A 230,686-nucleotide genomic window follows, 5' to 3' on the forward strand; every position below is an offset into this window, starting at 1 on the left:
GTCCTTGGCCAGCCGCAGGTAGCTGCCCGGCTTGTCCTCGATGTTGGCGCCCTGCAGCAGGCCCACCGCGTCGTCGTAGCGGCCCTCCTCGAAGGCCACGCGGCCCTGGTAGTACTTCAGGGGCTCCACGTCGGCGGGAATCAGCGCCTCCACCTCGGACAGCTCGCGCCGGGCGCCCGGCACGTCCCAGTCATCCAGCGCCGACTCCACCTGGCCCAGGCGCGTCTTCACCTCGTCCTTGAGCGAGGACTCCTGCGCGAAGGCGGGCATGGCCGCGCACAGGCCCAGCGCCAGCACCAGCGCTCCCCAGTGATTCATCCGGGCGTCCCTCACTTCACCAGCTCCTCGTAGTAGCGCTTCACCTGCTCGCGGTACTTCTCCGGCGCGCCCTGCTTCATCGCGTCCAGCAGGTCCTTGCGGAACTCCTTGGGCGCCTGGAAGGCGTCCTCGTCGGGCAGCTCCACCTGGTCCTTGGGGTCTCGTCCGGACTGGCCCTGCTTGCGCCCGCTCATTCCGCCCGGCAGCGGCAGCCCGCCCTTCCTGCCCTTCTGGCCCTGCTGCATCTGCTGCTGGAACTGCTTCAGGCCCTCGAGCGCCGCCTGCTGCTCGCCGTAGCCCCGGCCCGGGTCCTTGCCCTGCATGCGCTGGGCGGCCTCGCCCATGCGCTGGCCCACGCCCTCCATCTGCTGCGCGGCCTCCTCGCCGAACAGGGGCGCGGTCTGCTCCATCTCCTCCATCTGCTGGCGCAGCCCCTGCGCGCGCTGCTCCAGCTGCTGCTGCTGCTGGGCGAGCTGCTGCAGCTGCTGCTTCTCCTGCTGGGACAGCTGCGAGCCGGGAGGCGGGAAGAGGTTCTGGAGCTGGCGGTTGACGTCCTGCACGTTGCGCGCGTCGCGGTCCAGCCGCTGCGCCAGCTCCGAGGACTGCTGGCGCACCTCGGGCGGGTTGCCGAACATCTCGTCGAGCTGCTTCTGCTGCTCGCCCATGCCGGCCAGCTGGCGGGCGGCGTCCTCGGCGCGGGCGGCGGCCTCGGCGGCCAGGTCGAAGTCGTTCACCTTCAGCGCGTTCTCCACGTTGGACAGCTCCGACTGGGCCTCCTCCAGCGGGCGCGCGGCGCGGCTGTTGAGGTGCTCCGGGTTGAGCTTGTCGTAGCTCTGCTGGGCCTGCTGCACCTTGCGCAAGAGCTCGTCCTTGATGGCCTCGCCGCGCTGGGAGAGCTTCTCCTTGTTCTGCGCCCGGGCCTGGTCGCGCAGCTGGCGCGTCTGCTCCGCCACGCGCTGCTGCTCGTCGACGGTGCCCTTGAGCTCCTCCATGAACTTGCCGAACTTCTCGGCCAGCTCCGGGTACTGCTCGCCGCCGAACTCCTCGTTGGCGTCGTCCAGGCCCTTGAGCATCTCGTCCATCTGCATGCCCAGCTCCTGCAGCTTCGCGAGCGCCTCGTCCGTCTTGCCCTCGCGCATCAGCTTCTCGACGTCGTCCAGGGCGGACTGCAGGTCCTGCTCCTTCATCATCTCCGACAGGGCCTCGGCGTTGAGGTGCTCGTCGCGGATGCCCTTGCGCATCTCCGCCATGCGCTGCATCAGCTCCTGGATGCGCGCCTTGAGCTGTTGAATCTGCTCCATCACCGCCTGGCGCGCGGCCTCGTCCGGGTTGGCCTTGAAGTCCTCGATGAGGCGCGACAGCTCGCGGCGCTCGCCGGCCAGCTGCCTGGCCATCTCCTGCAGCGCCTCCAGCTTCTGCCGGTCCAGCAGCGCCTCCAGGTAGAGGATGTCCTTCTCCAGCTCGGTAATCTCCTCCGTCACCACGGCGGTGAGGCGGTTGCCGGTGCCCCAGTCCTCGCCGCGCGAGCGCTGGGTGCGCAGGAACAGGCGGCGGAAGTCCGCGGTGCCGTTGATGTGGCTGCCCAGCGACTCGGAGATGTTGGCCAGCGCGGAGACCAGCTCGGTGGGGACATCGCGCTCGCGCGACAGCGTCTGCGCCAGGGTGCGCATGTCGGTGATGAGCTGCTGGCCGCTGGTGTCCACCGCGCCCGCGGCGGCGATGGCCTGCGCGTCCTTCTGCTTCGCGCGGTCAGGCCCCTCCAGGCGGTCCGCCAGGTGGTCCACCATGCGGCCCCAGAGCTGCTCGGCCTTCTCCAGCGCGGCGCGGTGGTGCTCGGCGGCGGAGTAGATGCGCAGCACGTGCGTGCGGCTGACGCCCTTCTTGGGGCCCTCCACCGCGTCGTTGTCCTGCGCCTCCACGAAGTATGTAATCCGGTCGCCCGCGTCGACCTTGAGCGAGCCCAGGTCCCACGTGTACGTGTCGCGGCTCCGCCGGCCGTCCTCGCGCCGGAGCGGCACGCGCGTGTCCTGCTGCGCGCCGGGCGTGCGGAAGACGAGCGACAGGCCGGACAGGCCGTAGTCGTCGGTGGCCTCGTACTTGAGCGTCACCTTCTGGCCGGGGTCCACCTCCAGCTCCGCGGCGGGCGTCAGGAGCGACACCTGCGGCGCCTTGTCCGCCTCCACGGTGAGGGGGATGTCGGGGCCCACGGCGATGGGCTTCTCGCGCGTGCCGTAGAAGGCGAAGCGGTAGTGGCCGCCCTGCTTGGCGACGAAGGTGCCCGTCAAATCCCGGTTGCCCGTCACCTGGAGGGGCAGGGCCTCGCCGTTGATGACCAGCTCCGCGCGCTCCACGGGGCGGTCCGAGCGCGTCTTGATTTGAATCTCCGTGCCGGCCGGGGCGCTCACCGCGCCGTCGGTGCCGGGGACGGTGCGCTGGGACAGGCCGGTGTACGCGGGGTAGCGGTACGTCAGCTCGATGTCGCCGGTAATCGGCTCCACCTGGGCCTTGGCCTCGGGGGTCTTCGCGGTGTCGAGCACGCGCTGGACGCCCGCGGCCCACTTCTCGCCGAACAGGCCCATCACCAGCGCGAGCAGCAGCAGCACGCCGCAGGCGGCCAGGGCGGTGCGCTGCGCGGGGCGCGAGTCGACGACGGAGCGCGCGTCCACGGTGCGCACGCGCGCGTCCATCTGCTGGAGGAAGGCCTGGGCCAGCTCGGGCGAGCCGTTGGCGTGCGCGCCGTCCTCGCGCATCAGCTCCACGGCGGCGAGCACGTCCAGGGACAGCTCCGGGCGGCGCTCACCGACGAGCCGCGCGGTGAGCGTGTCATCCCCCACGCGGCGGCGCGCGAGCCACAGCCCGAAGACACACGCCAGCGCCACGCCCACCGGCAGCGCCAGGCCCAGCAGGCTGCCGCCCAGGCGCGGCGCCCACAGGCCCAGCAGGCCTCCGCCCACCCACAAGACGCACGCGGCCAGGAACCCCAGCGCGGTGCCCTGCAGCCACAGGTAGCGCCGCTGGCGCTGGCGCACGGAGGCCAGGAGCGCCCGGACCCCTTCGCCTCGCGAGCGCCGGCCCCTCGACGCGGGGGCGGACGGAGGGGGAGGTGGCGGGGGCGGCAGCTCGGGGCCTGGGCTCTGCGGGGTGTCGAGATTCACGCTGTCCTGTCCGCTCGTTCGCGAGGCAACCCCCGACAGGGGTGCCTATTTCCCGATTCTCTAGCAACGTCCGACGCGCCGCGAGGAGCTTGGACACGTCGATTTCGCTCGGGACGCGGCGAGGGTGTCCGACGCACGAAGGACGCGGCCGACGGAGGGTCCGGGAGGCAACGCGCGAGGGCCGTGCCCTTCGTCCCGACGGGGCGCGCCAAGTGCCCGTCATGACTCGGAAGTGGGCGACGGCCCCTGGCTTGGACGTGCCCCTCGGCGCGGGACGGCGAGCACCTCGTCCGGCGGGCAGGCGGGGGAGCGGCCCACGGACGAACGGGAGGGGGCGGAGGCGCCTCGCCGCGCTCGAGTCACGCGGGGCCATTCACTCCGGAGGGCCGCGCCGAGGTCCTCGGCCCGCGAGGGGGGCGGGCCGTGACGCTGCTCGGCGACGGTCTACTTGCGGACCTCTTCCTTGCGCGCCTCGTCCGCGCCCATCTCCACCTCGGACGGCTGCAGCCCACCCAGCTCCTGCGCGAGCGCGGTGAGCACGTCCTGGGTGGCGAGGATGCGCGAGCGCGACAGCCGCCCGAGCACGCGCTGCACGGCGGACTCGACGGTGCCCTCGGAGGGGATGTCGAGCGAGCGCCCCGCCTCGGTCAGCGCGAACAGCGCCTTGCGCCCGTCGAGCGGATCCGACTTGCGCTCCAGCAGGGCGCGCTTCTCCAGCCGCTTGAGGACACCCGTCAGCGTGCTGGGGTGGACGTGGAGGATCTGCGCGAGCGTCCCCGCGGTGATGCCGGGGAAGCGGCCCACCAGCCGGATGACCAGCCGCTGCGGACCCGTCAGGCCCAGCGTCGACTCCATCCGCTTCGAGGTGGACTGGAGCCCGTGGTCCACGGCCCACAACAGCCGCATGAACTCGAGCACTTCGCCGAGGGGCGGCCCCTTGAGCCGCTCGCCTTCGTGAGGTTCCGGTTCCCCGGTGGCCGCGTCCTTCATGCCTTCATCTTCCTTCACCTGCCGTCTCCCTGTCTCTGCCATGTCCATGGAGCCGCGGGAGGTGTCCAATCCTCGGGGTCCCCCGCCGCCAGATGGCGTTGTCTATCAGTCACTGAGGACAGAAGGGTGGGGCTTTCGTGCCCCGGCCCCGCAGGACCCCTCAGGGGAGCGCCCGGCCGCCCACCCCGCCAGGTGGGGGCCGGAGCGCCGGATTCCTCGGCGGGCACTCCGGAACATGGAAGGCCCGAGGCCCTCCCGGGAGGGGAGGGCGGGACGCTCAGGGCGCGGGCGCCACGGTGGGCTTGGGGGCGGCCGGGGCGGGGGGCGCCTTGTTGGCGGGCGCGGGGGGCGCCGCGGGCTTGGGCTCCTCGGGCTCGGGCGGCATCTGGATGCTCTTGCCGCGCTCCTGGGCGATGCGCCGGTACCAGCTGTCCGGGTACTTGGGGTGGTTCACCTTGCCCTGCTCGTCGCGGACGTTGCCGTCGATGTACTTCACGAGCAGCGTCTCGCCGAGCTTCCTCCAGCGCGTGTGGACCTTCTCGCCCTGGCTGAGCGAGTACTCGGTGAGGTAGCGCCGGGCCTCCTCGGGGCTGCGCTTGTAGTGCTCCAGCGCGGTGCGCTCGATGTCGGCCTGGTCCGCGAGGAACTGGCCCTCCAGCGCGCCCTGCTCCTTGTGCACGTCCACGGACATGTCGCTCCAGCGCGCGTAGGCCTGGTTGGACACCCAGTTGAACACCCAGAAGGACGAGTCCCAGGAGAAGCTGCCCCGGCTGGCCACGCCCTGGGCGAAGTTGCGCGGCACCTCGCGGATGCCCGCGTACATGGGCGTGTAGACCGTCATGGACGTGTCATCCACGCCGAACCAGAGCACGCCGCCGATGGGGGCGGGCATGGAGGCGCGCATCTGGGCGACGAAGGAGAAGCCCGTCTGCTGCGTGGAGATGGCGCGCTCGTGCACGTACTTCTTGCCGTCCACCTCCCACGTCATCGGCCGCCACCGGTACGGCAGGGCGTAGGGGCCCGCGCCCACGTCCTTCGTCATGTCGAGCGGCGTGCCGTCGAAGTGGTCGCGCATCAGCGACATCACGTCCTGCACGGACAGCTTCTTGTCGGGCTTCACCCACAAAGGCAGCCGCTTGTTGGGCGCCGAGCCGTCCGCGTACTCCGGGCCGAAGTTCTTCGACGGGGCCGCGCGCCGGAAGATGCTCCACACGCGCGCCTCGGAGAAGCGCTGCCCGCCGAAGTCGAGCGGGTTGTACGTCTGGGCGAAGCTGAAGTCCTTGTCCGCGCCCTTGAACCAGCCCTTCTCGCGCGCGAAGGAGATGACGTCCTTGGAGAAGAGCACGTTCTCCGGGTCGTTCATCGGGAACTGCTCGATGCGCGCCTGGTTGGCGTGCGCGGTGATGTGGCCCTCGGGCAGCTTGCGCGCCACCCACACGGCGCCCTTCTGGCCCGCGCCCTTGCCAATCATCTCCAGCAGCCACGCCTCCTTGGGGTCGGCGATGGAGAAGGACTCGCCGCCGGACGCGTAGCCGTGCTCGGCCACCAGCGTGGTCATGACCTGGATGGCCTCGCGCGCCGTCTTCGCGCGCTCCAGCGCGATGTAGATGAGCGAGCCGTAGTCGACGATGCCGGCGGGGCCCTCCAGCTCCTTGCGGCCACCGAAGGTGGACTCGCCGATGGACAGCTGGTGCTCGTTCATGTTGCCCACGACGGAGTACGTCACCGGGGCCTCGGGGATGCGCCCCAGGTGCTTGCCGGTGTCCCACTCGATGATGTCGCGCTGGGCGCCCGCGGCGTGGCGGCGGGCGGGCGTGTAGTACAGCTCGCCGTAGAGCTCGTGGGCGTCCGCGGCGTACGTCATCAGGGTGGCGCCGTCCGCCGTGGCCCCCTTGTTGACCAGCATGCTGGTACACGCGAGCACGGGCGGAGCGACCAGCGCGGCCGACACGGGCAGCGCGGTGAGCAGTCGGGGCAGTCGTCGGTTCATGGCGGCGGATGCTCTACCAGCCAGGGCCCGGATACAAACGTCCGTTGCGATGCGCCGGGTCGTCCCCGGGCTTGCCCCCTCACCCAGCAGTCGCCGCCCGGGCCACGAAGGGAGAAAACCCGGGCGGCGACCTTTCCCGAAAGAATGGACTCGTTGCGTCAGTTGTTCGTGGCGACCACCTCCTTTCCGTCCGCGGGAATGAGGACCTGCTCCACCCGCAGGGTGGTGGGGCCGTCGAGCGCGAGGTGGGGCTTGAGCTTGAGGAACTTCTTCTTGCCGAAGCCCTTCACCCGCACGAGCTCCTCCACGCGCTGGAAGCGGCGCTTCTCCCGATGCTGGATGATGCGCTGCGCCGCCTTCTCACCGATGCCCGGGAGCAGGTCGAGCTGTGAGGCCGAGGCCTCGTTGAGGTTCACCACGCCCGTGAACTGGTGGCGTGGCCTGGCCGCCTCCGCTGCGTTGGGCCACCCCACCCAGAGGCCCACGAGCAGCGCCGCCCACACAGCCCTCACGAGTGGCCACCCACGGGCGCGGCGTCCAGGCCCACCTCGCCCGCGTAGCGCCCGCCCATGCCCGGGGTCTCGCGCTTCTCCGCCGCCTCCCGCACGTGCAGCTTGCCGTCCAGCGGCAGCACATCCAGCAGCACGTTGAGCGAGCCGTCCTTGTTCACGAACGCGCTGCCCGCCCTCACCCAGATGCTCCCGCCCTTGCCCTCACGAATGGAGAACACCGCCAGTCGCTTCCCCGCCATCAGCATCATCCACCTCCACACTCGACACCGCGCCACCACGGCGCGGACCGCCTCATTCGTTCGACCGCCTGAGGTCGACTCCGGCATGAGCAGCCGTCGTGCCAGCGCGTGCTCCCTCTGGAGAGGTGGTCGCGCCACCGTGCGTGTGCGCGCGAGCCGTCCCACCGCGAGGACGGGCGACGGGACTCCAGCGGCTTCTCGCGAGGCGAGAGCGTCACGGTGGACGTGGGGATGAACCGTGTCGGGGCTCGGGAATGAAATCGCGGGGCGTTTGCTAAGACGCGCCGTGCCGCGTCACCCGCCGTCTGGAGGTTCCATGAAGGCCGTCGCCGCCGTGCTCGTCCTGTTGCCGTGTCTCGCGCTCTCGCAGGAGCGCGACTTTTCCCAGGTGGAGGTGCGCGCGACGCCGGTGGCGGGCAACATCCACCTGCTCCAGGGCGCGGGCGGCAACATCGCCGTCTCCGTGGGGCCGGACGGTCAGCTCATGGTGGACACCGAGTTCGCGCCCCTCGCCGACAAGCTGCGCGCGGCCCTCAAGAAGCTCGGCAGGCAGCGGCTGGCCTATGTGGTCAACACGCACGTGCACAGCGACCACACCGGAGGCAACGCCGCCTTCGGACGCGAGGCGACGCTCATCGCCCACGCCGCCGTTCGCGAGCGCATGTCCAAGCCGAGGACGCGCCGCGGGGAGACACTTCCTCCCGCGCCGGAGCACGCGCGCCCCGTCGTCACCTTTCAACAAGGCCTGAGCCTCTGGTTCAACGGCGAGGAGGTGCGCCTGACGCACCTGCCCGCGGGCCACACGGACGGCGACAGCGTGGTGCTCTTCGTCGGCAGCAACGTCCTGCACACCGGCGACCTCTTCTTCGCGGACCGCTTCCCCGTCATCGACCTGGAGGCGGGCGGCAACGTGGAGGGCTACGTGCGCAACGCGGAGGCGCTGCTCGCGGGCCTGCCTCCCGGCGTGCGCATCATCCCGGGCCACGGACCGCTCAGCGGCCGCGAGGCGCTGGAGCGCTTCGTCGCCATGTTGCGCGAGACGACGGCGCTCGTGCGGCGCAAGAAGGTCGCGGGCAAGACGCTGGAGCAGGTGAAGGCCGAGGGCCTGCCGGAGAAGTTCAAGGGCTTCGGCGAGGGGCACGTCAAGACGGACCGCTGGCTGGAGACCGTCTACACGGGCCTGGGCGTGGCGGCGCCGGGCGCGCGTCCCTGAGGGGCCCTTCGTCCCCTCGCCGCTGCCTCGCGAGCAGCCCGGCCCGTCAGGCAGGCCCGCGTGGCGCCGGCTGGGTGAGCCAGTCCCACGCCCAGACGCCTTGGACATTCGATAGGGCCATGTCACACGGGGCATCGGCTGCGTCGTCCTGGGGCTGGAAGGGCACTTCGCCCCCAGAACGAGGAGCCGCACATGAAGCCCAGGATGAATGCCTTCGCGGTCGCGCCCGACGCCCTCAACCTCATGGTGGATTTCAGCAAGAAGGTGGAGGCCCTGGGCCTGGAGCCGAGCCTCCGCGAGCTCGTGAAGATCCGCTCGTCCCAGATCAATGGCTGCGCCTTCTGCATCCACCTGCACACCCGCGCCGCCCGCGCCCAGGGGGAGACCGAGGAGCGCATCTTCCTGCTGAACGGCTGGCGCGAGTCGCCGCTGTACACCGAGCGTGAGCGCGCGGCCCTGGGCTGGACGGAGGCCCTGACGCTCCTGTCCACGACCCACGCTCCGGATGAGGACTACGCCGCGCTCGAACCCCACTTCACCCCGGAAGAAATCGTGAAGCTGACCCTCCTGATTGGCCTCATCAACACCGCGAACCGGCTCGTCCTCGGCTTCCGCATGGTCCACCCGGTGAGCCCGCGCAGTGAAGCCGCCTGACTCGACGCCCGCGGACGTCTTCGACCCGCTCCGCCCCCGGCTGCTCCGCATCGCCTACCGGATGCTGGGCATCGTCGCGGAGGCGGAGGACGTGGTGCAGGAGGCGTATCTGCGCTGGCATCAGACGGACCGCGAGGCCGTGCGGGACGCCGAAGCCGTGCTCGTCCGCACGGTGACGCGCCTGTGCCTGGATGTCCTGAAGTCCGCGCGCGTCCGGCGCGAGGAGTACGTGGGGACCTGGCTGCCGGAGCCCATCATCGAAACAGTGGAGGGCGACGATTTGACGCTGACCTTGATGATGGCCCTGGAGCGCCTGTCACCGCTGGAGCGCGCCGCGTTCCTCTTGCACGACGTGTTCGGCATGGACTTCGAGCAGGTGGCGAAGGCCCTCGACCGCGCTCCCGCGGCGTGCCGGCAGCTCGCCAGCCGGGCGCGAGCGCATGTGCGGGAGGCCCGGCCCCGCTTCCCCGTGACGGAGGCGAAGGGCCATGAGCTGGCACGGGCGTTCCATGCCGCGTCCCAGAGCGGTGATATGCAGGCGCTCCAGACCCTGCTGGCCCAAGACGCCGTCCTGTATGCCGACGGCGGTGGCAAGGCGAGGGCGATTCCCAATCCCGTCTACGGTCAGGAGAAGCTGCTGCGCTTCTTCCAGGGGGTGTGGCGCGCTCCCGCCGTGAGCTCGGCGCAGCTGGTTCACGAGGGCACCATCGACGGCCTGCCCGCGTACGTCACGGTGGATGCGGAGGGGGTGTTGCAGACCACGGCGTTCGGCATCGAGGACGGCCGCATCGTCGCCATCTATGTCATGCGCAATCCCGACAAGCTGAAGGGCATCCGGCACAGGGTCGTGGGCGGGTCGCCGTAGTGGGGCTCCGGCGCGCGGCGAAGGGCGCGCCACCCCTGGGCGGGCCATCCGGGAGTGAATCCCGGGGCCGTGACGTCGGCGAGGTGAAGCCCTCCGGGCTCCTCGAATGAGTGCGCCCATCAGTCCCGCCGTCCCCAGGCGCCTTGCGTGAACCGCTCCGTCCTCGTCGTGCTGGGAGCCACCCCATCGCTCGCCGCCGAGCCCGCGCGCTCGGGGCCGTTCGTCCGTGGGGGCGCACGCAGGCGCCCCGGCTCCATCACAGCTCGTGGTAGGGCTTCTTCGTGGACAGGGGGTTGGACCGGCTCACGCCCGACAGGTTCCCCACGCTGTTGCTCCGTCGCAGCATGGGGCTGGGCGCGCCCACGTGCCGCGAGCGGTCAACGGGCGCTTGGGGCAGGTCCATCGCCTTGGCCTCCTCAATCACGGTCATGTGGTCCTGGCGCAGGTCCATCGCCGCGGTCCGCGGGTTGTCGGGGGGCGCGGGCAGCGCGCCGTCATGCTCGACCAGGTACACCGCCAACTGGACGGCCCACGCGCCACAGCTGTCCTGGGCGAGCGCTTCGTTCCCGTCGCGGTCGTCCTGGTAGCGGACGGTGCAGCTCTCCGCCTCGATGCCAGGGAACGGCAGGTTGAGCAGTTGGAGGTCCTCCACCGGCACGTCGTCGGGGCTGAGCGGGTCGATGTAGAGCAGCTTCGCCTTGCGACGTCCCAGGAGGTTCGGCGCCCCGAGCGTGATGTAGAGCAGCGCCCAGTGATTTCGGTGGCGGTGGAGCGGCTGGATGATGATGGTCGTCGCCGTGGTGATGGCCCCATGGACGGCGGTGCTGTACGCGGAGCGGTTCATCTCCCGCCACTGGACGCGGCTGATGCCGGGGAGGACCGCGACGTGCGGGTGGCCCTGGAGGTAGTAGCGCTGGAGGCAGTAGATGTCGTCCTCCTCGTAGTAGGTCCCCTCGTCGTCGAGCTTCGGCAGCTCGCTGGGGTCGCTGAAGTGTCCCAGGGCCTCGTACTCCTTGCGCTTCGACTCCAGGTCCTCGGCCTCCTTCTCCCCGTCCCGCGGCGAGCCCGACTCCTGGCTCCCGGAGACCTGGGACTTCTTCTTGCGAGGCAAGTCGATGACCCGAGGGGAGGGCTCCGCCAGCACCCGCCGCTTCACCTTGCCCAGGTTGTGAGGGCTCAGCAGGGGGAAGTCATGGACCCGGGGCCGGACGGGCACGACGACGTCCTGGCTCGGGGGTTGGGTGACCACGAGGGGGCTCCCGAGCGATAGGCTCCCGGGGAGCTTGAGGTTCGGGCGGTCGAAGTCGATGCCCGTGTTGAAGAGGTCCAGGTTGCGCATCAGCAGGCGGTGCTCGAGCATCATCCTGCGGAAGTTCGTCTCCACGGAGGAGAGGACGTTCAGCTCCCGGGCCGTCTTCCCCTCCTTGGACTTGAGCTTGAGCTGGTGCTTGAGCAGCCCATCGAAGAAGGTCTGGACCGACAGGGGGGTGCCACAGACGCGCATGATGCCGTGGACGAGGTCTCCTCCCGTCGGGTGCTTGCTCGCGCTCTCGACCAGGATCAGCAACCCGCCTGCTCGCGACGTCTTCGACGTGGCCAGGAAGCCCTGGAAGAAGGCCAGGTACTCGGCCCGCTCCAGGGTGGTGTTGTTGGTCGTATCGATGATGATGGCCCCGAGCTCTCGCGCGGACACGAAGGGCTTGTTGTCGATGTTGATGGGATTGGGCGCGCCGTCGAAGACCAGGACGCGGGTGCCGACCTTGCTGTCCAGTGACGCGTAGAGCTCGTCATGGTCGAGCTCGAAGTAGGGCGCCCAGGACTGGATGGGCAGGGGCTCGCCCTGGGAGTCCAGCTTGGCGCCGCCCTTCGAGGAGAACAGCCAGTTCGAATACAGCATCCCGAACATCGTCGCCGACCGCAGCGCGGCCATGCCCGACACCAGCGAGGCCTTCTTGAGGACGAGCCTGTCGTTCACCTCGACCGGCGCGTCTCCGTCTCCCTTGGTGGGCTTCCTCGACGGCAGCAGGTCCGAGTCGTCATCCTCGTACTCGGACTCCGACCCGTAGCCTGAGTCATCGGGCTCGGGCTTGCGCTTCTTCTTGGGACCCTGGACGCGCGGGAGGACGCCCGCGAGGGTGTAGGAGACCTGGTTGTTCTCGAAGGCCCAGGAGCACGCCACCCCGCTGCCGTTGAAGTTGCCGATGAGCTCCGCGTAGTTCGCCGCCGTGGCCTTGGGGGTGTTGTTCGTCAGGGCATGCAAGGCCGACATCAGGCGGTCGAGCGCGGCGAGCTGGTCATCCCCATAGCCCTCCAGGGACGTGATGAGCTTGATGACCGGCGGCACCTTCGAGGGCACCACCTTGGGCATCACCTTGTGCATCGCGGTGATGAACTCGCCGGTGAAATCGAGCGCCTCGATGATGGCCTCGGCCCCGGCGGCAGGAGGCAAGAGCCCCGGGTCCAGCCGGATGCCGTTGGGGATGTCCGCGAGCGTGGGGAAGACCGAGCCGAAGCCCTCGCGTGAGACGACCTCGATGCCAATGCCGCGGGCGCGCAGCGCGCGCGTGAGCCTGGCCCCGAAGACGCACTGGATGATTCGCCACTGGCCCTGGTTGTTCAGCTTCGAAGGGAAGGCCTGCGCCTCGTTTCCGAGGATGCACAGCATCGGATAGCCGTGAATCTGCCAGCCCGGGCCGCGCTCCATCGTGAGCCGCGTGCCCCCCTCGACGTGGAAGCTCTTGCCCTTCTGCACGAAGCCGGCGAGCACCGCCTGGCACACCGCCCGCTTGGACAGGACGGCGATGTCGCTGAGCGGCACGGCCAGCCCAGCGCAACCCTCCTCGAACAGGGAGAGCAGCGCGTACATGCCGCCCTCGTTGCTGAGCGGCTGACGTCCGCCTCCCTTCGACGAGGTGTCGAGCGGCTTGCCCCGGCCCAGCACGAAGCCCGGGCTGTACGAGCGGGGATAGGACCGCGTCCCCAGGTTCGCGCCCATCGAGAACCTCGTGAAGGGCACCATCGAGTTCGCGGACGCGAGCATGACCTGGTGCAGCCACTCGAGGTCGTAGGTGATGCGGATGCTGCCCGCTTCTTGAGCTGCCTCGACTTGCCACACCATCGACCGGCTCCTTGGTTCCCCATCGGACGAGCCCGGGTGCGCATCGGGGGACGCGCGGCGTCGGGAGGGACCTGGCCGGAGGTTTTGCATGCGTCGCGCCAGGGTGGACTTCACTCGGGAGCGCGCGGGATGGGGCCCCTGGCGCACCGTTCCCGGGGCGCTTGCGTCGTGCCTGGACGCACGTTCGTCCCGAGGGGACGCGGCTTCAACCCATCCCCTCTCCGTGAAAGAGTGCGCCCACCCGTCCCGCCGTCCCGAGGTGCCTTGCGTGAACCGCTCCGTCCTCGCCGCCCTGGTCGTCCTGGGAACCGCCCCGTCGCTCGCCGCGGCGCCCGCGCCCGTCTCCGCCAAGGCCCGCGCCATCCATGACTCGGCGCTCATCATCGACACCCACGTGGACACGCCCCTGCGCATGCTCAACGAGGGCTTCGACGTGGGCTCCAAGCCGCCCAATGGCCAGGGGCACCTGGACCTGACGCGCGCGCGGGAGGGCAACCTGGGCGCGGCCTTCTTCTCCATCTGGGTGGAGCCCAAGGAGTACGCCGGCCGCTACACGCACCAGGCGCTGCGCATCATCGACTCGGTGCACACCGCGGTGGAGCGGCACCCCGACCAGATGGTGCTCGCGCTGTCCTCGAAGGACATCGTCGCCGCGCGCTCCGGCAAGCAGAAGAGGCTGGCCACGCTGCTGGGCGTCGAGGGCGGCCACGCCATCCAGAACGATTTGGGCGTGCTGCGCGACTTCTACCGCCTGGGCGTGCGCTACATGACGCTCACCTGGTCCAACACGAACGAGTGGGCCGACTCGTCGGGCGACCTCACCGACACCACCGTGAAGCACCACGACGGCCTCACCGACTTCGGCCGCGACGTGGTGCGGGAGATGAACCGGCTGGGCATGCTCGTGGACGTCTCGCACGTGTCCGACAAGACCTTCTTCGACACGCTGAAGGTGACGCGCGCCCCGGTGATTGCCTCGCACTCGTCCGCTCGCGCGCTCACGGACCACCCGCGCAACATGACGGACGAGATGCTCAAGGCCGTGGCCGCCAACCGCGGCGTCGTCATGGTGAACTTCTTCTCCGCCTTCGTCGACGACGACTACCGCAAGGCCTACGCCGCCATGTCCCAGGAGCGCGGCGCCGCCCTGGCCGCGGTGGAGGCGAAGCACCAGGACTCCGACCCTGTCACGCGCTTCCGTGCCCAGTCCCAGGCCGGCTGGGAGTGGGCCGCCAAGGTGCCGCGTCCTCCGCTCAAGGCCGTCATCGACCACATCGACCACATCGCCAAGGTGGCCGGCGTGGACCACGTGGGCCTGGGCTCGGACTTCGACGGTATCAACTCCGCGCCCGAGGGACTCGACTCGGTCGCGGACCTGCCGCGAATCACGGAGGCGCTGCTCGCCCGGGGCTACACGCGGGAGCAGCTGCACAAGATCCTGGGCGGCAATCTCCTACGGGTCTTCCGCGATGCGGAGGCCGTCAGCCGCGAGCTGCGCTCACCCCCCAGCGTCCGGCGCTGATTCCAGGCCCCGCGAGGGCAGGCGGCGGCACGAGGGAACGTGACGCCTGTCCGCCCGAGATTGCAGGCGCGGCGCATCTTTTCCGATGCACCTGCTGTACAGCGGGTCCGGGGAACCCGGGGGCTTCCTTCGGCCACACGCGAAAGCTAGCCTCGCGTTCATGGCATCGGGCGTCGTGTTGATTCGGCTGGGGCTCGTCGCCGCCCTGTGCCTGGGCGTGGAGGCTCGCGCGGAGGACGGCGGCGGCGCATGGCTGGCCGTGGCGCGCATCGCCTCCGCGGAGGACGGCGCCCTGCTCGAGCGCGTGCGCGGACAGAGCAGCGACTTGCCCGTGGAGCTGCGCGCCATGCCGGGCCCCTCCCTGGAGGGCCCGCCCCAGGCCCAGTGGCGCTCCGCCGTCGAGCTCGCGGACGCGCACCAGGCCCGCGCGGTGCTCTGGTTCCAGCGCTCCGGCTCCGAGCTGCGCGTCCACTTCGCCGAGCCCGGCAGCCGGCACCTCTTCGTCCGCACCGCGAAGCTGGAGGGACAACCCGGCGCGCTCGAGTGGTCCGCGGGCGCCGAGGCCGTGGCGCTCGTGGTGCGCTCCGCCCTGCGCGCGGTGGAGGCGGGCACGCCCCTGGGCGAGGTGGTGGAGGCCGCCGCGCCCCCCGTGCCCGTGCTCGAACCCGAGGCCGGCCCCGTCGTCGTGCCCCCGGAGCTGTGGACCTATCCGCCGGCCTCGAAGGACGCGCGCTCCCTGCGGTGGCAGGTGATGGTGGGCGGGCTCGCCGCGCTGGATGGGTACACGGACTCCGGCCAGCAGGGGTTCCTGATTGGCTCCGGGTGGGAGTTCCCCTCGGCGCGGCTGCGGCTGCTGCTCTCGCTGAGCCTGGCGCGCATGCTCCCGGATGGGCGCACCGACGTGAAGCTGGAGCAGTACTCGGGCGGGCTGTGGCTGGACTTCCCGCTGCTGGAGACGGGCGCCCTGCGCTGGGGCCTGGGCGCGGGGGCGGGCCTGCTGCTCTTCGGCCGCAGCACGGAGTCGTACTTCCCGGGCATCCAGGCCGCCAAGCCGCGCTTCATCCCCGCGCTGCTGGTGGGGCCCGACACGTCCCTGCGGTGGAGCTTCTCGCGGCTGCTCGCCGTGGAGCTGTCCGTGGCCGCCGACGCGGCGGTGGGGCGGCCCGAGCTGGGTTACTCCGAGAATGGAAACTTCGTGCCGCGCAATCAGGGCTGGGCCATCCGGCCCAGGGCGTCCCTGGCGCTGGTGCTGCTGCCATGAGCGGTGATGACCCGTTTTCGCCTCGGCCTCCCTCCATGGGGTCGATGACGAGCACGGGTCCGGAGGCCATCGGCAGGGCAAGACCTGGAGTGGACCCGCGCATCCAGGCGGCCATCCAGGGGCGCAAGGAGGCCGCCGAGTCCTTGCTGCTGGAGCTCTTGCCGCGGGTGCGCAACCTGGTGCGCTACCTGGTGCACGGCGACGGGGACGTGGAGGACATCGCCCAGGAGGCGCTCATCGCGCTGCTCCGTGGGCTGCCCTCGTACCGGGGAGAGGGGCAGTTCCACTCGTGGGCGGACCGGGTGGTCGCGAGGACCACCTTCGCGTGGCTCCGGCGCGTCCGGGGCACCGAGGCGCGCAGGGGCGAGGAGCCGGCCGAGTTGATGGCGGTGCCGTCCGAGGACGCGCCGCCGGACGAGTACGTCCACCGCCGTCGCATGGTGATGCTGCTGGACCGTATCCCCGACGAGCAGCGGCATGCGATGGTGCTGCACCATGTGCTCGGCATGAGCGTGCCGGAGGTGTCGGACGAGCTGGGGATTCCCTTCGAGACGATTCGCAGCCGCCTGCGGCTGGGGCGCACGGCGCTGCGCGCGCTGGCCACGGATGCGGGTGGCACTCCGGAGGGAGGTGCGGCATGAGTCGGCTCGTGGATGAGGACGGGCCGGACGAGCTGCTTATGCCGTTGGATGACGGCTCCGGACCCGCGCGCCGGCTGTCGCGGCAGAAGTCCGCAGCGCTGGTGCAGGCCGCGCTCCTGGCCGCGATGGACGCGCCGTCGCCGCCGCCGCGTCGGCGACACCGGCCGCATTGGTGGATGGGCGGGGCCCTGCTCGTGGTCGGCGCCGCGGCGGTCGCGACCTGGCAGCTCTGGCGTCGCCAGGAGCCTGTTGCTCCGGAGGACACGGCGGTCATCGCTCCCTCCGCGCCGCTGATGCCCCGCGCCGAGCCCGTCGTGCCCGAGGTGCTCGCGCCGGAGCCGCCCGTGCCGTCGGTGGCTGATGCGGCCGCGCGAGCGCAGTCCGTGCCTCCAGGGCCGGAGGTGCCCGATGCGGTCGCTCTGGAGTCCATCACCCCGGTGAAGCCCCGGATGAGCGCGCCGTCCGCCGCGCCCGCGCCAGAGGACCTGCTGCGCCGGGCCAACGCGCATCGGGCCACCGGACAGTGGAAGGCGGCTGAGGCGCTCTACCTGCGCGTCATCCGCGCCGAGCCCCAGGGCATGTCCGCGTACGTCGCGCGCGTGGCCTCGGGCGCGCTGCGGCTGGAGCACCTGGGCGATGCGCGCGGGGCGCTGCGCCAGTACCAGGAGGCCCTGAAGGGCTGGCCCGGGGGCTTGTTGGAAGAAGAGGCGAGCCACGGTGTCACCGAGGCGCTGCGCGCGCTGGGGGACCGGGACGGCGAGGTGCGCGCGTTGGAGGACTTCCTCGCGCGTCACCCCGATTCGCCCCATGCCGTGGCGGCCCGGAAGCGGCTGAAGGAGGTCTCAGGTCGATGAGTCGCGCCAACGTGTCGCCGTGGAAGTCCGGGACGAAATTCCTCTGCGTGCTGGGGCTGGTGGGCGCCTGGAGCGCGTGCGAGGTGAAGGACCCGGTGGCCTTCATCGAGACGCCTCGCAACGACGCGGGGCCGGTGGCCTCGTCGGACGCCGGGCCGACGACGGGCGAGGGCGAGCAGCCCGCCGATGACCACACCGCCTTCTGCGCGTCCACGGGGCCGCTGCTCCTGGTGGGCGACAGCCTCACGGGCGCGAAGGTGTGCAGCGGGCACCTGGCCGAGCGGGCCTTCCGCTACGCGCTGTGCTCGTGCGAGCGGCTGGCCTTCAGCGCGTCGCTCACCACGGATGCGTTCAAGAGCTCGCTGGGCAAGTACGTGCCGGGCGGCAAGGGCGGCGCGGTGGCGACCAATGGCGGCGTCGCGGCCAACGACACGCTGACGATTGGCGGCGGGCTGAGCGCGGGCGGCGCGGACGGCATCCTGCTGGGGCGCGGCCTGTCGGTGGGCGGCGGGCTGTACAGCGGCGGTCCGCTCAGCGGCAACGTGTCCGCGCAGGTGACGGGGGACGCGTGGGTGCGCGGCGACGTGGGGCTCGCGTCGCTGAGCGTGGCGGGCAAGCTGGCGGTGCCCGCGGAGCGCAGCATGTCCGGCACGGTGACGGCCGCCGAGGTGCTGCGCGAGCCGGTGGACTCGGTGTCGCCGTGCGCGTGCGGGGACACCTCGTCGGTGGTGGACATCCAGGGCCTCATCGCCAACCACGCCCGCGAGAACCACAACGACGTCATCGACCTGGAGCCCTCGGCGCTGCAGGGCTTCACCGGCGAGCGCACGCTGGAGCTGCCGTGCGGGCGCTTCTTCCTGACGGGCATCGAGGGCCAGGGCCGGCTGAACCTCGTGGTGCGCGAGCGCACCGCGCTCTTCGTGCGGGACAGCGTCGTCATCGGCGAGCGGCTCTCGGTGGAGGTGGTGCCGCCGGGGGAGCTGGACTTGTTCGTGGGCGGCGACATGACGGTGGCCGGCCAGCTCCTGCTGGGGTCCGTGGACGCGCCGGCGAAGGTGCGCGTGTACGCCGCGGGGACGGGGACGCTGGGCATCTCCGCGGGCAGTGTGCTCGCGGGAAACCTCTACGCGCCCGGCGCCACGCTGACGCTCAGCGGCAACGCGGAGGTGTTCGGCTCCGTCTTCGTGCGCCACATCGAGTCGTCCGGCACGCTGGCGTTGCACTACGACGCCGACATCCTCTCGCTGGCGAGCGCCTGCGGAACCGTGGAGTGACGCAAGGGGGGGTGGACAGGGCGAGGGGGCGTGCACAGGTTTGCGTGCACACCTTCCCGGCCTGGAGGGCTCGTCGTGCTCCACCGTCTGTCCGCGCTGATGTCCCGGCTCCAGGAGGACCGCGAAGCCCTGCTGCGGGAGGTCGGGTGGCCCGTTCTGGTGTGGGACTCCATGCCGAGCCGTCCGCGCGCCGTGGCGCAGGCGGAGCCGCCGACGCTGAAGGTGCCGATTCCCTCGCGAGTCGTGGAGCCCGTGGTGTTCGAGCTGTGTCCGCGCTTCCCTGGCCGAGGGCCGGAGGTGACGGTGGGCCGCAGCCCCGAGTGCGACATCGTCCTGCCCGAGCCCACCGTGTCGCGACAGCACGCGCGCTTCCGTCCGGAACCGCACACCGAGGTGTGGAGCGTGACGGACCTGGAGAGCCACGGCGGCACCTTCGTGGAGGGGGTGCTGATTGTACCGGGGCGCTCGACGCCGCTGTTCAGCCAGGCCTCGCTACGACTGGGGGGCGCGCAGGTGGTGTTCCTGCAGGCGAGCGCCTTCGAGTCCTACGCGCGCGCGTGCGAGGTGTCGTCCCGGGTGCGCTTGACGCGCTGGTAGTCAGCTCCTAGAAGGGGTGCGCCCTTGGGTGCCCATGTCGGGCTTTCAAGAGGGAAGCCGGTGCGATTCCGGCGCGGTCCCGCCACTGTGAATGGGCAGCCCTGAGGTCAGGGCCGGGGACTTCGGTTGTCGCCACTCCGGCGGTGTCCAGGCGGACGCTCCGGGGGAAGGCGGAAGCCCCCTTCCAGCCAGACGCGTCGTGCGCCTGGAGCTGGAGTCCATCAGCCAGGAGACCTGCCCGAGGGTGCGGACGTGTCGCGTGGCGGCACGGGCGGATGGCCTTCTCTCTTCGATGGAGAGAGCGGAAGGCGGAGCATGCGGCGCACCTTCCTCGCCGGGCACCTGGTGTGCCTGGCGCTCAGCCTGCCTTCCGGAGCGCGCGCGCAGGCGACGGACGACGTCGTCGTGCCCGCGACGGTGGTGCGAGGCAAGGCGCCGCCGCCTCCCGACGCCCCCGAGCGCCGCGACCCCACGGGCGCCATCACCGTCATCGACGCGAGCGAGCATGCGGGCGAGGCGCGGGACACGGCGGAGCTGCTCGTGGGCTCGGTGGGGCTCGCGGTGCAGGACTCGGGTGGCTACGGGCAGAGCAAGAGCCTGGTGGTGCGCGGCGCGGCGTCGAACGGGGTGTTGGTGTTCCTGGATGGAATCCCGCTCAACGGCGCGGGCGGCATGGCGGACCTGTCGCAGGTGCCGGCCGCATTGGTGGAGCGACTGGAGGTGCTGCGCGGGGGCGCGGGGGCTCGCTATGGCTCGGGAGGGCTCGGCGGCGCGGTGAACATCGTCACGCGCGCGCCGTCGTCGCACGTGCGGGCCAGTGGAGAGGTGGTCTACGGGAGCTGGAACACGGCGCTGGGGCACGTGGCCATCACCGGGCCTTTGTTGGACGGGAACGCGCTGGTGCTGCTGCACGCGGGGCGCTCGGATGGGGACTTCGCGTACGAGCTGGATGAGCTGCCCGCGGTGCCGGACAACCCCGTCACGGCGGAGGCGCGCGCGCGCAACGACGCGAAGGGGGGAGGCGTGCTGCTGCGGTATCGGCGGCGGCTCCCGGGGGGCTCGCGGCTGGATGTGCTGTCCGAGCTGTCGCTGGAGGACCGCGCGATTCCGGGCACGGTGCAGAACCCCCAGTCCGCGGGGCGACAGGACCTGGACCGGTTGTCATTGGGCGTGCGGTGGTTGGGGACGCAGGCGAGTGCGAGGGGCTTCTTCCGTCGCGATGGCCTGGAGGTGACGGGGGGGCTGCTGGGGGCGGGAGGTCCGCAGCGGCATGTCGTGGGTGGGGTGGAGGTGGAGGGGCGGACGCTGCTCGAGGGCGGGCATGCGCTGACGGCCACGGTGGCGTCGTCGGGGGAGCAGGTCACCCAGGCGAGGGGCGCGCAGTCCGCGAGCTGGTGGCGCGGCAGTGTCATGGTGATGGACGAGTGGGCGCTGGTGGCTGACGTGTTGAGCGTCGTGCCGTCGCTGCGGTTCGAGCGGGTGGGGCCCTACTGGTTGTTCTCGCCGAAGGTCGGCGCGTGGCTGTCGTTGGGCGGAGGCGTGGGGCTTCGGGCGAACGCGGGACAGTCGCATCGCGCGCCGTCGTTCCTGGAGCTGTACATCCGTCAGGGGACGTTGTTGCCCAATCCGGGGCTGAGGCCCGAGCGGGCGCTCTACGCGGACGCGGCGGTGGTCTGGGACTCCCAGGCGACGGTGGCGGGGGCTCCTCGGTGGAGTGTGACGGCGGGCGGCTTCGCGGCGCTTTACGAGGACCTCATCGCGTACGAGCTGTATCCGCCGATGATGGCGCGGCCGTACAACTTCGACGCCGCGCGGGTGTGGGGCGCGGAGCTGGAGGCGGAGGCGCGGCTGTTCTCGTGGCTGTCGGCGAGCGGTGGCTACACGTGGCTGCGCACGCAGAACCGGTTTGGAGACCCGCGCTACTTCAACCAGGACCTGCCCAATCGCCCGCGACACAAGTGGGTGGGGCGCCTGCGCGCGGGGCCGGAGTGGCTCAACGCGCGCACCGAGGTGCTGTATCAGGCGTCGCAGTTCGTCAACCGCACGGGCACGCGCTCTCTGCCCTCGCGCACGCTGTGGAGCGTGGGGGCCTCCAGCACCTTCCTGCGCAGGCCCGAGGTGACGCTGTCGGTCGAGGTGAAGAACCTGCTCGACGCGCGGGTGCAGGATTTCACCGGCTTCCCGCTGCCAGGGCGCGCGGCGTACGCGACGCTCGCGGTGTCGCTCGAGCCGGCTCCTTCTGCTCCCGAGGGCTCGAATGCACCGCGCGCTCCGTGAGCCCGGACGCCGGAGTTGTTCCGGAGCGCGTGGCGTGCGAGGTGACACCGCGCCGTCGCCAGTCGGTGTGCGGTCCTCTCAGCCGCCCGCGCAACTCTCGCTGGGCCGCTCGGCTCATGAGCTGCGCGCCCTGCGCGCTCGCGTGCCCATGCCGGTCGTTCACGGCACCCGTTGCAGCGCCGTCCTCTCGCAGGGGGCATCTCGCACGCACGCTCCTCGCGTCCGGTTCGTCCGTGGGGCCCGCTCGCGAGGTGCGCGTCGCATGTGTTCGCTCTCCCTGGCACCGGTCGTTCGCGGTGATGCCGCGCCTGCCTTCCCCTTCCTGAGGACTCGATGCTTCCTGTTCCTTCCTTCGTAGCGCCCAGGCTGCTCGTCCTGTCGCTGCTCTGTGCCTCGGCGCTCGTGCTCACGGGCTGTCCGGATGAGGGCGTGGTCTGCACCTCCGGCCTCGTCGTCTGTGACGGCGCCTGCGTGGACACGCGGAGCGACACCGCGCACTGCGGCGCCTGTGGCACCACGTGCTCCTCGGGGGAGGTCTGTCAGGACGGCGCCTGTGGTTGCCGCGCGGGCACCGAGTCCTGCAACGGCGCCTGCGTGGACACCGCGACGGATGTCGCCCACTGCGGCGCGTGTGGCTCGGCCTGTGCCGCCGGGCAGGTCTGCGAGTCCGGCACCTGTCGCGAGGGCTGCTCCGAGGGGCTGCTGCGCTGCTCCGGCGCGTGCGTGGACGGCCAGACGGACGCGCTCCACTGCGGCGCCTGCGGCAACGTGTGCCCCGACGCGCAGTCCTGCCGCTCCGGGCGTTGCACCTACGACGTCGTGGCCGCGTGCTTCACCAACGGACAGCTCGTGGGCCTCCAGGCGGGGACGGACCAGCTCGGACCTCGCCGAGAGTTCGGCGCGGGCATCCAGGCGCTCGCGTCCTGGGATGGCTTCGTGCTCGGCGCGGACATGACCAACGGCAAGCTGCTCCAGGCGCCTGGAGGCAACCTGGGCGCGCTCGTCGAGGAGGACTCGCTGGGCGTCGTGTCCGGCTCCCCCAATGACATCCTCGTGGACCCGCCCCACGTGTACGTCATCGACTCGGTGAACAACACGCTCCAGGTGCTCCGCCGTGACGGCCCGTCCCACGGCAACGGCCTGGGCCTGCGCACCGTGGGGCAGTTGAACCTCGGCCCGAACACCAGCCCCCAGGCGCTCGCGCGCTTCGGCGACCTGCTCTACATCCCGCTCTTCGGCACCGGCAGCTCCAACTTCCAGCACGGCAACGCCGTGGCGCGCGTGGACATCTCCGACCCCACGCAGCCGCGCAAGGTGGACACGCTGTCGCTCACCGGCCTGGACCTGAAGCCCTTCGACGGCACGGGCTCCATGCCCCTGCCGTTCTCGGTGACGGCGACGCGCACCCACGTGTACGTGGCGCTCACCAACCTCAACCCCGCCAACGACTACCGCCCCAACGGGCCGGGCATGCTCGCGCGCATCGACCCCGCCACCGGCGCCGTCAGCGCCATCGACCTGGGCCAGGAGCGCTGCCTCAACGCGGGCTACGTGGAAGCCGTCGGTGACCAGCTCGTGGTCGCCTGCATCGGTGAGGCCATCTACGACACGGCCAACGGCTACCTCGCCACGTCCGTTCGCTCCACGGGGCTGGTGCTGGTGAAGAACGATGTCCCCGTGGCCTCCTACGCGCTGAATCCTGGCTGTCAGCCCGGCGCACCGGGTTGCCTGTTGTCGGTGGCCAGCCGCTTCGCCGTGTCCCGTGGCGCGGTGTACCTGGCGGACACCAACGCGGGCCGCGTCTTCGTCGTGGAGGTCGGTGACGGCACCCTCACCGAGCGCAGGGGCTACTCCACGCCCACCGCGAAGGGCCCCGCGCTGGAGGCGTGCCCGGTGGACCCTCGACGCCCCGTGTCCAACGCCATCGACGTCACCGCGCTCCATTGACAATGCCTGTCGCCCGCCATATCCCGGCCGCGTCCTCGGTGCCGTCGTGCGAACCACGGCGGCTCTAGGGAACCCGGTGCGAATCCGGGACTGCCCCGCAGCGGTGTGCAGGAACGACCGCCGTCATTGAAGCACTGGTCCCTCACGGGACTGGGAAGCGACGGCCACTAGGTGGGCGCCCTCCGGGGCTCCCGCGCCTGCGAGTCCGAAAACCTGCCGTGGACCCGTGCCCCTTGGGCACGGACATCACCGAGGCCTCCGAGGGGAGGCGGCGGAGGCGTCAGCCCATTCACCGCGCACCGTGGGGTGCTCGGGTGCCCGCCTTCGACCGCGTCCTCCTGGAAGCCCACCCGCCCGTGGGGGCGGAGAGGGACGAGGACGCAGATGAAGACGGCTGAATCGAAGCGCGCGAAACCTTGGATGAAGTCCGCATCACTGGCCGTGGCCTCCTTCGCCGTGGCCCTGCTCGGCACCGGTTGCAACCCGGAGTGTGTCGACCCGTTCGACTGCCGCGCCGACAATGGCGAGGCCCCCGCGGGACAGCAGTGGGTCTGCGTCGACGAGCGGTGCGAGACCGAGCCCCTCCCCACCACCCCGACCCCCGATGCGGGGACGCCGGATTCGGGCACGCCCGACGCGGGCCCGCCGGACTCCGGGACGCCGGATTCTGGTACGCCGGACTCCGGCACGCCCGACGCGGGTCAGCCGGACTCGGGCACGCCCGACGCGGGTGAGCCGGATGCAGGTGCGCCGGACGCGGGTGAGCCGGATGCCGGCCCCGTGGTGGTCGACTGCGCGACGGTGCCGCTGGACCCGAAGCTGGGCACGCTCGTGCTCCAGCCGGGCTTCGTCGCCGCCGAGTCCGTGGCGCTGTCGCCGGACATCCTCGCGCTCGGTGCTTCTCCGGGCCCCACGTATGCGTTCTACGGCATCCAGGGACGAGGCAAGGACGCCGCGCTGTACTCGCTGGGCACCTGGCCCGACCTCCTGCCGGGCACCACGAAGCTCTTCGACATCATCACCCCCGCGGACCGCGAGGGCGGCGCCACGGTGTACCCGAACGGCTATGTCATCAACGACGGCCTGCGCGTCTTCACCGGCTACACGCTGGGCGCCACGGGCTCGCCGGGCAACGTCGCCGCGTATGACCTGGCCACGCCGGCCCACTCGAGCTTCGTCGTCGCGCCCAAGAACTTCTCCGCGGCGGCCTTCTCGTCCGGGGAGCTGAGCGCGGTGCTCGTCAACGGCGGCGGTCTGGGCTCGGCCTCCGACCTGGCTGTCTATGGTCTCGTGACGTCCACGGACCCCATGGGCACGGTGCGCGCGGTCAACTTCCCGCAGGGTGACGTGGTGGGAAGCGGCTTCACCGCCGTGACGGACACGGGCGTCGCCGCGCTGGGCTACTTCGACCAGAACTTCGTCAACGTCCTCCACGGCGTGGCGCCCACGACGCTCGCCACCGCCATCACCAGCGGCACGCCGCTGGACCTGGGCACGCAAGCGAAGGTCGACGTGGGCAGCGACTTCAACGACGTCGCGGCCTTCGGCGGTGGCGTGGTGCTCAACCGCGGCGCCTACGCTCCCCCGGACTACGACTTCGTCGCCACCGACGTGTCCCGCTACGCGCTGTCCGTCGGCGCGAATGACGCCGTGACGGTGGGCGCGCGCGTGCCCGTGCTCACCTACGTCAACCAGTGCACCACGGTGCGGATGCTCAAGGCGCTCGGCTCCGACGTGCTCGTCGGCGTGGCTGACCGCAACGGCCGGCGCCTGGTGCGCCTCCAGGTGGCGCCGTGAGCACGCGCGCCTCCTCGTGGTTCGGTCGCGGCACCGTGCTCGCCCTGGCGCTGAGCCTGTCCGCGTGCGGTGGGGACGAGGCTCCCGTCACGGACGACGACGCGGGGCCCGGTGACTCGGGGACCGACGCGAGCCCCTCGCGGCCCGCGGACCCGTACGCCGACGAAGTGGTCGAGTACCTGCCCGGCCCCGGCGCGGGCTTCGGACAGGACCGCTTCCCGTCCATCGTCCTGGGCGCGCCGGTGGGCGCGGGGCTGGACAGCGGCTCGCTGGATGTCCTCTCGCTGGGGCAGGGTGGCTCCATCACCCTGCGCTTCACGGACCTCGCGGTGGTGGATGGCCCGGGCGTGGACCTGCTCGTCTTCGAGAACGGCTTCCTCATCGCCGGAGGCCCGCGCGCCTTCACCGAGCGGGGCCGCGTCTCGGTGAGCGATGACGGCGTGCAGTGGCACGAGTTCCCCTGCGCCCCCTCGGACGCGACGAACAACTACCCGGGCTGCGCGGGCGTGCGTCCCGTGACGGCCAACCCCGCCGCTGGCATCAGCGCCACGGACCCCGCCGTGGCCGGCGGTGACGGGTTCGACCTGGCCACCGTGGGCCTCGCCCGGGCGCGCTACGTGCGCATCGTCGACGCGGGCACCAACGGCTCGGCGGGCACCTCCGCGGGGTTCGACCTGGACGCCGTCGCCGTGGTGAACGGCGTGTCGCTGACCGCCGCGCCATGACGGACCTGGACCGCCGCGCCGCGCTCCTCACGTTGGCCCGGGGCGGCTGTGCCCTGGCCACGCTGGGCGCGGGGTGCGGCGGCGAGTGGCGGGAGGCCATCGTCCTGGCCCCTCCGCCCGAGGGCGCCTCCTGCCCCGACCTCCCCCAGCCCGGCACCGCCGCCGAGGGCTGGGTGGAGGTGCGGCTCGAAGCGCATCCGGGCCTCGAGTCCCCCGGAGGCCACGCCCGGGTGCATGCGCCTGAGGCCCTGCTGGACGTGCTGCTCGTCCACACGACGCCCGGGTGCTTCGTGGCGCTGTGGCGCATCTGCACGCACGGCGACTGCGGCGTGGACTGGCGGCCCGGGGAGGGCGTGGTGGAGTGCCCCTGTCACGGCTCGCGCTTCGCCCTGGACGGCGCCGTCCTCCAGGGCCCGGCCCGGCGGCCGCTGGCGGCGTTCACCGCGGTGCGGCAAGGCGCGTCCGTCTTCATCCACCGACCCCGCTGAGCCCCGCACCCGAGGGAGCGGCCCGGCGCACTGTCAGTCCTGACCCGGCGACGGGCCTTTGCGCCGGGAGTCCGGGTCAGCCCCGTCCCCCTCCGGGGCACAGGTCTCCCTCTCTTACGTTGAGAGAGAGTCGTGTAATGTCGGGGATTCGATGTGGCAGATCATCATCAACGGGCCCGGCTACTTCGACACGTCCTATGACTTGCCCGAGGGCGTGACGAGCCTGGGCCGCGCCGACGAGAACGACATCGTGCTGGGCGGAGACCTGGTCTCGCGCCGGCACGCGCGCCTCTACGTGGAGGCGGACATCCTGCGCATCGAGGACCTGGGCAGCCGCAACGGCAGCCGCGTCAACGGCGCGCCCCTGCAGGGCTCCCGGCAGCTGTCCCCCGGCGACTCCGTGGCGCTGGGCGAGAACACGCTCGCGGTGCGCCAGCCCAACACCGTGGAGAACGCCGCCACGGAGATGGTGGACCTGGGCGCCGGCGGCGTCGTGCGCTTCGGCCACGGACAGGACGTGGGCCCGTCGGTCCTGCTCGCCAAGAGCGTGCGCGACGCGGACGTGCTGCGCCTGCTCGACAACGTGGGGCCGGTGCCCTTCGAGGACTTCAACCAGCAGGCCTCGTTCGTCCCCCCGGCCAGCCCCCGCGTGGCGCAGGAGACGCTGGTGCTGATGTTCCGCACCGCGGAGGCGCTCTCCACCGCCACCACGCTGTCCACCTTCCTGGACCTGACGATGGACCGGCTGCTGGAGCGCACCGACGCCACCACGGCGGTGGTGCTGCTCAAGCACCCCACGGGCGCGCTCGTCCCCGCGGCGGTGCGCCACCGGGGACGGCTGGCCAAGGGCGAGGTGCCGGTGTCCGACGCCATCGTCGACGAGGCGCTGCGCCAGGGCCGCGCGCTCGCGGTGGGCGACGTGCGCGACGACCGCCGCTTCGCCGCGCGCGAGAGCGTCATCCTCTACGGCGTGGCCAGCGTGCTGTGCATCCCCATCGGCTCCGAGGCCCCGTACCAGGGCGTGCTCTACGTCAACACCTCCGCCAAGGGCGACGGGCTGGAGCCCATGCTGGACGCGTGCTCGGCGGTGGCGCACCTGGTGGCCACCGGCGTGCAGAAGTTCTCCCCGCGCGACGGCGGCGCCACGCAGGAGCGACTGCGCCGCTCGCTGGAGCGCTTCCACCCGCCCGACGTCGCCGAGCGCCGCGCCACCGAGGCCCAGCGCCAGGGCGGCCGCCTGCCGGGCCTGGAGGAGCGCACCCTCACCGTGCTGCACGTGGAGCTGGTGGGCTTCCCCGCGCTGGCGTCGCGCATCGGCGGGGCCAAGGCGACCAGCCTGCTGAGCGACTTCCACTCGCGCGCCACCGGCATCGTGTTCAGCTTCGAGGCCACCGTGGAGTCCTTCATCGGTGAGTCCATGCGGGCCCTGTTCGGCGTGCCGTACGTGAAGGGCGAGGACTCCGTGCGGGCGGTGCGGGCGGCCTTGGCCCTGCGCTCGGACTGGGAGCGGGCGATGAGCCGCCGTCCCCTGGACGAGCGCTGCTCGCTCCGGATGGCCCTGCACACCACGCGCGCCCTGGTGGGGATGATCGGCAACGAGGTCCGCCCCGACTACACCGCCGTGGGCGAGGGCATGTCCGTGGCCACCTGGCTGGCGGCGACGGGCAACCCCGGGCAGGTGTTGATTTCCGGTAAGGTGCTGGCGGCCGTGGCGGCCCGCTTCGACGTGATGCCCCTGGGGGAGCGGCTGGTGCGCCCCCCCAAGGAGAAGGTGGCCGCCTTCGAGGTCCTCGACGAGGACGTCGGGGTGTTGACCAACCCCGGCCTGCGGTGAAACCCCCTGCGGCAGGTTGACGGGTTGATGGACCAGGGCAAGCCAGGGTTCAATGGGCGCCCGAGTGGTGGACCCCCGCCCCCATGAACGCTCATAACCCCTCCGCCCGGCTGCGCCCGTTCCGGCCCCAGCCCTTTGGCCGGTACACCCTCCTGTCCCATCTGGCGACGGGCGGCATGGGTGAAATCTATCTCGCGAGGCTGGAGGGCGCGCAGGGCTTCGAGAAGCTCTGCGTCATCAAGAAGATCCTCCCGCAGCTCGCCGAGGACACCGACTTCGTCGAGCGCTTCGTGGGGGAGGCGCGCACGCTCGTCCGCCTGAGCCACGGCTCCATCGCCCAGGTGCTGGACATGGGGCTGCACGAGGGCGAGGCTTACATGGCCCTCGAGCACGTGGACGGCAAGGACCTGCGCAAGGTGGCCGCCCGGGTGGGGGACAGGCAGGTTCCGCTGCCGCTGACGTTCATCCTCTACGTCATGGGCCGGGTGCTGGACGCGCTGGCGTACGCGCACCGCAAGAAGGACGACGACGGGGAGGACCTGAAGCTGGTCCACCGGGACATCTCGCCGCAGAACATCCTCATCTCCTACGAGGGGGAGGTGAAGGTCATCGACTTCGGGCTGGCCAAGAGCCGGCTGTCGGCGGCGAAGACGAACCCGAGCATCATCCTGGGCAAGTTCCTCTACATGTCCCCGGAGCAGGCCCGGCACCAGCCGGTGGACCGGCGCGCGGACCTGTACGCGGTGGGCCTGACGCTCTACGAGCTCATCTGTGGGAAGAACCCCTTCGACGGCATCCACCCCGGCGAGCTGATGTCCGTGGTGGCCAACCCGAAGGTGGCGCCGCTGGACGAGGTGGAGCCGCTCACGCCGCGCTCGGTGACGGCGCTGGTGGCCAAGGCGCTGGAGGTGGACCCGGCGCAGCGCTTCCAGACGGCGGAGGAGTTCCGCGGCCGGCTGCAGGCGTGCCTGATGGAGATCGACCCCAGCGCGGGGCCGGAGAGCGTCAGCCGCTTCATGCGCGAGCTGTTCACCGCGGACTTCCAGTCCGAGCGCCGGCTGCTCGCGAGCCTCAAGGACGTGCCGCGCGGTGGCTACGCCGAGGCGCGCGCCGCGGCTCCGGAGCCCTCGGAGGAGGGGGCCGCGCCGCGTCCGTCGCCGCCCGCGGGGGCGATGTTGCCGGCGAAGACCATCCGCCTGGATGGGCCGGTGGAGGCGCTGTCCTTCCATCCGACGCGGCGCAGTCGCGATGGTGGGCCCGTGGATGACGGGGAGACGCGTCCGGGCATCCCGATGGACGAGTCCACCCGGCCCGCCTTCCCGCTGGAGGCGCTGGAGGAGGAGGCTCGGGTGCGGGCGGCCCGGCTGAATCCGGACACGTCGCCCTCCCTGTCCGTGGAGGTGGCGCCCGAGGTGGCCGCCCGCCCGCCCGCGCCGCCGCCCGCCGTCGCGCCCGCGCCTCGGCCGCCGTCGCAGACGCGCGAGGTCCCGCTCACGACCATGCCCGCGGAGGCGATTCCTCCCGCCCCGCCACCGTCACCTTCGCGCCCGGACACGCGGCCCACGGAGCTGGAGCTGCTGCCCGTGGGCGCGGTCGTCGGCCCCGCGGACGGGCAGGGGAGCCCCTACGACGCCACCGACCCCCGCGCGGAGCCGCTGCGTCCCTTCGGTGAGGACCCGCGTGGCGCGGCGTCCCGGCCCCCCACGTTCAGCGGCGGGAACCCGCGTCCTCCTCCGCCTCCCGTCACACCGCCTCCCGCGGCGGTGATGCCCCAGCGGCAGGCGCTCGTGCCTCCTGGCGCGCCGGCACCGGCGTCTCCGGCGCGCTCCGGGGTGATGGTGATGCCCGCTGTCAGCGTGCCTTCCGAGGCGCCGGCTTCGGGTGTGACGACGCGGCCTGGACCTGGGGCCGCGATGCCCTTCGCGGGTGAGCAGCCCGCGTCCGGTGTGACGACGCGGCCTGGACCTGGGGCCTCGATGCCGTTCGCGGGTGAGCAGCCCGCATCCGGTGTGACGACGCGGCCTGGACCTGGGGCCGCGATGCCCTTCGCGGGTGAGCAGCCCGCGTCGGGTGTGACGACGCGGCCTGGACCTGGGGCCTCGGTGCCCTTCGCGGGTGAGCAGCCCGCGTCGGGTGTGACGACGCGGCCAGGACCGGGGGCCTCGGTGCCCTCGGCTGGCGAGGCGCCGGCGTCCGGCGTGACGACGCGACCCGGACCTGGGGCCGCGATGCCCTTCGCGGGCGAGCAGCCCGCATCCGGTGTGACGACGCGGCCAGGACCTGGGGCAGCCACCGCCGCGCCGCCCCCAGGTTCTCCGTCGCGCTCGGGCGCGATGACCATGCCTCCGGCCGCCGCGTCCGCGCGCGGTGGCTCCCTGACGTCGAACCCCGGCGTGCCGTCGCGCTCGGGTGCGATGTCGATGCCCGACGCGGCGCTGACGTCGAACCCCGGCGTGCCGTCGCGCTCGGGAGTGATGACAGGGCAGGGCGCCGCGTTGACGTCGAACCCCGGCGTGCCGTCGCGCTCGGGCGCGTTGCCGGTGCAGGGCGCCGCGTTGACGTCGAACCCCGGTGTGCCGTCGCGCTCGGGCGCGTTGCCGGTGCAGGGCGCCGCGTTGACGTCGAACCCCGGTGTGCCGTCGCGCTCGGGCGCGAAGGTGGGCGAGCCGGGCGTGGTGGTCTCCTATCTCGAGTCTTCGGGCGGTGACGCGGACGGCGAGCTGCCGGTGCTCACGCCCGAGCAGATGGGACACGGCGAGCCGTCGGAGCGCCTGGAGGAGATGGACACGAACCCCCGGGCGTCGCGGCCCGGGCGAGCGGAGCGCTACGAGGACACGCACCCGCGCGCGCCTCGGGACGCGGACACGGACCCTCGGGGTCCACGCGTGGCGGACATGCAGGCCCGCGCCGCCGTCCACGAGGACACCCAGCCTCGCGTCGTCCTGGACGAGAGCCTCCTGCGTGACGCGGAGGGCGTCGCGCGCGACGACGAGGAGCGCTCGGGTGTCTCGCGTCCGAAGACGGGCTCGCGCCGTGTGAGGCCGTCCTCTCCGGGCATGGCGCCCGCGCCGGGGCGACGCACGGGTGTCAGCCGTCCCGTGGTCGTCGCCGTGCCCGAGGAGGAGGAAGAGGACGCGGACGTGCGCGTGTCCATGGCCTCGCACGAGGAGACGCGGCGCACGTCGGTGCCCTCGCGGCCCAACGTCCCCGTCCGTCGCCCGTCGGAGGACACGCGCAAGACCACCGTGCCCAAGCGCGGCAAGCGCAGCTCCGCGCTGACGTGGGTGGTGGTGCTGGGCGGCTTGGGTGCGCTGACGGCGGGAGCGGCGTTCCTCCTGTCGGACCCCCAGGTCCGGGGAATGGTGATGAACCAGCTCGGGCAGCTCGGCCTCGTCGCCAAGGGGCCCGAGGGAGCTCCGGCTCCGAGCCCCGTGGCTCCAGGCGCGAAGGCCTCGAAGGCCCCTGGGGACGGCGCCGCGGAGCCCAAGCCGGGCGCCGTGGTGGCGGAGCAGGCCCCCGTGGAGGCGGCGGCCCCTGGCGAGCAGGCCCCGGCTGACAATCCCGCGGCGGTGGACAGCCCGCCGTCCGCGCCTCCCGAGGCCGAGGCGGCCACCGCGCCGAAGAGCGCCGAGGACGATGACGGCTCGTTGCTGGCGCCCCTGGGGAAGCCGGCTCCGAAGGCCCCCGCGCCGAAGCGCGCCAACACCAATCGCGTGCGCATCATCAAGGGCGCGGGCCCGCAGACCGAGCTGGCACGCGAGTGGAAGGCGGCGAACGCCGAGTTCAAGAAGCTCGAGGCCCTCCGGTCCTGCGACAACCTGGGGTTCCTCTGCCAGAAGCGGGACGACCTGGATGAAGAAGTCGCCGCCGCCCAAGGGGAGTCCAACCCCGAGCTCTTGAAGACGGTGAGGAACTTCAGGAAGCAGGTCCAAGGCAAGCTGGCGTCAGGCGACCCGTGACGCCGTTGCCGTCGTCCTCGGACTTCCAGGAGCCAGGGTGTTGACCGGAAGTCCGGGTCGGGAAAGCCTCGCGGCATGAGCCTCCCCCTGATTGCTGGAGTGTTCCTGGTGGTGCTGGCGCTGGGCTATCGCTTCTACGGAGGCTTCATCGCCCGGCAGTTCCGCCTGGATTCTGGAGCGGTGACGCCCGCGCACGCGAAGAGCGACGGCGTGGACTTCGTTCCGACCAGGCCCTTCTACCTGTTGGGCCAGCACTTCAGCGCGATTGCCGCGGCCGGGCCCATCGCCGGGCCCATCCTGGCGGCGCAGCAGTTCGGTTGGTTGCCGGCGCTCTTGTGGATTGCGGTGGGCTCGGTGTTCATCGGGGCGATGCATGACTTCGCCACGCTGGTGGCGAGCATCCGCCACGGCGCGGTCTCCATCGCGGAGGTGGTGCGCAGCCACCTGGGGCCCACCGCGGGGCTGGCGATGCTGGCCTTCATCTGGGTGGCGCTCGTCTACGTCATCGTCGCCTTCACGGACGCGACGGCGGCCACGTTCGTCAGCGGCGACGCGGAGCTGGAGGGGCTCACCTTCCGCTTCAACCCGGGCGGCGCGGTGGCGTTCGCGTCCATCGCGTACCTGCTGCTGGCGGTGGTGATGGGGCTGGTGGACCGCTGGCTCAAGCCGCCCCTGTGGCTGCAGACGCTCATCTTCGTGCCGGCGACGCTGGGCGTGGTGTACCTGGGCACGCGCATGTCCACGCTGCTGGTGCTGGATGCGCGAGGCTGGTCCGCGCTCATCCTGGCGTACTGCTTCGTCGCGTCGCTCACGCCCGTCTGGGTGCTGCTGCAGCCGCGCGGCTACCTGGGCGGCTTCGTGCTGTACGCCGCGCTGGCGGTGGGCGTGGTGGGCATCTTCTACGGCGGGCTGAGCGGGGAGCTGTCCATCCAGCAGCCCGCCTTCTCGGGCTTCAACGTCCCGGGGCCCGGCGGCGCGCTGTTCCCGTTCCTCTTCGTCACCATCGCGTGCGGCGCGTGCTCGGGGTTCCACGGGCTGGTGTGCTCGGGCACCACGTCGAAGCAGATCGACAAGGAGCCGCACTGCAAGCCGGTGGGCTACGGGGCGATGTTGCTGGAGGGCTTCGTGGCGGTCATCGCGCTGGCGACGGTGATGGTCGCCACCAAGGCGGAGCTGACGGGCAAGGCGCCGGGCGCGGTGTATGGCGCGGGGCTGGGGCGCTTCATCGTCACGGTGCTGGGCAAGGAGTACCTCGTCATCGCGACGACCTTCGGGGCCATGGCCTTCTCCACCTTCGTGTTCGACACGCTGGACGTGTCCACGCGGCTGGGGCGCTACATCCTCCAGGAGCTGTCGGGGAAGAAGGGCAAGGGCGCGGCGATGGTGGCCACCGCGGTGACGTGTGGAGTGCCGCTGGCCTTCGTGCTGCTGGCGGGCTCGGGAGCGTGGCGCTCGTTCTGGACGTTGTTCGGCACGTCGAACCAGCTGCTGGCGTCGCTGTCGCTGCTCGGGGTCTGCGTGTGGCTCAAGAGCACGGGCCGGCCCTATGTGTATGCGTTGGTACCCATGATGTTCGTGGGGGCTGTCACGCTCACCAGCCTGGTGCTCCTGGTGCGCGAGGCGCTGTCGCCGGCGAGCTCGGCGGCGTCGCGGGTGAACGGGGTGGTGGCGGTGGTGTTGCTCGCGTTGGCGCTGTCCCTCTTCGCCGCTGGGTCGCGCGCGCTGCGCTCCCGGCGCCATCCTCCCGCCGCGGCGCCGGCTGTCTGACGTACGTCTCCCAGGGTCTCCATGCTTCGATACTCCGTCGCCATCTTCACGAGCGCCTTCCTGTTGTTCGGGGTGCAGCCCCTGGCGGGGCGCTATGCGCTGCCCTGGTACGGCGGGACGCCCGGTGTGTGGACGGCGTGCATGCTCTTCTTCCAGGCGGCGCTCCTGGGCGGCTACGCGTACTCGCACGGGCTGGCCTCCCGGCTGACGCCGCGCCTGCAGGCGAAGGTGCACCTGGGGGTGCTGGCATTGGCGGTGGCCGTGTTGGGGGTGAGGGCGCTGTGGGTGGGCTCGCCGGTGGCGCCGGGGCCCGAGTGGCGCCCGGTGGGCACGGACCTGGCGGTGCCGCGACTGCTGGCGATGCTGGCGGTCACCATCGGCCTGCCGTTCTTCGTGCTGAGCACCACGGGGCCGCTGCTCCAGTCCTGGTTCGCGAGGGCGCGGCCGGGGCGCTCGCCGTACGTGCTGTATGCGCTGTCGAACGTGGGCTCGCTGCTCGCGCTGCTGGGCTATCCGTTCCTGGTGGAGCCCTGGGTGGGGCGGGGCGCGCAGGCGTGGGGCTGGGGCGTGGGCTTCGTCCTCTTCGCGGTGGCCTGCGCGGTGTGCGCGGTGGATGTGCTGCGCCATGAGCGCTCGGCGGCGGCTCCCGTCGAGGGACAACTCGGCGTCACGGTGACGCACGTGGCGGCGGACGCGGCGTCACGGCTCGCGGTGGGTGCTGGCGCAGCAGGGGGCTTGGGCTCCGATGCGAATGCCGCGCTCATGGGAGGCTCGCGCGAAGCCGAGCCACACGTCGCGGCGGGCGCTGGCAAAGTGGTCTCGGGCGTCGATGCGAATGCCTCGCCCGTGGCGGGCGCGGAGCCGCGAGCGACGGTAGGGGTTGGCGGAACGGTTTCGGGCGTCGATGCGAAGGCCTCGCCCGTGGCGGGCGCGGAGCCGCGAGCGACGGGAACGGTTTCGGGCGTCGATGCGAGCGAGGCTCTCGCCGGAGGCGCTTCGCGCGGGGGGACCGCCGGGCACGCCACGGACGCCGAGGCCGCGCACGCGGCCGCCTTCGCGGCGATGAAGCAGGAGGCGCGCGGTGGCGCGCCGGACGCCCCTGTGATGGAGCACCCGTCGAAGCCCGGCCTGAGGAACACGCTGGAGTGGCTGGGGCTGTCCACCTGCGCCTCCGTGCTGCTGCTCGCCACGACGAACCAGCTCTCGCAGGACGTGGCCGCGGGCCCGTTCCTCTGGGTGCTGCCGCTCGCCGTCTACCTGCTCACCTTCATCCTCGCCTTCTCGCGCGAATCCTTCTACTCGCGCACGCTGTACTCGGTGCTGCTCATCGCCTCGGGCGCCGCGGCGGCGCACGCGCACGCGGCGGGTCCACACTTCCCGCTGCCGCTGCTGCTGCTGGCCTACGCCGCGTCACTCTTCGCCGGCTGCATGGTGTGCCACGGTGAGCTGTTCCGGCTGCGCCCCGCGCCTCGGCACCTGAGCGCCTTCTACCTGTGGGTCTCCGCGGGCGGTGTGCTGGGCGCGCTGTTCGTCAGCGGCGTGGCCACGAACTTCTTCCGCGCCTACTGGGAGTATCCGCTCTCGCTGGGCGGCTGCTGCCTCGTGGCGCTGTTGGGCCTGGCGAAGGCGCCCCTGGACGAGACGCGCGGCCGGCGCGTGAGCCGGATGCTGCGCGGCGCGATGCTCATGATGGTGACGACGAACCTGTTCCTCTCGATGAGCCAGGACCTGGAGCGGGCCCGGTTCAGCGAGCGCAACTTCTTCGGCGTGGTGCGGGTGATGGAGCAGAACGCGGAGGACCCGGCGCTCCACCTCTTCGGCCTGCGCCACGGCGCCGTCACCCACGGCTGGCAGCTCGCCTCACCGGAGAACCGTACGCGGCCCACGACCTATTACACGCGCGAGGCCGGACTGGGCCTGGCCATCGCCGAGCAGCGTCGACTGCGCCAGGCGGTGGGACTGCCCCCTGGCCTGCACGTGGGGGTGCTCGGCCTGGGCGTGGGCACCAGCGCGGCGCTGCTCGAGAAGGACGACCGGGGCCGCTACTACGAAATCAACCCGGCGGTCATCGAGCTGGCCCAGGGCAAGGGCGGCTTCTTCAGCTTCCTCGCGGACTCACCGGCCACCGCGACGATGGTGGAGGGCGACGCGAGAATCTCCCTGGAGCAGGAGCTGGAGCGCGGCGAGCCGCAGGGCTTCGACGTGCTGTCCCTGGACGTCTTCTCCTCGGACGCGGTGCCCGTGCACCTGCTCACCGAGGAGGCGGTGGCCCTCTACAAGCAGCACCTGGCCCCCCACGGCGTGCTGGCGATGCACATCAGCAACGTGCACCTGGACCTGGTGCCGGTGGCGCTGGCGCACGCGCGCAAGCTGGGCATGCACGCGACGTTCGTCTTCCACGAGACGAAGGACGACGCCCTGCGCAGCAACTGGATGCTGCTGAGCCCGGACCGCGAGTTCTCCTGGGGCCCCACCTTCACCCGCGCCACCGCGCGCGTGCGGCGCCTGGGTCTGCGCGGCGAGCCGGACTTCACCTGGACCGATGACCGCAGCAGCGTGCTGCGCGTGCTGCGCCAGGGCGGCCCCGACTCGCGCGTCCTGGACGTGGAGGCCTCCTCGGGCCCGCCGCCCACCCAGCCCCTGGCCCAGCCCGCGCCAGAGTGACGTCACGCCCGTGACGTGGAGCCTCGCGGCGCCCCGCGCGCCGCGGCCGGGCTCAAGTCCAGCCCGATGAGCAGCAGCAGCACCACACACGGCAGCCCCAGCGCCGCGGGCCCGTGGCGCAGGTAGAGCAACGGCCCGCCGGTGCACCCCAGCAGGAACGACAGCCCCAGTCCCAGGTGCAGCCGCGTGCGCTCGAACTCGATGGCCGAGGGCAGGGCGCGCAGGCGCCGGAGCACCCCCCTCACCCCCTGGCCGCGCGAGCCATCCCGCACCCACGCGAACATCTGCACCAACTGGATGCCGATGTCCGTGAGGATGCCGGTGACATGCGTCGTGCGCACCACCGCGCCGGACACGCGCGTGACGAGCGCGTTCTGCAGCCCCATCGCGAACGCCAGCGCCCACAGCAGCACCGGCGCACGCGCACCCGGCGCCGCGTCGAGCGCCACGCCGATGCCCGCCAGCGTCACCACCTCCACCGCGAGCGCGGCCACGTGCCGACCCCGCTCGCGCCGTCGGGACGCATCCAGCAGCGCCGCCGCGCACACCGCGCCGACCACGAAGGCCAGCAGCACCTGGGCGGCCCGGAACGCCAGCGCGCCGTCCCCCAGCGCGAGCGACTCGCCCAGGGACGCCATGTTCCCGGACATGTGGGACGTGTGCACGCCGAGCGCCACGAAGCCCGTCGCGTTCACCGTGCCCGCCACCGCCGCGAGCAGCAGGGCCAGCACCGTGTAGGCACGACGATTCGCGGGAGTCGATTCCGTGGAGAAGGGCATCGCCGGCGCACCCCTCGCGCCTCACGGGACAGACACTAGCAACCGGTGGGCCCCACCGCTTCGCCTCACCCTGGAGGCCAGGTGAGCGAGCGGCCAGCCAGGAGGTGCAGGTGGATGTGGAACACCGTCTGCCCCGCATCGCCGTTCGTGTTCATCACCAGCCGGTAGCCGTCGGTGTCGTGGCCCAGCTGCTTCGCCAGCTTCGCCGCCGCGGTGAAGAGGTGCCCCACCGTGGCCTCGTCCTCCGCCGCGATGTCGTTCACCGTCGGGATGTGCTTGTGGGGGATGAACAGGACGTGCGTGGGCGCCTGAGGGTTGATGTCCTTGAACGCCAGGCAGACGTCGTCCTTGTAGACCACTTTGGCCGGGATGAGGCCGTCTCGAATCTTGCAGAAGAGGCAGTCGGACATGGCCGGGGCTTACCAACCCGCCGGACGCCGGGAAATGGCCATGGCGCGCATTGTTGAGGCGCCAAGCGGTGGCCCGGGCGCCCGAGGCCGGCGGGCCGGTGGTCGGGTGGGCAATCGGCGGTAGAGGTAGGGGAGGCCATGCCCCGTGGGCACTTCGACTCAAAAGGTCCCACCGGTGATATTCCAGGCCCCGACGATGAAATCCATCCGCATCTCCCAGCTCATCGAGGACCACGACTACGACCTGCGGCTGACGCTCGTCGCGGGCGCGGCGGGCCTGACGAGGACGGTGGACTCGCCGCGCATCCAGAAGCCGGGGCTGGCGCTGGCGGGGTTCACCGAGCACCTCCACCCCCGCCGCGTCCAGGTGTTCGGCAACACCGAGATTTCCTACCTGGCCACCCTCCCCGAGTCGCGGCAGCGCGAGGCCCTGTCCAAGCTCTTCGAGGAGGAGGACCTGGCCTGCGTCGTCGTCACCAAGGAGCTGGAGATTCCCCCCGTGCTGGTCACCGCCTGCGAGGCGGAGGGCCTGGCCCTGATGAAGACGCCGCTGCTCTCCAGCGACTTCATCACCCGCGTCCAGTCCTTCCTGGAGGAGGCCCTCACCGAGTCCAGCAGCCTGCACGGCGTGCTGATGGACGTCTTCGGCGTGGGCATCCTGCTCCTGGGCAAGAGTGGCATCGGCAAGAGCGAGATTGCCCTGGACCTGGTGATGCGCGCCCACCGTCTGGTGGCCGACGACATCGTCGACGTCACCCGCCGCAAGGGCGCCGTCTACGGGGCCGGTAATCCGGTCATCAAGCACCACATGGAAATCCGGGGCTTGGGCATCATCAACATCAAGGACCTGTTCGGCGTGGCGGCGGTCCGCGAGCAGAAGAAGATTGAGCTCGTCATCGAGTTGCAGGAGTGGGACCCCCATCAGGAGTACGACCGGCTGGGGGTGGAGGACAAGCACCTGCAGATTGTGGGTGTGGACATCCCGCTGTCGGTGGTACCCGTGCGTCCTGGCCGTAACATGGCGACCATCATCGAGGTGGCCGCCCGCAACCAGTTGTTGAAGCATCAGGGCCACCACTCGGCGCGGGAGTTCGCCGAGCGGCTCAACCGGGCCATCGCCGAAGGGGCGATGCGCCGCACCCTGGGAGAAGAGGTCGAGTGACCGCGCCCGCGAAACAGTTGGTCGTCATCACCGGCATGTCCGGCTCCGGCAAGTCCACCGCCATCCGGGCGTTGGAGGACGCGGGGTTCTTCTGCATCGACAACCTGCCGGTGGTGCTGTTGCCCAAGCTCACGGAGCTGGCGGGCGGTGGCAACATCGAGCGCATGGCGCTGGTGGTGGACGTGCGCGAGGGCGTCTTCCTCAAGGAGGCCCCGCGCATGCTCGACGAGGTGCGTCGCGCCGGCCACCACGTGGAGGTGCTCTTCCTCGACTCGAGCGACGACAGCCTCATCCGTCGCTTCAGCGAGACGCGCCGCCGCCATCCGCTCGCTCCCAATGGCACCGTCGCCGACGGCATCAAGGCCGAGCGCGAGGCGCTGAGGGATTTGCGCGAAATCGCGGACCAGGTCATCGACTCGTCGGTGCTCAACGTCCACGACCTGAAGCGCATGGTGCAGGCGCGCTTCAGCCCGGAGCCCGCCGCGGGCCCCAGCCTGTCGGTGATGTCGTTCGGCTACCGCTACGGCGTGCCGCCGCAGGCGGACCTGGTGCTGGACGTGCGCTTCTTGCCCAACCCGTACTTCGTCCCGGAGATGAAGGGGCTGACGGGCAAGGTGCCGAAGGTGGCCGCGTACGTGCTGGACCGCGACGAGGCGCAGCAGTTCCTCGAGAAGGTGGTGGACCTCTGCCGCTTCCTGTTCCCCCGCTACCAGAAGGAGGGGAAGGCGTACCTCACGGTGGCGCTGGGGTGCACGGGCGGCAAGCACCGCTCGGTGGCCATCGCGGCGGAGCTCACCCGCCGGCTGACCGATGAGAACACCCGCGTCCAGCTGTGGGACCGGGACATCGAGAAGGAATAGCCGGAGGCGTCCATGACCCTGTTCCTGCTCGCGCTCGGGGTGGCGATGGACGCCACCGCCGTCTCCGGAGGCATGGCCATCCGCGGGGCGCGTCCGCCAGACATCCTGAAGCTGGCGGTGACGTTCGGCCTGTTCCAGTTCGGCATGTCCCTGGCCGGCGCGCTCGGGGGCAAGGTCATCCTCACGCGCTTCGCGGCGGTGGACCACTGGATTGCCTTCGGGCTGCTCGCCCTGGTGGGCGGGCACATGATCTACGAGGCGTTCTCCCACGACGAGGAGGAGCGCGCCGCGTCGACGGGCATCAAGCTGCCCATGCTGATGACGCTGGGCGTGGCCACCAGCATCGACGCGCTCGCCGTCGGCGTGACGCTGCCCGCGCTGGAGCTGGGCGTCATCCTCTCCACCGGCCTCATCGGCGTGCTCACCTTCGTGCTGTCCGTCCTGGGCGCGTGGGCGGGCAAGCGGCTGGGTGAGCGCTTCGGCACCAGCATCGAGCTGCTCGGAGGCGTGGTGCTCATCGGCATCGGCCTCAAGACGCTCGTCGAGCACCTGAACCACTGACGTCCCCACTGGCGGGCCCTCGCGAGCGACGGCCTTGTCGGAAATGAGTCAAGGTTGCGAAGTGACTCATGACGCGCCATGGTGGGAATCCGTAGCGCGGGTGGAGTGGGCGACGGGCGGGTTTCCTGGAGCGGAGGTTGGTGATGTCCCTGGCTCGGGTCCGACACTTCCACGTGGCCATCGCTGGCAGCGGCTTTGGTGGCCTGGGCATGGCCATCCGTCTGAAGCAGGAGGGGATGGAGGACTTCGTCATCCTGGAGCGGGCGGGGGACGTGGGCGGCGTCTGGCGGGACAACGTGTACCCGGGCTGCGCGTGTGACGTGCCCTCGCACCTGTACTCGTTCTCCTTCGCGCCCAACCCGCGTTGGTCGCGGGCCTACTCATCGCAGCCGGAGATTCACGCGTACCTGCGTGACTGCGCGGGGCGCTTCGGGGTGCTGCCGCACGTGCGCTTCCACCACACCGTGGAGGAGGCCTCCTGGGACGAGGCCGCGCAGCACTGGCGCCTCCAGACGTCCCAGGGGCTGTTCACCGCGGACGTGTTCATCTTCGCGGCGGGCGCGTTCAACGAGCCCGTGGTGCCCACGCTGCCGGGGTTGGAGCGCTTCCAGGGCAAGGTGATGCACTCGGCCCGGTGGGATTTGAGCTACGCGCTGGAGGGGCGCCGGGTGGCGGTGGTGGGCACGGGCGCGTCCGCCATCCAGTTCGTGCCGGTCATCCAGCCGAAGGTGTCGCGGCTGGTCCTGTTCCAGCGCACGCCGCCGTGGATTCTGCCGCGCGAGGACCGTCCCATCGCCGCATGGAGACAGTGGCTGTATGCGCGAGTCCCCGGGGCGCGGTGGCTGACGCGCCTGGGCATCTACGCGGTGAAGGAGCTGTCCGCGCTGGCCTTCATGCACCCGTGGATCATCCGGCTTGCCCAGCGAGGGGCGAAGCGGCACCTGCGCGACTCGGTGAAGGACCCGGTGCTGCGCGCGAAGCTCACGCCCGGCTACACGATGGGCTGCAAGCGCGTGCTCGTCTCGGACGACTACTTCCCGGCGCTGACCCGGGACAATGTCGAGGTCGTCACGGAGGGCCTCCAGGAGGTGCGCGAGCACTCCGTCGTCACCACGACGGGCGCGGAGCACCCGGTGGACGCGCTCATCTTCGGCACGGGCTTCCAAATCACGGAGCCCGCCTTCGCGCGGCACATCCGGGGACGGGATGGGCGCTCGCTGACCGAGACGTGGGCGGGGAGCATGAAGGCGCACCTGGGCACGTCGGTGAGCGGCTTCCCCAACTTCTTCATGCTGCTGGGGCCCAACACGGGGCTGGGACACACGTCCGTCATCCTGATGATGGAGGCCCAGTTCGCGCATGTGCTCAGCGCGCTGCGCTACCTGGAGGGGCGAGGGCTCGCGGCGGTGGAGCCCACGTCCGACGCGCAGGAGGCGTTCATCCAGGACGTCGACACGCGGATGGCGCGGACGGTCTGGCTCACGGGCGGGTGCGTGAGCTGGTATCTGGATGCCACCGGGCGCAACTCCACGCTGTGGCCCGGCTTCACGTTCTCCTACCACCATCGAGTCTCCGCCTTCGAGCCGTCGGAGTACGTGGCCATCGCCCGGCACGGGCGTTCGAGCGCGACGGCGGGGACTCGTCACCGGAAGCTGGCACATGGCTGATGACACGAAGCTCACCCTCCTGGAGCGCCTGGAGTTCAAGGTCGCGAGCGCGCTGTTCCGCCTGCCGCCGCCGATGCTGGTGCGCTTGTCCGGCAAGCCGCCGGTGGTGATTGACGGGCTGCGCCTGCACCCCGAGGTGCAGCTGCTGCTCTCGCTGCGGGAGCGCAAGGGCGTGCCCCGGAAGTCGGAGCTGCCTCTCGCCGAGTCGCGGAACCGGCTGCGGCGCGAGGCGCTGATGCACTCGGGGGCGCTGGAGCCGGTGGCGTCGGTGACGTCGCGGGTGCTCGAGACGAAGCAGGGCCCGCTGCGGGCGCGGCACTATGTCCCGCCCGGGGACTCACGGGGGCGGCCGCTGCTGGTGTTCTTCCATGGCGGCGGGTTCGTGATGGGGGATTTGGACACGCATGACTCGCCGTGCCGGCGGCTGTGTCACCACGCGGGCGTGCACGTGCTCTCCATCGACTACCGGCTGGCGCCCGAGCATCCGTTCCCCTCGGCGGTGGAGGACGCGATTGCCGCGTTCGAGTGGGCGCTGGAGCACGCGGCGTCGCTGGGCGCGGACCCGGAGCGGGTGGCGGTGGGAGGTGACAGCGCGGGTGGGAACCTGGCGGCCGTCGTCGCGCAGCACACGGTGCGCGAGGGCACGCGCAAGCCGGCGCTCCAGTTCCTGTTGTACCCGACGATGGACCGCACCCGGGACTGGGGCTCGCTGTCGCACTTCGCGGAGGGGTTCTTCCTCACGCGCGTGGATGTCGAGTGGTACCAGGAGCAGTACATGATGGGCAGCACGACGCCGCTGGCGGACCCCCGGGTCTCTCCTCGCCAGGAGAAGTCGCTGGCGGGGGCGCCACCGGCGCTCATCGTCACGGCGGGGTTCGACCCGCTGCGGGACGAGGCGGAGGCGTACGCGACGGCGCTGCGGGAGGCGGGGACGCCGACGACGCTGCGCCGCTTCGACTCGCTGGTGCATGCGTTCGCGAACATGTCGGGGCTGAGTCGGGCGTGTCGGGAGGCGACGGTGGAGGTCGCGCGGTTGCTGCGCCGGATGCTCGACGAGGTGGAGCCGAGCCGGGCGCGAAACGGAGCCAGCACATGAAGACGGTGAAGGACAAGGTCGCGGCAATCACGGGCGCGGGCTCGGGCATCGGCCGGGCCACGGCGGTGTTGCTGGCGAAGCGGGGCTGTCACCTGGCGCTGTCGGACGTGAATCCGCAGGGCCTGGCGGAGACGGAGGCGAAGTGCCGGGAGCACGGGGTGCGCGTGCGGGTGGACCGGGTGGACGTGGCGAAGCGCGAAGAGGTGCACGCGTGGGCGGACGAGGTGGCGCGGGAGTTCGGCGCGGTGCACATCGTCATCAACAACGCGGGGGTGGCGTTGGGGGCGACCATCGAGGACACGCGGTACGAGGACTTCGAGTGGTTGATGAACATCAACTTCTGGGGCGTGGTGTACGGCACGAAGGCGTTCCTGCCGCACCTGAAGGCGGTGGACGCGGGGCACATCGTCAACGTGTCGAGTGTGTTCGGGCTCATCGGGGTGCCGACGCAGGCGGCGTACAACGCGGCGAAGTTCGCGGTGAAGGGGTTCACGGAGGCGCTGCGGCAGGAGCTGGAGGTGGAGGGGGGGAGCATCGGCGTCACGTGTGTGCACCCTGGGGGCATCAAGACGAACATCGCGCGCAACGCGCGGGTGACGGTGCGGCGGGGGTGGACGGACGAGCGCTCGTCGAGTGACTTCGAGAAGGCGTTCGCGACGACGCCGGAGCGGGCGGCGGAGGACATCGTCACGGCCATCCACAAGAACCGGCGTCGTCAGCTCATCGGCGGGGACGCGGTGCTCATCGACTTCATGCAGCGGCTGTTGCCCACGCTGTACCAGCGCGTGTTGGTGGCGGGGATGAAGCGGCGGCGCCGGAAGATGCTGAGCGCGGCGACATGAAGCGGACGGGGGCGAAGCCCGTGCGGCGGAGCGCGAAGGGGGCGCCGTCGAGGACGACGCGTCCGGCCTCGCGCGAGAAGGCGCGGGTGCGGGTGACGCCGTTGTCGAAGCGGCTGGAGGCGCCCTCGCGGGCGACGCCGAGGGATTTGTTCGCGTTGGCGATGCGGTGGTGGAGCGAGGGGGAGCGGTTCGACATCGGCAGGATGGCGCAGGAGCTGGGCGTCAGTCGGGCGACGGTGTTCCGGTGGGCGGGGACGCGCGAGCTGCTCTATGGGGAGGTGCTCTCGGCCCGGTTCGACGCGGCGTTGACGGCGGCGAGGGGCGAGTTCCAGGGCGAGGGCGCGGCGTACCTGGCGAACGTCACCGAGCGGCTCATCCAGCTGATTGTGGAGGACGCGCCGCTCAGGCGCTTCATCCAGCAGGACTCCGAGTACGCGATGCGCGTGCTGATGTCGAAGAGCAGCCGCGTGGAGGAGCGCTGCGCGGCGAGCATCCGCAGGGCGTTGGAGGAGGGCGTGAGGGACAAGCTCATCCGACCGGCGATGAACCTGGATGCGCTGTCGAACGTCATCGTCCGGGTGGGACAGTTCTTCCTGTACCGGGACGCGCTGACGGGAGACCCACCGGACGTGGAGTCCGCGATAACGGCGACGCTCATCCTGCTCACCGCGGAGGCGGGCGACGCGCGGTGGCGCAGGCGGTGAGCGGCAGTCAGGGGACGACGGGACGCAGGAGTCCAGCCCTGGCGAGAAGCTCACCGACGCGTCTGCCCAATTGGACGTGCCCCGCGTCGTGGGTCGTCACACGCTCGGGAGTGAGGATGATGAGGGTGCCCATGTTCTCGACGGGCTCGATGCGGACCGGAGCGGGAAGGGGTGGCACCGTTCCTCGATGGCGCGAAAAGTAGGTGACCCAGCCCACGAAGGTGCCTGCGTCCGAAGTGGGACTCATCCGCTTGCGGTAGTCGTCGGACGTGGCCACGGCCCAGTCCGGCTCCCAGGCCAGCACCTGGCTGCGGACGATGCTCGTGAGGACGGGCGCGGTGGTGATTCGCTCCGCGTTCAGTCCTTTCCTGGGAAGTGGCATGAGGCAGCAGTTGGGGTTGGCTCCAGCGTAATCGCCACACTTGATTTGCAGGCTGGCACTGTCGGCGCCGGAGCCCCCATTGCCGAACCAGAAGCTGTAGCCGAGCTCCTCGATGATGGGACCGCCCGACTCTCGATTGGCGCCGCCGCGGAACAGGTCGGACAGGACGGCTTCATCGGGAGGCATGAGGGGATGGGCACGCCTGTCCCTCGTGGACCGGGTGGGTTTGTACCACTGGGCAAGGAAGGGGTCGCATGCCGCCAGGAGCGGGAGAAGGTGCGCTGTGCGTCGAGCGCAGTCCTCGTGCGACTCCCTGCGGGGGCCCCAATAGGCACCCGCGTAGCAAGGTTCGGGAGCGGCGTTCTCGGTCACGCGTTGGGTTCCTCAGCGCGCGGGGGAGTGGATGACGCGAATGCCCTTGATGCTGTTGCGCTCCAGGAGTCGGGTAATGGCTTCGGCGGCTCGCGCTTCGGCGACATGCCACTCGATGAGCACTCCGAGGCTCCGCACTTGCTGGCTCTGTCGGTTCGCCTGGTCGACAAGGCTCTTGGCTCCTGAATGTTGGAACCAGTCCTTGGGCTCCAGGTCATCGAAGAACTGGGCATAGCCCGGTCCCTTCGCCTCCAGCAACACGCCCTGCTCGAAGCCATCGAACTTCACGCCACCGACCCAGTATGCCTCGTCCGCCGAGTGGCCGGAGATCTGTTCCTGGTAGCGGCGAGCGCGTGGGGACATGGACTCCTTCGCGGGACCCCACTGTCCTGGCCCTGGGCCACCCGAGGGTTGGGGGGGCGCCGAGTTGGCGCGATGAAGCACGATGGCCGCGCCGGGGCCGCCACCCATCACCGTTGCCGCGCGCCCGACAGGTACTGCAAGACGCTCTACTCGGAGTGCTCCCTGCACGGACAGCGACAGCACCGGAACGTGGGCTTCGGCGCCCGTCAGGGCTCCCGTCACCGTGCGAGTCGTGGCCGAAGCCGTCCCCGCCGTGACGAGGAGGTTGGTTGCCAGTTCAGCGGCGGCGCGGACCTGCTCTCCGCGAGTCATGTGCCGGAATCGCTCGAAGTAGGCGGGAGTCGCGGTGATGAGCGCGGCCACTCCGGAGGGCAGGTTCTTCAACTCGGCGAGGCTGTCGAGTGGATGGGTGAGCAACTGCCCCACTGAGAGCGCCAGCTTCAGGAACGCGGACTCCGCGCCATCCAGCGCGCGGCCGAGATAGTCCGCGTCGTCGTACACCTCGACGAACACGGCGCTGTCGATGGGCTCCAGTCGCTCGTTCGCGAGCCGGAAGACGAAGCCGTTGCTGACATAGAAGCGTCCCAGTTCGAAGTGATGCGCCCGGAACGCTCCATCCTCCCATTCGACCTCACCGATGCGTTGTTGCGCCCGCCCTGTGAGCGCCCATGCCAGGCATCCATCCGGACGGAGCACCGCTATCTGACGGAAGCGTCCGACGCGCCGCTGTAGCTCGGCGGGCGCCACAGGCCCTCGTTCGAGAACTTCACGCAGCAGGTGGCCCACCGCCATTCGCGAAGGAAAGGTCCCGAGCGTCACGGGCTTGCGCAGGAGCGTCGCGAGCAGTCGCGCCGCCTGTGCTGGCGTGAGGCTGTTGCCGGGGATGGGCCGGTCGTCCTGCTCCTCAAGCCCGGCGTTCTTCAGCAAGTCCTCGAACGTCTCGACGTGCGCTCCTGAAGCGCTCCGAAGTCCGGCCGACGAGGAGGCGCGTGAGGTTTCGGTGTCATCGCGAAGAGCCTCCCCAGTCCGAGCACCGTGCTGCCGAAGCATGGAAGCCCGACGTCGGCCTGCTGACGACTCGACTCCCGCACAACCCGCGAGAAGGACCGCAACGCACAGTAGCCAGAGGCCGGCACGCATGCTTCACCTCCGTCCTTCATGGGCAGAGTCCATGGGAGGATGCTCCCACTCTTGTCTGACGAAGGACGCCGCACCGGCTCTCGGCGGACAGAACAGGTGAAGCGCTCTGCCGCCGAGAGAACGCAGCCCTTCAGGGGCCCGCGCGGGGGGGGCGGATGGCAGGTGGCTCACTCACACGCCAGGACCCCTACCGCCGCCAGGTGCCGTTGCAGCACCGGACCAGACACTGCCCCGTGGCGACGCAGGGCCGGCCCGCCCAGGGACCGCCGATGCAGTGGCCGTCGAGCTTGGCGGAGCAGTAGATGTCCGCACTGTCACTGGGGAGCGCGCCGTCAGGATAGGTCTCACCTTGGTACGTGCAGGTCCGGCAGGCATTGGTGACGCCATCACAGGCGGCGTGGCCCGTGGGGCCATTCAGCGCCGAGCACGTGGACGTGCCCGAGCACGTGAGCGTGGTGCAGCTCCCGCAGACCGCCGTGGCCGTACAGGCGGCGAGGCTCGGGTCCTGCGCACTCGCCTCCTCGGACAATGCGCTCTCGGAGGTCATCGTCTCCGTGTCGCCCTCGCCCGGCTGCGGCTCGGGGCTGCACGCAACCAGGAACACCGAGAACAGGGCGGCGGTTGCAAGGGAAAGACCGGTTCGAGTCATGGCGAGGCAACTCCTATGGCCTGGGCGGCCGTCGATGGGGTGGCACTGCGGACATGACGGTCCTTCGCCTGCTGTCGCGCGCGAGTCACCCCATCGGTCGGCCACGGCCCGTCGGGCGGAATGCTGCGCGGATGAAGGAGGGGATGCAAGTCTTCAGGAAAGCCCGCTCCCCATGCCAGGGAAGCGGGCCCAATCCCAATCGCTAGTTCGTGAAGTACAGATTGTCGAGCAAGAGCGTGTTGCCCGACGGCCCCGCGCCGGACAGCAGCACGAACGGCGCCTGCACCGCCGCCAGGTTCACGCCCCCCGCCGAGAAGTCCGCCAGGGGGATGGCCAGGTGGTGCCACTGTCCATCATTCGCATACCCATACTTCGTCGCGTCGACCTGGAAGCCCTCCGTGTCGTTCATCCCAATCTTCACCGCGGCGAACCCTGGGTCCGACGACTGCAGGCTCACGTGCAGCGTCTTCCATCCGTCCAGGCTGCGCGGTGTGTCCCAGTGGATGCCGAAGCCGAGCCACGCCTTGCCCGCGTGGACCACGCGGTCCGACAGCTTCCCCTCCACGCGTGTCGTGGACGAAGCAATCGAGACCGTGCCCTCGTACAGGTAGATGTGCGAGTCCACGTCGTTGATGATGATCTCCTCCGAGCGTCCTCCCTCGTAGAAGCCCACGAACAGCCGCCGCTGGCCCTGCTGGTAGGGGAACGGCCCCGGCAGGAACTCCTCCTCCGGATTCGGTCCCGCGTCCCCCTGCACCGACGGCTGATGGTTCTCGTAGTCGGACTCGCCCGGGTCCGGCCGGCAGGCCCCCAGCATCAACAGAACGACACCCAAGGTCCGCTTCATGGCCGCACCGCCTTGTCCGCGCCGCTCGAGGTCCGCACCAGCACCCACCCGCCCGTCACCGTCCCACCCATCTCCACGATGGCCTTGTATGCCGGCGTCACCAGCTCGTACTGAATCGTCCCCGTGGCGTCGTACGTCACCGCGTCCGGGAAGTTGTCGAGCACCGACTGGTACGCCTTGATGGCCAGCTCGCGCACCACCGGCAGGTCCTGCTGCGACGCGAGCCCGTTCTGGTACACGCCCAGCAGGTTCAACCCCACGTAGTACTGCGCCTCGCCATACGGTCCGCGCGCCAGCAGGGTGGCCCACGCGTAGAACGAGGCCACCGGCCCCGCGTTGGCCTGGATGAGCCACTTCGTCTCCGTCCCTGGCGTCGAGTCCACGAAGGGGTTGTTCGGGTCGTCCAGGACCGTCGTGCTCGGGTGCACGCCCATCGTCGCGTCGTGGACCTGGAGCGTCAGGTCCTCCATCGACTCCCCATAGACATAGCTCGCGCGGTCGTAGCACCCGGAGGCCGCCAGCGCCGCGAGGAGCACAAGACACGTCTTCATCCGTCGTCCCTCAGAGCGAAAGGATTGCATACGCACCCACCTCGTATTCGCGGCCCTCGAGCCCCTCGGCGATGGCCGTCGTGCTCAGGCCCTCCGAGTACTCGTTCAGCATGCGCACCAGCCCTCGCAGACCGAAGCGCGTGGACACCGCCCCCAGCACCGGACGCTTCAGGCCGTAGGACAAGTCGCCTCCGACCTGCAGCGGATAGGTGAGGTTGAAGATGCGGTGGTAGTCGTACGGCCCCCAGTCGTTGAAGCGCACCTGCGCCGCCAGGAGCAGCGTGTCGTACAGCGCGTTGGCATCCAGGCCGAAGCGGCGCACCTGCCGCGCGTCCTCGCCACCCGACTGGTTGCTGCCCACGAACGCCGTGCCGTACAGCTTCAGCCGCTGCGACGGGTTGCCCACCATGCGCAGCGACGCCTCCCACTCGTCCCGAGCGGGCGGAGCGCCGGCGAACGGCACCGCGCTGCCATCCGCGAGGATGGCGATGCTCGCGTCACGCGACGTCGGCTGGTGGCGGTACACCAGGTCCAGGCCCGCGGCGAACGGCGCGTCCTCGCGCATCTCCCGGTCCCACTGCCAGAACCACGTCCCGGGCGTCGGGTCGAAGGTGATGAGCAGCTCCGCGCCCAGCGTCTCGCGGTTGTCGAGCACCGTGAACGCGTCCTGCAACACGTTGCGCGCGCGCACCGCCGGGAAGTACGTGCCCGTCTCCTGGTCGAATGTGTCGGGGATGTTCGGGTTCGGTCCGATGAGCGGCTTCTGGTACAACAGATTGGGCGCCACCTCGATGGTGCCCAGCTGGAACGCCGCGCCCGCCTGCGCGCCGAAGTGATTGCCGCGCCCGCTCTCCCGCAGGCTCCAGCCCGTGAGCACGATGCTCGGCTCCGGACCGCCGTCCGCCACGAGCCCCCGGAACGAGCCCTGCGCGAACACGCGCGCCCCGCCGAAGTCATACGTGGCCCGCGCCTTGGCGCCGAGCGTGTCCAGGAACTGCACCTTGTCGCGCAGCACCTCCTGGCCCGTGCCCTGGTAGCCGGGGCCGTTCGTCTCGCGCGTCCAGGTGAACTCCTCGCCGATGCGCTGCGGCGCCGCGAGGATGCCGCCCACGTCCACGGACAGCGGACCCTGGTTCCACTCGAAGGTCAGCGCCGTGCGGCGCGCCACCCGCTCACGGATGACGGAGGCCGTCTGCTGCGTGCCGCCGCGCGCGATGTCCTCCTGGTGCACCAGCGTCAGCGCCGCGTTGCCGAAGCCCTTGCGGTACTTGGCGACGATGGAGGGGTTGGCGCCCCAGTACAGCTCCGGGCCGATGGCGAGCTTGAAGCCCTCGTACGCGCGCTTGCCGCTGAGCACCACGCCGAAGGGCGCGTTGCCGTGGTAGATGTCGATGTTCGGCCCGTAGTTGGCCTCGCGGTACAGGCCGAAGAAGTCGCCCTCCTCGCCCCAGTGGTAGTGGCCGACGCGGTAGAAGCCCTCGAGCGCGAAGTCCGTGCGGTCCAGCTTGAACTCCGCCTGGTACAGCGCGAACCGGTCGAACCCCGACACGCCCGGCTGCGCCACGCCCGGCGTCGGAGAGACACCCGGCGTGGGCGTCGTCGGCGCGGGCGTGTTGCCCCGGTTCTCGTAGAACAGGTTGTTGAGGCGGTTGGTGGCCACGTTGCCCACCACGTTGAACGACGCGCGCCCGTACACGCCGGTGGCGGGCTGGAGCGCCAGGTCGAAGAAGATGGACTCCGTGTGGTCGGAGGCCGTCTGGTTCGGCCGCGTCGTCGCGATGCTCCCGCGCGACAGCGAGCTGTCCATCACCAGCCGGAGGTTGGACACGCGCACCGCGCTGAGCTCATCCGCCTTCGCCAGGGCGATGGAGGACTCGTACCCCTTCGACAGCTCCGAGGGCCGCAGCGCCCCGAAGTGCGCGTGGATGCGGTCCAGGTCCGTCTCCTCCGCGTACGGGTCCAGCCGGAAGGCCGCCTGCAAGAGGTAGTAGGCCGTGCGCGGCTGGATGCGGGAGATGCCCGCGTCATCCGGCGTGCCGAGCGCGCAGATGCCGAACCACTCCTCGTTCATGTTGTTCTGGCCCGGCACGAAGTCCGCCGCGTAGCCGCCGTTGGGCCACGAGGCCGTGGTGTCGTGCAGGGACAGGTTGGACTCCTGGCCCACCTTCCACCAGCCGTCCACCCACTGGAACACGAAGCCGCCGAGCGCGTTGCCCACGCGGCCCTGGCCGTACGTCTGGGTGTAGATCTCCTCCCACTGCTGGCGCAGGTACTCGGCCTGCGCCAGGTGGTCCTCGCGGCCTTCCTTCGCGTTGTACGCGTCCGCGCCGAACTCGGAGAAGAGCACCGGCTTGTCCACCTTGCGCAGCACCTCCTCGTACAAGTCGCGCACGCTCGGGCCGCGGTAGACGTTGGCGCCGAAGATGTCGATGTCCGCGGCGTGCTGCGCCACCAGGTCGATGTACTGGAGGTCGCCGTTCGCCAGGGCCACCGGGTGGTTCACGTCGCGCGCCTTGATGGTCCGCGCCGCTTCCCCCATCAGCGTGTACAGGTGCACCGCGCGCGCGGCGTCCTCCTGGCCGGGCAGCGCCTCGATTTCATACGAGGTCCAGTGCAGGCCGTAGTTGTTCTCGTTGCCGAGCAGCCACAGCAGCACACCGGGGACGCCCCGGTAGACCTCCACCTTCTTCGCCAGCTCCGCGAGCAGCGCCTCGCGGTGCGTCTTGTTGGAGTAGTCGATGTTCGGCACGAAGGCGCCGTTGACGGTGGCGCCGTAGCGGCCCATCAGCGGGTTCACCACGGTGGTGATGCCGTAGTTCTTGAAGATGAACTCCACCCAGCGCGGCGGGATGTCGTCGAACTGGCGGATGGAGTTGACGCCCATGTCGCGCAGCAGCGTCATCTCGCGCGCCAGCACCGCGCGCACGAAGTCGTCGGGCTGGTTCCAGAGCGAGTAGCGGTAGTTCTCGCCGATGGGCGTGTAGCCCCAGTTCATGCCGCGCATGAGGAAGTCGCGGCCGTCCACCTTCAGCTTGAAGCCCCGCTCGTCGCGGTACAGCTTGACGACGGTGGCCTTCTCCGCGCCCGCCGTGACGTCCACGGTGGGCAGGGCGATGGGCTGGGGGGACGGCGCGGGGCTCGGAGGTCCCTCGGGCAGCGTGGACGTGGTGGGCGGAGGCGCGCCGCCGGGCTGCGCGGCGGCGGGCGGCGCGTTCTCCACGGGCGCCGCGGGAGGCTGCGCGGCGCCGGGCTGGACGGGAGGCGCCTGGACGTCCTGGGCGAGGCCCGAGGGCGCGTGCAGGGCGAGGGTCAGCAGGGGTGCGAGGAACAGGGCTCTCATGCGGCCAGCTCCACATCCAGCCCGTTCTGGGCCACCACGGCGCGGTACAGGTGCGCGCTGTCCTTGGGGATGCGCTTCTGGGTGGCGTAGTCGACGTAGACCATGCCGAAGCGCTTCTGGTAGCCGTAGGCCCACTCGAAGTTGTCCAGCAGGGACCAGGCGAAGTAGCCCTGGAGCGGCACGCCCTGGCGGATGGCCTCGAGCGAGGCCTCCAGGTGCAGCCGCAGGTACTGCACGCGCTTGGTGTCGCGCACGCGGCCGTCCGCGTCGGGGCCCGTGCCGTACGCGGCGCCGTTCTCCGTCACGTAGAGGCGGCCCGGGTTGTAGTCCTGGTGCAGCCGCACGAGCAGCTGGGTGAGGCCGTGCGGGCTCACCTCCCAGTCCATCTCCGTCTTCTCGCTGCTGACGTGGACGGTGCGCGGCGCGTTCTGCGACTCGGGGATGCGGTCGCTGCGCAGGACGGCGCGGTTGTAGTAGTTGACCCCGAGGAAATCGATGGGCGTGGAGATGTCCTCCAGGTCTCCGGCGCGCAGGAAGGGCAGGGTGTCCGACTTCAGATGGCCCGCGGCGACATGGTCCTGGATGACGTCACGCGGGTAGCCGCGTCCGTAGAGCGGGTCCAGGTACCAGCGGTTGAAGCCACCGTCGAAGGAGCGGCAGGCCTCCAGGTCCTCGGCGCTGGGCGACGCGGGCTCGGCGGGCACCAGGTTGAGGGTGATGCCCACGTCCGCCTGGGACACGTTGGAGCGCAGCACGGGCACCGCCTGTCCGTGGGACAGGAGTACGTGGTGGGCCGTGGCCAGGGCCTGGCCCCAGTCCTTGATGCCGGGCGCGTGCTCACCGTTGGCGTAGCCCAGCACGCTGATGCACCAGGGCTCGTTGTGCGTAATCCAGCGCTTCGCGCGGTCGCCGAGCTTCTGGCTCACGACGTCCGCGTACTCGACGAAGGCGCTCACCGTGTCGCGCGAGGCCCAGCCGCCCTGGTCCTGGAGCGCCTGGGGGAGGTCCCAGTGGTACAGGGTGACGCAGGGCTCGATGCCGGCCTCCAGCAGGCCGTCGACCAGCCGTGAGTAGAAGTCCAGGCCGGCCTGGCTCACCTTGCCGCGGCCGGTGGGGAGGATGCGGGGCCACGCGATGGAGAAGCGGTAGGACTTCAGTCCCATCCAGCGCATCAGCTCCACGTCCTCGCGCCACCGATGGTAGTGGTCGCAGGCGACGTTGCCGTTGGTGCCGTCCTGAATCTTCCCAGGCGTGGCGGAGAAACGGTCCCAGATGGATTCACCGCGCCCGTCAACATCGGTGGCGCCTTCAATCTGGTACGAGGAGGTGGCGACACCCCACACGAAGTCACGAGGAAACTGCCGCATCGTCAGGGACTCCTTTCGAGGACTCGAGGTGGCAGCGGACGTGGTGCTCCGCCGCGGAATGGTGGAAGGGGGGAATCGATTCGTGACAGCGCACGTCCGCGTGCGGACAGCGCGGGGCGAAGGCGCAGCCCAATGGCGGCGCGGGCCCGGCGGGAGTGCGAGCGGGCAGCGGCGTGCGCAGGAAGTCCACGCCGTCCGGCACCGCGGAGAGCAGCAGGCGCGTGTACGGGTGGCGAGGTGCCTGGAGCACCTCGCGGGTGTGGCCTGTCTCCACGACGCTGCCCGCGTAGAGCACCAGCACGCGGTCCGCGAGGTGTCGCGCGCTCGCCAGGTCGTGGGTGATGAAGAGGATGCCGATGCCGCGCTCGCGCGTCAGGCCCTTGAGGAGCTGGAGCACGCCCCGGCGCGTGGAGACGTCGAGCATCGACGTGGGCTCGTCCGCGATGATGACGTCGGGTTCGACGGCCAGCGCCCGGGCCACCGCGACGCGCTGCCGCTGGCCTCCGGACAGCTCGTGCGGATAGCGCTGGGCGAACTGCTCCACGGGCGTCAGGCCCACGGACTCCAGCAGCGCGTGCACGCGGCGCTTGAGCTCCACGCCCTGGGCCTTGCCGTGGCGCAGGAGCGAGCGCTCCAGGTGATAAGCCACGGTGTGCACGGGGTTGAGCGAGGCGAACGGGTCCTGGAACACCATCTGCACGCGGGCGCGGTAGGACAGCGACGCGGCGCGGCCGTCGTGCGCGAGGACGTTCTCTCCGTGCAGACGCAGCTCGCCGCCGTCCGGGGTGTCCAGCCGCGCGAGCAGGCGCGCCAGGGTGCTCTTGCCGCTGCCGGACTCACCGACGAGCGCGAGGATTTCGCCGCGCTCCAGTGAGAAGGAGACGTCCTGCAACACCTTGCGCCGGGAGCGCGAGAGGAAGCCGCCCAGCGGGAAGCTCTTCGACAAGCGCGTGGCCTCCAGGAGCGGCGGGCTCATCGGCGACCTCCGGGCAGCGCGGCCTGTGCGGGTTTGAGTGAGGCGTGCTCCAGGACGTCCGGTGGCGGCGGCGCCACATCGGACGCGCCGAGGTGCGGGAAGGACGAGAGCAAGAGCCGCGTGTACGGATGCTTCGCGTCCGTGCGCAGCCGCTGTGCCGTGTCCACCTCCACCAGCTTGCCGGCCTGGAGGATGCCCACCCGGTCCGCGAGCGCCAGCAACAGCGGCAGGTCATGCGTGATGAACAGGACGGCGAAGCCCAGCCGGTCCTTCAGCTCCACCACCCGCTGGAGCAGCTCCTTCTGCACCACCACATCGAGCGCCGTCGTGGGCTCGTCCATCACCACCAGCTTCGGCTCCAGCGCCAACGCCAGCGCGATGCCCACCCGCTGCCGCATGCCGCCCGACAGCTGGTGCGGCCACGCGTGCACCAGCTCTGGCTTCAGCCCCACCATCGCGAGCATCTCGCGCGCCCGCGCATGGGACGCCGCGCGGGAGCTCCCCCCGTGCGCCGCCAGCGTGTCGTGGAACTGCTCGCCCAACGAGAGCACCGGATTGAGCGCGCTCATCGCGCTCTGGAACACCATCGACACCCGGCTCCAGCGGAACTCGCGCATCGCCTCGGGCGACAGCGCGGTGACGTCCGTACCGTCGAACAGGATGCGGCCCTGGGTAATCGCCGCCGACGGAGGCAGCAGTCTCAACAGCGCGTAGCCCAGCGTCGACTTGCCGCTCCCCGACTCACCCGCGAGCCCGAACACCTCGCCCGGCGCGATGTCGAGCGACACCTGGTCCACCACCCGCGAAGGCCCCGAGGCCGTCATGTACTCGATGGACACCCCGCGCACGCTCAGGAGCACACCGGACGCGGGCACCTCGGAGGACGCCTCGACCGCCTTCGCGGGCACCGGCGCCGAAGGGGGCGCCCGCAGCGCGGGGTTCGTCACCTCATCGATGGCGGAGCTCAGCAGCGTGAGCGAGAAACCCACCAGCGCGATGCACAGGCCCGTGGGAACGAAGATCCACCACGAGCGCGTCAGGAGCGCCGCGTCGTTGCCGGCCCAGTACAGGTTGGTGCCCCACGTCACCGCGCCCACGTCGCCCAGGCCCAGGAACTCCAGCCCCACCTGCGCGCCCACCGCGTACAGCGTGTTCCCGATGAACGACGACGCCACCAGCGACGCCATGTTGGGCAAGAGCTCCCGGGTGATGATGCGCGCGTGGCTCTCCCCGGCCACCACCGCCGCCGCCACGAAGTCCCGACCGCGCAAGGCCAGCGCCTCCGCCCGGAACACCCGCGCGTTCCACGCCCAGCCGGCGAAGGTGAGCACCACCACCATGCGCATCGGCCCCGAGGGCAGGTACGCCCCCAGCACGATGGCCAACGGCAGCCCGGGGATGACCAGGAACACGTTGGTGGTCAGCGTCAGCGCGTCATCCACACGCCGGCCCAGGTAGCCCGCCGTGATTCCCACCAGCGCGCCCACCAGCGTCACCAGCGCGCCCACCGCGAAGCCGATGGCCAGGGTCTCCCGCGCGCCCACCACCGTCTGCGCGAGCACGTCCTGTCCCTGCCCCGTCGTGCCGAACAGGTGCGCGCGCGAGGGCGGCTGGTGCGGCTGGCCCACCAGCTCCGTGGGGTCCATCACCAGCCACGGGCCCACCAGCGCGAGCAAGAGGAAGCCCAGCAGGATGCTGCCTCCCACCGCCGCCTTGCGCTGGCGGAGCAGGCGTCGAAGGGTCTCACGCATGGGCGCGGGTCCTCGGGTCCAGCCAGAGGCAGAGCAGGTCCACCGCGAAGTTCGCGGCGAGCACCGCCAGCGTGATGACCAGGAAGAGCCCCTGCATCAGCGGGTAGTCCTGGTTGCGCACCGCGAGGATGAGCAGGTAGCCCGTCCCCGGATACGAGAAGACAATCTCCGTCAGCAGCGAGCCGCTGAGCACGAACCCCAGCGCCATCCCGAAGCCCGTCACGTTGGGCAGCAGCGCGTTGCGCGCCGCGTACCGCAGCATCACCTGCCGGGGCGGCAGCCCCTTCGCGTGCGCCAGCCGCAGCGTGTCCGTGCCCAGCACGGCCACCATGGTGTTGCGCATGCTCAGCATCCACCCGCCCAGCGTGGCCACCACGATGGACGTCGCCGGCAGCACCGCGTGCCGCCCCACGTCCGCGATGAACGAGAGCGTCAGCCCCGGCTCCACGTCGTGCGAGTACGCGTGCCGCAGCGGGAACCACCCCAGCCCGAAGCCGAAGAGGTACAGCGCCAGCATGGCCAGCCAGAAGTAGGGGAAGGCCCCCAGGAACGCGAGCGCCGGCGCCAGCGCGGAGTCCATCCATCCGCCCCGGTTCCACGCCGCCAGCACGCCCAGCATCGTCCCCACCGCGAAGCTGATGACCACCGCGCACCCGGCCAGCCCCACCGTCCACAAGAGCCCCGTGCCGATGACCTCCGACACGCGCGACGGGTAGTACGCGTAGGACAGCCCCAGGTCGCCCGAGAGCAGGTGCTTCAGGTACGTGACGTACTGCACGTGCCACGGCGCGTCCGTGAAGCCGAAGGCCGTCTTCAGCGCCACCAGCGCCTCCGGCGAGATGCGCCCCTCGAAGCGCGCGAACATCGCCGTGGCCGGATCTCCAGGCGCGAGCCTCGGGATGACGAAGTTCATCGTCAGCGAGGCCCACGCCGCGAGCAGATAGAAGCCGAGCCTGCGAAGCACGTAGGACATGGTCAGGGCTCCCTCGGCGTGAGGGTCGTCAGCACCAGCAGGCTGTCCGGCTCGGCGTGCGGGGACAGCCGCGCGTACGGGTTCGCCTCGGAGGGAAAGCCGGTGAAGCGCTTGGAGTTGGCCTCACCCCAGGACGGGTTCGGGAACAGCGGAATCGCGGGCGCCGTCTCCGAGAAGCGCCGCTGCACCTGCGCCATCAGCGCCTGCTGCTCCTCGCGCGAGTCGGTGCCCTCGAAGCGCTCCAGCAGCGCATCCGTTCGTGCGTCGCCGTAGCGCTGCCAGTTCGCCGCAGCCACCTCGCCCACCGGGCGCACCGTCGCCGACGACAGCATCCACTTGTAGAAGGTGTACGGCGTGGGCCCGTCCAGTGACCACGAGATGGCCAGCTGGAACTCGCCCTTCTGCAGCCGCGCCTGCCACGCGCCGAACTCGTACGTGCGCAGCTGCGCCTGCAGCCCCAGCTTGCGCAAGTCGCGCGCGACCACCTGGCCCGCGCGCACCCAGTCGGACCAGCCGCCCACCACCTCGATGTCCAGCGTCAGCGGCAGGCCGTCCTTGCCACGCCGCAGCCCGTCCTCGCCCGCGATGAGGCCCGCCTCGTCCAAGAGCCGCGCCGCCTCCTTCGCGTCGTGGCGCACCCACGCGTCGTCCGCGACGTCCGCGTCCCGCCAGCCCGCGTACGCGTCATTGAGGCCCGTGGCGTCCGCCGGCCGCGTGTAGCCGTACATCGCGATTTCGACCAGCCGCTCGCGGTCCAGCGCCATGCTCAGCGCCTTGCGCACGCGCACGTCGTCCAGCGGCGGCCGCGTGGTGTTCGGGTAGAGGAAGACGGTGCTGCCGTAGAGCGGGAACCAGCGCGCGTGGTGCTTCGGGTCCTTGGACACGAAGGTGCGGTCCACCGCGGGGACGAAGTTGCCCGCCCAGTCCACCTCGCCCTCCACCAGCGCCAGGTTCGCCTGGTCATTGGTGGGGAACGCCAGGAAGCGCAGCGCGCGCACCGCGGGCTTGCCCGGCTGCCAGTAGTACGGATTGCGACCCAGCTCGTACACCTGGTTGCGGAACAGGCTCACCTGCGTGAAGGGGCCGGTGGCCACCGGGCTCGGGTTGGTGAACGTCACCGGGTCCGCCACCAACTCCCAGATGTGCTTGGGGACGATGGGCTGCGCGGCCAGGTCTCCGAAGCCCGGGATGAACAGGCGCGAGAACTGGAACGCCACCGTGTACGGCCCCTCGGCGCGCACGTCCGACAGGAAGCGCCACACGCCGCCCGCGTCCAGCGCCGCGTGCTTGCGCAACAGCTGGAACGTGTACGCCACGTCCTCCGCGCTGAAGGCCCTGCCGTCGGACCAGCGCACGCCCTCGCGCAACGTGAATCGCAGCGTGCGGCGGTCCTCGGACCACGCATGCCCGGTGGCGAGCCACGGCGTGAAGCCGCCGGTGGACGGCGTGTAGAGCTCCAGGCACTCGTAGATGCCCGCGCGCGTGGGCCAGCGCGAGCCCGCGCCCGGGAACAGCGGGTTGAAGTTGCGCACCCACGCGCTCTGCTGCTCCACGGAGACGAACAGCGTCCCGGGCGGACGGGGCCTGGGCTCGTTCGAGCACGCGGCCAACGTCAGCAGGAGGAGGGAGAGCAGTGAGGCCGCGGGCCTCATTCCGCCCTCGCGTAGACGCGCACGTAGTCCACGCGCATCGTCTGGGGGAACTGGGTGGTCCCGTCGATGGGCCCCACGTAGTTGCCGCCCACCGCGATATTCAGGATGAGGAAGTGGGGATGGTCGAACACCCAGCGCCGGCTGGCCGGCAAGTCCTTGGGCGTCACCTCGAGGAACGCGACGTCGTCGACGAACCAGCGGATGCGGTCGGGGTCCCACTCCACCGCGTAGAGGTGGAAGTCCTCGTACAGCTTGCCCCCGCTGACCACGTGCTCGCCGCCGACGTTCTCCCCGCCCGAGTAGCCCGGGCCGTGCAGCGAACCCCGGACGATGGCGGGCAGCTGGCCCCGGTGCTCCATGATGTCGATTTCGCCGCACTCGGGCCAACCGACCTGCGGGAAGTTGGCGCCCAGCATCCAGAACGCCGGCCAGATGCCCTTGCCGGTGGGCAGCTGGATGCGCGCCTCGAAGCGGCCGTACGCGCGCTCGAACTTGCCGCGCGTGTTCAGGCGCGCGGAGGTGTAGTCGTTGCCCTGGTAGCGCTCCTTGCGCGCGGTGATGACCAGGTGGCCCTCGCCATCCAGTGACGCGTTCTCCGTGCGCGCGGTGTTGTGCTCGTACTGGCCGTTGCCCCAGCCGTCTCCTCCGACGTCCGCGTTCCACCGCTCGGGGGAGGGTGGGGCGCCCGGTGCGCCGTCGAACTCGTCCTGCCAGACCAGCCGCCAATCCTGATGCGAGGGCTGGTGGATGGTGGGAGGGGGCTCGATGCTCTTGGAGCGGGCCGGGTCACAGGCCACGCTCCCCAGGAGCAGGCACCACGCGAGGAGTCGGCTGGAGGTCATGCGATTCTTCCGACGTGTTGGAGTGGGAACAGCGTGCGGTCCCGGAGGGCCGCCTGGAGCACGAGCGTCGCCGCGCCCACCGCGATGGACTTGTCGCCCAGCGCGGAGGTGACGATGCGCGTCTCCGCCATGGACGTGGACAGCGCGCGCTTGCGCACCGAGGTCCGCAAGGGGTCCAGCAGCAGGTCCCCCACGGAGGAGATTTCTCCGCCGAGCACGACGATGGCGGGGTTGAGCAGGTTGAGCAGGCCCGCCACCGCGATGCCCAGGTACTGGCCCAGCCCGTCGATGATCTGCCGCGCCGCCGCGTCTCCGGCGCGCGCGCCCTCGACGATTTCGCGGATGGTCGGCGCCTTGCGGCCCTTGGTGCCCATCAGCTCCCGCGCGCGCTCCACCAACGCGCCGGACCCGATGAGGGTGACCAAGCAGCCGCGCAGTCCGCACAGGCACGGCGGCCCCGCGGAGTCCACGGCGATGTGGCCAATCTCTCCGGCCGTCCCTCCGGCGCCGCGGTACACGTCGCCGTGGATGATGTGGCCCGAGCCGATGCCCGTGGCCAGCTTGATGTACGTCAGGTCCTCCCCGTTGATGCCCGCGCCCCAGTAGCACTCCGCCAGCGCGCCCAGGTTCGCGTCGTTGTCCACCAGCACCGGCAGGTCGAACGTGTTGCCCAGCGCCTCGCGCACGTCGTAGCCGCGCCAGGCCGGCAGGATGAGCGGCGAGAGCTTCCCCGGCGCGGACGGGTGCACCGGGCTGGGCGCGGCCACGCCCAGGCCCACCACGGACTTGCGGGGCACGCGCTCGGCGTCCAGGCACTCCTGCACCAGCGCCCGGATGGACTTGAGCGTGCCTTCGGGGTCGTTGCGCACCTGCTGCGCGCTGTTGCGGTGCGTGCGCACGCGGCCTCGCAGGTCCGTGAGCACGACGGTGACGTGGGTGGCGCCCATCTCCACGCCGAGGATGCTGAAGGCGTCATCCCGGAAGCCGATGAGCGTGGGCCGGCGGCCACCCCGGGACACGCCGGCGCCGATGCTGCGCACCAGCCCGGAGTGCTCCAGGTCCGCGACGATGGCCGACACGGTGGACGGGCTGAGCTCCGTCCTCCGGGCAATCTCCGCCCGGGAAATCTGGCGCTCGCGCCAGATCATGTTCAGCAGCAGGCTGCTGTTCTGCGCCCGCATGCCCGCCGCGTCGACCGTCCGTGCCGCCGTTCCCACTTTCATCGTCCCCTTACGCTCCGTTCCACCGCGTGGAGGATGGTGGGGGTCACCGCCACTGGATGTCGTCGATGAAGAAGACGACCGGAGAGGGCTTGCCTCCCGCGACCCAGCCAAAACCACCCACCACCTTCCGGTATCGGACGCGGCTGACGTCGATTGTGTACTCAGTTGGCGTCGTCGTGAGCGTCACGTCGCCGGTATCCAGCGTGAATCCGTCCGCCTTGGTGCTCAGGCCGGCCAGGAACTTGACGACCTCGCCGCCCGAGGCTCCCCAGGCGTAGAAGGAGAGCACGGAGGCGCCGTCCGGGATTTCGAAGCCGGGCAGGTCGCCCCAGTTGCTCTCCGGGTACTGCCACCACACGCCGCCCCAGTTGTTGCCGCCCACCGTATAGGTGAACTTGTGGCAGGTGCCCTTGCCCGTGCCGGGCCGAGGCGAGGCGCACTCGGACGCATAGGTGATGGTGCCCTGCTCGCCGTCGCCCATGTAGCCGCTGGCCGCCCAGTGGCTGTCCACCGCCAGGGGCAGCGTCACCGTGGGGCCCGCGTCCGGCGTGCCCGCGTCCGGGGGAGGCCCGCCCGCGTCCGGTGTCCCTGAATCAGGAGTCCCCGAGTCAGGCGTCCCGGAGTCGGGCGCACCGGCGTCCGGCGTCCCCGCGTCGGGCTTCGTCCCCGCGTCGGCGGGCGGGTCTTGCGTCTTGTCGTCCTCTTCCGGGTCACACGCGCCGAGCAGACTCATGGCGGCGAGCATCCCCGCCGCGGCACACGTCCAGGCGAAACGCTTGTGCTGCATGGGCTTCCCCTCCCTGCTGGAAAACTTCGTTCTTGCTGCGAAGAAACCAGTCGACGCACACAGGTGGCGCTCGCACGGTGCGATGCGTCATGAAAAGCGCTCTGCTTCAGAGGAGCGTGCGGTGAATCACGCCGTGCCCATCGCCCACACCCCCGGGGCCCACCGTCACTCCGCGACGAACCGGCGCCGCATTCGTTCGAGTGGCGAAGAAAGTACCAGTGACGTCTGGCGGATTGCAAGTTCGCGCACGTCTGCGTTTGCGGCGCGCGCAGGGCACAATGCCTGACGCGACGCGGCGGTGGCGCTGGTGAGAGTCATTGCCCACGCGGGCGCGAAGTCGTGAAGGCTGGCGCGCGGCGGGGGCGGAAAACTTCATTCGTCGAGCGAATGAAGTGGGGGCGGGACGGGGTGCTGCTCACGTCCGGTGTCGGGAGGAACGACGAGGCCGGCGGACACGATAGCGGGTGTCCGCCGGCCAGGACAAATCGAGGCGGTGTGCGAATGCAGCGCGGTTACGGGCTGGCGGTGAGCAGGTTCGTCATGGAGACGACGAAGGTGTAGTAGCCGCCGCCGTGGGTGGGCGGGGGCGGGTTCTGGCGCATCCACGCGGCGAGCTGCTCGGGGGTGCCGTTGGGGAGGGCGGTCCGGGCCTGCTCGAAGTAGTTGAGGAAGGTGCGCACGCCGGAGTTCGCGGGGGTCGTCTGTCCCTCGGGCGCGATGAGCCCCATCAGCTGGTCGATTTCGGAGGGCTCCAGGTCGAAGGCCTGGGCCACCTCCCGCAGGCCGGCGGTGTCGGTGAGGCGGCGCGTCACCAAATCCCTCATGCGTGGGAAGTCGAGGCCGAGCGCCGCCAGGTCGCGGGCCTGGCTGGGGTAGGTGGACACGAACTCCACGCGGGCCGCGGCGTCGGGGATGCCGAACGCGGTGGCGCGCTCGGTGACGGCGCGGCGCACCTCCTCGTCGCGCAGGTAGCTCTCCCGGGCCTGGCCAATCTGGTTGAGGACGAAGAGGGTGGCGGCCACGGCGAAGCCCGGGGCGCCGGTGAGGATGCCCGCGAAGGACAGGGCGCCCGTGACGACGCTCGCGGCCTGCACGGCCACCTGGATGTGGGTGCCCTGGTTCTGCTCCTGGCGCGAGAGCAGCTCCACCACGTTGAGGCTCGCGGCCACCATGCCCAGGATGTTGCTGGCCTTGCCCACCAGCTTCGCCAGGGCGGGGGCATTCGCCGCCAGGTTCGCCGTGTGCTGGGCCGCTCCCTCGAGGACGGGGAACCTGCCGGCGGCGGAGGAGGTGACGCGGTGGAGCACCGACGCCACGGTGCCCAGGCTGAGGCTGACGGCCGCGGCGCCCATGCCCACCTTGCTCAAGGGGCCGGTGATTCCCAGCAGGACGTTGGGCTCGGAGAACACCTCGGGCCGCGTGAACATGGCCACCGAGAGCGCGGAGGTGACCAGCGACATGGCGCCGGCGCCGCCCTGCGTGGCCGCGTGGGTGGACAGCGCGGTGAGGGCGGCCACGTCGCCAGTGACGGCGCGCGACAGCGTGTCCAGCGTCGCCTGGGGGTTGGGGCCCAGGATGCTGGCCTGGACGCTCGCGGGCATCGCGTCGATGAGCGCGCGGCTGGCGGCCACGGCCTGCTCGGGCGTCTGTCCCTTCGCGAGCGCGTCCGCCATGGTGGCGTTGAGCGCGGGGCCGTAGACCTGGGCCTCCAGGTTGACGCCCGCGCCGCTGGCGAGGGTGGTCATCAGCGGGGCGTTGTTGGCCAGGAAGTCCACCGCGGCGCCCGCCTGGGGCGAGTCGGCGACCAGGGCCAGGCCCTCGAACAGCGCGGCCGCGGCGGTGGGCGTGGTGTAGGGCGAGCCCGCGTGGTGCTCGGCGAGGTAGCTCGTGAGCGCGTCGCCGTTGGCTTCGAGGTGGGCGGCGAAGTCGGCCACGGCCGCGTCGCGCGCCGCGTAGACGCCGGCGTTCTGCTCGCGGTAGCCGGCGATGTACGCGTCGCGCTCCTCGGTGGTCAGCGTGGGGCCGAGCAGCGCCAGGTCGTTGGCGAGCTGCACCTCCGTCGCGTCGACCGCCTGCTGCGCCGCGGTGGCGGAGGCGGACAGCGTCTGCATCCGCGCGTACGCCTCCGCGCCCGTCAGGCCCGGCGCGACCTGGGCGCGAGAGGTCGCCGTCGTGCCCTCGGGCCCACCCCCGCGCGAGACGAGGCCGCCGTTGCCCGTGCCTCCGAGCAGGTTGCCTCGTCCTCCGTTCAGGAGGCTCGCGCTGGCCCCGGAGCCATTGAGCAGGGCCATGCCGCCGTTCATCAACATCCCCGCGGTGACTGTGCCGCCGCTGCCCTGGCCCCCGTGCTGCGTCGGCACATGAGGCCCGGGCTTGCCCGCGCCGGCCGTGTCGCCGTTCTTCGCGGCCCACTTGCGGAGGTCCGACTTGCGCGTGTCCTCGGCCTCGAAGCCGCTGTCCTGCTTCTGGTAGCGCGGCGTGGGCGGAGGAGGCGGCGGTGGCGGAGCCGGCCGGGCGGCCTCGGCCTCGGGCGGCGGCGTGGGAACGAACGACGGGGATGGGCTGGACGGAATCCGGGACATGTCGCGCGACCTCGCGTTGAAAACTTTCAACGGAAGTGTCGCGGCCCGCGCGTCGTCGGGTGAATTAAACCGAGTTAAATCCGCGCCGCCTCGAGTGTCTTCGGCACGGAGCCCGGCGGCTGGGAATCGAGGCCCCGCTCCTCCGTTGTGGAGGTCCATGCGAGCGATGAAGCGACGAGAGGTCCTGGTGGGGTTGGGCGCCTGCGCGGCCGGCGCGGTGGTGGGAGCCTGCGCGGAGGCGGGTGGGGCGGTGCCCCGGGCGCGGCCGGACCTCTACGCGTGCGAGGGCTGTGAAGCGGTGGCCGAGCGCGCGCCGGAATCGATGACGTCCCGCGTCCAGCTCGCCTCGTCGACGGAGCCGGGCGAGCGGATGGTGCTGACGGGGCGGGTGCTGAGCCCTGGCACGCGAGCCCCCGTGGCGGGTGTCATCGTCTATGCCCATCACACCAACGCGCAGGGGCTGTATGCGAACGGGGGCAAGGAGACGACGTGGAGCCGGCGTCACGGCCGGCTGCGAGGGTGGGCACGGACAGGGAAGGACGGTGTCTACACGTTCGACACCATCAAGCCCGCGCCCTATCCGGACGGTTCGATGCCCGCCCACGTGCACCTGTTCCTCGGCGAGCCCGGCCGCGCTCCGTACCACGTCGATGACGCCGTGTTCGACGGCGAGTACGGCGTGACGGCGGAGTACCGCGCGAAGCAGGAGCTGCGCGGCGGCAGCGGCATCCTCAAGCTGTCACGCTCGCCCGCAGGCGTGTGGCTGGCGACGCGGGACATCGTGCTGGAGCTGCATCCCTAGTCACGGCTCGCTCAGCGCCGGGTCGAACAGGTAGCTCAGGCGGACGAGGAACTCGCGCGAGAACACGGGCAGCGGCGCATGGCCGCCGTTGTACGGCTGGGCGATGCGGAAGTTCGTCCCGAGGATGTTGTAGACGCCCGCGCCCACCTCCAGCCCTGGCGTGAGCACATCCCGCGCGCGCACGTAGAGGTTGAGCAGCAGCTGCGTCGGCAGCTCCTCCACGGCCGAGCGGCCCTGGTCATCCGGCACGTCCACCGCGAAGCGCCGCCCCACCAGCACCGCCGTCGGGTTCACCGACAGCCACGGCTTGAGCTTCAGGCTGCCGGACAGCGAGGCCTTGTGCGTGGGCATCCCGGTGAACGCGTTGGAGTGTCCGGGCACCTGGTAGTCGGCCACGTCGTTGCGGCCCGAGGGCGCGTAGAACGAGTAGCTCAGCGCCACCCGTCCCCAGCTCCCCTTCAGGTGGTAGTCCAGCTCCACGCCCCGGCTGCCGAGCCGCCCCAGGTTGCGGTACGCCTCCTCGTTCGTCACCGCGTCGTACGAGTAGATGATGGGGTCGGAGACGCCCACGTCGAAGGCGTTGGCGCTCAGCGCGTGGCCCTCGCCCAGGCGCAGCGTGCCCTCCAGCTCGTACACGGTGGTGCGCTCGGGCTTCACGTCCGCGCCCAGGCTGATGTTCTCGATGCCCGGCGCGCGGAAGGCGCGGCTGAACAGCGCCTTGCCGCTGAACGGACCGAAGGCGCGCAGGAGCACCAGCCGCGGCACGAAGGAGCTGCCGAAGGCGCTGTGGTTCTCGTACCGCGCGCCCGCGACCACGGTGGCGATGGGGTTCTCCGAGAACGCCTCCACGAAGCCCGCGACGTTCAGATAGGAGACGCTCGTCGCGCCGTCCGCGCCGAAGGCCGTCTGCAGTCCCACGTCCGCGGGCCCCTCCAGCCGCCCCTGGTCCGACGCCACGTCCACGCCGCCGGTGAGCTGCAGGTAGTCCAGCGCCGCCCAGCGCGCCATCGTCCGGCCGCGCAGCCGCATCACCCGCTTCTCGTAATAGAACTCCGAGCCCTGGTCCGTGTCGCGGAACGGCTCGGCGAGCGTCAGGTTGAAGCGGGGGATGATTTCAAGCCGCTCGCTCGGACGGAAGCGGTTGCTCAGCTCCGCGTGGAAGGACTCGAAGTCGGTGGCCGCGGGCGCGTCCAGCACCTCGTCGAAGGCGACGATGGCCGACGTGGCGAAGCGCTGGTACAGCACGCTCAATTGCAGGTCCCGGTAGCCCACGCCCGCCTGCACCGTCGTCGGGTCCAGCTTCGTGTTGCCGCCCAGCTGCGCGGTGTTGCCGAAGAAGTCCTCGAAGCGCCCGTCGCTGCGCTGCCCTTGCCCCAGCGACGCGGAGGCGAAGACGCTCAGGCCCGGCGCGGACTCGAACACCTTGCGGCCGGACAGCGTGAGGCTGCGCCGCCCGTTGACCGACTCCAGCTGGCCATAGGTGCCCGACACCATCAGGTCCGAGCTGCCCTGCACGCCGCGGGTGATGACGTTGATGACGGCCAGCTCCGCGTTGCCGCCGTAGATGACCGAGCCGGGGCCGCGCACCACCTCGATGCGTTCGATGAGCTCCACCGGCAGCTCGTTGCCCAGCTGCATCGTCGAGTAGAGCTGCTCGTTGAGCTCCTTGCCGTCGACGACGAGCAGCACCTTGCCCTCGTAACCCCACAGGCCGCGGAAGCCCGGCCCCACCGTGCCCTGCGTGTCCACGCCGAAGAAGAAGCCCGGCACCTGGAGCAGCACGTCCATCAGGTCGCGCGCGCCCGAGTCGCGAATCTCCTCCGCCGTCAGCGACGTCACCACCGCGGGCGAGTCGCGCAGCCGGGTGATGGCGAACGAGGCCACCTGGCTGTGTACGTCCGACTCCCCGTCCAGCGGCAGCTCCTCCTGCGCGCGGGCCTCGGGCGCGGGCTCGGACGGGGGCTCGGGCTCCTCCCACTGGGCGAGGGCGGGAGACGCGCACAAGAGCAGCGAGAGCAGACCGGGGCGGAGCCGATGACGGCGGACCATGGTGACCTCCAGGCAATGACGGGGCGTGGGCGTCCAAGGCCCTCGCGGAGATTCGGAATGGGAGCGGTGCGGGGAACGAGAGGCTTTCAGCGCACCCGGACGGCGACACGACGGCCTGCTTCGACCTCGACGCTCATGCGACGCTTCACCTCGCCGTTGACGCGGACCTCCACGCGGGCGGGGCCGGCGGGGAGGTTCTGGGCGACGAGGGGTGGAAAGCCATAAGGGCGGTTGTTGACCCAGACCTCGCCGTAGAGCGACGGGGAGCTGATGTCGAGCTCCCCTCGCCCCGTCGCCTCGGCCTTCACCGCCACGGGCGCAGCGGCGGCGACGGGGGGCGTGGGCTGCGGCTCGGTGGGCGCCGTGGTGGCCACGGGGCGCGGAGGGGCGGGCGGCGCCAGCTGCTCGCTCACGTCCCGGTTGAGGGAGTGCACGCCGTCCTCCTCCAGCACCACCGTCTCCTCCATCAACCGGCGCTCCCCCTGCGCGAGCGCCACCCGGTAGGTGCCCGGCCGCAGCGGCAGCCGCGCGGGCGTCATGTCCACCGCCTTGCCGTCCACCTGCACCACCAGCCCCGGAGGCGTGGAGGTCACCAGCAACAGCCCGTTGCGCGGCTCCTCGACCACCGGGGGCGGCTCCTCCTTGGTGTGCTGCGGGCTCGCTCGGGACGGACTCGAGCGCGAGGGCTTCGCGCGCGGCGGCGTCCGCGTGACGGCGGGCTCCCGCGCCGGCCTGGCCGGCTCCACGCGCGTCCGGTCGCGCTCGCGGGACTGGAGGTCCGTGGCGATGCGCAGGAGCTCGACCAGGTCTCCGCCCGGCGTCCTTCGCAGGCTCAGGGCCTCGGTGAACTCGCGGACGGCGATGTCGTAGTCGCGGTCCTCCAAGGCGGCGAGCCCCGCGGCGCGGCGGGCGCGGGACAGCCCCTCGTTTGCGTCCTCCGAAGGCGGCGCGGGGGCGGTGACGGGCGGCGTGGGGGTGGCCGAGACGGGAGGGGGAGGAGGCACGTCCGACGCGCGGCGCTTGCGCACGACCACGTACGCCATGGCGTTGATGGCGAGCGTTCCGACGACGATGACGGCAATCCAGGTCTTCTGTTTCATCCGCTTCTCGGTCTCACCGCGCGCGCCGCGTCCACCCCGGCGCGAAGGCCGTCACCCTCAGGCGACGAAGTACCAGAACAGGGCACTGGCACAGATGGCGGCTCCGGCCGTCAGGACCACGGGCCAGGGAAAGGGCGGCTCGCCCACGGGCAGGGGCCCGGGAGGCGGACTGTGCACCGTGGCCGACGTGCGCTCCTCCACCGGAGGCCCGGGCCGCGCGCCCGGCACGTCGTCCAGGGGGGACATGTGCCCGGAGGACATGCCGCTGCCGGACACCCCGCTGAAGGCGGCCAGCGCCGCGCCCGTGTTCCCGGGGCGGTCCGCGGGGAACAGCGACGTCACCAGCGACGCCAGCTCGCGCCCGCCCGATGTCCAGTGCTGCGACGCGCGGAAGCGCTCCAGGTCCATCGCCAGCTCGCGAGCGCTCTGGTAGCGCGCGTCCGGCTCCTTCTCCAACAGCCGCAGGATGATGCGCTCCAGCTCCGGCGCGAAACCCGGTGACACCTGTGATGGAGGCGTCACCTGCACCTGCGTGGCGGCGACGATGGTCTGCTCCACCGTCTCGCGCTTGAACAGGCGTTTGCCGGTGGAGGCCTCGTAGAGGACGATGCCCAGCGAGAACAGGTCCGAGCGGTGGTCCAGCTCCCGGTTCGTTATCTGCTCCGGGGACATGTACGCGTACTTGCCCTTCACCACCCCCACGCTGGTGCGCTCCACGTTGACCGCGCTCTTGACGATGCCGAAGTCGGCCAGCTTGACGATGCCGTCACGCGACACCAGCACGTTGCCCGGCGTCACGTCCCGGTGCACCAGCTTCAGCGGCGTGCCGTCCGGCAGCGTCTTCGAGTGCGCGTACGCCAGCGCGTCCGCCACCGCGATGCCCACGTCCACCGCCACCCGCTGCCCCAGCGGGAAGGCCGACTTCCACGCGTGCCGCAGCACCCGGTCCAACGACTGACCCTGGATCCACTCCATGGCCAGGTAGTACTGGCCATCAATCTTCCCGAAGTCGAAGACCTGCACGATGTTCGGATGCGTCAGCAGCGCGGCCACCTTCGCCTCGTCCGCGAACATCCGGCTGAACGCCTCCAGGTTGGCGTACTCCGGCAGCACCCGCTTGATGACACACGGCTTGGAGAAGCCGTCCGGACCGTCGATGGAGGCCAGGAAGATGTGCGCCATCCCCCCCGCGGCCAGCCGCTGGAGGATTCTGTACTTCCCGAAGAAGGCCTCTTCCACGGGGGCCGGCACCGGCACGTCGAGCCTGTCCAACGGTCGCCTCGGTAAAAACCTGTAAGGCGAGAAAGATACATTCCGTCTGACTACCCCTCAAGTTCGTGACTCTCGGAGTATCAGCCAGGCGGGCGTCTCGAGCGTCGGGGGCCGGTGGGTCATTCGCCGCGCGGTTTGCGCCGGCTCTTGCGGCGGGGTTTGCGTCGGGCGGGGGGCGGCCTGGTCACCTCGGCGAAGCGCACGCCGCTGACGCCCGCGTGCTCCAGGGCCTCTTTGATGCCCTCGGAGACGATGAGGCTGACGGGCCAGCCCCAGGTGCGCAGGACGCGGGCGCCGCCGGTCTTCTCCGGGTCGATGCGCAGGCCCTTCACGGTGCGGTAGTGGCCCACGCGCTCGGGAGGGGCGTCCTGGGCGGTGTAGTGGGCGACCTCCGCGCAGGCGCGCTCGTCGATACAGCGCATCAGCCGGGTGGCGACGAGGATGAAGTACGGCTCGCTCTCGCCCTCCACCTCCACGGGGAGCAGCTGCACGTCGTCCGGGGCCAGCTCCCGGAAGACGGAGGCCACGGTGGCGTGGACCACGGGGGTGAGCCCCGCACCGGCCAGCGAGAAGTCCAGGGGCCGCCCCGGGGGCTCGACGGTGAGCTTCAGCCGCCCCCGCTGGAGCACCGGGGCCCCCGAGGTGAAGAACCAGACGGAGTCGAGCTTCCGCCCCTCCACGGACACCGGGTCGCTCAGCTCCCGGCGGGCCGGGTGGCGGAAGTCGTCGTGCAGGTCGAAGTAGCGGGCGGCGCGGGCCGTCCTCGGGGGAGCTCGCCGCGCGGCGGACGCACGGCGGGGCCTGTCCGGAGTCTCCTCGGAAGGTGCCGCGCCCATGCGTGGAGTCCCTTCGGAGGAGGCCGGACCCGGAATGCGCCGCGCGAGCAGCCGGAGCGCCTGGGTGAGCCGCCTGAACATCCGCCGATGTTACTTCGCACCTCCCGGGTGGGGGCGAGCGGAACGTGAGGGCGCCCGCTCGCGCGCCTCCCTGGCCAGGCGGCCTACCAGGAGGTGTGCAGCGCGTAGCGGCCCGCGCGGGTGTCCAGGCTGAGGAAGGAGAACTGCCCCTCCGAGCAGGTGCCGCTGTTGAGGAACAGCCGGCTGCCGTGCTCCACCTTCATGCCCAGGTGGGTGTGGCCGGTGACGACGACGTCCGCCTGCTGCTCGTGGGCCCGCGCCAGGGCCCAGCGCTGGAAGGTGCAGCGCTCCGGGTCCGGCGTCGCGTGCGTCAGCCGGACATCCAGCGCCTGGAACATGCGGAACATCGCGTGCAGCCGCATGCGCCTGAGCCACGCGCCCGTCCACACCGCGGCCTCCGACAGCCAGCGCGCCTTGCGGATGACCCAGTCGTGGTGGTGACCGTGGGTGAAGAGCATCCGCACCCCGTCCGCCTCCAGGACCAGCTGCTCGGGCGCCCCCAGCACCGTGCCCGCCACCAGGTCGTGGTTGCCGTGGATGTAGTGGTACTGGGGCTGGGAGAAGCGCCGGACCAGCTCCGGGTGGGCGGCGCGAGCGGCCGCCAGCTCGGCCGCCTGGCGTCCCGGGGTCCTGGAGGTGAGCGTCTCGAAGATGTCCCCCAACAGGACGATGCGCTCGAAGTCGTCCTCCAGCCCCCGCAGGAAGCGCAGGAAGGCCGTGTCCTCGTGGCCGAAGTGGTCCGCCACGTCGCGTCTGCCCAGGTGCAGGTCCGAAATCACCGCGATGCGCATGGCGTGCCCTGTTCCTCACCCGGTTTGCCCCGCAAGGCTGCGCACGCCCCCCGCGTCGCGCCACGAAATCCGCGGGCCCTGTCGCCGCGCGGATGTTCCCCACCTCCGGGACTCTTCCACCGGCGGTCACACTTCGGGTTGCCTTCGTGTCGGTTGGACACTAATAATGGTGTCGAAATAACACGAAGTGGCGAAGCATCGAGGGGTGGACCCCATGGTCATCGGCTACATGAAGGCGGCACCGACGTCGTACGTGATGCAGTTCGAGGGGGGACGGATGGTGCGGGAGGGGGCGGGGCTGTCGTTCTTCTACTGGAAGCCGTCCGCGACGCTGGTGAGCGTGCCCCTGTCGAGCGCGGACGTGCCCTTCGTGTTCAACGAGGTGACGCGGGACTTCCAGGCGGTGACGCTGCAGGGGCAGCTGACGTACCGGGTGGCGGACGCGCGCAAGCTCTCGGGGTTGTTGGACTACTCGCTGTCGGCGTCGGGGCGCTACCGCTCGGAGGACCCGGAGAAGCTGCCGGAGCGGCTGGTGCAGGTGGCCCAGGTGCGGGCGCGCACGGTGGTGCAGGGGCTGAGCTTGCGCGAGGTGCTGGTGAGCGCGCAGACGATTGAGGACCAGGTGCTCGCGTCGCTCGCCTCGGCCGAGCCCATCCGCGCGCTGGGGGTGGAGGTGATGGCGTTCTCGCTGCTCTCCGCCAAGCCGACGCCGGAGATGGCGCGGGCCCTGGAGGCGGAGGCGCGCGAGGGGCTGCAGCGCCAGGCGGACGAGGCCATCTACGCGCGCCGCAACGCCGCGGTGGAGCAGGAGCGGCGCATCAAGGAGAGCGAGCTGGCCACGGAGCTGGCCGTGCAGGAGCGCCAGCGGCAGCTGCGTGAGGCGAAGATGGCGGCGGACATCGCGGTGGAGGAGCAGCGCGCGGCCCTGATGGAGCGGTGGACCCAGAACGAGAAGCAGGCCGCGGACGCGCGCGCCTACGCGCTGGAGAAGACGCTGGCGCCCGTGCGCGGCGTGGACTGGAAGACGCTGATGGCCACCTCGGCGAGCGGCGGGGACCCCGCGCTCAACATCGCGCTCGCCTTCCGGGAGATGGCGGAGAACGCGCAGCGCATCGGCGAGCTGAACGTGTCGCCGGACCTGCTCCACTCGCTGATGAGCGCTGGTGCGGGGAACAAGCCTCCGCAGGTCTCCGCGCCGCGCGCGCCGTCGCCCGGCCGCGAGCGCTGAAGCCACGAGAGGGGAGGGCACGCCATGTTCGAGAAGATTCTCCTGGTCACCCGGCGCACGCGGCTGGCGGGGCTGGTGGAGCGCTTCAACACGAAGAAGCAGGCGAAGTTCTACGTGGAGAACGCGGGGCAGGACTTCGACGAGTTCGAGCGCGAGGACCAGGCCTACGCGCGCGCGGTGGACCGGCTGCGCGACTCGCTGGACCTGGGGCTGCCGGTGCAGCAGGTGGACCGCGGCCTGGTGCCCACCTTCCTCTTCACCGGGAAGGAGGTGGTCGTCGTCGCCGGGCAGGACGGGCTGGTGGCGAACGTGGCCAAGTACGTGGGGGAGCAGCCGCTGGTGGGCGTGAACCCGGACCCGGACCGCTTCGACGGCGTGCTGTTGCCCTATGAAGTCCCGCAGGCCCGGGCCGCGGTGCGCAAGGTGCTGGAGGGCAAGGCGCGCACGCGCGGCGTCACGCTGGCGGAGGCGCGGCTGGAGGACGGGCAGCGGCTGCTCGCGTTCAACGACCTGTTCATCGGCGCCCGCACGCACGTGTCGGCGCGCTACCGGCTGAGCCACGGGGGACAGGAGGAGGCGCAGTCGTCCAGCGGGGTGCTGGTGTCCACCGGCGCGGGCTCCAGCGGGTGGCTGTCCTCCGTCTTCACGCTGGCGCGGGCGCTCACCGCGCGCACGGGCGGGGTGCCGGGCGGGGAGTGGCGGCTGTCGTGGGAGGAGCCCCGGCTGGCCTTCGTGGTGCGCGAGCCCTTCGTCAGCCGCAACTCGAGCGCGGAGCTGGTGGGCGGCTTCGTGACGCCCGAGCAGGAGCTGGTGCTGGAGTCGCGGATGCCGTCGGGGGGCGTCATCTTCAGCGACGGGATGGAGGAGGACTTCCTCGCGTTCGGCGCGGGGGCCCGCGCCCACATCCGTCCGGCGAAGCAGCGCGCGCGGCTGGTGATGGCCTGAGGGCCGCGCGCGCCCGGCTCCGGGTCAGGTCACCGTCACTTCGATGTCGGGGCAGTCCACCGCGGTGTCGTGGAACTCGCCGTTGAGGGCGGGCACCTTCGCCGCGTCCGTGGTGACGTCCATCAGCGGGCCCTCGAAGTGGATGCGGTAGGTGCCCGGCGTCTGGACGCCGTACACCTGCGCCACGTCGACGCTGCGCTCCTCCGACGCGCCCGGGGCGAGCGTGGCGTAGGAGGACGCGTCCGGCGGCCCGCGCTTGACCATGGGGCCCAGGTAGGGCTGCTCCGTGGCGGAGCCCGCGAGCGTCACCTTGAAGAAGTTGTTGCGGACGCCCTCCAGCGGCGTGTGCCACTTGAGCACGTACACCGGCTGCTCGGAGGTGTTGGTGAGCTTGAAGCGCACCTCCACCGGCTCGCCCGCCTTCACCTGGGCGGGCGCGCTCAGCGAGCACTCCAGCGTCTTCTTCGCCATGGCTGCCGTCTCCTCGGGCCGCGCGTCGACTGGCGGCGGCGCCTCTTCCTTGCGGGCCGCGCAGCCCGCCACGGCGATGGCCGCGGTCAAGAGCGCGATGCGACCTGCGTGTGCGTGCTTCATGTGTTGGACCCTCCGCCCTTCGCTCCGGGAGCGCGAAAGGCGCGCCCCTCGACAAAAAAGAAAGCGGGGACGCCCGGCCGCGCCCCCGCTTCCCCTTCACATCATGTCAACGGCGCGCTGTCACGGCAGCGCGGGCGTGTTCTCCGCGAAGTACTCGTGGCTGTCCGCGTTGTCGCGGGCGCGCGCGGAGTTGGACGTGGCCAGGCTGCGGCAGGCGCTCTGGCCGTAGGCGTGGTCATCCGTGTCCGCCACCACGGTGAAGTGGCTCATCTCGTGGACCAGCGTGCCGCCCTTGGAGTCGGTGCCGGACATGGGCGCGCTCCAGAAGGCGTTGCACACGTAGATGCGGTAGTGCCCGTTCTTGTAGACGTACGCGTAGGCGCTGTCCGTGCAAGCGCAGTCGACGACGACGTTCTTCGTGTCGAACGCGTTCTTGATGGCCGCGAAGTGCGACCGGATGGTGGCCACGTTCGTCGCGGTGTTCGTGCCGAACCATGTGGTGTAGCGCTGGCCGATGGTGCCGTTCAGGTAGTTGACGGCGCCGTTCGTCATCGACTGCGCGGTGGTGAACGCCGTCGACACCGTGGAGGCCGGGCGCGAGCCCGTGCAACTCGACGTGGACAGCGCCTGCGCGGAGACGGTGTCGTTGCCCCAGGCGACGGGCGGCTGGAACTGACGGCCCTCCACGAACACGCTCAGGCTGTCGGAGGCCAGCTGGGACAGGCCCTGGTGGCCCTCGTCCGAGTGGTGGCCCTCCGAGTCGTAGCGGATGCTGTAGCTGCCCGTCTTCGCGAAGTCGTAGATGGTGGCCAGGTCCACCGTGTAGGAGACGCTCTCTCCGGCCGCCAGGCGCAGGAAGTCCGTCGTCGCCGGCGTGGCCCACTTGTAGTGACGGCCGTTGTACTCCGCCTTCTGCCCGTCCACCGTCACCTGGAACAGGTCCTCCTTGATGCCGTCCGTCGGCGTGTGCCACTTGAGCACCCGCACCGTGTCCCGCGACACGTTGGTGAGCGTCACCTGCACGTTGACGCCCTCGCGCGCCGCGTAGGACTGGCTCGGCACCGACAGCTTCACCGCCACATCGCCCGCGACCGCGTCACGCGCGCTCTCGCCGGCGGTGGGCGTTTCTCCCGCACGCTCGTCCGGCGCACCACACGCCGCCAACAGCGACACGCTGACAACGGCACCCATCCACCCATTGAGGCGACCACCTGAGCTGAAGCTCATGTCGGGGACTTCCTTTCGGGGATTGCTTTGGGGAGTGACTTCGCGGAGCGCGCGGCGGTCCTCATTCGGAGAATGCGGCCCTGTCGCGCTATCCAGCTTATAGCTCCGTTCACTCCACCCCGTCCAGGCCCGACATGTCGGGTGGCTACGGGCGCGCGTAGGCGACGAGCAGCGCCACCATGCCGACGGCGTACCCGAGCACCACGGGGCCGAGCGCGAAGAGGACGGCGTCGTAGAGGCTTTCAGTCTGGGTGTTCATGGCCTGGGTTCCTTGCGTGGCGCCGCGCGTCCATCGCGTGGCACCCGGACCCATGAGCAAGGCGTGGGCCATGACCTGTCCGGGCGGGAAACCCCATGCACTTCGCGCGGTTGAAGCGGGCCCGGGGGGGCGCGCGCCATCAGGGCCCGCGCAAGGTGTTCGCGCCTGGGACGCGCGCGTGCGGCCGCGGTATCGGCCCTCACGCGCGCGTGCAGGGGTTGCGTCGTGGCTCAGGGAGAAGCGGCGCTCTTGGAGGCGAGCGAGCGGACGAGCTCCAGCGCGCGGCGCACATGCTCGCCCACGCGAAGCTGGGATTCGAAGCTGTCCTGGACGATGCCCTGGCGGTCCACCACGAAGGTGACGCGGCCGGGCAGCATGCCGAGGAACGACGCGCCCACGCCGAAGGCCTCGCGCGCCTGACCCTTCTCGTCGCTCAGCAGCACGAAGGGCAGGCGGTGCTTGGCGGCGAAGCCCTGGTGGGACGCCACCGAGTCGCCGCTGATGCCCACCACCTCCGCGCCCGCCGCGACGAAGTCCTCGTACTGATCTCTCAACCCGCAGGCCTGCACGGTACAACCCGGTGAGTCGTCGCGCGGGTAGAAGTAGACGACGAGCACCTTCTGCCCCACCAGGTCCTTGAGGCGCACCGGCTGGTTGCCCGCGCCCGTCAGCGTCACGTCCGGCAGCACATCGCCCTGCTTCAGCAGCTTGTTCTTCGCCACGCTTGGCTCCTCCCGCACGCACCCGGTGCTACAGCCCCGTGCCGTCGACGCGTCAGTCAACCATGCCCCCGAGGGAGGGGCGAGCTTGCGGACGAGCGCCAACACGCACGGGGTGCACAGCCTGTCCCCTCGCTTTCCGAGAGAGCGCGTGGGCGCGGTGTCACGCGCAACCGCGCCGCACGCATCCGCGATACTTCCACCGCATCTGAATCAGCGTGGGGGCGGCGCGTGTTGCTCCCACGTCCGGCAGGCGACAGCCCTGCGCGCGGCCGGACCCGAAATTTCGGGCACGGGAAGCAATGGCGTCTTACCTTTCGAGACAAGACGTGAGAGCTTAGCTACGGGTACAGGGCGGAAACTTTCGCCGAGGTTGCGCAAGATGCCGTTCAGGCGTAGGACGCAGCCTCGGGGGGTTGGTCAGGAGTGAACATGGTCGGCCTCGTCGTCGCATCGCACGGGCGTTTGGCGGAGGAGCTGGTCTCCACCGCGGAACAGATCGTGGGGAAGCTCCCCGCGGTGGCAACCTGCAACATCGAGCCGGGGACTCCCGTCGAGGACCTCCGCGCGAAGATGAAGCAGGCGGTGTCGCGCGTGGACACGGGTGATGGCGTCATCATCCTCGCGGACCTGTTCGGAGGTACGCCCTGCAAGGAGTCGCTGATGATGTGTCAGCGCATGAACCTGGAGGTCCTGGCGGGCGTCAACCTGCCCATGCTCCTCAAGGCCAACTCGCTTCGCTCCGAGCAGATGACCCTCCCGGAGATGGCCAACCAGCTCGCGTCCTATGGTCAGCGCAACATCACCTGTGCATCCGCCCTGCTTCGCGAGGCCCAGCAGCAGCCGCGAACTTGACCAAGTGGCGCGGGTCGGCGATTCGAGACGGCTGTGATCACCCTGGTCCGCGTCGACAACCGCCTCATCCACGGCCAGGTCGTCGAGGCCTGGCTGCCGCACCTCAAGGTCTCCCGCGTCGTCGTCGCGGATGACGAGGCTGCCTCCAGCCCGCTCATCCGCGCCGCCATGGCGCTCGCGGTGCAGAGCGCCATCGAGGTGCAGATCCTCCCCCTGTCCCAGGTGGACTTCGCCGCCCTGTCCAAGGACGGGGTGCGCACGCTGGTGCTCCTGCGCGACGTGGCCTCGGTGCCCTTCGCGTACGCGCACGGGCTCTCCCTGGGCGAGCTCAACCTGGGCAACGTGCACTTCGGCACGGGGCGCCGGCAGGTGTCCCCCTCCGTGTTCCTGGCCGAGGCGGAGCTGCGCACGCTGCAGCAGCTGGCCGAGCAGGGCGTGCGCGTGGAGGCCCGAGCCGTCCCCGCGGAGAAGCCCGTGGAGCTGCCGGACCTCTCCGAGCGGTGGGTGAAGGCCGGGTGAACACGTGAGCGTCCTCTGGACCCAGGTGGCGCTCGCGGGGTTGTGGGGCGGACTGGTGGCCGTGGAGCGCAAGGCGTTCCTGCAGGCCATGCTGTCGCGTCCGCTGGTGGCCTCCACCGTGATGGGGCTCTTGCTCAACGACGTGCCCTCGGGCCTGGGCGTGGGGCTGCTCCTGGAGCTGTTCTTCCTGGGCACCGCCAACCTGGGCGCGTCCCTGCCGGAGAACGACACGCTGGCGGCCACCGCCACCAGCGCGGCGGCGTGCACCATTACCCTGGCCTCGGGCGCGGGCTCCACGCCGGCCATCTGGTCGCTCGCGGTGCTGCTGTTCATCGGCATGGGCCGGGTGGGGCGGCGCGCGGACCGGCTGTTGGAGGGCTACTCGGCCCGGCTGGCGCGCGTGGCGCTCGCCTCCGCGGAGGCCGGCAACCTCACGCGCGCCATGCGGCAGAACCTGTGGGGCATGTGGCCGCACTTCGTGGTGTACGGCGTGCTGACGGCCCTGTGCGCGCTGGCGGGCTTCTTCGTGGAGCCGGCGCTGCAGTCGCTGCCGCCCATGCTGGTGCGAGGGCTGGCGTGGGCGTGGCCGGCCATGGCCTCGGTGGCGGCGGCCATCGCGGCGCAGGGCAGCCACGCCCGGAAGGCGCCCCTGTACGCGGCCCTGGGCGCGGCGGCGGTGACGGTGGCGGTGGTGCTGTACGTGCTCCAGGGGCATGACGCGTGAGCGCTCCGGACACCACGCTTCCCTGGGGAGTGCTGCTGCGCGTCTTCATGCGCTCGCTCTTCCTGCAGGCGTCGTGGAACCCCAAGGGCATGCAGAACCTGGGGCTGGCCTACGCGGTGTTCCCCGCGCTCGAGTGGCTGTACGCGGCGGGCGCCGCGCGCGAGGAGGCGGTGCGCCGGCACCTGGTCTTCTTCAACACGCACCCCTACGTCGCCGCGGCGATTGTCGGCGGCGTCGTCTTCCACGAGGAGCGCATCTGTCGGGGGGAGGAGACCCCGGACAAGGTGGTGGCCTTCAAGGCGGCGCTGATGGGGCCGCTGGCGGCGCTGGGGGACGGGTTCTTCTGGCTGTCGCTCAAGCCCGCGGCGGGCGCGGTGGGGGCGGCGCTGGTGCCGCTCTTGGGTCTGTGGGCGGTGCCCGTCTTCCTGGTGCTCTACAACCTGGTGCACCTGCTGCTCCGGGTGAGGCTGTACTGGCTGGGGCTCACCCTGGGGGACCGGCTGGTGGAGGCGGTGGCGAAGGCCAACCTGCCGGCCCGGGGGGCGCGGCTGCGGACGGTGGCGGCGCTGTGCGCCGGCGGGCTGGCGGCGTGGCTGGCGGTGTCCTTCGGGGCGAACGCGGGCGGGGCGCACGCGCCCTTCCTGGCGGCCGGGTGTCTGGCCCTGGGGGTTGCATCCTACGTGCTGGTCAGCCGTCGGGTGCCCAACTACGTGGTGCTCTACCTCGCGGCGACGCTGGCCTGCGCGGCGGGTGCCTTCCTTTAAGACGAGAGGTAGGAGTCGCGAATGGCAACGGTGGCCGAGGGAACATACGAGATCATCAACGAGCTGGGGCTGCACGCCCGGGCCGCGGCGCAGATGGTCAAGGTGGCCAACCGCTTCAAGAGCGACGTGCTCATCGAGGCGCAGGGACAGCGGGCCAACGCCAAGTCCATCATGGGGGTGCTGATGCTGGCGGCCGCCCAGGGGGTGCAGGTGAAGCTGACCTGTAAGGGAGATGACGCCGACGCGTGTCTCCAGGAGCTGGCAAAGCTCATCGCCGACCGTTTTGGCGAGTCCAAGTGACGGATGACAATGCAAATGCGGTAGGACGGGGAGGGAACAAAGACACGTGAGCAGCCAGGCCACTCCCACACTGAGGTTGATGGGCATCGGCGCCTCACCCGGCGTGGCGGTCGGCCACGCCTTCATCCTGGACAGGAAGCGCATCCGCACGCCCAAGCTGCGGCTGGCGGAGGCGGAGGTCGAGCCCGAGCGGATGCGGATGAAGACGGCGGTGGACCTGTCGGACCGCCAGCTCGCCGAGCTCAAGGAACAGATTACGCGCACCGAGGGCAGCGACCACGCGCTCATCCTCGAGGCGCACCGGCTGATGCTCCACGACCCGATGCTGGTGGACGCCGTCAACCAGCTCATCGTCGAGGACCGCATCAACGCCGAGTGGGCCGTCCGGCGGGTGGCCCGCAAGATAAAGCACCTGTTCGACAACATCCCGGACGAGTACTTCCGCGAGCGCCGCTCGGACGTGGACTACGTGGCGGACCGCATCATCCGCAACCTGATGGGCCAGGTGGTGGACGAGGAGGTGGAGGTCCCCGCAGAGGCCATCGTCGTCGCGCATGATTTGCCGCCCGCGGACGCGTCGCTGATGGCGCGCAGCGGCCGCGTGGCGGGCTTCGTGACGGACCTGGGCGGCCAGACGAGCCACACCGCCATCGTCGCCCGCGCGCGGGAGACGCCCGCGGTGGTGGGCGCCGGCCGCGCCAGCGAGCAGATCTCCCCCGGGGACCTGGTGGCCATGGACGGCACCCGGGGCATCATCCTGGTGAACCCCACGGAGGAGCAGCTCCAGAGCTTCCGCGAGGAGCAGCGCCGCCACCAGGAGGCCGAGCAGCTGGCGCTGGCCACCAAGGACCTGGAGGCGGTGAGCACCGACGGCTTCCGCATCCGGCTCAACGGCAACATGGAGTTCCTGGAGGAGATTCCGTCCCTCCTGGCGCACGGCGCGGAGGGCATCGGCCTGTACCGCACCGAGTTCATGTTCCTGGACCGCAAGACGGCGCCCACGGAGGAGGAGCACTACCGCGCCTACCGGCAGGTGCTGGAGGCCATGGGCGGCAAGCCCGTCACCATCCGCACGCTCGATTTGGGCGGCGACAAGGTGCCGGGCAAGACGAAGCACGAGAAGGAGCCCAACCCGGCGATGGGCCTGAGGGCCATCCGCTACTGCCTGTCCAACCGGGAGCTGTTCCGCGTCCAGCTGCGCGCGCTCCTGCGCGCCAGCGTGCACGGCAACCTGCGGCTGATGTTCCCCCTCATCTGCGGGGTGAGCGAGCTGCGCGAGGCCCGCAGCGAGCTGGAGGCGTGCCGCACCGAGCTGGGCCGCGCGGGCGTGCCCGTGGGCAAGCGCTTCCCGGTGGGCATCATGGTGGAGACGCCCAGCGCGGCGATGATCGCCGACCGGCTGGCGCAGGAGGCGGACTTCTTCTCGGTGGGGACCAACGACCTCATCCAGTACTCGCTGGCCATCGACCGCCAGAACCGCGAGGTGGCCTACCTCTACCGTCCGCTGCACCTGTCGGTGCTGCGCATGCTGGAGACCATCGTCCACGCGGCCAAGGCGGCCAACATCCCCGTGTCCATGTGCGGGGAGATGGCGGGAGACCCGCTCTACACGCTGGTGCTGCTGGCGCTCGGGTTCGACGAGCTGTCCATGACGTCCGGGCAGATTCCGGCCGTCAAACGCTTCCTGCGCCGGGTGGGCCGCAAGGACGCGACGGAACTCCTGCGCGAGGCGATGGAGCTGACCACCGCCGAGGAGATCGAGCGCTTCATGCGCACGGAGATGGACCGGCGCTTCGTCGACACGCCGGAGCCCGCGGCCGCCCACGAGTCCCCCGGCGACACGCCGTCCGGACGCACCACGGGCTGAAGCCCGCCTCGCACTCCCTGGAGCGCGAGGCGAGGGCCCGGCTGCCCGCCCGCCGGGCAGGGGCCCCGTGCCGTAGGAGGGCGGGCATGCCCAACTTCCAGGTCGGCACCGGACTTCGGGAGGCGGGTGTGTTCAATCCAGCGGACATCCAGAAGGGCATGACGGCCAGGGACAGGGACGGGGAGAACCTGGGCCTCATCACCGCCGTGGACGCGGCGGGGTTCCTCATCGAGAAGGGCAGCTACTTCCCGCGCGACTACCGCGTGTCCTTCTCCGACGTGACGGACATCGACCGCGACGACGTGTACCTGCGCGAGGACCTGGCCAGCCTGCCCGGCGTCAGGCCGGACGTGCTGGCGGCGCGCGGCGAGGTGGCCCGGCGGCTGCCGCTCCAGCACGACGCCACGGGCGCGCTCGGCGCGGCCCCCGCGGACTGGGACCGGTAGGGCGCGGCCCGCTCACTCCGGGCTCTCGTCCTCCGGGTGCTCGGGGACGCGGCCCTCCACCTTCAGACCCCGGCGGGCGCGGTGCCGGCGGATGGCCTTCTCCAGGGGGCGCAGACCCGCCAGCGCCACCAGGGCGATGACCACCGTGGTGATGGCCGCCCAGTGGAAGCCCATGCCCACCGCCAGCCCCACGGACGCGGTGAGCCACAGGTTGGCCGCCGTCGTCAGCCCCTTCACCTGGCCCTGGTCGCGGATGATGGCGCCCGCGCCCAGGAAGCCGATGCCCACCACCACCTGGCTGGCGATGCGGCTGACGTCCGCGCGCGAGCCCTCCGGCGCGCCCCCTGCCAGGGCCCCCTCCACGAAGACGCTGGAGAGCGTGAAGAGGCACGCCCCCAGCGACACGATGATGTGGGTCCGGAGCCCCGCCGACTGGCCGCGCAGCTCGCGCTCCAGGCCGAGCACGGCGCCCAAGAGCGCCGCGACCCCGAGCCTCATGACGATGAGCTTCTCCTCCACGATGGGAGGAGCCTACTCACCCAGCTCGATTTTCTCGTCCTTGTCCGCTTCCGTCAGTTCGGGATTGGGCAGCGTGTCGAGCGTGGCGGCGAGCAGCTTGGTGGTGGGCACGACGTACGGCGCCACCTCCTCGCCCAGCTCCTGGCTGAACTTCTGCACCCGCGCCGCGTAGTCCTCGTCGCGTGAGCCCCAGCTCCCCGCGGCCTGGGCCGCCCAGACCTCCTCGCCATCACTGCAGCGGAGCAGCTGCGCCTTCACCTCGGCCTCCGCGCCGTCGCCCTTCAACTGGATGGTGGGGTCCAGCCAGAGCACGCCCTCCACGCCCTCGGTGCACAGCTCCTTGAAGGTGGTGTCCGTGGGGCGGCCGGGCAGCGCGACGTTGTCCTTCACGATGAAGTCGCGGTTCTGGTTCACCCACTGGCGGGCGATGAGGCTCCACAGCTCCCCCACCGCGGGCTTCTCGTCCGGCAGGGGCTGCGCCACCACCACCAGCCGCTTGGTCTGCTTGCGGTCCACCTGCGCGTAGTCCGGCCGCACGCGGTGGCTCTTCACCGCCGAACAGCCCGCGAGCAACCCCAGCCCGAGCACGGGCGCCCATCGCATCAGCCTCATGATGTCTCCCTCTCCCGGCCCCCTTTCCTCACGAAGGAGAAGGGGGCCTCGTTACCGCGCGGTTGTGTGACGTCGCTGCCCGCCGCTCAGGCCGCCCGCGTCGAGCCATCCTCGCCGCCGGAGGCGCTGCCCGTGCCGTCGCCCGGCGAGGACTCGCGCTTGCGGCGGTCATGCATGAGCTGCATCACCGCGGCCAGCACGGTGAAGGACACCACCAGCGTGGTGATGAGGCCGATGCAGGCCACCATGCCCATGGAGCGCAGGCCGTTGTGCGCCGCGGCCAAGAGCGCCGCGAAGCCCGCCACGGCCGTCAGCGTGGAGGACGCCACCGCCGCGCCCACGCTCCTGAGCGCCACGAGCGGGGAGGTGCCCTCCAGGAAGCGGTGCAGCAGGTACAGGCCGTGGCTCACCCCGAAGCCCAGGAGGATGGGCAGGATGATGATGTTCATGAAGTTCAGCCGCAGGCCGACGAGCGACATGATGCCCAGCATCATCGCCACGCCCACCCCCAGCGGAATCACGGACGCCAGCGCCAGCTTCGCGTTGCGGAAGTCCAGGAAGTGCATCGCGAGAATCCACAGCGCGGTGAGCACCACCGTGACCTTGCCGTCCCAGAGGACGATGCGCGCCAGCTTCGCGTACAGCTGCGTGGCGCCCGCGGCGCGGAACTCCTTCTGCGCCGTCTGCGTCTTCGGGTCGAAGTCATCCTTGTCGAAGCGGCCCGGGTAGTAGGTGGCGGGGATGGCGCGCGTCTCGTCGGCGAACTGCATCATCTTCTGGCCGTCGAACAGGTCCACGCTCGAGTAGATGAACGTCAGCCAGCCGCGGTTCTCCGGCTGCGCGCTGGGCAGGTTCTGGAACTGGCTCTTGTAGTTGGCCGGCACGCCGTGCACGTCGAAGGGCTTGGCGTCGAGCACCTTCATGAAGAAGGCGGCGTTCTCCTGCATCTCCGGCGGCAGCGCGGCGATGGAGAACCCGCGGGCCTCCAGGTTCGCCATGTCCTGCTTCCACTCCTGCAGCACCTTCTCGTTGGCCTTGGCCGTGGCTTCCGGCGGCACGAAGGTGAAGACGCTCACCACCTGGTCGATGGACGGGTACTTCTCCGGGTGGTCGGTCAGCTCGCGGTAGATGCCCTCCGCCTCGTCCAGGTCCTTGGTGTAGATGGCCATGGGGTCGCTGGAGATGTTGAAGCGGGCGTTGATCTCGTCCTGCAGCAACACCGACGACATGCCGTCCGGGATGAGCGCGCGGGTGTTGTAGTTGAAGCCCACGCCGTGCTTCACGCGCTCGAAGAAGCCCAGGTTGCCCTCGGGGGGCTCGCCCGTGCCGGCCCAGGGCACGGCCGCCGCGCAGATGAGCGCGACGAGCGCGGTGCTCACGCCCAGCACCAGCCCGGGGCGGGGGATGCGCAGCTCCTGGCCGCTGGAGGAGTTGGTCGGCGGCGGCTTCATCTCGCCGATGAGCTTCTTGGGCCACGCCGGGTTGATGCGGCCGAACAGCGCCAGCAGCGACGCGCTCCACACGAACAGCGTCAGGCCCAGGATGAGCGTGCCGCAGCCGGCCAGGAAGCCGAACTGGGAGAAGCCGCGGAACTCACTCACCATCAGCACGAAGAACGAGCCACCCGTCACCACCGCGGCCACCGCCGCCGGCCGGCCCGCGTTGACGAAGGCGTCCACGATGGCCTCGTCGTACGGCTTGCCCGCGCCCAGCTCCAGCCGCGTGCGGAAGGTGAAGTGGATGCCGTAGTCGATGCCGAAGCCCATCAGGATGCCGCCCAGGATGGACGTGATCATGTTGAGCTCACCAATCGTCGCGTAGGTGAAGCCCAGCGTGTAGATGGTGCCAATCACCGTGCCGCTCACCACGATGAACGTGGGCGCCAGCTTCCGGAAGAAGACGATGGTGATGAGGAAGATGGTGACCAGCGCGATGATGGTGACGGGCTCGAGCGACTCCTCGATCGCGAACGAGTCATCCACCGTCGTCTTGTACGAGCCGGTGTAGCCGTAGGCGATGGTGTTCGCGTCGCCCATCAGCTTGTAGTCCTCGACGAGCTTCACCTTGCCGGCCTGCGTGGAGTACGCGGCCAGGTCCTTGTTGAGCTTGTCGAGGTAGTCCTTCGTCTTGCCAATCTCCGTGGTGTCCCACATCGGCTTGATGAGGATGAGCACCATCTTCTTGTCGGCGGAGATGTTGTAGTCGTCGCGGATGCTCTTCTTGCCGACGGACGAGTACTTGTCGACCAGGTCCTGGAGGTTCAGCTCCACGGGCTTGGTGGCGCCCATGTCGATGTAGAAGGGGTTGCTGCGGCGCAGCTTGTCCTCGAGGAAGGCCATGATGCGGCGCTTGCCCTCCACCAGGTCCTCCGTCTTCACGAAGAGGACCATGTTCTGCTGGATGAACTCGACCGGCAGCTTGTAGCTGACGGTGCGCACGTGCTCCTTGTCCGCCTGGAGCATGCCGGCGATGTCGTCCGCCGTGCGCTTCATGGCGGCCTCGTCCGTCGAGCGCAGGGCCAGCATCAGGAAGCCGCTGCCGCCCACCATGTCGATGACCTGTTTGACGTCCTTCACCTCCTGGAGGTCCTGGGAGATGAGGTCGAGCTGGTTCGAGTTGATGCGCAACTGCAGCGTGGCCCAGGTGGACACGGCCAGCAGCGTCAGCAGCACGGCCAGGACGGTGCCGGGCCGGCGGACCAGGAGCCTCGCGAAGCTGTAGGCGAAGCGAGAATGGGAGTTCGGGTTTCGAGGAGCGCCGCTCATTCGCGGCGACCCTAGCGGCAAACGCCCGGCCCCGGAAGCGCGGCATGGCCTGCCCGGCCGGCTCCCGGGCCGCGAGGAAGGGCCGCTCGGACCCTGGGAATAAACGCCCCGTCAGGAGCCGCCGTGCTCCAGGGCGGGGGCCGCCGGGGGCTCCTCGGGGGGCAGGAAGAAGGAGCGGGGGGCCGAGAGGAAGCGGGCCCCGACCGCCCGCAGGAACGGCAGGGCCTCCGCGGTGGGCACGTCGCGCGCGCGAACGGCCACCCCCAGCGCCAGGCTGAACGACACCGTGAAGTTCATGACGCCGATGAGCCCCACGCCCACGAGCGCCCACAGGAAGTCCGGCTGGAGCACCCCGTGCGGGCCCAGCGCCGCGCCCGCCATGGCCAGGCCGCCGAGCGCGAAGGTGACGTGGCGGATGTCCAGGGGCAGCCCCACGAAGCGCCCCAATATCGTCATCAGCGCCAGGAGGAAGCCCAGCGTCACGTTGGCGCCCAGACCCGACGCCGCGTGCGCCAGCCCCTCCGCGAGCCGGTGCGCGCCCCGCTCCCCGAGCAGCCTGCGCGTCAGTCGGTGGTGCGCGAGCGCCTCCGGCAGCCGCCGGTACACCACGAAGTTCTCCAGCCACCCGCCCGCCACGCTGGACAGCCACAGCAGCACGCCGGTGAGGGCCGCGTACAACAGCGCGCCGCTCTTCCACGGGTGCATGGAGGCCACCGTGGCCTGGGCCTTGGCGGGGCTCAAGAACGGCTGCCCCGTGGCCACCTGCCACAGCAGGGCCAGCACCACGGCCGCGGGCAGCACGCAGCCCAGGTTTCCCGCGAAGGCGGCCAGCTGGGAGCGGGTGATGCGCGGGATGATGTCCACCAGGCTGGAGAGCCGGTCCCCCCGCGCGCCCTCGCCGATGGCGCCCGCCAGCGTGGCCGCCGTGACGGAGGGCTGCTTGGTGGCCAGCGTGAAGCCCAGCGCCTGGATGAGCAGGAACGCGACCGCGTAGTTGAGGCCCACGCCCAGGAACGCGAAGAGCGGGGCCAGCGGCAGCGTGGCGAGCAGGAACTTGCTGGCCACCGCGACGGCCGTCACCAGTCCGCCGCCCGCCGCCGAGTGCACCATGGCGTGGAACTCCGGGCGCGTGGTGGTGATGTAGTGCTCTCCCGAGTGGCCCGCGCGCTCGATGATCTTGCGCGCCAGCATCCGCACGTTGCGCCGCGCCAGCTCCACCACGGAGCGGTCCGCGTGCGCCCGCCGCAGCAGGTCCGACAGCAGGCCCAGCGCCTCACGCCAGCGCGGCTCGCCCCGGGGCGCGCCCAGCACCCGCGCGATGGCCTCCATGCGCTCCAGGCTCCGGCGGATGCGCTCCAGCCGGTACACCAGGTCCACGCTGACGCCCGCCTCCTCCAGGTGCCGCGACACGCTGCCCACCACCCGTCGGCAGTCGTCCACGCACGTGCTCAGGTCCCGCAGGGTGTCCTGGGCCGCGTCGCGCGCCAGCACCGCGTCGCACACCAGCCGCAGCCGCAGGAAGGGCGAGGCGCGCAGCGAGGTCTCCGGCGTGCGGTCCCTCACGTCCTCGGTGGTCCCCAGCGCCGCCGTCTGCAGGGCCAGGAGCAACAGCGCGTCCATCAGGTCCGCGCGCACGCGGGCGCCCGGCTGGGGCATGGGGGGGCGCGGCTCGCCCACCAGCGCGGACAGCTTCGCGAGCAGGGCGGGCGACAGGTGGGCGAGCCACACCGCGTCCTCGGGCACGGGGAACAGCCGCAGGAGCAGCTCCGACAGCTTGCCGGGCTCGGGCGGCGCGGGCAGCACCGCCCGGGCCAGCCGGTCGGACGCCTCCGCGAAGAAGCCCTGGCCCGCGGGCAGCCCCACCTGGGCGAAGAGCTTCAGGCCCCGGCTGCCGTCGCACACGCCGGACACCAGGAGGGTGAGGCTCGCGCGCATGGCGGGCTCGCCCTCCAGCACGCGCACCATGAGCGCGAGCCTCGCGTCCGCGGGGGGCTGCTGCGGCTCGGTGTCGTCCACCAGGGCGTGCGCGGGGAGGCGCTCGCGCAGCCACGCCATCCACCGCTCCACCCAGGTGAGCCGTGCCTCCAGGCCCTCCTCGGGGACGTCGCGCAAGAGCCGGTACAGGTCGCGCACGGCGGGGTGGCCCGGCGCGCGGGGCGCGTACTGCATGCAGAACGCGTCCACCTCCCGCTCGGAGGGGCCGTGCTGGGAGCGGCTCGGAGGTGCAACGGAGTGGGAGGCGGTCATCAACCAGGCCAGAGGGGGAGGGACAGACTACGCCAGCCCGGCATCCCCTCGGAACCCCTCCGGCGACCAGGAGCCTGGTGGCCTGGTCGCCGGGAGTGGGCGCGGCGGCTACTTCTTCGCCAGCTCCTGGCGCATGCGGCCCAGCAGCAGGTCCCACCCGCCCTGCTTGAGCAGCGGCTGCACCTGGGTGTCGCGGATGTCCTGGAGCATGGAGGAGCCGAGCACCGTCACGTCGACCACCTTCCACGCGGCCGCGTCCTTCACCAGGCGGTACTTCAGCTTCATCTCCTGCGTCTTCAGCGGGTGCTTGATGAAGACGACCGAGTCCACCGTGGCCTCGCCGCCGTTCACCTCGGCGGGCGAGTAGACGATGTCCTCCAGCGACTTGAAGTTCTCGCGCACGCGCGGGAAGGCAATCTTCGCGAACAGGCCGTGGAAGAGGCTGACGAACTCCTTGCGCTGCTCGTCGGTCCCCTTGGACCACTCGTCGCCGAGCAGGTACTTGCCCTGCTCCTCACCGCCGAAGAGCTTGAGCGCGGCGGCGTCCCGCTCGTAGCGCACGGACGACACCACCGTCTTCACGGGCTTGACGACCGGGTCGTCCTTCTTCGGCGCCGCGGCGGCCGCGGGCAGTGCGAAGGCGAAGGCGACCAGGAGGGAGAGGGTACGGAAGCGGGCGTTCATGTCGGGCGAGTCCTCCAACGGGATTGCTCGGCGTTCTGTTAGCCCAGGAGAACGTCGGGCGCCTCGCGAAATTCATCCCCATGCGGGCCGAGGGCTTCTGGCCATGCCCGTTTGCCCAGGGGGCGCCCGCGAATGTGCGGGCATTGATGGCTGTTTGACTCCCCCAGGACCACACTTTAGTGTCCTGCCCTTCGCGCGTCGTCTGCGCCTCCTTCTCTCTACAGAGCCGACATGCCTACCGACTTCCTCTTCACGTCTGAATCCGTCACCGAGGGCCACCCGGACAAGATCGCCGACCAGATCTCCGACGGTGTCCTGGATGCCATCATCGCCAAGGACCCCCAGGCCCGCGTCGCGGTGGAGACGCTGGTCAAGACGGGCCTGGCCATCGTCGCGGGTGAGGTGACGACGAACACCTACGTGGACATCCCGCGCATCGTGCGCAGCACCATCTGCAAGATCGGCTACACCGACAGCTCGATGGGCTACGACGGCAACACCTGCGGCGTGATGGTGGCCATCGAGGGCCAGAGCCAGGACATCGCGCGCGGCGTGGACAACAAGAAGGACCAGGGCGCTGGTGACCAGGGCATGATGTTCGGCTTCGCGTGCGACGAGACGCCGGAGCTGATGCCCGCCCCGCTGCACTACGCGCACGCGCTCACGCGCAAGCTCGCCGACGTGCGCCGCAAGCAGCACGACTGGCTGCGCCCGGACGGCAAGAGCCAGGTGACGGTGGAGTACCGCGAGGGCCGCCCGGTGCGCATCGACGCGGTGGTGGTGTCCACGCAGCACTCGGAGGAGATCTCCAACAAGCGCATCCAGGAGGCCATCCGCGAGGACGTCATCGCGAAGGCGCTCCCCAAGAAGCTCATCGACAACAAGACGAAGTTCTTCATCAACCCCACGGGTCGGTTCGTGGTGGGTGGCCCCATGGGCGACTCGGGCCTGACGGGCCGGAAGATCATCGTCGACACCTACGGCGGCATGGGCCGTCACGGCGGCGGCGCGTTCAGCGGCAAGGACCCGTCCAAGGTGGACCGCTCGGCGGCGTACATGGGCCGCTACATCGCGAAGAACGTCGTGGCCGCGGGCCTGGCGCGTCGTTGCGAGGTGCAGGTGTCCTACGCCATCGGCGTGGCCGAGCCGGTCAGCGTGATGGTGGAGACGTTCGGCACCGCCACCGTCCCGGAGGAGCGCATCGCCAAGGCCATCCGCCAGACGTTCGGCCTGCGTCCGCGCGAAATCACCGAGGGCCTGGACCTGCTGCGGCCCATCTACCAGAAGACCGCCGCGTACGGTCACTTCGGCCGCTCCGAGAAGGAGTTCACCTGGGAGCGCACCGACCGCAAGGACGCCCTGCGCGACGCCGCCAACAGCACCAGCTCCCGCCGCCTGAAGGCGGTCTGAGGTCGCTGACACACCCGGCCGTCACGGTCGGGTCTCGACGCGGGCCGCTTCCCGGATGTGGGGGCGGCCCGTCGTCTTTTCCAGGCGTCGTGTCAGAGCAGCCCTTGTGCCTGGAGCGCCTCGATGGCGGCGGGGAGCGCGAGGTTCTTCGACGGGGACTTGCTGCCGGGCGGCTGCTTCACGGCGCTGACGAAGACGTGGCGTCCCTTGGGGGAGGACACGTGCCCCACCAGCCACATCACGTCCCCGTCCTTGGCGTCCTGGTGCCAGCCCGTCTTCGCGCTGAGGGTGGCGTGGTCCTTCCAGGGGCCTCCCAGGTTGAGGCCGTCACGCACGCTGGCGACGGTGTCGGGGCCGTGGACCAGCGTGGCCTGGACGGCCTCGAGGACGCGGGGGCTGACGAGGAGCTGGCCCCGGTACATGCGCGCGAGGAAGTCGAGCTGCGCGTCGGGGGAGATGCGCAGCGGGCCGCCGAGCCAGAAGCGGGTGATGTCGCCGGAGGCCTTGCGGTTGCCGTAGTCCAGGCGCATGAGCCATTGCTCCAGGCGCTCGCGGCCAATCTGCTTCGCGGTGCCCTGGAAGACCCACAGCGCCGAGCGGCGCATCGCGGTGTCGAGCGTCTGGTCCTGGTTCCACATGGCGATGGCGTGCTGGGTGCCGTCCCACTTGCGCACCTCGTCCGTGCTCGACACCACGCCGGTCTCCAGGGCGATGAGCGCGTGGGGCACCTTGAAGGTGGAGGCCGGGACGAGCGGCGTCGCGCACAGCTTCGCGCCGTTGCGTGTGACTTCGCCGGAGTCCAGGTCCATCACGAGGAAGCAGCCGGGGTGCTTGGGCGTCTTGGGCGGTGCCGCGAGCGCGCTGGTGGTGACGAGGAGGAAGACGAGCACTGCGCGGAGGGAGCGGCGGCGGGACATGGGACTCCTGGGCGATGGGGGCGCTGCTGTGTCGGGCGTGCGCTTGGAGCAAGGTGTGGGCCAGGAGGACCCGCCTGGGACGGAGTCGTGCGCGTGGTTGGAGGGCCACACGGGTGCGGTGATTCGTCCGCACCGCCGTGGTTCGAAGCGGCGTAGCGTGTGACGGGAAGATTCTGGCGACCCGTCGTTGAGCGGGCATGGGCTGCCAGGGCACATACGCGGGGAGTTCGCCGGTGGATGCAGGGTCCGGGTCCTGGATTCCGAGGCCGAAGTCGGCCGTTCTCGTGGCGTTGGTGGTGGTGGTGGGAGGCGCGGCACTCATGGCGGGCTTGCGCTCGCGCCGCGTTGCTCCCGTGTCGCCCGAGCTGTTCCTCACCAGCGCCCCCGTGCGCATGCTCGAGGCCCGGGTCAGCTATCCGGGCGCGGACGTGTATCGGCCCTATGGACCGTTGCGCTCGGCGGCGGACGCGGGCCGCGCGGCTCCGGCGCCCCTGAGCGAGCTGGCGCGACTGGAGTCCGAGGGTGACATGCACGGTCTCGCGGCGGCCTATCTGGTGCGCCGCAACGCGGAGATGGCCGCGCCCTATCTCGCGAAGGCAGGCACCTCGCCGGACGTCGCGAGCGACCAGGCCATCATGGCGCTGGACCGCGGTGACTCGGCCTCCGCGCTCGCGCTGCTGGAGGGGGTGCTCGCCTCGCGGCCCACGCATGCACAGGCCCTGTGGAACCGCGCGCTGGTGCTGCGGGACCTGGAACTCTGGGCGCTGGCCGCGCAGTCATTCGACGCGGTGGCCGCGCTGGGCGAGTCCGGCTGGGCCCAGGAGGCGACCTCTCGCGCCCAGGCCGCGCGCGGTCGGCTGCGAGGCACCGAGGACTGGCGAAAGACGTCGACGTGGGGCCAGTCCCTCGTCGTGGAGGGCGCGCGTGTGCCCGATGACGTGCTCCGCGCACAGCCCGGCATCTTCCGCATGTACTTCTACGAGGCCCTGCGCGCGGCCCCCACCGTGGAGCGCGTGCGCGCCCTGGAGCCGATGGCCGCGACGCTGGACGCGCACTCGGGCGGCACCGCCCTGCGCGCGGCCCTCCAGTGGACCCTGACGCGGGACTTCCAGCTCCGCGCGCCTCTGGCCCGTCGCTATCTGGAGCTGTACCGCACCCATCAGGTCGAGGGTGGCTTCGCCGCGTTCCTCGAGGACGTGCGTCGCGCCGGAGAGCAGGACCTGTTCCTGGGCGCGCTCGTTCGTGAGAGCAAGGTGGCCGACCACCTGGACGAGGTCTCCCGGCTCGTCGCGAAGCTCCAGGACCCGTGGTTCACGCTGCTCCTGGAGCACGAGCGCGCACTGCAGGCCATCTCCCGAGGCGAGCTGCTCCAGGCCGAGCAGCTCCTGCTGAGCGCGGCGGCGCGGTGCCAGCAACACCCGCTGGGCTATCGCTGCATCCCCATCGAGTCCGACCTGGGCGACCTCTATCGTCAGCTCCACCGGTTGGCCGAGGCCCAGCGTCACCTGCTGGCCGCGCGCGCGCTGTACCGCGCGGACCCGCGCTGGGGAGAGGCGCAGCTCCTGCTCCAGCTCGGACAGCTCGCGCGCTACCAGGGCGATGCGGCGCTGGCCCGCGGCTACCTGGATGAAGCGCTGGCCCAGCGTCCCGACGACTGCACCATCCGTCACTTCGTCCGCGCCAACGATGCACTCGCCTTGCTGGAAGCGTTCTCCGTGGAGAGCGCGCAGGCCCGCATGCGCGAGGCGCTCGCGTGCAAGACGCCCCTGCTGTTGTCGGGCGCGAAGACGCTGGCGGACCTGGCCCGGCTCCAGCCGGACTCCGCGCTGGACGCGCGCCTCGTGCAGGGCCTGGCGGAGCGACGCCAGAAGGGGAACCTCACGCCGGGCGAGTCCGCGCTGCTGACGCACATCGAGGGCCGCTATGTCGTGGAGCGCGACCGGCCGCGCGGCGAGGCCCTGCTGCGCCAGTCCATCGCCGAGGCCGCGAAGCTGCCCGTCACCAGCGTGGATGCCCGCAAGGCCCGCGCGTACAGCTACACGTCGCTGCTCTTCTCCTCCGCCAAGGCGGGCGAGTACGAGCAGGCGTGGCGCCTCTTCGGTGAAGAGGTGGGCGGACAGCTCCCCGGGCGCTGTGTCCTGGCCGTCACCACGGACGTCGAGCGCACCTTCGTGCTGGTGCGAGGCCCGGAAGGTCAGCTCGTCGGTCACCACGACGCGAGCCGCAGGGCCCCGCTGCACGACGAGCTCCAGGGGCTCATCCCCGATGCGATGACGGACCTGCTGCGCGCCTGTCCGGCGGTGGAGGTGGTGGCGCGCCCGCCGCTCCATGGTCGCGCGGGGCTGCTGCCGGAGGACCTCGCCTGGGCGTACCACTCGGTGCGCGCGTCGCCCGTCGCGTCCGGTACGCGGACGCCTCGCCGCCTCGTCGTCGCCGACGTGCAGGCGCCCGAGGCGCTGGGCCTGCCGATGCTCGGAGGCTGGGCGGGGCTGCCCGGAGACGAGGCCACGATGCTGCTCGGACGCCAGGCCACGCCGTCCCGCGTGCTGGAGGCGATGACGGACGCGACGCAGATCGAGGTCCACGCCCATGGGCTGATGAATCCGGACGTGTCCGAGGCCTCGTTGCTGGTCCTGTCGCCGGAGCCGAGCGGCCGCTACGCGCTCACCGCCGGCGAGGTGCGCGGGGCGAAGCTGCGCGGCCAGCCGCTGGTCATCCTCGGCGCATGTCGGGCCGCGCATGGCGCCGCGTGGACGTACGAGCGCTTCAGCCTGCCGGTGGCCTTCCTGGACGCGGGCGCGAGCACGGTGCTCGCGGCGACGGTGGATGTGCCGGACGCGGAAGCAGGACCTTTCTTCAATGCCGTGAGGGAGCGGATTCAGCACGGCGAGCGCGCGGCCAACGCGCTGAGGGACGTGCGGATGGCCTGGATGAAGCGAGACCCACGCAGCTGGGTGCGCTCCGTCCTGGTCTTCGATTGACGGCGGGATGGGCCCGCCTGGATGGACTGGAGGGGGAACGACGAGATGAAGACCTCGAAGAAGCTGATGATGTGTGTGCTGTTCGTGGGTGCCTTGACGGGATGCCGCACGCTGGGCTCGCGGCCGACGCCAAGCCCCTCGTGCCCGGAGGTGGCGTTGCTGCCGAAGGTGCCGACCATCCAGGCCCTGCCTCCCAACGCGGAGCTGCCCGAGGGCGCCACGCAGGTGGTCGTCGGACTGTGCCGCAGGACGGGCCAGTACCTCGCGCTGGGCGTCGCTCCCGAGCAGGGGCGCTTCGCGTACGCGGTGGCGGGCAGCCGGGGGACCAGCGATGCGTTCTTCGCGCGCGTCCAGCGGCTCGGCCTGCCGATGACGGTGTTCAGCGCGCCGGTGAAGCTGCGCAAGGGCGGCTCGGTGGGCAGCTCGGCGGTGGACACGAGCTCCGACCCGCAGCAGGGCAACCCCCAGGAGGACAAGGATCCGACGGAGGGGCCGACGTACGACCCCTGCATCAATCAGCAGGACGAGATTGGCGACAAGCCGCCGCCGGACCCGACGGACGAGGGCGGCGCCGCGCCCACGGTCCCCAACTCGTTCGCGAGCCTGGCCTGGCAGACGGCCAGTGCCATCGACGCGGCCTCGGACCCCGCGCCGGAGAAGCCGGACACCACGTCGCCCACGGGCTCGACGGTGCCTCGGTAGTCAGGTGAGTCGAGGCGAGGAGCCCGGACCGTGCACCGGGCTCCTCGCGGCGGAGGGACGAGCCGTGTCCCGTCCCTCACTCCGCGAGCACGCCATCGAGCTCGCCGACCCGTCGCAAGACCTCGTGCCTCGCCGCCGTGCGGAGCCGATGGTCCAGGATGAGCTTCGAGCGCTTGAAGGGTTCGAGCCGGTCGATTCGCTCGAGCCCCGCCAGGAGGTCATCGCGCACGAGCTCCTCGTGGGGCTCGTTCATCGCGGTGGTGAAGAGGTGGACCTCGTGCCTCCCATCGGGTCCACGCACGAAGCGGAAGCCGCAGCTCCAGTCCTTGGAGTCGTTGCGTACCAGCCGGAGCGTGAGGTCCGGGACCTTCAGCCTCGGGACGAGCGGGATGAGGGCCAGCGCATCCGCGGCGGAGGGGCCACTGACGTAGACGCGGAGCTGGAGGCGCTCCAGCCTGGACACGAGTGGTGACTCCAGGAATCGAGCGGCCCACCAGTGGAAGGCGAAGATGTCCAGGTGGCGCAGCGAGGGGAACGCGCTGGGGTCCTGGGCCAGCTCCACCCATTGGTCCAGCGCGCCACGCATCGCGAGGGACTCGAGCCCGGGCCGCTTCGCCAGGTCCTGGGTCCTCACGTCGCTGTTCACGAGCGAGCGCAGCGACTTCATCACCGGGTCCGTGGTGACGTCGTAGTCCCCGCGACCTTCCAGGTGCTCCACGGTGGCCCAGAGCGGATGACCCGCCGTCTTCTGGATGGCGCTCCGCAGGGCGCTCGAGTTGCCCTGCTTCAGCGCGGCGTGGGACAGGAAGCCCCGCGTGAAGACGCAGTCGGGCTTGAGCACCTCGTCGAGCGGACCGAGCAGCTCCTGGCGCGCGTTCTTGAGAAGCTCCCGCTCGCGTTTGCGCTCGGCGGTGGTGAGCGACCGACGCGTGGCCTCGAGCTGCAGGGCGATGAGCTCGCCGCGCGGATGGCCTTGCTCCAGCAGCACATCCGCCAGCACCGCGCGCGCCTCGTTGTCTCCTGGCTCCTCCAACACCCGCGCGAGCATCGCCTCCGCGTCCCCGACCTTCCTTGGCGCGACGGGCTCCGCCCCCCGCGGCTCCGCGTCGACAGGGAGGACGGCCCCGTGGGCTGCATTGGAGTGTTCGCCCACGGCCCAGGCCTTCCGAGGCGCGACGGGCTCGGCCTCCCGCATCTCCGCGTCGACGTGGATGATGGCCTGGTGGTCCGCGGCGGAGAGCTCACCTTCGCGGGCCGCGGCGTCGAGCTGGGCGCGAATCCGGTCGACGTGGCTCGCGAAGAAGGCCTCGGCGTCGTCCTCCACGTCGTAGCCCTTGCGCGCCTTCAGCACCGTGCTCGCGGCACGAGCATCCCGGATGCGGCGCGCCAGGGGCGCAAGCCTCGTCCAGAAGGGACGCGCGCCAGTGCTGGTGAAGGGAGGCTCCGCGAACTGGCTCGCGACCCAGCGGTCGATGCGCGGGTCCTCGGGCCAATCCGCGAGCGTCTCCAGTCGGGGCCTCGCCTTCACCGAGCCCTTGTCGAGCAGCGCCGCGAGCAGCGTCGTGAGCGTCGCGGAATCCCGCCTCCCGGCGAGCGCGTCCCAGTCCTTGGGTGCGGGCAGGTCCCTCGCGAGCTTGTTGCCCAGGCCGACGATGCGCTCGGCCAGCACCGTGTGGGGCGCGGCGCGCCAGCGGGTGAGCAGGTGCTCCAGGACACCCGCCCAGTCCCCCTGCTTCGTGGCCTCCTCCAGCGTGGGCGACTTCTTCTTCGGCGCGGAGGGCATCGAAGACCTCCCCTACCGGGGGAACGTCGCGAGGGTGAGGGACTCGGGCGGCACGGTCAGCTCGCGGAGCATGAGCGTGTGCCCGGACAGGTAGCGCCAGCCGACACCGTCATGGCGGAAGTCCGAGGCCTCGACGAAGGAGCGCTCCTTGCCCTTCTCGAACACCTTGGCGAAGAAGAGCACCTGGGCGTTGCCCTGGGCGTCCGGCGCCTGTCGGTCCATCACCACCAGCTTGGGGAACTGGTGCCCCTGGGCGAAGACGCGCAGCTCCCGCACCACGTCGGCCTCGGGCCGGGCGCGGTCCGGGTGCTGGGGGTGGAGTGTCTTCCACAGGTAGGCGGCCTCACGCTGGGCGAAGGCGCTGTAGCGGCTGCGCATCAGCCGCTCGGCGTCGGGGGCTTCCGCCTCGCCCTTGTGGAAGGGGGCGCAGCACTCGCGGTAGCGCAGGCCGGAGGAGCAGGGGCAGGGTGGGGCAGGGGGCATGTCTCGGGAGGGGAGCCTACCTGGACCGGTGTGGGGGCGGGAGCACCGCATGCTCTGCGAGCCACACACGCACAGGAACGCCCTTGCTGGCGGCGGTGTCCGGGCATACATCCCGGGACCGCGCCTATGAGCCTGATAGAAGCCATCGTCCTGGGACTGGTCCAGGGTCTCACGGAGTTCCTGCCCATCAGCTCCACCGCCCACCTGCGCATCGCGCCGGAGCTGTTCGGCTGGAAGGACCCGGGGGCCGCGTACTCGGCCGTCATCCAACTGGGCACGGTGGCCGCCGTGCTCATCTACTTCCGCAAGGACATCGTCTCCCTCGTCACCGCCTTCTTCAAGGGCCTGGCGAAGCGCGAGCCCTTCGGCACCGTGGAGTCGCGCCTGGCGTGGTTCGTCCTGGTGGGCACGCTGCCCATCGGCCTGTGCGGCCTCGCTTTCAAGAAGGCCATCGAGACGCAGTTCCGCTCGCTCTACGTCATCTCCGGCAGCCTCATCATCCTGGCCATCATCCTCTTCGTGGTGGAGAAGCGCGCCTCCCACAAGCGGACGCTGGCGGACATGACGTGGAAGGACGGCATCCTCATCGGCCTGTGGCAGGCGCTGGCGCTCATCCCGGGCTCGTCGCGCTCGGGCACCACGCTGACGGGCGGCCTGTCGCTCGGCCTCAAGCGCGAGGACGCCGCGCGCTACTCGTTCCTCTTGTCCATCCCCGCCACCACGCTGGCGGGCATCTTCGAGCTCAAGCACCTGTTGGAGGCCACCGAGCGGCCCAGCGCCGTGTCGCTCTGGGTGGGCACGCTGGTGGCGTTCGCCTCGGGCATGGCGGCCATCGCGTGGTTGTTGAACTACCTGCGCTCGCGCACCACGTTGGTGTTCGTGGTGTACCGCGTGGCGCTGGGCGTGCTGCTGCTGGTGCTGCTCCAGATGAACGTGCTCAAGCCGCTGTCGGGCGTGGAGAACGTGGACGTGCCGCCCGAGCCGGGCAAGCAGCAGCTCGAGAAGCAGATCACCGACTGAGTCGCGGAGGCGTGGCGTCGTGAGCGTGGAGTCGTTGTTCCAGGCGGTGGAGGCGCGGTTGTCCACGCGCCCCGCGCGCGGCGTGGACCTGCCGGGGCTGGTGCTGCGCGAGGCCTCCGTGCTGGTGCCGCTGTTCGAGCGCGACGGCGTGCCCCACATGGTGTTCACCCGCCGCCCGGCCACGCTGCGCACCCACGCCAACCAGTACAGCTACCCCGGCGGAGGCCGCGACGCGGAGGACCTGACGCCGCTGCACACCGCGCTGCGCGAGACGGAAGAGGAGCTGGGCATCGACCGGCGCGGCGTGCGCGTGCTGGGCATGCTGGACGAGGTGCCCACCATCTCGCAGTACCGCGTGCGGCCCTTCGTGGGCGTGATTCCAGGGGACGGCCGCTACACGCCGAGCCCGGAGGAGGTCGCCTTCATCCTCGAGGTGCCGCTGGCGCGCCTGCTGGACCCGGCCATCCTGCGCGTGGAGCGCAAGGAGGTCTTCGGCGCGGAGCGGGACCTGTACTTCTACACGTACGAGTCCCACGTCATCTGGGGCGCCACGGCGCGCATCCTCCGCGACTTCCTCACGCAGCTGTCGCAGGTGCCGGACTTCGAGTCGTTCCTCGGCGCGCGCGGCTAGAACTGCAGGTAGACGTACGGCCGCGCCTCCACGGACGCCAGGTGGCGGATGCCCAGGCCGAGCACCACGAGCGCCATCGCGCGCACGGGCACCGGCATCCGGACGAACGCCTCCGAGGCCACCGTGTACAGCTTCATCGGCACCGCGTGGAAGAACACCGCCGCGGCCAGCATGCCCCACACCAGCGGGCTGACGTTGGCGATGCCCGGCACGCCCGCCATCATCCGCGCGTAGAATTCGCCCGCGTCCGTCATGGAGTGCGCGCGGAACACCACGCGCGTGAGCACCACCAGCGTGAAGGTGGCCAGCATGCCCGCCGCGATGCGGGGGACGCCCGGGTTCTCCGGCTTGCCCACCGACCACTCCCAGCAGCGCGTCAGCCCCAGCGCCACGCCGTGCACCGCGCCCCAGACGGCGAAGCGCCAGTCCGCCCCGTGCCACAGGCCGCCCAGCACCATCACCGTCATCAGGTTGAAGAGCACGCGCGGCTTGGACACGCGGTTGCCACCCAGCGGGCGGTACAGGTAGTCCCGGAGCCACGTGGACAGGCTCATGTGCCACCGGTTCCAGAACTCGCCCACGTTCTTCGCCAGGTACGGCCGGTTGAAGTTCTCCGGGAACTTGAAGCCGAACAGCGCCGCCACACCCAGCGCGATGTCCGAGTAGCCCGAGAAGTCGTAGTAGAGCTCGAAGGTGTAGGCCACCGCGGCGACGATGCACTCGGCGGAGGCGTACTTCTCCGGCGCGGCGAACACCGGGTCCACGATTCCGCTGCCCAGCACGTCCGCGATGACCAGCTTCTTCACCAGGCCCACGGCAATCCGGAACATCGCCCGGCCGCCGTCCTCGGGCGTCAGCGTGGGCACGTCGCGGAAGCGCTCGAGCAGCTCCGACGCGCGGATGATGGGGCCGCTCACCACGCGCGGGAAGAACAGCATGTAGAGCAGGTGCTCGAGGAACGAGTGCTCGGAGCTGGCCTTCCCCCGGTACACGTCCACCGTGTAGCTGATGGCCTGGAAGACGTAGAACGACAGGCCCAGCGGCAGAATCAAATCGAACGGCGTCTCGCGGACGTGGATGCCCCACGAGGCGGGAATCAGCGAGAGCGCCGTCTGACGGAGCAGCTCCAGGTACTTGAAGCCCGCGAGCAGCCCCAGGTTCGACACCACCGACAGCGTGACGAGCAGCTTGCGCACGCCGGGCGACTGCGCGCGGCCCATGCCCTTGACGAGCACGTGGTCCACCGTGACGCCCGCCAGGAAGATGAGCAGCGGGAAGGGCGTGAAGGCCGTGTAGAAGAAGACGCTGGCGCCCAGCAGCACCAGCATGCGCGGCCAGTAGTGACGGTGCACCGCCCAGTAGAGCGCGAACACCGCGATGACGAACACGAGATACTGGAGGCTGTGCGACAGCACGTCAGTTCCCCTCCATGCGCGCGGTGGGCTCGCCCTTCTTGCGCGCCTCGTAGGCCGACAGGAAGTCCCGGGCGAAGCTCGCCGCCAGCCGCTCGTAGCCCTCGGGCGTCAGGTGCACACCGTCCGCGTGCCCGTACACCGGCCGCGAGCGCTGCCAGCGCAGCATGGCCCGCTCACCGCCCATGGCCGCGCGAGCAGACCAGTACGCGCACCCCGCGTCCCGCGCGACGCGAGGCAGCGTGCCCAGCACCGTCGCCAGCGAGGGCGCCTCCGTCCAGTGTCCGCTCGCGTCCTTGGCCAGCCGGTCCGTGGGGCCCAGCACCAGGCACTCCGCGTTGCCCGTGGCCTTGCGCAGCCGCGAGATGAGCGCCGTGTAGTCGCCCGACAGGCCTTGCGCGTCCAGACCGACGAGGTTCGCCTCGTTGGTGCCGTACCAGAACACGAGCAGGTCCGGCCGCCGCGACGCGAGCTGCGCGTCCACCGCCGCCGCGTCCATGTCCCGCAGGGTGAAGGACGTGGAGCCGGGGAGCCCCAGCGCGTCCAGCACCACGCCCGGCGTGTCGTACTCCAGCGCCGCGCCCAGCACGGTGACCTGGCTGTTGGGCGCCGCCGCGACCTCCACCTCGTGCGAGGTGCCGGTGACGGGGAAGGAGCGGATGCGCACGGTGGGCGCGGTGAGCGGCTCGGGCGGAGGCGCGTCCGGGGGGATGTCCTCGCCGTCCACGCGGATGTCCGGCGACGCCACGTCCGGCACGTCCAGCGCGTACAGGTCCAACCGGCCCGTGCGCGACTTCTCCTCGGGGCAGCCCTTGCAGAACTGGATGCGCAGCTTCGAGCCGGGCGCGCCCACGGCGCGGATGCCCGTCAGGCCCCACAGGCCGCCCGGCGTCGAGTCCAGCGCGTCCTCCACCTTCCACTCCCCCGTCAGCTCGCGCGCCACGCGCGCCTTGTCCAGGCGAGGCGAGGACTTGCCCGCGGCGATGAAGCCCCGGCCCGCGTCGCCGAAGCGCTTGGAGAGCACGTCGCGCACCGCGTCCGTGAAGTAGTGCGACGCGGTATGCGACGCGCCCAACTGGGCGATGCCCACGCGCAGCGCCTCGCCGGACTCGCGGCGGCGCAGCTTGTCGAAGGTCCGCGCCAGCGCGATGTCCGCGTCCTGCAGCCCCGGCGTGTCCGCCACCGGCACCAGCGCGGTGTGCGCCTTGGCGAAGCTGCGCTGGAGCGCCAGGTCGAAGAGGTGGCCCAACAGGTCGGAGCCCTTGGCGCGCGGGTGCACCAGGTCCTCCAGCATCAGCCCCGCCTCCAGCCACCGCAGCGCCGCGCCCTCGCCGCCCATGGCGTTGTAGGCGTCCCAGAACGCGCAGCCGCCCAGGCGCGCCTCCTCGCGGAAGATGTCGGAGACCTCCTTGGACCCTCGGCGCGGCACCGGCTCGCCGCCCATGGTCCGCACGCCCGCGTCGATGGGGGACATCACCAGGCACGCCGCGTCCGGCACGTTGGTGCGCACGCGGGAGACCAGCTCCTTCATCTGCGCGCGCACCTCCTCCAAGGTGGTGCGCTCGCGCGAGTAGAAGAACGCCTCGTTGCCGCCCACCATCAGCACCACCATGGACGGCTTGCGCTGGCGCAGCTGCGCACGGAAGGCCGCGGGCTGGGCTCGCAGGTACACCTCCGCCATGCCGCCCAGCAGGCCCACCGTGTCGTAGATGACGCCCGGCGTGCCCGTCTCCAGCGTCACGCCGTGCAGCTCCACCCGGCCGGACGTGGTGAGCGTCAGCGTCCTGGCGCCCTCGGGCAGGTTCACCCGGGCGAAGGCCGCCTCCGACTTCGTCTTGGAGAAGCCGCGCGTCTGGATGCGCTGCAGCGGACGGCCGTCCACCGACAGCTGCACGGAGCCGCTGGAGGGCTGGGCCAGGAAGAACAGCTCCGCGACCCTGGCTCCTTCCGCGTCGTACTTCGTGTTCTGCGAGCCGCCCGCCGCGGTGAAGGCCACACCCGTCCAGCCCACCCTGTCTCGGGGCCACTTGGTGTCCACCAGCCGCTCGATGGTCCACCCGTCCGAGCCCCGTCCGGAGCGCGTCCACCGGCCCGCGCTCGCGGGGCGGGTGATGAAGAGGAAGCCCTTGCCGCCCGAGCCGAAGCGCTCCTGGAGCCTGTCGCGCACCACGTCGGTGATGTAGTCGGACGCCACCAGCGAGTCGCCCAGGTGCACCACGCGCACGGGCGTGCGTCGGGTGTCCGCGCGCAGCTCGCCCAGCGCCTTGTGGAACGGGGCGAGCCCGTCCTCCTCGCACGTGCCATCCGAGCGCGCCTTGCGGCAGTTGAGCTCGATGTCCACGTGCTGGGCGCTCATCTTCTCGCGCAGCGCCTCCAGCTCCACGGCGCGGGCCAGGGAAGGCGCGCTCAGCTCCTCCAGGCCGATGCCCGGCACGGTGGGCACCACGGGCTGGTCCGGGGGGAGCGCGGCGACGTCGGTGCCCGCGTCCTCGCCCGCCTCGTCCTCGGGGGGCGCGGTGGGCTTCGTCGGCTGGCCGGCGGCCACCTCCGTCTCCGGCGCGGGCACGGGCTGGCCCCCCAGGAACCTCGCCGGGACGGTCAGCGCGACCAGCTTCTCCTGCAAGGGACCGCGCTGGAGGGAGGGCAGGGGGCGCCACGCCTCCGGAATCGGGGCGAGCGAAAGCCCCAACGTCAGCGCGATGGTGAGGAGGAGCGTCAGCCCGGTGGATCTGGCCTTGAGGAAGTCCAACAGCGCGGCATGAGACTGGCTTTTCGGGGGCGGGTCAAAACTCCCGCCACTTCCGGCCGCTTCGCCGTCCGGAGGGCGTCCGGCCGGGCGGGGTGGGCGGGAAGGTGGGAGTCGCAACGGCTCTGGAGGGGCTGGCTTCGTCACGGCTGCCCTCTTTCCCGGAAAGGCCGAAACGGTATGGTGCGCCGCCAGTCACGCCGGGGGGAAGACCCTGGCGCTTCTCGCTGGCTCCGAGCCGGCACTCGCAGGAGTCGTACCCCGCATGGCCCTCTACCCCGTCATCATGGCCGGTGGCTCCGGCACGCGTTTCTGGCCGCTGTCCCGGCAGGCGCGCCCCAAGCAGTTCCTGCCGCTCGCCTCGAAGCTGCCGCTCATCACCGACACCGCCCAGCGCCTCAAGGGCCTGGCCACGGTGAAGAACACCTTCATCGTGTGCGGCCCGCTGCACGCGAAGGCCGCCGAGAAGCTGGTGAAGGGCCTTCCCAAGCCCAACCTCCTGGTGGAGCCCGTGGCCCGCAACACCGCGCCCGCCATCGCGCTCGCCGCGGTGCAGGTGGCCGCCCGCGACCCGAAGGGCGTCATGGTGGTGCTGCCCTCCGACCACCACGTGGCCGACGTGCCGGGCTTCAAGCGCGTGCTGGAGCAGGCCGCGCGCATCGCCGAGGGGGGCCACATCGTTACCCTGGGCATCCAGCCCCACCGCCCGGAGACGGGCTACGGCTACATCCAGGTCGGTGACGCGCTGGAGGGCGGCGGCCGCGCGGTGAAGGCGTTCAAGGAGAAGCCCGACCCCCAGACGGCACAGGCGTACGTGTCCTCCGGTGAGTACCTGTGGAACGGCGGCATCTTCGTCTTCCGCGCGGACGTCATCCTGGCCGCCTTCGAGCAGCACATGCCGGAGATGAAGAAGGGCCTGAAGGCCCTGCGCGAGGCCGCCGGCAAGCGCACCTTCGGCGCGGTGCTCAAGAAGGTGTTCCCCAAGCTGCCGTCCATCTCCATCGACTACGGCGTGATGGAGAAGGCCTCCAACATCGCGGTGCTGCCGGGTGACTTCGGCTGGTCGGACGTCGGCTCCTTCGCGGCCATCCCCGAGGTGCGCCCCGCGGACGCGCACGGCAACGTCATCTCCGGCGACCTGGCCGTCGTGGTGGACTGCAAGGGCTGCATCGTGCTCGCCGACAAGCGCCCGCTGTCCGTCGTGGGCCTCACCGACGTGGTGGTGGTGGACTCCGGCGACGCGGTGCTGGTGGTGCCCCGCGAGAAGAGCCAGGACGTGCGCAAGGTGGTCGAGGCCCTCAAGGCCCGCAAGCTGCAGAAGTACCTGTAGGTGCAGGCGCCCAGTGTGCGCTGGAGAAACTTCCGACCCCGGGGCTGAAAGAACTTCCGCTCCGTGGGTAACGGGGTTCTCCGCTTTCTCGTCCCGGCGGGAGGTTGTCGTGTCCAGTCGCTGACGAAGTCGGGGGTGCACGCCGGTTGCAGGGCCGTCGCCGCCCGCCCCATCCCGGGGCGGACGGGGCGGAGCTCGAACATGGCTTGCAATCACTGCGCGGTGGAGCATCCGGTGGGGTCGGTGTGTCCTCGGGCGCCGTCCCTGGAGGGGCAGCGGCATGGCCCGCTGGTGCTGGGCGCGGCGTTGGGCTCGGGGGCGTTGGGCACGGTGTACCTGGCGGAGCACACGCCCACGGGGCACCGCTTCGCGGTGAAGGTGATGCACCCGCACCTGGCGGCCCAGCCGGTGGTGCGCTCGCGCTTCCTCATGGAGGGCCGCGCGCTGCGCTCGCTCAAGCACCGCCATGTCGCGCGGGTGCTGGACGCGCGCATCGGCCCCGCGGGGCTGCCGTGCCTGCTGATGGAGCACGCGGAGGGTGAGCCCTTCTCGAAGCTGCCCATGCCGCTGGCTCCGGCGGAGGTGGTGCTGGTGCTGGCCCAGGCGCTGTGCGCGCTGGAGGTCGCCCACGCGCAGGGCCGCGTGCACGGGGGACTGAGCGCGGACAGCCTGGTGCTGACGTGGGATTCGCGGGGCGAGCGGCGGGTGAAGGTGCTGGGCTTCGGCTCTCGCGAGGTGCTCACCGCCAGCCTGTCCCGCGAGGAGCGCGCGTGCGGCATGGTGGTGGGCTCGCCCGCGTTCCTCGCGCCGGAGCAGTGGGCGCAGGACTCGGTGGACGGGCGCACGGACATCTACGCGCTGGGCGTGGTGGGCTACCTGCTGGCCACGGGCCGGCTGCCCTTCGGCTTCGGGCGCGTGGGGGCGCTGTCGCCCGCGGCGCCGCACGAGCTCAACCCTCGCGTGCCGCGCGCGCTCTCGGACGTGCTGCTGCGCGCGCTGTCCCAGAGCCCCGGGGAGCGGTTCCCGGACGCCGTCTCCTTCCGCGAGGCGCTGCTCGACAGCCAGGGCATCGGCCGGGTGCGGCCCGCGCCCCCGCAGCGCACGCGCACGTCGCGCGGGAGCATCTCCATCTTCGGCCACATCCTCCCGGAGGACGACGCCACGCCGCTGCACCGCGCGCTGCGCGAGGTCGCCTACGAGCAGGTTCCGACGGCCGAGCTGACGCCGCCGAAGATGGAGTCGCCCCGGGGGCTGCTCGTGCGGCTGGGGCTGGCCACGGACGCGGAGCTGGTGCCGGTGCGCCTGGGGGACGTGACGGTGGACGGCTTCTTCGCCACGTGGGCGGGGGTGCTGCCTCCGCTCGCCTCGCAGCTCCCGGTGGAGCTGACGTTCAAGGGCCGCAAGGTAGCGTGCGACTGCGACGTGGTCCGCCATGTCACGCGCGAGGAGGCGCGGGCGTGGAATGGTGAGTCGGGGCTGCACGTGCAGTTCGCGGGCGAGGCGGCGCGGGAGCTCCTGGCGCACGCGCTGGGGCTGGGCTCGGGGCCGCGCGCGCTGGAGGCGGAGCCGGTGCCGGACGCGGAGCTGGCCCGGGTGCTGTCGCGCGCGGCGGTGGTGGAGAAGGACCCGTACGCGCTGCTCGGCGCTCTGCCGCACGAGGACTTCGAGGCGGTGCGCCGTCGCGCGACCTCGGCGCTGCGCAGGCTGAACCTCTTCCGTCAGCGCACCCTGCCCCTGGGGCAGCGTCAGGCGCTGGAGGCGCTGCTGCGCCGGGTGGAGGCTGCGGGCCGCATGCTGGGCGACGCGGTGTCACGCGCCGGCTACGACGCCACGCGGGGGAACCTCGCGGGGGTCGCCCGCTGCCTCGACGCGGGGCTGGCGGATGAGCAGGCGGAGGTGATGCGCGGTGCCTTCCTCGCGGCGCGTCCGCTGGCGGAGTCGCGGGCCCGGGCGCTCTTCACGCAGGGCCACGCGCTGGAGGTTCGGGGGCAGCACGACGCGGCTCTCGAGCGCTACGCGGAGGCGCTGGCGTTGGATCCGCTCAACGCCTCCTGGCTGCGCCACTACCAGGTCCTGCGCGGGCAGCCGCGCCCTGAGGTGCCGCTCTCCATCGAGAGCGCCGGCGTGGAGGTCACCGCGCACTGAAGGCGCGCGCATTCCGAAGGGGCGCTTCCAGCGGAGCGAGGGTGCGGAGGTCACCGCGTACCGAAGGCACGCGTGTTCCGGAGGGGTGCCCCCAGCGGAGCGAGGGTGCGGAGGTCACCGCGTACCGAAGGCACGCGTGTTCCGGAGGGGGTGCCCCCAGCGGAGCGTGAGCGCCGTGGACTCAGGTCCGGCCTCTACCGAGGCCGTGCTCGTGACCCTGGCGATACGGCGAGCACGCACTCGGGCCTCACCGAGGCAGCGCTCGTGGCCTGGGAGAGGCCGCTGGCACGCGCTCGGACGCCGCGCCGTCGAGGCGGGGCCCACCCGAACTTCTCCGACCCATGAGGGCTCGCCTGGAGGGCGTTCGCCGCAGGAGGCCGGTCCGACTGGAGCGCTCGCCTCCCTCGACAGAGGGAGCCCGGAGCCCCGGTCGCCCCACAGCCGGGCGGGTGTGGGGGTTGATTGGCACCCCAGGGATTCACAGGGGCGCCGAGGGAGCATCGTTCAGCAGCCCGCGCAGGCCCCCTGTCGGGTGCCGGGAACCGTTGCGCTCGTGTAGAGTCCGCCGCCCTCTGTCATGCCCTCCGGTTCCAGGAGGAGGGCGGGGACACCTTCATGAACGCGCATATCTTCCGCGAGTACGACATCCGGGGTCTGGTGGACAAGGACCTCACGGCCGAAGTGGTGGAGCTGCTGGGCAAGGGCCTGGGCACCATCATCCGCCGCAACGGCGGCCGCTTCATCGCCGTGGGCCGCGACTGCCGCGAGTCCTCCACCCGCTTCCGAGACTCGCTCTGTGCCGGCCTGACGTCCACGGGCCTCAACGTCTTCGACGTGGGCGTGGTGCCCACGCCGCTGACCTACTTCGCCGCCAACACCCTGCCGGTGGATGGCCTGGCCATGATTACCGGCAGCCACAACCCGCCCGAGTACAACGGCTTCAAGATTGGCGCGGGCAAGACGACCTTCCACAGCCACGAAATCCAGGCCCTGCGCCGCCTCATCGAGGCGCGGGACTTCGAGGTCTCGAATACGCCCGGCACCGTGACGCCGTACGACATCATCACCCCCTACAACCACTTCGTCCGCCAGACGGTGAAGGTGGGCCGCAAGGGGATGAAGATCGTCATCGACGCGGGCAACGGCACCGGCGGCGCCATCGCCGTCCCCCTGTTCGAGTCCATGGGCTTCGACGTGGTGCCCCTGTTCTGCGAGATGGACGCGACGTTCCCCAACCACCACCCGGACCCCACCGTGGTGGAGAACCTCCAGGACCTCATCGCCGCGGTGAAGCGCGAGAAGGCCGAGGTGGGCATCGCTTACGATGGTGACAGCGACCGCATCGGCGTCATCGACGACCAGGGCAACATCCTCTGGGGCGACCAGCTCATGGTCCTCTTCAGCCGCTACGTCCTCAAGGACAGCCCGGGCGCGGCCATCGTCGGCGAGGTCAAGTGCAGCTACACGCTGTACGACGACATCGCCAAGCGCGGCGGCAAGCCCGTGATGTGGAAGGCGGGCCACTCGCTCATCAAGGCGAAGATGAAGGAGGAGCACGCGGAGCTGGCCGGCGAGATGAGCGGCCACATCTTCTTCAAGAACCGCTACTTCGGCTTCGACGACGCGGTGTACTCGTCCGCGCGCCTGCTCGAAATCCTCACCCACGAGAAGCAGAAGATGTCGGAGCTGCTCGCGGACGTGCCGAAGACCTACGCCAGCCCCGAGCTGCGCTTCGACACGAAGGAGGAGAAGAAGTTCGAGATGGTCAAGCGCGCCACGGAGACGCTGCGCGCGGCGGGCCACGACATCATCGACGTGGACGGCGTGCGCGTGACGTTCCCCGACGGCTGGGGCCTCATCCGCGCCTCCAACACCCAGCCCATCCTGGTGCTGCGCTTCGAGGCCAACACGCCCGAGCGCCTCAAGGAGATCCAGGCCCTCATCGAGGGCACCGTGGCCCAGGTGCAGCGTGAGGTGGGAGGGTGAGCGCGCCTCGAATCCTGGCCATCGCGGGCAGCCTGCGCACCGGCGGCTTCAACCAGAAGCTCCTGGCGCTGGCCGTCGAGAAGGCCCGCGCGCTCGGCGCCGACGTGGACGTGGTGGACCTCAAGACGCTGGGCGTGCCGTTCTACGACGGCGACGTGGAGGCCCAGGGCCTGCCCCCGAGCGTCGTCGCCCTGCGTGAGCGGGTGGCGAAGGCCCAGGGCATCCTGCTCTCGAGCCCCGAGTACAACTCGTCGATTCCAGGCGGCCTGAAGAACGCCATCGACTGGGCGTCGCGTGCGCCCGGCCGGCTGTTCCAGGGCAAGTGGACGGCCATCATGGGCGCAAGCCCCGGCAACTTCGGCACCGCGCGCATGCAGCCGCACCTGCGGCAGGTGATGTCGTCGGTGGGCGCGCTGGTGCTGCCCACGCAGGTGCACCTGGCGCGGGCCGCGGAGGCCTTCACGCCGGAGGGCCGGTTCAAGGACGACGCGCGGCAGCAGGAAGTCGAGGCGCTGGTGACCGAACTGGTCCAGCGCGTGAAAGGCTAGAGGGGAACACCGCCATGCCGACGCTGGGAATCGACCTGGGGGGGACGTTCGCTCGAGCCGCCGTGGTGGACGAGGCGGGGAAGCTGCTCGCGTCGACCAAGGTGGCGCTCGCCGAGCGCAGCCCGTCCGGGGTGGTGGAGACCATCGCCCAGGCCGCCTCCGAAGCGGTGCGGTCCGCGGGTGTGCCGGTGGACGCCTGCGGCGTGGGCGCGGCCGCGCAGATCCACAAGGACTCCGGGGTGCTGTCGGTGGCCCCCAACCTGGGCTGGCGCAACGTGCCCCTGGGCAAGATGCTCACGGACCGGCTGAAGCAGCCGGTGAAGGTGGTGAACGACCTGTCCGCCGCCGCGTGGGGTGAGCTGCACGCGGGCGCGGGCCGTGGCGCGCAGGACCTGCTGGTGGTGTTCGTCGGCTCGGGCGTGGGCAGCGCCATCATCGCCGGCGGGCGCCTCCTGGAGGGCGCGGGCGGGGTGGCGGCCGAGCTGGGCCACATCAAGGTCGTCCCCGACGGGCGGCGCTGCGGCTGCGGCGAGCAGGGCTGCCTGGAGGCGTACGCCGGCGGCCACAACCTCATCGCCCAGTCGAAGGAGCTGCTCGTCGCGGGCCGCGCTCCGCTGCTCGCGAAGCTCGTGGAGAACGACGCCTCCCGGCTGACCCCGGTGTCGCTGGAAGAGGCGGCGGAAGCAGGCGACGAGGCCGCTCGGGAGGTGTATGAGCGGGCCGCGCGTTTCCTGGCGCTGGCGGTGGCCAACCAGGTGACGGTGTTGAACCCGGCCAGGCTCATTCTCGGGGGTGGGGTGTTGAACCACTGCCCTGGGATGCGGCGCCGGGTGTTGGACGGTGTGAGGGCGTGGGCGTCCCAGACGTCCCGCGAGGGGTTGCTCATCGCCGACGCGGAGCTCGGCGACGACAGCGGCCTCATTGGTGCGGCACTGCTGGCCGCGTGACGTGAGAGGAGTGCAGTGATGGCCGAGTTCAAGGACCAGGTCACCTACCGCGGCAAGCCGGTGACGCTGGAGGGCGACGGGCAGGTGCAGGTGGGCGACCTCGCGCCCGACTTCACCGTGTACAAGGGCTTCTACGAGTCCCACCGCCTGTCGGAGCTCAAGGGGCAGGTGGTGGTGTTGAGCGTGGCGCCGAGCGTGGACACCAAGGTCTGCGCCATCCAGCTGCGCATGTTCAACCAGCAGGCGACGCAGCTGGGGCCGGACGTGAAGGTCTGGTACCTGAGCCTGGATTTGCCCTTCGCCCTCAACCGCTTCAGCGCGGCCGAGGGCATCCAGAACGTGGCGGTGCTCTCGGACTACAAGGACCGGGACTTCGCGCGGAAGTACGGGCTGTACATGAAGGAGCTGGGCCTCCTGGCGCGCAGCACCTTCGTGGTGGACCGCGAGGGCCGGGTGGTGTTCCGCGAAATCGTCCCGGAGATGATGCACGAGCCGGACTACGACGCCGCGCTGGAGGCGGTGCGCAAGGCGCTCTGAGGCGCGCCTCGCGCCGCGCTCGACGCACGCTCAGGCGGGCACCATGCGGGCCTGCTTGAGGGCCATCAGCTCCAGGCAGCTGAAGGCGGCCACGGCCACGGCCTGCACCACGGTGAAGGCCACGCCCCAGACGGTGGGCTGCACCCAGCCCGTGGCGAGCAGCGCCAGGCTGTCCACCGTCCACAGCACGTTGGCGCCGATGATGGCCCAGACGAGCCCCCGGGGGACGAGGGGCCGGTTGGCCAGGAACACGAGCAGCGCGGCGAAGGGCAGCAGGCTGAAGCCCGCCGAGCGCAGCAGTGTGACGGGCAGGCCGAGCAGCTCGCTCAGGGGCTGGGCGGCGAAGAACATCAGGGCCCCGGTGGCGCCGCTGATGAGGCCGTCGGCGAGCAGGATGTGGCCCAGGAAGGTACGCGACGCGGGAATGGCGCTCATGGCTGTGTCCTTGGAATGCGGCGCCGGGGAAATCCCGCCGCCGTCTGGGGACACACATTGCGCGTGGGCGGTGCGCGGGTCGATTACGCGGGAGGTAATGGGCAGGCTTCCCCGTTGTTCCTAGGGTCAGGGGCATGATGATGCCGAGCCGTCCGGTGGGAGAGTTGCTGCGCGAGTGGCGTCAGCGCCGCAGCCTGAGTCAGTTGGACCTGGCGTGCCGCGCGGAGGTGTCCGCCCGCCACGTGAGCTTCCTGGAGACGGGGCGCTCCACGCCGAGCCGGGACATGCTGCTGCACCTGGCCGAGGAGCTGGACGTGCCGCTGCGCGAGCGCAACACGCTGCTCGTGGCGGCGGGCTTCGCGCCCGTCTACTCGGAGAACGAGCTGGACGGGCCGCGCATGACGGCGGCGCGCGAGGCGGTGGAGCTGGTGCTCTCCGGACACGAGCCGTACCCGGCGCTCGCGGTGGACCGGCACTGGCACCTCGTCACGGCCAACCGCGCGGTGGGTGTGCTCCTGGAGGGCATCCCCGGCGAGCTGCTCCAGCCGCCCATCAACGTGCTCCGCCTGAGCCTGCACCCGGACGGCCTGGGCCGGCGCATCCTCAACCTGGAGCAGTGGCGCGCGCACGTGCTGGCCAGGCTGCAGCGGCAGGTGTCGGCCACCGCGGACGCGACGCTGGCGGCGCTGCTCGACGAGCTGCGAGGGATGGGGCCGGTGCCGAGCCACGCGGCCGAGCCGGACTACGCGGGCGTGGTGGTGCCGCTTCGCATCATGACGCCCCGGGGCGTGCTGGCCTTCATCGGCACGACGACGGTGTTCGGCACGCCGGTGGACGTCACCCTGGCGGAGCTGGCGATTGAGTCCTTCTTCCCCGCGGACGCGGCGACGGGGGAAATCCTGCGCCGGGCCGCCGCCGAGGCCCCGCGGCGCTCCGACGCGTGAAACAAGGACGCCCCGCCTCGGCCATAGGGAAACCGGAGCGGGGCGCGGGTTTGGGGACTGCGACTACAGCGTGGGCGTACCCACGCGATTGCTGCAATACGCACTGGAGCCGCACGTGGTGCCGACGCTGGTGTACCAGGCCGTCTTGCGGGTGCCGTACTGGCGGTTGTCCGCGTGCACGTGCGCGCCGGTGGAGTTGCCCGTGGAGCCCACCAGGCCCAGCGCGCAGCGGTCGCACGTCTTGGAGCCGGAGGACACGTTGGAGTTCAGGTGGAGCTGGCGGAAGTCCCAGCCGCTGCCGCCGGTGACGACGTAGTAGTTGCCCGCGCCGCCGTTGCAGCTGGTGCCGCCGCTGCAGTTGTTCGCACAGCCGCCGTAGTAGGCGTAGTAGCGGCTGACGTTGATCATCCCGCGGTGGTTCCACACGCTGCACGTGCCATTGCTCATGTCGAGCGCGTTGTGGCTGCTGCCCGAGCACGAGTAGTACGTCGTGGAGCCCACGCGCGCGGCCGTGTCACAGATGGGACCGACGGCCGTCGCCGACGACGCGCTCGTGGACCACCCCGTCACGGCCAAGGCCACCGTGGCCAACATCCACTTCAATGCCTTCATGGAACTGCCTCCTCTGGTTGTTTCGCTGCGGCACTGCCCGGTGATGCAGGGGTCACCTCCTCAGCCGCTGCTTCTCGCGCAGCAGCAGGTGCCACTCCTGGAGGTTGAGCTTCAGCGCGGACAGCCACGCGTCGATTTCAGGGTCCATGCGCGGGTCCACGCCGCGCAGCGACTCCAGCAGGGGCCGCGCGGAGGCCTGGCCCAGCCGGGCGATGCCCTCGAGCGCCGCCTTGCGCACCGCCGGATTCGTGTCCCCGCGGAAGGCCTCCACCAGCGCGCGCCGCGCCCCCGCTGACTCCGCTCCCGGCGCGCCTCCCAGCGCCGTCGCCGCCGCCGCGCGCAGCTCCGGGGACTCGGCCTTCAGGTGCCGGGTGACGCGCTCCACCGTCTCGTGGCCCACGGCCTCCATGGACACCTCGCCCAAGAGCCTCGCCGCCACCGCGGGGTCCTCGGCCGCCGACGCCACCGCCACCGTCGTCTCCGACACCGTGCGGTCATGGCCCGAGTACACCTGTGCGCTCTCCGCCAGCAGGTTGTCGGCCACCGCCTGGCGCACCTCCGGGGAGCTGTCGCGCACCAGCTGCTCGTACGTCACCACGCCGCCGTTCTTCGCCATGAACTCCACGGAGGGCGTGGCCCTGAGGGCCCGCACCGCCGCCGCGCGCGCCGCCGGGTCCGCGTCTCCCGCGGCCCGGGCCAGCAGCGGCTGCACCAGTCCGGGCGACTCCGCGTGACTCGCCTTCGTGGCCAGCGCCGCGCCCAGGGCCTCCAGCACCTCCGGCTGGTGCTCGCGCTCCAGCGCGGCCTGCAGCTCCCCGGCGGGCATGGCCAGCGCCGCCTCCCGCAGCCGCGCCTTCACGTAGTGCTTCAGCGCGGGCGAGCCGTCCTTCATCGCCGCGCGCACGTCGCGGAGCATCGTCTCCACCGAGCACGTCTCGGGCGTCAAGAGCGGCGCGGCCGCGCTCGCCGGCCCCGCCGCGCCCAGGAGGAAGGACACCAGGAGCCCACGCCCCCATCGCTTGTTCATGAGGGCAGGCATCAGTGCGGCGCTCCTTCCTCGACGAGGCACGCGTGGTGCTCGCCCTTGCCCAGCCAGATGCGGGCGAAGTCCACGGTGCCGGAGGCGTACAGCTGCTGGAACTCGGTGTAGTCGCGCTGGAAGCGCGGGTCCTTCGCGGCGAGCCTCGCCAGCATCGGCAGCGCTCCCTCTCCCGCGGCGCGCACGGCGAAGCGGAAGATGGCCCAGCGCACGCAGACGTCGTGCTCCTTGTCGAACGCCGCCTCGTAGATTTTCAGCGCCTGCTCGGGCTCGCGCGTGACGCCCAGCCGGAAGGCGGCCATCTCCCGCACGTCGCGCTCGCGGTCCGTGGTGAGGATGTGCTCCAGCTCGTCGAAGGACTCCGGGCCGATGAGCGGGTCGGAGTACGACGGCATCTCCAGCGCGAGCAGCCGCACCGCCATGTCGTCCGAGGTGCCGGCGATGGAGAGCAGCTCCTTCCAGTACGGCGCATGGGTGCCCGTGCGCTCGAAGTCCTCCTTCATCACCCGGCCCATCGTGCGCGTGGCCACCCACGCGGTGGAGTCCGCCGTCTCGTCCAGGGCCACCGCCTTGAGCCGCGCCAGGTCCCCGGGCGACAGCCGCCGCTGCGTCTCCAGGGCGTCCAGCGCCGCCGAGCGGTTCTGCGTCGGCAGGCTCTTGTCCTCGCCCATCCCCAGGAGCGCCGCCGACACCTTCGCGTCGTGCACGGCCGGCGCCGCCTTCACGGCCTCCAGGTAGAGCCCCAGCTCCGGGGGGCTGGCCTGCTTCGCCCACTCGATGACCTGCAGCGCGCGCCCCGCGTCCTGCCCCACCAGCTCCGTCAGGCGCTCCTGGAGGTAGGTCGCCAGCAGGTTGTCGCGGTGCCCCACCGCCACCCCCAGCGCCGCGCGCAGCGCGTCCAGCGAGGTCTCCTTGTCCAGCGCCCTCAGGCCATCCCAGCACCCGGGCATCGGCAGCTGCTCCACCGCGGGCGTCGGCTCCGCGGACGGCGGCACCCCCGAGGGCATGCCCACCATGACGCCGCTGGAGGTGGGCGGCCTCGCGGCGCTCGCGGCGGGGGCGGATTCATTCGAGGAGGCAGACAGGCCTCGGGTCAGCAGCGCGACGACCGAGGCCACCAGCACCACCCCCAACAGGACCACACCGGACTTTTTGGAGTTCATCAGGACGAAGTCGAGAAGCTCGTGATTCCTTTAATTCTTGATTACTTGGAAATCGCGAGCCAGGCAACGGCTTTGTCACGGCCGCGACGCGTCGCCTGCCTCCTGCGAGGGCGGGCGTGGGGCGCGGGCCTGGGGCGGACATAGCTTGAGGGAAGAGAGCTGGTTGCTGACTGGGGGAGTCGAATGCGCGAGCCGCCACCCGCCGCGTCCGGCGTCGAGGACGCACGTGAGCCCGCTTCGGGAGCGGTGCCCTGGCATGCCCTGCCGGTCGAGCGGGCCTTCGAGCGACTGGAGAGTGGACCGTCAGGGCTGACGGACGAGCAGGCGCGGGAGCGGCTCTCCCGTCACGGGCCCAACGTCCTGGAGCGACAGAAGGGTGAGGGGCCGCTGAAGCTGCTGTGGCGACAGGTGAACAGTCCGTTCATCTGGGTGCTCATCGTGTCGGCGGTGTTGGCGGTGGTGATGGGCAAGGTGACGGACGGGCTGGTGGTGGCCGCCGTGGTGGTGCTCAACACGCTCATCGGCTTCGTGCAGGAGTTCCGTGCGGGCAAGGCCATCGAGGCGCTCAGCCGGATGGTGCCGCAGAACGCGACGGTGGTGCGCGCGGGCCACAAGCGCGCGGTGCCCGCCGCGGAGCTGGTGCCCGGGGACGTGGTGGAGATTGCCGCCGGGGACAAGGTGCCCGCGGACATGCGGCTGGTGGGCTCCAGGAACCTCCAGGTGGAGGAGGCCGCGCTCACGGGCGAGTCCGTGCCGGCGGCGAAGCAGCCCTCGGTGGTGGAGGAGGACGCGGAGCTGGGGGACAGGACGAGCGTCGTCTTCGGAGGCACGCTGGTGACGTCGGGGGTGGGGCAGGCGGTGGTCGTCGCGACGGGAGGCGCCACGCAGCTGGGGCGCATCTCGGAGATGTTGAGCGAAGCCACCGACTTGCAGACGCCGCTGACGAAGGCGCTCGCGAGCATCGCCAAGGTCATCACCGTGGCCATCCTCGTCGTGTCGGTGCTGCTGCTCGGGGTGGGGCTGTGGCGCGGGTATGACCTGAGCGAGGCGGTGGTGGTGGCCATCACCCTGGCGGTGGCGGCGATTCCGGAGGGACTGCCCGCCATCGTCACCATCGCCCTGGCCATCGGCGTGCAGCGCATGGCGGCCCGGCGCGCGGTCATCCGCAAGCTGCCCGCGGTGGAGACGCTGGGCAGCACCACCGTCATCTGCTCGGACAAGACGGGCACGCTCACGCGCAACGAGATGACGGTGCAGGCCCTGTGGACCCCGACGGGGCGCTACACCATCACCGGCGTGGGGTACGCCCCCCGGGGCGAGCTGCGCCGCGACGGGCCGGCGCTCAGCGAGTCGCTCCTGCCCGACGACGCGAAGGAGCTGCTGCTCGCGGGCGCGCTGTGCAACGACGCGGCGCTGGAGGGCGGTGACGGCGACTGGCGGATGACGGGCGACCCGACGGAGGGCGCGCTGGTGGTGGCGGCGGAGAAGGCGGGCCTGCGCGTGGAGGAGTCCCGCTCGCGCTTCACCCGCGTGGACGCCATCCCGTTCGAGTCGGAGAACCAGTTCATGGCCACGCTGCACGACGACGGCCGCGCGGGCCGCGTGGTGCTCCTCAAGGGCGCGCCCGAGGTCGTCCTGGCGCGCTGCGAACTGGACGGCGCGGCGTCACGTGAGGCGGTGCTGGAGGAAGTGGAGCGGCTGGCGCGGCGGGGCATGCGCGTGCTCGCGGTGGCGTCGCGGCAGGTGCCCGAGGCGAAGGACGCCCTGGCGCTCGAGGACGTCGAGGGCGGGCTGGAGCTGCTGGGCCTGCAGGGGATGATGGACCCTCCGCGCGAGGAGGCCATCGAGGCGGTGCGTGCCTGTCACGAGGCGGGCATCGTCGTGAAGATGATCACGGGCGACCACCTGGCGACGGCGGAGGCCATCGGCGCGAAGCTGGGTCTTCAAGAGGCGGGGATGCCGGGCGTCGCGGGCGCGAAGCTGGGGGCGCTGGACGACGCGCAGCTGGCGCACGTGGCCGAGAGCACGAACGTCTTCGCGCGCGTGGCGCCGGAGCACAAGCTGCGCCTGGTGCGCGCGCTCCAGGGCCGAGGGCACGTGGTGGCGATGACGGGCGACGGGGTGAATGACGCGCCCGCGCTCAAGCAGGCGAACATCGGCGTGGCGATGGGAATCACCGGCACGGCGGTGTCCAAGGAGGCGGCGGACGTCGTCCTGACGGATGACAACTTCGCCTCCATCGCGGCGGCGGTGGAGGAGGGGCGGCGCGTCTACGACAACCTCATCAAGTCGCTCGCCTTCGTGCTGCCCACCAACCTGGGGCTCGCGCTCATCCTGCTGTGCGGCGTGGCGTTCTTCCCCATCCAGGACATCGGCGGGAGGGCGGTGCCGCTGATGGCGATGCTGCCCACGCAGTTGCTGTGGATCAACCTGGTGGCCACGGTGTCGCTCGCGCTGCCGCTGGCGTTCGAGGCGCGCGAGTCGGACGTGATGCGCCGCAGGCCGCGCCGTCCGGACGCGCCGGTGCTCAGCCACTTCGTGGTGATGCGCACGGGGCTGGTCGCGCTGCTCATGGCGGCGGGGGCCATCGGCCTGTTCCTCTGGGAGTACTCGCGCGAGCTGCCGGCGGTGGGGCACGCGCGGGCGCTGGCCGAGGCGCAGACGATGGCGGTGAACACCGTCATCAGCTTCCAGATTTTCTACATGGTGATGTGCCGCACGCTCACGGGCTCCGTGCGCAAGGTGGGCCTGTTCAGCAACCCCACGGTGTTCATGGGCATCGGCGCGCTGGTGCTGCTGCAGCTCGCGTTCATGTACGTGCCCTTCATGCGGAGCATCTTCGGAACGGCGCCCCTGTCGCTGGAGGCCATCGGCCTGTCCGTGCTGGTGGGCGCGGTGGTGCTGCCCGCCGTCGGCCTGGAGAAGTGGCTGCGAGGGCGCAAGGACGGCGGCCCCGTGCAGCGGCCCCGCGCCCGGAAGCGGGAGGACGAGGACCACACGCCGCCACCCGGCAGACGCGAGCGGCTGCCCGCGTAGGCGTCAGCGCTCCGAGCGGACCTCGCGCGCCGCCGCATCCGGGAGCGCGGGGTCCTCCGGCTCGTACACGATGTGGCAGCGGTCCAGCTTCGGCCCGCAGGCGTGGTCCAGGTCCGCTCGCGTGTCGCAGCCGGGACGCTCCTCGCAGGTGTCCGGCAGGAACGCCCAGACGAACTGGAGCACGTTGCCCCGGCGTCCCTCGGGCAGCGCGGCGAGGAAGTCCTCGCGCCAGGTCTCGAACAGCTTCGCCAGGTGCACCGTGTCGCGGTCCAGGCGCACGTGGCGCTTGTCGCCCACGAACCGGCGGCTGGCCTCGTTGAGCTGCGCGTCGAGGAACTCGGGCTGGAAGTGGGTGCTGTCCATGCGAGGCCCGCCGCGCGTGGCCTGGAACAGCGCCAGGTGGATGCGCGGGTCGGCGTACTCCCGGGCGAGGATGCGGTGGTGCAGCGACCACAGCGTCATGCGCCGCCCGCCCACCGGCCACGAGCGTCCCCAATAGAAGCGCCCGAGCAGCGGCCCGTGCACGCTCTCCAGATAGGGATACCCATCCACCACCTGCTGGAGCACCAGCGCGTGGTAGGCATTGAGCCAGAAGGCCAGCGCGTCCTCCGACGTCGGGAAGACGTCCGGACGGTTGTGCGGCGAGAACGACGCCAGCGATTCGACGAACCGGTCCAGCTCCGCGCGCTCGCGGCCGATGGAGGAGAAGTCCACATCCCCATCCGCGCGCACGTGCCGGAGCACCTTCTCGTAGCCCTGATAGTGGAAGGGCTCCGACGCGGACGGGACGGAGGCCGGCAGCAGGCCCTGCACATACAGCGCGGCCAGGGCGACCAGCGTGCTCGCGACGGCGAACACCACGGCGGGCACCAGGAGGCGGCGGCGGGAGGGCAGGGGAGCGTCCACGGGAGCGCGCAGCATAGACCAGTGCCGCGCCGTCCCGCTGCGGTCCACCGCTCTCCCGCCAGGAGGGTGGCCCGCCTACAACGTCCGACGCTGTCCCGACGCCGAGGACTCCGCGAAGGTGTCCAGTACCCGATGCAGCTTCAGCGCATACGCGAAGTCGGGCGCCAGCGACGTGCCCTCGTCCCAGTCCCGGGCGAAGGCCGTGTAGAGCTGGCCCGTCTGGTACGCGTCATCCGTGAGCGAGCCCTGTGGCCCCCAGACGTAATGCTCCGGCGTCGGCAGCGGCTGGAGCGGCTGGTCGTCGCCCCGCGCGCCGGACACCTTCAGGTCGTGTGACAGGTACAGGTCTCCCTCCGTGCCGGTGAAGGTGGCGCCGATGACGCCGCCGTTGCGCTTGCCCGCCTCGATGTGCGCGGACAGCAGCGCGCCGCTCGCCAGCGTTCCGCTCACCAGCACCTGGTCCGGCGCGGTGACGGGGATGACCTCGCCCGTCTCAATCAACGTCGTCTGCTCCAACTGCCGGGCCACGAGCGCGGACGCGCTCCGCAGGTCCCCCACCGCGGACAGCACCGTGTCCAGGAAGTGCGCGGTGATGGTGGCCAGCGTGTTGGCGCCCTGCGTGGCGTCCGCCGTGTAGCCGTAGGCCTTGGGCCGCCGGTGTCCGAGCATCGACGTGGTGACCTGCAGCGACACCGAGCGCAGCCGCCCCAGGTACCCCTCCTGGAGCAGGTCCTTCAGGTAGCGCACCCCGGGCGCCAGCCGCCGCTGCAATCCGATGACGGTGCGCACCCCCGCCCGCCGGGCCAGCGCCTCCAGCTCCGTCGTCTCCGCCAGCGACGCGCCCAGGGGCCACTCGCAGAACACGTGCTTCTTCGCGGCGAGCGCGGCGCGCACCAGCTTCGCGTGCTCGGCCGCCCGCACCGACACCACCACCAGGTCCACCTCCGGATGCGTCACCAGCGGCTCCGCGCTGGCGAAGGCGTGCGGCACGTCGAAGCGGCGCGCCGTCTCGTCCGCGCTCTCTTGCCGCGTGGTGCTCACCGCCGTGACGTGGAAGCGCGGCAGCGTCTGCAACGCGGGCAGGTGCGCATACGTCGCCCAGCCCCACTGGGGGCTCGCCCCGATGATGCCCACCCGAATCCGGTCCGACGTGCTCGTCCTGCGCATGGCCTCACTCCCTCGGGAGGACCCGGGCGACGCTCCTCCTCGCCCACCCAGGTCCTCGTCGCCCACCAAGCTAGCGGCCGTCCTATTGTCCTTCAAGACGACTGGTCATATTGAGTGAAAACCGCCCTGGAATCATGGGGTTGGTGGAACCAGGGGGCCCTTTTTGACGACCCGGGACGCGGGGCCGTAAAAGGGGCCGATGCCGAGAGCCAGTGTTCGCGACAGGCTGCTCGCCGCCGGTCTGGAGACGCTGCGCACGCAGGGCTTCAACGGCTGCGGCGTCCAGGACATCACCGACGCGGCGGGCGTGCCGAAGGGGTCCTTCTACAACCACTTCGACAGCAAGGAGGCGCTGGGCGCGGCGGTGGTGGACCAGTACATGCGCGCGAGCACGCAGGATTTGTCACTGCTCCAGGACACCGGGCGCACGCCGCTGCGACGGCTGCGCGACTACTTCGCCCAGCAGGTGGAGCGGCTCGTCGAGGGCCGCTTCGAGTGCGGCTGCCTGTTGGCCAACTTCGCCGCGGAGCTGGCCGACCACAGCCCCCTCATCCGCGAGCGCGTCGCCGCCTCCTTCACTGAGTGGGCCTCCCACCTCGAGCACGTCCTGCGCGAGGCCCAGGCCTCGGGCGAGGTGGCCCCGGACGTCGCGCCGGAAATGCTCGCCACCTTCATGCTCGGCGCGTGGGAGGGCGCCGTGCTGCGCAGCCGCGTGGAGAAGGGCCGCGCCCCGCTGGACGCCTTCCTGCGCCTCGCCTTCGACCGCTCCCTGGAGCAGGGGACTCCGGCCTGTTCCCGCCCGTCCGGGTGACGCTTCTTGACGCGCTGTCCTGGTTGATTGGGGATTGTTGCTTTCTCGCGTCTTGAGACAGAGTGCCCTCCGGAATCAAAGGGAGGGAGTCAGCTTTGTCCATACGTGTGGGTCTCGCCCGCGGGGTGTGTCTCGCGGTCCTGCTCTGTGGCGCCGGAGCGTTCGCTCAAGGCGTCTCGGTCATCACCGGCACCATCACCAGCGCGGAGGACAAGAAGGCGCTGGGGGACGCGGTGGTGACGGCCACCTCGCCGAAGCTGCAGGGTGAGCGGGTGGTGGTCTCGGATGCGAGCGGCCTGTATCGCATCCCGCAACTGCCGCCGGGCACGTACACGCTGCGCGTGGAGCGCGAGGGCTTCGAGCCCTTCGTGCGTCCGGACATCGTGCTGCGGCTGGACCGCACCATCCGGGTGAACATCCAGCTGCTGCCCTCGGCGTTCGGCGAGGAGATCTCCATCAGCGCGGCGCCCACGCTGGACGTGGGCTCGAGCACGCAGGGCATGAGCGTGGACGCGGACTTCCTGCGCAACGTGGCGGTCATCCGCCCGGGCAGCAAGGGCTCCGCGTCGCGCTCGTTCGAGTCGCTGGCGGAGCTGGCGCCCGGCGCGGTGGAGGACCGCTACGGCGTGAGCGTCAGCGGCAGCAGCTCCCCGGAGAGCCAGTACGTGGTGGATGGCCTGTCGGTGAACGACCCGGGCGTGGGCACGCTGGGCACGCCGCTGTCGGTGGAGTTCGTCCAGGAGGTCAACGTCATCACCGGCGGCTACATGCCCGAGTACGGCCGCTCCACGGGCGGCGTGCTCAACGTCGTCACCAAGTCGGGCTCCAACGAGTTCCACGGCTCGGTGTTCGCGAACATGGCGCCGGGGGCGCTGCAACGCGAGGGCCCCTGGGTGCGACAGGAGGGCTCCGTCATCTCCGCGCAAGGCCAGCCCTGGAACCAGGGCGACTTCGGCTTCGATTTCGGCGGCCCCATCCTCAAGGACAGGCTCTGGTTCTACGCGGGCGTGGCGCCGTCGTTCAATCGCATCCGCGTGGACCGGCAGCTCAGCCGGCTGGAGTACTGTGGTCCCGACAATCCGAGCTGCGGCGGACCGAACGATCGCGACAAGGACCCGGAGACGGGCTTCGGGCTGGTGACGCCCATCGAGGGCACTCGCACCACGCGCTTCGCGGACGAGCGCTCGCTCCAGTACATGACCAAGCTGACGTACCTCTTCAATCCGGACCACAACTTGTCGGTGTCGGTGTTCGGCACGCCGCGCTCCTCGGGAGGCGCGGGCAAGTTCTCCTATAGCGATGACGGTGACCCGGAGGTGTGCACGGGCCTTGCCTGCACCGGCTTCGTGCAGGGGTCCTACGAATCCATCGCCACGCGGCGCAGCAACGGCGTGATGGACATCGTCGCCAAGCAGTCCTCGTCCTTCTTCGGCAAGACGCTCCTGGTCGACGCGACGGCCGGTTGGCACCACCAGGCGGACAGCATCCTGCCGTCGGATGGCTCGGGCCTCTTGTCCCCCACGGGCCTGGCCGCGGAGCCGAACGTCTCCTGGCGCCGTACGAGCAATCCCGGCCCGCGCTCCATCACCGACTTCGAGACGCTGCCGGACCCGTCTGTCTGTGGCACCACGCCGGAGGAACAGCGGCTCTACTGTCCCGTCAGGACCTACTCCACCGGGGGGCCTGGCACCATCAGCGAGCAGGAACTGGACCGCTTCCAGGGCAAGGTGATGGGCACCCTCCTGGTCCAGGCACTCGGCCACCACATCATCAAGGCGGGCTTCGACGCGGAGCGGATGAGCTTCTACAACCACCGCGCGCGCACGGGCGGCGCCCCCTGGCAGGAGTGCGCCAACGGCCGCTGCTTCTTCACGCTCAACCAGTACGGCTATCTCGAGGGGCCGGACCAGCCGGTGTTCCTGGCGAGCAAGGAGGGCACGTCCACGTCGGTGACGATGGGCGGCTTCATCCAGGACAGCTGGTCCATCCTGGACAAGGTGACGCTCAACGCGGGCCTGCGCTACGACGTGCAGACCATCCGGGGGCTGGACGACAAGGTGGGCCTGTACCTGCCCAACCAGTGGTCGCCGCGCGTGGGGCTCATCTACGACTTCACCCAGCAGGGACGCTCGAAGCTGTTCGTCAACTTCGCGCGCTTCTTCGAGAACGTGCCGTTGGATTTGGCGGACCTGTCCTTCCCGCAGCAGCAGCTCCTGTCGGCCACGTACGGTGCGGAGAACTGCGTGCCGAGCGACCGGGAGTCACGGCTCACGGGCTGCATGGCGCCGGGCAACCGTCAGACCATCGGCAGCCGGGAGGGGCCGAACCAGCGCTGGGACGCGCAGGGTGGAGACCGCGTGCCGGTGGACCCGAACATCCGCGCGCAGTCCGCGGACGAAATCATGGTGGGTGGTGAGTACGAGGTGCTGCTCGGCCGCTTCGGCCTGACGTACACCCGGCGCGTGCTCAACGACGTCATCGAGGACATGAGCCGCGATGACGGCAACACCTTCTTCCTGGGCAACCCGGGCAAGGGGTTCTCGACGGACTTCCCCGAGGCGAAGCGCCACTACGACGCGGTGAACGTGTACTACCAGAAGGCGTTCACCGACGGCTGGCTGGCCCAGGCCAGCTACACGTGGTCCAAGCTGCGCGGCAACTACTCGGGTCTGTTCCGCGCGGACACCGGTCAGCTGTCGCCCAACCTCACGCGCGACTTCGACCTGGTGTCGCTGACCACCAACCGCGACGGTCCGCTGCCGGGGGACCGCACGCACTCGTTCAAGGCGTTCGGCGCGCGGGAGTTCAACCTGACGCGCACGACGAGCCTGAACGTGGGTGGTGGCTATCGGAGCCGCTCGGGCACGCCGCTCAACTATCTGGGCGCGCATCCCCGGCGCAGCGGCTCGGAGACGTTCATCCTGCCGCGAGGCAGCGCGGGTCGGCTGCCGTGGGTGCACAACATCGATACCCGCGTGAGCGTGAACCAGAAGCTGAGCGGCGACTATGTGCTGAGCATGTCGCTGGACGTGTTCAACGTCTTCAACTTCCAGCAGTACACGGCGGTGGACCAGACGCTGACGAATACGCGGGTCTATGCCATCGAGCAGGGGGGCAAGCCCGCGGACCTGTCGGCGTGCCTCGTCGCCAACAACCCGGACTGCAAGGTCATCTCGACGGCGACGAACCTGCCCATCGTCCCCGCGGACATCAACCCCAACTTCAAGCGTCCCACGGCCTACCAGGCGCCGCGCTCCGTGCGGCTGGGCGCGAAGCTGACGTTCTAGGCGCTCGCCATGAAAGGACATCTGCCAATGATTCGTGGAATGGGATGGGGCGCGCTGGCGGCGCTGGTGCTCGCGGGCTGTGGGGTGGAGGACCCGGAGGCGCAGTGTGTGGTGGCGCGGGCCGTGACGGACGGCTCCATCGGCTCGTTCGCCACGGTGTACACGCTGCTGCCGGGACAGAACCCCGACCTGCAGTGCGCGCGGTTGGCGCCGGAGGCGGTGGGGATGCAGAAGTACTTCAGCCAGGACCCCAAGGCGCCGGACACGGTGGCGCTGCGCAGCGCGCGGATGGGGAAGCTGCTGGTGGACTTCAAGGACCGGCCGGACCTGGATGCGTCGCACACGCCGTACTCGGTGGGGCCGTTGGCCAGCGAGGGGCCGGGGGCGGACAATTTCTGCGACGTGCCGCAGTTGTCGACGACGCGGCTGGAGGTGCCGGCGACGGACACGCTGCCCGCGCAGAGCTTCGCGTACGAGTGGTCCAACCTGCGCATCTACAACACGCCGGGCATCCCGGGGACGCAGTTCAAGGCGGACCTGCGCTACTCGGAGAACGGGTGCACGGCGACGTACCAGGCCAAGGGCATCTGGCCGGTGGTGAGCTGCGCCACCGCGGGCAAGCCGGACGACGTGAAGTGCGACCCGTACCCGGACTTCGAGGCGGGCCGCCTGCGTGGCTCGGGTATCAATCCCGTGTTCCCGGTGAAGTGTGACCCCGTCGCGCTCATCTGCGTGCTCACGGGGGAAGTGCCGTCCGACGAGACGCCCTGAGCGAGCGTCGAGCCCCTTCCCGCTTCTGTGGATTGAAGCGGGGAGGGGGCGTGGCTCCTTGCGCGGCGGCCTGCGCGGAAGGGGCGCTGGTGAGTGAGTGTCAGGCGAGCTGACGCCGCGTGCGTCGAGTCCGTCCTGCTCCGTGCGTTGGCGCGAGCTGCAAGAGCCTCTCCGCGAGAAGACGCCCCGAGGGCCGAGTCCCTTCCTGCGCTGCACGTCGCTGCAAGCGGAAGGGGCGCGCCGGTGAGCGGCCTTCAGGCGAGAGATGCCGGGCTCGGTCTCGCCGAGTCCAGGCTCGCTCGGGACAGTCGAACGGGTGGGCTCCTACTGGAGTGGGGTGGACTTCTGGTCCACGCCCGACACGCGGCGCCACTGCGCGAGGCTGCGGGTCTCCTCGGGGTCGGCCTTGAAGGTGCCCTCGGCGGCGTACTGGTTGCCGTCCATCTTCAGGCCGGGGCGGTGCTTGCCCAGTCGCACCAGGTGCCGACCCTGGATGGAGTTGCCGCGCACGGTGAGGTTCTCGCTGGGCGCGCCGTTGGAGCCCAGCCCGAGCATCATCCCGAAGCCCTCCGTGTCGGAGATGGTGTTGCCCACCACCGTCACGTCGCGCGAGTTCTCCACGCGGATGCCCGCGCCGTCGCTGCCGCCGCTCTGGGTGATGCCCTTGATGGTGTTGCCGCGCACCACGACGTTGGCGGGGCTGGGCTGGTTCCCCTCGCGCGAGCCGCCCACCGCGATGCCGCGTCCCGCGTCGGAGATGCGGTTGCCCTCGATGCGCACGTTCCGCGCGGAGAAGTGGACGACGACGGCCTCGCCCGCCGACGTGGGAGACTTGCGGAAGCCGTACATCGTGTTGTCACGGATGACGACGTCGTGGCACGTCTTGATGTCCACGGCGTTCTCGTCGTTGTCGTGGAGTTGGTTGCCCTCGATGACCACGTTGCGCGCGGGCGCCTGACCCTTGCGGTCCGGCAGCAGGCACTGCACCGAGTCGCCCGAGTTCCCGTGGATGTCATTGCCGCGCACGGTGATGTTCCGCGACGTGGCCTGGATGACCACGCCGTGCGAGTCGCCCTTGGGCGCCCGGCGGAAATCGTGGATGTGGTTGTTCTCGATGAGCACGTCGCGCGCGCCACCGTGCGTCGCGACGCCGGCGCCCAGCGTGCCGTGGTGGATGTGGCAGCCGGTGAGCACCGCGCCGGTGGTGTCGCCCTCGAAGAGGACGGCGAAGCGCGGCTGCCCGCGCACGTCGATCTCGAAGCCCTCGATGACCCAGTGGGGCTTTCGCACCTGCACCAGCGTGCCGCCACGCGCCGTCGGAATGATGCGGGGCTTGCCCTCGCCCAGCAGCGTGATGGGCGCGTTCGGCTTGCCGGCCTTCACGGCGGGGCCATCGATGAAGACGCCCTCGGCGTACTCACCTGCCTGGACGCGGATGACCTCGCCGGGACCCGCGTTGCGCACCGCGCGGCCGATGGTCCGGAACGGGGCGCGCTTCGTCCCCGCGGCCATGTCGTTGCCCGAGGGGCTCACGTACCACTCGCGGGTGAAGCGGCGGGGACGCGGGGAGGAGGCCTTCGCGACGCTCTCCTGGCTGCCCTGCTCCCGGGCACTCGGGGGCTCTGCCGCCCATGCGGGCGTCGTGGCCCACATGGCGCAGGCAAGGCCCCATCCCAGTGTTCGCTGGCCGACCCTCATCCCCATCCCCTTCCGCACGAGACCGTCCCCAAGGTGCGCACGATGGCGCCCTGGGGAAGCGGGGCGAGGTGGGAGTTGTGCGCCCTGGCGAGCGAGGCGCCGGGACGGAGGACTCCAGGAGCGACGAACGGTCCTCGGAGCCCTCCGCCAGGGGGCTCAGGGAGGCGCGGGCGTCTTGAACTCGGGGATGAGCTCGCCGGTGAGGCGGATGCTCTTGAGCACAGCCTCGTGGGTGAGGGCGCCCACCTGGTGGAAGGACATCAGCGCGTCGATGCCCAGGGCCTCGTAGCGCTTGAGGCCCTGGCGCACCTGGTCCTTCGTCCCGACGATGAGCGAGTCCTGGGCGCTCAGCACCTCCCAGACCTGCTCATCGGGCACGGCCTCGCCGGACATGATGCGGCCGAGGATGCGCTGGGCCTGGGACTGGGGTGCGTTGGGGTCCTTGCGTCGCAGGTACTGGCCCGTGAGCCCGCCGCCAGCGGGGTCCTTGGCGAGCGCCTCCAGCTCCGCGGCGGATTTGACGAAGTGGTCCTTGGCCTCGAAGAACGTGAAGGAGCCGCTGGTGTACCAGGCGGCGGCCTTCGCGGCGCCGTTCTGCATCGCCTCGCGCTCGGTGTCAGCGCAGTGCACGAAGGTGAAGAAGGCCACCTGGTCGTTCACGAAGTCGCCGACGGGCTCACAGCGGGTCCGCAGCGCTTCGCGGTAGAGGTGGATCATCTCCGCGACTTCTTCGGGGGAGGCCCACAGCGTCACGCCGAGCGCGCCGACGCCGTTGCGTCCGGCCTGTTCGAAGGACGCGGGGCTGGAGCACGCCTGCCACAGCGGCGGGTGCGGCTTGCGGAAGGGCTTGGGGATGACGTTGATGTCCTTGACGCGGAAGTCCGGTGAGTCCCAGGAGAACTTCTCCTGGGTCCACAGCTTCGGAATCATCTGGAAGGCCTGCTGCATCTGCGAGCGGGTGGCGTCGGGCTCGATGTTGAAGACGCGCCACTCGGGGATGGTGCTGCGGGCCATGCCGAGCTGGAAGCGGCCGCCGCTCAGGTGGTCGAGGAACGCGGAGCGCTCGGCGATGCGGATGGGGTGGTTGAAGCGCGCGGGCGCGAGCGCCGCCGAGTGCCCCACGTGGATGTTCTGGGTGCCCATCGCGATGGCGGTGAGCATGACCTCGGGTGCGGAGCTGTAGCTGAACTCCACCGCGGTGTGGTGCTCCACCTGCCACCAGACGCCGTAGCCCATCTCGTCCGCGAGCCGAGCCTGCTCCAGCGTCTCACGGATGATTTGATGCTCGTGGTCCGCGCCAGTCCACCGCTCCTTCGGGTGCTGCATCTCCGAGAAGATGTCGAGTCTCATGTCGGGTCCTCCCCCTGTAGACCTCGGGTTGCGGAAGACTGTAGCACCGTGGGTGAAGCAATCCGTTCCCCTGGCCCAATCCTTGTCAGGGGGAGGGCCTGGGTTGACATCCATTGTTTGTTTCGGCGGAGGGGCCCGCAAGCGCCGGTTCCTCGTGATGGACGTGCGGGCACCCGGAGCCGAGGAGTCAAGACGCCGCGCGGCCACCGATTTCCGGGAAGCGCTCATAGGCGCGCTTGAGCGCGTCCAGATGAGCGGGGTCGTCCAGGTCGAGTGGTGCCTCCGTGAGCTGTACGACCCAGCCCCCTGTCGCCGTGCGTCGAGCCCGTGAAAGCAGCTCCGCGTCACGGGAGGGGTCCGGGAACCCAATGGCCTGTGCGGCAGCGGAGGACCAGTAGTTCAGCCACCCGAGGTGACGTGGCGTCTCAGGTGAATGGATGTCCCATGGCATCTTCAACGCGGGCAGTCCGAGTGGCGGCTTGCTGGGGCCGTATCTCTTCGGGCCGGTCTGGTCCGCGATGACCTCCATGATGGCCCCCGGTGCCACGAGGCCCCACAGCGCCCGGATGCCCTCTGCCACTTGCTCCAACACATCCGCAGCTGCCGCGAGAGCGACCGTGTCCTGCGGTAGCTTCGCATGAACCTGAAGCTGGGGCTGGCCTCCTGGACTCTCACTGGCGAGTTGTTGCCGCCCTACAACCGTCACCGGGTAGCGCTCGTCCCCGTTGCAAACAAGAGGAAACTCTCCGCGTGCGGCTGCCTCGGCGAGCCATGCGTCGCGCTTGGGTATCGCGATGAGCTGACCTTTATTTGAAACCTGCCACGTCATGCTCAGGCCGGGGAACGCCCGCTCCAAGCCGTGGACGGCAGCGAGCGGACGGCCATCGTTCTCACTGAGCGCAGATGCATAGAGGTTCAGAATGAGGCGGTTTCGAGTGCTCATCGCGTGCACCCCGTCACGACAATGTCAAAGGTGTCGTCTGCCATCTTCAGTTCAGCTTTGTGCGTAACGGTGCTGACGCCAATGACGAAGTCATAGCCACAAGTCCGTGCGATACTCCGCGCATCCTTGAACTCTCTTATCTGGTCTTCGATGACCCGTTCCCGGAGGAAGTCACTGTACGTGTCGAACTGGTAGGTCTTGATTTCCCATAGGACACGCGCACCGACTTGAAGCGCATCGAAGCGCTTGCCACCCACCAGCACGTCCATTCCAGGATATCGGTTGGGCGGAAACTTATCGGCGCACTCGTCATGGGCGGCATCCTCGCCCGCGTGCGGCACCGGGACGGGCTTGCAGTCCGGGCGGCGCTCACTCGCCACTGGCTCGGTCGGTCCTGGAGGAAACCAGTCCTGCCCTGATGGCTTGGGCTTTCGGTCTGCCGCAGGCTTCTTGAGGGGCTGCGTCTGGACCTCTGGCCGCGCGCTCGCACGGGATGCCCGCCGATACGCAGCCAACTCCTCGCTGATGGCGGCTGCCACCACGACCGCACCTGCGACAATCACGGCCCCGACGATGATTTCGGGCGCAATCAGAACGCAGACGCCCAAGCCAAGTGCGGCGGCTCCCGCGGAGGCGACCGAGCATCGTCCCGTGACATCACGAAACTCGAGCCGGTCATGGTCGAGCGAATGGAAGCACCGCTCCACCAGCACGGCCCATTCGTTGGAGGCCTCCCGCACCACACAGCGCCCGTCATCCACCCACGGCAGAGTCGCCGCTCTCTGGAGGTTGGCGACCCTGGAGTCTTGGGCCGCTGAGCCTCGTGTGTTCGACTCTGTCGTCGCGCAGGCCGAGAGTAGCAGCAGAAGTGCGGCGCAGGCGCGGAGTCGCATGGTCACGTCCGTTCAATCAGGCCGGGCTGTCGCGGGTCAAGGAGGGCCAACCGCGTCCGAGCGGGGACAGCGCCGCGCGGCCACTTCAGGCATTCTCCCGCGCATGGCACAGCCACCTCCCTTCCGGACCTACGCGAAGATGCCCGCGGCGGGCGAGCCGAAGTCGGTCCCCAGTCCCGGCGGCCCGTGGATCGCACTGGAGAAGGTCCATGGCGCGCAGCTCGTCATCGCCGTGCGTGAGGGACAGGCGTGGTTCGGCAAACGCAAGGCGTGGCTGACCGAGGAGGAGTCCTTCTTCGGATGGCAGCTCGTCCGAGCACAGCTGGGCCACGCCGCCGAGCAGATGGCCCAGGCGCTGGGGGCGGCCACCAGCACGTTGTACTTCTACGGAGAGCTCTTCGGCGGCCACTATCCGCATCCCCAGGTGCCACCCGTGCCGGGCCTGTCCGCCGTGCAGACGGGCATCTGGTATGCGCCAGACCTGCGCTGGTCTCCGTTCGACGTCCTGCTCGTGCGAGATGATGAAGACGAGGGCGTCTTGCTGGCCCACCCGGAGCTGGAGGCCGCGGCGAGGGACGCGGGGCTCATGACGCCTCCCGTGCTTCGCAGGGGAACCCGCGGCGACATGGACAGCGTCCCCACCCGGTTTCCGACGCGGGTCCCCAGCCTGTTGGGGTTGCCGACGCTCGCCGACAACGTGGCGGAGGGGATGGTCATCAAGAGCGAGCAGCGCGCCTCTCCGAGTGCCCGCGCCTCCGTCAAACGGAAGATCGACGAGTTCAGCGAGGGCCGCTTCGACGAGAGCGAGGCGTGGAGTCCGCACCAGCCCCTCTCTGTGGAGACGCTCGTGGACTGGTCTTTGAGATTGGTCAACCCCGCGCGAATCGCCAGCGCCATCTCCAAGTGTGGACGCGACCACGTCGACGCCCTGCTCGACGAAGTGGTCCTCGACGTGCGCGTGGACCTGGAGCTGGCGTTCCCGCTTGCCTATCGCTCGCTCGATGTCGCGGCGGAAGAACTCCTCTCGTCTCGGATTCGCGAGCGAGCCCGTGTGCTCATCCAAGCCGCGCTGGTGCCTCACGGTGTGTGACGACAAATGGACAGCATCCCGCCATCTTCAATCGGCCTCCCATTTTCTTCTGTCGCCGTGAATTCACGCAGTCTTCAATTTTGCGTGGGCAAGTAATTATTGATTTCCAGGCAACTCGTTCCTGAGTGGCAAGAAAACCCATTCGTCACACATCACCGAATGGGTTTCCCCTCACCCCTGGAGCGACATGAGAAGACAATTCCTGGCACTCACCGTGCTGACGCTGGCTGCGACCAGCGCCGCCGCGGCGGACCGCATGAATCCGACGGACCTGCGCCGCGTGACGAAGGCGCGTGAGCACCTCGTCCCCGCCGTCGCGAAGGAGTTCGGACCCAAGGCCCGGTTCGTCCACCTCTTCGGGCAGGGCAAGGGAATGCTGGCCGGCGTCGTCGCGGAGATTCCCGCCGACGCCCTGGGCACGGACGAGCTGCCGCTGCTGGCCATCGTCCAGTACGACGAAACCACGGGCGCGGTGCGCGTGGTGGGCCGTGAGTTCAAGTACCGCGAGGCCCGCACGGTAGGCCCCGAGGTGGCGCTGCTGGATGGCGAGGGCAATCTGCACCTGCGCGACGCCAACGGCCGCGAGCGTCTGCTGGCGCAAGGCGTGGGCGGGGACCTGTTCCCCACGGCGAAGGGCGACGCCCTGGTGGCCACGCTGGCGATGTCCCGCGGCCCCAAGCACGAGACCTCCGTGGGCCTCATCGACCTGAAGGGCCGCGTGAAGGTGCTCGCGGATGGGCCCGGCGTGGACGCGACGCCCAGCATCTCTCCGGATGGACGGACCGTGGTCTTCGTCTCCGGCCGCACCACCGTCGCATCGTTCTACGTGACGGACGTGGACGGCGCGGCGCCCAGGCAGCTCACCAACCTCGGGATGGACAGCACGATGCTGTATGGCGGCCCGCCCAAGGGCTTCGTGCCACCGCCCGTCTCCAGTCATCACATGACGTGGTTGAGCGACGACGTGCTCCGCTACAACGCGGGCGGCGGCGAGTTCTGGAAGCTGAACGTGCGGACGGGCGAGGCCTCCGCGGACCTGGGCGGTGAGAAATGAGTCTCGCGATTCGGCAACTGCTCATGCTGGCGCTGTGTGTCCTTCCAGCCCTGGCCTCCGCGCAGACGATGTTCCGCTTCCCCGCGTCGCAGCTCGCGGACCAGTGCGGCAACGGCGGCTGTACCGTGAGCGCGTACAAGGATTACGGCGGTCGGGACTACGCCTGTGGGGGTGTGCGCTACAGCGGCCACACGGGCACGGACTACGCGCTGGTCGGCGGGTTCAGCAAGATGGACTACGGCGTCTGGGCGATGAATGCCGCGCGGGGCTACATCGAGTCCAACGTGGATGGGTATTACGACCGGTGCAACTACTGGAACCAGTCCAACCCCTACGCCGCCTGTGGCCTCTACACAGCCAACTACATCATCATGCGGCACCCGGATAACACCCAGACCTGGTACTGGCACCTGAAGGCCTATACGCAGCAGTTCGCCCGGGGCACGTCGCTCGACTGCGCCTACTGGATTGCGCGGGTGGGCTCTTCCGGGGCCTCCACGGGGCCGCACCTGCACTTCGAATACTGGGTGCCGGGCTACGGCACGGATGACCCGTACGCGGGTTCCTGCGGCACTCCATACACGCGTTGGACCTCACAGGGCGCGTACCGGGGCCTGCCGGGAATCGCCTGTCAGTAGCTCACGCTTCCATCGCCGGCGTGGTGGGTTGGGATTGCCCGCCACGCCTGGCGTAGGATGAGGCGTGCACTCTCCAAGATGGCTCCTCCTGGTTGCCCTGACGTTCGCCTGCGTCGCCTCCGCGGCAAGCCCCGCTCCCAGCTACCGGACCCGGGCCATCGAGGGCTGGACGGTTCGCATCGATGACCGCCTGCTGTCAGCGGCGAACAAGCCCCTGACGGACAAGGCCCTGGTGCTCCTGGGGGCGCAGCTCAAGGAGGTCGTCCGGCTCATCCCCGCGGGGCCCGTGGCGCAGCTCCGCAAGGTGACGCTGTGGCTGTCGCCGCCCTATCCCGACGCGTCGGATGCGGCCCGGTACCATGCTGGCAGGGTCTGGCTGGGCCAGCCCGGTCGCAACATGGCGATGCTGAAGGGCATCGAGTTCTCGAACGTCCTCATCTTCGAGAAGGAAACCAGGCGGATGCCGCTCTTCGTGCTCCACGAGCTCGCCCACGCCTATTACGACCAGGTGCTCCACCAGCACGCCGACATCCGGGCCGCCTATGCGCGCGCGGTGGCAAGCAAGAACTACGAATGCGTGGAGCGTCGGCGTGCGTCCGACAAGCCCATCACGTTCGAGCGTGCGTATGCCATCCTCGACGACTGGGAGTACTTCTCGGAGACCTCGGAGGCGTTCTTCGGCCGCAACGACTACTTCCCATTCACGCGTGAAGAGCTGGCCAGTCACGACCCGGGCATGCTCATGCTGCTCGAGCGGATGTGGCAGATGCCCACGACCACGGCCACGCCTCCCGCCACGCCACCTCCGTCCGCCGACTTCGATGCGCGTTGCTACTACCGGCTGACGACCCTGTGGCAGGGCGAGGGCATGTCGCTGGACATCCTCGGGGATGGCAAGGACGACAACGTGCCCATCCTCGCCAGGTCGGCGGAGCTCACGGGTCAGAAGTGGAAGGTGACGCCGGAGGCCAACGGCTACTACCGGTTGACGACCCAGTGGCGTGGGGCCGACCTGTCCCTGGCCAGCACCGCCGACAATCGCCCCCTGCTCGTCAAGACCGCGGACGTTCCGGAGCAGCGGTGGAAGTTGATTCCGGAGCCCAACGGCATCTATCGGCTGACCACCCAGGCGCAGGGTGATGCGCAGTCCCTGGGCATCCTCAATGACAGCAAGGAGAACAACATCTCCGTCCTCTCCAAGACGACCTGCAATGACTCGGCACAGTTGTGGAAGGTGACCCCCGAGTGGCCCGTGAAGGAGGCACTGTGAGCGACGCCCCGATGGGCGTGCTGGCCACTCGTTCGGGTCAGGGCGACTCCAGGGCGAGGTCGTCCGCTCCCATGGGTCCGTCCTTGTCACGCGAGGGTCTGGGCTGACATCTATTGTTTGTTTGAAGTGAGGGTGTTTCCCGGGCGCGAGGGAATGGTCTACTTCGCGGGCTCGCACGCGCTGGTTCCCTCAAGGCGCGTGTGAGCGTTTCCCCACGGCCCGCGACCCTCCGCTCACCTTGCATCCACCTCCTTCGTCGGAGGGCGAGGCCGTTTCCTGCTCGTGCTGGAAAGGAACGCCCGAATGAGGATGCAAGCCAGGCAGCGCTGGAGTCAGTTGTGTTGGGTCATCGCGATGGTGTTCACCGTCTGGGGCTGTGGCTCCTCCGTTGAGCAGGAGCAGACGGGCTCCGTGGAGTTCATGAGCGCGGTGTCCGACGCGCTCGCGGGAGAGGACGTCACCCGCGTCACGGTGACGCTGACGGCCACGGGCGTGCCCGCGTCGACGGTGGTGTTGACGCAGGAGGCCGGGGCGTGGCGCGGCACGTTCCACCAGGTGCCCGTGGGCAGCGCGCGGACCTTCACGGCGGAGGCGTTCGATTCACAGGGCGCGCTGCGCTATCGCGGCGTGGCGGAGGGCGTCACCATCGTCGCGGGCGAGACAGCGGTGGTGGCGATCACGCTCCAGTCGCTCTCCAGTGGTACCCCGTTCGAGAACACGGTGCCGTGCATCGACTCGCTCATCGCGTCGGCGAGCGTGGTGATGCCGGGTGGGAGCATCGTCCTTCGCGCCACGGCGCACGACAAGGACACCCAGGACACGATTTCGTATGCGTGGAGCGCGACCGGTGGCTCCTTCACCACGACGGGCACGGCGACCACCACGTGGACCGCGCCGCAGGTGGCGGGTGAGTTCGCGCTGACGCTCACGGTGACGGACTCGCGTGGCGCGGCGACGAGCCTGCGCATCGACGTGCGGACGCTGTCGACGGATGGCGGGGCGGGGATGGGCAGCGCGAACGTGACGGTGTCCTTCAACATGGCACCCACGGTGCGCGGAATCACGGTCACCCGTTCTCCGGTGCCGGTGGGGCAGGGGACCACTGTCACCGTGGACGCGGTGGACGCGGATGGGGATGCGCTGAGCTACCAGTGGTCCACGACGTGCGCGGGTGCGTGGACGCAGGCGACGTCCGCCGCCGCGACCTTCACGCCGAGCGCCGTGCCGGCCGGTGACCCGTGTGGCAACTGCGCGCTCAACGTCAGCGTGTCGGACGCGCACGGTGGACGGACGCAGGGCACGCTGCGCATCTGCGTGGGCCCTGGCACCGGTCCGAGCATCCCTCCGCGCATCGTGCAGGCGTACCAGTCCGCGACCACGGTGGCGGGCGGTGAGTCGGTGACGCTGCGGGTGCTGGCGGAGGACGGAGATGGTGGGGCGCTCGGCTTTGGCTGGGCGGCGAGCGTCGGCACGCTGGGCACGGCGACGAGCGGCTTCACCTCCAGCGAGGTGCGATGGACGGCGCCGGCCTGTGTCGCGCAGGGCAGCGCGCCGACGGTGACGGCCACCGTCACGAATGCTCGCGGCTTCTCCGCGTCACACACGTTCAACGTGAGCGTGGTGAATGGGACGAACTGTGGCAGTGGCTCCGCCGCGAAGTGGGATGCGACGGGGAGCATGCTTGAGGCGCGCATCCGCCATCAGTCCCTCGTGCTGCCGTCTGGCAAGGTGCTGGTGACCGGAGGGTATGCCGGCTCGACCTTCATGCCTTCGGCTGAACTCTACAACCCGGAGACGGGGAACTGGACTTCCGCAGGCAGCATGCGCCGGGCTCGCATCAACCACACGATGACCGTGCTGCCCTCCGGCAAGGTTCTCGTGGCAGGAGGTCTTGCGAGCACGAGTGTGAACTCGCTCATGCGCGACGTGGACCTATATGACCCGCAGACGAACACCTGGACAGCAGCGGCTCCGATGACGTTCGAACGGGAGTCGCATACGGCGACGTTGCTGCCCTCAGGCAAGGTCCTGGTGATTGGTGGTACGTACTTCACGAGCGGAGGGATACGCATTCCCGAGCTTTATGACCCCGAGACGAACTCCTGGACGCCTGTTGCGACCGTGAATGCGACGATGAATCGTTCGGGCCACTTCGCGCTCCTGTTGCCGTCGGGAAAGGTCTTGGTCGCGGGAGGTGGTGCGCCAGCCGAACTCTATGATGTGGCCACGGACACTTGGAGCCTTGCTACGGGGCTGACGGGAACCTCCTGGACGCGAGCCTTCTTGTTGCCCTCCGGAAGGGTCCTCGTTCACGCCAGCAGCTCTTTGGCGGAGTACGACCCAGCACTCAACCAGCAGAGGACTGCCGGCTCCTGGATTCACGGTCGGACCTGGTCGTGTCTGCTCATGCTTCCGTCTGGGCGCCTGCTCCAGACGGGAGGCACGGAGGGTATCAGCGCGACCGCTGAGCTGTTCGACCCCTCGGTTGGGACGGCTCGCTATATCGTGAGCATGCCCACGACGCGGGCCTATGCCCCATGCTCCCTGCTTTCGAATGGCAAGGTGCTCATCTCCGGTGGCATGGGCGACACAGTCTTCAACACCGCCATCCTCTTCACCCCGTAACCCACACAGTCCCGCCACCCTCGCGTGACACGGCGCGAGGGTGACGGCCCCTCTCCGGGCACCTGTGCGCTCACAGGCTCGGGTGCCCATCCCCACGGCTCCAAACACGTGCCCCCAACCCCCGAACCACGTATGCAGGAGCGCATGAGCCGCGCTGACTCCCGTGGAATCCTCTTCGACCTCGACGGCACGCTGGTGGACTCGCTGCCGGACATCATCGACAGCTTCCTGTACGCCTTCCCCGCGAATGGCCTCCAGGCACCCACCTACGCGCAGGTGCGCGCCCTCATCGGCCTGCCGCTCGACATCATGTACGCGGAGTTCGCGCCCCAGCACGTGCCCGCGCTGTGCGCCTCCTACCGCGAGCACTACCCGCTGAACTTCCACAAGAACTCCCGCCCGTACCCCGGCGTCCTCGAACTGCTCCACACCCTGCGCGAGCGCGGCTACCTGCTGGCCGTCGCCACCACCAAGAAGAGCCCCATGGCCCGCCGCTTCGTCGACGCCATGGGCCTGGGTGACGTCCTCCACCACGTCCAGGGCACCGACGACTTCCCCCACAAGCCCGCGCCGGACGTCCTCCACCGCGCCCTCGCCGCGCTCGGCACGCAGGGCCTGTGGATGGTCGGGGACACCTCCCTGGACCTCCGCGCCGGCAAGGCCGCCGGCCTGCGCACCTACGGTGTCACCTGGGGCACTCACCCCGTGGAGGAGCTCGCCCGTGAAACGCCGGATGAGCTCCAGCCAGACCTGAAAAGACTGCTGGAGCGCCTTCCTCCCCTGTCCTGAGTGGCCCGCTATACTTGGAAAGTATGGAGCCACTGCCCGACGTCCTTCGTCACTTCCACCCCGTGCTCCCTTCCGAGTCGCTTCGCCGAGAGCCCGTGCGCGTGGAGGTGGCCGGTCGCGCCTACGCGCTGTTCCGGGACGAGAAGGGGAGCCCCGCGGCGCTCGCGGACACGTGTCCCCACCGCTTCGCGCCCCTGTCCAAGGGCAAGGTGCGCCCGGACGGCCGGCTCCAGTGCCCGTACCACGGCTGGCGCTTCGACTCGCAGGGCCGGGGCTCCAATCCCAGCCAACCCGAGCTCAAGCACTGCGACGTGAAGAGCTTCCAGGTCGTGGAGCACCACGGCTACCTGTGGCTGGCCCACCGGGAGACGCCGCGCTCGGCCCTGCCCGAGCTGCCCCTGAACGACGGCTACGTCTTCGGCGGCAGCTTCTCGGTGCCCTTCGAGGCGCCGCTGCACGTCTCGCTCGACAACTTCAGCGAGGACGAGCACACGCCCTACGTGCACACCCGCCTGGGCTGGGACGACCCGCACGCGGGCCAGGTCGAGTTCGACGCGAAGAACCACGACGACCACACGGAGGTCCATTACCGCGCCCCCCAGCGCCCCGCGCTCCTGATGAAGCTGCTCGGCGTGCGCGACGGCGACTTCTTCCACAATGACTGGCTGACGCGCTTCGACCCCGTGCAGAGCGAGTACGTCGTGAGCTGGGTGTCGCCCACGGGGGAGAAGCGGCCGTTCATCACCCGCGCCAACATCTTCTTCGTGCCGGAGACGGCCAGGCGCACGCGCCTGCATGTCTTCTCCTTCCTGCGCTGCGTGCACCCGTGGCTCACCCCCTTCCTGCCGGTGGCGGCGAAGGTGGCGCGCGAGCTCACCCGCTGGGAGATCGTCGACGACGCGCGCTTCATCCCCACCGTCGCGGACACGCCCTACAGCCACAAGGGCATGCGGCTGGACCGCTACGACAAGCCGCTCGTCCACCAGCGCCGGCTGATGGAGCGCATCTATTTCCGTCAACCCCGCGCCGTCACCGAGGACGAGGTGCCCGCGCGCGAGGCGGTAGGCTGAAGGGCGCATGAGCCTGGATGAACGCGTCCTCGAAACCCTCGTGGCCCAGCGAAGGCGCTTCCTCGCCTTCCTGGCCCCGCGTGTCGGCAGCCCCGAGGAGGCCGAGGAGGTCCTCCAGCTCGCCCTGGTGAAGGGCCTGGAGAAGGGCGAGGCCCTGCGCGACGAGGAGAGCGCGGTGGCCTGGTTCTACCGCCTCCTGCGCAACGTGCTGGTGGACCGCCACCGCCGCGCGCGGCGCGAGTCCCAGGCCCTGGCCCTCGAGGAGGCCGAGGCGCCTCGCTCCACCGAGGACACCGCCGCGCTCGAGTCCACCGTGTGCGCGTGCGTGGCGGGGCTCGCCGACACCCTCAAGCCCGAGTACGCCCAGGCCATCCGCCGCGTGGACCTGGAGGGCACGCCCGTCTCCACCTTCGCGGGGGAAGAGGGGCTCACCGCCAACAACGCCGCCGTGCGCCTGCACCGCGCCCGGCAGGCCCTGGGCCGCAGGCTCATCGAGCTGTGCGGGACGTGCTGCACCCACGGCTGCGTGGACTGCGTCTGCGAGCCGGACCGTCCCCGCGTGGGTGACGCGCCCTCATCCTGAGGTGGGGTGGAGCCGCGGTGCCTGCATCCGCGCACGCAAGGCGCGAGGGCTCGACGCGGTAGGGCTTCCCGGGGCCGTCTTGCTTCGTGGAGTCATGTGCTCCACGAAGGCTCGACGGATTCCCGCTGGACGGGCGTCAGTGCGCCGGTTGAGCGGGTTCCTGTTGCGGCTGCGAGCCAACCCCGACCCGGGCCTCGTACGCGTTGCAACCGCTCGCGCCGGAGACCTTCAGGTCGAACTTCCGCAGACTCGCCTGCATGCAGCGCTGCGTCTCGTTGTCACTGGGGTTGGGCTTGTCGCTGGCGAAGTAGCGACAACCCTTGCAGTTGCCCCACGTTCCTTCCGCCATGTTGACCTCCTCGGTGAAAAGGGTGCTTCGACTTCTCTCCGAGGGTGGGGCCGGTGGTGGGCTCCCACAAGAGCCCCGCCCACCCGCCCCGGGAAGCGGTCGCCCCGGTGCCTGGCGTCGAGCGTCCAGGCCACCGGATGGCGCTTGAAGCCTACTGCTGCTCGGGTGCCGGCTGCTCCGTCTGCACCGGCGCGTCCTGCGGCGCGGTCTGCTGCTGCAACTGGGTGGCGTCGCCGGGCAGCGGCTGCACCACGGGCGGCGCGGCGCTCTCGTCCTTCAGGTCCGAGTCGAGGCTGCGCGCCTCGAACGCACCCACCGAGCGCAACAGCTTCAGCGCCGCGACGGAGGCCTGGAGCCGCTCGGCCACCAGGCCAATCTCCGCCTGCGTCAGCGCCGTGTTCGCGTCCGCGACCTCCAGGTACGTGGCGACGCCCGCCTTGAAGGAGACGTCCGTCAGCCGCTGGCCCTCACGCGCCAGCTCCACCGTCTGCTCCGCCTTGAGGCGGTTGGCCAGCGCGCTCTCCAGGTCCAGCTGCGCCGTCTTCACTTCCTGCCGCGCCGTCAGCTCCGCCTTGCGCTGCGTGGCCAGCGACTCGGCGATGCGGGCGGAAGCCTCGGAGAGGTTCGCCTCGCGAAGCCCGCCATCCCACAGCGTCCAGTTGGCGCCGAAGGTGATGAGCCACACGTCCGAGCGGCCCTGGAAGCCCGCCGCGTTCGCCACGCGGAACTGCCCGGTGACGCCCAGCGTGGGCAGGTAGCTGAACCACACGCCGCGCTTGTTGATGCGCGCCAGCTCCGTCGTCTCACGGGCCGCGGCCACGTCCGCGCGCTGCTCCAGCGACTTCTGCACCAGCACCTCCGCCTCCGTCTTCACCGGCACCTGCGGCTCGGGAGGAGGCGCCACCTCGAAGTCCGGGCTGTCCAACGCCAGGAGCGTCGCCAGCACCAGCTTCGCGGACGCCAGCGCGTTCTTCGCGCGGATGAGGTCCTGCTCGGCGCGCGACAGGTCCTGCTCGGCGCGCAAGAGCGCCACGCGCGTCACCGTGCCGGCGTCGAAGCGGATCTTCGTGTCCTTGGCGCGGGCGCCGTTGAGCTCCACCAGCCGCTCCTGCACCGTCACCGCCTGGGCCTGCGCCGCGGCGCCGTAGTACGCCTGCGCCACGCCGAAGAGGATTTCGCGCCGGGCCTGCTCCACGTTGAGCTCCGCGACGCGCTCGCTCTTGTACGCGGCCTGGATGCCCGCCCACAGCTGCGGGGCGATGATGGCCTGACGCACCTCCGCCTGGAACTGGCGCTGCACCAGGGGCTGGATGACCACCGGCTCGGGGCCCAGCGGGCCGGGGGGGATGATGGCCGCGTTGGAGTTGCGGATGATGGCCGCGCCCACGGTGACGGTGGGCAGGTAGCCCGCCCACGCCTTGCGCGACGCCGTGTCCGCCTGCCGCAGCCGGGCCTGGGCCGCCTTCAGGTCCAGGTTCTCCTTGCGCGCCTGATTGAGCGCGTCCTCCAGTGTCAGCACGGGGGGCGGTGCCGCGGCCAGGGTGGCCGCCAGGGTCAACGCCAGAAGTGAGCTCATAACCGCCTCTGCCTCCTCGTGGAGCCCCGCGCCGGCGCGGTGTGCCCCATTTGCGTCCTCGAAGGACTTGCTACGGGTTGTGTCTTGGGTGCGCGCGCCCGGGCGTCTTGCCCGGGTGCGTCATGCTCTGTGGGAATTCAGCGCGAAGTGCCGAACCGGCTCTTATGAAGTTCGTCCGCCGCCGCATCGCTTCTTCCGCCGTCCTGTTCCGGGTCCGGCCCCACATAGGCCATGTCGTTCTATTTTGGAAGCTCCGGAATGTAGTAACCCTCAATAGTTGATGAAGTCAATTGTTTAGGTGGGCGGGGTGAATTACCATGAGGGGCATGAGCGGAAGCAGCGAGAGTCTGGAGCGACGCGGCAGGTCACCGGACGCCGGGCAGCAGGCCCCTGAGGAGGCGGGGCTGCCCAGGCAGGCGTGGACGCTGCTGTTCGAGCTGATGCACGCGCACATGCGCAACTTCCCCGCGCTGGCGGCGGAGTTCGAGCTGTCCCCGGTGCAGGCGCACGTGGTGCGTCAGCTGGGCGAGGGCCCGCTGGCGATGAGCACGCTGGCCAACTACCTGTCCTGTGACGCGTCGAACGTGACGGGCCTGGTGGACCGCATGGAGGCGCGGGGCCTCGTCGAGCGGCGCAGCAGCGAGCAGGACCGGCGCGTGAAGATGCTGGTGCTGACGGAGGCGGGCGTGGCCCTGCGCGAGCGGCTGCTCGAGCGGCTGGCGGAGCCGCCCGAGCCCATCGCCGCGCTGTCGGACGAGGACCTGCGCGCGCTGCGAGACATCATGCGCCGGGCGCTGCGCTCGCAGTGACGGCGCGCCCCCGGCGCCCTCAGTCCAGCAGGAACGTGTACGAGTACTTCATCTCCGTGGAGACCGCCTCACCGCCCTTGATGGCGGGCTTGAAGCGGAAGCGCTTGATGGCGTCGCGGGCCGCCTCGTTGAGGCCGTAGCCCGGGCCGGAGAGCACCTTGGCGGAGACGACGCGGCCCTCGTTGTCGATGGTGATGGACAGCGTCACCGTGCCCTCGATGCCGGCGCGGCGCGCCTCCTCCGGGTAGGGGACCTTCACCTCGGAGGCCACGGTGGGCTCGGAGTCCACCTGGTAGATGGGCGTGTACTTGGGCGCCGAGTACCCCTTCACGTCCTTGGGGTCCTTCGCGGTGCTGTCCACCTTGCCGTAGGACGTGTTGCCCACGGGCGCGGCGAACGAGCCGGCGCTGGTGGTGGACGACATCGTCATGCCCACCACGAGCGGCGGCGGCTTGGCCTGGGGCGTGGGCGGCGGCGGCTCGTTGGGCGGCGGCGGGGCCTGCTCGGGCGGCGGCGGCTGGGGCTTGGTCTCCGCGACCTTGATGGGCGGCGGCTTGACCGGCTTGGGCTTGGGCGGAGGCGGCTTGGGCTCCTCCTTCTTCTCCTCGGGAGGCGGCGGCGGAGGGGGCTTCTGTACCTCCACCATGACCAGCTCCACGGGGCGCTGCACCACCGGCCGGGGCCGGTCCGCCATGTGGCTCAGGTACCAGAAGCCCACGCCGTGCAGCACCAGCGACACGAGCAGGAAGGCGCCCACGAACACGAGCGAGCGCTCGCGGCGGGGAAAGGAGTTGTCTTGGAGGACCGCCTGGCTCATGTGCTGGGTCGTGCCGTCAGGGAGTGGCGGGCGCGGCCGCGGGGGCCACGTCCTTCTCGATGTTGAGGGCGAACTTCGCGATGCCCTGGCCCTTCACCGTGTCGATGAGGCGCATCACCTGACCGTAGGCGATGGTCTGGTCGGCGCTGATGATGGCGCGCGTGTCCTTGTCCTTGGCCACCGCCTCCGCGACCTTGGTGGTCAGCTCCGGCTCCGTCACCTGCGCGCCGTCGAAGTAGAGCTTGCCCTCCTTGTCGAGCACCACGTTGACCAGGCCCTGCACCGTCTCGCCGCCGTTGGCCGCGCGGGGCAGGTCCACCTCCACCGTCTCCCGGACGATGAAGTTCGCCGTCACCATGAAGATGATGAGCAGCACCAGCACCACGTCCACCAGCGGCGTGACGTTGATGCCCGTGATTTCCTCTTCGTTGTCCTGCGCGCCGCCCGCCATGGCCTAGCGGACCTCCGCGGCCCGGGCGGCCGTGTCCGGCGTGCGACCCGAGGCGCGCATGCTGCCGACGAGCGCGTGGCCCAGGGCGTTGGTGCGGCTGGTGACCGTCTTCAACTGACGGTTGAAGATGTTGAAGGCGACGACGGCGGGAATCGCGACGGCCAGGCCCACCGCCGTGGCGACGAGCGCCTCGGAGATGCCGGCCATGACGGTCTGCTGGATGGCCGCGCCCTTCACGTTGCTGGCGCCCAAATCATTGAACGCCTTGATGATGCCGAGCACGGTGCCGAACAGACCGATGAACGGCGCGTTGTTGCCCAGCGTGCCCAGGAAGGACAGGAAGCGCTCGTACTGGGGACGCTCGCGCGCGACGGTGGAGGCGATGACCTGCTCCACGGTGTCGGCGCCCTGCGCGCTGGCGGCGAGCGCCTCGCGGATGACGGCGGCCTCCATGCCCGTCTTGCCCTCGATGGCCTTGCGCCCCGCATCGAAGTCGCCCTTCGCGAGCCGCACCGCGAGCGCCTCCGAGTCCGGCAGCCGGTGGCGGGCGAAGTACACCGCGCGCTCCAGCATGATGGCGATGGAGAGCACCGAGAGGACGACGAGAATCCAGAGGACCCACTCGGCGGACGTGAGCGTGACGCCGAGCAGCTTGCTGCTGAGCCAGCCGAGCTCGGAATGCCCTGACTGGGCCAGGAGGATGGGGGGGAGCGTCATGCGCCCATCTGTTTCTCCGTCCGCCCTGAAAGTCAAATGGATCAGCCGGTTTGTCCGCTTCCCGGGCCCTCGGGCCACGACTGGAAACACATTTGTTGCCCGGCCGTCCGCCCCTTTTCAGGTCCGTCTCCCCACGCGGACTCGGAGTGCTGGTCCGCGTGGGTCCGGCACCTTCATTGGGGTGTCATCTTGAGCAGGCGGCCGTTCGGGTCGTCGGTGAGCAGGTACAGCGCGCCCTCGGGGCCCTGGACCACCTCGCGCACCCGCGCGTTGTTGGCGGGCTTGAGCCGCTCCTCGCCCACCACCCGGTCATCCTGGAGGACGAGCCGGATGAGCGCGTGCCCCGACAGCGCCCCGATGAAGATGTTGCCCTGCCACTCCGGGAACAGGCTCCCCGAGTAGATGGTCATCCCGGATGGAGATACCACCGGGTTCCAGAAGTAAACGGGTTGCTCCATGCCCGGGCCCTGGCCGGACTGGTGGATGGGGGCTCCGGAGTACTCGGTGCCGTAGCCGATGGTGGGCCAGCCGTAGTCCTTGCCGCGCTCCACCAGGTTGAGCTCGTCGCCGCCCAACGGGCCCATCTCCGCCTCCCAGAGCCGGCCGCGTGAGTCGAGCGCGGCGGCCAGGATGTTGCGGTGGCCCAGGGAGAAGATCTCCGAGCGGGCGCCGACCTGGTTGTAGAAGGGGTTGTTCGAGGGGACGGTGCCGTCGGGGAAGATGCGGACAATCTTGCCGAAGTGGCTGTTGAGCTGGCGGGCCTGGACGCGGCCGGGGAGGATGGAGCGCTCGCCCAGCGTGACGAACAGGGTGCCGTCCGGGTGGAACACGATGCGCCCGCCCGCGTGCAGCGTCGAGTCCAGCGTGGGCTTCATTCGGAAGATGATTTGCAGGGCCTCGATGCGCGGCTGGGGGCCGTCCACCAGCTTGCCTCGCGCGACGGCCAGGCCGTTGCCCGCGGTGGGCCGGCCGTTGCCCGCCTCGCGCGGCTCGTAATAGCTCCAGTAGATGTAGCGGCTCTGGGCGTAGTCGGGGCCCACCTCCACGTCCATCAGCCCGCCCTGGCCCCGGCCGTCCACGGGCGGCAGGCCCGCCACGGGCGCGGACTTCGCGCCCTGCTGCGTGACGATGTAGAGCTTCCCGGTGGGCTTCTCCGTCACCAGCATCCGCCCGTCCGGGAGGAAGGCGATGGCCCAGGGATAGTTGAAGCCACTTGCAATGGTGGTGACTTTGTAACGCGTCTGCGAAACGACGACGGGGCCGTTCGTCTGGCCAGGGAAGGCGGGAGGGAAGGGGGACGCGAGGGTGGCGGTGCCCTGGGGGCTGGGAGGCGGCTCGGCGGGCGTCGCCGCCTGTGGGGGAGGGGGCGCGGCGCTCTGGGCGTGGGCGGTTCCCGTGAGGGACAGCAAGAGGGCGCAGGCGAGGCTCGACAAAGACAGACACAAGCGCATGGGGCTCCTCGGCGGGTGGTGGGTGGTCGAAGGGCAGCTAACCATCGCGTGCGCGGGCCGAGGCCCGAGGCTCGGGGGGCTGTGGCCGGTTGGACAGGTGAAGGGTTCGGCGTCAGTCCTTGCGGGGCGGCGCACGTCCCTTCGGGGCATGAAGACCGTCGCGACGCTGACAGAGGACGCCGACGCTCCGGGAACTGGGAGCGCGGCCCGCACGCTCCTGGTCCTCGACCTGGACGAGACGCTGATTCACGCGCGCGAGACGCCGCTGGCGCGCGCGGCGGACCTCGAGGTCTTCGGTTACCACGTCTATCTCCGCCCGCATCTGGCGCGCTTCCTGGCGGACTGCGCGAGGCGTTTTCGGCTGGCCCTCTGGTCCGCGGCGTCGGACGACTACGTGGCGGCGCTCACCGAGCGCATCCTCCCGCCGGGGCTCCGGCTCGACTTCGCGTGGGGGCGCAGCCGGTGCACCTTCGCGGTGGACTCGGCGCGTATCCAGGAGGAGGGGTTCATGGACCCGTCGCACTACGGCTACGTGAAGAAGCTGCGCAAGCTGCGGCGCCGTGGCTACCGGCTGGAGCGCGTGCTCATCGTCGACGACACGCCGGCCACGTGCGTCCACAACCATGGCAACGCCATCTACGTGAAGCCCTTCGAGGGCGACGTGGAGGATGCCGAGCTGCCGGCGCTCTCGCGCTACCTGGCGACGCTCGCGGACCTGCCCGACGTGCGACGGCTGGAGAAGCGGGGCTGGAGGACGGCGGGGACTTGAGGGACAGTCGGGAGCCTTCCTCCTGGAGGACTCCCGCATGCCGAACAAGCCGCCCGATGATGACTCCTGGCGCTCCGTCCCTCCGCCGCCCCGGCCGCCGCCCTTGCCCGACGCGCCCGCGAGCGACCCACGGATTCCCGAGGGCAGCGCGGACTACTCCGCGGCGCTGGCGGACTCCGCGGCGTACAAGCGCGGGGACATCACCTTCGAGGAACTCCAGCGTCGCGTGCTCGCTCGGGCGCTCCCTCCGCACCCCCTGGGGGACGGGTATCTCATGATGACGCCCCCGCCTCCGCCCCCGGGCATTCGCTCGAGCTTCAATCCCCTGCGGATGCCGGGCGACTGGCGCGGGACGTGGGGGGAAGTCGCGATGACGCTCTTCGCGGGTGACATCACCCATGCGGAGTACGAGCGCCTCCACGCGGCGGCGCACCCGGGCTGCCGGCGCTGAGCGCCTGGCGTCACTCGGGATAGGACGACTTCGCGCTGGGCTTCGGCGCGTCGCGCTGGCGCCGGTACTCCTCCCAGTTCCGGCGGGACACGGCCTCGCTCTCGAGCTCCTGGCGCAGCTTGCCCGGGTACTCGGCGGCGATGATGGGGGCGAAGGCTTCCAGGGCCTCCTTGAGCGCGGGGAAGGGCACCTCATCCTTGTCGACGAGGATCTCCCAGGGCTCCGATGTCGAACCCCGCTGCATGGTGAAGCCGACGCCCTGCTCCAGCCAGGTCTGGGGCACCTCGATGCGCAGGATGCCGTGGGTGTTGCTGTCGCAGTCCTGCATGGAGACGGCTTTGGGGTACCTGTTGCGGCCCTTGGCGTCCCACCGCTTGTATTCGATGCCGCAGGCCTCGAGCGGTCGGAGCTGCTCCTGGACGGACGCGAGCTCGGCCAGGTCTCCCACGTCCGAGGTCCGCAGGAAGCCCTCCTTCTGCAGGCCGATGGCCACCGCGGCCAGTCCCCCGCCGGCCGCGAGGATGAAGCACAGCATGACGAGCACCCACCAACTGGATGGCTGCTTGCGGGGGCCGGGGAGCGCGGGGAGGGGCGCGGGCTCGTGGACGTCGATTTTCTCGAGGGCGGCGCGTCCGAACAGCGGCGCCGCGTGGTAGCCGCAGAAGAAGGCGGCGAGCCAGGAGAGGGCGCGCACCCAGTTGGCGGTGGGCGTGACGGGCAGGAAGGTCAGACCCTGGAGCCACACGAGCGTCTTCGCCGCGAGCATGCCCGTGGTGAGCACCATGGCCGTGGCGAACAGGGTGACGTTCACGAGCGTCATGAAGGTCGACGAGCGCGAGCGGGCGAGGGGCAGGAAGGCGGGGAGCAGGCGCAGCAGCTTCGGGTACACCCACCGGCCCACGAAGAACCCCGCGAGCAGCGGAATCCAGAGCAGCAGCATGCCGATGGCCTGGGCCTTGAAGAGTGGATCCATGCAGTGAAGATGCTCCGAGTGGCTCGCCCCTTGAAAGCCCCTTCGCGCAGCCGAAAGGCAAAAGAAACCCAGGGGCGAAAAGCGCCTCCGGGTCGAGGGCCTACTTGCAGATCTCCTTGGTCAGCTTGTCGCGCTGGGCCTGCTCGGAGGTGGCGCGCTTGACGGCGTCCTCCATGGCGTCGTCGGCCTTCTCCAGCGCGTCGAGCGCGCGGCTGTGGGCGCGGCCCTTCTTGGCGGCGACGAGCACCTCGCGCATGTCCTTGCGGGCCTGCTTCAGGGTGGTGAGCTGACCCTCGCGCTCGACGTACTCCTTCTTCGCCGCCTTGCACTCGGGCGTCTGCGCGGACGCGCTCGACGCGAACAGGATTGCGGAGATTACGAACCAACGCACACGCCACCTCCAGGAGAAGGACCTGGGCGCGAGTATAGGGCGGCGCGGCGACGGGGTGCAGCGGCGCGAGCACGCCGGGCTCACGTGGAGACCCGGCGCGTCGCGTGGGGCTTCAAATCTTGCGGTCCGGCACGTCGGTGAGGGCGGGGTTGCGCTCGATGACGGGGCCGAGCACGTCGTCGATGCGGCGCATCAGCTCGGGCTCCAGCTTCACGCCGGCGGCCTTCACGGTGTCGTGGACCTGCTCGGGGCGGGAGGCGCCGATGATGGCGGAGGAGACGCCCTTGTTCTGGAGCACCCAGGCGACGGCGAGCTGGGCCATGGTGAGGCCGGCCTCCTGCGCCAGCGGCTTGAGGTTCTGCACGCGGGTGAGCACGTCCTCCTTGAGGAAGCGCGCGATGAAGCGCGAGCCGGTGGGGTCGGTGGCGCGGCTGCCCGCGGGCGGCGGCTTGCCAGGGAGGTACTTGCCGGTGAGCACGCCCATGGCCATGGGGGACCAGACAATCTGACCGAGGCCCTCGTCGAGGGACGCGGGGATGACGTCTGCCTCGATGACACGCCAGAGCATGGAGTACTGGGGCTGGCTGGAGACGAAGGGAATCTTCAGCTCGCGGGCGAGCTTCGCGCCCTGGCGGATCTGCTCGCCGGTCCACTCGGAGACGCCGATGTAGAGGGCCTTGCCCTGACGGACGATGTCGGCGAAGGCGAGCATCGTCTCCTCGAGCGGCGTGGCGGTGTCGAAGCGGTGGGCCTGATAGAGGTCCACGTAGTCCGTCTGGAGGCGGGTGAGCGAGCCGTGGATGGACTCCATGATGTGCTTGCGCGACAGGCCCCAGTCGTTCTTCCCGGGGCCGGTGGGCCAGTAGACCTTGGTGAACAGCTCGTAGCCGGCGCGGCGCTGGCCCTTGAGGGCGCGGCCGAGGACGGACTCGGCGCGGGTGCTCGCGTAGACGTCGGCGGTGTCGAACGTGGTGATGCCCACGTCCTGCGCGGCCTTCACGCACGCGAGCGCGGCCTCTTCTTCCACCTGGGAGCCGTGCGTGAGCCAGTTGCCGAAGGAGATTTCACTGACGGCCAGACCGCTGCGACCAAGATGACGGAAGTTCATGGGGCGGCGAGCCTAACCAGCCATGGCGCGCCTCGCACGGCTTTGGGAGGGCAACAGTCCACCGGCCCACGCCACCCAGGCGATGTAGACGAGCTGGAAGGGGAGGCGCAGCCAGAAGTACCAGTCCGGGAAGGGCAGCACGTGTGAGGCGGAGTTGGCCGAGGCCTCGTGGAGGTTCGCGGGGAGGATGGCGACGAGCAGCGCGATGAGGCCGAGTGCCGCGAGCTTTCGGGTGCGCGGGAGGAGGAGGCCCACGCCGCCTGCGACTTCGAGCACGCCGGACAGGAGCGTCCAGAAGCGGGGTGAGGGGAGCTGCGGCGGAATCATCGCGTCGTAGCGCGCGGGCATGAGGAAGTGCATGACGCCGGCGCCGATGAAGAAGAGGCCCGCGGCCACGGCGGCGCGGCTCGCGGGGGTGGAGAGCGCGGGCAGCCTGCGCAGCGGGGGCAGGTGGAAGAGGGCGAAGAACGAGAGCAGCACGAGGGCGAAGGACACGGCGAGGCTCCTGGCGCGGAAGGTCGGGAGGGGTCCCGGCCTGACGCTGCTCAAGATGCGTCGGGGGCCCTGGCCTGGGCTTGAACGAACTGGCTGCGACGTTGGAGGAAGGAGGGCGTGGTGCCGAACATGCGCCGGAAGGTGCGCGTCAGGTGGGCGGAGTCGGAGAAGCCGGCGGCGTGCGCGGCCTCTCCGGCGGTGCGTCCGGAGGCGATGGCGCCGGCGGCGCGCTGGAGTCGGAGCCAGAGGAGATAGGGGCGCAGGGGCACGCCGGTGGACTCGGTGAAGGCGTGCATCAGGCGGCCGGAGGACAGGCCGGCGACCTCGGCGAGCGCTTCGAGGGAGGTGTCCTCGGGAGCGGGGTCGGCGCGCAGGTGGCGCAGGAGCTTGCGCACGCGCGGGTGCATGCGAGGGGCGCTGGTGGTGCTGGGGCCGGCGAGGGCTTCCAGCGTGGACTCCATCCACGGGCCGATGTCCGCGTGGGGAATGGGCCCCGCGCGCGGCAGACTGGCGAGCAGGGCGTCGCGCGCGGCCTCGTCGAAGAGTCGGACGGATTCGGTGAGGGACGCGCGGAGGCGCAGACCGTCATGGCTCTCGGGCTCGACGAAGAGGAGGACGACCTCCGTGCCTCGGGCATCGAGCGCGTGTGGGACATCGGGCCCCACGAGGACTCCGGCCGCGCGCGTGTCCTTCCTGGCCGAGTCCACTCGGATGGAGAGCGTGCCCGTGCGGCACAGCATGAGGTGCATCGCGTGGTGGGCGTGCTTCGACGACATGTCCCCGGGGCCCCACATGGCGAGCGCAGCCGGCCACACCACCAGGGGCATGTCCGGCCACGGAGCGCGAGGCGCGAGGTCAGGAGGTCGGGCGAGCAGCATCCGCCCGCAGGCTACCAGCGGTCCCTGGAGAGAATCACCGCGCTGTACGCGCCCAGGGACACAGCTCCGCGCGCGGGCATTCCATCCCGCTCTCCCCACGTGCTCCAGAAGTCGTGCACGTGCGTGCCGCCGAAGTCCGGTGAGTAGCCCTGCCAGTCGCTGTTGAACCGCACCCGCCACAGTCCATCCGAGGGCAGGCCCAGCTCGTACCCGCTGAACGTCCGGTGTCCCAGGTTCACGATGACCACCACGTCGTCACCCGCTCCCCCGTGCTGCCACCGGTGGAACGCGAGCACCTTGTCGTCGTGGTTCAGGTGGAAGACGTTGACGCCCTCGCCCCGCAGCCCCGCGCTCGTGTCGTGCCAGTTGCGCCGCAGGCGGATGAGGTCCCGATGCGCCTGGAGGATTCCCCCGAACCAGTCCGACTTGTTCCAGTCGAGCGGGTCCCCATCATCGAAGTGCCCGTCCTCCAGGAACTCCTGCCCCATGAACAACATCGGAATCCCCGGCGCCGTCAGCGTCAGCGCCGCGCCCAGCAGCGCCTTCTTCTTCGCCAGCACGTCTCCGGGATTGTACGGCGACACCTCCGTCGGCAACCGGCTGCGGCCGTTCGCCACCTCGTCGTGGCTCTCCGTGAAGATGACCCGCTGCATCGACTGGCCGTTGTAGCGGAAGTACAGCGCGTCCCGGACCGCGCTCAAGTCCCGCCACTCGTCGAACGGCGCCGTGAGCGCGGCGCGCACCGGGTGCACGAAGGCCGCGTCCCACTGCGCGTCGAACCCCGCCCCCTGCGGATGCGTCACCGCCGGGTCCGCCGCCATGTCCTCCGCGATGAGCAGCTTCCACGGGAACTCGCGCTTCACCGCCTCCGTAATCGAGCGCAGCAGGTCCCAGCCCGCCGGATTGTCCACGCCGCTCGTGGTGCGAATCTCCTTCGTCGCGTCCACGCGCAAGCCATCCATGTGGTACTCGCGCAGCCACATCAGCGCGTTGTCACGCAGATAGTCGCGCACCTCGTGACGCCCGTAGTCCGGACGCGTGTCCCCCCACGGCGTGCTCGCGCGCCAGTCCGCGTAGAAGTACACGCCCCCTCGGCCGAACGTCTCTCCATCGAAGTCCCAGTGCGGCAAGTCACTGGGCCCCAGGTGGTTGTAGACCACGTCCATGATGACGCCGATGCCGCGCCGGTGCGCCTCGTCCACGAAGCGCTTCAGGTCGTTCGGCGCGCCATACGTGCTCTCCGGCGCGAACGGGAACGTCGGGTTGTAGCCCCACGAGAAGTCCCCCGCGAACTCCGCCGAGGGCATCAGCTCCACCAGGTTCACGCCCAAATCCCTCAGGTAGTCGAGCTTGTCGATGGCGCTCAACCAGTGCCCCGGCCCCCAGCCCGGTGAGTCGTGGAACGTGCCGATGTGCAGCTCGTAGATGACCGCCTCGTGCCGCGCGGGCATCTGGAAGTGCCCGTCGTACCGCCACACGAAGTCACGGTGGTCCAGGATGACGCTGTTGCCCGTGGAGTTCGTGACGTCCGCGGCCCTCGGGTCGTTGCGCCAGCGCCAGTCGCCGTAACGGCCCTGCACGATGTACTGGTACTGCTGTCCGTTGTACGCCCCCTGGATGTCCCGGGAGAAGTTGCCCGAGGGCTCGCGCGCCAGCTCCACCGCGTGCCAGTGACTGAAGTCCCCCACCACCTGTACGCGCTGCGCATGCGGCGCCCACACCCGGAACGTCGCGCCGCCGTCGTACGGAATCACGCCCATGCCCGGACGCCATGACGGCTCCGGCTGTGGCTCCACCGGAACGAAGGCCGTGAGCGCGCCCGGCACCTGGAGCTGCTCCGCCGGTCCGAACAACTCCGGCGCCGAGCGCGAGCGCGCGGTGCGCCGAGCCACCTCGTTGCCTCGGGCCCTGCACGCCGTCTCGCTGAAGTCCTTGCGCGGCTGGCGCACCTCGTTCGATTTCGTCTCTCGCGTCGACATGGATTCCCCCCGGAAAGCGGATGCTTCGCGATGCGTCGCATTCCGACAGCGCGTCGCGGCGGGAGGCAAAGCCCACCTTGTCGCCCCCCGTTCAGTTCAGGGCAGTGCCCGGGTGTTTTCCCGTCCTTCGAGAGCAGGCGACCGTTCAGGTCGACACGAACGCCGCCCACCTGCCCCCGCCGACGCTCGACACCGAGCGGCTTGTCCGGGCACCCCGAGTGTCCGACACTGGTCCTTCCTCATGGCCGCCAGCGAAGAACGCCGCCTCCAGGCTCTGGTGCTTGCTCCGGTGCGCCGCGTCCAGCGACGCCTCAATGCCCTCGCGTGGGCGGAGGCCGGCCTCGCTCCCCTCTGGGCCACCAGCACCGCCTGCGTGCTGGCCCGGCTCCTGTTGCGCCAGCAGTGCGTCTGGGCCCTGCCGCCGCTCGTGCTCGCGGGTCTCGCATGGTGGTGGCGACGTGCCCGCGCGCGCCATGTCTCGCTCGAGCATGCGGCCGTGCTCGCGGACCGCTCGGCCAACGCGGGCGGGTTGCTGCTCACCCGGCTGGAGCGCCCCGTGGGGGAGTGGGAGCTCTCCGTCAATCAGCTCGCCCGCGAGGTGAAGCCTCCGCGGCTGAAGTGGCGGCGCCCCGTGGCGGCGCTCGCCGGCGCGCTGGTGTTCGCCCTCATCGGCTTCCTGATGCCGTTGCCCGCACCGCGCGCGTCCCGGGGTGTCCATGCCGCCGCCGCGGCGAAGGTGGACGCGGTGAAGGCACAGGCCGAGGCCCTGGCCCGCGAGGAGCCCCTGGGCGAGGCCGTGGAGGACGAGCTGCGTCGCCTGTCCGAGGAAGTGGCTTCGGGTCGCTTCGACTCGGGTGACTGGGAGGCCGCCGACTCGATGGAGCGTCGACTCGCCGAGCGCGCCGCCGAGGCCGCCGCCGAGCTGGCCCAGGCCTCCGAGGCCGCGCGTGAGCTGGAGGATGCGCTCGGCGCCGCGGGGGGCGCGGAGTCCGCGTCCCGTGAGCGCGAGGCCCTCGAGCGCGCGCTCATGGCGCTCCAGTCCGCGGGCGCGGAGGGCTCGGCGCAAGAGGGCTCCGAGAACGGGCAGCAGGGCTCGGAGCAGGGCGCCTCGAACTCCGGACAACAGGGCGGCGAGCAGGGCGCGTCGAACTCGGGGCAACAGGGCGGTGAGCAGGGCCAGGCGAACGCGGGGCAACAGGGCGGTGAGCAGGGCCCGGCGAACGCGGGACAGCGAGGCGGCAATCCGAGCGAAGGTCAGCAGGGCGCTTCGCGACAGGAGCAGGCGCGCGCCCAGTCCTCCGGTTCGGTGGACCAGATCTCGGAACTGCGCCAGTCGCTGGAGCGTCGAAGGCAGTCGCTCGCCCAGCGCTTCGAGCCGCGTGAGGGGCAGGACGCGCAGGCCCGCAGTCAACGCTCGCGTCCTCGACAAGGCTCGAGTGGGCGGCAGGAAGGAAATCGCCAGCAATCGGGCCAGGGACAAGGCGGCGAGGGGCAGGAGGGCGGTGAAGGGCAGGAAGGCGGCGAGGGGCAGGAAGGTGGCGAAGGCCAGGGCGGCGGGCGCGGCAACAGCCAGGGCCACGCGAGTCGCGCGGTGCGCCAGGGCGCGGGCTCGGGGGCTCCCTCGGAAGGGGGCGGCTCGAATCCGCTCGTCTTCGGGGGCGCGGCGGAGATGGACCCGGACCGGCTCGCGTTCGAGCCGCTTCCGGAGGGACACGGCGGCGAGGCCGGTGAGCTGTGGGGGCTCGAGGCGGCGGACCCTCGGCGAGGCACGGGGGCCCGGGGCGCGGCGCGCGGTCAGGGGACCAGCGCTCAGGGCGACGCGGCGGCGGGGACCGGCGGACAGCCGCTGCTGCCGCGCAACCGCGACCTCGTGAAGCGGTACTTTGGTGGAGAGTAGTCCGGAAGGGGAGAACACACGTGGCAGCGGAACTTCTCAGTCCCGCCGAGGCGCAGGGGGCGGCGGAGGTGGCGAACCAGCTCAAGGCCCGGCTCGACACCGTCATGCTGGACCAGCAGACCGTCGTCGAGCAGGTCGTCATGGCGGTGCTCGCGCGCGGACACGTGCTGCTCGAGGGCCTGCCCGGCCTGGGCAAGACGGAGCTGTGCAAGTCGCTGGCGAAGCTGCTCGCGCTGCCCTTCCGTCGCATCCAGTTCACCCCGGACCTCCTGCCCGGCGACATCACCGGCACCTATGTGCTGGAGGGCGAGGGCCGCCGCGACTTCGTCTTCCGCGAGGGCCCGCTGTTCGCCAGCCTCGTGCTCGCGGATGAAATCAACCGCTCCAGCCCAAAGACGCAGGCCGCGCTGCTGGAGGCCATGCAGGAGCGCCGCGTGACGGTGCTCGGCCAGACGCGCGCGCTGCCGGACCCGTTCTTCGTGCTCGCCACGCAGAACCCCATCGAGCTGGAGGGCACCTATCCCCTGCCCGAGGCCCAGCTCGACCGCTTCCTCTTCCGCATCCAGGTGCCCCCCGTGGGCGCCAAGACGCTGCGCGCGCTGCTCACCACGCGCGTGCGCGGCGCGCCGCCCGAGCTGTCCCCCGTGCTCGACGCGGACGGGCTCGCGCGCCTGTTTGCCGCCGTGGACCGCGTCCACCTGCCCGGCCCGGTGGCGGACTTCATCGGGCGGCTGGTGGAGGCGAGCGACCCGCGCCAGGCCTCCGCGCCCGAGGCCGTCCGCCGCTTCGTGCGTTATGGCGCGAGCCCCCGCGCCGCGCTCGCGCTCGCGGCGGCCGGACGCGCGCGGGCCTTGATGCACGGCCGGCCCAACGTCGGCTTCGACGACGTGGTGGCCGCCGCCCCCGCCGCGCTCAACCACCGGCTGGTGCTCGCGTACGAGGCCTCGCTGGAGAAGGTGTCCGCGTCGGACGTGGTGGGCGCGCTGCTGCAGGCCGTGCCCGAGGTGCCGCGTGACTAGCGTCGTGGTGCTGTCGGTGTGGCTGCTCCTGGGGACCCCGCCGCCGGTCGTCGAGGCGGCCGCTCCCGTGGACGTCGCCACCGCCGCCACGGCCGTGAAGGCGCCTACCGGCTACCGCGATGCGAGCGGCTCGGTGGACTCGCTCGCCCAGGACTACCTGCGCGTCACGGTGCGCCGGGGCTCGCTCAAGCCCCAGCGCGGCTACTGGGCGGCGGAGGTGACCCTCCACAACGGCGACGCCCAGCCGCACCCGGTGCACCTGTCCTTCCGACCCTCCTACGGCGACGTCACGCACGCCGTCGAGCGCACCGTGGAGCTGGCGCCTCGCCAGCGGCTCGTCACCTGGTTGATGGCGCCCGTGGCCTGGCACTCCGGCGCGCTGACCGTCGAGGTCCCCGGCCTGCCGCCCATCACCGAGCACCTGTTCCCCGACAACGACCGCTTCGAGCCCGTGCTGGTGGTGGGCAACAGCGAGTCCTTCGAGGCCGTCACGGGCCTGACCAAGACGCCGGAGCAGGAGGACCCGCTGTTCTCCGTGCGCTTCATCGACGCGCAAGAGGCGCCGCGCGAGCTGGCGGCCTACGCGGGCTTCGAGATGGTGGTCCTCACCGAGACGGCGACGAAGGTCCCCGCGGACGTGTGGGCCGTGCTGGAGTCCTATGCGCTGTCGGGAGGCCGGCTCGTCGTCGCCAACCCTCCGAGGGACTTGCGCGAGCGGCTGCAGCTGCTCCAGTCCGTCCCGCTCCAGGACGGGCCCTACGCCTTCGGCGGCGTGTGGACCTGCGACAACTCCGCGGCCACGTGTCGGCACAAGATTCAGTCGGAGCTGTCGACCCTCACGGACGACAACCGGGGCAAGACGCGCCCGCAGGGGCTGCGCTCGCGGTGGGCCTCGAAGGTGTCGTTCGGTGACGACGAGGCGCCGCTGCTGGGCACCGCCCGCGCGCCGGTGGGGCCGTTCCTGCTCCTGATGACGGCGTTCGCGCTGCTGGTGGGGCCCGGGGCCTGGTGGCTGACGAAGCGCCGGGGCCCGGTGGCGGTGCTCATCGCGGTGCCCGCCGTGTCGCTGGTGACGTGCCTGGTGCTCATCGCCTGGTCCGTGCTGGTGGACGGCTTCGCGGTGCACACGGCGCGCTACAGTCTGACGTACCTGGATGGCGCCCGGGCCCGCGCGGTGACGGTGGGGTTGTCGGGCTGGTACGCGAACCTGTCACCCGAGCCGCTGCGCCTGCCCTCGTCGAGCGTGCTCATCGCTCCGCACGACACGGAGGACCTGATGGCCGACCTGGACTGGACGGGCGGGCTCACCGTGGGAGATGGCTTCCTGCCACCGCGCACCTATCGCGAGTGGGGAGAGCTCGCGGTGGTCCCCTCGCGCGCCCGACTGGTGCTGGTGGAGACGGGCGGAGAACCCAAGGTCCAGAACGCGCTGGGCGTCGTCGTGGAGGAAGGCGTCCTGCGCTGGAACGGTCAGGTGCGCCGGCTGCCCCGGCTGGCGGATGGCGAGGAGGGCGCGCTGGGGGCCGCGGAGCCGGACCCGGGGCCCTCGCAGGCCAACGCGGCGGACACCCTGGTGGAGGTGGGCATGCCCTCCCCGGCCCAGTACCGCCTGCAGGCCGCGCTGCCGCTCTTCCGCAGGGAGCTGAAGGACAAGGAGTTTGTCGTGCGCACGAGTGGCCCGGGCCCGTTGCCCACCAGCGCCTTGAGCGCGGAGGTGGAGGCGAGCGTGCATCTGATTCGGGGCGAGGTGAGGCCATGAGCGCGTTGCTGGAGGTGAAGGGCCTCAGGCGCGACTACGGCGCCCTGCGGGCGGTGGACGACGTGTCCTTCCAACTGGAGGCGGGCAGCATCCTGGGGTTCATCGGTCCGAACGGCGCGGGCAAGAGCACCACGCTGCGCATCCTGGCGACGCTGGACGCACCCACGTCCGGCGAGGTGCTGCTCGGGGGCCACTCACTGGTGGACACGCCGGACAAGGTGCGGCCGCTCATCGGCTACATGCCGGACCGGTATGGCACCTATGACGACGTCACCGTCTTCGAGTTCCTGGACTTCTTCGCGCGCGCCTATGGGCTGACGGGCGCGAAGCGGCGCCAGCGCGTGGAGTCGGTGATGGGCTTCACGGGGCTGGGGCCGCTCGCGGACAAGCTCACCACCGCGCTGTCCAAGGGAATGCGGCAGCGCGTGGCGTTGGGGCGCACGCTGTTGCACGACCCCCAGCTGCTCTTGTTGGACGAGCCGGCGGATGGCCTGGACCCCCGGGCGCGCATCGAGCTGCGCGAGCTGCTGCGGGCGCTGGCGGACCAGGGCAAGGCGGTCATCATCTCCAGCCACATCCTCACGGAGCTGGCTGAAATCTGCGACACGTGCGCCATCATCGAGCAGGGGCGCCTGCTGGCCACGGGCAAGGTGGAGGACCTGCTCCAGCAGGACACGAACCTCGCCTCGGTGGAGCTGACGGTGCGCCTGGCGACGGGGCCGGAGTCGGAAGGTGCGTGGGCGCGCGCGGAGCGGCTCCTGCTGGAGCAGCCCCGGGTGTCGCGGGTGTCGAAGGAGGGTGAGTCCCTGCGGGTGGGTCTGGAGCTGGAGCCCGGCACGGGCGCGGACGTGGCGTCGGCGGCGCTCCTGGCGGTGCTGGTGACGGCGGGCCTGCCGGTGTGCGCGTTCGGCATGCGTGAGCGCAACCTCGAGGATGCCTTCATGACGGTGACGAAGGGGAGGCTCGCGTGAGCGCGCCCATGGAGACGACCTCGGGGGCGCCCGTGGCGGAGCCGACCGGTGGCGCGGTGTCCGCGAGCGGCGGCGGCTTCCAGGCGCGGTGGGGGGACCGGCTCAACCCCCTGGTGGTGAAGGAGGTCCGTCAGGGCTTCCGCACGCGCATCTTCTGGGCGTGCTTCGGGTTGATGCTGCTGTCGTGCGTGGTGCTGGCGCTGGTGGCCTTCGTGCAGACGCGGGACGCGGCGTTCTCCCAGTTCGGGCAGACGTACTTCTTCGCGTTCTTCGTGTGCCTGGCGGTGGTGCACTTCTTCGTGATTCCGTACAGCGCGTACCGCTCGCTGGCGCGGGAGCGCGAGGACGACACGTGGGTGCTGCTGGTGCTCACGGGGCTGGGGCCTCGGAAGATTCTGCGCGGCAAGGTGCTGTCGTTCCTGGTGCAGGCGGCGCTGTATGCCTCGGCGGTGGGGCCCTTCCTGCTCTTCAGCTACTACCTCAACGGCATCGCGCTGCCGACCATCCTGGTGGTGTTGGGGTTGAGCGCGGCGTGGCTCGTGTTCCTCACGGTGGTGGCGGTGTGCGCGGCGACGCTGGCGGACAGCCGGATGGGGCGGGGCCTGGTGCACTTCGTGGTGCTGGGCGCGTTGGGCCTCGCGTTCGCGATGGCGCTCGGCATCGCCAGCGCGCTGACGGACGCGGCGGACCGGCTGCTGCACACGGACGGGGTGTTGCTCGCGATGAGCATCTGTCTGGGGTTGATGCTCCTGGACGGGTGGCTGTTGTTCGAGGTGGCCGCGTCGCGGCTGTCCTTGTCCACGGAGGACTACACGCGTGGCCCGCGTCGGGCGGTGGCGGCGCAGATGGGGGTGGCCCTGCTCGCGGGCCTGGTGCTCTGGTGGGTGGATGACAAGAAGCACGTGGTGACGGAGGTGTTCGCCACGCTGGGGACGGTGCACCTGACGCTGGTGAGCCTGTTCATGGCCTCGGACGTGGATGGACAGGCGCGCGCGCTGCGAGCGGACACGGGCCCCTGGTCGCTGATGCGGCCGGGCGCGCTGCGGGGCTTCCGGCTGGCGGTGTTGCTGTTGGTGGGCTGGAACGTCGCGTGGTTCCTGGCGGCGCTCTTCTCCGAGCACACCTCGTCGCGCAGCGAGCCGTTCCGCATGGTGATGGCGGTGATGCCGGCGTACTCGGTCCTCTACCTGTCGTTGGCGTTGCTGTTGGGGCGGATGTCGAAGTCGGACCGGTTCTCCTCGCCCGCGGCGGTGCGGCTGCTCTTCGTGGCGACGGTGGGTATGGCCGCGGGCCTGCCGCCGCTCTTCGCGGAGGTGGTGGGGCTGGAGGCGGGCGATTCGTTGATCAACCTCCTGAACCCGGTGGTGGGGGTGGCCAACTTCTCGTCGCATGACTACTCCACGGGGCTGCCCGAGATGTCCTGGGCCATGGTGGGCTTCCTGGGAGGGCTGGCGCTGCTGTGTGCGTTCATGGCCGACCGGGTGCTGACCGAGCGTGAGAAGCGGGCCCACCGGCTGTGAGCGGGCCCGCTCCCATGGACGAAGCGGCGGTGGGGCGGCTGGCCCCGGGGCTCGCGCTGGCGCTGCCGCGAGGGCCGCACCGGGGCCGGGTGGGCGAGGTGCGCGCGTCGTCGATGGGCAGCTCGCTGGAGCTGCATGACTTCCGGGCGTATCAGCCGGGAGATGACCTGCGGCAGCTCGACTGGAACGCGGTGGCGCGGACCGATGAGCTCATCCTCCGGGTGCGGCAGGACGAGGTGTCGCCCCGGGTGGAGGTGGTGGTGGATGGCTCTCGCTCCATGGCGCTGTCGCCGCGCAAGGCCGCGTGCGCGAAGGAGCTGGCGCTGCTGGTGTGCGAGGTGGCGGCGCGGCAGGGGTTGAGCCCGACGCTGCTCACCACGGCGGTCCGCGCGGAGCGGATGCAGGGGGCGGGGTGTCGGGCGGTGCTGCGGGCGCTCGAGTTCGACGCGCGGGATGACCTGGCGACGGCGCTGGGGCGACTGCCTCCGCCCCGGCCCTGTGGGCTGCGCGTGGTGGTGAGTGACTTCCTGTTCGAGGCGGACCTGCCCGCGCTGGTGTCCCGGCTGTCGCGTGGGGCGGCGGGGTGCTTCCTGGTGCAGGTGTTGGATGAGGAGGACCTTTCGCCTTCGGGAGGTGAGGGCGCCAGGTTGGTGGACTCGGAGAGCGGCGCGGCGTTGGAGGAGCTGCTGACGGAGGACGTGCTGGCGGCATATGCGCGGCGCTTCGAGGAGCATCAGAGATTGCTGCGGGGCGCGGCGCTGCGTGCGCGTGGGCTGCTGGTGACGGCGCCAGCCACGGAGTCGCTGGCCGCGCTGGTGGCGGGGCCGCTGCATCCGCTCTTCGTGGCGGGAGGTGGCGCGTGAGCTTCGGCTTCCCGTGGGGCTTGCTGGCCCTGGGCGCGCTGGTGCCGTTGGTGGCGGCGTACTTCCTGCGGCGGCGGCAGAAGCCGGTGGTGGTGAGCGCGCTGTTCCTGTGGCGCACGCCGAGCCCTCGCGCCGAGGCGGGGCCTCGCTGGGAGCGCTTCACGCGGGAGGTGTCGCTGCTGCTGGAGGCGCTCGCGGTCATCGCCGCGGCGCTGTATCTGGCGGATGTTCGACTGGGTGAGTCGGCTCGGAGTCGACACCTGGTGCTCGTGGTGGATGGGAGCCTGTCCATGTCCGCGCGGGGGCCGGACAACGTGACGGTGCTGGAGATGGTTCGCCGCGAGGCCGCGCGTCGGGTGGAGACCGCGAAGGCCACGCGGGTGACGGTGCTGGCGACGGGCATGACGCCCCGAGTGCTCGCGGGGCCGGAGGCGGAGCCTTCGCGGGCGTTGGCCGCGCTGGAGTCCTTCAATGCGCTGGGCGCGGACCATGACCCCATCCCCACGTTGTTGTGGGCACAGGAACTCGCGGGACCGGGGAAGCACGTGGACTTCTTCACCGATGCGCCGCCGGCCGAGGGGCTCGTGGTGCCCGCGCCGGTGCGGTGGACGGCGCTGGGCACGGCGCGCGACAACGTGGCGCTCGTCTCCGCGCAGCGGAAGGACGAAGGCGGTGCGTCGACGGTGACGTTGCGGGTGGCGCGCTTCGGTGTGAGTCCGGACTCGGTGTCGGTGCGGATGACCGCGCAGCCTGGGGCGGGCGCGAAGCAGGGGACGTCGCGCGCGGAGACGGTGTCGTTCAAGGATGGGGAGACAGCCACGGTGCGCGTCACGTTCCAGGACGCGGGCGAGGTGAGTGTCTTCATCGCTCCGGATGCACTGCCGGAGGACAACCGGGCGACGCTGCCCGTGTCGTCGGCGCGGCCGCTCGCGGTGCGTCTGGCGCAGGGGCTGGGGCCGCTGGAGCGGGGCGCGCTGGAGCGCTTCGTCTCGGCCATCCCGGACCTGTCGCGCGAGGCCGCGGCGGAGGACGTGTTGCTCATCGGTCCGCAAGGCACGGATGCAAGGGTGACGGTGGGAGCCACGGGCAAGCCCCGGACCTTCGTGGGGCCGTTCTTCTCCGAGAAGGGACATCCGCTGCTCGACGACGTGCAGCTCGCGGGCGTGCGTTGGTCCGCGGGGGAGAATCCGCCCGGACGTCCGCTCATCACCGCGGGGGAAGCGGTGCTGGTGTCGGAGGGAGAGGACGGACGTGTGCACCTCAACATCGACCTGGCTCGCTCCAATGTGCAGCGTGTGTCCGCGTGGCCGGTGTTGCTGGGCAACGTGGTGCGCGAGGCGCGTCGCTCACGAGAGGGCTTCGCGCGAAGGCAGCTCTCGCTGGGCGAGCCGCTCCAGGTGGTGACGCTGCCCGGCGAGCGCTACACACTGGTGGGGCCGGAGGGAGAGAAGCCCGTGTTCGGCGCGGGCGCGGTGAGCCTGCCTCCGCCTTCCTCGCCTGGACGCTACGAACTGGAGCGCGACGGTGAAGTCGTCGACGCCGCGGTGGTGCTGACGATGGATGCGCGCGAGTCGGACCTGCGCGGACGCGGCAGCGTGGACATCCCCCCGCGTGAGTCCGGCGAGGATGCAGAGGGAGCAGGGGCCTCCGAGCGGATGCGCTGGCCGCTGGTGCTGCTCCTGCTCGCGCTGATGGGCGACTTCTACGTCACGAGGCGGGTGTCATGACCTTCGCGCTCCCGCAGGCGTGGATGCTGCTCATCCCGCTCGGCCTCTTCCTGTGGAAGTACGGCCGCAGGCCCGGTCCGCCGATGTGGCTGCGCGCCACGCTGCTCGTGCTGGTGGTCGGCGCGCTGTCCGGCCCGAGCTGCCGCCGCGAGGACGCGGGCAGTGACGTGGTCGTCGTGGTGGACCGCTCCGCGTCCATGCCTCGCGACGTGGACCGCACGGCCCAGGAGCTCGTCTCGCACCTGGAATCCCAGCGGCGCCCCGGCGACCGCGTGGGCGTCATCACCTTCGGCCGCGAGGCCCGGGTGGAACAGCCCCTGTCCTCGGTCGGCGCCTTCGGTGGCTTCAGCCGACCGTTGGACGCCGAGGCTTCGGACCTCTCCGCCGCGCTCGACGCCGCCAATGTCCTCATCCCGCAGGAGCGCACGGGCCGCGTGCTCGTCCTCTCCGACGGCCGCGCCACCGGCACGGATGCACGAGGCGCGGCGCGCAGGCTCGCGGCCCGAGGCATCGCCGTGGACTGGCGACAGCTCGCCCGGCCCGAGCCCGCGCTGGACGTCGCCGTCGTCTCGCTCGACGTGCCCACCGTCATGGCCGCGCGCGAGCCCTTCCAGTTCTCCGCCCAGGTGTACGCCTCGGCGGCCGTCACCGGCACCGTGCGCCTGGAGCGCAACGGCCGCGTGCTCGTGAAAGGTCCCTTCGACTTCCTGCCCGGCCCCAACGTGCTGCCGCTCAGGGACCTCATCGAGGAGCCCGGCCTCGCGCGCTACCAGCTCACCGTGGAGGTCCCCGGCGACGGCGTGGTGGAGAACGACAAGGGCCTCGCGGTGCTGCGCGTCGAGGGCCCGGGCCGCGTGCTGCTGCTCACCCACCAACCCAAGGGCACGCTCGCGCAGGCGCTCCAGGCCACGGGCCTGCTCGTCGATGTCCGCGCCCCCTTCCGCCTGTCCCTCGATGACCTGGACGGCGTGGGCAGCGTGGTGCTCGAGAACGTGGACGCGAACCTGCTCGGCGAACCGGGCCTCAACGCGCTCGCGTCCTACGTGGAGCAGGCCGGCGGCGGGCTCGTGATGACCGGCGGACGCGAGAGCTTCGGCGAGGGCGGCTACCGTCGCTCGCCCATCGAGCCCCTTCTCCCCGTGTCGCTGGAGATGCGCGAGGAGGTCCGCCGCGCCTCCATCGCCATCAGCATCCTGATGGACTGCTCGTGCTCCATGGGCGTCACCGTGCCCGACGGGCGCACCAAGATGGAGGTCGCCGCCGAGGGCGTCGTCGCCGCGCTCTCGCTGCTCAACCCCCAGGACGAGGCCTCCGTGCACATGATCGACACGGAGACCCACGAAATCTTCCCGCTGCGCTCGGTCCAGGCGGGCCTGCCCTTCGACAAGGTCGCCCAGGGCTTCAGCGGAGGCGGCGGCATCTACGTGGGCGAGGCGCTGCGTTCCGGCCGCAAGCAAATCCTCCAGAGCGACAAGGCCACGCGCCACGTGCTGCTTTTCTCTGACGCGGCCGACTCCGAGGAGCCCGACGACTTCCGGCGCACGCTCGAGGAGCTCCAATCCAAGTCGGTGACGGTGTCGGTCATCGGCCTGGGCACACCGAAGGACTCCGACGCCAAGCTCCTCATGGAAGTCGCCCAGCGCGGCGGCGGGCGCATCTACTTCGCCGAGGATGCGATGAGCCTTCCGCGCATCTTCAGCCAGGAGACGCTCGCGGTCGCCCGGGCCACGTTCATCGACGAGCCCGTGTCGATGGAGGCCGCGCCCGACCTGCCGCTCCTGGGCCGGCTCCCCTCCGAGGGCCTGCCCCAGGTGGGCGGCTACAACCTCACGTACCTGCGCCCTCAAGCCAACGTGGCGCTGCGCACGCTCGACACCCACGCGGCCCCGGTCCTCGCGATGTGGCCCCGAGGCGCGGGCCGCACCGTGGCCTTCACCGCCGAGGTCGACGGCCCGTTCACCGGAGAGCTGCGCCAGTGGGCCTCGCTGCGCGCGACGCTGGAGGCGATGGTGCGCTGGACGCTGGCGGGCGCGTCTCCGCTGGGCGAGGCGGTGGTGCGCTCCGAGCGCCGCGGACACCTCCTGCGGGTGACGCTGGACCTGCCTCCCGAGGCGCCGCTGCCCGGCACGCTGCCCTCGATGATGTTGCTCGCGGGCGATGGCAAGTCGGAGCCGGTGGAGGTCCCCATGCGCTGGGAGGACGACGACCGGCTGGTGGCGGAGCTCCCGCTGGAGGGGAGCGGCACGTGGCACCCGGTGGTCCGCGTGGGCACGCGCGCCTTGAGGGCACCGCCCGTCGCGCTGCCATACGCCCCGGAGTTCGAGCCAGGAAGTCCGAAGGAGGGACTGGAGCTATTGCGCGCCCTCGCCGCCGTGGGCGGAGGCGTGGAGCGGCTGTCCATGACGGGCCTCTTCGCCGAGGCCCCCGAGTCCGAGGGCCAGCTCGCGCTGGCGCCCTGGCTCATCTCGCTGGCGATGCTGGTGTTGCTCTCCGAGGTGGCCGTGAGGCGCTTCCTCTCCGCGCCCCGGCAGCGCGTGGCCACCGCGACGTCACAGGGCACCGCCACGCCGAGAGGGGCCGCTCCCGGCGTGACGATGCCCGCACCCGACAGCACACGGGGCGCCTTGGAGTCGCCCGCGTCCACTTCGAGCACCCCGGAGCCGAAGACAGACACCTCCGGGGCGAAACCATCAGGGGAGGGCGGCGTGGACTCGGCGCTGGAGGCCGCGCGCGCCCGCTCCCGTCGTCGACTGGACCGGTGAGCGGCGAGACGCACCGCCCACCGGTGGACCTCAGGGGTCCGGGACCAGGTACGGCGCGGCGCTCACCGGGTTGCCGAACTCGTTCTGCAGGGTGATGCGGATGGAGCTGCTCAGCGGCCACCGCCACGCGTCCGCGAACACGTCGGACAGGTTGACGTTCGCCGCGCGGCTGGCGGCGAGCACGAAGTTGTCCGCCGAGGAGTACGGGCTCGTCACGCTGCTCAGCGCGCCCACCTTGCGCCAGAGCTGGAAGACGAAGGCCCAGTTGTGCTGGCGCTTGAGGCGCATCACGAAGGACGCGAACAGGTCCGTGGTCCCCAGCCCGTTGAGGCCCTGGTTGGCCAGGAGCGTGTTCGTCCAGTCGTGCTTGTAGCAGAGCGAGCTGTTCGAGGGCGTGGGCGTGCTGGTGGCCCCCGCCGTGCCGCACGCCACCGTGGCGGACGCGTACGTGTCCACCAGCTTCTTCACGTTGGTGTGGAGGGTGGAGTGGCTCGAGGAGACGGCGAGCCCCGTGTACTCCATGGACAGGAACCGCATCAGCACCGCGTAGCCCGTCGTCATCGCGTGGGCGTAGTTGCTGTTCGTGGACGAGAGCTGGCCGCTGTAGAACCAGAAGTTGCGGCCCAGCTCGTAGAAGCCCACCTGGTTGTGCAGGCTCAGCGCGGCGTCGGTGCAGATGTTCGCGTTGTACAGGTCGTACTTGAACTCGATGCCCGTCTGGGCAATCTCACCGCAGGCCGGGTCCGACGCGCTCGGGCAGCCCGTCACGTAGCCGGACGGCAGCACCGCCATGCTGTCCAGGCCCTGGTAGTTGCGGAACAGCGAGGGCGTGCGGCCCGTGACGTCGCTGTAGAAGAGGTAGCCCCGGTCGAACCCATCCACCAGCAGGCTGATGCGATTCACGTCACAGGTGGTGGTGTCCGGCGTGCGCAGGGCGACGTACTGCCCCTTCCACACGAAGAGCGAGTGGACCTGCCCCTTCTGCGACGTGTAGTTCGCGCGCAGCTGGCAGTACCAGGAATAGGCGTCGTTGAAGTTGCGGTACGCGGCCTGGAAGCCATTCGTGTGCTGCGTCTGGCACGCCTGGTTGAGGTCCATTCCCAGGTACTGGCCATTCTTGTAGCAGGACCAGCCATACGCATTGTTCGCGGTCAGCGTGGCGAAGGCTCCCGAGCCGTAGCGCTGCACGCAGTGTGCGTTGAGGTCCATCGGTGGATATTGGAGGGCGGCCTGCGCGCTCCCCGGCGCGACGGCTCCCCAGACCAACGCCACGGCTCCAACGGCCCCAAGACATGAACGAGCAATCGCGGAGCGCCTGGCGCCCCACGGCTGGTGCTGAGACATGTGGTGATTCCCCCTCTGCGAAATGACGCGGGCCGCCCCGACCTGGAGGTGTCGTCACGGGATGAGGGGGCGGCCCGCTCCCCTTGAAGCTCACAGGGTAAAGACGAGATACACGGAAAGAGCGGGATGCACAACTGGGTCAAAATAGTTCCCTACTATCAAAAGTTGATGCTCGGTTCATGCGGTCAGGACCACCCCAGGAGGTGGGAGGGATTCGGGGTAAGAGGGCGGCCGATGACGGACGCACGGTGGACGCGCGTGGGACTTGGGCTGGGACTCCTGGGGTTGGGGGTGCTGGCCGCGCGGCTGGCCTTGCACAAGGCCTTCAGCATCGACGAGTTCCAGTATGCCCATGCGGCGTGGCTCGTCTCGAAGGGGCAGGTGCCCTACCGGGACTTCTTCGAGGTGCACTTCCCGCTCGTGTACCAGGCGCTGGCGCCGCTGTTCTGGCTGCTGGGGGACTCGCCCAGGGGCGTGCTCGCGTTGCGCGCGGCCATGCTGGTGCCGCTGTTGGGGAGCTGTGTCGCGGTGGCGGTGCTGAACCGGCGCGAGGGCCCGGTCGTGCGCTGGCTGGGGCCGGTGCTGCTGCTCTCGCTGGTGCCCTTCACGCGCTTCGCCACGGAGATTCGCCCGGATGCGCTGTCCACGGCGCTGTTCCTGGGCGCGCTCGCGGCGCTGTCGGTGCGGCCGGGGACGCGGTGGCCAGGCTTCGTGGCGGGGCTGGCGTACGTGGCCGCGCTGTGGGCCTCGCAGAAGGTGCTGTTCTTCGGCGGGGTGGTGGGCGCGGCGCTCGCGGTGGACCTGATGGTTCGGCGCGGACGTGCACCCGCGCTGGTGACGCAGCCGGGGATGTTCCTGTCGGGCGCGGGCGTGGGGCTCGCGGCGGTGGCGGCGTACCTCACGGCGACGGCGTCGTGGAGCGCGTGGTGGCAATGGTGCTTCGTGTGGGCCGCCGAGCACCAGCGTCACTATCCCGGCTTCTCGCCGTGGGACTACCTGGGGCCGGTCTTGCGTGAGCAGCCGTGGCTCTTCGGCCTGGCGGGGCTGGGCGTGGCGGCGACGGTGAGGCGGTGGTGGAGCACCGGCCCCGAGCGCTGGGCGGACGCGGACCTGCCGTTGCTGCTCGCGGTGGTGGCGACGTTCGGCTCGTACGCGCTCCAGCGCGCGCCCTTCCCGTACAGCCTGCTGCCCTGGCTGGGCGTGCTCGCGCCGTTCATGGCGCGTGGGGTGGGCTTCCTCGTCGAGCACGTGCGCGCGAGGGTGGCGCTGGGGGTGGCATTGGGAGCGCTGGTCTGCCTGCAGGTGTGGAGACTGGAGTCGCTGCTCGACGGGGACGGCAATGTCAGACAGCGGGAGGTGCTGGAGCGCATCGCCACGCTCACGGCGCCCGAGGACGTGGCCTATGACAACTCCGGTGGCTACGTGAGCCGGCCGCACGCGCACTTCTACTTCTACACGGACGCGTACCTGCGCGGCGCCATCCCGGACCTGCTGGCGCGCGAGGTGCCCGAGGCGCTGGTGGAGAAGGGCTGCGTGCTGCGCGTGGATGACCTGCGGACGTCCGGGTTGCCGCCCGGGCTGCGCGGGTTCCTCGACACGCACTACCAGCCGTACGACGGGGACCTGTTCCTCTGGGGACAGCGGTACGACGTGACGAACGGGGACAGGCTGGAGGACCGCTTCCTCGCCGTGCGTCAGGGCCGCTACTTCGTCGAGCCCGCGTCCGTGCTCGAGACGGGCGCGCTGTTCATCGATGGCCAGCGGGTGACCCAGGCGGAGCTCGTGCTCGAGCGCGGCGAGCACCCGGTGCGCTACGAGGGCCCCGCGGAGCACTTCCACCTGCTCTGGCTGCCTCGCGACGGCCGGCGGTGGACGCCGAGGCCGGACGCGAGGCCCACCTACTCACGCCTGTTCTGAACGGGGCGGGAGCGCGATTCACCGCGGTCCCGCCTCCGTCCGGACGGCTACTTCACGCAAGGCACCTGTCCACCGGCCTGCTCGTACGCACGGACGCGGCTGGCCAGGTTGCCGTTGTCGGTCTCCGGCGACGTCTGTCGGCCCTCACCCGCGCCGAAGGAGAAGCCCACGGAGTGCGCGGCGGCGAGCTCCGCGGTGTGCGAGAAGAAGTAGTCCACGCGGTTGTCCTTCCAGCGCGTGTTGTTGTTCGGCAGGCTCATGTTGCCCACCGGCAACTGCCACCAGAAGTTCGGCTTGCCCAGGCGCTCGGAGATGGCGGCGGCCCAGGTGAAGGCCTGGCGGAAGTGGGGCAGCTTGCGGTTGTCCACGTCCCACCACGTCTCCTCGCCGATGCTGTCGTAGAAGCCCGCGTCGCGGTCCGACGCCTCCACGACGATGAAGTCCGTGTCCGCCGCGCCCAGCTTCGACAGGAAGTCGGCCACCTTGCGCGCCTCGGCCGCGATGTCGAAGGACGCGTTGGTGTTGAGGTACACGTCGACGCGCGTCGACCAGGGACTCGCGTGCAGGCTCACCTTCGCGTTCGGCGCGTACTTGCGCGCCATCGCAATCATGCAGCGGCTCAGGCCCGACGCGGTGTTCGCCATGCCTCCGCAGTCCGTGTTGTTCGCGCTCGCCACCTGCGCGGGCACCGAGTCCGGGTTGCCATTGGAGAAGAACTGGAGATAGCCCCACAGGTCCGGCTCCAGGTGGAGCAGGGCGCGCGCGCTGCCCACCTGCTGCAGCGTGAAGCGATAGTCCGCGAAGTAGCGCCGCATCACCGCCGCGTCGTTGAGTGCCGTGAGTTGCTGCTCGCCCTCGCCCGAAGGGCCCACGCTGCCCAGCAACTGCTGGTAGTACGTGATGAACGGAATCTGCGGTTTCTTTCGCCCCGCTGCCGCAGATACGAACGTGCGTATGTAGTCTCCCGGTGGCTGCGACAGGTCCTGCCAGCACCCCCACCACGAGCATTCTCCGTTCGCGCAGGATGTTCCCCCAGCGCTGCACCCAGAAGTGCACGACGTGCACACGTTGTTCGAGTCCACCAGTCCGCTGGCGATGTACAGGTAATGCACGTCGAATGGAGCGCTGGCCGCAGTGCTGTCCTCCATTTGCGCGCCTACCAGTAGCCGGTCCTTGCCCAGCGACTCCAGGAACGTCTCTCCCAGGCAGTCGCCGCTGGCGGTGCCACCCCCATCCGGATTGTTCGTCCCGCCATCCGCCGCGGGTGTCTTGTCGTCGTCATCCGAGCTGGAGCAACCGCCCAGCACCGCGAGGGACAAGCTGACCACCACCAGACGCTTCAGCCACATCGAGCAGGGCATGTGCATACGCCCGGGACGCTAGCCCGACGCGCCGCGTGAGCCTCAAGTCCCCTGGACTCCAGGACAGCGCTCGCGCTCATGGCGCCCATCCAGCTTGGCGCCAATAATCTGTCATTCCTTCAATTCAAGAAATTCTTGAGACGTGAGGCAGGGGCCGGGTAGACGAGAAGGCTCCCCCCCTGCCGGGCCCGCTGGGAGGCGAGCGCTTCACTCGCGGGCACGGCGCATCTCCCCTCGAGGCCGTGATGAAGACGCGACTGTGGTGGCTCATGGTGCCCGCGCTGTTGGCGGTTGGCTGTGGCCCTGTCGAAGAGGAGCAGGACGAGTTCGTCGACGAGCTGACCGGACAGGTGTTGCAGCGAGCCACGGTGAAGTACGACATGCACCGGCTGCTGGAGGACGACAACCTCCTGGGCCACCAGTGGATTACGACCGAGCAGGTGCAGGCCTTCCTGACGCAGCAGGGCTCGTACCTGGCCACGTATCGGGACCCGGCCTTCAGCAACAAGACGGCGGCGGCGCTCATCGTCGAGCGCTCCAAGGCGTTCGGCATCAGCCCGCTGTACATGCTCGCGCGCATCCAGGTGGAGTCCAGCCTGGTGCAGAGCGGCACCTCCAACAACCTGAGCAAGGCGACCGGCTGTGGTTGTCCCGACAGCAGCGGGTGTGACGCGCAATACGTGGGCTTCGGCAAGCAGATTGATTGCTCGGCGAAGAAGCTGCGCGGCTACTTCACGGACCTGGACGCGGGGCGGGCCACCGTGTCCGGCTGGAAGGTGGGCACGACGAAGGCGACGTTGGACCCGTGCTCGGTGAAGCCGACCAACAAGGCCACCGCGGCGCTCTACACGTACACGCCCTGGGTGGGCGCGTACGCGACGCAGTGTGGCCGCACGACGGTGGGCGGCTCGTCGCTGGTGTCGGTCATCTACCACCGGTACGCGGATGGCGGCTTCAACTGGGGGGCCCCGACGTCCACGGGCTGCGTGTCGGAGACGGCGGGCACGACGGTGCCGGAGCTCGGCTGCGTGCAGAGCTCGTCCGATGCGATGTGGCGCCAGTGCGTCTCCGGCGTCTTCACCGCGGGCAGCACCACGCGCCCCACCAACTGCACCCAGGCGTGGCCGTGGTGCTCGTCCGCCACGCTGGGCCGCTCGGTGCCCGCGCGCACCTGCGTGCAGTCCTCGTCGAACCAGCAGTGGAGCCAGTGCGGCGTGGGCGGCGCGTGGGTGAGCTCGCCCATGGCGCCCAACAGCGGCGCGGGCCCGGTGGGCGCGTGCTTCGAGATGTACTGGCTGTAGCCCCCTCGCGCTTGGAGGGCGGCCCTCAGTACTCGTTGGTCCAGATGAGGTCGAGGCCGCCCGAGCGGGCGTCGCCGTACTGTCCTTCCAGGCTCCAGCGCGGTCCGAACTGGTACTCGAAGCGGACCGCGTTGGAGTTCTCTCCCTGCTGGATGTTGGCGCCCACGCGTCCGGTGTAGCCGACGTAGATTTTGTCGGTGACGTAGGTGCCCACCTCCAGCTTGGTGCCGGCGATGCCCGCGCCGCCGGCTTCAATCGACAGCACGTCCAGCGGCAGCTTCGCGGCCAGCGCCTTGCGCGCCTCGTTGGCGACGAGCGAGCCCACCACGGAGGCCGCCTGCGCGCTGGCCGTCATGGACGCGCCGGAGCCTCGCTCCAGCGTGCGCCGGCCGGTGGCGAGCAGCGTGTAGATTTCGGACTCGGGCAGGGGCGGCTCGCTCGTGGGCTTCAGGGTGATGTCGCGGCCCTGGCCCCGGATGGTGACGTACACCGTGATGTTGGAGCTCTCGGCGCGGTGCTCCGCGGTGACGTTGATGTACGGGACGGTGGGCGGGCCGGTGAAGCTCACCAGGCTGTCGCGCTGCACGTCGAAGCGGCGGCCCAGCACGTCCACGCGGCCGCGCAGCACGCGCACCTGTCCGAAGAGGCGCGCCACGTCGGTGTACTCGACGCGGAAGTCCTCCGACAGACCCAGCTCCACGTTGAGGTCGCTGCCCTTCACCCAGATGTTGCGCGGCGCGTTCACGTTCACCCAGTACGCGCGCTGGGGCTTCGGCTCGTCGCCCGTCTCCAGGTCCTCCTCCGCGTCGGCGGGCGTCGGAGGCTCCGTGGCCGGACCCGCGGCGACCTCGGGCTCGGGGTCTCCGGGCGAGGGCTGCTGGGGCTGCTTGCGCTTGCGCCGCTCGATGGGCTGACCGTTGCGCACGAGCACCACGTCGCCGGGGCGCTCCAGGTCCTGGAGGTCCTTGCGCTTGGCCTCGGGCAGCTCGACGGTGGCCTCCGGCACGGAGACGTTGCGCAGGTTGACCAGCCGCTCGGAGATAGTGCCCTCCACCTTCGCGCGCAGGCTCAGCACCGCCATCAGCTGGTCGTCGAAGACGATGGGGAAGTCGCGGGCGCGCAGCGGGTAGGGGTTGTCCTGGGGGCTGGTCAGCTCGTACTCGCCCCGGGGGGTGCGCGTGGCCGTCAGCGGCGCGTCCAGCCAGACGGTGCCGCCGCCGGCCTTCATGGACAGCGTGTTGATGGCCAGGCGCTCCTGGCTGGCCTCCAGCGCCAGCTGGATGTCGCGGTACTCACCCAGCCCCATCAGCGCGAGCTTGCCGTCCTTCCACTTCATCGACCCCTGGAAGGTGGGCACCGCGAGCGTGCCCGCGAGCTTCGCGTCCGCCTGAATCAGCCCGCCGATGCTGCGCAGCATCTCCGCCGCGCCGGACAGGAACGACGGGTCGAAGTCCTTCGCCTGCAGCGTCACCTCCATGGGCGCGCGCGAGGTGTCCAGGCCGCGGCGAATCGCGGGCAGCGATACGTCCAGCTCCAGGCCGCCGTCCACCATCATGGTGCCGCCCGACGGCGCGGTGAGCAGCACGTCGAACTTGGAGCGCGCGTCCTGGTAGCCGTACTGCAACCGCGCCTGCCCCAGCGCCAGCGCGCCCATGCCCAGCTTCTGCACGCCGGCGGTCAGCTCCATGCGCGGCGCGTCCAGCGTGCCTCGCGCGGCCAGCTCCACCGCCAGCTCGCCCTGCAGGCCCTTCTGGGACGACGGCGCGCCCGTCCGCTGCGCGCGCTCACCCGTGGCGCGCGCCTTGGCCACGCCGGGCAGCTGCTGCAGCGACACCGGGCCCAACCGGCCCTTGAGCTGGAAGGGGATGTGTCCGTAGACCTCCTGGTCCTGCAGCGCGCCCAGCGGCGCGTCCAGCGTGAGGTCCAGCTGCGCCAGGGGCCCGTCCTCGCGCTGCGCGGCCAGCGTCACGCGCACGTCCTGGTCGTCACCCACCACGCCCAGCTGGCTGTTCATCGGCGGCAGCCCGTACGCGGTGAGCCCCACGCCCAGCACGCTCAGGCGCGCCTGGGGCACCAGCGCGGAGCCGGTGAGGTTGAGCTGCACCGACACGTTGCCGCCGGGCTTCTGCAGTCCGCCCACGCCCTCGAACTGGGCCAGGGGCAGCTCCGCCACGCGGGCCTCCAGGTCCACCGACGCGGAGAGGAGGTCCTCGGCTTGCGGCGGCCGCGCCATCATCCCGCCCACCGTGAAGGGCGTGCGCAGCACCACGTACGTCTGCTGGGTGCCCAGCCCGCGCATGTCCAGGCGCGCGTCCAGCGTGCCGTCCTCCTTGTCGGAGGCCGCGCGCAGGTCGAAGTCCAGCGGGGCCTTCAGGGCGAAGCCCGGGGGCGGCGCGCTGTAGTTCACCTGCTGGCCGAGCAACACGAAGTCCAGGCGCGGGTCCCTCGCGGTGCCGTCCACCACGAGCTGGGCGGACACGGTGCCGCTCACCGGCTCCGGACGCTCGAGCAGCTTCATCACCCCGGCCAGGTCCACGCCCTCGAGGTTCGCCTTGAGCGACAACGTGTCCTTGCGCCGCTTCAGCACGCCCTGCACCGGCACGTCGAAGTTCGCGGTGAGCTTCGCCACCGGCAGGCCCGCGGAGAGCGTGCCCTGCGCGCGGTCCTTCACGTACGTCGCGTCCAGCGCGAGCTGCAGGTCCTCGTAGCCCTTGGCGCGCCCGTCGCTCCAGCTCAGCTTCACCTGCGCGTCCGGACGCGGCATCCGGCCCTGCGCGGTGACGAAGCCCGACACCGTGCCGCCCAGCCCCAGCGACTCCGGCACCGCGACGCGCGGCAACAGCGACAGGTCCACCGCTTCCAGGTCCACGCGCGCCGTCAGCCGCTCGTTGACCAGCAGGGCGCGCACGCCCAGCGCCTGTCCGCCCGAGCCGAGCCGCAGCGCGGGCTCCACCTCCACCTTGCCCCCGCCGAAGCCCACGTGCGTGGGGCCTTGCAGCTTCCACGTCGCCTCCGGCCACGACAAGGTCAGCGCCTCCAGCGCCAGCCCCATGCCGTCGTCGTCCACCAGCCCCGCGAGCGTCAGCCCCAGCGCCGTGTCGCCCATGACGCGCACGCTGGCCTCCAGGCGGCGCTCCTCGGTGGCGATGCCCACGGACACGTCGCGGAACATCCGCTCGCCCACCTTCAGCACGCCCACCACCAGCGTCGCGTCGGTCGTCAGCGGGCGGGTGGCGTCCGGCACCTCCGCGTTCAGCGTGAGGTTGCGAATCGCGTAGTCGCCGTAGGTCAGCGACGTGAAGTTGCCCTGCGCCACCACGCCGGGCGCGCGCACGGGGCCCTCCACCTTGAACTCCAGCGTGCCGCTGCCGGAGATGGGCGGCACCGCGCCGGGCAGCAGCTTCGTCAGCGAGTCGGACAGCAGGGCCAGGTTGCCCGCCGTCAGCCCACCGTCGATGCGCACCGCCTGCGTCGTGCCCTGGCCCTTGGCCTGGAGCGAGGCGCCCGGCACCAGCACCAGGAGCCGCGACAGCGTGTACTGGCCATCCTTCGCCTTCGCGTGCAGCTCCACGGGCCCCAGTGGCTGGCCCTTGAAGCGCGACGGCGACACGGTGAGGTCCACCTCGCCGTCGAGCGTCTCCAGGCGGGTGCCGCCGCCCTTCGCGCTCAGGTCCGCGGATAGGCTCGTCTTCGGCCCCTCGGCCACCAGCGCGGACAGGTCCACGCCGCGCAGCTTCACGGTGACGCCGTTGGTGCGCAGGCGCTCCAGGTCCACGTCGCCCTTCAGCTCGAGCGTCGCGTCCGCCGCCTTGCCGGACAGCTGGGCCTGGGCCAAGTCACCCTCGATGCCCGCCGTGCCCTCCACGTGCACGGGCACCAGCAGGGGCCACGAGGGCACGAAGCCGCGCGGCAGCTCCGGCGGCACGGTGAGCTTGCGCACCACCAGGTCCGCCTTCAGGGCGCCAGGAGGCTGGCCGGGCGGCGTCTCCGCGGGGAGCTTCGCGTTGGCGCTCGCGTCCAGCAGGAGCCCCGCGAGCTCCAGCTTCACGTCCGCGTCGAGCGCGCCCTCCTCGCCGCCGCCCTTGAGGCTCAGCTTCACCGGGCCCTTCGTCGGCTGCGTCAGGGCCGCGGTGGCCTCCAGCGTGGCGCCGAAGCCCTGCGTCGCCGCGGCGAAGTGTCCGGAGGCCGTGGCGTCCAGGTCCTCCAGCCGCGCGTGCCGCTCGCCGCCGTCCTCCAACTCCTGCCGGAAGTCGACGTAGCCGTCCTGGAGCACCAGCGCGTCCAGGTCCACGCGCAGCTTGCCGCGCGGACCGGGCGGCTCCTCGGGCTTGGGCACGCGGGGCGCAATCGCGCGCGACAGGTTCAACCCGCGCTCGTCCTGCGCGAGGTAGAGGCGGGGCGCCTCGATGCGGGCCTCCGTCAATCGGACCTGTTGCTGGAGGAGTCCGCCCAGCCGCACGCGGGCCTCGACGCGGGCAATCTCCGCGACCAGCTCTCCCTCCGGGTCATACAGCTTCACCCCGGTGAGCACCGCGCCCGGCGGCGCCAGGTCCAGGCCCCCGACTTCGAGCCTGCCGGAGAACTGCTCGTTGGCGATTTGAAGCCCCTTGCCCACCAGGAACCGCTCGCCCGGCGCGGACGTTGCCCAGACGAGCACGCCCACCACGGCGAGCACGATGAAGGCCAGGCCGCCCAGCAGCCCCCACAGCAGTCGTCGCCCCCAGCGTCGCCGGCTCAAAACGCCTCTCCAATCGACAGGTGCAGCGCGCACTGTCCGTCAGGGGCCCCCGCGAAGGTCGCCTGCCGGGAGGTGGGTCCATCCGGCTTCCACTTGCTGCCAATGCCGAAGCATCCACCGGAGGACGGATAGATGTACCCCGGCGTGGCCACGGGCAATCCCTGGCCCAGGTTGAGCCGCCGCGCGATGTCCAGGCGGATGGGGCCCACCACCGTCAGGTAGCGCAGCCCCAGGCCCACCGCGTGGTAGTGCTCGGGACCGAACAGCCGCGGCGCGCGCGGCGAGTCGAAGCCCTCCACGCCCACCAGGCCCGAGTCCCAGAACGTCGCCAGCATGATGCTCTCGGTGATCTGGTAGCGCAGCTCCAGCGAGGTCTCTATCAGGCTGTTGCCGCCCACCGGCACCGTCTCCCACTCCTCGTTCTGCACCGGGGTGTCCGGCTCGCCGTCCCCGTTGGTGTCCTCCTGCTTCTCCAGCGCGGCCAGGGGCGACAGGCGCTGGCCGTTGAAGCCGCGCATGGACGTGGCGCCGCCGGAGAAGAAGCGCGTGACGATGGAGCTCTGCGAGTTTCCCGCCGGGTTGAGCGTCCCCATCCGCAGCTTGCCCGCCAGCACCACGCGCTTCTCCTCGCCGAAGGAGCGGTAGAAGCGCAGGTCCGGCAGCAGCCGCACGTAGTTGAAGTCACCCTGCAGGAAGCCGCCGCCCTTCTGCACGGACATGCTCACGTAGTAGCCGTCGCGCGGCTCCACCGGGTCGTCGCGCCGGTCCCACGCGAACGCGACCTCCAGGAAGGAGAGCGACACGTCACAGCGCGTCTGCCCCTCGCCGCAGCCCAGGATGACGGGCGGCACGCGCGAGTCCGCGCTCACCCGACCCGACAGCCGGTACACCTGGAGGTTGTAGGACGGGAAGACGGAGAAGTTGCGGTGCGGCTGCCAGATGACGCCCGTCTGCAACCGGCCGCCGTAGAAGTCGTAGGCCTGCTCCAGGCCCTTCTCCAGCGTGAGCGAGGTCTGCTGGCGCAGGTCCCGGAAGAGGAAGCGCGGCTGCTCGTACTCGCCCGTCACCTCGAACACGGGGCCCTGCTTCGACGTGCTCAGGATGTTGGGGATGAAGGCGTAACCGGCGCGCCCCCGCACCGTCACCCGGCGCAGGCCGCCCAGGAAGTTGCGGTGTGTCCACTCACCCAGCGCGCGGACCTCCTGGCGCGCGGCGTCCACGCCGATACCACCACCCAGCCGCACCGAGCGGAACGGCGCCTCGCGCACGTCCACCACGACGGGCACCGTGGCGGACTCGCGGTCCGGCGCGCCCCGGTTCACCTTCACCGCGCCGAACACGCCCATGCGGAACACGCGCGCCTGCGCCTCCGCGAGCGCCGTCTCGCTGTACCAGTCCCCCTTGCGCAGCGCGCCCTGCACCTGCTCGATGATGCGGCGCGGAGGCACCTCGGGGTTGGCGTCCGTGGCCACGAAGGTGTTGCCGAAGCGGTAGCGAAGCCCCGGCTTCACGTCGAGCCGCACCCGGGCCAGCTTCGTGTCCACGTCCACCTGGACCTCGCCCGACACCTCGGCCTCCGCGTAGCCCTGCTCGCGCAGCTGCTCCTGCATCGCGCCCTTGGACTCCTCCCACGGCCCCTCGCGGAAGATGTCGCCCTTCTTGAAGGGCAGCTTCGACTCGAGCCGCTCGCGGTGCTTGCCGCGCTCCTCCTCCGGCAGCGCCTGCAGCCCCTCGATGGTGATGTCGCCGATGCGCGTGGGCTCGCCCTCGTTCACCTCCACGAAGAGCTCCACCGCGTCGCCCTTGGGCTTCACCTCGCTGTCCACCACCTCCGCCTGGTAGTAGCCCTGGGCCTGGTAGTAGCGCTCGATGCGGCGCAGGTCCGCCTGCCACGCGTTGGGGTCGAAGTAGTTGGGCCCGCCGAACGGCCAGAACGCCCACCACGGCGTCTGCGACGTGAGGATGCGGTCCTTGATGTCGCCCTCGCTCACCTGCTTCGTGCCCTCGATGTCGAGCCTGGCGACCTTGGGTCCCGGGGGCGGCGTGGACGTGGTGGCACAACCCGCCATGCTCAGGAGCAGGGCGACGGTGGCGATGCGGAGGAGTCGGAGCAGGTCAACGGCCACGGACTGTTCATACCCGGAAGGCAAGAGGGGCAGCGCGTCTTGTGGAGGACGACCTCCTCCCTTTGTCGCATTCCAACGTCTCTTCATCCCGGCCTCTGTCGGCAAGTCCTTGCTCGAAACACCTCGACACGTGCAAGCCGCGCCAAGGTGCGCCAGATTGGGGGCCATGCTCCTGTCCCGCCGAATCAGAGTCCTGGTGTTCTGCGTGGTGTCGGCGCTCGCCTCCGCCTGCGGCGTGGATGACGACGAGGTCGTCAAACTCCGAGAAGGTGAGAGCCTCGCGGACGCCGAGTACTGCGGCTCCTTCGGCTGCGAGCAGATCTACGAGTTCTGCGCCGAGGTATTCCTGGAATTCGGCCGCTCTCCGCCCATCTGCGTCACCGAGGACGTCTGCGACAGGCTCGAGTGCGCGAACTCCAACCGCCGCTGCGCCATCTTCGATGGCTTCCCCGGTCAGGTGAAGTGCATCGACTGAGGTGAGGGCCACGCCACCGCGCCCGGGTGCGAATCACCCCGGGCACGGCGCATGGGCAGGCGTCGTTCAGCGGCGCGCGGAGGCGGTGAGCCAGGCCAGCTTCTCGGCGGCCTCGCGCGTCGTGGCGTCGTTGAGCAGCGAGCCCACGTCCTGGGCGATGCGATAGGCCCAGTTCGAGTCGCTCATGGAGCCCGGCAGGTTGATGCGGTCCCGGGTGCCGAGCACGTCCTGCCAGGGCAGCACGCACAAATCACTGCCCGAGTTGAGCGCCGCGGCCAGCAGGGCCCGGTGCACCTCCGGGGTGAACTCGCGCGACACCGGCACGCCGTGGAGCTCCGGCCACGCGCGGGCGGCGGCCTGGCGCTCGTCGTCGCGGGCGCCCTCCCACCACTCCACCATGGTGTCGGTGTCGTGGGTGCCCGTCGTCACCAGGGAGATGGCGGGGAACTGGTGGGGGTTGCGGTACGTGTTGTCGTCGCGCTCCCAGCGCATCACGCGGTAGCCGGGCAGCTTGAGCTCCGCGAGGATGTGGCGCACGAAGGGCGGAATCACGCCCAGGTCCTCGGCGACGATGCCCGCGCCCTCGGAGAGCAGCTCGAAGTGCTTGCGGCCCAGCCGCTTGTGGCTCTCCTCGTCCGGCGGGATGAAGCGCCCGGTGGGCGTCTGCTCGTCGCGAATCCACTGACGGAAGTAGCCCACCGCGTGGTCCACGCGGCGCAAGTCGTAGTAGCTGGCCGCCTTCTTCGCGCGCGCCTTGAGCCAGGCGTAGTCGTCCTTCTGCATGGCGACGAAGTCGAAGTAGGGCAGGCCCCAGTCCTGGCCCGTGGCGGAGAAGTCATCCGGCGGCACGCCCAGCCGCGCGTCGCGGCGCAGGATGGTGGGGTTGGCCCAGCAGTCCGCGCTGTCCTGGCCGATGATGAACGGCTCGTCGCCGCACAGGAGCACGTCCTGGGCGCGGGCCTTGGCGCGCGCGGCGTTCCACTGCTCCTCGGCCACCCACTGCAGCCACGCGTGGTAGCGCACCCGGCGCTCCAATTCCTTCCCCTTGGCGGCGAGCGCCTGGGGCTCACGGGTGCGAAGCCCCTCCGGCCACTCCCACCACGCGCGGCGGTCCTCCTGCTCGCTGATGGCGGTGAACAGGGCGTAGGTCTCCAGCCAGCCAGCCTGGGCGTCGCGCCACCGGGCGAAGGCGCGGGCGCGCTCGGACTGGGAGGCCCAGTGCTGGGCCTCGAAGGTGTCGAACGCGCGCGCCAGGGCGGCGTCCTTCAGGGGGAAGACCAGGTCGTAGCGGATGCGCGGGGCGCTCCGGGCCTCGGCCAACTGGCGGCGCTGCTCGTCGGAGAGCGCGGCCTCGCCGCCCGAGGCGGTGAACTCCGGCAGCGCGTGCAGGTCGATGAAGAGCGGGTTGAGGCCGAACGCCGAGCGGGTGGCGTAGGGGCTGGAGTCACCCGGCGCGGTGGGCAGCAGCGGCAACAGCATCAGCAGGCGCTGACGCCCGAGCTTCATCCAGGAGAACAGGCCGTCGAGCGCGCCGAAGTCACCGATGCCGAAATCCGTCGGGGAGCGCAGGGAGAAGAGCGGAAGCAGGAGACCGGAGAGCCGGCCGGGGGTGGACATGGTGCGGCGCAATCTGCACCAGCCCCGCGCTGGAGTGAACTGGTCCGGCGACAGGAAGTGCAGGGCCGTTTTCCGCTGGTGGACGGTTGTCCATTCCAAGGCGCAAGTCGGCCCTGACCGGTACACTGCTGGACGTGAGCGTGTTGCCTTCGTCCTTCTACGCGCGCCCGGCCCTCGTCGTGGCGCGGGAGCTGCTCGGTACGCTGCTCGTCGTGCAGGCGTCCGACGGCGCCCGGCGGGTGGGGCGCATCGTGGAGACCGAGGCCTATATCGGCGAGCACGACCTGGCCTGCCACGCCGCCAAGGGGCTCACCCCGCGCACCGAGGTCATGTTCGGCCCGCCGGGAAAGGCCTACATGTATCTCATCTATGGGATGCACCACTGCTTCAACGTGGTGACGGACGCGCCCGGGGTGGGGGCGGCGGTGCTGGTGCGCGCGGTGGAGCCGGTGGAGGGGCTGGACGCAGGCGCACGCACGGACGGGCCCGGCAAGCTGTGCAAGGCGATGGGGCTGACGCTCGCGCACAACCGGGTGGACCTGGCCTCACCGGGGCTGCACCTGCTCCCGGGTGTGCCGGTGGAGGAGGGGCGGGTGGAGAAGGGCCCCCGCATCGGCGTGGAGTACGCGGGGGCGTGGGCGGACGAGCCCTTCCGGCTGTGGGTCCGGGACAGTCAACATGTCAGCAAGCGGCCTGGGACGAGGCGTCGCAACCGCGCTTGACGAAGGCGCTTCCGGCTGGTTGGGTGCGCCCCGCCATGTCCGACGAGGTCGCCACGGAAGATGATCGCCAGCTCCTCGCCCGCGCGCAGGACGGGGACATGTCCGCCTTCGAGGCCCTGGTGGGAGCCCACCAGGACAAGGTGTACGGTCTGGCGCTGCGGATGACGCGCTCGGAGGCGGACGCCGCCGAAATCACCCAGGACACCTTCCTGTCGGCCTACCAACATCTCAAGGATTTCCGCGGGGATGCGGCCTTCGGCTCGTGGGTGCACCGCATCGCGGCCAACCATGCGCTCATGCGCCTGCGCCACCGGCGGGTGGCCCAGGCGGCCGAGGCGGAGCTCCAGGGGCCGGAGTTCACCCCCCGGGGTACGCTGGCGGACTACCCCCAGACGGACTGGAGTCGGGACGCCGAGGAGAAGGCCCTGGACGCGGAGCTGGGCCAGGCCATCCGGCAGGCGGCGGACCGCCTGCCCGAGGGGTATCGTGAGGTCTTCCTCTTGAAAGACGTGGACGGCCTCAGTTACGAACAGATTGCGGAAGTGACGGGGGATTCCATCCCCGCCATCAAGAGCCGCCTGCACCGGGCTCGTCTCGCGCTCCGGGAAGCCATCGACGCCTTCTACAACCGCGACAATCCCGGGCCGTGAAACGCGAACGGGGGGCTCCGCATCTTCCGAAGCGAGGACGAGGGCGCGCCGCAGCCAGCCGAGGTTCGGATGTACACCTGTAAAGACTCCATCAACCTCCTGCTGGAATACCTCGAGGGCGAGATGTCGCCCGAGGATTCGCGCCATCTCCAGGAGCACCTGTCCGGGTGCAGCCCCTGTGAGGAGTTCCTCCGCACGTACCGGGCGACGCCTAGTCTGTGCAAGCGCGCGCTGGCGGCGAGGATGCCGAAGGAGGTCAGCACCAAGCTGACGGACTTCCTTCGCTCCAAAATCAAGTCCGCCTCGTGAACCTGAAGCAACTCTCGCTCCCGGAGCTGGAGGCGGCGCTCGCGCCGCTCTCCCCGTCCCCCACTGCGGTGCGCAAGGTGTTCGCGGCCGTCTTCGCCCACGGCCGCAAGTCCGTGACGGAGGTGGCGCGCTCGCCGCAGGTGCCCCGCCGGGTGACGGACTACCTGGAAGCCCACGCCGAGATGCCGAGCCTCCAAATCGTGGAGCGCCGCAAGGCGGACGACGGCTTCGTGAAGTACCTCTTCGACTCCCCGCTGGGCGGGCGGATTGAAGCGGTCCGCATCCCCATCTTCGACGAGAAGTACGTCATCTGCGTGTCCAGCCAGGTGGGCTGCGCGCTGGCGTGCGACTTCTGCATGACGGGGAAGTTGGGCTTCAAACGAAATCTGTATACCTGGGAGATATTGGACCAGGTGCTGCAGGTGAGGGCGGAGGCGGACCGGCCGGTGCGGGGTGTGGTGTTCATGGGGATGGGCGAGCCGCTGCTCAACTACAAGGAGACGCTGCGGGCGGCGGGCATCCTGTCGAACCCGGCGGGGTTCTCGATTGCGGGCACGGCGATTACGTTCTCCACGGCGGGGCATGTGCCGGCGATTCGGCGCTACACGCGGGAGGGGCATCCGTACCGGCTGGCGTTCTCGGTAACGAGCGCGATGTCGGAGAAGCGGGCGAAGGTGCTCCCGATTGAGAAGACGCATCCGTTGCCGGAGTTGATTGAGGCCATCCGCGAGTACAGCCAGGTGCGGCGCGAGCGGGCGATGATTGCCTATGTGGCCATCTCCGGCTTCAACCTGGAGCGCGAGGACGCGGAGGCGCTGAAGGTGGCGTTCGAGGGGATTCCCATCAAGGTGGACCTCATCGACGTGACGGACCCGACGGGGAAGTACCTGCCGCCGTCGGCGGAGGAGCTGAGCGCGTTCCGGGACTACTTGCAGATACTGAAGGCGCCGGTGGCGCGGCGGTACTCAGGGGGCAAGGAGATTGGGGCGGCGTGCGGGACGCTGGCGGCGACGCAGTACGGCGGCACGGTGATGCCGGTGCCTGGGGCTTCGACCCCGACTCCGTGACGGTGGGCGCGGGCTCACTGCGTTGGCGGCGTCAGGTCTTCGCGGAGGATGCGTTCTCGCCAGCGCCGTGAGCGCTCGGCGAACAGGTTCTCGTTCTCCTCCAGGCTCAGGTCTTTGGGCATCGAGGCCTCGAGTCGCAGCGCATCGTCGTAGATGAGCAGGAAGCGCGCTCGATGTTCCCAGCCGTCGAAGCAGGGAGCGTGGAAGGACGCGTCCTGATACCCCCAGAGTGAATGCCCCTTGGGGATGAAAGCGGGGAACATCACCGGAGCGTCGTCGATGACCTGTTTGCAGAGGATGCATCGACTGAGGCCGGGGAAGAATTGCGCCATGGAGAAGTCCGTTGGAGAGCGCTCGACTACTGAGTGGGGTCTTGGGTTGAGGTGTTGCTCTTGAGGAGCAGCTTCGCTCCGCTGTGGGCAAGCCGTTCTCGGAGCAGCTCCATCTCGACACGTGTGCCCTCCGCCAATTGACACGGCAGCGACTTCAGGAGTTCGCCCGTGGCTTGAAGGCTCAGTCCCATGACGTGGCGGATTGAGTGCAGGACGTGGAGTTTCTGCGGGCCCGTTGCTTCGAGATACAGTGCCCATTTCCCGTGCGTCTCGTAGAAGAGAGGGCGGAGGTCTTCCGGGATGCGGGAGTCGTCGCTCTCGAAAGCGTCACCGCATTCGAGGCAGTGGAACGAGCTGGCAAATCTCAGCCCCTCGCTCCTTGCCGTCGCCGTGTGGGTACACTGTTGGAGTGTGCCGCACTGACGACACGACATGCTCGTGGTGATTGTCTCGCGAACCATCTCGTCGCCTTGATCCTACGAGGTCCTCTCGCTGTTAGCGAGGCATCTTCGCATCCTCTTCGTTGTGGAGGGAGAAGATGGCGTCCTTGCCATGCTCTTCCACGAGGAGCCTATGCGCCTCGTCCAAGCTGGCCGCTCAGAAGCTCGCTCTCTGTCCGGGACGAGTGGGATCTTGTGTCCAGATGACAGCTTTGTACTCTCTCAGCTTCTTCTCGGTCACGTCTGAACTCCTTGCGGCTGGCGTGGTCACCGAATCGTGTTTGCATCCTCTTCGTTGTGCAGGTCGAAGACTGTACCTGCGCCATGCTTCTTCTCGAGAAGCTCGTAGGCATCTTCAAGGTCGGTTGCCATCATCGTCACAGGGAACCCTGGATTGGGGCGGCCTCCAATTCTGATGATTGCCTTATATTCTCTCAGATTCGGCTGGGTCATCTCTTCTCTCCTCAGGTGACTCGGATGGAACGAACAAGCTGTGGCTCGTCCAACACGCTCACGTCAGAAAATCGGAGCTGGGCGAGTGTGATCTGCTTTGCCGCTCGTACAGTCTCCGGAGGGAGCGCTTCGATGCGGATGGCTGTCTCGGGGCGGGCGATGAGTTGATAGGGGCCTCCGAGAGGAGACGCGTCGAAGGCGAAGATGCCGCGCTCCGCCATTCGCCTCCACACATCCTCAGGCTCAGAGGACTGGTCTGGCTGTGGGATGGCCGTCGTGCAGGGCTTCATCCCTGCAATCAGCTCCAATGCCCGGTCGTGGAGTGGAATGTCGCGGAGGAACTCATCCGGCGCGTATCCTCCACCTGCGGTGCTGAAGAACCCGACGTGGCCCACGCCGTCACAAGCGAGTCAGTCGTACTCGAATCCTTGAATCGAAATCCTGGTGACCATGGGTGAAGGTAGCTCGGGCTTGAGTGGGAGTGAGTGTCAGAACGTCCCGGCCAGGTACTTGTGCGCGAGGGCTTCAAGGTTCTCCTGGACGCCCATCGCAATGGCCTTGTGAAGGAGTTCCACGCACGAAGGGACATCATCGTTCGGAATGCGTTCACCCGGGATGGTCCTGTTGTGGCGGAGCAGGACGAGCAGGCTCCATGTCGCCTGCTCCCTCACTTCGAGTGATTCGTGGACGCAGAGGCTGGGGAGGGCTCTGGCGAAACGCTCCCGGTCCCAGCCCCGCATCCTGAAGGCCAGGAAGAGTGCATTCCTGATTTGACGCGTCGACCCGTCACGCTGCTCGACGATGTTCATCACGAACTCGAAGCCGTCGAACTTCTGGGAGATGAACTGGAGTTCATCCCGAACGCTGCTGCTGTCCAGCTCCGCCTTGAGTCGCCTCCAGGGTGACCTGGGGCGGATATCCGCGAGCGGCGCCAGGGCCCGGTGCCTGTGCTTCTTCGCGAACACGACATCCAGCGCGTAGTCAGTCCTCCCTCGCCAGTTCCCGGCGGATTCCTCCAGCACATGCAGATAGGTGCTGAGGTCCTCGGGAGACAGGCTCGGGAGCTCATCGTGGATGAGCGTGATTCGTCCAGTGGGGAGCCAGGAGAGGTTCCTGAGGGACCTGGAGAGCGCGTCCCACGTTCGCCTGAAGGAAGCGGGCAGTCGCAGCGCGGCTTCGAGCGCCTGCATCAACTGCTCGGTGCCAGAGGTGCCCGCGGAAACGCGTCCGACATGTGTGCCCTTGGGATGCAACCCTTCGACGTTCTTCACGAAGTAGATGGACATGGGGCGTGGGTGACCCGAATGGGCGAGGCTCATGGAATGCCTCGGAGGCATGGGCCCGTGCAACCTCCGGGCCCTGACGCCTCTGAGGTGAGCCCCTCAACCCCTCCCGTCCATTGTGCGGGACTCGACTCTGGGCCGCAGTCCCGGACCGAGTGAGGACCACCTTGAATTGGAGCAAGACGAAGAGGGGCTCGGGCGGCGTGAAGCCCGTTTGCTCGAGCATGCCAGTCGGAGCCGCATCGGACTCGATGGGAGCCATCCTCGCGTCGTAGTGGCCGGCACGGCCCGAGCCGAAGACTGGGATGATGTAGTGGACGAAAAGTGTGGTGTCGGCGTGGGGCATGACGTGTCCTCGAAAGCTGGATGCGGCGTCGAGGATGCGCGCCAAACTGGCAGATTGGTAGAGCAGGCGTGCAGACCACATCGACAGATTGCAGGGCCGATGGCGGCCGCGGGCGTCCTGAATGACAAAAAGGTTTGCGCCCGATTGCTTTGAGGCGAGGCCCGGTAAAATGCCCGTGGGGTGGGAGCACAGTCCAGGCTTGAGGCCGTGGTCTGTGCTCTTCCGTCGGTAACGGACGCGCGATCTAGAAACTCGCGAGCCCATCCTCAACTGGCTCAAACTGATTCATCTGCCTGGGTGGCTATCGAGGTGTCTTGGCATCTTCCTCGTTGTGTAGGTTGAAGACAGTGCCTTTGCCATGCTCTTGCTCAAGGAGTCTGCGCGCCTCGTGCAGACTGGTCGCCAAGACGGTCACTCGCTGGCCGGGGCGAGTGGGATCTTGAGTCCAGATGATAGCCTTGTACTCCCTCAAGTTCTTGTTGTTCATATTGTGTCTATCTGTATGGCTTCAGGCAGATGTCGCTATGGCAGAATGCCCCGATGACGGTGCCTGCTTTTTGAAGTACGTCGGAAATTCCTTCGGGTGTCATCCTTGATACGTCATAGAAGTGTACTTCTGCATAATCGCCAAATTCTTCGATGTCCTGTACTAGAAAGCGGGCCTCTGCAGAAATGGTGCCATTGAGTTCACCATGTGCTCCGGTGAGTATGTGCACATCGCCCTTGTAAAGACCACTGTTCACGTACGTCGCGAAGTCTTCCTGACGGATCACACCGGAGGATGTCCAAACTTCTCCACCCGCCGCATTCTTCGACATGGAGAAGAATCCACGACCGTTGCTCATGCTTCGCGACCGGACGACACCTCCGACCTTCTCCATCAACCTGCGCGCACTTGAGACAGGGGTTCTGAGCGCGGCCGCAACGCTCCCTCCTGATTCGAGGGCTCCCAGAATGCTCGCGCCAGCGGCGAGTGTGTAGAAGGCCGTCTTCCCCGCACCGAGGACGCAGCGGCCTGCTTCTCCGTTGCCGCAGGCTGACTCTGTTTCGAGGTAACTCTCACCCGCTGAAACGAATGGGATGAACTCGTTGACGGCGAGGCTTGCCGCTGCGAGTTTGCTGACAGGGGCGTACCTGTCATATGCCGTCGACGCGTTGAGCACGCTGTCGAGTTGACTGCGCACCATCCCTGTTGCTGCCCGACAGCCGAGATGCGGACCGCAGGGATTGTTTTCAAGACCGGCGTTCAGACGTGAGGAGGCCTCTGTGAGGAGCGACGTCAGTGCAGACTTCGACGAGCCGGAGCTCTGTCCGATGTCATTCGTGTGATGAGCATCGGGCTGGGTCTTGGCGTCGTCGAGCGACTCGACGCTGGGTACCTTGAAGTCTGTGTTGGGCAGGAACAGCGACGGGCCAGGCATGGCCAGATGCCGCTCCAGTGAGCTCCTGATGAGGCTCTGGTTTGACAGCGGCGCCCCCGTCCATCCAGGGCCCCAACTGCTGACCAAACTCCCTCCGTAGGGCGTGAAGCCACTCGGGTCCGTGTATCGGAGGGGGTTGTTGAGGACGTACGAGTACGCGTTGTAGGCCTGAGCGGAGCCCGGCTCGGCGATGACCGGGTCCACGCTGAGGAACTTCATCATCCGCGGGTCGTAGATGCGCCCGCGCATGTTGATGAGGCCCAGTTCGTCATCCTGCTCGTGTCCCGTGTAGCCCTGGCGCGCGCCCGTGTGGCTCGTCGTGGAAGCCTGCGCGAGGTTCGTCGCCTGTCGCCTTCCGCCGAAGGGCTCGTACTTGATGCGTTCGAGCACCGTGCCGAAGGCATCCGTCACCGTGTCGGGGCTGCCCTGCGGGTCGTTGAGGAAGTAACGCGTGGACTCTGACGTCGAGCCCTCCTGCCAGGACACTTCGGCGACGACACCCTCGGGGCTGGGGATGCTGACGATGTGGGTGACCGTCGAGCCCTGCTTGCGGCGCTGGTAGAGGCCTCCGACGTAGAGGGTCTCCTCCTGTCGATCATCGGAGTGCTTGCGGACACGGGTGCCGGAGGCGTCGTAGTCGAAGCGGACGGTGCCGCTCGACGAGGTGATGCTCTCGGGCAGGTTGGAGGGTGCGTACTGCACGGAGCGCACCAGTGCGCCTTGGGCATCACGCATCGCGAGCTGGTTGCCGCGGTGGTCGTACTCGTAGGTGAAGGACTCGGCGCCCAACTGGGCCTGCTTGACGGCGTGAGGACCACCCGACGTACCGCCGGTGTACTGGAAGCTCGCGGAGGGCTCCCAGCCGGAGACAGGCGAGCGGCTGAGCATGTTGCCGAGCTTGTCGTACTGGAACTGGACGTCGAGCGTCTGGCAGTCCTGCTGGACCTTCCAGCGCTCGAGCCGGTCCAGCGCGTCGTAGGTGTACTTCTGCGTGACGCCGACCATGAGGTCGTGGCGCGCCGCGAGGTTGTCGTTGTAGGTGTAGTCGTAAGCGAGGCTCTGGATCTTGTTTCCGTTGTGGCGAGCCTCCTGGAAGCGCAGGCGTCCCTGGCTGTCATACTGGAAACCCCTTGCAACGCCATTGCCGTAGTGGGCTGTCTTGAGCCGACCCATGCTGTCTCTCGCGTACGCTCGCCAGTAGACTGCAAGTGGGCGCGTCGTGTCGGTCGAGTAGATGGTCGCGAGACTCCCTTGGTTCGTGAAGGAGTACCCCACTGTGAACGGCACTCCATCTCGCGCGACAGGGTAGGTGAGCCGATTCACTCGCCCGAAGTCGTCGTATTCGCGACTCATCACCAGCGTGTCGCCGCCCACTCGCAGCGCAGTGTCCGTCTCGCGCCCGAAGAGGTCGTACACATGGTCCCTGATGACGACTCCATCGGGGTTGCCAGAAGGCGTGCGGGTCGCACGCGACAGTCGTCGCATCGCGCCCGGACCACTGTCGTAGACGTAGTCCAAACGCTCCTTCTCGTTGGTCGCCGAGAGGACGCGCCCCAGGAGATCTCGCTGATACGTGGTCGTCAGCCGGCTTGTCGTCCCTGCGGGAGCATCAGACTGACTCTTGAGCTCGCCAAAGGCGTTGTAGAGGAACAGCCTTGTCCCCGCGCCGGGGTCGACTGATCGTTCCACGCGCCCAGACGCATCGTAGAAGTGGGAACTCCGGTTCCCAGCGGGGTCATCAACGTTCTCCAGGCGACCGAAGGGGCCGTAGGTGTAGGTCATGGTTGCTTCCAGGGCCGTTCCAGGCGCCTCGGTCGCCCGAGTCAGCAGCCCACGGAAGTCGACGAGCGTCCGCTTCATCTGCCCGGCCGCATCGATTGAGACGGCTTGCGAAGTGTAGGGGGTCGTCGATGCGTACAGGAGTGTTTCGACGAGCATGCCGCGAGGCCCTGTGGCCGAGTCGCCGATGCGGCGCGCCGTGACTCGTCCAAGCGGGTCGTACTCGAATGCCTCCCAGGTCGGCATCTCCGTCGTCAGTCGAGGGGCTTCCTGCTTCACCACGCGACCCAGGTCGTCATATTCGGTGGTGGAGAGCACGGTCTGTCCATCGAATCGCAGCGCACGGTGCGATACCGGGCGGCCGAGGACGTCGAACGACGTCGTGGCCTCAGTCACTCCTGCCGCGCCGGTATTCGTGCTTGCCTGGACGCGGAGCTGGGGCGTCGAGCCCTGCCACTCGTAGAAGCTGCGCACGATGGACTTGTCCGCCGGAGCGGTCGATGGCCCCTGATAGAGTGGCGTCGCGATTCGCTCGCGGCCGAAGCCATCGTATTGAATGCGCATGTGGACCCCGTTGGGGTCTTCCGTCTGCGCAAGAACACCGAGACCCGGGTGGAAGAGGTAGCGCCAGGTGGCGCCCTCTGCGTCCGTGGTCGTCGCAAGTTGCGTCTGATCCAGGTCGTCGTAGCTCACCGACTCCGTGCGCACTTCCCCGCTGCCATGCAGGGAGACCTGCACGACGAGCCCCTTGTCGTTTCGGGCGAAGATCGCCTTGAGATACGTCTCCGAGGTCGTCGGCGTCACCGCCTCTCCTGCGAGAGACGGTGCTGTCTCGGTGCTCTCCAGTTGCCCCCGTGTGCCGTACGTCATCCGCTTCGTGTGGACATTGGCCGCAGCGGGCTGTCCCTGGCATCCAAGCTCCACGCTTCGGGCGCACGACATCCAAGAGGTGGTGGCGGTCCAGACCCCGGTGGGCACCCAGTTCACGGAGTCGAAGTCGCCAGGTTCAATGCTCGTCCGAACCTGTTCGGTCTTGTCGGCCCCGTGGATGAGCGATGTCTGCGAGATGGGGGTGCCCTTGTCGTCGAGCTCGAGCAGGCTCTCTTTCTCGGACACCACGGTCGTCGAGGTACCCTTGACCTCTCGTACCGTTTCCACGAATCGCCGCGCGTACTGCTGGTAGGCGGGGGCATAGCCTTGCGGCGTCCTCGCATACGTCCAGTTCCGCTGGGTCCGCAGCGCGGTGTTGGCGTCCACCTGGACTTCAATCACCTCCTCGCGCGGGAGGTGCGCTTGGAGCGCGGAGGCCCTCCGGTTCGGGCCCTCCACCATGGAGATGTTGTCGAAGCTCGTGGTCGTCCGGGCGCCCGTCACCTCGTCAATGACGATTCGCTGGCCGAAGCCGAGCCACCCCAATCCTCGAGTGTCGGAGAGGCCATCTCGATAGAGGTATCGCCATCTGTTCACCCGACGCTCGTTGACGTTGAGTGCCATGCTGGAGACGACGCGCATCGACTCAGGTGCGAGGCGGAGCCAGGGCTTCTGGGCATCCTCGATGTAGGAACTCGAGTAGAACGGCTCGATAGGAGGAGCACTGCCGAGAGGGTTTTTCTGTGACAGGGGGGTATAGGTGAAGGAGTAGCTGGCGTCTTGATTGAACCTGACGGCCTTGAGGACATCCGTCGCGTGGCTCCGCAGTGCGACGCGAAGGTCGTTTCCCTGCCTGTAGGTGAAGTCCAGCAGGCCATCGTTGTTCACGTCGACGACCTGGGCCCATTCGAGGTTGTCTCCGCTGGGAACGGAGGTCAGTTGTTCGAAACGGGTGAAGTCTCCCTTCGGGCCAGCCAGCCACAGTTTGACAGGGGTGTTTCGCTTGAAGATGGCCAGGTCGATGCGCCCGTCACCGTCGAAGTCACCGTGTTCCGTCTTGGCTCCATCCAGCAGGGTAGCAAGGTCGCTGGAGAGCACGGTTCTCTGGACGGGGTTGAACCCGCTCCCAGAGTTGAGTTGGACCCAAAGCTCTGGCGCTGTATCGGTCACGTACATGTCGCCAAGCGTGACGGCATCACTCAGTCCATCTCCATTGACGTCAATGAAGTCAAACGTGAAGGCTCGCGTGGAGCCGAAGTATGGAGGCCGCTGTGGTGGTTCTTTGATTCTGGTCTTGATGACCTTCATTTCAGCTACGTTCGGATTGGTATCGGAAAACTCCGAGTAGGAGAGCGCATCGAGAAGGCCACCTCCGTTGAGTCCGACGCCGAGGAGGCTCATCTTTCCGCTGCCATCGAGATCTACGGCACGGACGCCGAAGCGAGAAGGTAAGAAGAATCCGGGAGAAGTCAGCTTGGTGGTGCGTTTGGTCGCGGGGAAGACTTCGATGCTCTTCAGGGGCGAGGGAAGCCAATCCTCGTGTCGTCCCATCCAGACTCGGTCGTTTCTCACGTCCCCGTCGACGTCGAGCCAGTATTGAGAGTTTGGCTCTGAGCCGGCGATCTCCGTGGCTGCTGATTCTTTGTGGACATAGCCGTACATGGGCGTGGGAGGATGGTTTGGTTTGTTTTTTGGAACCTCCCAAAAACACGAGAGGGCCGTTACGGAAGACTTTCCGAAGCCATCCCAGTCCGTCACTACGGGAAAGAGATCTCTCTCGTGTCTCTTGCCGCAATAGTCGCCATCTCCTCCATCCTCGAAGATGACGCTGCCTTCGATATTGAACCAGGGGTACCAGAGCGCTGCGCCAACGGAGTCAGATGCTTCGAGCATGGGAGACGCTGCATCCGGGAATCGAAGAACCCGCATGATGTCTCGCCAATTCTCTTTTGTGTAGTCCGTGAGAGGGTTTTCCTCTGACGGATAGTGGAGATCCAACTTCTGGATTCGCTCGGAGCGGACGAAGTATGCGACACCTCGACGTCCGGCTCCCAAGCCAAAGGAGTTGAGACCCGCTCCTGCCGCGGCATCGCTGACATTCGTGGCAGGAGGAGTCTTGAACTCCCACGAGCCTTGCTCCCATTCGAAGTGCAAAGGCGGCTTGCAGATGCTGCTGCCATCGCACTCGCGCAGTGTCGTCAAGAGACTGCGCTTGCTGACAGTTCCTTCGGTGTAGTCAAAGTCGTAGTAACGCAGCAGGACCGTCGAGAGAGAGGCTGCCCCAGGTGCCAGCCCCGGCCCCTTCATGTTGATTCGCGAGAGCCTGAAGTCACGGCCAACCTGAACGCCGCTCAGGTATCCCGAGAAGGCATCTGCCCGCTCTTCATATTCGAAGGTGACCTCTCGGTGCCCTGGCTCGATGACGCCGGACGCGTTGCGAAACTGGGTGTAGACGATTCGAGTGGGGCGATGCCAGAGACCCGTGTTCGCTCCAGCGGGAGCTTGCGCATAGAAGATCTCCATGCGGTTCCCAAATGGGTCTTCGACAGAGGAAAGGGCCCAGGCGATGGCGGCCGCCTGCTCGAGACGAAGGATGGCATCGTTTCTCGCCCCTGTGCCGCGACCATAGGTTCGGACGAGCCCATCCTTCCCTCGAACTTCGAACGTGTCTGGATCGATGGAACTGTTGCCCGGGGGGATGCGAATGGATGAGTAGGTGTCCTGCTCGGTCTTGAAGTGGTTCTGCCCGGAGGGGGCGGGTACGAGCCTCATCCCATCCAGACAGTAGGCCCTCGAGTAATGGTTGATCTCCGGGATATAGACCGTGAGGTTCAGTTCGACAGGGTGGAGCTTTCCATCTCTCGCAAAAGAATTGGGGCAGCGTGTGATCTGCGACAGCCCCGCGAGGTTGAAGCCCGGGCCAAGAATGCCGTCGCTTCCCTGGCTGTCGTAGACGATGGAGAGAGAAGGTTGGATTCCCGCGCGACCGGGAGGAACCCAGAGGGGGATGGACACCGCGGCTGAGCCGCTGGCCGTGACGTCCGCCGAGAACGGGATGGCCCCTGGCGTCGACTGCCCCGCCGGCCCCGTGGCGAGAATCGTGTCCTGCCTCAGTTCAAAGGGTATGCTCTGGGCCGCACCCAGCGCCTTGGTGAGTTGCGTGCTGTGCTCTACCTCCTGGTCCCGAGGACTGGATGGCGCGCAGCTGACGAGCTGGGCTCCATAGACAAAGAGCATGACGTGCGCGGCGAGGAACCTGCGCAACGAGGAATGATGATGGGGTTTTTCTGGACTCATGATGGCAATGGACTCCGAGCAGGACGGAGGGCTTCCGCCTGGGGATGCAGTCAATGGACTCGTGTCACTGGCACTGCGACTGTTCGCAGATGCCCGCTTCATCGATGTTTGCGTTGCAGTTGTTGTCGATGCCGTCACAGACTTCCGCGGCGCCGGGCCTCACGGTGGACCGGGTGTCATCACAGTCTCCGCCAACTCGAGTCGTGCCCTCGGGTTGGCGGCACGCTCGTGTGCTCAGCCAGGTGGCGCCATATCCGTCTTGATCCTGGTCGGCGTAGAAGTCGAGCCATGCATTCGAGTGGGTCGAATCGTCAGCCAGCCCATTGCAGTCTTCGTCGATGCCGTTGGCGCAGACTTCCGGGGCTGGGGCTCCGGGAACGCACATGCCGTAGTCCCCCCACTCGCACACTTCTCGTGGAGGCTTTCCGTCACGGCTCGGCTCCATCCAGCATGCCGTGGTGCAGGCGGGAACACTTCGCGCGCAAGCTCCTTCGCCACAGGTCTTCGGGGGGACATCGTCCACCTGCCCATTGCAGTTGTTGTCGATCTGGTCGCAGATTTCCTCGGTAGGAGGCTGGGGCGTGCAGGACTGCTCGACGCCATTGCGGCATGCCGGGACGCTGTTCGCGCACGCGCCGACGCCGCAGGTCTTCTGGGCCGACGGGTGAACCGCGGCGTTCTTGTCGTTGCAGTCCTGGCTGTTCAGGGACGCCCCAGAAGGGACGCTGCAACCACTGCCAATGGGGGCGCTCGCGGCGCCGAAGCCGTCGCCATCCTCGTCACGGTAGAACGTGAGTTGCACGCCCTCGTCCGTCATTCCATTGCAGTTGTCGTCAACCCCATTGCAGCTCTCAGCGGGCTTGGGAGAGCCAGCGACGCAGAAGTTGGATCTCCAGGTGCAGACCTCGACGGGCGGCTTCCCGTCATGGCGCTCTTCCAGTTCGCAGATATTGGCGCACGCGGGCACCGTGCGCTGGCAGATTCCAACACCGCAGGAGATCGGAGGAAGGTCATCCACCTGGCCATTGCAGTTGTTGTCGAGCTGGTCGCAAACCTCCTCGGTGGGAGGTCGGGGCGTACAGACCTGCTCAACTCCATTGATGCAGGCTGGGATGCTGACCGCGCAGGCTCCAATGCCACAAGCCTTCACGACGCCCGGCTTGACGGCGGACGATGCATCATTGCAATCGGTCGCGTCCGTCACGTAGCCGGAGGGCTGGCCACATGAGTCCTTCCAGGTCGCCGGCGATCCAAAGCCATCGCCATCCGCATCGCGGTAGTATCTCCGCCACTGCCAGATGGAGGCGTTGTTGTCGTTGCAGTCGCTGTTGTTGCTGACCCAGCCGGGCTGGGCACAGGCTGCCTTCCCGACGCCCGCGCCCTTCCCGTCACCGTCCGCGTCACGGTAGAGGGTGAGAATCAGTCCTTCGTCGATGAGCCCGTCGCAGTCGTTGTCGACGCCGTCACAAACCTCCTGAGTGCATTCGGGGTCGGGGTCGGGGAACGGCTCGCAACCGTTGCAGGCCATGGGGGCAGCGATGGGGCCCGCGTCAGCCTGGGACATCGGCAGCGTGGGCTCCGAGGCGAGGACCGGTGTGTGACGAGAAGGACGAGGAGTGCCGTGAGATGCAATGCCTGGAGCGCAAGGCGGGGTGGCGGGCGACGCGCTTGAGTCATGGTGAGCCTTCGGTCGAGCGACGAGGGTCTCGCGATGCCCTGGCTTGCGTCGGGATGGCCGTGTTCGGCCGTGCCGTCCAAGTGGGCTCGCGTGGTCCGCTGTTGTGCAACGGACGCGCCGGAGACCTTCCTCGACGGAGGGCTGCGCGGGGCTCGGCACGAGTCCGCAACACGGGACTCGAGTCCAACGCCGATGATGCACAGCTAGAAGCTTGCTGCTGGGGGGACTGGGACTCAGCCCTGGGACGCCGTCCCGGACTGGGTGAGGAACACCTTGAACTGGAGCGAGACGAAGAGCGGCTTGGGCGTCGTGAAGCCCGCCTGCTCGAGCATTCCGGCCAGGACCGCGTCGGACTCGATGGGCGTCACCTTGGCGTCGAAGAGCTTGCGACGGTGGTCCAGTTCCTCCTTTGGGATTCCATGGGCGCGCAGGCGGCGGAACTCCACATCCGTCAGCACCGGGTCCTTTCCGACGCGGCAGCCGATGACCAGGGGCGCTCCGGGCTTGAGCCGACGAGCCACCTCGCGCAGCAGCTCCATGCGGGCCGCATCCCCCTCGACATGGTGCAGGATGCCCATCATCTGCGCGCCGTCGAACGGAGGGCCCTCAGGAAGGCTCTTCAGCTCCCCCACGTGGATGTGCGTGCGAGAGAGCAACCCCTCGGTCTCCAGGCGTTTCCGGGCCACGTCGAGCATGGCCGAGGAAGGGTCGATGCCCGTGAAGCGCCAGCCCGGGACATCGAAGCGCAGGTAGGGCACCAGCTCCATCCCCGTGCCCAGGCCCACGGCGAGCAGGGAGGCGTCCTGCTGGCCATCGAGCCGGGACGTCATCGCGCTGGCCACCAACTCGTACATGGCCTGGACGCCCGCGAGGCTGAGCGCGGCCTGGGCATCGTAATGAGCGGCGCGGTCCGCGCCGAAGCCCGGAACGATGTGCTGAACGGAATGTGCGGAGTGGTCGTGAGCCATGACGTGTCCTCGAAGGTCGGGTGAGTCTTTCGAAGATGCGCGCCGGGCCGTCAGTCCGGTAGAGCGCGGATTCAGGCCACATCGGCGGATTGTCGGGCCTGCGTCCCTCCCACGAAGAAGGGCCCGCGACCCGTGGGTCGCGAGCCCTTCCTCAGCTATCTCGAGCTGGCGCCTGCGCCAGCCCGGTCAGCGAATCGTGTTCGCTTCCTCTTCGTTGTGCAGGTCGTGGACGGTGCCCTTGCCATGCTTCTCCTCCAACATGTCGAAGGCCTCTTCGGGGTCCGTCGCCATCACGCTCACTCGCAGGCCCGGCCGAGTGAGGTCCCGAGTCCAGATGAACCCTTTGTACTCTTTCAGCTTCTTCTGGGTCATGTCGTGCCTACCTGAAGGGCGCGAGGCAGCGGTCACTGTAGCAGAAGGCTCCGAAGATGCTCCCCTCGCTTCGGAGGATGTTCGTGATCTCCTCGGGAGACAGCTTGTTGATGTCGTGGACGGTCACGTTGGGCGCGTTTCGCCAGCGAAGCCTGTCTTCCTTGTGGAGTCTCATGTCCTGAAGCAGCCTGCCATTCGCCTGCCCATGGGTTCCTGAGAGAATCTGCACATTGCCCTTGAGGCGGGCTTCATCCACGAGGTGCGCGAAGTCCATCTGGATGATCTCCCCGTTGGAGGTCCAGACCTCTCCGCCCGCCGCGTTCTTGCTCATGGAGAAGGTGCCACGAGGTGGGAGCGTTCGACCCCTGAGCGAGCGGGTCACCTGGTTCATCGCGCTGCGCGCGCTCGAGACCGGAGCCTTGAGGACCCCTGCCACACCAGCGCCCGATTCGATGAGGGACAAGAGGCTGGCGCCAGAGGCCAGCGTGTAGAACGTGGTCTTGCCCGCGCCCACGGCGCAACCGCCCGCGTCTCCCTTGCTACAGGCCGACTTGGTCTCGAGATAGCTCTCACCCGCGGACACGAACGGGATGAACTCGTTGATGGCGAAGCTGGCCGCGGCGAGCTTGCTGACCGGCGCATAGCGGTCATAGAGCGTCGACGCGTTGAGCATGCTCTCGAGCTGCGACCTCGTCATCGCCCGGCTCAGATGGCAGCCCACCATCGGACCGCACGGGACCTTGTCGGCGACCGCGTTGAACGTGCTCGACGCCGTCGTGAGCAGGGACGTCAACCCGGACCTGGACGACCCCGAGCTCTGTCCGATGTCGTTCGTGTGACGCGCATCGGGCTGGGTCCTCGTGTCATCCAGCGACTGGATGCTGGGCACCTTGAAGTCGACGCTGGGCAGGTACAGGGACGGGCCCGGCATGGACAGGTGGCGCTCCAGTGCGCCCATGATGCGGCTCTGGTGCGACTGCGGCGCTCCCGTCCAGCCACCCCCCCAACTGCTGACCAGCTCCCCGCCATACGGCGTGAAGCCGCTGGGGTCCGTGTAACGGGTGGGGTTGTTGAGAACGTACGAGTACGCGTTGTAGGCCTGAGCGGAGCCCGGCTCGGCGATGACCGGGTCCACGCTGAGGAACTTCATCATCCGCGGGTCGTAGATGCGCCCGCGCATGTTGATGAGCCCCAGCTCGTCGTCCTGCTCGTGCCCGGTGAATCCCCGGCGCGCGCCGGAGTGGTTCGTCGCGGAGGCCTGCGCCAGGTTCGTCGATTGTCGCCTTCCTCCGAAGGGCTCGTACTTGATGCGCTCGAGCACCGCGCCCGAGGCATCCGTCACCGTGTCGGGGCTGCCCTGTGGGTCGTTGAGGAAGTAGCGCGTGGACTCCGACGTCGAGCCCTCCTGCCACGACAGCTCGGCGACGACGCCCTCGGGGCTGGGGATGCTGACGATGTGGGTGACCGTCGAGCCCTGCTTGCGGCGCTGGTAGAGGCCACCGACGTAGACGGTCTCATCATCCTGCCCGTTGTCGGCGTACTTGCGGACGCGGGTGCCGGAGGCGTCGTAGTCGAAGCGGACGGTGCTGCTCGGCGCCGTGCCGCTCGACGAGGTGATGTTCTCGGGCAGGTTGGCCGGGGTGTACTGCACCGAGCGCACCAGCGCGCCCTGGGAATCGCGCATCGCGAGCTGGTTGCCGCGGTGGTCATACTCGTAGGTGAAGGACTCGGCGCCCAGCTGCGCCTGCTTGACGGCGTGTGGGCCGCCCGAGCTGCCGCCGGTGTACTGGAGGCTCGCGGAGGGCTCCCAGCCGGAGACAGGCGAGCGGCTGAGCAGGTTACCGACCGGGTCGTACTGGAACTGCACGTCGAGCGTCTGGCAGTTCTGCTGGACCTTCCAGCGCTCGAGCCGGTCCAGCGCGTCGTAGGTGTACTTCTGCGTGACGCCGACCATGAGGTCGTGGCGCGCGGAGAGGTTGTCGTTGGCCGTGTACTCGTAGGCCAGGCGCTGGACGTCGGTGAGGTGCTTCTTGGCCTCGGTGAAGCGCAGCCGTCCCTGCGTGTCGTAGCGGAAGACGCGCGAGACACCGTTGCCGTAGTGGGCCGTCTTGAGCCGGCCCATGCTGTCGCGCTCGTAGGCCCGCCAGTAGGTCGTGATGCTGTTGGAGCGGTAGACGCTCGAGAGCTCCCCCCGGTCGGTGTACGAGTAGTTGATCGAGAAGGGCTGACCGTTGAGCTGCGCCGGATAGGTGAGGCGACCGACGCGACCGTAGTCGTCGTACTCACGACCCAGGCTGCGCGTGGTGCCAGCCACCTTCTGGGAGAGGCCCGTCTCCCGGCCGTACACGTCGTAGAGATAGGCGGTGTCGACGGCCTCCACCGAGGTCCCCACGGGCGTGCGGCTCGCGCGGGTCAGCCGCCCCTTTCCTCCCGGCCCCTCGTCGTACCAGTACTGGAGGGACTCCTTCGGATTGGTCGCCGTGAGGACTCGGCCGAGCAAGTCCCGCTCGTACGTGGTGGTGATGCGGCCGGCCGCTCCCTCCGGCGCGTCGGAGTGGCTCTTGAGTTCACCGAAGGCGTTGTAGACGAACAGCCGCGTCCCGGAGTTGGGGTCGACCGTGCGCTCCAGCCGCCCCACGGCGTCATAGAAGCGCGAGCTGCGAATGTTGGCCGGGTCATCCGTGTGCTCCAGTCGGCCGAATGGGCCGTAGGAGTACTTCATGGTGGCGGCCTTCGCCGTGCCCCAAGCCTCGGTCGCTTCGACCATCAGCCCGCGGAAGTCAGTGAGCGACTTCTTCACCTGTCCGAGCGCATCCGTCGACGTCGCCTGGGCCGAGTAGGGCTGGGGCGCCGAGTAGGCGATGCCCTCGAGGAGCCTCCCGTTGGGGCCCGTGCTCCCATCCGCGAAGCGGCGCGCCGTGACGCGGCCGAGTGCGTCGTACTCGTGCAGCTCCCACGTGGGCGGCTCGGTGCTGGTCCGGGGCAGCTCCGTCTTCACCACGCGCCCGAGCACGTCGTAGGTGAGCGTGGTGGTCACCGGCTGACCATCGAAGCGCGGGGACTGGGTCGTCACCGGTCGGCCCATCGTGTCGAACCGGATGACGGTCTCGTCGAACACGCCGTTGCCCGTGGCGACCCGCGTCCGGTGCTGCGGCAGCGTGCCGTTCCACTCGTAGAACGTCTCGACGACGGACCTGTTCGCCGGCGCCGCCGAGGGGCCCTGGTACAGCGGCGTCACGATGCGCTGGCGGCCGAAGCCGTCGTACTGCAGGCGCACGTGGGCGTCGTTCGGGTCCTTCGTCTGGGCGAGCACGCCCAGGCCCGGATGGAAGAGATACCTCCAGGTGTGCCCTTGGGCGTCGGTGGTGCTCGAAAGCTGGGTCTGGTCGACGCTGTCGTACGTCACCGTCTCGGAGCGGGTGACGCCGTTCGCGCCCTGCTGGGAGACCTGCTCGACCAGTCCCTTGGCGTTCCGCGCGAAGGTGGTCTTGAGATAGGTCTCGGATGTCGTCGCCGTCGAGGTCTCGCTGACGAGCGACGGCTCGTTCTCGGTGGACGACACCTGTCCCTGGGCGTCGTGGGTCACCTTCATCGTCCGGACGTTGGAGGCAGCGGGTTGCCCCGCGCAGCCCGTGCTGTTCGGGAGCAGTCTGTCGCAGGACATCCACGAGGTCGTGATGGTCCAGGTGCCTCGGGGCAGCCAGGTGGCGGCGTCGAAGTCCGGCGTCGTGACGACCTGCTCCTGCTCGGTCGTCAAGGCGCCGTGGGTGAGCACGGTCCGCGACACCGGGGTGCCGTAGGCATCCAGCGTGGTGAGCGTCTCCTTCTCGGACACGGGCGTCACCGCGCCGCCCCGGCGCTCGCTGATGGTCTCCGAGATGCGCGTGGCGTACTGCTGATAGGTCGCGGCATACGGCTGCGCCACCGTGCGCGCGTACGTCCACTGGCGCTTCGTCTCGAGCCGGGTGTTGGCGTCGAGCGGGACTTCGGTCAGCTCCTCCACCGGGAGGTGGGCCAGCGGCGCGATGGCCTTGCGCTCGGTGCCCTCCTTCGCCGAGACGTTGTCGTAGGTCGTCGTGGTGCGAGCCCCCGTCACCTCGTCGATGACGATGCGCTGGCCGAAGCCCTTCCAGCCCAGGCCGCGCGTATCGGAGAGCCCGGTGCGGTACAGGTGCCGCCAGCTCTGGATGCGCTGCTCGTTGGAGTTGACGGACAGGCGCGAGACGACGCGCATCGACTCCGGCGCCAGGCGCAGCCACGGGGTCGTGGTCGTCTCCGTGTAGTTCCGCAGGTAGAAGGGCTCGCTCGGCGTGACGGCGCCGTGCGGGTTGGCCTGGGAGAGCGGCGCGTACTCGAACGAGTAGCTCAGGCCGGAGTAGCCCTGGTACGTGGCGAGCTGCACGTTGCCGTGCACCCGCTTGAGCTCGTCCACCGGCTTCTGGCGCCGGGCGATGCGCAGCTCGTTGCCCACGCGATAGGTGAGGTCCAAGAGGCCGTCGTTGTTGACGTCGATGACCTGCGACCAGTCCTTGCTGTCGCCGCTGGAAGGAATCGACAGGTTCAACAGCTGGGTGAACTCACCCCGCGGGCCCGCCAGCAGCACCTGGACGGGATGGCCCGGACGGAAGACCGCCAGGTCCACGCGACCGTCCCCGTCGAAGTCGCCGTGCTCGGTCTTCGCGCCCAGGAGCGCGGTCTTGAAGCTCTCCGGGAGCTCCGTCTCACGCATCTCCGTGAAGCCCTTGCCCGTGTTGAACTGGACCCGGAGCTTGAGCTGGGTGTCGGTCGCCTGCAGCTGTCCCAGCGTCACCGCGTCCTGGAGGCCGTCGCCGTTGACGTCGATGAAGTCGAAGGTGAAGGCGTAGAGGCTCGGGAAGAAGAACGGCAGGCCGGGCGGCCGGCGCAGCGTGGTCGGCACGATGTTCAGCTGGCCCGCGGTGGTGCTGCCCGAGGTCACCTCCCGGAAGCTGACCGCATCCAGGAAGCTGCTCGCGTCCGGGTGCGAGCCCAGGCCCACCAGGCTCAGCTTGCCGGTGCCGTCCAGGTCCGCCACGCGCACGCCCGCGCGTGTGCTCTGGGCGTAGAGCGCCGGTGACATGGTGTTCGCCCGGGTGGCGGGCACCATGGGCGGACGCATCGTGGAGGGGACGGGCTGGGTGATGACGACCCGCCGCACGATTTGACTGTTCGGGTTGCTCGTATCCTCGAGGTCGACCTGGTGCCGGCCCACCCAGACGCGCTCGTTGCGCCGGTCACCATCCACGTCCAGCCAGTACTGGGGATTCAGCTCGGAGCCGACCCAGTGGATTTCATTGACCGTCCGCGAGACCTGATGCGCATAGGCGGGCGTGAGGTAGGGGCTGCCCGGGAACACGTTCCAGGCGCACGAGAGGCCCACCACCGAGGATCGGCCCGAGCCGTCCCAGTCCGTGACCAGGGGGAAGAGGTTGCGCTCCGCGCGATTGCCGCAGAAGCGGTTGGAGTCTCCGCCACCGAAGGGACCGCCATCCGCGTCGAGATAGGGATACCAGAGGACCAGGCCGCTGGCCTCTGACGAGTCGAGCGTGGTGGAGGCGGCGTCCGGGTACTGCAACAGCCGCATCCGGTCCTCCCAGTTCTGGATGGTGACGTCCGTGACGTACTCGGGGGGGCCCAGGTCGCGCTCCTGCATGAGGACGGAGCCGGTGAAGTACGCGAGGCCCTGACGGCCCGCGCCCAGCCCGAAGGCGCTGAGCCCCGCGCCCGCCTTCGCGTTGCTCACGTTGACCGTGGGCAGGTAGTCGAAGTCCCAGGAGCCCTGCTCCCAGTCGAAGCGGACGGGCGTCTTGCAGACGTCGGCGCCATCGCACTCGCGCAGCTCCGTCAGCAGGCTGCGCTGGCTGACGGTGCCCTGGTAGTACTTGAGCTTGTACGAGCGCAGCGCGACCTTGGAGAGCGTGCTCGCGCCGGGCGCCAGGCCCGGGCCCTTCATGTTGATGCGTGACAGCCGGAAGTCGCGTCCGACCTTCACCCCGGAGAGGTATCCGGTGAAGGTGTCCGGCCGGGACTCGTACTCGAAGGTGACCTCGCGCTGGCCCTCCTCGACGGTGACCTGCGTCGAGCCGGTCTCCGGGTTGACGACTTCGCGGCGGAAGCCGGTGTAGGTGATGCGCGACGGGCGGTGCCAGGCGACGGACGAGGCGTCGGTGGCGGGGGCCTGGTCGTAATGCACATCCATCCGGTTGCCGAACCGGTCCCGGACGGAGGCGAGCGCCCAGGTGAGGGTCACCGCCTGGTTGTCCTCCGACGTGATGGTGTTGTTGGCGCCGCGGATGGGCGTCGAGTGGAAGCCCCGGACGAGCGCGTCGTCCCGCTGCGCCCCGGAGACGGTGGTCGTCCTGCCGTAGGTCCGGATGAGCCCGTCGCGCCCCCGCACCTCGAAGGTCAACGCCTCCAGGTGGTTGCCGCCGGTGATGGTGATGGCGGTGGAGGGGTCCGCCTCCGTCGTGAACCTGTCCCAGGTGGAGCCCACCAGCCGCGAGCCATCCAGACAGTAGACGCGGGTGTAGTCCTGGACTCCTCCGGAGAGCATCCAGTGACGCGTGTCCGCGGCCAGGAGCTTCCCGTCGCGCGCGAACGAGTTGGGGCAGAGCGTGATTTGCGACAGGCCCGCCAGGTTGAAGCCCGGGCCGAGCAGGCCGTCACTGCCCTGGCTGTCGTAGACGATGGAGAGCGAGGGCTGTATGCCCGCGCGTCCCGGTGGAGTCCAGAGCGGAATGGAGACGTTGGCCGAGCCGCCCGGCGACACGTCCGCGGTGAACGGGGTGATGCCCGGGGCCTCGGGGGTGGCGGACGTGGTGGGGAGGATGGTGTCGGAGCGCAGCTCGAACGGGACGTTGTCGAGCGCGGCCCGGGCCCGCGCGACTTCGCCGGCGCCGCCAGGTTCGTCGGAGGGTGAGCCCGCGGGCACGCAGCCACTCAACAGCTGCGTGCCATAGAAGAACAGCATCGCGTTCGCCGCGAAGCGCTTGAGGCGCCCCGGGGGACGCGGAGGTCGTGAGTCGTGTCTCATTGGGGAAGGACCGTGATGAGTCGGAAGGGGGGTTACTGGCAGAGGGACTGGTCGCAGACATTTCCTTCGTCCAGCGTCCCCGAGCAGTTGTTGTCGATGCCGTCGCAGACCTCGGCGGCGCCTGGCTTCATGTCGGCGCGGGTGTCGTCGCAATCCCCGCCCGTGCGGACCGTGCCCATGGGCTGGTAGCAGGCCCGCGTCGAGTTCCAATCCGCGCCGTAACCGTCATGGTCCTGGTCCGGATAGAAGGTCAGCCACGCGGCGCTGTTGCTCGAGTCATCGGCGATGCCGTTGCAGTCCTCGTCGATGTCGTTCGCGCACACCTCCGCGGAGGGCGCGCCGGGCGTGCACAGGCCGTACTCGCCCCACTCGCAGACCTCCTTGGGCGGCTTGTCGGGCTGGGTCTCCACCATCTCGCAGAGCTCACCGCAGGCCGGGGCGGTGCGACGGCACGCGCCCGTGCCGCAGGCGATGGTGATGTCGTCCACCGCGCCGTTGCAGTCGTTGTCCGCCTTGTCGCAAATCTCGACGCCGGGGGGACGCGGGGTGCAGGTCTGCTCCACGCCGTTGACGCAGGCCTGGACGCTGACGCGGCACTCGCCGACGCCACACTGTTTCACGGCGCCGGGCTTCACGTTGAAGTCGTGGTCGTTGCAGTCCGAGGCATTGGACGCGGCTCCGCCCGGGACGGTGCAGGCCATGCCGATGGGCGCGCCCGCGCCGTACCCGTCACCGTCGTTGTCGCGGTAGTAGGTCGTCATGACACCGTCGTCGATGGTGCCGTTGCAGTTGTCGTCGATGTTGTTGCAGGTCTCGGCCCTGGCCGGGCCCGGGGTGCAGCTGTTCGCCATCCACTCGCAGACCTCGACGGGCGGCTTGTTGGGGTTCGTCTCCACCAGCTCGCAGACGTCGGCGCAGGCGGCCACCGTGCGCTGGCAGTAGCCCGTGCCACAGGTGATGGGCGGCAGGTCATCCACCACGCCGTTGCAGTTGTTGTCCAGCTTGTCGCAAACCTCGGCGGTCGCGGGCTTGGGGACGCAGGCCTGCTCCACGCCGTTGACGCAGGCCTGGACCGTGCGCGCGCACTCGCCGACGCCGCAGGACTTGATGACCCCCGGCTTCACGCCGGCGTTGGCGTCGTTGCAGTCCGTGGCGTCCGTGACGTAGCCCGCGGGGATGCCACAGGAGTCCTGCCACTGGTTGGGATTGCCGTAGCCATCTCCATCCGCGTCCCGGTAGAAGCGGCCGGCCTGCCAGACGGACGCGTTGGAGTCGTTGCAGTCCGTGTTGTTGGTGACCCAGCCGTAGTCGACGCAGCCCTGGACCGCGGCGCCCGCGCCCTTCCCGTCACCGTCCGCGTCTCGGTAGACGGTGCGCCGGACACCTTCGTCAATCTGCCCGTCGCAGTCGTTGTCGACGCCGTCGCAGATCTCCGGGTCGCAGATGGGCTCGGGCTCGCAGTCGGGACAGCCCGGGGGCGGCAGCATCTGCGCTCCCGACTTCGCGCTGGGGCTCGAGGTGGAGCTGGAGGGCGTGCTCGCCGGGGCCGCGAGGACCAGGCTGGAGGCAAGCAATGGGAGTAATGCCAAGACATACGAAGGGAGTCGCCACACACGCGTGTGGGACCCAGGTGGTCGTTTCATGAGGTGCTTTCGTGGTGAACGAGCGGGGCGCTCGCGAGGCGCGAACGGGCGGCCATGGCGCACTGCTCGCCGTCAGACGGTGAATCCTGGCGAGTGTGCACGCGTGGGCCCGGTGCTGCGTGGACGCGCGCTTCCCTCATAAAAGAGGAATCACTCAAAAATCAAGCAGGCCAACCCATACCCAGAGAGCGCGCTCGGCCAGGAATTGCAGAGGGGCCGGGTATACGTATCGACGAATTGTCTTGGGTTGCCGGGGCTGAAAATCAGCCCGCTTTCCACGTGCTACGTCGGGATTCTTCCGGACATTGGAGCTGCAATCGGTGCATGCCGCTCAGGGCTCGGGTTTCGCGGGTGTCGGCCGGCCGGTCCGGGAGCCCGAGCCGGCTCCAGGATGCGAGGCCCTGGGGGGCGGCTGGCGCCAGCCGGGCTTTCGCAGGGCGTAGAACACGAAGGGCACGGCGGCCAGGGAGAGGACGAGCCCAGCCAGCCGCGCCACGTAGGCCGCGGCGTTCTGCACGCCCAGCTGCTTGGGGGGCACGAAGCCGACGAGGAAGGCGAGGACACAGGCCACCAGTCCGACTCCCGCGAGCACGGGCAGCATGGGCGCCCGGTAGCCCCGCGGCAGGTCGGGCTGCGTGCGGCGCAGGCGCAGCGCGGAGAGGAACAGCAGCCCATACATGGGGATGTAGAGCTGCGTCGTCATCGCGTCGAGCGCCCAGTAGACCTGGTTGACATCCCGGGCGAAGAAGAACAGCAGCGCCAGCAGGGCCACCAGCACCGCCTGCGTGGCGAGCAGGCCCGTGGGCGTGCCGTGTGTGTTGGTGCGCTGGAAGAAGGGTGGGAGCAATCCCTTTCGCCCCACGAGCAGCAGGCTGTGATTGGGGCCGAGTATCCACGTGAGCACCGTGCCCAGCGTGGCCACCAGGAACAGCACCGCGATGAGCGGCGCCACGCGCCTCATCCCGAACGTGGACAGGTAGGTCTCGAATGCCTGGATGAGCCCCGCGCTCAGGTCCACACGGGTGCGCGGCACCGCCACCGCGACGCCCAGCGTGGCGAGCACGAAGATGCTGGTGGCGAGCAGCGCCATCACCACCATCGCCTTCGGATAACCGTGCCGCGCGTCGCGCATCTCCCGCACGTGCACCGCGCTCACCTCCACGCCGCCGAAGGCCAGGAAGTTGCCCACCACCAGCACGAGCCCGCCGATGCCGGACCACGGCGGCACCCAGTCGCGCGCGCCCAGCGGGGCCGCCGAGCCGTGCCCACCGACGAGATAGACCACCGCCAGCAACGACAGCAGCGCCGTGGGCAGGACGATGCCCAGAAGCACGCTCCACACCGAGAACAGCGAGGCGTGTCTCACGCCGTGCATCGCCACCGCCGCGCACAGCCCGAAGCCCACCAGCACGAAGGCGCCGTTGAACGGTCCGCTGCGCGCGAGGTCCGGCGACACCACGAAGGCCAGGTTCCCCGCCGCGAACGACAGGAGCAGCGGATAGAAGATGACGTTCTGCACCCACTGCTGCCACGCCGCGCAGAATGCCCACTTCTCCCCGAAGGCCTCGTGCACCCACGTGAAGACGCCGCCCGGCCAGGTGCTGCCCAGCTCCGCCGCGACGAAGGCCGCGGGCAGCAGGAAGACGAGCGCCGGGATGAGGTACAGCACCACCGAGCCCAGGCCGTACTCGGACATCGCCGCCACGTTCGTCAGGTTGATGACCGCCGAGGCCGACAGGAGTCCCATCGCGGGCCAGCGCATCCCGTGGCCCGGTTGCTTCGTGGACAGATGGGGGGACGGTCCTGACATGGTGGCGCTCCTCTTGGCTCAGGGAGTTCCCAATGCCACCCCGCCCCGTCAAGGTGCGCCCCGGTGGGGAACGTGCTCGAGCGGAAGCGCCGCGGCCGAGATGTGGCGTTTCGCGTGCTCGCCCGAGCCCCGCGTCCCAGTCGACAGAGCTGGGTACGGCTGGAGTGACGCAGCGACGGCGCGTTTGGGGTTGTCGGGCCGTAAATCCAGTCAGGCTTCAACGACTCCTCGCCAGGGGTTCGTGTTGCCCCTGGGATTCGTTTCAGGACGGCGCCGTGGCACAGGGGCTCGGTGTTCCGAGGGAGAGAGGGCGGGATGCCACCGGACCCCAGTTCCCTTGTAGGCTCGCATTCCATGGGTTCGACGGTGAGCGCGTTCCTCGACGACATCTCCACCCGCGACGGGCTGAAGGCGGCGCGGGCGCGAATCGACCAGCTGGGAGAAGCGCGGGCCTACCCGGCGCTGGTGGCGGTCGCGGCGGAGCTGGAGGCGCGGCTGGCCTCGACGCCCGCGGAGGGCCGGGAGCGGCTGCACGCCCTCTCGGACCACCTGGAGGAGGTGCTGGCCAAGGGCCAGGACGTGGACAGCGCCCTGACCCTCCTGGAGGTCGCCCGTCAGCCGCGTGACGCGCGCTACCAGGGACGTCTCTCCGCCGCGCGACGGGAGCAGGAGCTGGCGGCGCTGCTGGGGACCCATCGCAACGCGGCGAGCTTCGTGGAGCTCTGCTCCCACCGGCAAGGCCCCGAGGACCTGCTGGAGCTGTTCGCGTGTGGCGTCCACGAGTTCGTGCTGCGCGGCGCGGACCTGTCCTCGGTGCCCGGTGTCCTGGCGCTCCAGGAGGAGCTGTCGCGGCGCGGTCATCCGCTGGCGGCGCTGCCCCTCCAGCGTCGACGCTGGGAGTCCTCGTTCGGACGCATCATGGGGACGGAGGAGATCGACCCGTACGACACGCTCGGGGAGCGGCTGTCGTCGGCGTCACGGGAGGACGAAGAGGACGAGTACACCGCGCCCGACATCCGGCTGGCGACGCAGGACGAGCCCGTGCCTCCGGGGCTCGCGGCCGTCCTGGTCTCGGAGGACGGGGAGAGGCCTCACGAGGCCATCGAGCAGCGGGTGCTCAAGCTGCGTCCCGCGCTGCCCAAGGCGCCCTCGGACACGATGACCTCGCTGCTCATCGACCTGGGCCTGCCGCTCATGAAGGACGCGGCCTTCGTGGTGTGCGAGCGGGACACGCTGTCGCGCGTGTCCGACTTCTTCTTCTCCCGGGTGGCGTCCCGCGCTCGTGGGTGGTTGGGCGCGGCATATGGGCGTCTGGCGTTGTGGCGCACGCTCGAGGCGCTCGGTGGCATCGAGGTCTCCTGGTCCAGCGATGCCCCCGAGAAGCGCTGGAACGCCTGCACCTGGTACCAGTTCAAGGGCTCCTGGCAGGACGCGCGTCCCCCTGTCATGGGGGTCGTCTGTCTTCGCCCCGGTGGGACATCGCTCGCGCTCGTCGCGGTCCACGAGCGGGCGTCATACTTCTAGGGACCTGCGCTTCCACAGGCGGAAGGCCCGCTTCGCGCCGTGGCCATCGGGGTCGCGAGGCTGGTTGAACTCCAGGAGCCGCTCGTTCTTCAGCTCGTTGGCGATGAAGCCCACCGCGCCGCCGCTCTCGTAGCCGCGCCACGTCTGGCTGCGCTGGATGGCGCCCTCGAAGAACCGCCGGCCCTCGGGCGTGTCCTCGACGAGCCCCTGGTAGACGAGGAACCGCCAGGCCTCGTCGGCATTCCCCTGGAGGTCGACGACGTGCAACGAGGTGGTCAGCCTGTCCCAGTAGCGCGGAAGAATCATGGTGGCGACTCCGACTCCCGAGTTCGAGCGGAGCATAGCCGACGTCCCGGGCACGGTGCTGTCGTTGCACTGTTCACCAACGGCCACTCACGCTTTCCCCTCCGCGAGGGCTGCCTTATGACGAGTGCCTGGCACCTGGAGGAGGTCGTTCGCGCGGATGGTGGAATACATCGACCAGCTCATCGGAGCGCTCGGTCCCCTGGGGCTCCTGGTGTTGGGCGTGGCCGCGGCGCTGGAGTACGTGGTGCCTCCCTTCCCGGGGGACACCATCACCCTGCTGGGCGGCGTGTACGCGGTGCGCGGTGAGCAGTCGATGGTGCTCGTGTTCCTCGTGGTGACGGCGGGCAGCGTGGTGGGCGCGGCCATCAACTACGCGGTGGGCCACTGGCTGGCGGGGCGCTTCGACGCGAACCCGGGGCGCAGCTACCTGGGCATCAGCCACGCGCGGCTCTCCGAGGTGCAATCCCGGATGCGGCGCAACGGGCCCTGGCTGCTGCTGGCCAATCGCTTCCTGCCTGGCATCCGCGGGCTCATCTTCGTCGCGGCGGGTGCCTCGCGCGTGCCGCGCATCAACGCGCTGGGGCTGGGGGCGCTGTCCGCCATGGCGCACACGGGGCTGGTGCTCGCGTTGGGGGCCGCGGTGGGCGGAAATCTGGAGCGGCTGTCGGCGCTGATGAGCCGCTACCAGTACGCCGTGGTGGGGCTGGTGGCGGTGGGCGCGGTGGCGGTGTTGGTGCGCATGTTCGCCCGGCGACGGGCTCCGGCCCCCGGGCCTTGAGTCCTCGGGACGACGGCATTCCACGGCGACGTTGCATGGGGCGGCCCGGGCGCGCTTGAGTCGAGGGATGGCCTCGCGCACCTCTTCGTGGACGCTCCTGCTCGTCGCGCTCGCGCTGTCGCTGACGGGCTGTCGCTGTGGGGATGACTCGGGCACGGGCGACGCGCGCCAGGGCTTCCGTCCCCAGGAGACGGAGGTCGACTTCGGTCGCGCCCTGGAGGGCAGCCTCACGCGCAGGCAGGTGACGCTGCTGGCCACCGGACGCGCGAGCCTCACCGTGACGGCGTCCGTGGGCGCGCCCTTCAGCGTGGCGAGCGCGGAGGTCACCGTGCCGGGCAGCGGGACGACGGTGGTGGAGGTGGACTTCCTCGCGGCCAATGGGCCCGCGGAGGGGACGCTGACGCTGACGGGCGCGGGGCGCACGGAGACGGTGCGCCTCACGGGCCTGGGGGTGCGGCCGCTCACGTGTGTGCCATCGAGCCCCTGTCACGAGTCGAGCTTCGACCTGGCCACGGGCACCTGCATCGAGCGGGCGCTGGAGGATGGCGCCACCTGCATCCCCACCAGTCGCTGCGTGGTGAACGGGCGCTGCGAGTCGGGTGCGTGCGTGGGCTCTCCTCGCACGTGTGATGACGACAACCCGTGCACGGTGGACGCGTGCTCGCCCTCGCAGGGCTGCGTGACGGCGCCGGTGGTGTGTCCGACGCCGAGCAACCGGTGCAAGGTGGGCGTGTGCGACCGGGACGAGGGTTGCCAGGAGGTGGACGCCGAGGACTTCATCCCGTGTGGGCCAGGGGACTGCAAGTCGGCGCGGCTGTGCTTCAACGGCTCGTGTGACGAGTTCGCCACGCCGGATGGCATCGTCTGCGCTCCCGCCACCGCGTGCCGGGGCGAGGGCACCTGTCAGGATGGTGAGTGCGAGCGGCCCGACGCGGGGGAGCTGGAGGCGGAGTTCAGCCAGCAACTCGGCGGTGAGCCCGTGGGGGCTCCCGCGCTGCTGGTGCAGGACGGTGCGTTGTTCTCTTCCGTGTGTGACGAGGATGCGGGCTGCCGGCTCGTGTCCTTCACCCAGAGCGGGCTGCTGCGCTTCGAGTCGCCCTATCCGGATGGGGGCGCACGCACGCTGCTGGCCGCGTCCGATGCGGGGGTGGTGGTGGCTGCGCCGGAGGGGCTGGAGTCGTATGCCCCGCGCACTCCGGGCGCGCGACAGTGGGAGGCGTCGTGGACGTCGCTCGGTGCTCCTTCGGATGCGGGGCCGTGGCTGGGGCACGTGGAGGCGGGGCAGGTCGCGCTGACGGCGGCGGGGGATGTAGTGGCGCATGTGGCGTGGGGCCCGGTGCCGGAGGATGGTGGCGCGGTGGCGGTGCCCGAGAGCACGCGGTGGGTCTGGCTCGCGGGAGGTGAGGATGCGGGCACGGTGCTGCGCGCGGGGCCCGTGGAGGCGTGGCGCGGTGAGGCGCGGCTCGCGCTCGATGCGGAGGAGGCGGCGTTCCGGTACACGGTGGATGGGCGGCTGGAGCGCGCGGACTTCGAGCCGGATGGAGGCTCGCTGCTCATCTCGGAGCTGGCGGACGGTGGTGTCCCGGGTGGGAGTGCGTCGCTCGCGGTGGCGGGGGGCACGTTGTTCGTGGGGACCCGGGCCTTCGTGTCCACGGATGGCGGCGCTCCCGTGACGGTGGACTGGGACGCGGGCTCTCGGACGCTGACGCCGTTGGCCGAGCCCGCGCTGCTGTCCTCCGCGGGGAACCCTGGCTACGTGTTCGCGCGCTCCTGCTCGCGCACGGATGGCCTGCCGTGTGCGCCCGACGAGGAGCGCACGGTGCTGCGCGCGGTGGACTCCACCACGGGGTTGGTGGCGTGGGAGGTGGACGCGCTGCCCTTCGAGGAGGTGCCGGGCTCGTTCCACGACGCGACGCTCATCGAAGGTGACGCGGTGGGCGTGCTCGCCGACGCCGAACGCACGGACGGGCGACAGGTGTGGCTCCAGTTCTTCGCGCGAGGGAAGAAGGTGGAGATGTGCGCGCTCCCCGGACGACCGACGCGCGTTGCGGGCAGCACGTTCTCCGGCGGCCGGCTGCTCGTCGTGTTGGAGCGTGATGGCGTCTGGCGCGTGGAGGCCTACGGGATGGGTGGCATCCAGGCGTCGCCCTTCGGCTGGCCCCAACGACACGGGAGCCCGTCGGGCGTGAGGCGCGAGGCGCGCTGAGTCACTCCGTCGTGTTCGTATCCACCCAGAGGGTCTCGAAGCGGACCTGGGGCGGCGTCTGGTGCAGCCGCAGTCCCTGCACGGCCGCCGAGGCCGCCGCGTGCACGCGCTCGTGGTACAGCGGGATGAGCGGGCAGTCGTCGCGGAACAGGTGCTCGGCGCGCACGTAGAGCTGCTGGCGCAGCTCCGGGTCGATGGACACGCGCGCCTCGGCGGTGATGCGGTCCAGCTCCGGGTTGCGGTAGCCCACCGGGTACACCGTCTGCGCGCTGGAGTTCAGCAGGAAGTAGAGGAACGTGTCCGGGTCCGGGAAGTCCGCCAGCCACAGCGTGCGGAAGGCCGACATCTTCCCGTCGCGCAGCCGCGTCAGGTACTCCTCCGGCGCCAGCTCCACGTGCTCCAACTGCAACAGCCCCGCCTGCATCAGCGGACGGAACAACACCGCGTCCTCGGTCGACGTGTCGCGCCCCACCGGGTGGTGCAGCGTGAGCTTCAGCCGGCGCAGTCCCGCGTCGCGCAACAACTGCTCCGCCAGCGCCACGTCGGGCGACGGCAGGGGCGCCATCTCGGAGCCCGCCAGCAGCTCCGGCGGCGTCAGCGTGCGCGCCACCCGCGCACCCGGGTGGAACTGCTCCACCAATCCGATGATGTCCATGCCCGCGCGCAGCGCCCGACGTACCCGCACGTCGTCATAGGGCGGCTCGCGCAGGTTGAGCGCCACGAAGGCCGTGGAGGGCGTGGTGCTCGCCAGCACCTGGAGCGACTCCAGACCCGGCACCTCCACGTGCTCCGCCGAGAGGAACGACACCAGGTCCGCCGTGCCCGCGCGCAGCCTCGACACCGCCTCCTGTCGCGAGTCGACGAGCTGGAACTCCAGCCGGTCCAAGAGCGGCGTCCCCGAGCGCCAGTAGGACGGATTGCGCTCCATCACCACGCGCTCCGGCTCCAGCGACATGACGCGGAAGGGGCCCGTGCCCACCAGCCGCCCGCTCCCATCCATCCTCGCCACCGACGTGGCCGTCAGCGCCATCAGGTGCAGGAAGAACGCCTTCGGCTCGCGCAGCCGTATCTCCAGCGTGGCGTCGTCCAGCACCTCGATGCCCGTCACCTCGCGCGCCAGGCCCGACGAGAACTCGGGCGCGCCCTCCACGTCCTCGAGCAGGCTGCGGTCCGGCGAGCGCACCGCCGGGTCCAACAGGCGCTCCAGGTGTCGCTTCACATCGCCCGCCGTCAAGAGCGAGCCGTCGTGGAACGTGACGCCCTTGCGCAGATAGAAGCGATAGCGGCGCGCGGACGGGTCCGCGTCCCAGCGCTCGGCCAGGTCCGGCTCCAGGCCGCCGTCCTCCAGTCGCACGAGCCCGGAGAACGAACACGCGGTGAGCTCGGAGAGCTGGTTCTCCACGCTGAACAGCGGGTCCACCGCCTGGCGGTTGCGCAGCGAGGCGGACTGGTGCAGCACCACGCGCAGCGTGCCGCCGGTGCGCGGCTGGGGCAGGCGGAAGCGGAACACCTCCGTCTCCAGTCCCACCGCCTCGTGGCCCAGCTGGTCCACCGTGCGCGTCAGCCCGTCGCCGATGCGGATGACCCGGCGCGCGTCCTCGCGCACCTGCGCCACCTCCTCGCGGATGGACGCGTCCGCGCGGGTGAGCACCACGTTGGCGGTGCGCAGCTCTTCAATCGCCGCGCTCAGGCGCACCACGGACTCGGACAGGTCCCGTCCCGTGCGCGCCTGGTCCTCGGCCTTCTGCGAGGCGCCGTGGCCCACGCGGGCCATCTCCTGCGTCTGGCGCACCAGCTCGCGCGCGTGGCCGGCCTGCTCAATCGCCATGCGCGTGACGTCCTCCACGCGCCGGGCCACGCGGCGGCTCGCCTCGACGACGGTGGCGCCCTGGGCCTCCAGCCGCTGCGTCTCCGTCACCGTGGCCTCCACGGCGCTGAAGGTGCGCTGGGTGATGGTGCGAATCTCCACCAGCGCCTCGGACGCGCGGTCACCCAGCGCGACGCCGGTGGTGGCCTGCTCGCGGCCCTCGTGCACCAGCGTCACCGCGGTCATCACCGCGTCGCGGATGCCGGACACCATGGCGGCGATTTCGCGCGTGGAGCGCGTGGTGCGCTCGGCCAGGTTGCGAATCTCGTTGGCCACCACGCCGAAGGGGCGGCCGTGCTCGCCAGCCTGCGCGGCGATGATGGCGGCGTTGAGGGCGAGCAGGTTCGTCTGGTCGGCGATCTCCTGGATGACGTCGACGATGCGGCCAATCTCCGCGGAGCGCGAGCCCAGCGTGCCCATCAGCTCCGCGGCCTTCCGGACGGTCTCCTCCACCCGGTACATGCCCTTGACGCTGTCGCCCACCAGCACCTCGCCGCGCTCGGCGGTCGCCGTCACGGCCAGGGCCAGCTGATTCGTCTCGCTGGCGCGCCTTCGCACGGAGTCGATGCCACCCTCGACCAGCGCCACGAAGTTCTCCGCCTCGGCGGCGAAGCGCGCCAGCTCGTCACCCGAGGACGCGATGTTGGCCAGCCGCTCGCTCATCGCCTGCATCAGCGAGGTGGTGTGGTTGGCGAAGTCGTTCACCTGCGACAGCGACTCCACCACCTGCTCCAGCCGCTCCGTCATCTCCAGCAGCGCGCCGGTGGTGTCCACCGCGAACACCTCCAGCTGGTGCACGCGCTTGCCCACCACCTGGAGGCTGCCGCCCATGCCGCTGACGGAGTGCAGCGTGCGCTCCACCGCGCCGCCCTGGCGCCGCGCGGCCTCCAGCAGGCTCAGGGCCTGCTCACTCACCTCGTTGCTGGTGCGGTGCAGGTTCGCCGTCACCCGCTGCACCTGCGACAGCGCGCGGCGCAGCGACAGGATGAGCCGGCGGACGTCTTCATGCCCCTCGTAGCGGAAGCCGCCCGTGGTGGTGAGGTCGCCCTCGGCCAGCTGGGCCATGACGCGCCGCCGGGCCAGCCTGCGCAGCGCCGCCCAGCGGAACCACGACAGGTAGCCGCCCACGATGTAGAGCGTGGGCGTGGCGAACAGCAGCGCCGTCCACGCGGACACGTCCAGCCGCTGGCCGGTGAGCTGGAGCACGCCCCCCAGCACGAGCGCGGAGAGCAGACCGGCCGCCAGGCCGAACGCGAAGAGGTACCGTTTGGCGCCCATGGACCCGGGGAAGGGTACTCCGCCTTCTCGCGCCGGTCCTCAAAACGCCGCAGACTCGCCCCCCTCGTGCCCATCCTGCTCGCCCTCCTGGCCCTGGCCCTCCCCGCGAACCCCGTCAGTCCGGGCTCGGCGCGGGCCCACCCGCCCGAGGAGGAGACGGCCCGCTACGTCTTCGCCTGGCGCGGGGTGCCCGTGGGGACCGTGACGCTGACGCGGGAGGCGGCGGCCTTCCGGTACGACAGCCACCACCTGCACACGAGAGGGGAGGACTCGGGCGCGCGTCGACGCACGGCGTTGCTGGAGGTGGACGCCGAGGGCCGGCTCGTCGGCCGCCCGGTGGTGCCCCAGGCGCTGTGGCTGTGGCGCGGGCCTCCCACCCTGGGTTGCGTCACGGGGCGCGAGGAGCTCTCCGGCCGCGAGGGCCCGCACTGCGTCACCGGTGGGACGGCCCCCTGGGTGGAGGGCACGCTCCTGGGGACACCCTTCCGGGCCCGCTACGACGCGCGTGGCCTCATGGATGTGCTGGAGGTGGGCGAGTCCCGCTTCACCGTGGCGTCGCCGGACACGCGGCTGGTGGCGCCTCCAGACTTCTTCGCCCAGGGGCTGCCGGTGCAGGGCGAGCGTGGGGCGCTGACCCTGGTGCCGGCGCTGGAGGTGCCCGCGAGACTTCCGGGCATGACGCCCTGGACGGCCCGGGCCGCGAGGGCGCTGGCGGCGCGGGTGCACGCGGCCTTCATCGAGAAGGGACCGAGCGCGGCGGACTGGCGCGAGGACGGCGAGGGCGAGGCGGGTGGGTGCCTCGCGCACGCGCTGCGCTTCGCGGCCGGAGCCCGCAAGCGGGGCGTGAAGGTGGCCCTGGTGCACGGGCTGTTGGTGGTGGACGGCGGGCCCGCGAGGCCGCACGCGTGGGTGCGCGTGGCGCTGGAGGACGGAGGCACGCTGGAGCTGGACCCCACGTCGATGGACCCGGTGCGCGAGGACACGCACCTGCCCGTGGCGCTGGCGGATGCACGGGGCCCGGCGCTGGAGGCTGGGGCCCGGTGGCTCGCGCTGCTGCGTGGAGACCACCGCGTCGTCCGACGTCCGTGAGTGCGCTGCCCATGGCGCTGGCGGATGCTCGGGGCCCGGCGCTAGAGGCCAGCGTGCGCTGGCCCTCCAGGGCAAAGACCACCGCGTGGTCCGACGTCCGTGAGCGCTACTCGAACGGGATGATGGAGAGCTTCGCGCCGGCGCTCGCGCCCAGGATCTCCTTGGCGCGCGCGGGCAGGTAGGCCACCTGGTTGTCCAGCCGGGCGTGGCAGCGCACCGAGCGGAAGCGGTTGCGGCCCGACTCGCGCTCGAAGGCGACCAGGACGTCATCCCCCTCCAGCTCGAAGTCCTCGGCCGCCAGCTTCACCGTGCGGTATTTGCGCACCAGCGTCACGTCACCGGTGTTGGCCTCGAAGTGGGGCCCGCCGTCGAACGGGTCGATGCGCTCCACGTACCGGAAGCCCACGCGCTCCAGCATGCGCTGCACGCCGCGCGTCTGCGGCCCCACCTCGCCGAGCACCTTCTGCACCCGGTCCGGGAAGAGCGACGCGTAGATGTCCGACGCGGGGAACAGCTCCTTGATGAACTCCTTGTTCTGCCGGCTGAGGCGGTCCGCCTCCAGGTACGTCAGGCCGGTGAACTTCTTGCCGCACGCCTCCCACAGCAGGCTGCGTCCATCCGGCAACAACGGCGGGAGCAGCTCCGCCAGCACCCGGGGACGGAACAGCCGCCGGTGCATGGCGATGAACAGGAAGCGCACGTAGGACAGCTGCTTGCCGGGCTTGTCCGGCGTGGCGCGGTAGGGCGGGTCCACCACGAGCCCGCCGATTTCGGTGGGGCCCTCGTAGTTGTAGGCGATGGACAGCACCTTGTGCCGCAGGTGGCGCTCCAGGGACGCGGAGTAGTGCTCCCGCTCGCTCACCTCGTAGTAGATGTGCGGCGCCTCGTACGTGCCGTGCTGGGCGATGATCATCGACGTGCCGATGATGAGCCCGTTGCGCATGTCCTCCAGCACGAAGAGGTACTCGCGCTCGAAGGGGTTCTTCACCTTCCCGGCGAAGCTCTTCACCGACTTGTCGATGATGCTCTCGAGCGTCTCCTCGTTGTTCGGCAGGTTCACCGTGTTGAGCACGGCGGCGAGCCGCTTGAGGCCGGCCAGGTCGGTCTTCTGGACGTCACGCAGGACAAGCATGGGTGCACCCGGGACGCTGCCGGAACGGAGCGCCGGAAGGGGTGGGGACCATACACCACACCCCCTGCGAACGGTCAGCCCATGGCTCCCTTGTTTCCTTGTGTGACGCGCCGAGTCATAAGCTGAACTCACCGGTTCGGCCGGGTGGTGCGCGCCCGTTCCACTCGCCGAAACATTTATCAGACATCCATCCCCCTGCCCGGATGCTCGCTCTGTTGTCAGGCAAGAGGGAAGAATTTGCCGGGGGAATGAAACACGGAATCGTTTCGGCTACGGTCTGTCGAAGGTTGGCTTTCAAACCTTCGCAAGGACATGTGCCATTGAGAGTCTTTGTCCCTGGATTGCTGGCGATGTTCCTGCTCCCTGGCCTGGCGTCGGGGGAGGTCATCTGGCGCGGTGACTTCGAGACGGGCAACCGCTCGCAGTACACGCGCGAGCAGATGGTCAGCTCGGACCGCCTGTTGGTGGTGAGCAACCCCGTGGCCGAGGGGAAGTACGCGCTCAAGGTCACCGTGAAGCAGGGCGATGATCCCATCAACTCCAGTGGCAACCGCAACGAGCTGGTGTACCTGGGCAAGGAGAAGGAGGGCTCGGAGTACTACTACCGCTGGAAGGTGATGTTCGCGCCGGACTTCCCCAGCGTGGACACGTGGCAGCTCTTCACGCAGTGGCACCATGATGGCTGCTGCGGCTCGCCCCCGCTGGAGTTCTACGTGCGCGGCGAGGAGATGCGCATGGCGCTCAACTCCGACTCCACGATTCCGTGGCGCGGCAAGCTCGTGCGAGGCGTCTGGCACGAGTTCATCCTGCACGTGAAGTGGTCCGCGAAGGCGAGCACGGGCTTCGTGGAGCTGTGGCACAACAAGGAGAAGGTGCTCGCGAAGCGCGCCGCCGCGACGATGTACGCGGGGCAGAACAACTACCTGAAGCTGGGCCTGTACCGCAGCGATACCGTGAAGCCGGTGGGCGTGCTGTACCACGATGGTTTCATCCAGGCGACGACGCTCGCGGACGTGCTGCCCACGACGCCCACCCCCACGCCTGACGCGGGCACGCCCGTGGACGCGGGCACGCCCGTGGTGGACGCGGGGACGGCGGATGCCGGGACGCCCGAGGTGGACGCGGGGACGCCCGTCGCAGATGCGGGGACGCCCGTCGCGGATGCGGGCTCCCGGCCGGACGAGTCACCGGGCGGCGTGATTCCTCCCGGCGGTCTGTCCCCGAGCGAGGACGACGAGGAGGCCGTGGGCTGCAACAGCTCCGGCGGTCCGCTCGCGGGGATGGCGCTGTTGGGGTTGATGGGGCTCATCGGCGCGCGTCGGCGTCGGCGCTCCTGAGCCTGCGTGGAGGGCTCGGGAGCGGCGTTCCCGAGTCCCCCGCTCACAGCTCCTGGGCCTGCTCGCGCTTCTTCTCCAGGGCCTCCAACTCGGTGGAGCGCTTGCCCAGGTGGGGCTCCAGGAAGCGGCTCACGTAGTCGAGCGTGAGCCTGCGGGTGTCGGGCTGCTGCCAGCCGGTGAGCTGGAGCTTCGTCTCCGTGTCCTTCCACGACTTCTCCACGACGTAGTCGGACTGCGCCGCGAGCGCCTCGACGCGGACCTTGTTCTCGTAGGCGAGGTCGTCCGCGGTGGTGCGGGAGCGTCGGGTGCCTTCACCCAGGCTGCGGTTGTAGGACTCCGCGCTGCGCACGCGCGCCTCCGCTTCCTCGGCCGTGTCCCGCCGCGAGGTGGGCTCGCCGTACTTCATGGACAAGAGCTCCGAGAGCGCGTCGAAGTCCTCGCGCAGGGGCGCGCCGGTGTCGAAGCGCAGCGACACGACGGCCAGCTTGTTCAGCGTGAACTGGAAGTCCACCGTCGCCGGGCGGTCCGTGACGCGCAGGGCGACGCGCAGGTCACCTTCGGACGACGTCGTCCGGGCCTCGGGGTAGAGCGCGCGGACCTCGTCGGGAGACATACCCCACCGCGTCTCCTGGAACCCGCTCTTGCCTCGGTAGTTCGCCAGCTCCTCGGCGGCGAAGGCGCTGTTGGACTCGCGGATGGACTCCCGGCGCTCGAGCAGCGCTTGCTGTCGGGCGGAGCTTCCACAGGCGGCGGCCAGCAGGCACAGGGGGAGAAGTCCGGCGAGGGGGCGAAGCATCTCAGGCTCCTGGGGGCGGGGATTCAGCTCCCTGGACGACCGGAGGCTCCGGAAATTCACGCGAACCGGGGTGGCGGCGCTTTTGACAGGGCACTGTCAATCAGCCAGCCTGTGGGCATGGCGAAATACACGACGGCCGGGTCGACCTTCACGGACCTGGTGCTCGAAATCTTCCAGAACAACGGCCTCTTGCTGGCGGCGGGGGACCGGTTGGCGGCGCCGTCGGGGCTGACGAGCGCGCGGTGGCAGGTGTTGGGGGTGGTGGACCACGAGCCCGCGCCGGTGGCGAACGTGGCGCGGTCCATCGGGTTGACGCGGCAGAGCGTGCAGCAGACGGCGGACGCGCTGGAGGCGGAGGGGTTCATCGAGTACGAGGAGAACCCGCACCACCGTCGGGCCAAGTTGATGCGATTGACGCCGAAGGGGCGCGAGCGGCTGCGCGAGGTGGAGGCCCGGCAGCTCGCGTGGGCCAACAAGCTGGGCGGCAAGCTGACCGCGGCGTCCTTGAAGACGGTGGTGGGCACGCTGCGCGAGGTGCGCGAGGCGCTGGAGCAGGACGCGTCCACGAACGCGTGAGTGGGGATGCGCACGCAGCGTGAATAGGGCGTGTCGGCGTGCGTCATCAGGCGCATGCACGACATCTTGCGCCGCACGGTGCTCACCGCACTGTTGGCCACGTCCGCGACGGCGTGGGCCGAATCATCTCAGTCCCCCGACGTCACGGTCTCCCCGGTGCCGTTGATTGCCCTGGCTCCTGGCCGGGTTGTCTACGCCGACTCGCAGGGCTCGCGGAATCTCGCCGAGTGCGAGTACGTGGAGGAGCGCAAGTGGCTGGCGGGACCCGAGAAGGGGACGCGGTTCCAGGAGAAGGAGCCGTGCTCGCTCTGGTTCCTGGCGGTGCATCCGTCCACGGGCCGTTGGGCGATGTCGCTCTCCGTGGGTGGGGATGAGGGGCACGAGCGCCTGGTGAGCGTGACGCTCGCGGGGCGGAAGCTCGAGGTGCCCCGGAGCAAGTCGGGGCGCGCGAAGCAGGGCTCCTTCCTCGTGATGGGGGACCTGAACGGGGTCGTGGGGGTGACGCCCGGCGTTGCTTCGCAGTGGACCGAGAACAACGTCCACCACTCGCAGATGCCGATGATGTTCACGGAGGATGGCGCTCGGGTGCTCGTCACCAATGGAACGGTGACGACCACGGATTGGTGGAGCTGGAGCTTTGGTCCGAAGCCCGAGGGCATTCGCGTGTTGCCGGTGCACCAGACGGACACGGCGGGCAATGATGTGCTGCCAGGCGAGTCGCGCACGGTGCTGCGTCATGACAAGGGGGGTGTCCGCATCGCCACGATGGACCCCACTGGGACGAAGCCGTGGAAGGTGGGGCCGCCGCTGAAGCTGAGGCGCAAGGGGATGCTGTCGCCCATGGTGATAGGGGACACGATGGTCTTCTATCGCGAGGGGACGCAGGACGAGGGCGGCAACTGCGAGGGCGCGGACTCGGCCACCTATCGGCGCCTGGACCTGCGCACCGGTCAGGAGCGGGTCTGGAAGACCCATGACACCTACTGCAGCAGCTACGAGCTCACGGCGGGGAGCCCGCGGCGCAAGTCGGTGTTCTTCATCGAGAGCAACTACTACGAGCGGAAGCTCTCCCAGTTGTACGAGTACTCGGTCGAGCGGGACGAGGTCCGGGTGACGAAGGCCGAGGGCTTCGAGGGCGCGCACGACATCAGCGAGGATGGGCGGACGCTGCTGCTCTTCGACCCGGGACGCTCGGTCGCCGTGTTCGATGCGGATACGGATGAGTACGTGTGGCTCAAGGGCTTTGGGCGAATCACCGACGCGGGGCTGTTGGACCTGCGCTGAGGGTCGTCAGGGCTCGCTCTTGGCGGAAGTCGAGCAGGCCCTGGTCGGTTCGCGGTGAGCCTACCAGCCCTGGTGGTCGAGCCAGCTTCGGAGTGCCTTGGTGATGTCCTCGGGCACGTCCTCCGGCGCGTGGTGGCCCGCCGGGCCGAGGGGGACGATTTCGAGGCGAGGGAACTGGGTGCGGGCCCACTCGATGGTCTTGGGCGCGCTGAGGCTGCCGCCATCGAACGTCAACAGGAGCGCGGGCTTCCCGGTGGGCTGGGCGAGCCAGGCGTCGTAGCGCTCGATGACGGCGGCGACATCGGCGGGGCTGCCGTCGATGGGAATCTCCCGGGGCCACTGGAGCATGGGGCGCCGTGACGCGGCGTCGGGGTAGGGCGCGTAGTAGGCCGCCCGGGCGCTGTCGGTGAGGCCCGTCTTGACGCCGTTGCTGAGCGAGCGCTCCAGGAACTCGTTCTGCTCGAGCACCATCTGCTCGCCGACGCCGGGTGTGCGCAGTGCGCGGAACAGCTTCTCTCCCTGGGGCGGCCATTCGCTCCAGTGCATGGGGCGCAGGAAGGTCTCGAAGACGACGACGCCGCGCACGCGGTCCGGGTGCCGAGCGGCCCAGTCGAGGGCGAGCACGCCGCCCCAGTCGTAGCCGACGAGCACGACGTCGCGCAGACCGAGCGCGTCGAACCAGGCGTCGAGGTATCGCGCATGGTCGGCGTACCGGTAGGCGATGTCGGGCTTTCCGGAGCTCCCCATGCCGATGAGGTCGGGTGCGAGGCATCGACCCTTGTCCGCGAGCCGGGGCGTCACGTTGCGCCAGACGTACGAGGAGGTGGGGTTGCCGTGGAGGAACACGATGGGTGAGCCGGTGCCCTCCTCACGGTAGGAGAGGAAGGAGTCGAGGACGGGGAGTTGGTGGGTGGTGGGCATGGGCGTGGGGTGGGGGATGACGGGTGCGGATGCGTGGCACGCGATGAGCGCGCCGGTGGCGAGCCAGCCGAGCAGTCTGTGCATGCCCCAATATGTGCCCGGAGCGTCCTCGCTGGCCGTGATGGTTCGTGAGCAGTAACCTCACGGAGAATGAGCATTCAAATCGGGGCCATCGACCTCAACCTGCTCCTGGTGCTCCACACCGTGCTCGCCGAGCGCAGCGTGGTCCGAGCGTCGGAGCGGCTCCATGTGACGCCGTCGGCCATCAGCAACAGCCTGGCGCGGCTGCGTGCGCTGCTCGGAGACCCGCTGGTGACGCGCAAGGGGCGGGGAATCGTCCCGACGCCCAGGGCGCTCGCGTTGGCTCCGGCGATTGGTCGCGGGCTGCGGGAGATGGAGCTGGCGCTCCATGAGGTCCCGTTCGAGCCGGAGCGCTGCACGCAGACCTTCACGTTGGCGGTCGCGGATGCGGGGCAGCTGACGTGGGTGCCGCGCATCGCGGCGCTGATGCGTCGGGAGATGCCGGACGCGCGGCTTTCCGTGGTGGGCATCGACTCGCTCGTGTCGCTGGGGGATTTGGGGTCGGGGCAGGTGGACCTGCACCTGGGGCTCGCGGGGAAGGGGACGGGGCTGCACCTCGAACCGTTGCTGACGGAGCGCACGCTGCTGGTGGCGCGCCGAGGGCATCCGGTGCTGGGCAAGCGGCTGTCCGCGCGGGCGCTGGGAGGGCTCCAGCATGTCCGGGTGGAGATGGTGCCGGGGAAGAGCTTCCGTGACGCCGTGGGGGCCGCGTACGCGCGGGCGGGGATTGCTCGGGAGGTGGTGATGGCGGTGCCGTCGTTCACGGCGGCGGCGGCGGTGGTCGCCACGACGGACCTGGTCGCGACGCTGCCGGAGTCACTGGTCAGCGAGAAGGGGGCGAGGTTCGCGGTGCAGGCGGTCGATGCGCCGATTCCTCCGCACACGGTGCGAATCTCGATGTGCTGGCACGAGCGCACCCACGTGGACCCGGCGGCGCGCTACTTCCGCGAGCTGGTGCGGCGCGGTGTCCTGGCGTCCTGACGTGGTCCGGGCCGACCCTTCGGCGTGTCCTCGGCGGGCATGATAGAGAATGGGGATGGAGTCGTTGGCGGCGACGTGTCCTCTTCATCCCGAGCGCCTCGCGGACGGGGCATGCAGTCGATGTGGCACCTTCGTGTGTGAGGGCTGCCGCAGGTGGCAGGTGGGGAGGATGCTGTGCCTTCGCTGCCACAAGGTGGCGCTGGGGGAGAAGCCATCCAGGAGGGCGACGCTCGCGGTCGTCTTCGCCACGTTGGGGTTCTGCGGATTCGTCCCGGGGCTCGTCGGACTGGTGCTGGGCTACCAGGAGCTGGCGGCCATCCGCGCGGGCACGTCGCCCGGGTCGGGCGAGGGCTGGGCGGTGCTGGCGCGCAATGTGGGGTGGTTCCATCTGGTGGTGCTGGTTGTCATTGGCGTCGGGTTGATGCTCCAGGTTTGAGGGATTCTGTCGGGTTGCGTGTACGCTTCGCGGTCAGGCCGATGGACTCCCTGGAGTCCGAGGGTCGACGTCTTCTGACGCATCAAGTGGGGGCATGAATGGCTACGAGGAAGTTTGCTCTGGAGGCAGGTGGTCCTCTGCGTCTCGAGTTTGTGTGGGGGATGTTCTGGAGGAACTTCACGGTGGTCCTCGACGGCCAGGTCGTGGGGACGTCTGAAGGCGGAGCCTCCGCGCTGAAGAAGGGGGTGCGGTTCACGCTGCCGGACCGGACCGTGCTGGACGTGCAGCTCCAGTCCGGCGTGCTCAGCGCGGAGCTGGCGGTGAAGCGCAATGGACTCCCGTTGCCCGGGTCGTCGACGGACCCCGAGCAGCAGATCAAGACCGCGGCCTACATGCTGTATGTCCTGGCGGGCCTGAACACGCTGCTGGGCGTCATCGGCATGCTGACGGCGAGCGAGGAGATGGAGGCGCTCGGGCTGGGCATCGGCTCCATCGTCTTCGGCGCGCTGGTGGCCGTGTTCGGCTTCTTCACCTACCGCGCCACGCGGTTCGGGCCCATCCTCGCGGTCCTGCTGTACATCGGCGACACCGTGGTGACGTTGATGGACTCGATTGATGCCGGTGGCAAACCGAACATCTTCGGGTTCGTCGTCCGCGTGTACATCATCGTCACGCTGGTCAAGGCCGCGCAGGCGGCGGGTGAGCTGAAGCGGCGGGAGCAGGAGAACGCCGGCGTGTCACTCCAGCCCTGAGGCTCCAGGCGCGAGTCGTCGGATGGATGTGACGACTCGCGCCGTGGGACTCAGCGCTGTCCCGACTCCAGGCCCGGGCGGTCGTCGAAGAGCTGGACCCAACGGCCGTCGAAGCCGCCGTTCGCGGGCAGGTACCAGGCCCCTGGCAACCAGAAGCCCTGCTCCACGCCGTCCGTCGAGTCCGTGAAGCCCGCGTGCACGAAGTAGTCGTGCTGCCACCAGAACGAGGACGGCGACGTCGTGTAGCCGCTCGCGCTCGCCCGCGTCTGGCCCCGTGAGTCCACCGCCGTGCTCGCGTAGGCGTTGTCGTGGAAGGCGTTGGAGCCGCCCCCTCCGAAGTCGGAGGCGCTGTCGTTCATCTCGTACGTCCCGACGAACCACTTCTTCGCGATGTACCCCTCGCGGTCATCGTCGTTCTCCACGTCCCGCGTCTTGGGGAAGAAGCGCTGCATGCCCGCGCTCACCTCCGTGGCGCCGCCCTCGTTCACCAGCGCGCTCTCCAGGTAGAAGTCGATGGGCCCCGCGTCCAACCAGTGCGTCGCGTAGCCGCCGTGCTGCCAGTGCGTGGGCAGGATGTCCGCCAGGTCCTGGAGCTCATACGTGACGCGCTTCACGTTGGGCCAGGTGATGGTCTTCCCGTTGTCGTAGCGGCTCGCCAGCGCATCCGCCGTCGCGTACGTGAGCGCCCGCGCTCCGAACGCCGCCACCGCGTCCGCCGAGCCCTCCGGCACGAAGGCATAGTGCACGTTCTTCCGCCCGCCATCGTTGTTCACCCCCGCCTCCGCCTTGCCCGCGCTCGCCATCCGCCCCGCGAAGAACGCATACGGGTCCGTCACGAAGCGCAGCTCCTGCCCATGCGCCGCCGCGAGCTTGTCCGACCACTCCGCCTGCCAGATGAGCAGGTGCTTGCCCGTGGCCGTCTGCATGAAGTTCAAGTCCACGTGTCCCGCGCGGCGCACCACGTTGCGCTTGTGCTGCGTCACCACCGCGTACGCCACGGACTCGCCACTGCCCGGTGCGCCCACCGCGTTCGTCACCAGCATCTCCACCCGCTCCCAGTCGTGGAGCTGGTAGTCCCCGGCCGCGTTCTTATCGAGCGCGTGATACACGTGGTAGATGAGCTTCAGGTTCTTGCGCCCATCCATGAACTCGATGAGCGACGTGTAGAGCGTCGGACGGATGCGCCAGGCGTCATACGCGCTCGGCCCCGCCCGCGAGGCGTCCACGTACTGGGGGATGCGCTTCCAGTTCAGCTTGTTGTTGGAGAAGTTCCCGTCCCGGTCGAAGTCGAAGCTCGTCACCCAGTCATAGCCGTGCCGCCCGTCGTTCCCGTTGCCCCGCTTGAGCAGCACGGGCGCGTAGTACTGGAGGAACGCCTGCCGCTGCTCCGTGGTCAGTGTCCACGCCTGCGCGTAGGCGCTCGTGGGCCAGCTCAGCGCCGCGAAGGTCAGGGCCAGCACGCCGTACAGGCCAAGCCGTGAGTACCGGGGAGCACGTCTCGTGATGTCTGGGGTCATGCCCCCAGCAAACCACGGCCTTCCCTCTCAAGATGAGCAAAGCGAGAATAAGTCACTTTCTCGAAAGGGCGCTCATCGGGGTGTGCGAGGAGGGGACCTTCGTGGCTGTCTGGCCTGGATGAGCGCGCCCAGCCCATCGAGGACGCGCTGGAGGCCGAAGCCGAAGGCATGGTCCGGACTGTAGGCGGCCCCGTGGGCTGCTCCCGCCGCGGCCCCCACACGTGAGGCCAGGGGATAGCGGGCCGGGTCCATGACGCGGGCCAGCAGCGGCTCGTTCGCCTTCCACCAGGCCTCCTCGGTCTTCGCCGTCTCGACGGAGGCCGCGCGTGCTCGGCTCGTGCTCCTCGCGGAGGATTCGACGAAGCCCAGCACGAAGGTCAGCGCCGCATCCATCTCGACATCGTCCAGGCCGAGCCCTTCCAGCGCGCCGAGCTCGTGCTCGTACTTCGCCATCAACCCAGGGCCCAGGGGCGGGCGACTGGTGGCGATGTCGCTCATCCAGGGGTGCCGCTCGTACAGCGCATGGTTGTCGCGGGCCACCGCCTCGAGCCGGGCGCGCCAGCCCGTGTCCTCGGGCGCGCGACGCGGCATGTCCGCGTAGAGCTGGTCGAGCATCAGGTCCACCAGCTCCGCCTTGCCCGGGACATACGTGTAGAGCGTCATCGGGCCCACCGAGAGCCGCTCGGCCAGCTTGCGCATGGTCAGCGCTTCCAGGCCCTCCAGGTCCGCCAGCTCCACCGCCGAGGCGATGATGCCGTCGACGCTCAGCGTCGGCTTGGGCCCCCGCTGCCCCGCCGAGGGGACGTCCTTCCTCCAGAGCAGCTCCAGCGTCCGGGCGGGGTCCCCCGCGCCGCTGCGATGTGTCGCCATGCGCTCTCCAGTGCCAGAGCCCGCCTTGACTGGCTACTCCGTACATTGTACGTAGATTCTCGTCCACATCGAGCCGGAGGCCTGTCCGCATGCGCATCACCGCATCCGCCATCTCGCTGAATGTCGAAGATGTGTCCGCGTCCGCGGCGTTCATGAAGCGCCACTTCGGGTTCACGGAGGACATGTCCGCGGACGGGTTCGTGTCCCTGTCGCGCAAGGACGCGGGGTTCAACCTCATCTTCCTGCGCACGGGGCTCGAGTCGCTCAAGCCCGAGTCGCTCAAGCACCGCAAGGCGGAGGGCATCCTCGTCGCGTTCGTCGTCGACGACATCGACGCCGAGTACCGACGGCTGCAGGACGAGGGCGTCCGAATCCTCACGCCCATCGAGACCGAGCCCTGGGGCGAGCGCTTCTTCCAGGTCGCGGATGACAATGGCGTCATCCTCCAGCTGGTCCAATGGATGCACCCGCCTCCGGAAGGCGTGGTGAGTTGAGGCCGCGCGGCGACCTGCTTGAAGCGACCCGAGGCTCGTGCGAGGTGTCGGCCATGCGCGACGAATCGAACCGTGGTGATGGCGGCGTGCCCCATCTGAGCCCCGAGGAGTTTCGTGAGCTGGGCCACCGGCTGGTGGACTGGGTCGCCGACTATCAGCAGCGGCTGGAGTCCTTCCCCGTGCGCTCGCAGGTGGCGCCGGGGGAGGTCGCCTCGAAGCTGCCCCTGCGTCCTCCGGAGGAGGGGCTCGACGGGGTGAAGGGCTGGGATGCGGTCCTCAAGGATTTGGAGGACGTCATCCTGCCGGGCGTGACGCATTGGCAGTCGCCGTCGTTCTTCGCGTACTTCCCCGCGAATGCCTCGGGGCCGGCGGTGCTCGGGGAGCTGTTGTCGGCGGGCCTGGGGGTGCAGGGCATGCTCTGGTCCACCAGCCCCGCGGCGACGGAGCTGGAGACGCGCGTGGTGGACTGGCTCGTGGACCTGCTGGGCTTGCCCGAGGACTTCCGCTCCACCTCCGCGCGAGGTGGTGGTGTCATCCAGGGCACCGCGAGCGAGGCCACGCTCGTGGCCATGGTGGCGGCTCGGGAGCGCGTGCGTCGTTACGGCGCCCCCGCGAACTCCGAGTGGGTGGCCTACGCCTCCACCCAGGCCCACTCGTCCGTGCTCAAGGCCGCCATGCTGTGCGGCGTGGCGCATGGCGCGGAGGACACGACGCATGTGCGGCTCATCGAGACGAACGACCGCTATGGGATGCGGGCCGAGCTGCTGGAGCGCGCCATCCTGGAGGACCTCGGCGCGGGGCGCGTGCCCTTCTTCGTCTGCGCCACCGTGGGCAGCACGTCATCCGGCGCGGTGGACCCGGTCCGCGCCATCGGCGAGGTGATGGCTCGCACGCCGGTGCGCTCCACCGGTGGTTGGCTGCACATCGACGCGGCGTGGGCGGGCTCGGCGCTGGTGTGTCCCGAGCACCGGGGTTTGCTCGACAGCATGAACCGGGTGGACTCGTTCGCCTTCAACCCGCACAAGTGGCTGCTCACCAACTTCGACTGCAATGCCTTCTTTACGCGCGACCGGCAGGCGCTGCTCGACGCGCTCAGCGTGACGCCGGAGTACCTGCGCAACGCCGCGAGCGCGAGCGGCGCGGTCATCGACTACCGCGACTGGCAGGTGCCACTGGGTCGCCGCTTCCGTGCGCTCAAGCTGTGGTTCGTGCTGCGTCACTACGGCGCGAAGGGGCTGCGCGCGCACATCCGTGAGCATGTGCGCCTGGCGCAGTGCTTCGAGTCCTGGGTGAAGGAGGATTCGCGCTTCGAGCTGGTCGTGCCCCGCTCGCTGTCGCTGGTGTGCTTCCGCTTGAAGCCGCTTCCGGGTGAGGCAGTGAAGGACACGGATGCGAGGAACCGCGAGCTGCTGGAGCGCGTGAATGCCTCCGGCAAGGTGTTCCTCACGCACACGGTGTTGCCCTCGGTGGAAGGAGCGCCCGCACGGTACGTGTTGCGGATGGCCATCGGCGCGGCGACGACGGAGGAGCGACATGTGCGTGCCGCCTGGGAGTTGCTCGTCGCCTCTGTCCGCTGACACCGCGTGCGAGGGAATACACGCGCGAAGGGCGTGCCCTTCGGCCGACGGCGCGCCCGCGCGAACGCAGATGAGGCTGGAGGGCTCTTCTCCCGTCCGCTGACACCGCGTCCGTGTGGCACGTGGGCTTCCACGTGCGCCTTTACATGGCGAAATGAAATGAGTCTCGGTGGCGGGCGTTCACACCCGGCCTGCGTCATGGGCCCTGCCGTGCACCACACCCCTACCCGGAGTCATCTCTTGTCGCGACGCGTCCTGTTCCTGCCGCTCTGCGCGCTGTTGGCCTGTGCTCACGCCTCTCCCGCGGATACAGCTTCGCGCGCTCCTTCCCAGACCCTCAGCTCCGGGCGGATTGCGCCTGAGGCCACGAGCGCCATGACCCGCTCCTGGATGGCCCAGCGTGAGGGAGACCTGCCCAAGGCCCAGGACGAGCTCCGTCGCGCGTGGGACGCGGGGCACCATGCTCCCGAGCTGGCTCGGGTCGCGGCGAACGTGGCCGCGGAGGCGAAGGACACAGCGGCCGCCTTCACCTGGCTGGAGCGCGCCCTGGACGTGGGCTACGCCGACCCGGGTGGACTGCTCCACGCCAAGGCCCTGGCTCCCGTGCGCGAGCTGCCGGGCTACGACGCCCTGGTGGAGCGCGCGCGGAAGAACGCTCGCGAGGCTCGCAGCACCTGGGGTGTGGGCTCCGGACTGGAGAAGACCACCCCGAGCGAGGCCGGCCTGTCCGAGCCCGCGCTCGCCGCGCTGCTGAAGGCCGCCGAGGACTCAGGCTCGGCGGGCCTCGTGCTGCTGCGCCACGGCAAGCTCGTGGGCGAGTGGTACTTCGGCGGTGACACGCACCGCATCGAGGCCATGTCCGCCACCAAGGGCATGGTGGCGCTGGCCATCGGCCTGCTCATCGACGAGGGGAAGATTCCCTCCCTGGACACGCCCGTGTCCGCCTTCTTCCCCGAATGGAAGGATGGCCTCAAGGGACAGGTGACGGTGCGACACCTGCTCAACCACACCTCGGGACTGGCCGCGAACCGGAGCGCGCTGGACATCTACGCGTCGAACGACTTCGTGCGCTACGCGCTCGACTCGGAGGTGACGGACACGCCGGGTAGCAAGCACGCGTACAACAACAAGGCCACGAACCTGGTGGCCGGCATCGTCGAGCGCGCGTCGGGCGAGAAGATGGATGTGTACCTGGCTCGACGGCTGTTCGCGCCGCTCGGCATCCGAGACTTCCGCTGGGACACGGACCCGTCGGGCAATCCCGTGGGCATGGCGGGCCTGCAGCTCCACCCGTTGGACTTCGCCAAGGTGGGGCAGATGCTCCTCCAGGGCGGGACGTGGAAGGGCCAACGCATCCTGAGCGCGGAGTGGATTCACGCGATGGGCGGCGCGCCCTCGCAGCCGCACATGCCCACGGGCGGCCTGCTGTGGTGGCTCCTCTACGAAGAGGGAATGAGCGTCACGCTGGGCTCGGACATGCTGGAGCAGGCGCTCCGCAATGGCTTCCCCGAGGCGTCGCTCGCGCCGCTGCGGGAGATGGCGGACCGGCCTCTGCCCCAGAAGGACTTCTACCCGGCGTTCATGGCGAAGCTGGGAGGCGACTCGAACCGGGTCCGGGACTTCATGATGAAGTCCGCGCCCTACAACCTGAAGCAGGCCGTGGAGGGGTCGCCGAGCGGCTTCGCGGCGGTGGGCCAGGGCGGAAACCGGGTGCTCGTCCTGCCCAAGTACGACCTCGTGGCCGTGCGCATGTCGGACCCCGACGAGCGCGTCTCCGACGAGGTCCTCGAGTTCACCGCGTTCGCCGACCTGGTGCTCCGCCTGGTCCGCCCCGAGCCCACCGCCCGCTGACCCGCCTGCTCGCGCCGGGTCCCTCGTGTCCGGGGGCGTGTGGCATCATGCCGTCCGCTCATGGTGCCGCACCGTCCCGTCTCGCTCGTCCTCAGCTATCAGTACCCGGGCAAGTACGCCTTCACCGTGCTGGCGGGCGCCGTCGAGTCGGACCCGGCGCTCGCGGACGTGAAGCTGTTCTTCCCCCGTGAGCGCGAGACACTGCTCGCCACCCTCAAGGAGCGCCACGACGCCGGGGACACCGTGGTCGCCGCGTGGTCCTTCTACTCGGCCAGCTTCGCGGCGTCCGCGGAGGAGCTGGCCTGGGTGCGCGAGCGGCTGGAGGGGCGCTCCGTCCTCTGCATCGCGGGCGGCGTGCACGCGACGGCCGAGCCGCTGCAGACGCTCCAGGCCGGCTTCGACCTCATCGCCATCGGCGAGGGCGAGCACTCCCTGCGCGAGCTGCTCGGCCGCGTCCAGCGCGGCGAGGAGCCCCGTGACACGCACGGCGTGGCCCACCTGAAGGACGGCAAGCTGGTGCAGCACGGGCGAGGGGAGGGCGTGAAGCTCGACGACTTCCCGCCGTTCGCCGCGCGCAACGCCATGTTCGGCGCCATCGAAATCACGCGTGGCTGCATCTACGCGTGCCGCTTCTGCCAGACGCCCTTCATGAGCAAGGCGCGCTTCCGCCACCGCTCCGTGGCCAACGTGGCGCACTGGGCACGGGAGCTGCGACAGTCGGGCCGCCGCGACATCCGCTTCATCACGCCGACGTCCATGTCCTACGGCACCGGCGACGAGACGATGAACCTGGCCGCGGTGGAGGAGCTGCTCGCGGCGGTGCGCGAGGCCATGGCCCCCGACGGGCGCATCTACTACGGCACCTTCCCCTCGGAGGTCCGCCCCGAGCACGTCACGCCCGAGGCGCTCGCCGTCCTCAAGCGCTACGTCCACAACGACAACCTCATCATCGGCGGCCAGTCCGGCTCCGAGCGCATCCTCCAGAGCACCCGCCGGGGCCACGACGTGGAGACGGTGGTGCGGGCCACCCGGCTCGCGGTGGAAGGCGGCTTCGTGCCCAACGTGGACTTCATCCTCGGGCTTCCGGGCGAAGAGGCCGACGACGTCGCCGCCACCGTCGCCCTCATGGAGCGACTGGCGGAGCTGGGCGCGCGTGTGCACGGCCACACCTTCATGCCGCTGCCCGGAACGCCTTTTCGAGATGCGCCCCCAGGACGCGTGGACGCCGAGACGCAGACGAAGCTGGACCGGCTCGCGTCCCAGGGGCGGCTGTACGGCCACTGGAAGCAGCAGGTCGCCCTCGCGGAGGGCATCGCCCAGCGGCGCCGGCCCCGAGCGGGCTAGCGTCCCCCGTCACTTCGTCGGGCCCGCGCGCGGCGAGGCGCTTAGGATGGGAGCGCGATGTCCTCCGACGAGACTCCCTACTGGCTGCTCA

Annotated in this window: 180 protein-coding genes and 2 riboswitches (2 of these 182 only partly in view); of the genes, 92 read left to right on the plus strand and 88 right to left on the minus strand. The window is 70.0% G+C overall.

Translation table 11 applies throughout. The features are described from left to right. From OWM54_RS26530 to OWM54_RS26555, 6 genes are all read right to left on the minus strand, one after another. A protein-coding gene (locus OWM54_RS26530; RefSeq protein ID WP_267699300.1) for a peptidase MA family metallohydrolase crosses the window boundary here: on the minus strand, positions 1-318 show its beginning. It extends 1,437 nt beyond the left edge of the window; the window shows 318 of its 1,755 coding nt (coding positions 1-318); the start codon lies at positions 316-318; its stop codon lies beyond the left edge, outside the window. An 11-nt stretch (positions 319-329) separates the two neighbouring features. After that, on the minus strand, positions 330-3,473 hold the full coding sequence (locus OWM54_RS26535) for a DUF4175 family protein (RefSeq protein WP_267699301.1): 3,144 nt from the start codon (positions 3,471-3,473) through the stop codon (positions 330-332). Positions 3,474-3,917: 444 nt separating this feature from the next. Continuing rightward, positions 3,918-4,463 (minus strand): MarR family winged helix-turn-helix transcriptional regulator, encoded by a 546-nt coding sequence (locus tag OWM54_RS26540; RefSeq protein ID WP_223747243.1) that lies wholly within the window; start codon positions 4,461-4,463, stop codon positions 3,918-3,920. Positions 4,464-4,740: 277 nt separating this feature from the next. Continuing rightward, positions 4,741-6,453: a dipeptidase gene (locus tag OWM54_RS26545; RefSeq protein WP_223746933.1), complete on the minus strand. Its 1,713-nt coding sequence runs from the start codon at positions 6,451-6,453 to the stop codon at positions 4,741-4,743. 158 nt (positions 6,454-6,611) lie between these two features. Further along, entirely contained in the window at positions 6,612-6,965 is a 354-nt protein-coding gene (locus OWM54_RS26550; RefSeq protein ID WP_267699302.1) for a ComEA family DNA-binding protein, read from the minus strand. Further along, positions 6,962-7,210 carry a hypothetical protein gene (locus OWM54_RS26555; RefSeq protein ID WP_194869429.1) on the minus strand — a complete coding sequence of 83 codons (249 nt, stop codon included), beginning with the start codon at positions 7,208-7,210 and terminating at the stop codon, positions 6,962-6,964. The genes OWM54_RS26550 and OWM54_RS26555 overlap by 4 nt, the downstream gene beginning before the upstream one ends. Before the next feature lie 310 nt (positions 7,211-7,520). On the opposite strand from OWM54_RS26555, the gene OWM54_RS26560 reads away from it, so the two are divergent. From OWM54_RS26560 to OWM54_RS26570, 3 genes are all read left to right on the plus strand, one after another. Further along, entirely contained in the window at positions 7,521-8,417 is an 897-nt protein-coding gene (locus OWM54_RS26560; protein WP_267699303.1) for an MBL fold metallo-hydrolase, read from the plus strand. Positions 8,418-8,609: 192 nt separating this feature from the next. Next, positions 8,610-9,071: a carboxymuconolactone decarboxylase family protein gene (locus OWM54_RS26565; RefSeq protein WP_223746936.1), complete on the plus strand. Its 462-nt coding sequence runs from the start codon at positions 8,610-8,612 to the stop codon at positions 9,069-9,071. Further along, a complete protein-coding gene (locus OWM54_RS26570) occupies positions 9,058-9,936 on the plus strand; it encodes a sigma-70 family RNA polymerase sigma factor (RefSeq protein ID WP_267699304.1) in 879 nt (292 codons plus the stop codon). The genes OWM54_RS26565 and OWM54_RS26570 overlap by 14 nt, the downstream gene beginning before the upstream one ends. Before the next feature lie 256 nt (positions 9,937-10,192). Here the strand turns inward: OWM54_RS26570 and OWM54_RS26575 are convergent, their stop codons facing one another. Beyond that, positions 10,193-13,054, minus strand: a complete 2,862-nt coding sequence (locus tag OWM54_RS26575; protein WP_267699305.1) for a hypothetical protein — start codon at positions 13,052-13,054, stop codon at positions 10,193-10,195. A 268-nt stretch (positions 13,055-13,322) separates the two neighbouring features. On the opposite strand from OWM54_RS26575, the gene OWM54_RS26580 reads away from it, so the two are divergent. From OWM54_RS26580 to OWM54_RS26650, 15 genes are all read left to right on the plus strand, one after another. Continuing rightward, on the plus strand, positions 13,323-14,576 hold the full coding sequence (locus OWM54_RS26580; RefSeq protein WP_267699306.1) for a dipeptidase: 1,254 nt from the start codon (positions 13,323-13,325) through the stop codon (positions 14,574-14,576). 160 nt (positions 14,577-14,736) lie between these two features. After that, positions 14,737-15,837, plus strand: a complete 1,101-nt coding sequence (locus tag OWM54_RS26585; protein WP_267699307.1) for a hypothetical protein — start codon at positions 14,737-14,739, stop codon at positions 15,835-15,837. Between the two features lie 44 nt (positions 15,838-15,881). Next, a complete protein-coding gene (locus OWM54_RS26590) occupies positions 15,882-16,478 on the plus strand; it encodes an RNA polymerase sigma factor (RefSeq protein WP_223782690.1) in 597 nt (198 codons plus the stop codon). After that, positions 16,475-17,332, plus strand: a complete 858-nt coding sequence (locus OWM54_RS26595; protein WP_267699308.1) for a tetratricopeptide repeat protein — start codon at positions 16,475-16,477, stop codon at positions 17,330-17,332. The genes OWM54_RS26590 and OWM54_RS26595 overlap by 4 nt, the downstream gene beginning before the upstream one ends. Further along, the gene (locus tag OWM54_RS26600) at positions 17,329-18,606 is read left to right on the plus strand and encodes a DUF7305 domain-containing protein (protein WP_267699309.1); all 1,278 of its coding nucleotides are present in this window, start codon (positions 17,329-17,331) and stop codon (positions 18,604-18,606) included. The genes OWM54_RS26595 and OWM54_RS26600 overlap by 4 nt, the downstream gene beginning before the upstream one ends. A gap of 75 nt (positions 18,607-18,681) precedes the next feature. Then, positions 18,682-19,203, plus strand: coding sequence for an FHA domain-containing protein (locus tag OWM54_RS26605; protein WP_267699310.1), 522 nt, complete (start codon positions 18,682-18,684; stop codon positions 19,201-19,203). A 9-nt stretch (positions 19,204-19,212) separates the two neighbouring features. Continuing rightward, positions 19,213-19,460: riboswitch (cobalamin riboswitch) on the plus strand. Positions 19,461-19,518: 58 nt separating this feature from the next. Continuing rightward, complete coding sequence (locus tag OWM54_RS26610) at positions 19,519-21,480, plus strand: TonB-dependent receptor plug domain-containing protein (RefSeq protein ID WP_267699311.1); 1,962 nt, start codon at positions 19,519-19,521, stop codon at positions 21,478-21,480. Positions 21,481-21,813: 333 nt separating this feature from the next. After that, on the plus strand, positions 21,814-23,427 hold the full coding sequence (locus OWM54_RS26615) for an MXAN_6577-like cysteine-rich protein (protein ID WP_267699312.1): 1,614 nt from the start codon (positions 21,814-21,816) through the stop codon (positions 23,425-23,427). A gap of 19 nt (positions 23,428-23,446) precedes the next feature. Continuing rightward, positions 23,447-23,663: riboswitch (cobalamin riboswitch) on the plus strand. Positions 23,664-23,847: 184 nt separating this feature from the next. Beyond that, positions 23,848-25,224 carry a hypothetical protein gene (locus tag OWM54_RS26620; RefSeq protein ID WP_267699313.1) on the plus strand — a complete coding sequence of 459 codons (1,377 nt, stop codon included), beginning with the start codon at positions 23,848-23,850 and terminating at the stop codon, positions 25,222-25,224. Continuing rightward, entirely contained in the window at positions 25,221-25,949 is a 729-nt protein-coding gene (locus OWM54_RS26625) for a cell surface protein (RefSeq protein WP_223782685.1), read from the plus strand. Before OWM54_RS26620 ends, OWM54_RS26625 begins: the two co-directional genes overlap by 4 nt. Next, a complete protein-coding gene (locus OWM54_RS26630; protein WP_223782684.1) occupies positions 25,946-26,437 on the plus strand; it encodes a ubiquinol-cytochrome c reductase iron-sulfur subunit in 492 nt (163 codons plus the stop codon). The genes OWM54_RS26625 and OWM54_RS26630 overlap by 4 nt, the downstream gene beginning before the upstream one ends. Positions 26,438-26,588: 151 nt before the next feature. Continuing rightward, on the plus strand, positions 26,589-28,271 hold the full coding sequence (locus OWM54_RS26635) for an FHA domain-containing protein (RefSeq protein ID WP_223746948.1): 1,683 nt from the start codon (positions 26,589-26,591) through the stop codon (positions 28,269-28,271). A gap of 83 nt (positions 28,272-28,354) precedes the next feature. After that, positions 28,355-32,230, plus strand: coding sequence for a serine/threonine protein kinase (locus OWM54_RS26640; RefSeq protein ID WP_267699314.1), 3,876 nt, complete (start codon positions 28,355-28,357; stop codon positions 32,228-32,230). Between the two features lie 75 nt (positions 32,231-32,305). Then, on the plus strand, positions 32,306-33,997 hold the full coding sequence (locus OWM54_RS26645; protein WP_223746950.1) for a carbon starvation protein A: 1,692 nt from the start codon (positions 32,306-32,308) through the stop codon (positions 33,995-33,997). Positions 33,998-34,018: 21 nt separating this feature from the next. Next, positions 34,019-36,661 carry a fused MFS/spermidine synthase gene (locus OWM54_RS26650; RefSeq protein WP_267699315.1) on the plus strand — a complete coding sequence of 881 codons (2,643 nt, stop codon included), beginning with the start codon at positions 34,019-34,021 and terminating at the stop codon, positions 36,659-36,661. A gap of 2 nt (positions 36,662-36,663) precedes the next feature. Here OWM54_RS26650 and OWM54_RS26655 read toward each other — a convergent pair whose 3' ends face one another. Then, positions 36,664-37,440, minus strand: a complete 777-nt coding sequence (locus OWM54_RS26655; RefSeq protein WP_248542992.1) for a YoaK family protein — start codon at positions 37,438-37,440, stop codon at positions 36,664-36,666. A 65-nt stretch (positions 37,441-37,505) separates the two neighbouring features. Next, positions 37,506-37,850, minus strand: coding sequence for a histidine triad nucleotide-binding protein (locus OWM54_RS26660; protein ID WP_267699316.1), 345 nt, complete (start codon positions 37,848-37,850; stop codon positions 37,506-37,508). A gap of 196 nt (positions 37,851-38,046) precedes the next feature. Between OWM54_RS26660 and hprK the strand changes: the two genes are divergently transcribed. The 7 genes from hprK to OWM54_RS26695 all read left to right on the plus strand — a co-directional run bounded on the left by hprK (position 38,047) and on the right by OWM54_RS26695 (position 44,742). Next, the gene (hprK, locus tag OWM54_RS26665; RefSeq protein WP_223747245.1) at positions 38,047-39,012 is read left to right on the plus strand and encodes an HPr(Ser) kinase/phosphatase; all 966 of its coding nucleotides are present in this window, start codon (positions 38,047-38,049) and stop codon (positions 39,010-39,012) included. Further along, entirely contained in the window at positions 39,009-39,872 is an 864-nt protein-coding gene (gene rapZ / locus OWM54_RS26670; protein ID WP_141332937.1) for an RNase adapter RapZ, read from the plus strand. Before hprK ends, rapZ begins: the two co-directional genes overlap by 4 nt. 12 nt (positions 39,873-39,884) lie before the next feature. Continuing rightward, positions 39,885-40,433: a manganese efflux pump MntP family protein gene (locus OWM54_RS26675; RefSeq protein ID WP_223746954.1), complete on the plus strand. Its 549-nt coding sequence runs from the start codon at positions 39,885-39,887 to the stop codon at positions 40,431-40,433. Positions 40,434-40,576: 143 nt separating this feature from the next. Next, positions 40,577-42,100 carry a flavin-containing monooxygenase gene (locus OWM54_RS26680; protein WP_267699317.1) on the plus strand — a complete coding sequence of 508 codons (1,524 nt, stop codon included), beginning with the start codon at positions 40,577-40,579 and terminating at the stop codon, positions 42,098-42,100. Further along, positions 42,093-43,196: an alpha/beta hydrolase gene (locus OWM54_RS26685; RefSeq protein WP_267699318.1), complete on the plus strand. Its 1,104-nt coding sequence runs from the start codon at positions 42,093-42,095 to the stop codon at positions 43,194-43,196. The genes OWM54_RS26680 and OWM54_RS26685 overlap by 8 nt, the downstream gene beginning before the upstream one ends. Then, the gene (locus OWM54_RS26690; protein ID WP_141328636.1) at positions 43,193-44,038 is read left to right on the plus strand and encodes an SDR family NAD(P)-dependent oxidoreductase; all 846 of its coding nucleotides are present in this window, start codon (positions 43,193-43,195) and stop codon (positions 44,036-44,038) included. Before OWM54_RS26685 ends, OWM54_RS26690 begins: the two co-directional genes overlap by 4 nt. Further along, positions 44,035-44,742, plus strand: coding sequence for a QsdR family transcriptional regulator (locus tag OWM54_RS26695; protein WP_223782677.1), 708 nt, complete (start codon positions 44,035-44,037; stop codon positions 44,740-44,742). The genes OWM54_RS26690 and OWM54_RS26695 overlap by 4 nt, the downstream gene beginning before the upstream one ends. 7 nt (positions 44,743-44,749) lie before the next feature. On the opposite strand, the gene OWM54_RS26700 is transcribed toward OWM54_RS26695, so the two are convergent. From OWM54_RS26700 to OWM54_RS26770, 15 genes are all read right to left on the minus strand, one after another. Beyond that, complete coding sequence (locus OWM54_RS26700; protein WP_324289150.1) at positions 44,750-45,496, minus strand: immunity 52 family protein; 747 nt, start codon at positions 45,494-45,496, stop codon at positions 44,750-44,752. Positions 45,497-45,508: 12 nt separating this feature from the next. Then, positions 45,509-46,786: a Tox-REase-5 domain-containing protein gene (locus OWM54_RS26705; protein ID WP_267699319.1), complete on the minus strand. Its 1,278-nt coding sequence runs from the start codon at positions 46,784-46,786 to the stop codon at positions 45,509-45,511. A gap of 400 nt (positions 46,787-47,186) precedes the next feature. Continuing rightward, on the minus strand, positions 47,187-47,648 hold the full coding sequence (locus tag OWM54_RS26710; RefSeq protein ID WP_223746961.1) for a hypothetical protein: 462 nt from the start codon (positions 47,646-47,648) through the stop codon (positions 47,187-47,189). Positions 47,649-47,850: 202 nt separating this feature from the next. Further along, positions 47,851-48,495, minus strand: a complete 645-nt coding sequence (locus OWM54_RS26715) for a putative glycoside hydrolase (RefSeq protein WP_267699320.1) — start codon at positions 48,493-48,495, stop codon at positions 47,851-47,853. After that, positions 48,492-49,046 carry a hypothetical protein gene (locus OWM54_RS26720; protein ID WP_194869357.1) on the minus strand — a complete coding sequence of 185 codons (555 nt, stop codon included), beginning with the start codon at positions 49,044-49,046 and terminating at the stop codon, positions 48,492-48,494. The genes OWM54_RS26715 and OWM54_RS26720 overlap by 4 nt, the downstream gene beginning before the upstream one ends. A 10-nt stretch (positions 49,047-49,056) precedes the next feature. Beyond that, positions 49,057-52,386 (minus strand): hypothetical protein, encoded by a 3,330-nt coding sequence (locus OWM54_RS26725; protein ID WP_267699322.1) that lies wholly within the window; start codon positions 52,384-52,386, stop codon positions 49,057-49,059. After that, positions 52,383-53,753: a GH1 family beta-glucosidase gene (locus OWM54_RS26730; RefSeq protein ID WP_141328648.1), complete on the minus strand. Its 1,371-nt coding sequence runs from the start codon at positions 53,751-53,753 to the stop codon at positions 52,383-52,385. Before OWM54_RS26730 ends, OWM54_RS26725 begins: the two co-directional genes overlap by 4 nt. Beyond that, positions 53,734-54,729, minus strand: coding sequence for an ABC transporter ATP-binding protein (locus tag OWM54_RS26735; RefSeq protein ID WP_223746964.1), 996 nt, complete (start codon positions 54,727-54,729; stop codon positions 53,734-53,736). The genes OWM54_RS26730 and OWM54_RS26735 overlap by 20 nt, the downstream gene beginning before the upstream one ends. After that, on the minus strand, positions 54,726-56,480 hold the full coding sequence (locus OWM54_RS26740; RefSeq protein ID WP_267699323.1) for a dipeptide/oligopeptide/nickel ABC transporter permease/ATP-binding protein: 1,755 nt from the start codon (positions 56,478-56,480) through the stop codon (positions 54,726-54,728). Before OWM54_RS26740 ends, OWM54_RS26735 begins: the two co-directional genes overlap by 4 nt. Continuing rightward, positions 56,473-57,453 carry an ABC transporter permease gene (locus OWM54_RS26745; RefSeq protein ID WP_141328654.1) on the minus strand — a complete coding sequence of 327 codons (981 nt, stop codon included), beginning with the start codon at positions 57,451-57,453 and terminating at the stop codon, positions 56,473-56,475. The genes OWM54_RS26740 and OWM54_RS26745 overlap by 8 nt, the downstream gene beginning before the upstream one ends. Positions 57,454-57,455: 2 nt before the next feature. Beyond that, positions 57,456-59,105 (minus strand): ABC transporter substrate-binding protein, encoded by a 1,650-nt coding sequence (locus OWM54_RS26750; protein ID WP_267699324.1) that lies wholly within the window; start codon positions 59,103-59,105, stop codon positions 57,456-57,458. Then, positions 59,102-59,947, minus strand: coding sequence for a glycoside hydrolase family 16 protein (locus OWM54_RS26755; RefSeq protein ID WP_267699325.1), 846 nt, complete (start codon positions 59,945-59,947; stop codon positions 59,102-59,104). Before OWM54_RS26755 ends, OWM54_RS26750 begins: the two co-directional genes overlap by 4 nt. After that, the gene (locus tag OWM54_RS26760; protein ID WP_223746967.1) at positions 59,944-61,170 is read right to left on the minus strand and encodes an ROK family transcriptional regulator; all 1,227 of its coding nucleotides are present in this window, start codon (positions 61,168-61,170) and stop codon (positions 59,944-59,946) included. Before OWM54_RS26760 ends, OWM54_RS26755 begins: the two co-directional genes overlap by 4 nt. A 43-nt stretch (positions 61,171-61,213) precedes the next feature. Then, a complete protein-coding gene (locus OWM54_RS26765; RefSeq protein WP_267699326.1) occupies positions 61,214-61,957 on the minus strand; it encodes a hypothetical protein in 744 nt (247 codons plus the stop codon). A 512-nt stretch (positions 61,958-62,469) separates the two neighbouring features. Beyond that, a complete protein-coding gene (locus tag OWM54_RS26770; RefSeq protein WP_267699327.1) occupies positions 62,470-64,539 on the minus strand; it encodes a hypothetical protein in 2,070 nt (689 codons plus the stop codon). A 166-nt stretch (positions 64,540-64,705) separates the two neighbouring features. Between OWM54_RS26770 and OWM54_RS26775 the strand changes: the two genes are divergently transcribed. Beyond that, the gene (locus OWM54_RS26775; protein WP_267699328.1) at positions 64,706-65,341 is read left to right on the plus strand and encodes a hypothetical protein; all 636 of its coding nucleotides are present in this window, start codon (positions 64,706-64,708) and stop codon (positions 65,339-65,341) included. Here OWM54_RS26775 and OWM54_RS26780 read toward each other — a convergent pair whose 3' ends face one another. The 5 genes from OWM54_RS26780 to OWM54_RS26800 all read right to left on the minus strand — a co-directional run bounded on the left by OWM54_RS26780 (position 65,342) and on the right by OWM54_RS26800 (position 71,470). Next, entirely contained in the window at positions 65,342-67,390 is a 2,049-nt protein-coding gene (locus OWM54_RS26780) for a TonB-dependent receptor plug domain-containing protein (RefSeq protein ID WP_267699329.1), read from the minus strand. 86 nt (positions 67,391-67,476) lie between these two features. Then, positions 67,477-68,490: a PEGA domain-containing protein gene (locus tag OWM54_RS26785; RefSeq protein WP_223782667.1), complete on the minus strand. Its 1,014-nt coding sequence runs from the start codon at positions 68,488-68,490 to the stop codon at positions 67,477-67,479. A 57-nt stretch (positions 68,491-68,547) separates the two neighbouring features. After that, entirely contained in the window at positions 68,548-69,762 is a 1,215-nt protein-coding gene (locus tag OWM54_RS26790; protein WP_267699330.1) for a serine/threonine-protein kinase, read from the minus strand. 119 nt (positions 69,763-69,881) lie between these two features. Beyond that, positions 69,882-70,679, minus strand: coding sequence for an imm11 family protein (locus tag OWM54_RS26795; RefSeq protein ID WP_267699331.1), 798 nt, complete (start codon positions 70,677-70,679; stop codon positions 69,882-69,884). Positions 70,680-70,762: 83 nt separating this feature from the next. Continuing rightward, entirely contained in the window at positions 70,763-71,470 is a 708-nt protein-coding gene (locus tag OWM54_RS26800) for a metallophosphoesterase family protein (protein WP_267699333.1), read from the minus strand. Positions 71,471-71,684: 214 nt separating this feature from the next. Between OWM54_RS26800 and OWM54_RS26805 the strand changes: the two genes are divergently transcribed. Further along, positions 71,685-72,698, plus strand: a complete 1,014-nt coding sequence (locus OWM54_RS26805; protein WP_324289190.1) for an SPFH domain-containing protein — start codon at positions 71,685-71,687, stop codon at positions 72,696-72,698. Positions 72,699-72,722: 24 nt separating this feature from the next. Beyond that, positions 72,723-73,643 carry an NAD+ kinase gene (locus tag OWM54_RS26810; RefSeq protein ID WP_223746976.1) on the plus strand — a complete coding sequence of 307 codons (921 nt, stop codon included), beginning with the start codon at positions 72,723-72,725 and terminating at the stop codon, positions 73,641-73,643. A gap of 24 nt (positions 73,644-73,667) precedes the next feature. Here OWM54_RS26810 and OWM54_RS26815 read toward each other — a convergent pair whose 3' ends face one another. The 3 genes from OWM54_RS26815 to OWM54_RS26825 form a co-directional block, all read right to left on the minus strand. Further along, complete coding sequence (locus OWM54_RS26815) at positions 73,668-74,237, minus strand: protease (protein ID WP_223746977.1); 570 nt, start codon at positions 74,235-74,237, stop codon at positions 73,668-73,670. Positions 74,238-74,357: 120 nt separating this feature from the next. Next, a complete protein-coding gene (locus OWM54_RS26820) occupies positions 74,358-75,464 on the minus strand; it encodes a M35 family metallo-endopeptidase (protein ID WP_223746978.1) in 1,107 nt (368 codons plus the stop codon). 489 nt (positions 75,465-75,953) lie between these two features. Beyond that, positions 75,954-76,445 (minus strand): peroxiredoxin, encoded by a 492-nt coding sequence (locus tag OWM54_RS26825; protein WP_223746979.1) that lies wholly within the window; start codon positions 76,443-76,445, stop codon positions 75,954-75,956. Positions 76,446-76,874: 429 nt separating this feature from the next. On the opposite strand from OWM54_RS26825, the gene OWM54_RS26830 reads away from it, so the two are divergent. The 7 genes from OWM54_RS26830 (at position 76,875) to OWM54_RS26860 (ending at position 81,917) form a co-directional block, all read left to right on the plus strand. Further along, positions 76,875-77,297, plus strand: coding sequence for a PTS sugar transporter subunit IIA (locus tag OWM54_RS26830; RefSeq protein WP_223746980.1), 423 nt, complete (start codon positions 76,875-76,877; stop codon positions 77,295-77,297). A 33-nt stretch (positions 77,298-77,330) separates the two neighbouring features. Then, positions 77,331-77,816: a PTS sugar transporter subunit IIB gene (locus OWM54_RS26835; RefSeq protein ID WP_046716356.1), complete on the plus strand. Its 486-nt coding sequence runs from the start codon at positions 77,331-77,333 to the stop codon at positions 77,814-77,816. Positions 77,817-77,820: 4 nt separating this feature from the next. After that, positions 77,821-78,540: a PTS sugar transporter subunit IIC gene (locus OWM54_RS26840; protein WP_223746981.1), complete on the plus strand. Its 720-nt coding sequence runs from the start codon at positions 77,821-77,823 to the stop codon at positions 78,538-78,540. Then, positions 78,537-79,304, plus strand: coding sequence for a PTS system mannose/fructose/sorbose family transporter subunit IID (locus OWM54_RS26845; RefSeq protein ID WP_141327233.1), 768 nt, complete (start codon positions 78,537-78,539; stop codon positions 79,302-79,304). The genes OWM54_RS26840 and OWM54_RS26845 overlap by 4 nt, the downstream gene beginning before the upstream one ends. A 21-nt stretch (positions 79,305-79,325) precedes the next feature. After that, positions 79,326-79,604, plus strand: a complete 279-nt coding sequence (locus OWM54_RS26850; protein ID WP_141327235.1) for an HPr family phosphocarrier protein — start codon at positions 79,326-79,328, stop codon at positions 79,602-79,604. 46 nt (positions 79,605-79,650) lie between these two features. Then, positions 79,651-81,471: a phosphoenolpyruvate--protein phosphotransferase gene (ptsP, locus tag OWM54_RS26855; RefSeq protein ID WP_223782661.1), complete on the plus strand. Its 1,821-nt coding sequence runs from the start codon at positions 79,651-79,653 to the stop codon at positions 81,469-81,471. A gap of 86 nt (positions 81,472-81,557) precedes the next feature. After that, entirely contained in the window at positions 81,558-81,917 is a 360-nt protein-coding gene (locus OWM54_RS26860; protein ID WP_267699335.1) for a hypothetical protein, read from the plus strand. 12 nt (positions 81,918-81,929) lie between these two features. Here OWM54_RS26860 and OWM54_RS26865 read toward each other — a convergent pair whose 3' ends face one another. The 5 genes from OWM54_RS26865 to OWM54_RS26885 form a co-directional block, all read right to left on the minus strand. Further along, positions 81,930-82,415 carry an MgtC/SapB family protein gene (locus OWM54_RS26865; protein WP_255665582.1) on the minus strand — a complete coding sequence of 162 codons (486 nt, stop codon included), beginning with the start codon at positions 82,413-82,415 and terminating at the stop codon, positions 81,930-81,932. Between the two features lie 33 nt (positions 82,416-82,448). After that, complete coding sequence (locus OWM54_RS26870) at positions 82,449-83,048, minus strand: MXAN_6521/LA_1396 family lipoprotein (protein ID WP_223782658.1); 600 nt, start codon at positions 83,046-83,048, stop codon at positions 82,449-82,451. Between the two features lie 86 nt (positions 83,049-83,134). Next, positions 83,135-85,813 (minus strand): efflux RND transporter permease subunit, encoded by a 2,679-nt coding sequence (locus OWM54_RS26875; RefSeq protein WP_267699336.1) that lies wholly within the window; start codon positions 85,811-85,813, stop codon positions 83,135-83,137. 111 nt (positions 85,814-85,924) lie between these two features. Then, positions 85,925-88,060: a site-specific recombinase gene (locus OWM54_RS26880; protein ID WP_267699337.1), complete on the minus strand. Its 2,136-nt coding sequence runs from the start codon at positions 88,058-88,060 to the stop codon at positions 85,925-85,927. 108 nt (positions 88,061-88,168) lie between these two features. Continuing rightward, entirely contained in the window at positions 88,169-88,744 is a 576-nt protein-coding gene (locus OWM54_RS26885) for an ABC transporter substrate-binding protein (protein ID WP_141327244.1), read from the minus strand. Positions 88,745-88,975: 231 nt separating this feature from the next. Here OWM54_RS26885 and metK point away from each other — a divergent pair, with 231 nt between their 5' ends. Further along, entirely contained in the window at positions 88,976-90,154 is a 1,179-nt protein-coding gene (gene metK, locus OWM54_RS26890; protein WP_223746987.1) for a methionine adenosyltransferase, read from the plus strand. A gap of 92 nt (positions 90,155-90,246) precedes the next feature. Here metK and OWM54_RS26895 read toward each other — a convergent pair whose 3' ends face one another. Beyond that, positions 90,247-91,071: a penicillin-binding transpeptidase domain-containing protein gene (locus OWM54_RS26895; protein WP_267699338.1), complete on the minus strand. Its 825-nt coding sequence runs from the start codon at positions 91,069-91,071 to the stop codon at positions 90,247-90,249. A gap of 320 nt (positions 91,072-91,391) precedes the next feature. Here OWM54_RS26895 and OWM54_RS26900 point away from each other — a divergent pair, with 320 nt between their 5' ends. Further along, positions 91,392-94,052 (plus strand): CHAT domain-containing protein, encoded by a 2,661-nt coding sequence (locus OWM54_RS26900; protein ID WP_267699339.1) that lies wholly within the window; start codon positions 91,392-91,394, stop codon positions 94,050-94,052. Positions 94,053-94,097: 45 nt separating this feature from the next. Beyond that, entirely contained in the window at positions 94,098-94,754 is a 657-nt protein-coding gene (locus tag OWM54_RS26905) for a hypothetical protein (protein WP_267699340.1), read from the plus strand. Positions 94,755-94,830: 76 nt separating this feature from the next. Here the strand turns inward: OWM54_RS26905 and OWM54_RS26910 are convergent, their stop codons facing one another. Then, positions 94,831-96,537 carry a TIGR02996 domain-containing protein gene (locus OWM54_RS26910; protein WP_267699341.1) on the minus strand — a complete coding sequence of 569 codons (1,707 nt, stop codon included), beginning with the start codon at positions 96,535-96,537 and terminating at the stop codon, positions 94,831-94,833. Between the two features lie 12 nt (positions 96,538-96,549). Then, positions 96,550-97,020, minus strand: a complete 471-nt coding sequence (locus OWM54_RS26915) for a YchJ family protein (protein ID WP_267699342.1) — start codon at positions 97,018-97,020, stop codon at positions 96,550-96,552. A 126-nt stretch (positions 97,021-97,146) separates the two neighbouring features. Between OWM54_RS26915 and OWM54_RS26920 the strand changes: the two genes are divergently transcribed. Then, complete coding sequence (locus OWM54_RS26920; RefSeq protein WP_046716342.1) at positions 97,147-98,040, plus strand: undecaprenyl-diphosphate phosphatase; 894 nt, start codon at positions 97,147-97,149, stop codon at positions 98,038-98,040. Between the two features lie 19 nt (positions 98,041-98,059). Continuing rightward, on the plus strand, positions 98,060-98,671 hold the full coding sequence (locus tag OWM54_RS26925) for an NUDIX hydrolase (protein ID WP_267699343.1): 612 nt from the start codon (positions 98,060-98,062) through the stop codon (positions 98,669-98,671). On the opposite strand, the gene OWM54_RS26930 is transcribed toward OWM54_RS26925, so the two are convergent. Together OWM54_RS26930 and OWM54_RS26935 are read right to left on the minus strand one after the other, a co-directional pair. Continuing rightward, on the minus strand, positions 98,668-100,086 hold the full coding sequence (locus tag OWM54_RS26930) for an MBOAT family O-acyltransferase (protein WP_267699344.1): 1,419 nt from the start codon (positions 100,084-100,086) through the stop codon (positions 98,668-98,670). The genes OWM54_RS26925 and OWM54_RS26930 overlap by 4 nt on opposite strands. A 1-nt stretch (position 100,087) precedes the next feature. Next, positions 100,088-103,024, minus strand: a complete 2,937-nt coding sequence (locus tag OWM54_RS26935) for a GDSL-type esterase/lipase family protein (RefSeq protein ID WP_420715385.1) — start codon at positions 103,022-103,024, stop codon at positions 100,088-100,090. 70 nt (positions 103,025-103,094) lie between these two features. On the opposite strand from OWM54_RS26935, the gene OWM54_RS26940 reads away from it, so the two are divergent. From OWM54_RS26940 to tpx, 6 genes are all read left to right on the plus strand, one after another. Further along, on the plus strand, positions 103,095-104,159 hold the full coding sequence (locus OWM54_RS26940; RefSeq protein ID WP_267699346.1) for a mannose-1-phosphate guanylyltransferase: 1,065 nt from the start codon (positions 103,095-103,097) through the stop codon (positions 104,157-104,159). 201 nt (positions 104,160-104,360) lie between these two features. After that, a complete protein-coding gene (locus OWM54_RS26945) occupies positions 104,361-106,304 on the plus strand; it encodes a protein kinase domain-containing protein (protein WP_267699347.1) in 1,944 nt (647 codons plus the stop codon). A gap of 615 nt (positions 106,305-106,919) precedes the next feature. Then, entirely contained in the window at positions 106,920-108,290 is a 1,371-nt protein-coding gene (locus tag OWM54_RS26950) for a phosphomannomutase/phosphoglucomutase (RefSeq protein WP_267699348.1), read from the plus strand. Further along, positions 108,287-108,838 carry an NADPH-dependent FMN reductase gene (locus OWM54_RS26955; RefSeq protein ID WP_267699349.1) on the plus strand — a complete coding sequence of 184 codons (552 nt, stop codon included), beginning with the start codon at positions 108,287-108,289 and terminating at the stop codon, positions 108,836-108,838. The genes OWM54_RS26950 and OWM54_RS26955 overlap by 4 nt, the downstream gene beginning before the upstream one ends. 14 nt (positions 108,839-108,852) lie before the next feature. Next, entirely contained in the window at positions 108,853-109,785 is a 933-nt protein-coding gene (locus tag OWM54_RS26960; protein ID WP_267699350.1) for an ROK family protein, read from the plus strand. A gap of 18 nt (positions 109,786-109,803) precedes the next feature. After that, complete coding sequence (gene tpx / locus OWM54_RS26965; protein ID WP_223747000.1) at positions 109,804-110,322, plus strand: thiol peroxidase; 519 nt, start codon at positions 109,804-109,806, stop codon at positions 110,320-110,322. A 30-nt stretch (positions 110,323-110,352) separates the two neighbouring features. Here tpx and OWM54_RS26970 read toward each other — a convergent pair whose 3' ends face one another. Further along, complete coding sequence (locus OWM54_RS26970) at positions 110,353-110,757, minus strand: hypothetical protein (protein ID WP_267699351.1); 405 nt, start codon at positions 110,755-110,757, stop codon at positions 110,353-110,355. 134 nt (positions 110,758-110,891) lie between these two features. Between OWM54_RS26970 and OWM54_RS26975 the strand changes: the two genes are divergently transcribed. Continuing rightward, positions 110,892-111,701: a helix-turn-helix domain-containing protein gene (locus OWM54_RS26975; protein WP_267699352.1), complete on the plus strand. Its 810-nt coding sequence runs from the start codon at positions 110,892-110,894 to the stop codon at positions 111,699-111,701. Positions 111,702-111,764: 63 nt separating this feature from the next. Here the strand turns inward: OWM54_RS26975 and OWM54_RS26980 are convergent, their stop codons facing one another. The 3 genes from OWM54_RS26980 to OWM54_RS26990 are packed head-to-tail and all read right to left on the minus strand — an operon-like array spanning position 111,765 to position 114,515. After that, a complete protein-coding gene (locus OWM54_RS26980) occupies positions 111,765-112,313 on the minus strand; it encodes a M23 family metallopeptidase (RefSeq protein ID WP_223782648.1) in 549 nt (182 codons plus the stop codon). A gap of 52 nt (positions 112,314-112,365) precedes the next feature. Continuing rightward, positions 112,366-113,352, minus strand: a complete 987-nt coding sequence (locus tag OWM54_RS26985; protein WP_267699353.1) for a HEAT repeat domain-containing protein — start codon at positions 113,350-113,352, stop codon at positions 112,366-112,368. Beyond that, a complete protein-coding gene (locus OWM54_RS26990; RefSeq protein WP_267699354.1) occupies positions 113,352-114,515 on the minus strand; it encodes a HEAT repeat domain-containing protein in 1,164 nt (387 codons plus the stop codon). The genes OWM54_RS26985 and OWM54_RS26990 overlap by 1 nt, the downstream gene beginning before the upstream one ends. 183 nt (positions 114,516-114,698) lie before the next feature. Here OWM54_RS26990 and OWM54_RS26995 point away from each other — a divergent pair, with 183 nt between their 5' ends. Beyond that, the gene (locus OWM54_RS26995; RefSeq protein WP_267699355.1) at positions 114,699-117,551 is read left to right on the plus strand and encodes a cation-translocating P-type ATPase; all 2,853 of its coding nucleotides are present in this window, start codon (positions 114,699-114,701) and stop codon (positions 117,549-117,551) included. A gap of 3 nt (positions 117,552-117,554) precedes the next feature. On the opposite strand, the gene OWM54_RS27000 is transcribed toward OWM54_RS26995, so the two are convergent. Both OWM54_RS27000 and OWM54_RS27005 read right to left on the minus strand, forming a co-directional pair. Next, positions 117,555-118,472, minus strand: coding sequence for a DUF547 domain-containing protein (locus tag OWM54_RS27000; protein ID WP_267699356.1), 918 nt, complete (start codon positions 118,470-118,472; stop codon positions 117,555-117,557). 60 nt (positions 118,473-118,532) lie between these two features. Further along, on the minus strand, positions 118,533-119,624 hold the full coding sequence (locus tag OWM54_RS27005; protein WP_267699357.1) for a Gfo/Idh/MocA family protein: 1,092 nt from the start codon (positions 119,622-119,624) through the stop codon (positions 118,533-118,535). Positions 119,625-119,823: 199 nt separating this feature from the next. Between OWM54_RS27005 and OWM54_RS27010 the strand changes: the two genes are divergently transcribed. From OWM54_RS27010 to OWM54_RS27020, 3 genes are all read left to right on the plus strand, one after another. Beyond that, entirely contained in the window at positions 119,824-120,435 is a 612-nt protein-coding gene (locus tag OWM54_RS27010; protein WP_267699358.1) for a TetR/AcrR family transcriptional regulator, read from the plus strand. Between the two features lie 95 nt (positions 120,436-120,530). Continuing rightward, positions 120,531-123,722 (plus strand): TonB-dependent receptor, encoded by a 3,192-nt coding sequence (locus OWM54_RS27015; RefSeq protein ID WP_267699359.1) that lies wholly within the window; start codon positions 120,531-120,533, stop codon positions 123,720-123,722. Positions 123,723-123,749: 27 nt separating this feature from the next. Continuing rightward, the gene (locus OWM54_RS27020) at positions 123,750-124,493 is read left to right on the plus strand and encodes a hypothetical protein (RefSeq protein ID WP_267699360.1); all 744 of its coding nucleotides are present in this window, start codon (positions 123,750-123,752) and stop codon (positions 124,491-124,493) included. Between the two features lie 324 nt (positions 124,494-124,817). Here the strand turns inward: OWM54_RS27020 and OWM54_RS27025 are convergent, their stop codons facing one another. From OWM54_RS27025 to OWM54_RS27040, 4 genes are all read right to left on the minus strand, one after another. Next, positions 124,818-126,146 carry a right-handed parallel beta-helix repeat-containing protein gene (locus OWM54_RS27025; RefSeq protein WP_267699361.1) on the minus strand — a complete coding sequence of 443 codons (1,329 nt, stop codon included), beginning with the start codon at positions 126,144-126,146 and terminating at the stop codon, positions 124,818-124,820. Between the two features lie 201 nt (positions 126,147-126,347). After that, the gene (locus tag OWM54_RS27030; RefSeq protein ID WP_267699362.1) at positions 126,348-127,541 is read right to left on the minus strand and encodes an LLM class flavin-dependent oxidoreductase; all 1,194 of its coding nucleotides are present in this window, start codon (positions 127,539-127,541) and stop codon (positions 126,348-126,350) included. A gap of 187 nt (positions 127,542-127,728) precedes the next feature. Further along, a complete protein-coding gene (locus OWM54_RS27035) occupies positions 127,729-128,484 on the minus strand; it encodes a DUF5953 family protein (RefSeq protein ID WP_223782642.1) in 756 nt (251 codons plus the stop codon). Beyond that, positions 128,481-129,377 carry a DUF6310 domain-containing protein gene (locus OWM54_RS27040; RefSeq protein WP_267699363.1) on the minus strand — a complete coding sequence of 299 codons (897 nt, stop codon included), beginning with the start codon at positions 129,375-129,377 and terminating at the stop codon, positions 128,481-128,483. Before OWM54_RS27040 ends, OWM54_RS27035 begins: the two co-directional genes overlap by 4 nt. 103 nt (positions 129,378-129,480) lie before the next feature. On the opposite strand from OWM54_RS27040, the gene OWM54_RS27045 reads away from it, so the two are divergent. The 8 genes from OWM54_RS27045 to OWM54_RS27080 all read left to right on the plus strand — a co-directional run bounded on the left by OWM54_RS27045 (position 129,481) and on the right by OWM54_RS27080 (position 138,496). Then, positions 129,481-130,467, plus strand: coding sequence for an RNA ligase family protein (locus OWM54_RS27045; RefSeq protein WP_267699364.1), 987 nt, complete (start codon positions 129,481-129,483; stop codon positions 130,465-130,467). A 187-nt stretch (positions 130,468-130,654) separates the two neighbouring features. Further along, positions 130,655-131,521 carry a TolB family protein gene (locus OWM54_RS27050; RefSeq protein ID WP_223747015.1) on the plus strand — a complete coding sequence of 289 codons (867 nt, stop codon included), beginning with the start codon at positions 130,655-130,657 and terminating at the stop codon, positions 131,519-131,521. Continuing rightward, a complete protein-coding gene (locus OWM54_RS27055; protein ID WP_223747016.1) occupies positions 131,518-132,159 on the plus strand; it encodes a M23 family metallopeptidase in 642 nt (213 codons plus the stop codon). The genes OWM54_RS27050 and OWM54_RS27055 overlap by 4 nt, the downstream gene beginning before the upstream one ends. Before the next feature lie 64 nt (positions 132,160-132,223). Then, the gene (locus OWM54_RS27060) at positions 132,224-133,429 is read left to right on the plus strand and encodes an RICIN domain-containing protein (protein ID WP_267699365.1); all 1,206 of its coding nucleotides are present in this window, start codon (positions 132,224-132,226) and stop codon (positions 133,427-133,429) included. Positions 133,430-133,732: 303 nt separating this feature from the next. Next, positions 133,733-136,054: a kelch repeat-containing protein gene (locus OWM54_RS27065; protein WP_267699366.1), complete on the plus strand. Its 2,322-nt coding sequence runs from the start codon at positions 133,733-133,735 to the stop codon at positions 136,052-136,054. Positions 136,055-136,198: 144 nt separating this feature from the next. Beyond that, complete coding sequence (locus tag OWM54_RS27070; RefSeq protein WP_223747019.1) at positions 136,199-136,843, plus strand: HAD family hydrolase; 645 nt, start codon at positions 136,199-136,201, stop codon at positions 136,841-136,843. Positions 136,844-136,866: 23 nt separating this feature from the next. After that, complete coding sequence (locus OWM54_RS27075) at positions 136,867-137,913, plus strand: Rieske 2Fe-2S domain-containing protein (RefSeq protein WP_223747020.1); 1,047 nt, start codon at positions 136,867-136,869, stop codon at positions 137,911-137,913. A gap of 7 nt (positions 137,914-137,920) precedes the next feature. Continuing rightward, on the plus strand, positions 137,921-138,496 hold the full coding sequence (locus OWM54_RS27080; RefSeq protein ID WP_267699367.1) for an RNA polymerase sigma factor: 576 nt from the start codon (positions 137,921-137,923) through the stop codon (positions 138,494-138,496). A 136-nt stretch (positions 138,497-138,632) separates the two neighbouring features. Here OWM54_RS27080 and OWM54_RS27085 read toward each other — a convergent pair whose 3' ends face one another. Further along, the gene (locus tag OWM54_RS27085) at positions 138,633-138,845 is read right to left on the minus strand and encodes a hypothetical protein (protein WP_267699368.1); all 213 of its coding nucleotides are present in this window, start codon (positions 138,843-138,845) and stop codon (positions 138,633-138,635) included. A gap of 151 nt (positions 138,846-138,996) precedes the next feature. Then, positions 138,997-140,421 carry a TolC family protein gene (locus OWM54_RS27090; RefSeq protein ID WP_223747023.1) on the minus strand — a complete coding sequence of 475 codons (1,425 nt, stop codon included), beginning with the start codon at positions 140,419-140,421 and terminating at the stop codon, positions 138,997-138,999. A 317-nt stretch (positions 140,422-140,738) separates the two neighbouring features. On the opposite strand from OWM54_RS27090, the gene OWM54_RS27095 reads away from it, so the two are divergent. Beyond that, the gene (locus OWM54_RS27095) at positions 140,739-141,230 is read left to right on the plus strand and encodes a MarR family winged helix-turn-helix transcriptional regulator (protein WP_223747024.1); all 492 of its coding nucleotides are present in this window, start codon (positions 140,739-140,741) and stop codon (positions 141,228-141,230) included. A 19-nt stretch (positions 141,231-141,249) separates the two neighbouring features. Here the strand turns inward: OWM54_RS27095 and OWM54_RS27100 are convergent, their stop codons facing one another. The 4 genes from OWM54_RS27100 to OWM54_RS27115 all read right to left on the minus strand — a co-directional run bounded on the left by OWM54_RS27100 (position 141,250) and on the right by OWM54_RS27115 (position 144,666). Further along, on the minus strand, positions 141,250-142,047 hold the full coding sequence (locus OWM54_RS27100; protein WP_223782635.1) for an energy transducer TonB: 798 nt from the start codon (positions 142,045-142,047) through the stop codon (positions 141,250-141,252). Between the two features lie 16 nt (positions 142,048-142,063). Next, entirely contained in the window at positions 142,064-142,498 is a 435-nt protein-coding gene (locus OWM54_RS27105) for an ExbD/TolR family protein (protein ID WP_141333310.1), read from the minus strand. Between the two features lie 3 nt (positions 142,499-142,501). Next, a complete protein-coding gene (locus OWM54_RS27110) occupies positions 142,502-143,215 on the minus strand; it encodes a MotA/TolQ/ExbB proton channel family protein (RefSeq protein WP_046716312.1) in 714 nt (237 codons plus the stop codon). A 173-nt stretch (positions 143,216-143,388) separates the two neighbouring features. Beyond that, the gene (locus OWM54_RS27115) at positions 143,389-144,666 is read right to left on the minus strand and encodes a PQQ-dependent sugar dehydrogenase (protein WP_267699369.1); all 1,278 of its coding nucleotides are present in this window, start codon (positions 144,664-144,666) and stop codon (positions 143,389-143,391) included. A gap of 148 nt (positions 144,667-144,814) precedes the next feature. Between OWM54_RS27115 and OWM54_RS27120 the strand changes: the two genes are divergently transcribed. Together OWM54_RS27120 and OWM54_RS27125 are read left to right on the plus strand one after the other, a co-directional pair. Then, entirely contained in the window at positions 144,815-145,435 is a 621-nt protein-coding gene (locus OWM54_RS27120; RefSeq protein ID WP_267699370.1) for an NIF family HAD-type phosphatase, read from the plus strand. A 37-nt stretch (positions 145,436-145,472) separates the two neighbouring features. Further along, positions 145,473-145,886, plus strand: coding sequence for a hypothetical protein (locus OWM54_RS27125; protein WP_267699371.1), 414 nt, complete (start codon positions 145,473-145,475; stop codon positions 145,884-145,886). A gap of 10 nt (positions 145,887-145,896) precedes the next feature. On the opposite strand, the gene OWM54_RS27130 is transcribed toward OWM54_RS27125, so the two are convergent. From OWM54_RS27130 to OWM54_RS27155, 6 genes are all read right to left on the minus strand, one after another. Further along, positions 145,897-146,859 carry a hypothetical protein gene (locus OWM54_RS27130; RefSeq protein ID WP_267699372.1) on the minus strand — a complete coding sequence of 321 codons (963 nt, stop codon included), beginning with the start codon at positions 146,857-146,859 and terminating at the stop codon, positions 145,897-145,899. Between the two features lie 100 nt (positions 146,860-146,959). After that, positions 146,960-147,250 carry a hypothetical protein gene (locus OWM54_RS27135; RefSeq protein ID WP_046716308.1) on the minus strand — a complete coding sequence of 97 codons (291 nt, stop codon included), beginning with the start codon at positions 147,248-147,250 and terminating at the stop codon, positions 146,960-146,962. Positions 147,251-147,362: 112 nt separating this feature from the next. After that, positions 147,363-148,358 (minus strand): aldo/keto reductase family protein, encoded by a 996-nt coding sequence (locus tag OWM54_RS27140; RefSeq protein ID WP_141331099.1) that lies wholly within the window; start codon positions 148,356-148,358, stop codon positions 147,363-147,365. A gap of 12 nt (positions 148,359-148,370) precedes the next feature. Further along, on the minus strand, positions 148,371-148,853 hold the full coding sequence (locus tag OWM54_RS27145; protein ID WP_223782631.1) for a DoxX family membrane protein: 483 nt from the start codon (positions 148,851-148,853) through the stop codon (positions 148,371-148,373). Between the two features lie 50 nt (positions 148,854-148,903). Further along, complete coding sequence (locus OWM54_RS27150; RefSeq protein ID WP_324289151.1) at positions 148,904-149,629, minus strand: AraC family transcriptional regulator; 726 nt, start codon at positions 149,627-149,629, stop codon at positions 148,904-148,906. A gap of 113 nt (positions 149,630-149,742) precedes the next feature. Next, complete coding sequence (locus OWM54_RS27155) at positions 149,743-151,710, minus strand: alpha-amylase family glycosyl hydrolase (RefSeq protein WP_267699374.1); 1,968 nt, start codon at positions 151,708-151,710, stop codon at positions 149,743-149,745. 241 nt (positions 151,711-151,951) lie between these two features. Between OWM54_RS27155 and OWM54_RS27160 the strand changes: the two genes are divergently transcribed. From OWM54_RS27160 to OWM54_RS27195, 8 genes are read left to right on the plus strand one after another with little or no spacing between them, the layout of a single operon-like run. Next, a complete protein-coding gene (locus tag OWM54_RS27160; RefSeq protein ID WP_267699375.1) occupies positions 151,952-153,607 on the plus strand; it encodes a hypothetical protein in 1,656 nt (551 codons plus the stop codon). 20 nt (positions 153,608-153,627) lie between these two features. After that, a complete protein-coding gene (locus OWM54_RS27165) occupies positions 153,628-154,626 on the plus strand; it encodes an AAA family ATPase (protein WP_223747035.1) in 999 nt (332 codons plus the stop codon). Further along, positions 154,619-156,385 carry a hypothetical protein gene (locus OWM54_RS27170; RefSeq protein ID WP_267699376.1) on the plus strand — a complete coding sequence of 589 codons (1,767 nt, stop codon included), beginning with the start codon at positions 154,619-154,621 and terminating at the stop codon, positions 156,383-156,385. The genes OWM54_RS27165 and OWM54_RS27170 overlap by 8 nt, the downstream gene beginning before the upstream one ends. Then, positions 156,382-157,356 (plus strand): ABC transporter ATP-binding protein, encoded by a 975-nt coding sequence (locus tag OWM54_RS27175; protein ID WP_223747037.1) that lies wholly within the window; start codon positions 156,382-156,384, stop codon positions 157,354-157,356. Before OWM54_RS27170 ends, OWM54_RS27175 begins: the two co-directional genes overlap by 4 nt. Next, on the plus strand, positions 157,353-158,876 hold the full coding sequence (locus tag OWM54_RS27180) for an ABC transporter permease (RefSeq protein ID WP_267699377.1): 1,524 nt from the start codon (positions 157,353-157,355) through the stop codon (positions 158,874-158,876). Before OWM54_RS27175 ends, OWM54_RS27180 begins: the two co-directional genes overlap by 4 nt. A 14-nt stretch (positions 158,877-158,890) precedes the next feature. Continuing rightward, positions 158,891-159,739, plus strand: coding sequence for a DUF58 domain-containing protein (locus OWM54_RS27185; RefSeq protein WP_267699378.1), 849 nt, complete (start codon positions 158,891-158,893; stop codon positions 159,737-159,739). Next, on the plus strand, positions 159,736-161,466 hold the full coding sequence (locus OWM54_RS27190) for a vWA domain-containing protein (RefSeq protein ID WP_267699379.1): 1,731 nt from the start codon (positions 159,736-159,738) through the stop codon (positions 161,464-161,466). Before OWM54_RS27185 ends, OWM54_RS27190 begins: the two co-directional genes overlap by 4 nt. Then, positions 161,463-164,228 carry a VWA domain-containing protein gene (locus OWM54_RS27195; RefSeq protein WP_267699380.1) on the plus strand — a complete coding sequence of 922 codons (2,766 nt, stop codon included), beginning with the start codon at positions 161,463-161,465 and terminating at the stop codon, positions 164,226-164,228. The genes OWM54_RS27190 and OWM54_RS27195 overlap by 4 nt, the downstream gene beginning before the upstream one ends. 30 nt (positions 164,229-164,258) lie before the next feature. On the opposite strand, the gene OWM54_RS27200 is transcribed toward OWM54_RS27195, so the two are convergent. Then, positions 164,259-165,437, minus strand: coding sequence for a calcium-binding protein (locus OWM54_RS27200; RefSeq protein ID WP_223782622.1), 1,179 nt, complete (start codon positions 165,435-165,437; stop codon positions 164,259-164,261). A gap of 369 nt (positions 165,438-165,806) precedes the next feature. Here OWM54_RS27200 and OWM54_RS27205 point away from each other — a divergent pair, with 369 nt between their 5' ends. Beyond that, on the plus strand, positions 165,807-167,489 hold the full coding sequence (locus tag OWM54_RS27205) for a hypothetical protein (RefSeq protein ID WP_267699381.1): 1,683 nt from the start codon (positions 165,807-165,809) through the stop codon (positions 167,487-167,489). A 47-nt stretch (positions 167,490-167,536) separates the two neighbouring features. Here OWM54_RS27205 and OWM54_RS27210 read toward each other — a convergent pair whose 3' ends face one another. Beyond that, positions 167,537-168,850 (minus strand): hypothetical protein, encoded by a 1,314-nt coding sequence (locus tag OWM54_RS27210; RefSeq protein WP_267699382.1) that lies wholly within the window; start codon positions 168,848-168,850, stop codon positions 167,537-167,539. 245 nt (positions 168,851-169,095) lie between these two features. On the opposite strand from OWM54_RS27210, the gene OWM54_RS27215 reads away from it, so the two are divergent. Further along, positions 169,096-170,151, plus strand: a complete 1,056-nt coding sequence (locus OWM54_RS27215) for a hypothetical protein (RefSeq protein WP_267699383.1) — start codon at positions 169,096-169,098, stop codon at positions 170,149-170,151. A gap of 25 nt (positions 170,152-170,176) precedes the next feature. On the opposite strand, the gene OWM54_RS27220 is transcribed toward OWM54_RS27215, so the two are convergent. Together OWM54_RS27220 and OWM54_RS27225 are read right to left on the minus strand one after the other, a co-directional pair. Beyond that, on the minus strand, positions 170,177-174,889 hold the full coding sequence (locus OWM54_RS27220) for a translocation/assembly module TamB domain-containing protein (protein WP_267699384.1): 4,713 nt from the start codon (positions 174,887-174,889) through the stop codon (positions 170,177-170,179). Next, positions 174,886-177,015 carry a BamA/TamA family outer membrane protein gene (locus OWM54_RS27225; RefSeq protein ID WP_228556874.1) on the minus strand — a complete coding sequence of 710 codons (2,130 nt, stop codon included), beginning with the start codon at positions 177,013-177,015 and terminating at the stop codon, positions 174,886-174,888. The genes OWM54_RS27220 and OWM54_RS27225 overlap by 4 nt, the downstream gene beginning before the upstream one ends. 166 nt (positions 177,016-177,181) lie before the next feature. Here OWM54_RS27225 and OWM54_RS27230 point away from each other — a divergent pair, with 166 nt between their 5' ends. After that, positions 177,182-177,490: a hypothetical protein gene (locus OWM54_RS27230; RefSeq protein WP_141325756.1), complete on the plus strand. Its 309-nt coding sequence runs from the start codon at positions 177,182-177,184 to the stop codon at positions 177,488-177,490. Positions 177,491-177,556: 66 nt separating this feature from the next. Here the strand turns inward: OWM54_RS27230 and OWM54_RS27235 are convergent, their stop codons facing one another. Further along, the gene (locus tag OWM54_RS27235; protein ID WP_267699385.1) at positions 177,557-179,107 is read right to left on the minus strand and encodes a 4-alpha-glucanotransferase; all 1,551 of its coding nucleotides are present in this window, start codon (positions 179,105-179,107) and stop codon (positions 177,557-177,559) included. Positions 179,108-179,241: 134 nt separating this feature from the next. Here OWM54_RS27235 and OWM54_RS27240 point away from each other — a divergent pair, with 134 nt between their 5' ends. The 4 genes from OWM54_RS27240 to OWM54_RS27255 all read left to right on the plus strand — a co-directional run bounded on the left by OWM54_RS27240 (position 179,242) and on the right by OWM54_RS27255 (position 181,855). Then, on the plus strand, positions 179,242-179,829 hold the full coding sequence (locus OWM54_RS27240) for a DNA-3-methyladenine glycosylase (RefSeq protein ID WP_141325767.1): 588 nt from the start codon (positions 179,242-179,244) through the stop codon (positions 179,827-179,829). A gap of 35 nt (positions 179,830-179,864) precedes the next feature. Next, on the plus strand, positions 179,865-180,479 hold the full coding sequence (locus tag OWM54_RS27245) for an RNA polymerase sigma factor (protein ID WP_141325754.1): 615 nt from the start codon (positions 179,865-179,867) through the stop codon (positions 180,477-180,479). 69 nt (positions 180,480-180,548) lie between these two features. Continuing rightward, the gene (locus tag OWM54_RS27250; RefSeq protein WP_141325753.1) at positions 180,549-180,788 is read left to right on the plus strand and encodes an anti-sigma factor family protein; all 240 of its coding nucleotides are present in this window, start codon (positions 180,549-180,551) and stop codon (positions 180,786-180,788) included. Next, complete coding sequence (locus tag OWM54_RS27255) at positions 180,785-181,855, plus strand: radical SAM protein (protein ID WP_267699387.1); 1,071 nt, start codon at positions 180,785-180,787, stop codon at positions 181,853-181,855. The genes OWM54_RS27250 and OWM54_RS27255 overlap by 4 nt, the downstream gene beginning before the upstream one ends. A gap of 14 nt (positions 181,856-181,869) precedes the next feature. Here the strand turns inward: OWM54_RS27255 and OWM54_RS27260 are convergent, their stop codons facing one another. The 12 genes from OWM54_RS27260 to OWM54_RS27315 form a co-directional block, all read right to left on the minus strand. Continuing rightward, the gene (locus OWM54_RS27260) at positions 181,870-182,187 is read right to left on the minus strand and encodes a hypothetical protein (protein ID WP_267699388.1); all 318 of its coding nucleotides are present in this window, start codon (positions 182,185-182,187) and stop codon (positions 181,870-181,872) included. A gap of 26 nt (positions 182,188-182,213) precedes the next feature. After that, positions 182,214-182,648 (minus strand): hypothetical protein, encoded by a 435-nt coding sequence (locus tag OWM54_RS27265; protein ID WP_267699389.1) that lies wholly within the window; start codon positions 182,646-182,648, stop codon positions 182,214-182,216. Between the two features lie 246 nt (positions 182,649-182,894). Continuing rightward, positions 182,895-183,080, minus strand: coding sequence for a hypothetical protein (locus OWM54_RS27270; RefSeq protein ID WP_267699390.1), 186 nt, complete (start codon positions 183,078-183,080; stop codon positions 182,895-182,897). A gap of 11 nt (positions 183,081-183,091) precedes the next feature. Continuing rightward, on the minus strand, positions 183,092-183,475 hold the full coding sequence (locus OWM54_RS27275) for a hypothetical protein (RefSeq protein ID WP_267699391.1): 384 nt from the start codon (positions 183,473-183,475) through the stop codon (positions 183,092-183,094). 93 nt (positions 183,476-183,568) lie between these two features. Further along, a complete protein-coding gene (locus tag OWM54_RS27280; protein WP_267699392.1) occupies positions 183,569-184,366 on the minus strand; it encodes a barstar family protein in 798 nt (265 codons plus the stop codon). A gap of 837 nt (positions 184,367-185,203) precedes the next feature. After that, positions 185,204-192,076: an RHS repeat-associated core domain-containing protein gene (locus tag OWM54_RS27285; protein WP_267699393.1), complete on the minus strand. Its 6,873-nt coding sequence runs from the start codon at positions 192,074-192,076 to the stop codon at positions 185,204-185,206. Between the two features lie 64 nt (positions 192,077-192,140). Continuing rightward, positions 192,141-193,640: a putative metal-binding motif-containing protein gene (locus OWM54_RS27290; RefSeq protein ID WP_267699394.1), complete on the minus strand. Its 1,500-nt coding sequence runs from the start codon at positions 193,638-193,640 to the stop codon at positions 192,141-192,143. A gap of 347 nt (positions 193,641-193,987) precedes the next feature. Then, positions 193,988-194,722: an SAM-dependent methyltransferase gene (locus tag OWM54_RS27295; RefSeq protein ID WP_267699395.1), complete on the minus strand. Its 735-nt coding sequence runs from the start codon at positions 194,720-194,722 to the stop codon at positions 193,988-193,990. Positions 194,723-194,908: 186 nt separating this feature from the next. Next, entirely contained in the window at positions 194,909-195,094 is a 186-nt protein-coding gene (locus tag OWM54_RS27300; protein ID WP_223782609.1) for a hypothetical protein, read from the minus strand. Positions 195,095-195,101: 7 nt separating this feature from the next. Then, complete coding sequence (locus OWM54_RS27305; protein ID WP_267699396.1) at positions 195,102-202,145, minus strand: RHS repeat-associated core domain-containing protein; 7,044 nt, start codon at positions 202,143-202,145, stop codon at positions 195,102-195,104. Positions 202,146-202,177: 32 nt separating this feature from the next. Beyond that, positions 202,178-203,632: a putative metal-binding motif-containing protein gene (locus OWM54_RS27310; protein WP_267699397.1), complete on the minus strand. Its 1,455-nt coding sequence runs from the start codon at positions 203,630-203,632 to the stop codon at positions 202,178-202,180. Between the two features lie 487 nt (positions 203,633-204,119). After that, positions 204,120-205,598 (minus strand): amino acid permease, encoded by a 1,479-nt coding sequence (locus OWM54_RS27315; RefSeq protein WP_267699398.1) that lies wholly within the window; start codon positions 205,596-205,598, stop codon positions 204,120-204,122. Between the two features lie 354 nt (positions 205,599-205,952). Between OWM54_RS27315 and OWM54_RS27320 the strand changes: the two genes are divergently transcribed. Next, entirely contained in the window at positions 205,953-207,122 is a 1,170-nt protein-coding gene (locus OWM54_RS27320) for a DUF6183 family protein (RefSeq protein WP_267699399.1), read from the plus strand. On the opposite strand, the gene OWM54_RS27325 is transcribed toward OWM54_RS27320, so the two are convergent. Next, positions 207,111-207,428: a hypothetical protein gene (locus tag OWM54_RS27325; protein WP_267699400.1), complete on the minus strand. Its 318-nt coding sequence runs from the start codon at positions 207,426-207,428 to the stop codon at positions 207,111-207,113. The two genes, OWM54_RS27320 and OWM54_RS27325, sit on opposite strands and share 12 nt — an antisense overlap. Before the next feature lie 157 nt (positions 207,429-207,585). Between OWM54_RS27325 and OWM54_RS27330 the strand changes: the two genes are divergently transcribed. Both OWM54_RS27330 and OWM54_RS27335 read left to right on the plus strand, forming a co-directional pair. After that, a complete protein-coding gene (locus tag OWM54_RS27330) occupies positions 207,586-208,206 on the plus strand; it encodes a DedA family protein (RefSeq protein WP_223747059.1) in 621 nt (206 codons plus the stop codon). Positions 208,207-208,273: 67 nt separating this feature from the next. Next, positions 208,274-210,412, plus strand: coding sequence for a hypothetical protein (locus OWM54_RS27335; RefSeq protein ID WP_267699401.1), 2,139 nt, complete (start codon positions 208,274-208,276; stop codon positions 210,410-210,412). Position 210,413: 1 nt separating this feature from the next. Here OWM54_RS27335 and OWM54_RS27340 read toward each other — a convergent pair whose 3' ends face one another. Then, on the minus strand, positions 210,414-213,557 hold the full coding sequence (locus OWM54_RS27340) for an ABC transporter substrate-binding protein (protein ID WP_267699402.1): 3,144 nt from the start codon (positions 213,555-213,557) through the stop codon (positions 210,414-210,416). A 66-nt stretch (positions 213,558-213,623) separates the two neighbouring features. Between OWM54_RS27340 and OWM54_RS27345 the strand changes: the two genes are divergently transcribed. Beyond that, positions 213,624-214,646, plus strand: coding sequence for a lasso peptide biosynthesis protein (locus tag OWM54_RS27345; protein ID WP_267699403.1), 1,023 nt, complete (start codon positions 213,624-213,626; stop codon positions 214,644-214,646). Between the two features lie 106 nt (positions 214,647-214,752). On the opposite strand, the gene OWM54_RS27350 is transcribed toward OWM54_RS27345, so the two are convergent. Beyond that, a complete protein-coding gene (locus OWM54_RS27350; RefSeq protein ID WP_141331855.1) occupies positions 214,753-215,778 on the minus strand; it encodes an arginine N-succinyltransferase in 1,026 nt (341 codons plus the stop codon). A gap of 350 nt (positions 215,779-216,128) precedes the next feature. On the opposite strand from OWM54_RS27350, the gene OWM54_RS27355 reads away from it, so the two are divergent. Next, positions 216,129-217,115 carry a polysaccharide lyase gene (locus OWM54_RS27355; RefSeq protein WP_267699404.1) on the plus strand — a complete coding sequence of 329 codons (987 nt, stop codon included), beginning with the start codon at positions 216,129-216,131 and terminating at the stop codon, positions 217,113-217,115. A gap of 43 nt (positions 217,116-217,158) precedes the next feature. Here OWM54_RS27355 and OWM54_RS27360 read toward each other — a convergent pair whose 3' ends face one another. Continuing rightward, entirely contained in the window at positions 217,159-217,911 is a 753-nt protein-coding gene (locus tag OWM54_RS27360; protein ID WP_267699405.1) for a hypothetical protein, read from the minus strand. Positions 217,912-218,028: 117 nt separating this feature from the next. On the opposite strand from OWM54_RS27360, the gene OWM54_RS27365 reads away from it, so the two are divergent. Together OWM54_RS27365 and OWM54_RS27370 are read left to right on the plus strand one after the other, a co-directional pair. Next, positions 218,029-218,487 (plus strand): MarR family winged helix-turn-helix transcriptional regulator, encoded by a 459-nt coding sequence (locus OWM54_RS27365; protein WP_223747065.1) that lies wholly within the window; start codon positions 218,029-218,031, stop codon positions 218,485-218,487. A 54-nt stretch (positions 218,488-218,541) separates the two neighbouring features. Beyond that, entirely contained in the window at positions 218,542-219,771 is a 1,230-nt protein-coding gene (locus OWM54_RS27370) for a hypothetical protein (RefSeq protein WP_267699406.1), read from the plus strand. A gap of 60 nt (positions 219,772-219,831) precedes the next feature. Here the strand turns inward: OWM54_RS27370 and OWM54_RS27375 are convergent, their stop codons facing one another. After that, positions 219,832-220,776, minus strand: coding sequence for a haloalkane dehalogenase (locus tag OWM54_RS27375; protein ID WP_267699407.1), 945 nt, complete (start codon positions 220,774-220,776; stop codon positions 219,832-219,834). Positions 220,777-220,842: 66 nt separating this feature from the next. On the opposite strand from OWM54_RS27375, the gene OWM54_RS27380 reads away from it, so the two are divergent. From OWM54_RS27380 to OWM54_RS27390, 3 genes are all read left to right on the plus strand, one after another. Beyond that, the gene (locus OWM54_RS27380; protein WP_267699408.1) at positions 220,843-221,754 is read left to right on the plus strand and encodes a LysR family transcriptional regulator; all 912 of its coding nucleotides are present in this window, start codon (positions 220,843-220,845) and stop codon (positions 221,752-221,754) included. Between the two features lie 169 nt (positions 221,755-221,923). After that, entirely contained in the window at positions 221,924-222,190 is a 267-nt protein-coding gene (locus tag OWM54_RS27385) for a hypothetical protein (protein WP_223747069.1), read from the plus strand. A 161-nt stretch (positions 222,191-222,351) separates the two neighbouring features. Next, complete coding sequence (locus OWM54_RS27390; protein ID WP_223747070.1) at positions 222,352-222,942, plus strand: hypothetical protein; 591 nt, start codon at positions 222,352-222,354, stop codon at positions 222,940-222,942. Positions 222,943-222,992: 50 nt separating this feature from the next. On the opposite strand, the gene OWM54_RS27395 is transcribed toward OWM54_RS27390, so the two are convergent. Together OWM54_RS27395 and OWM54_RS27400 are read right to left on the minus strand one after the other, a co-directional pair. After that, entirely contained in the window at positions 222,993-224,459 is a 1,467-nt protein-coding gene (locus tag OWM54_RS27395) for a hypothetical protein (RefSeq protein ID WP_267699409.1), read from the minus strand. Between the two features lie 72 nt (positions 224,460-224,531). Further along, positions 224,532-225,329 carry a TetR/AcrR family transcriptional regulator gene (locus OWM54_RS27400; RefSeq protein ID WP_223747073.1) on the minus strand — a complete coding sequence of 266 codons (798 nt, stop codon included), beginning with the start codon at positions 225,327-225,329 and terminating at the stop codon, positions 224,532-224,534. Positions 225,330-225,418: 89 nt separating this feature from the next. Between OWM54_RS27400 and OWM54_RS27405 the strand changes: the two genes are divergently transcribed. From OWM54_RS27405 to OWM54_RS27425, 5 genes are all read left to right on the plus strand, one after another. Continuing rightward, positions 225,419-225,823, plus strand: coding sequence for a VOC family protein (locus OWM54_RS27405; protein ID WP_223747074.1), 405 nt, complete (start codon positions 225,419-225,421; stop codon positions 225,821-225,823). A gap of 53 nt (positions 225,824-225,876) precedes the next feature. Beyond that, positions 225,877-227,400 (plus strand): pyridoxal-dependent decarboxylase, encoded by a 1,524-nt coding sequence (locus OWM54_RS27410; RefSeq protein ID WP_267699410.1) that lies wholly within the window; start codon positions 225,877-225,879, stop codon positions 227,398-227,400. Positions 227,401-227,775: 375 nt separating this feature from the next. Beyond that, the gene (locus OWM54_RS27415) at positions 227,776-229,251 is read left to right on the plus strand and encodes a serine hydrolase domain-containing protein (protein ID WP_267699411.1); all 1,476 of its coding nucleotides are present in this window, start codon (positions 227,776-227,778) and stop codon (positions 229,249-229,251) included. 60 nt (positions 229,252-229,311) lie between these two features. Then, complete coding sequence (locus OWM54_RS27420) at positions 229,312-230,595, plus strand: TIGR04013 family B12-binding domain/radical SAM domain-containing protein (protein WP_267699412.1); 1,284 nt, start codon at positions 229,312-229,314, stop codon at positions 230,593-230,595. Between the two features lie 57 nt (positions 230,596-230,652). Beyond that, on the plus strand, positions 230,653-230,686 hold the 5' portion of the coding sequence (locus OWM54_RS27425; protein ID WP_141325406.1) for a hypothetical protein. 302 nt of this gene lie beyond the right edge of the window; the window shows 34 of its 336 coding nt (coding positions 1-34); the start codon lies at positions 230,653-230,655; its stop codon lies beyond the right edge, outside the window.

This window comes from Myxococcus sp. MISCRS1 (genome assembly GCF_026626605.1).
GTDB lineage: Bacteria > Myxococcota > Myxococcia > Myxococcales > Myxococcaceae > Myxococcus > Myxococcus fulvus.

Coding starts and splice junctions, on each gene's coding strand:
- OWM54_RS27390 (WP_223747070.1), top strand. CDS start 222,352: ATGTTCTGGAGGAACTTCACGGTGGTCCTCGACGGCCAGGTCGTGGGG.
- OWM54_RS27120 (WP_267699370.1), top strand. CDS start 144,815: ATGAAGACCGTCGCGACGCTGACAGAGGACGCCGACGCTCCGGGAACT.
- OWM54_RS27300 (WP_223782609.1), bottom strand. CDS start 195,094: ATGACCCAGAAGAAGCTGAAAGAGTACAAAGGGTTCATCTGGACTCGG.
- OWM54_RS26810 (WP_223746976.1), top strand. CDS start 72,723: ATGTTCGAGAAGATTCTCCTGGTCACCCGGCGCACGCGGCTGGCGGGG.
- OWM54_RS27110 (WP_046716312.1), bottom strand. CDS start 143,215: ATGACGCTCCCCCCCATCCTCCTGGCCCAGTCAGGGCATTCCGAGCTC.
- OWM54_RS26915 (WP_267699342.1), bottom strand. CDS start 97,020: ATGCCCCCTGCCCCACCCTGCCCCTGCTCCTCCGGCCTGCGCTACCGC.
- OWM54_RS27005 (WP_267699357.1), bottom strand. CDS start 119,624: ATGCGCAGGACGAGCACGTCGGACCGGATTCGGGTGGGCATCATCGGG.
- OWM54_RS26595 (WP_267699308.1), top strand. CDS start 16,475: ATGAGTCGGCTCGTGGATGAGGACGGGCCGGACGAGCTGCTTATGCCG.
- OWM54_RS26545 (WP_223746933.1), bottom strand. CDS start 6,453: ATGAACCGACGACTGCCCCGACTGCTCACCGCGCTGCCCGTGTCGGCC.
- OWM54_RS26750 (WP_267699324.1), bottom strand. CDS start 59,105: ATGAGGCCCGCGGCCTCACTGCTCTCCCTCCTCCTGCTGACGTTGGCC.
- OWM54_RS27150 (WP_324289151.1), bottom strand. CDS start 149,629: ATGTCGTCGAAGCACGCCCACCACGCGATGCACCTCATGCTGTGCCGC.
- OWM54_RS27205 (WP_267699381.1), top strand. CDS start 165,807: ATGACGGACGCACGGTGGACGCGCGTGGGACTTGGGCTGGGACTCCTG.
- OWM54_RS27335 (WP_267699401.1), top strand. CDS start 208,274: ATGGCCTCGCGCACCTCTTCGTGGACGCTCCTGCTCGTCGCGCTCGCG.
- OWM54_RS27360 (WP_267699405.1), bottom strand. CDS start 217,911: ATGCTTCGCCCCCTCGCCGGACTTCTCCCCCTGTGCCTGCTGGCCGCC.
- OWM54_RS26630 (WP_223782684.1), top strand. CDS start 25,946: ATGACGGACCTGGACCGCCGCGCCGCGCTCCTCACGTTGGCCCGGGGC.
- OWM54_RS26985 (WP_267699353.1), bottom strand. CDS start 113,352: ATGCCTGCCCTCATGAACAAGCGATGGGGGCGTGGGCTCCTGGTGTCC.
- OWM54_RS27095 (WP_223747024.1), top strand. CDS start 140,739: ATGAGGGGCATGAGCGGAAGCAGCGAGAGTCTGGAGCGACGCGGCAGG.
- OWM54_RS26650 (WP_267699315.1), top strand. CDS start 34,019: ATGCTTCGATACTCCGTCGCCATCTTCACGAGCGCCTTCCTGTTGTTC.
- OWM54_RS26775 (WP_267699328.1), top strand. CDS start 64,706: ATGAAGCGACGAGAGGTCCTGGTGGGGTTGGGCGCCTGCGCGGCCGGC.
- hprK (WP_223747245.1), top strand. CDS start 38,047: ATGAAATCCATCCGCATCTCCCAGCTCATCGAGGACCACGACTACGAC.
- OWM54_RS26860 (WP_267699335.1), top strand. CDS start 81,558: ATGCCCAACTTCCAGGTCGGCACCGGACTTCGGGAGGCGGGTGTGTTC.
- OWM54_RS27295 (WP_267699395.1), bottom strand. CDS start 194,722: ATGGCTCACGACCACTCCGCACATTCCGTTCAGCACATCGTTCCGGGC.
- OWM54_RS26920 (WP_046716342.1), top strand. CDS start 97,147: ATGAGCCTGATAGAAGCCATCGTCCTGGGACTGGTCCAGGGTCTCACG.
- OWM54_RS27330 (WP_223747059.1), top strand. CDS start 207,586: ATGGTGGAATACATCGACCAGCTCATCGGAGCGCTCGGTCCCCTGGGG.
- OWM54_RS26905 (WP_267699340.1), top strand. CDS start 94,098: ATGAAGACCTCGAAGAAGCTGATGATGTGTGTGCTGTTCGTGGGTGCC.
- OWM54_RS26655 (WP_248542992.1), bottom strand. CDS start 37,440: ATGCCCTTCTCCACGGAATCGACTCCCGCGAATCGTCGTGCCTACACG.
- OWM54_RS26995 (WP_267699355.1), top strand. CDS start 114,699: ATGCGCGAGCCGCCACCCGCCGCGTCCGGCGTCGAGGACGCACGTGAG.
- OWM54_RS27215 (WP_267699383.1), top strand. CDS start 169,096: ATGAAGACGCGACTGTGGTGGCTCATGGTGCCCGCGCTGTTGGCGGTT.
- OWM54_RS26715 (WP_267699320.1), bottom strand. CDS start 48,495: ATGAAGCGGACCTTGGGTGTCGTTCTGTTGATGCTGGGGGCCTGCCGG.
- OWM54_RS26615 (WP_267699312.1), top strand. CDS start 21,814: ATGCTTCCTGTTCCTTCCTTCGTAGCGCCCAGGCTGCTCGTCCTGTCG.
- OWM54_RS26735 (WP_223746964.1), bottom strand. CDS start 54,729: ATGAGCCCGCCGCTCCTGGAGGCCACGCGCTTGTCGAAGAGCTTCCCG.
- OWM54_RS27130 (WP_267699372.1), bottom strand. CDS start 146,859: ATGGATCCACTCTTCAAGGCCCAGGCCATCGGCATGCTGCTGCTCTGG.
- OWM54_RS27070 (WP_223747019.1), top strand. CDS start 136,199: ATGAGCCGCGCTGACTCCCGTGGAATCCTCTTCGACCTCGACGGCACG.
- OWM54_RS27385 (WP_223747069.1), top strand. CDS start 221,924: ATGCTGTGCCTTCGCTGCCACAAGGTGGCGCTGGGGGAGAAGCCATCC.
- OWM54_RS26980 (WP_223782648.1), bottom strand. CDS start 112,313: ATGAAGGCATTGAAGTGGATGTTGGCCACGGTGGCCTTGGCCGTGACG.
- OWM54_RS27370 (WP_267699406.1), top strand. CDS start 218,542: ATGCACGACATCTTGCGCCGCACGGTGCTCACCGCACTGTTGGCCACG.
- OWM54_RS27045 (WP_267699364.1), top strand. CDS start 129,481: ATGGCACAGCCACCTCCCTTCCGGACCTACGCGAAGATGCCCGCGGCG.
- OWM54_RS27325 (WP_267699400.1), bottom strand. CDS start 207,428: ATGATTCTTCCGCGCTACTGGGACAGGCTGACCACCTCGTTGCACGTC.
- OWM54_RS26865 (WP_255665582.1), bottom strand. CDS start 82,415: ATGAGGCTCGGGGTCGCGGCGCTCTTGGGCGCCGTGCTCGGCCTGGAG.
- OWM54_RS27185 (WP_267699378.1), top strand. CDS start 158,891: ATGGACGAAGCGGCGGTGGGGCGGCTGGCCCCGGGGCTCGCGCTGGCG.
- OWM54_RS26695 (WP_223782677.1), top strand. CDS start 44,035: ATGAAGCGGACGGGGGCGAAGCCCGTGCGGCGGAGCGCGAAGGGGGCG.
- OWM54_RS26590 (WP_223782690.1), top strand. CDS start 15,882: ATGACGAGCACGGGTCCGGAGGCCATCGGCAGGGCAAGACCTGGAGTG.
- OWM54_RS27415 (WP_267699411.1), top strand. CDS start 227,776: ATGACCCGCTCCTGGATGGCCCAGCGTGAGGGAGACCTGCCCAAGGCC.
- OWM54_RS27035 (WP_223782642.1), bottom strand. CDS start 128,484: ATGAGCACTCGAAACCGCCTCATTCTGAACCTCTATGCATCTGCGCTC.
- OWM54_RS26815 (WP_223746977.1), bottom strand. CDS start 74,237: ATGAAGCACGCACACGCAGGTCGCATCGCGCTCTTGACCGCGGCCATC.
- OWM54_RS27310 (WP_267699397.1), bottom strand. CDS start 203,632: ATGCTGCCGCCCCCGGGCTGTCCCGACTGCGAGCCCGAGCCCATCTGC.
- OWM54_RS27030 (WP_267699362.1), bottom strand. CDS start 127,541: ATGAGACTCGACATCTTCTCGGAGATGCAGCACCCGAAGGAGCGGTGG.
- OWM54_RS27315 (WP_267699398.1), bottom strand. CDS start 205,598: ATGTCAGGACCGTCCCCCCATCTGTCCACGAAGCAACCGGGCCACGGG.
- OWM54_RS26620 (WP_267699313.1), top strand. CDS start 23,848: ATGAAGTCCGCATCACTGGCCGTGGCCTCCTTCGCCGTGGCCCTGCTC.
- OWM54_RS27250 (WP_141325753.1), top strand. CDS start 180,549: ATGTACACCTGTAAAGACTCCATCAACCTCCTGCTGGAATACCTCGAG.
- OWM54_RS27400 (WP_223747073.1), bottom strand. CDS start 225,329: ATGGCGACACATCGCAGCGGCGCGGGGGACCCCGCCCGGACGCTGGAG.
- OWM54_RS26950 (WP_267699348.1), top strand. CDS start 106,920: ATGAACGCGCATATCTTCCGCGAGTACGACATCCGGGGTCTGGTGGAC.
- OWM54_RS26725 (WP_267699322.1), bottom strand. CDS start 52,386: ATGAGAGCCCTGTTCCTCGCACCCCTGCTGACCCTCGCCCTGCACGCG.
- OWM54_RS26740 (WP_267699323.1), bottom strand. CDS start 56,480: ATGCGTGAGACCCTTCGACGCCTGCTCCGCCAGCGCAAGGCGGCGGTG.
- OWM54_RS27025 (WP_267699361.1), bottom strand. CDS start 126,146: ATGTGGGCCACGACGCCCGCATGGGCGGCAGAGCCCCCGAGTGCCCGG.
- OWM54_RS26730 (WP_141328648.1), bottom strand. CDS start 53,753: ATGCGGCAGTTTCCTCGTGACTTCGTGTGGGGTGTCGCCACCTCCTCG.
- OWM54_RS26820 (WP_223746978.1), bottom strand. CDS start 75,464: ATGAGCTTCAGCTCAGGTGGTCGCCTCAATGGGTGGATGGGTGCCGTT.
- OWM54_RS27235 (WP_267699385.1), bottom strand. CDS start 179,107: ATGTCCACCCCCGGCCGGCTCTCCGGTCTCCTGCTTCCGCTCTTCTCC.
- OWM54_RS26765 (WP_267699326.1), bottom strand. CDS start 61,957: ATGCAGCACAAGCGTTTCGCCTGGACGTGTGCCGCGGCGGGGATGCTC.
- OWM54_RS27395 (WP_267699409.1), bottom strand. CDS start 224,459: ATGACCCCAGACATCACGAGACGTGCTCCCCGGTACTCACGGCTTGGC.
- OWM54_RS27285 (WP_267699393.1), bottom strand. CDS start 192,076: ATGAGTCCAGAAAAACCCCATCATCATTCCTCGTTGCGCAGGTTCCTC.
- OWM54_RS27020 (WP_267699360.1), top strand. CDS start 123,750: ATGATTCGTGGAATGGGATGGGGCGCGCTGGCGGCGCTGGTGCTCGCG.
- OWM54_RS27305 (WP_267699396.1), bottom strand. CDS start 202,145: ATGAGACACGACTCACGACCTCCGCGTCCCCCGGGGCGCCTCAAGCGC.
- OWM54_RS27380 (WP_267699408.1), top strand. CDS start 220,843: ATGAGCATTCAAATCGGGGCCATCGACCTCAACCTGCTCCTGGTGCTC.
- OWM54_RS27055 (WP_223747016.1), top strand. CDS start 131,518: ATGAGTCTCGCGATTCGGCAACTGCTCATGCTGGCGCTGTGTGTCCTT.
- OWM54_RS27105 (WP_141333310.1), bottom strand. CDS start 142,498: ATGGCGGGCGGCGCGCAGGACAACGAAGAGGAAATCACGGGCATCAAC.
- OWM54_RS27065 (WP_267699366.1), top strand. CDS start 133,733: ATGAGGATGCAAGCCAGGCAGCGCTGGAGTCAGTTGTGTTGGGTCATC.
- OWM54_RS26975 (WP_267699352.1), top strand. CDS start 110,892: ATGATGATGCCGAGCCGTCCGGTGGGAGAGTTGCTGCGCGAGTGGCGT.
- OWM54_RS26600 (WP_267699309.1), top strand. CDS start 17,329: ATGAGTCGCGCCAACGTGTCGCCGTGGAAGTCCGGGACGAAATTCCTC.
- OWM54_RS26805 (WP_324289190.1), top strand. CDS start 71,685: ATGGTCATCGGCTACATGAAGGCGGCACCGACGTCGTACGTGATGCAG.
- OWM54_RS27175 (WP_223747037.1), top strand. CDS start 156,382: ATGAGCGCGTTGCTGGAGGTGAAGGGCCTCAGGCGCGACTACGGCGCC.
- OWM54_RS27320 (WP_267699399.1), top strand. CDS start 205,953: ATGGGTTCGACGGTGAGCGCGTTCCTCGACGACATCTCCACCCGCGAC.
- OWM54_RS27405 (WP_223747074.1), top strand. CDS start 225,419: ATGCGCATCACCGCATCCGCCATCTCGCTGAATGTCGAAGATGTGTCC.
- OWM54_RS26610 (WP_267699311.1), top strand. CDS start 19,519: ATGCGGCGCACCTTCCTCGCCGGGCACCTGGTGTGCCTGGCGCTCAGC.
- OWM54_RS27230 (WP_141325756.1), top strand. CDS start 177,182: ATGCTCCTGTCCCGCCGAATCAGAGTCCTGGTGTTCTGCGTGGTGTCG.
- OWM54_RS26745 (WP_141328654.1), bottom strand. CDS start 57,453: ATGTCCTACGTGCTTCGCAGGCTCGGCTTCTATCTGCTCGCGGCGTGG.
- OWM54_RS27125 (WP_267699371.1), top strand. CDS start 145,473: ATGCCGAACAAGCCGCCCGATGATGACTCCTGGCGCTCCGTCCCTCCG.
- OWM54_RS27160 (WP_267699375.1), top strand. CDS start 151,952: ATGGCCGCCAGCGAAGAACGCCGCCTCCAGGCTCTGGTGCTTGCTCCG.
- OWM54_RS26585 (WP_267699307.1), top strand. CDS start 14,737: ATGGCATCGGGCGTCGTGTTGATTCGGCTGGGGCTCGTCGCCGCCCTG.
- OWM54_RS27085 (WP_267699368.1), bottom strand. CDS start 138,845: ATGGCGGAAGGAACGTGGGGCAACTGCAAGGGTTGTCGCTACTTCGCC.
- OWM54_RS26795 (WP_267699331.1), bottom strand. CDS start 70,679: ATGTTCAGGCGGCTCACCCAGGCGCTCCGGCTGCTCGCGCGGCGCATT.
- OWM54_RS26540 (WP_223747243.1), bottom strand. CDS start 4,463: ATGAAGGACGCGGCCACCGGGGAACCGGAACCTCACGAAGGCGAGCGG.
- OWM54_RS27365 (WP_223747065.1), top strand. CDS start 218,029: ATGGCGAAATACACGACGGCCGGGTCGACCTTCACGGACCTGGTGCTC.
- OWM54_RS27375 (WP_267699407.1), bottom strand. CDS start 220,776: ATGCACAGACTGCTCGGCTGGCTCGCCACCGGCGCGCTCATCGCGTGC.
- OWM54_RS26990 (WP_267699354.1), bottom strand. CDS start 114,515: ATGAACTCCAAAAAGTCCGGTGTGGTCCTGTTGGGGGTGGTGCTGGTG.
- OWM54_RS26575 (WP_267699305.1), bottom strand. CDS start 13,054: ATGGTGTGGCAAGTCGAGGCAGCTCAAGAAGCGGGCAGCATCCGCATC.
- OWM54_RS26760 (WP_223746967.1), bottom strand. CDS start 61,170: ATGAAAGTGGGAACGGCGGCACGGACGGTCGACGCGGCGGGCATGCGG.
- OWM54_RS27040 (WP_267699363.1), bottom strand. CDS start 129,377: ATGCGACTCCGCGCCTGCGCCGCACTTCTGCTGCTACTCTCGGCCTGC.
- OWM54_RS27050 (WP_223747015.1), top strand. CDS start 130,655: ATGAGAAGACAATTCCTGGCACTCACCGTGCTGACGCTGGCTGCGACC.
- OWM54_RS26645 (WP_223746950.1), top strand. CDS start 32,306: ATGAGCCTCCCCCTGATTGCTGGAGTGTTCCTGGTGGTGCTGGCGCTG.
- OWM54_RS26690 (WP_141328636.1), top strand. CDS start 43,193: ATGAAGACGGTGAAGGACAAGGTCGCGGCAATCACGGGCGCGGGCTCG.
- OWM54_RS27140 (WP_141331099.1), bottom strand. CDS start 148,358: ATGAACTTCCGTCATCTTGGTCGCAGCGGTCTGGCCGTCAGTGAAATC.
- OWM54_RS26660 (WP_267699316.1), bottom strand. CDS start 37,850: ATGTCCGACTGCCTCTTCTGCAAGATTCGAGACGGCCTCATCCCGGCC.
- OWM54_RS26685 (WP_267699318.1), top strand. CDS start 42,093: ATGGCTGATGACACGAAGCTCACCCTCCTGGAGCGCCTGGAGTTCAAG.
- OWM54_RS26830 (WP_223746980.1), top strand. CDS start 76,875: ATGGTCGGCCTCGTCGTCGCATCGCACGGGCGTTTGGCGGAGGAGCTG.
- OWM54_RS27350 (WP_141331855.1), bottom strand. CDS start 215,778: ATGCTTGTCCTGCGTGACGTCCAGAAGACCGACCTGGCCGGCCTCAAG.
- OWM54_RS27280 (WP_267699392.1), bottom strand. CDS start 184,366: ATGTCCATCTACTTCGTGAAGAACGTCGAAGGGTTGCATCCCAAGGGC.
- metK (WP_223746987.1), top strand. CDS start 88,976: ATGCCTACCGACTTCCTCTTCACGTCTGAATCCGTCACCGAGGGCCAC.
- OWM54_RS27000 (WP_267699356.1), bottom strand. CDS start 118,472: ATGCTGCGCGCTCCCGTGGACGCTCCCCTGCCCTCCCGCCGCCGCCTC.
- OWM54_RS27080 (WP_267699367.1), top strand. CDS start 137,921: ATGAGCCTGGATGAACGCGTCCTCGAAACCCTCGTGGCCCAGCGAAGG.
- OWM54_RS26675 (WP_223746954.1), top strand. CDS start 39,885: ATGACCCTGTTCCTGCTCGCGCTCGGGGTGGCGATGGACGCCACCGCC.
- OWM54_RS27200 (WP_223782622.1), bottom strand. CDS start 165,437: ATGGACCTCAACGCACACTGCGTGCAGCGCTACGGCTCGGGAGCCTTC.
- OWM54_RS27195 (WP_267699380.1), top strand. CDS start 161,463: ATGACCTTCGCGCTCCCGCAGGCGTGGATGCTGCTCATCCCGCTCGGC.
- OWM54_RS26945 (WP_267699347.1), top strand. CDS start 104,361: ATGGCTTGCAATCACTGCGCGGTGGAGCATCCGGTGGGGTCGGTGTGT.
- OWM54_RS26940 (WP_267699346.1), top strand. CDS start 103,095: ATGGCCCTCTACCCCGTCATCATGGCCGGTGGCTCCGGCACGCGTTTC.
- OWM54_RS27210 (WP_267699382.1), bottom strand. CDS start 168,850: ATGCCCTGCTCGATGTGGCTGAAGCGTCTGGTGGTGGTCAGCTTGTCC.
- OWM54_RS27075 (WP_223747020.1), top strand. CDS start 136,867: ATGGAGCCACTGCCCGACGTCCTTCGTCACTTCCACCCCGTGCTCCCT.
- OWM54_RS26710 (WP_223746961.1), bottom strand. CDS start 47,648: ATGACTCGAACCGGTCTTTCCCTTGCAACCGCCGCCCTGTTCTCGGTG.
- OWM54_RS27420 (WP_267699412.1), top strand. CDS start 229,312: ATGGTGCCGCACCGTCCCGTCTCGCTCGTCCTCAGCTATCAGTACCCG.
- OWM54_RS27265 (WP_267699389.1), bottom strand. CDS start 182,648: ATGGTTCGCGAGACAATCACCACGAGCATGTCGTGTCGTCAGTGCGGC.
- OWM54_RS26885 (WP_141327244.1), bottom strand. CDS start 88,744: ATGAACGCCCGCTTCCGTACCCTCTCCCTCCTGGTCGCCTTCGCCTTC.
- OWM54_RS26895 (WP_267699338.1), bottom strand. CDS start 91,071: ATGTCCCGCCGCCGCTCCCTCCGCGCAGTGCTCGTCTTCCTCCTCGTC.
- OWM54_RS27260 (WP_267699388.1), bottom strand. CDS start 182,187: ATGGCGCAATTCTTCCCCGGCCTCAGTCGATGCATCCTCTGCAAACAG.
- OWM54_RS26555 (WP_194869429.1), bottom strand. CDS start 7,210: ATGCTGATGGCGGGGAAGCGACTGGCGGTGTTCTCCATTCGTGAGGGC.
- OWM54_RS26875 (WP_267699336.1), bottom strand. CDS start 85,813: ATGAGCGGCGCTCCTCGAAACCCGAACTCCCATTCTCGCTTCGCCTAC.
- OWM54_RS26565 (WP_223746936.1), top strand. CDS start 8,610: ATGAAGCCCAGGATGAATGCCTTCGCGGTCGCGCCCGACGCCCTCAAC.
- OWM54_RS27290 (WP_267699394.1), bottom strand. CDS start 193,640: ATGTCCCAGGCTGACGCGGGCCCCATCGCTGCCCCCATGGCCTGCAAC.
- OWM54_RS27100 (WP_223782635.1), bottom strand. CDS start 142,047: ATGAGCCAGGCGGTCCTCCAAGACAACTCCTTTCCCCGCCGCGAGCGC.
- OWM54_RS26870 (WP_223782658.1), bottom strand. CDS start 83,048: ATGAGGCTGATGCGATGGGCGCCCGTGCTCGGGCTGGGGTTGCTCGCG.
- OWM54_RS27410 (WP_267699410.1), top strand. CDS start 225,877: ATGCGCGACGAATCGAACCGTGGTGATGGCGGCGTGCCCCATCTGAGC.
- OWM54_RS26680 (WP_267699317.1), top strand. CDS start 40,577: ATGTCCCTGGCTCGGGTCCGACACTTCCACGTGGCCATCGCTGGCAGC.
- OWM54_RS26850 (WP_141327235.1), top strand. CDS start 79,326: ATGGCAACGGTGGCCGAGGGAACATACGAGATCATCAACGAGCTGGGG.
- OWM54_RS26755 (WP_267699325.1), bottom strand. CDS start 59,947: ATGACCTCCAGCCGACTCCTCGCGTGGTGCCTGCTCCTGGGGAGCGTG.
- OWM54_RS27115 (WP_267699369.1), bottom strand. CDS start 144,666: ATGCGCTTGTGTCTGTCTTTGTCGAGCCTCGCCTGCGCCCTCTTGCTG.
- OWM54_RS27340 (WP_267699402.1), bottom strand. CDS start 213,557: ATGGGCGCCAAACGGTACCTCTTCGCGTTCGGCCTGGCGGCCGGTCTG.
- OWM54_RS26780 (WP_267699329.1), bottom strand. CDS start 67,390: ATGGTCCGCCGTCATCGGCTCCGCCCCGGTCTGCTCTCGCTGCTCTTG.
- OWM54_RS26785 (WP_223782667.1), bottom strand. CDS start 68,490: ATGAAACAGAAGACCTGGATTGCCGTCATCGTCGTCGGAACGCTCGCC.
- OWM54_RS26720 (WP_194869357.1), bottom strand. CDS start 49,046: ATGAAGACGTGTCTTGTGCTCCTCGCGGCGCTGGCGGCCTCCGGGTGC.
- OWM54_RS27245 (WP_141325754.1), top strand. CDS start 179,865: ATGTCCGACGAGGTCGCCACGGAAGATGATCGCCAGCTCCTCGCCCGC.
- OWM54_RS26640 (WP_267699314.1), top strand. CDS start 28,355: ATGAACGCTCATAACCCCTCCGCCCGGCTGCGCCCGTTCCGGCCCCAG.
- OWM54_RS26970 (WP_267699351.1), bottom strand. CDS start 110,757: ATGAGCGCCATTCCCGCGTCGCGTACCTTCCTGGGCCACATCCTGCTC.
- OWM54_RS27010 (WP_267699358.1), top strand. CDS start 119,824: ATGCCGAGAGCCAGTGTTCGCGACAGGCTGCTCGCCGCCGGTCTGGAG.
- OWM54_RS26900 (WP_267699339.1), top strand. CDS start 91,392: ATGGCGGGCTTGCGCTCGCGCCGCGTTGCTCCCGTGTCGCCCGAGCTG.
- OWM54_RS27090 (WP_223747023.1), bottom strand. CDS start 140,421: ATGAGCTCACTTCTGGCGTTGACCCTGGCGGCCACCCTGGCCGCGGCA.
- OWM54_RS26560 (WP_267699303.1), top strand. CDS start 7,521: ATGAAGGCCGTCGCCGCCGTGCTCGTCCTGTTGCCGTGTCTCGCGCTC.
- OWM54_RS27155 (WP_267699374.1), bottom strand. CDS start 151,710: ATGTCGACGCGAGAGACGAAATCGAACGAGGTGCGCCAGCCGCGCAAG.
- OWM54_RS26770 (WP_267699327.1), bottom strand. CDS start 64,539: ATGTCCCGGATTCCGTCCAGCCCATCCCCGTCGTTCGTTCCCACGCCG.
- OWM54_RS26635 (WP_223746948.1), top strand. CDS start 26,589: ATGTGGCAGATCATCATCAACGGGCCCGGCTACTTCGACACGTCCTAT.
- OWM54_RS26960 (WP_267699350.1), top strand. CDS start 108,853: ATGCCGACGCTGGGAATCGACCTGGGGGGGACGTTCGCTCGAGCCGCC.
- tpx (WP_223747000.1), top strand. CDS start 109,804: ATGGCCGAGTTCAAGGACCAGGTCACCTACCGCGGCAAGCCGGTGACG.
- OWM54_RS26800 (WP_267699333.1), bottom strand. CDS start 71,470: ATGCGCATCGCGGTGATTTCGGACCTGCACCTGGGCAGACGCGACGTG.
- OWM54_RS27355 (WP_267699404.1), top strand. CDS start 216,129: ATGTTCCTGCTCCCTGGCCTGGCGTCGGGGGAGGTCATCTGGCGCGGT.
- OWM54_RS26910 (WP_267699341.1), bottom strand. CDS start 96,537: ATGCCCTCCGCGCCGAAGAAGAAGTCGCCCACGCTGGAGGAGGCCACG.
- OWM54_RS26880 (WP_267699337.1), bottom strand. CDS start 88,060: ATGACCGCCTCCCACTCCGTTGCACCTCCGAGCCGCTCCCAGCACGGC.
- OWM54_RS27270 (WP_267699390.1), bottom strand. CDS start 183,080: ATGACCCAGCCGAATCTGAGAGAATATAAGGCAATCATCAGAATTGGA.